Source organism: Firmicutes bacterium HGW-Firmicutes-1 (assembly GCA_002841625.1).
Taxonomy (GTDB): Bacteria; Bacillota; Clostridia; order Lachnospirales; family Vallitaleaceae; genus HGW-1.
On the sequence record PHAG01000009.1, the window covers coordinates 1 to 230,686 of the forward strand.

The following is a 230,686-nucleotide window of genomic DNA, read 5'->3' on the forward strand; positions in this document are numbered from 1 at the left end:
ACTTAGATAGAAATAATAACGATATATTCCTCGATAGCTCAGCGGTAGAGCATTCGGCTGTTAACCGAAGGGTCGTAGGTTCAAATCCTACTCGGGGAGCTGTTAATTTATAATTAACTTGTAATTTAAGTAATGAGGCCCGTTGGTCAAGAGGTCAAGACACCGCCCTTTCACGGCGGTAACAAGGGTTCAATTCCCTTACGGGTCATTTCGTAGAGTATATAAAATACTACTATATCACTCAAAAGAATACCTTTTAAGGGGTAAAAACCTACGAAATGTTGTAACTTACGTAATAATGCCGACGTGGCTCAATTGGCAGAGCAGCTGACTTGTAATCAGCAGGTTATCGGTTCGAGTCCGATCGTCGGCTTTTATTGGGGGCCTTTAGCTCAGTTGGTTAGAGCAACCGGCTCATAACCGGTCGGTCCGGGGTTCGAGTCCCTGAAGGCCCACCATTTAAAAAATATGGCCCAGTGGTTCAGTTGGTTAGAACGCAAGCCTGTCACGCTTGAGGTCGAGGGTTCGAGTCCCTTCTGGGTCGCTTAGAGGTAAAACTCTAATAGAGAAAATTTAATATATTTTCTCGATGCGTAACTTTTATGCTTATCACATAAAAGTTAATAGGTTCATCGTTTTGTTTTGGGCGCATAGCTCAGCTGGGAGAGCACCTGCCTTACAAGCAGGGGGTCACAGGTTCGAGCCCTGTTGCGCCCATTCAATGCCCGAGTGGCGGAACTGGCAGACGCACAGGACTTAAAATCCTGCGGTCGTGAGATCGTACCGGTTCGATTCCGGTCTCGGGCATTTAAAGCTTGCACCTATAAACGGTGCTTTCTTTATACTTATACAATCAATATTTATGTGTGCATAGCTCAGTTGGATAGAGCGTCTGGCTACGGACCAGAAGGCCGAGGGTTCGAATCCTTCTGCGCACGTTTTAAAATCCTTTTATTTACGGTTTACGTAGGTGGGAGGGTTTTTATTTTGCATTCATTTAAAAATAAATGCTCGTAATTTATAGTATATAGTAGATTAGATAGGACTAGATCAGTTATAATATGAGAAATGTTATAATTTCAATTACTGATCATAATTTTGTGTTAATATGTTATATAAAGACCATATATAAAGACCAAATATAAAAGACCAAATATAAAAGACCAAATATAAAAGACCAAATAAAAGACTATATATAAAAGATCATTTATCAAAGACCATATATCAAAAAACATGAATAAAAAACAGGTGAACATATTATGAGAAGTTTTAAACGATTTTATATTGAGATAACAAATGTATGTAATATTAGTTGTAGTTTTTGCCCACCTACAATCAGGAAAAAAAGGTTTATGTCTGTCGATGATTTCACCAATATATTGAAGAAAATAGACAAAGTAACTACTTACCTTTATTTTCATGTTAAAGGAGAACCTTTGTTGCACCCTGAAATTGGGCAGTTATTAGATTTAAGTCATGAAAAGGGTTTTAAGGTAAATCTTACAACGAATGGGTCTAATATATCAGAGATGAGCGACTTGCTTTTAACGAAACCAGCATTGCGACAAATAAGCTTTTCTTTACAGAGCATCGAAGTATATTCAGATAATGAAGCTAAAGAAAAATATTTGAAAGCAGTTTTAGAGTTTGTTAAGAAAGCAATTATGAAAACAAATATGACGATTGAGCTGAGATTGTGGAATATCAATCTAGAGGAGATACAATGCAAACAATTAGATGCAGTAAATGCTGAATCGCAAAACGAAACAATAACATCAATTGAAACAAACCCTCATAATATCTTCACAAACTCAGGCAAAGCAAAGGGGAATACAAATAACAACACGTTTAGAATAATAGAAGAAGAGTTAAATCTTCCTTTTGTGTTAAATGAAAATATTATGAAGGCAAAGGGAGTAAAAATATCTGATCGAGTATACCTAAGTCAAAGCCAAGTTTTTGAATGGCCTGATATGAATGTTGATCCTATCAGTACCACAGGTTTTTGTTATGGTCTTAGAAATCAAATCGCAGTATTAGTAGATGGGACTGTTATACCGTGTTGTCTAGATTCTGATGGAGTCATTAGCTTAGGAAATATATTTGAGTCAACAATCAGTGATATTTTAGAGTCTAATCGAGCAAAGGATATCTATAATGGATTTTCAAATAGAAGAGCCATAGAACCTTTATGTCAAAGATGCGGATATAGATCCCGTTTTGAAAGTGATTAAGGTGACTAAATCATTAAAAGTAAAATTAACAAGAATTATATGGAACATAAATTCAATTAAAGACGTCCAATGAACAAAACCAAATATTCATTAGGAGGTCTTATTTATGAAACAAAATAAAAAAGCAGTACTGTTTCTTATAGCTTTATTAATAATTACCATGGTTACCTCTTGGGAAATGAAGTTTTTAAACTTCCGACTATTAAATCCAGAAATCATATATTAACGTTAATTAAAAACAACATTGAATTAAATGAACAAGTTTTTGATACAGGAATGATAATGGAGGATACTGTTGAAGAAAAGCAGAGTAGCAATGAAAATACAAATAGTGCAAGCTCAAGTCAAGAATTCTCTGGAACAAATAATCAAGTGGATGGGGTAGATGAAGGAGATATCTTAAAAACAGATGGAGTTTATATTTATAAAGTTGACGAATATAAAAACGTCTTAATCATTCATGCTAATCCTGAAAACCCTAAAATCGTTGGGACTATCAATATGGATGAAAATGTTAACATTAGTGAATTGTTTCTTGTTAAAAACAAGCTAGTAATTGTTGCCAATGCGTGGGAGGTATCTTCATATTTAAAAGAAGGAGATATGTCGAGTAATAAGATAGCAACAGATTACATGCCTTGGTATGGAGGAAATAATGAAACGAAAGTTTTCATATATTCATTACTGAATATTTCTAACCCAAAGCTTGAAAAAGAATATTCATTTGATGGTTCTTATGTATCTGGTAGAACCATTGAATCAAATTTATATTTTGTAACGAACAAAAACATGTATTATGATTGGTATAGAGTTTTAGAAGATAAGAGCTCAATTAATGACGAGATGCTTCTACCAAGCTACAAAGATTGTACTGTTGGTGAAGAAGTAACATTGGAATACGAAGATATTCAATATTATCCGGATTTTTCAGAGCCAAGTTATATGATCACGATTGGAATTCAACTGGATAAGTTGAATAAGGAACCAGACGTTCAAGCGTATTTAGGATCGTCAGGAACAATTTATGTTTCGAAAGACAAGCTATTTACAACAATCACTAAATATGATTCGAAAAAAATCATAAATAATAATAATTATATAAGTACACAAATATATCAATATGATTTAAAAGATGGAAACATTATTGCTTCTGGAAAAGGAGAAGTGCCAGGAACTATAGTAAATCAATTTTCTATGGACACCTACGAGAATAACTTTCGAATCGCTACAACAACAGGTTTTTCATGGGATGAAGTGAATCCTTCTAAAAACAATTTATACATTTTAAATGCTAATATGAAGACGGTTGGAAAGCTTGAAGGACTAGCAGAGGGCGAAACTATTTATAGCACAAGATTTATGGGCAACAAAGTATATATGGTTACATTTAAGCAAGTAGATCCGCTCTTTGTAATAGATGCATTCAATCCAACGAAACCAGTAGTATTAGGATATTTAAAAATACCTGGTTTTAGTGAATATTTACATCCAGTGGATGAAAATCATCTGCTAGGGTTTGGTTATGATACGAATGCAGAAGGTGATCGAGTAACAACAGGAGGATTAAAACTATCATTATTTGATGTAACAGATCCACTAAAACCTATTGAAAAGCAAAATCAAGTGATTGGAAAACAAGGTTCTTATTCAGAATTATTATGGAATCATAAAGCTTTGATGTATTCAAACGAGCAAGAATTAATGGCCTTTCCAGTACAATTAGCTGGAGAAAATTACAATATAGAATTTGACGGAGCAATGGTTTATAGCATCAGTAACGAAGGCTTCCATCAAAAAGGAAATATCACTCACTACAACACAGGAATACAACAAGACCAAAACAACTATAATTGGAACAGCAATATAAGTCGAATACTATATATTGAAAATTATCTCTACACCTTCTCAGAAGGAAAGTTGCAAGTACACGACGCTCAAACCCTAGAATTTATATCGGATTTAAAACTATAGGAAAGCAGAAAGAAGAAGCAGAAAATTTTTTTGTTGTATTATTCAAGCATTAATAGTAAAATGGATGTGGACTTAATAATCAAAAGGAGATGGTAGTATGGACGTAGAGCCCGAGAAGTATATTATATTAAAAAAAACAACCAATACTACCATCTGTAATATATATTCTTTGCAGTGGTAGTTTTCTAAAGGAGGCCTACCATTGGATCTTAAAAACTTAAAAGAATTGATCGAAGAAAAGAATTTCTCTCTTATTCAAAAAGAATTATTAGAACTTCAAGAGGCCGATATTGCTGAATTTTTAAATGAATTAGAAGCAAAAGAGGTATTACTCCTTTTTAGATTATTACCAAAAGTCATAGCATCAGAAGTATTCGTTTACTTAGATGTGGAAAGACAAACAGAAATCTCTGAGTTAATTAGTGAACAAGAATTAAAAGAAATTATCGATGAACTTTATTTTGATGATAAAATTGACTTAATAGAAGAAGTGCCAGCAAATATTGTAAAAAAGATATTAAGAAATACCACTGTAAAAGAACGCACATTAATTAACCAATTTTTAAATTATCCTGAGGACTCAGCTGGAAGCTTAATGACAATCGAGTTTGTCGATTTGAAAAAAGAAATGACCGTAGAAAAAGCTATGGCTCGCATAAGACGAATTGGTATTGACAAAGAAACAATTTATACTTGTTATGTTACAGATACAAAAAGAAAATTAGAGGGTATTGTTACACTAAAAGAATTAGTACTAAGTGAGATGGACAAGACTGTTGGAGAAATAATGAACGCAGAGGTTATTTCCTTCAACACCCATGATGACCAAGAAGCAATTGTAAGAGAATTCAAAAAGTATGATTTCATGACAATGCCTGTAGTGGATTTAGAGGATAGGCTAGTTGGTATTATTACAATCGATGACGTAGTCGATGTAATTGAAGAAGAAACTACAGAAGACTTTCAAAAAATGGCAGCGATGGAACCATCTGATGAAGAATACTTATCAATACCATCATTTTTACTGGCAAAGAGAAGAATAGTATGGTTGATTGTTTTAATGTTTTCTGCTATTGTTACTGAGTTTATTACGAGTAAGAACAATTCACTGACTACTGAATTTGCTATGCTGGTCGGGGTAATGCCTATGCTTATGTCAACAGGTGGTAACACGGGGGCACAATCATCTACTTTGATTATTCGTGGATTAACACTTGGGAATATAAAATTCCAAGATTTAGTGAAGGTTATTGCTAAGGAATTTAGGGTTGGAATTATTGTTGGTACGTCATTAGGATTCCTGAATTTTTTGAGAATATGGCTTATAAACAAAAATTTCAAACTAGCAGTCATTGTTGGATTTACGCTTGTTGGTACTGCATTAATGGCAGCATTAATTGGTGGAATGCTTCCGATATTAGCTAAAAAAATTAAACTTGACCCTGCAATAATGGCAACCCCATTGATATCTACTATTACAGATGCAACAACATTGTTGTTATTTTTTACGATTGCTGCAGTCGTATTGCTATAGTAATATATAAAAAAAATTATTATAAAACCAATAATGATTCTTTTTAAACTTGATGTATAAAAGGTTTGGAAAGCGGTACACAGTGAAAAGGTAGCATAATTTTAATGTCGAGCAGCCTTAAAATAAGCCATTGCATTAAGTTGAGAAAATGTGGTACAATATGAAGGATAAAAATTCACTAGTATATAAATTAACTTGAAATAAAGGAGGTATTTATGTTAGTATCAGGAATGGATATTTTATTGAAAGCTCATGAAGGCGGTTATGCAGTAGGTGCTTTCAATGTTAGTAATTTAGAAATGGTTCAAGCAGCAATTTCAGCTGCAGAAGAGGAAAAATCACCAATTATTCTTCAAGCAAGTCAAAGCGCGATTACCTATGCTGGAAGTGAAGTTCTAGCTTTAATAGTAAGAAAAATGGCAGAACAAGCTTCTGTGCCTGTTGCTCTTCATCTTGACCATGGAACAGATTGGGATGTTATTATGACATGCCTTAGAGATGGATGGACATCAGTAATGTTTGATGGTTCTAAGTATCCGTTAGAACAAAACATAGAAATCACAAAGAAGGTAATTGAAGTTGCAAGACCAATGGGAGTTTCAGTTGAAGCTGAACTTGGAAAAATTGGTGGTGTTGAAGACCATGTAAAAGTGGAATCTAGAGACGCAACTATGACTGACCCAGATGAAGCAGTTGAATTTGTTAAGAGAACTAATGTTGATTTCTTTGCGATTGCTATCGGAAATGCGCATGGTGTATACAAAGGAGATCCTGAATTAGATTTTGACAGATTAAAAGAAATTAAAGAAAGAGTTAATATTCCAATCGTATTACACGGAGCATCAGGAATATCTGAAGCAGATATCAAAAAAGCGGTAGCACTAGGAGTTAATAAAATTAATATTGACACTGATTTACGACAAGCATTTCAACAAGCAATGCATAAAGTTGTACAAGAGACGCCTAACGTATATGATCCTAGAAAAATGATAGGGCCAACAACGAAAGCGATTAAAGAAGTAGTAAGAACTAAAATAAGAATGTTTGGAAGCAATGGACGTGCATAAATAAAATATTGCCCCCATCACTGGGGGCATATTTATAATAGAATATGAAAACTTAAAGTTGGATTTTACCACTTAAAGATTTATCATTCTTTCTATACAACTATTTGTCTTATCCTATTAGACAACAATTCTATAGATATTTCCATAAAAAAACAAACTACATATTAAATATTCAATAACTACAAGAAATCTTGTAGTTAAACAATTTGAAAAATTATCGAGGTGAGTTTTATGAACACAGATTATTCGAAATTTTCCCTTGCAGAACTGAGGCAAGCAGCTAAAGCAATTGGAATCGTTAGCCTAACAGGCTTTAAAAAGTCGGAATTAATTCAACTGCTAACAAATGTTGAGGTAAAGAATCAAGAAAAACAAGCCGAAACTGAAGCAGAAGCAGAAAAAAATGAAGTTGTTGAAGAATTAATAAAAGTTGAAGAATTGGACACGATATCACTCGAAGTAGAAGAAAACAGTAATAATGTAACTGGTGACACGTCAGAGGAAAATAAAAACAAGAAAAAAAGTCATAAAGAAAGAAGTGATGTTCCTTCAGATTTTGAAGGTTTAGATAGTGGACAGCGTGCCTATGGAATTTTAGAGGTATTACCTGATGGATTTGGTTTCATAAGAGGCGAAAATTATATGCCTGGAGAAAGTGATGTATATGTATCTCCTTCTCAAATAAGAAGATTCAATTTAAAAACTGGTGATATGGTTAATGGAAATATAAGAGTGCCTAAAGAAAATGAAAAATTTAGAGCCTTGTTATATGTACAGACTATTAATGGTGATACGCCTGCAAATGCAATCAAGAGACCAAATTTTGAAGATTTAACTCCAATTTTTCCTAATTCAAGACTTAGACTTGAAACTGTTCCAAGTGATTATTCTACACGTTTAATTGACTTTATCGCACCAATAGGTAAAGGACAAAGAGGTATGATTGTTTCACCTCCTAAAGCTGGTAAAACTACCTTACTTAAAAAAGTTGCGAATGCGATTACAACTAATTACCCTGACATACATTTATTGGTTCTACTAATTGATGAAAGACCAGAAGAAGTGACTGACATTAGACGATCTATAGTTGGAAAAAAAGTTGAGGTAATTCATTCAACCTTTGACGAACTGCCTGAACATCATAAAAGAGTTTCTGAAATGGTACTCAATAGAGCAAAGAGAATGGTTGAACAAAAGAAGGATTTGGTAATTTTATTAGATAGTATTACAAGATTAGCAAGAGCATACAATTTAATCATACCACCAAGTGGAAGAACTCTTTCAGGAGGGCTAGACCCCGCAGCACTTCATATGCCTAAAAAGTTTTTTGGGGCTGCTAGAAATATTGAAGAAGGTGGAAGTCTAACAATATTAGCCACAGCACTAGTGGATACTGGAAGTAAGATGGATGATGTAATATTTGAAGAGTTTAAAGGAACTGGTAATATGGAGCTTGTTCTTGATAGAAAACTTTCGGAAAAACGTATCTTCCCTGCAATAGATGTGACAAAGTCAGGAACAAGAAGAGAAGATTTACTCTATGATAAAGAAGAACTTGAAGCAGTTACGAAATTAAGGAAGGTTAGTAGCAACATGAGATCAGAGGACGTTATTGACAGTATGCTTAAGGTATTTGTCAATACTGCAACTAACGTAGAATATGTCAAAAAGTTATCAGAAAGTATTTTAGAGAACTATTAAATGAAGATATTTTTATTTGATAAGGAAAGTTCTGCAAATGTGTTTGGAAAAGCGGTAGAAGTGTAACGAGAATTATAACTCGGCGTATAAATAACAATGTTATTTAACGCTACACAGCCGATTTTCTTTTGAATAATAAATGCAAAAAACACTTGCATCAAGGAAATTGATATGTTATAATGTAAAAGCTGTTTAGAGCGAAAATAACAAATAAGTTCGACGTATGTCGACATATTATAATGAGAATTATGTCGAGAAAGAGGTGAAAAATATGAAAGAAGCTATTCATCCAAAGTACAACCAAACTACAGTGAAATGTAACTGTGGTAATGAATTTGTAACAGGAACTACGAATGAATCCATTCACGTTGAAATTTGTTCAAAATGTCATCCATTCTATACTGGAACACAAAAAGCAAACGTAGCTCGTGGACGTATTGATAAGTTCAATCGTAGATACGGAATTAAAGACGAACAATAACAAAGTTGAGGATTTTCCTCAGCTTTTTTCTTTTTATCCAGTAGGAAAGTTCTGCATACACAATTGGAAATGCGGCAGTAGACAACTAGGTTTTTAGCTCTGCACAACCGATTTTCTTTTTTGTGTATTTGATTTCCCAGTAGAATAAAAGAAAAGGGTATGTTATAATTTAACCTGACGAAACAAGTAGCCCATAGTGGCTGTTAACCAATAATCTTAAGCACTTAACAGAGCTTAATTATGAAATGGAATGTGATGAAATGAAAAATGTAGATGTTGGCGGTCAAGCAATTATTGAAGGTGTAATGATGAAGAAGCAGGATACCTATGCAATTGCTGTTAGAAAGCCGGATAAAGAAATAATATTAGAAAAAAGAATATTTAAAAGCTTTTCAAAAAGAAATAAAATACTAGGGTTGCCTATAATAAGAGGTGCAGTTGCGTTTGTTGAATCCTTAGTTATGGGAATGAAGATTTTAACCTATTCTGCAGAGTTTTTTGAAGTAGATGGAGACCAGGAGCCTAGTAAGTTTGAAAAGAAATTAGAAAATAAGTTTGGCAAGAAGAAAATGGACGATGTCCTTATTTTTATTTCTGTTACTCTTGCATCAATTCTGTCTATTGGACTATTTATTTTATTACCCCTTGGTATTTCACAGCTTCTTAAGCCCTTGCTTGATAGTACTAGGCTGATTAATTTAGTAGATGGTATTATACGAATATTAATATTGTTTGGATATATTTATTTGATTTCCTTTATGAAGGATATTCAACGAGTTTTTCAATATCATGGAGCTGAGCACAAGTCTATCCATTGTTTGGAAAATGAAGAAGAATTAACGATTGAAAATGTCAAAAAGCAATCAAGACTACATAAAAGATGTGGTACAAACTTTTTGTTTATTGTTGTTATTATAAGCGTATTAGTTTTAACGATGTTTAATGTAGATACTTTCTTTTTAAGATTAGGGGTAAGACTTTTAATGCTTCCATTTATCGCTGGATTATCTTATGAAGTAATTAAATTATTAGGTAAGAACGACAATGTTCTTGCGGATATTGTTAGTTTTCCAGGCTTATGCTTACAAAAAATAACAACGCAAGAACCAGACGATGAGCAAATAGAAGTTGCGATTGCTGCCTTGAAGGGAGCACTTGAAGGGTAATGACACTAACGATTAACCAAGTGCTAGAGAAAGCAACTAGCGTTCTTAAAGAGGAAGGCAAGACAGAAGCTCAATTAGATGCAAGACTTTTGCTTTCTAACGTTTTGAACTATAATAGAGTTGAATTAATTATGAATAAAGACAAAGAAATTGATGCAACTACCTATGAAGCATATATGAAGTTCATTCAATTAAGAGCAAAGGGAATGCCATTACAACATATTGTTGGAGAGCAAGAATTTATGGGGATCACCTTTAAAGTGAATGAGCATACATTAATTCCTAGAAGAGAAACAGAAGAACTAGTTGAACTGGCATTAAGCCTTCTAGATGCAAATGAATTTCAGAGGGTTATGGATGTAGGGACAGGTAGCGGATGTATTCCGATCTCTTTAGCAAGCTTAAAGAAGAATGTTGATTGTATTGGAATAGATATCTCGAAGGAAGCCCTAAAAATAGCAAAATATAATAGTGGAATAAATGCTGTAGATCATAAACTTACATGGATTTGTAGTGATTTATTCGAGAGTGTTGGAGAAGAGTATGTAGATCGTATTGACATGCTAATTTCTAATCCACCTTATATTAAAACTGAAGATATAGATATATTAATGCCAGAGGTTAAGAACTTTGAGCCCCATACGGCTTTAGATGGTGGTAAAGATGGACTAGATTTTTACCGAAGGATATGTGCCGAGGCTGGCAAATACTTGAAAAGTACGGGCTTTATCATTTTCGAAATTGGTTATAATCAAAAGGAAGAGGTGATATCTCTTCTGGAAGAAAATAACTATATAGATATTGAATGTAAGAAGGATTTATCAGGAAAAGACAGAATAGTATATGCAACAAAAAATTGAAAACACTGCTAATTAATATAAGTTCTCAGAGGTGAAATAGATTATGTTTAATAAAATTGAAGGTATTGTTGATAGGTTTAATGATGTGGCATTTATGATTAATGACCCACAGATTATATCGGAACAAGATAGATGGATTAAGCTCATGAAGGAGCATAGTGATTTAATGCCCATTGTTGAAAAGTTCCAGGAATACAAAATCGCACAAGAGACAATTCGTGATAGCATAACAATGCTTGAAGAAGAATCAGATGAAGAAATTAGAGACATGGCGAAGGAAGAGCTTGCCAATGCAAAGGAAAGCTTAGCTGCTATTGAAGATGCACTTAAGGTATTGCTTTTACCTAAAGATCCTAATGATGACAAGAATGTTTTTATAGAGATACGTGGTGGTGCAGGTGGTGATGAAGCTGCTTTGTTTGCTGCTGAGCTATTTAGAATGTACTCTAGATATGCCGAAAGATGTAAATGGAAGGTTGAAACAGTCAACATCAATGAAAATGGTTTAGGTGGATTCAAGGAAGCAATATTTATGATTCAAGGAAAGGGTGCTTTCTCTAGACTAAAATATGAAAGCGGTGTCCATAGAGTACAACGAGTACCAGTTACAGAATCAGGAGGAAGAATCCATACCTCAACAGTAACTGTTGCAGTTCTTCCAGAAGTTGAAGATGTAGAGGTTCAATTAGATATGAATGATATCAGAGTAGATGTTTTTAGATCCTCTGGTAATGGTGGACAATGTGTTAACACCACTGATTCAGCAGTTAGAATTACGCATATGCCTAGTGGAATCGTTATATCTTGCCAAGATGAGAAATCGCAGCTAAAAAATAAAGACAAAGCTTTAAAGGTACTAAGAGCTAGATTATACGACCAAGAGGTAGCAAAGCAACAAGCCTCAGTGGCTCAAGACAGAAAAAGTCAAGTTGGTACAGGGGATCGGAGTGAAAAAATAAGAACTTATAATTTTCCACAAGGACGACTCACTGATCACAGAATCAAATTAACAATACATAGATTAGATTCTGTATTAGATGGGGATATTGAAGAGATTATTGACAGTCTTACTACAGCAGATCAGTCTGAAAAGTTAAAAAATATTGAATAACATATAATGGTTACATTAAAAATTCTCCTGAATCCTTTCGGGAGAACTTTTTTTGGTGATTTGAATCACCGAATTATTGTTAAGTTTAGGTTATTATATAGACAAAGGTTATGAATTAGAACCTTCTAATTCGATCAAGAAGATGGTCACTTATACCCTATGATCAAGAAAGAGCATATCACATAGAAATGGAGGATTAATAATGAGTTTATTTTTAGGCAAAATACATCATATATTATATAATAAGATACAATGGTTTGAAGGTATTGAAGAAAAAATTATTGAGAAGGCTAAAGAACAGAATATTTCTGTAGAGGATTTGATTCAACATATCAATAAGCATTTTGGAATACCAATGGGAAATAAACCGCTTGAGGAAGTTATAGATACAACGAATATTCACGGATGGCTGCAACAAAGAATTGAAAATGCAGAACAAAGGCACGCGGCTCTAATTACAGAGCTATTAACTTGGAATCCTAAATATAAAAGTGAGCTCATAGAAATATTTAAAGATCAGGGGCAAGTAGCCGCGAAGGAATATGCCCAAGGAGCCGATACAGCAGACACAATTTACCAAGCCTTGAATGAATATATTCTAGAAGGTATGCCATGTGACCGGGTAAATGAAATTGTTGATAGTAGTGAGGAGCAATTCACTTGGGTTACTACTACTTGCCTACATAATCAACATTGGGAAAAAGTGAATGGAGATGTTAACAACTTTTATACATTTAGAGAAGCATGGATTGAAGCTTTTGTAAATGAACTAAATCCGAAGTATAAATATGTAAAGACTGAAGATGGTATGAATAGAATTATAAAAAGAGTCTAAAATATAAAATATCAAGACCTCCTGTGAATTAAATTACAGGAGGTCTTATGTTTATGAGCAGGGTTGTAAACAACCAAAGCTTAATGTTACTTGGGCTAGAGCAGTAATCGGAAGATTGCCTGCACCAAGGAAAATTTGTTCGTTTGGATTAACCAGGGTTACCTCTTGAAGCGTATTTGCAATAATAGTTGTTCCAGTAACGGCACTTGAAATGACAGTTAAGGTAATCATTTTTTGAGCTATGCTACTTGAGGGAATGATCGTATTTGGACAAGTGATCATTATCATTGCTGGTCCCAAAATGTTAGTGTTAAGTGGAACAGGTGTAGAAGTTTCTCCAAAAACAGCTAAACAACTCTCAAAATCATTAAACTGCACGGTAACACCTGGTGGTACTACAATACTATCCGTAATGTTTACAGTAGTATCAGGGGAATTGCCTAAGTTTGCTATTTGAATAACATATACAATGCTACCTTCCTCAGTAACACTACAACACTTACTTGATTGTAACTGCACCACTTCGAGCATTACCGTACAAAGATCTGCAGCTTCTGTTCCTAGAGCAGAAACCATTACCATATTGTCAATCATAAATGTACCAGCAGTTGTAGCAATAAGTGTTATTTTATATGTAACGATTACTTGGTCTCCAGGATTAATGGTATTTAAATTACCACTTATAATGATTTGCCCCACGGGACTTATAATTACATCAAGAGTACTTGGGCTTACAGATATTGTACTAATAGACAATCCAGAAGGAATCGTTAAGGTGTCTAAGTACTGAACATTTGCTAAAGGTGCATTTCCAAGGTTATTTACTTCAATAACATAATCGAGTGTTGCTTGGTTGTTTGTGATTGTTTCAGAACAATCTTTGAGAACAAAAAGAATTCCTTGTGGATTACAAGCTGGTACTAAGAAGCAGTCACAATCAAAAATCAGATTACTCCCGTGAGCCTTAACACCAATTGGTTGAATGCTGGTTGGAAAGTTTCCTGTAAGCGTTATTCGGTATTCAACACATACACCTTTCTCAAACCGATCTTCCACCTCTATCTTAAGCCATTGAAAACCAATGGGTGCAGTAGCAAAATTAGGATCTGTTTTGCTTAGTGAAAAGAGAACGGGTTCAAATTCGCCACAACCATCTATTTTTTCATCAACGATAATATGTGGTGGATTCAGTATTTCACAGACGGGAATTACAATATTGCTTATACCACGTGTTGTACGAGCACAATCTGTACAAAACTTATAGGACCAATAAGAGCGGCTTACTAGGGCATCGTAAGCAGGGTTATTGACAATACTACCATCTGGAAGAGTTTGACACGTTGGCTGTGTTACTGATATACCATTTTGAACGCCACAGCAACAAAGTGTTGTATAGGGAACACAAGAACAAGGTCGAATAGGTGAAGCCATACGTCACATCCTTTATAATAATAATAATAATTTATTGTTTCATTATTAATATATGGTTAATAATAATAATGGTGACAGGTTGTCATTCAATATTTGTTTAGGTATGAATTGACAATGGGAAAGGATCAGAATAATATGGAAACAAATACCTAAGTTTGATTTGGGTAAAGGAGGTAAATATGTTAGAAGAAACGATGTTAGAAAAGAAAAAATGGGCAGTCGTAGGTGCAAATCAAAATTCAGAGAAGTATGGAAATATGATTTATAAAAAATTAAAATTACGAGGATATGAAGTTTATCCAGTGAATCCTTTCTTTGAAATGATTGAAGGGGATACCTGTTATAGAAACTTGGCATCAATACCGGAAAAACCAGAGGTTATCGATATTGTTGTAGGTCCAGAAAAAACAAAAGTTATTATCCAAGAGGCTGCAATGCTAGGTATTGAATATATTTGGTTCCAACCAGGAACTTATGACGATGAAGTTTTAGAACTGGCAAAGCAACTGGGGCTTCAAACCGTTAAGGCATGTGTACTAGTTGCAACACGTTAGTTATTTAGCAGAGAAACAGCTAGCCAACAATTCGTATAAACGGAACTGAAAATGCCTATACTAATACTCTAGTAATACTTGGGAATTGTGGATATTTAAATATCTAGGTTCTAATTATTTCAAAAGGAGTTTTATTATGGCAAAAATTACGAAAACGATGGAGGGAAACGAAGCAGCTGCTTATGTTTCCTATGCCTTTACTGAGGTCGCTGCCATTTACCCCATAACACCCTCATCGACTATGGCAGAGCTGGCAGATTTATGGTCAGCCCAGGGTAAGAAGAATCTGTTTGAACAAGAAGTTAAGGTAGTAGAAATGCAATCAGAAGCTGGAGCGGCAGGTACTATGCACGGATCACTTCAAGGCGGTGCATTAACAACTACATATACGGCGTCTCAAGGGTTATTGTTAATGATACCGAATATGTATAAAATGGCTGGGGAGCAGCTACCAGGTGTTTTGCATGTTAGCGCACGTGCTATAGCTACCCATGCACTATCTATTTTTGGAGATCATCAAGATGTAATGGCTACAAGACAAACAGGTGTCGCTATTTTGGCTTCAAATAGTGTACAAGAAGTTATGGATTTAAGTGGTATAGCACATTTGGCGGCTATCAAAGCAAGCATGCCATTCTTACACTTCTTTGATGGCTTTAGAACCTCACATGAAATTAAAAAGGTTGAGGTAATGGATTATGAAGATTTAAAACGACTTTTAGATGTAGAAGCTGTTGAGCGTTTTAGAAACGTTTCGCTTAATCCTGAAAGGCCAGTCCTAAGAGGAACTGCTCAAAATCCTGATATTTATTTTCAAGGTAGAGAGGCAGCGAATCCCTTTTATGAAGCTATACCAGATATAGTTGATATGTACATGAGAGAAATCAGTCATATAACAGGAAAAAGCTATCATCCATTTGACTATTATGGTGCAGTGGATGCTGAATATATTATCGTAGCCATGGGATCAGTTTGTGATACGATAGAAGAAGTCATTGATACTTTACTTCAAAAAGGCCAGAAGGTAGGGTTGATTAAAGTAAGATTATATCGTCCATTTTCAGAGAAATATTTCTTTCATGTTTTACCTAATAGTGTGAAAAAAATTGCTGTCTTGGATAGAACTAAAGAGCCGGGAGCACAAGGAGAACCCCTTTATCAAGATGTAAGATCTATGTTCTATGATAGAGACAATCGTCCTATGATTATTGGTGGACGCTATGGTTTGGGTTCTAAGGATACAACACCAGCACAAATTATTGCAGTATTTAATAACTTGAAAAATGGTTTTCCTAAAAATAGTTTTACCATTGGTATTGATGATGACGTTACTTATACATCGTTGCCAGTTTTTGAAGCACCAGATACGGCCCCCGAAGGTACTATTCAATGTAAGTTTTGGGGCTTAGGTTCTGATGGCACAGTGGGTGCAAATAAGATGGCTATAAAGATTATTGGTGATCATACAGACTTATATGCACAGGGTTACTTTGATTATGATAGTAAAAAATCTGGCGGCACAACTATTTCTTATTTGAGATTTGGTAAAAAAGAGATTAAATCATCTTATTTAGTGTATAATCCGGGCTATATTGCCTGTCATAATAAATCCTATGTGAACCATTATGATTTATTAAGAGGTATCAAGGAGCATGGTACTTTTGTTTTAAACTGTCCTTGGAAGGTAGAAGAGCTAGAAGAAAAGCTAAGTGGTGCTATGAAAAGAGAGTTAGCCAAAAAGCAAGTGCATTTCTATATCATTGATGCAGTTGGTCTTGCTGGTGAAATTGGACTTGGTGGCCGAATTAATATGATTATGCAAGCCGTGTTTTTCAAGTTGGCTCAAGTCATTCCGATAGATGAAGCAGTTCAATATTTAAAAGCTTCAATTAAAAAAACCTATGGACAAAAAGGTCAAAAAATTGTGGATATGAATAAGGCAGCCGTAGATAAAGGGTTGGAAGGACTGGTAAAGGTAGAAATACCAGCCAGTTGGGAAACGGCAGTGGATAAAGTTGTTCCATTACTAGGTGACGAGCCGGAATTTGTAAGGCATATACAACGCCCAATGGCAGATTTAGATGGTTATGATTTGCCAGTTAGTGCATTTCGTGGTATGGAAGATGGAACATTTCCACTCGGTACTACAGCGTATGAAAAGAGAGGCATTGCTGTCATGGTGCCAGAGTGGCAAACAGAAAAGTGTATCCAATGTAATCAATGTGCATATATATGTCCCCATGCGGTTATTCGACCTTTCTTACTAAATGAAGAAGAAAAGCAAGGAGCACCAAATACTTTTGAAACTAAAGAATCAAAGGGTAAGGAAGTGGAAGGATACCATTATCGAATTCAAATATCTCCGTTAGATTGTACAGGTTGTGGTAATTGTGCAGATGTTTGCCCCGCACCAGATAAAGCGTTGGTAATGGTCAACGCAGAAGAAGAAATTCCGCAACAGATTCCTAATTGGGAATATGCTGCGAATAACGTAACTTATAAAGATAAATTGATGAGTAAGAAAGGAGTGAAAGGTAGCCAATTTGCAAAACCACTATTAGAATTCTCTGGAGCTTGTGCAGGGTGTGGTGAAACAGCTTACCTTAAGTATGTAACTCAACTTTTTGGGGATCGAATGATTATAGCCAATGCAACTGGTTGTTCGTCAATTTGGGGTGCTAGTGCGCCTTCAGTGCCCTATACAACCAATAGTGAGGGTAAAGGTCCAGCTTGGGGTAATTCTCTATTTGAAGACAACGCAGAATATGGCTATGGTATTTATTTAGGCTCAAAACATGTAAGAGAAAAGCTTAGAGATTTAATGGCCAGAGGTATTGGCACAGAGAAGGATGAACGCTGTAAGCAAGCTTTTGAGAAGTGGATTGAGAATATGTATGAGGGAGATACTACAAGAGCTGTATCTGAGGAAGTGCTTCAAGCGATACAAAATGCCAATAATAAAAATAGTGAAGTTCATAGAGAAATTATTAAGAAAAAAGACTATTTGGTAAAACCATCTCAATGGATTGTAGGTGGTGATGGCTGGGCTTACGATATTGACTATGGTGGATTAGATCATGTCATTGCATCAGGTGATGATGTAAATATATTAGTGTTTGATACGGAAATATACTCGAATACAGGAGGTCAGGCGTCAAAATCAACACCAACAGCAGCAGTTGCTAAGTTTGCATCAGCTGGAAAGAAGGTAAGGAAAAAAGATCTAGGCATGATGGCAATGAGCTATGGATATGTTTATGTTGCTCAAGTAGCTATGGGGGCAAATATGAATCATACCGCTAAGGTGCTAGAAGAAGCAGAAAGCTACAAAGGACCATCACTCGTTATTTGTTATGCACCATGTATTAACCATGGTATAAGAAGTGGAATGGGTACTTCAGTAAAGCAAGAAAAAGAAGCTGTTGAGGCTGGTTATTGGCATCTTTATCGTTACGATCCAAGATTAAAGGAGCAAAATAAAAATCCATTTGTCTTAGATTCAAAAGAACCAAGTAAATCCTTTAGAGAGTTCCTTCTTTCAGAGTTACGTTATGTACAAATTAAAAATACTTTTCCAGAGATTGCAGAGGAATTGTTCCAAAAAGCAGAAGAAGATGCGAAGGAAAGGTATCAAAATTACAAACAAAAAGCAGAAATCACTTATTAGATAATAATAGTAAAGGCACAGAGATTCAATCAACTGTGCCTTTGCTATTATTTTTTGTTTTCCTCTACCCAATCTTTTGCTCTATCAACAGCGTCTTCTCTTGGAATTGGTACTCTAGATTCAGGTTGTACAGATTCAATATCAGCCCAAGCGGCAGTTTTGTGATTTTCAATGGGCGTTTTATTATCGATACTATAGGTTTTATTTATTTTCATGGTAATCACCTCAAAGATAGTATGAGCAAATTTTTTGAAAATTATTTATACACAAAGCAATGCTAAAGATTGCTTTACAGAAACAACGTTAGCGTGTTATTATAATCATAACTTACAAAATATGACATAATTATAGGAGTGATTACGCTTGAATAAACGATTGTTATTTTTATTGCTTCTAATAGGTTTTATGAATGTGCTAAATTGCAATAGTTATGCCTCTACAGTAGTAATTTTTAAAGATGAGGTGGAAAGTCAAATTTCTGAAAATAGTTTTCTCATGAATGGAATTACATATGTAAATGCATATCAGTGTTTGGCAGAGTTTGGCTATACCTATATTAGTACAGATGAAATGATAACTGCGGTAAAAGAGGAACGAAAACTCATATTTTATGCAGATCAAAGTTATTACATTGATTCAGATCAGATCAAAATCCTTTCTAGTCAAATCATTAAAAAGAACAATATATTTTATATGCCCCTTCGAGCTTTTTCACAATTAAATAATTATTCTTTAGACTGGAGTGCTTCTACTAACAGTATTCAAATGAATAAAATTCAAGATACTACAATGGAAATTGAGCGTATCATTCCCCAACACTTTGTTCAACTACAAGGCCTATATGCACTAAACGATATTGAGCAAGATATAAAATTTGCTTCAGAGTTTTATACTGAGCTAGTGGACTTAAAAGTGATTGGTAATACGTTTGAAGGACGGCCAATTTACGCTATTAAGGTTGGGGTAGATACTGGGCTAGAAAAGCCATCCATACTACTTATGGCAAATATTCATGGTAGAGAGGATTTTACATCAATGCTTGATATGAAAATGCTAGATTACATCCTTTATCAATATTATGAAAGTGGTAGGTGGGGTAATTATGATTTAAAAGACTTGTTAAGCAAAATAGATATTTGGTTTATTCCAGTTGCAAACCCAGATGGTTTGAACATTACCCAAAATGGCATAGCTTCTTCTAAAAATTACAATGCACTAAAATTAATGGATAACATAGCAAAAGATGATAGATGGTGGAAGTCGAATGCGAATGGTGTAGACCTTAATAGAAATTTTGACGATGGCAATTGGAGTATCAAAACTTCTTATAAGAGAAAATCATCAGAAGGCTTTAAAGGCGATAAACCAAATAGCGAATTAGAAACGAAAGCAATACAAAAGTTTTGTAGAGAAACAAAACCACTCATGGCAATATCCTACCATAGCTCAGGCAATATTATGTATTGGGCAGATTCAGATACTCATAGTATTTTTGAGGATATTGATACAACAATTGTTGAAAGGATGTCAGTACTGACAGGCTATACATCTATGCCAATTAGTCAAGATCCAAAGCTATTTAGTGCTGGTTTTGAGAATTGGTTTAAATCAGAATTGCAGCGCTTTTGTATATGTATTGAGGTATCACCCCACCCTGGCAAACCATATGTTCAGCATAGTGATTGGAAATTTGATCAACTAGTTTGGAATCAAGCCAAATATACTGGACTGCAGATGGCAGTAGAAGCATTAAACTATCAAAATGCGATGTATGATGTATATCAAAAAGACTTTTATTTAAAAACCTTTTATTCGGAAGAGAAGGCCAAACAGTTTGCTGGGTATTATAAAAATTCAAGTGTAATGAATAAAGGTATCGTATTGGAATAACAGTTTACCTTAATCAAGTAGCGGTGTAAATTAGCAATATTTGCTTTTTTGAAAGGACGTATAGCATATATATAAGGAGAGTTATGTGGTATAATGTAGACAATTACTTTTTAAGGAGGCTTCTATGAATGGTAAATCAATATAATGTTCAACGTGTTAATAAATTCAATATCATGTTACTAGTTGTATTTGGAATTGTATTAACAACCCAAAGAATTGCAACTGACGGCATAGCTAATGCCATTCCGGTTTTAATGGCATCAGGAGGTGCATTACTAATTGCCCTCATCGTTTATTTTTTGAAACTGCCAAGACAAATTTCTGCAGTTGTAATTCCAGTATGTCCTGTGTTAGCGGTAACTTTATTAGGTGTTTTAACACAGGCTTCGTCAGCCGTATTCCTCGTTTATCTTGTAACAATATGTATGGCAGCCTTATATTTTAACGAAAAAACATTGTTAATTTTTGGTGGTATTGTAAATCTAATATTTATTACCATCAATTTCGTTTTAGGGATTCCAATTATGAATTCAACCATCTTTACAAATAAGGATTTGATTATTCAACTAGGAGCTATGAATTTGGGGTTACTTGTACTTTATTTTCTTTCGAAATGGGGTAATGAATATATACAAGTATCTATACAAAATGAAATGAAAACCAAAGAAGTTCTTGACGAATTAACAAACACTTTTGATTCTATAGAGAAGGTATCAGTAATATTAAATGAGAATATTTCAACTTTTAAAAAAGATCTAAATGCAACAAAGGAATCAAGCGATACCGTAAATGGCGCAATTGAAGAAATTACAAGAGGTGTTGAAGAAGAGGTATCAGGTATAACTGCAATTTCTAATATGATGAGTAGTGCACAGGATAAGGTGAAATTCACTCATGAGAAATCTTCAAAAATTGCCTTGACTTCGAGCAATGTAAGTAAGCGTGTTCAAGAAAATGGTTTGGAAATAGCTCATATGAGAGAGAAGATGAAGACCATTCATCATGCAGTAAATGAAGGCCTTACAACAGTAAGTGAACTTGGTGAGAGTATGTCATATATACAAACCTTCTTAAACTCCATAACTCAAATAGCACAACAAACAAATCTCTTAGCCTTAAATGCAGCAATAGAGGCAGCTAGAGCAGGAGAGGCTGGAAAAGGTTTTGCAGTCGTTGCAGATGAAATAAGAAAGCTTGCAGATCAAAGCAACACTACGGCTAAAGAAATAGGTCAAATAGTTGTGTCTATTCAAACTAAGGCAAATAAAGCAGTAGAATCAGCGCAAGCAGGAAATACTGCATCCATTGAAGGAAATGAAGTTGTAACTAGACTTCAAGATAGTGTAGACAGTATGGTTCAATCTTTTCATAATATGGAAAAGGATTTGAATGAAGAATTCAAATCAATAGAAGTAGTAACAGGGTTATTTACGAATATATATAGTCATTTACAGAATAATGCAGCAATCATGGAAGAACATTCTGCTACAACAGAACAAATGCTAAGTTCAGTTGAAGAACAAAACAACATGATTTCAGGAATGGCTCAGACAATTGGTGAAATTGAATCATTAAGTCAAAACTTAAGAAAGTTAGCAGTTCAATAAATAGATTTACATACAAAAGCATTAGCCGATTGGCTAATGCTTATTTTTATACTGTTGCTTATCAGCATACATTTCTTGATCAGCTTTATTCAATGCCATTTCAGGTGATTCCAGGTTACTAGTTCGTATATAAAAACCAATAGAGGGTATTGGTCCATTAATGGAAGTTTGATCATCTAAAGCGATCCTTGAGGTTTCACATGCTAACTTAAGTTGTGAAATGAGTTTAAGGGAGTCGGCACTATCATACCCATCTAAGAATATAAAGAACTCATCTCCACCCATACGCATAATATTTTCATGGGGTATAAAGGTCGTTAGAATATTAGCAAAGGATTGAAGTAAAATATCTCCAATTTGATGTCCATAAGTATCATTGGTTGATTTTAGATGATTTAAATCAATCATAATGAAGCTCTGAGGATAGGGATAATCGTACATTTTCTTTTCTAAGGAGTTAAAATATAAACGGTTGTATAAGCCTGTTAATGCATCTGTATAAACGAGATGTTCTCTTTCTTTCAGTATCCGTGTTTTCGCTTTTTGGGCAACTAGTTCCTTAAATAGTTTTAATAGTGATAAGATTACGATGAGCAAGAAAACAAGAATACCAAATAACAATTTAGATAGTTTGGTGTTTTGTACGTTTTTTAAAACAGGTGCGCTTTGAATTCCTTCATATTTAGCTTTTTCATAATCCATAAGGGTAATTGCTTTATTGAATATAGATACAAATTCTTCGTGATTTTTTTGAGTGCCAAAGTATAAAAAGGAATCAGAAGAAGTTGTGCCTTTTTTTACAATTTGATTATAACCCAATCCTTCAATATAGTATTCAGCAACGGAGGGATTTTCTAAAAAGTAATCGACTTCTCCTTTTTCAATAATCAACAAAGTTTCTTTAATGTCCTTTGTAAAAACTATTTCAACATTTTTAAGGTTTTTCTTTAAGTACTCTTCATGCCAAAAGCCATCAATGACAGCGATTTTACAATCCTCTAAACCATAGATGTCATATACAGTATCTGCACTTTTTAAGCCATAAATTGCATCGCGGTCGTAACTAAAAGGTGCGGTAAAGTTGAAAAGTGATTCTCTATCATTTGTTTTTGCCATATTCAATATATCGATTTCCCCATCTAACGCTAGCTGGTAGAGGTTATCAAAAGGCATAGGAACACATTCGATTTTTATACCCACCATATTTGTGAATTCTGTCAAATATTTACCTGCAATACCTGTATATTCGTTGTTAGTGTAATTGTCTATAGGCAAATAATCGGTTGCAATACCAACTTTAATGACTGGAGTATTTTGTAGCCAAAGACGTTCGGAAGGCGTTAACTTGAGTATCTTGTGCATATAGAGTGCTCTTGCAGTTTCAATCGCTTCGTCAATGCTGTCAGCTCTATTGGCTATGATTTTGTTAAGAATATTTGTTAATGTTTGATCTTCAATTCGTGTAGAAAAAGTCATTTCTGAGAAAATGTTTTTCAATTCAGCTATATTTTGAACCTCAGAAAATTGATAAAGATATTCATAGACAACTTCACTTCCAGAGGTGATGAAGCCATTGATTTCTCCATTTAACATTTGTTCTATTGCTGTTTTTTGATTTGGATAATCCACCTGCATATAGTTAATATTAAGATAGTTGTCTTTAAATACATCAATTACCATATCACCTTCAATGAAGCCAACACATTCACTATCCAAATCACCTATGGTTCGGATTTCGCTGTCCTTTAGAGCTAACACAACATAAGGATAATGGTGGACACTTTCTGTAAAAGCCATTATTTTAAGACGTTCCTCAGTTGGGTTAGCACCAAAAAGTATATCAATAGATTGATCAAACAACCCGTTATAGGCTTCTCCCCAGTTTTTATGATCATCAATGTCAATGGTAAGACCTGATTCTTCTTCGAAAATCTTCACAATGTCAATCAAATAACCCTTTAGATAACCATCATATTCAAACAAATCAATACCTGCATATGGGGCTAATCCGACTTGTAAAACCACATTTTTATGTGAATCTATCCACAATTGTTCTTCTTCTGTGAATTGAGTAGGTACATAGGACGGAATGGTTGTTTCTGCATGAGAAACAGTTAATACATTGTAAAGCATACAAAAAAATAGCAAAGCTATTAGTGATTTTTTGAACATATGAACACCTCTACATTAATACTCTAATGACAACTATTATATACCTTTTGATGATAAATTTCAACAGAATGTGTCAATTAACAAGGAGTTTAAAAAATATAGTGTTTTTTGTCACATATCATGATAAAATATAGGTATAATCAAACAATTGACATGCAATTTTAAGGAGCGGTAAAATGGAATATTCAGAAGGTTTTTTGGGTTCATTATTTGAGAATATGCTTAATGGTTTTGCTTATCATAAAATTGTAACAGATGAAAAAGGTAAGCCAATTGATTATATCTATTTAGATGTGAATCAGGCTTTTGAATCGATTATTGGATATAAAAAAGAAGATGTTATTGGGAGGAGTGTAAAAGAAATATCACCCAATATTGTTGAAGATACGTTTAACTGGATTGAATTTTTTGGAGAAGTAGCAATTGAAAATACATCACCAACAACTGAACAATATTCAGAAGCCTTAGATAAATGGCTTTTAATCAATGCCTTTTCACCAATGAAGGGATATTTTGTTACGATTATTATGGATATTACAGAAATAAAAACGAGAGATATTTATATATCTGAAAAGAATTATGAGCTAAGAAAGCTGTACAAGGAAATTGTGACTTCTGAGGAAGAAATTAAGCGGCAAATGCAAGCATTAGAAGAAGTACAGCTAATCTTAATTGAAAACGAGAAAAGAGCTAATATAGCTCAAAAAATTGCCCATGTTGGGCATTGGGATTATGATGTGACAACCCTCCAATTTTGGGGATCAGAAGGTGCCTTTGATTTGTTGGGAATGAATAGAGAATCACCGTTAATTCCATTTGATAAAATCATTAATCAAATCCAACCTCAAGATCGTATCAAAATGAAGAAAATGTATAGATATTTGCTGGAACATGATAATCATCATGATGTAGAATTTGAATTTAAACGAGAAAATGATGGTCAAATCAGATATATGCACTCTGTTGCTGAATTGTTTTGGGATGCTAACGGTAAACCTAAAAAGATTATTGGCGCAGTTCAAGATATCACAGATAGAATTCATGTTGAAATTAAATTGAAAAATAAAAATGAAGAACTTACTGCATTATATGAAGAAATATTTGCTACAGACGAAGAGTTGAAGGAACAATTAGATGAGATTAATATACATAAAGAAATGCTTGAAGAGAGTGAAACGAGGTATAGAACACTTGTTGATAATTCAAGAGATTGTATTTACAGCTGTGACTTAAATGGAGTATTTACGGCAGTGAATGAAACATTTTGTACCTTATTAGGAGCAGATAGAGAATGTGTTATTGGTAAGACGATGAATGAACTTATATTTTTTAGTGAAGAAGGCTTCAATGAATGGAATAATAAAATACTACATGTTATTCATAATAAGCAGACTGTTGTTTTTGAAAATGAAGTAAATACTACTGAGGGTACAGTTTGTTATAATATAACGTTATCTCCGATTTTAGGTACGAATAAAGAGATTATAGGTGTAACTGGAACGAATCATGATATTACAAATAGCAAACGCAATGAAGATAAGATTAAGCATATGGCCTATCATGATCCGCTCACTGATTTACCAAATAGAATCTTGTTTTTTGATCGACTTAAAAATGCCATAGAAAGATCCCACAGGTCAAAGACGAAAATTGCTGTTTTGTTTTTTGACATGGATAATTTCAAAAGAATCAACGACACATTAGGACATTATATTGGCGACGAACTATTGGTTGAAACTGCAAAACGCATCACTAGCTGTATGAGAGAATATGATACAGTTGCAAGATTAAGCGGAGATGAATTTGCTGTTTTATTGCAAAATATTGAAAAAGTAGAAGATATGCTTACCATAGTACAAAGAATTCAGCAGAAATTTGGCATACCATTCTTTTTATCCGACAATACAATTGATCTCACCACCAGTATTGGTATTGCAATGTATCCAGAAGATGGTAATTCACCAGAAGAACTACTGAAGAATGCGGATACTGCAATGTACAAGGCAAAAGATCAAGGTAGAAACAAATATGTATTCTTTCATTTTACGATGAAGGATGAAATTATTAAGAAAATCAAAGTAGAAAAATTACTTAAAAAAGGCATTAAGCATAGAGAATTTATATTGCATTATCAACCACAGTTTATAGCGAAAGGTAGGAAGTTAAGAGGATTTGAAGCACTTATTAGGTGGAATAGTCCTGAGTTAGGGTTCATACCTCCAGATGACTTTATCGGCATAGCTGAAGAAAGTGGCCAAATAATTCAGATAGGGGAATGGGTAATACAGGAAGCATGCTACATGATAAAAAAAATGAATGAAAAGTACAATACAGACTTAATCGTATCAGTAAATATATCCTTGCTTCAATTAAGACAATTGGATTTCGATCAAATGCTTTTGAGTTATATTAACTATCATAAAATCAAACCTCATAATATTGAGATCGAGGTAACGGAAAGCTTATTTATCGATAACTATGATGTAGCGATTATTGCTTTAAATAATTTGAAAAGAGCTGGTGTAAGAATTGCACTTGATGATTTTGGAACAGGGTATTCTTCCCTTAGCTATTTGAAAAAGCTACCTATTAATCTTCTTAAAATTGACAAGGCATTTGTCAGTGAAATTGACGGAGAAAATCCAGATAAGGATTTAACGGAACCAATTATTTCACTTGTACATAAGCTTGGAATAGAAGCGATGGCAGAGGGTGTTGAAACAGCAGAACAGCTTGATTATTTAATCAAAGCGGAATGTGACCTTATCCAAGGGTTTTACTTAGGAAGGCCAGTTATAGAGCATGAAGTAGAGGAAATTATTAAGAACAATATATAGAAAGGTTATGGGTATACTATTGATATTCTGACAGAAAGGAAGATGAATATGATTGACAATAATAGAAATATACCAAAGCCTTATATGGGTAATTTAACATCACAGCAGATTGTTAATATGGCGAAGAGTGGACAATTAGGCGGAGAAATGGTTAAGAGAATGATCGCTAATGAAGAAACTGAGCTAATGAATCATTTAAATTCGGAGTAATCCTTTTTTGAGGGTAGTCATCAAAAGTTCAGATGATTATCCTCTTTTCGTATTAGGTGTGATAAGATATATATAATAATTTAATCAGGGGAGATTTATATGAAGCACTTAGTATTGTTATTCTTCGTTATTTCATTCACATCTGGTGTAGTTGCGATTATTTTAGGAAGCATGTTCTATTTGAAAAATAAGCATGATCCGATTAAGCAGTTAATCATTGCCAATTGTTATTTTTGTGGGTTATTATTTCTAGATATTATTAATTATTATGTAGGAATTAATTACATAAAAACGCAAGAAATTTTTTATATGATTATTTTATTAGGTTTGTTATTGACAGGCATAGGTTTGATTTATCATTTTACGCTTTTTGTACATCTGCTTCTTTCCTTAGAATTTAGTAAGAAGAAAAGATTCATCTTTTATTTTACTGCGATTACAGCTGTTCTCTTACTAATTGGACTTAATATTGCATATGCAAACAATATTCTTTATAAATATTTTCAATATCCCACAAGCTTTTTATTGCATAATTTATTTACAGGGGTGGGTGCTTATTATAATTTATTCTTACTTGTAATGTACCGAAAATCTGTTCACAAGGAGGTTAAGAAATTTTTAATGATTGGCATCGTATTTATTGCGATCGTAGTTCCATTATCTATTTTTATGAATTCGCTTGAGTATTCAATCAGGTTTCCTTATCCAATGCCATTTTCACCAATTATTTTTTTCCTTATTAATATTTTGGGGATTGCATTTGCTAGGAAAACCCTGCTTCATGGTTTAGACAAGCATCCTAAAGAGAACTATGATATAGTACTTAAAAAATATTTGTCTCAATTTGATATTACAGAAAGAGAATTAGAAATAGTGAAATTTGTACTTGAAGGTTTTGGGAACCAAGACATAGGGGATAAGTTATTCATATCTCCAAACACTGTTAAGAACCACATTTATAACATTTATAGAAAGATGGGAATTAAAAATAGATATGAATTAATGAGCAATATAGCAAAGATAAATGAGTAGTAATGTAGTACTATTTAAGTAGGTTACTTAATATGGGAGTCCATTACTATTGAATAAATGGGAGTTGCTACCTATAATCCAAAGAAAAGATATTATTTTAACAGGAGGATTATATGGAAATAACTAAAAAGACAAGGTATATTTATGTAGATAATTTAAGATTAGTTATGATCGTTTTTGTTGTTATGGTTCATCTTGCATGTACCTACAGCTCTATTGGTAGCTGGTATTATTATGAAAAGAAGACTCTTGATGACTTATCACTTATATTGTTTGCTTTTTTTCAATCATTTTCACAGGCGTATTTTATGGGGTTTTTGTTTTTACTTGCAGGTTTTTTTGTGCCAGCTGTTTATGATAAAAAGGGCTTTGGAAAATTTATTAAGGACCGATTTATTAGACTTGGTATACCAACCTTAATATATATGCTCATTATTCATCCTTTTATCATAATTATATTATTAGGTAATCCATGGGAATTTACTTATTTGAAATACATAACATCGTTAACTTTTATTGGTGAATCTGGACCTCTTTGGTTTGCTTTTGCATTGCTTATTTTCACCTTTGTTTATGGAGTAATAAGACTCCTTTTAAATAATTGTAGAGAGCGAGTAGAGAAGGCATTACCAAACCTTAAGCTATCAATCATTATTATATTGATCATTGGTATAGGGTCGTTTTTAATTAGGTTAATACAACCTATTGGAACAAGCATTATGAATATGCAACTTTGTTTTTTCACTCAATACATCGTATTCTTTATTGGTGGTATATTGGCTTATAGAAACAAGTGGTTTGATAAACTTACCTATTCAACGGGGATCAACTGGTTAAAAGCTGCACTTACTATAGGTATAGCAACTTGGATAGGAATCTTAATGCTAGGGGGTGCTATGACAAACGGCTTCGATGCCTTTATGGGAGGATTGAGATGGCAGAGTTTTGCTTACACTATTTGGGAAGCTTTTATTGTTGTTGCAATGTCATTTGGGTTAATTGCACTTTTTAAGGAGAAATGGCATCATCAAAATAAAATAGGAAAGATTTTATCTGATAATGCCTTCGGGGTATATGTATTTCATGCACCAATTATAATTGCTATAACAATTCTCTTCAAATCGTGGAGCATCTTGCCAATTGTTAAATTTTTTATAATGGGGATCATCTGCTTGCCAACTTGCTTTTTGATATCTCATTTAATCATTAGAAGGATACCACTGTTAAAAAAGGTAATATAGTTATTTTAATAAACTTTGAACCCAATCCTTTTTATGAAATAAGGCACAACCATGTTCGGTTTCTGAAAGGTGTTCGTTACTGTCGCGAATGGACTTTAGGAATTTTGATTGGAGTGCCTCTTTTAAATTTATTTGAAACAAATTTACATCTGAATATGGAGAAAATGGACATGGTTCTAAATCACCAGAGGCATTGATATGAACGAAGCCTCTGCCAGAGGACAAACAACCACCCATCTGATTTTCATCTCCTGGAAAAGAGATGAATAGAGAGGCGTAATTTTCTCTTAATTGAAGTAACACCTTTGCAAGTTTAAGACGTTGTGAAGATGAAATCTCAAGATGCTCAGTTTTACCGTCAATAGGAACATATTCAACATACAAGAAGCTTTTACATCCCTTCTGTATGAAGTTGTTAACGAATTCAGTGGAGGTTACCAAATCGAAATTTTCACAAGTAACAGTAATTGATGTTCCAAAAAAAATATTTTTATGAGATAAGGCATCCATGCCCTGTAAAATGGTTTGATAAATACCTTCACCTCTTCTTGCATCTGTATCATTCTCATAGCCTTCCAGACTTATAATTGGAATTAGATTTCTACTTCCTTCGAGAATATGAATAGTATGCTCATCAATATGTGTACCATTTGTGAAAATTGGGAAAATAATTTCAGGTATTTTACCTAGAAGCTTAAGTAAATCCTCACGAATGAAAGGTTCTCCTCCAGCTATAAGTATAAAAGAAATGCCAAGCTCTTTCGCTTCAGTAAATACTTCAAGCCACCTCTGAGTAGTTAACTCTTGCGTGCATTTCGAACTGTTAATTCGGTCATAACAACCAGTACAAGTCAAGTTACATTGGCTAGTAATACTAGCAATTAAAAATGCAGGAATGTGATAACCCTTCTTTTCCCACTCAGCCCTTAGTTTTTCAGCTGTACTTTGCCACAAAAGGTTCTTGACAATAAATTTTGAAAAGGCTGGCTTTCTCAATGACACCTTTATGGCATTTCCTACCAAGTTTTTAATAGCCTTGTTCATTGTTAGGATATAATCTTGATCTGTTGGCATATAATCCTCCTAGCTTATTATTTCGAACATTTGGCCGCGCTTTGAAATTGTTAGTATATTTTTGTTTTCAAGATAGCCATCAATCTTTAACTGTTCAAACACACCATATTGATCGCCAAAATGCATAGGGATAATGGTGCAATGTTCAGGCATAATTTTTTCAGTAAAATATTCAAGAGATAGTGCATAATTACGTTCAAGCCTTGGATCAACAGGTATAAACGCTAACTCCATTGGCAAACCTTTTAGCTTGCCTATTTCTGTTTTATATAAGACTTCTATACGATTCTTCCATTCATCGCTTTCCTCTTCCCAACGCCACCAATTAAGATCACCAGAATGAAATAGATTTACTTCATCAACTTGAATATAAAAAGAAATACCTTCATCGTTGGACTTGAGTGTCAATATTCTTAAATCATCAATCATACAGTCTTGATGAGGTTCCAAAAAATGAACATTATTACAAGTTACATCTTCTATATCATGGGATAGAATATAGGTGATTTTATGTGCAATATTTTCTTCTTGCCAAGTATAGATTACCTTATTATAGTGATCATGGTGCCTATGGGTTACAAAAACATAAACATCTAAATCTTTAAGATCTTCCGGACGGATAACACCTCCATTTAGGGATTCAACTGTATCATAGGGTAAGTTATTATAGTAGTCAAAAATTAAGAGTTTATTATTGATTTTTACTGCAAAGCTGCTATTGTATAAATACCAGATTTTCATCCTTTTCATTGCGTTTTCCTTGAAGATCTATCTGCAGGGATTATCTCAATCCAGAAACCATCGGGATCGGAAATGAAATACAGTCCCATTTTTTCATTTTCAAAACAGATACATCCATTTTTTTTGTGTAAGGCATAAGCGGCTTGATAATCATCAACGATAAATGCAAGGTGAATTTCATTATCTCCTAATTTATAAGGTTCTTTCCAATCACGATACCAGGTTAGCTCAAGCTTGTGAATTGTTTCTTCATCACCAAGAAATACTAACATATAACTTCCATCCTCAGCTACCTTACGTCTAGTTTCAACAAGACCGAGATTTTCCTTATAAAAAGTGATACTCTTTTCTAAATCGAACACACTAATATTATTATGAGCAAATGTAAATTTCATTCTTCATCCTCCTAAAATTTAACGATAGATTAAGAGTATTATATCATTACACAAAATTTCTATCAATTGCTACTTGCTAGAAATTCGATTATTTGATAATATTTTCTTATGGAAAAAAAAGAAATCATAAACTGTGTAGGTTGTAATTACTATTATGTAACTTGGGATAAACAATTTCCTAAGGGTTGCAAGTATTTTGGATTCAAATCCATTAAAATGCCAAGCATCGTCGTTAAGGAAAGTTCAGGAGAGTGGTGTACTCTATACACTACAAAACAACAAAAAGAAAAGGAATAGTTTTCGTATTCCTTGTACTTTTTTAGTAGGTTAAGTACGTCTTTAAGATAATTTATCTGATTTTCTTGGTTATTATGAAAGTTCTGCATAAGTAATTGGAAAAGCGGCAGGTAGGTAACTAGTCTTTAATTTATCTTAGCCGATTTTCTTGGTTATTATGAAAGTTCTGCATAAGTAATTGGAAAAGCGGCAGATAGGTAAAACTAGGATTTAAGTTGTCATAGCCGATTTTCTGACATAGGATTTTTCGTGTTTTTTTATATCCTTCATAAATTGAACCATGCAACCTGCGCTTGTGCTTTGGGCAAGAGGTAAAGAACTTAAGGTCATTTTGAAAAAGCGAATTTTCAAAGGTTGTACATCACGATATTCACGATCAATTCTTAATGCGATTCTAGCGTTGTATTCTAAATAAGATTTTACATCATTAAGAACGATAGGAGGATCGACTGAGCGATATTCACGTACCAAATCAAAAGTGTATTTAACAAAGTTTTCATAGCTTCTATGATTGTCAAGTAATCGTATTCTTACATGTTGTGGTATTGTAAGATCCTGTATAATGTGTATACATGCGCCAAAATAAAACATTGCTTTAGAGTAGTCCTTTATGATATACGAATGAAGTGCTTGGTTATAGTAAGTCTCTGCTAAAGTCAAGGCATGACTATGACCAAATAACCCTTTTCTATTTTTGGGATTATAAAAATGACTGCTACTCTTGAAATTTTGATCTGCCCATACAGATCCTAACTGAATAGGTTTGATATATTTTTTCATTAGTTTATATTCATCGTTATAGTTATATTCTCGTAAGAGACGTAATGCTTGAATATTATTAAATAAATGTACTTGACATTCAGTATGGATAATCATTTTTTTAATTGGATTAATAAGTGCAAATAATATTCGCATACTATTTCCATAAAAGAGCTCGAATTTCATTGATATAGTACCTCCCGTATATGTCATTAAGAGTAGTTTCTCCATGTTGCTACAAAATAATCAAAAAAACCATTGATTATTAGTCTTAAAAAGTATATTATATGATTAATACTTTGAATATCAAAGTAATAAAAGGATAGATAATGAGAGGTGTAGGATGATAGTAAAATCGAAAGTTAAAGGCTTTATTTGCACTACGGCTCATCCAAAAGGATGTGCAAAGCATGTTGAAGAACAGGTAGACTATGTGAAAAAAATGGGTGCCTTTGACGGACCAAAGAGAGCGTTAATTATTGGTGCCTCAACTGGCTTTGGATTAGCTTCAAGAGTTGCGGCTACCTTTGGAGCAGGTGCTGACTCAATCGGCGTTTCTTATGAGAAACTTCCAACAGAAAAGAAAACCGCTACTCCAGGTTATTATAACACAATTGCATTTGATAAGCTCGCCCAAGATGAGGGACATTATTCAAAAAGTATAAATGGTGATGCATTTTCAAATGAAATTAAGGATGCTACCCTTGAGTTAATTAAAAAAGAATTAGGGAAGGTTGACTTAATTATTTATAGTATAGCTTCTCCTAGAAGAATAGATCCTACCACTGGCATAATTCATAGTTCGGTACTTAAGCCGACGAAAGAACCTTATAGCAATAAAACCATAGATTTCATTACCGGTGAAATGTCACAGGTAACCATTAATCCAGCAACTGAGGAAGAAATATATAATACAGTTAAGGTAATGGGTGGTGAAGACTGGAGACTGTGGATGGAAGCACTTGACAATGCGGATCTACTAGAAGAAGGTGCAATTACAATTGCTTATTCTTACATAGGCCCAGAGCTTACGTTCCCGGTTTATAGAGATGGTAGTATTGGAAGAGCGAAAGAGCATCTTGAAGCTACCGCCCATGAATTAACGGATAGCCTCAAAAGTAAAAACATCAAAGCTTATGTTTCGGTTAATAAAGCGCTCGTGACTCAGGCAAGTTCAGCTATTCCGGTAGTTCCACTGTATATATCAATTTTATATAAAATCATGAAGGAAAAGTGTATTCATGAAGGTTGTATTGAACAAATGTATAGAATGTATAAGGAAAAGGTTTATGTGCCAACAGTAGAATTGGATGAAAAGGGTAGGATACGTTTAGATGATTGGGAAATGAGACAGGACGTGCAAGTAGAAGTTGATAAGATATGGAGTATTATTTCAAAAGATAACAAAGATCAGCATATAGATCTTGATGGATATAGTAAAGAGTTTTATAAATTATTTGGGTTTGGTATTGAAGGTGTAGATTATGATGAAGACGTAGAAGTTGGATAGATAAATATACAAAGGGGAGTGTTATAAGATGGCTATACTGATTACAGGGGGTACAGGTTTTATTGGTTCCCATACAGTAGTAGAACTATTAGGCGAAGGCTATGAAGTTGTTATAGTTGACAACTTTTCAAATAGTAATCCAGAGGTAATTAATAGAATTGAAGAAATAAGTGGTAAAAAGATTCGATTTTATGAGGTAGACTTGTTAAACTATGAAAAACTTGACAAGGTATTTTGTGAGAATGACATCTCGGCTGTTATACATTTTGCAGGATTAAAGTCTGTAGGAGAATCAGTAGCCATTCCACTTAGATATTATCATAACAATATAACGGGTACATTGGTGTTGTGTGAACTGATGTCAAAACACAATGTTAAGAAGATGGTCTTTAGTTCTTCAGCAACAGTATATGGGATGAATAACGTATCACCTTTAACAGAAGATTTATTACTTAGTACAACCAATCCGTATGGGAGTACTAAATTAATGATCGAGAGTATATTAAGTGATTTGGTAGTATCAGATCCAGAATGGAGAGTAGTACTACTTAGGTATTTTAATCCTATTGGAGCTCATGAAAGTGGAAGAATAGGGGAAGATCCTAATGGAATTCCAAATAATCTGATGCCTTTTATTACGCAGGTTGTAATTGGGAAAAGAGAGTCGCTGAATGTATTTGGAAGTGACTATCAAACGCCAGATGGGACTGGAGTAAGGGATTATATTCATGTTGTGGACCTAGCAAAGGGACATCTAAAGGCTTTAGAGAAAATAAATGATGAAAAGGGTGTATTGGTCTATAACCTTGGAACAGGCATTGGATATAGTGTTCTTGATGTTGTTCGGGCTTTTGAGAAAGTGACCAATATGCAAGTCTCATATAATCTTGTTGATAGACGTCCAGGAGATGTTGATATATGTTATGCGAATGCTTCGAAGGCTCTAAATGAATTAGGGTGGAAGACAGAAAAGAATCTTGAAGATATGTGTAGAGATTCATGGAACTGGCAAATGAAAAACCCTAATGGATATGATAAAAGATAAAATTGAACTCTAAATAAGTTGAAGCGCACCATTGTAAAGAACTAAGTTCTTTACAATGGTGTTTTTTGTTTACTAGGAAACTTTCATGACATGTTCTTTACCAGGTAAAATGAAATAATGTAAATGAAAGTTAGTAGCCATATGTCATAGGTTTTATTTCGTGGAAAGTTCTGCATATGCAATTGGAAAAGCGGCAGGAAAGTAACGAGAATTTTAATTCGGCAAGGCCGATTTTCTTGTTTAATAGGAAAGTTCTGCATATGCAATTGGAAAAGCGGCAGGAAAGTAACGAGAATTTTAACTCGGCAAAGCCGATTTTCTTGTACAGTGGAAAAGTTCTACTTTCCACGAAGCATAACAAAGCGTTAGATAGCACTTTTCTACATCGAGTGACACGTACTACTATTTTCCGATATATCCACAATACATTAAACAAATTATGACATAATATTAATAAAATTAAATATAAAAATAATAATTATAAAATTATTGACAAAAACTCATTATAAAGGTAGAATGATAGATGATAATATCGGCTTTTTCATTGATGAAGAAAGCTCCAGTTGCAGATAGATACTTAAAATTTAGCTGGGCATAGTCGATTTTTTTCAAAGGATAAAATGCACATGGGGAGGGTAATAAAATGTATACATATTTACTCAATTCAATTGAAGAGTACAACATATTTTATGGTTCTATTAGAATATGTATAGTAGGAATTGGATTTATTGCAAATGGGCTAATCATCGAAATGTCAAGAATGCATAAAGAGTTCTTTTTTCCAGCAGTTGTAGTATATCGAGACATTAATAAACTCTATCGGTGTATAGAAAATTGTGAAAGAGATTATAAGATTAGAATTTGTAATACAAAAGAAGACCTGAGACAAGCAGAGATCAATGGTGAGATTGCAGCAGTCAAAGATTTTAGGCTCGCATTTGCAACAAAGATTGATATTGTTGCAGATTTAACTGGAGATGCTGCTTACGGAACAGAAATAGCATATGAAACGATTTTAAATAAGGTTCATATAGTCGCTAGTCCAGAAATTGATATTTGCTTAGGAAATTATTTTTCAGATTTAGCAAAACAAAATAATATTGTGTATTCAGGATTTTCAGGAGATGAACCAGGTGAAATCCGAAATCTATATAGCTATGTAAAAATGACTGCACTTGATATCATTGCTGTTGGGAAGTTTAAAAATTTTATTGATCGCTACGCCAATCCCTCATCTGTTAAGAAGTGGGCAGACCTGTATCAACAAAATCCTATCAAGCTTTCTTCATTTGCAGATGGGACTAAGATGAATATAGAAATGGGAATAGTGGCAAACGCACTTGGATTGGTACCAGATATCCCAGGTATGAATAGCCCAACAGGCACCTTAGATACTGTGACAGACATCATAAGGCTTAAAGAAGATGGTGGCGTATTATCAAAAAAGGGTGTGATAGAGATTGTAAAGGGTGTTGAACCTTCGGGAGGAATTTTTGTTATCGGACACACAACCAATAAATCACTTGTAAGTGATTTGAAATATTATAAAATGGGTAACGGACCCTATTACTTGTTTTATAAGCCTTATCATTTGTGTGCGTTTGAGATGCTTATGGGAATGGCAAAAAATGTAGTGTTAAAGTCGGCGGTTATAGAGCCCGGGATACATAAAACATCCGATGTATTGGTATATGCAAAGCAAGAATTAAAAGCAGGAGAAGTTTTAGATGATATAGGTGGGTATTCTTATTATGGATTATTAGAAAACCTTGATGAGCTTAAGAAGGGCAAATACTTGCCTGTTTCAATGGCTACGGGGTGTAGATTGAATAGAGATTTAGAGAAAGATGAACTTATTACAATTGATGACGTTGAGTTAAATGACGAATCATTGTTATGGAAATTGATTAAACAACAGTATGTTATATAGATAAATAGAGATGAGGAAGATTAGATTAAAACGCATTTTATTAATGATACTTATTTGGTACGTATTAGGAATATCACGCTTCATGATTTTATTTGTACCTTTTAAAAAGATTGCATCTTATATGGGAAAGTCAAGGTACGAAACGAAATATTTTCTAACAGAGACAGAGCAAAGAAGGGCAAGAAAACTGGGTAAAATGATCTCTTATGTAAGTGATTGTACGCCATGGGAAAGTAAATGCTTTGTTCAAGCACTGACAGGGTTCATGCTACTAAGATTATTTCATATACCAAGTACAATATATTTTGGTGTTAGAAAACAGCCTGATGATAGCTTGGTAGCACACGCATGGCTTAGGGCAGGAGATCAAGTGATTACAGGTGATGAAGAAAGGATATTCTTTATTCCTGTTGCCAAATATGGTCAATATGCGAAAGCATATAATTAATAGATATGGATATTGCAACAGTGCGGTGGGAGTTATCTTAATTTATATTTAATACAAAGGAGGAAGTAGTATGAAAAGCAGGGTAAGTTGGGGGAAAAGATTTACTTATTGGTTGGCAATTGTAACAATACTAGCATTAAATTTGAAAACCATATCGCTGGCGGACAGTACAGTCTATCAATGGAAGGGTGAAGACAATGGCGGTTATGAATTTGGGCTAGAGTTAGGACAAGGAGAGGGACAAGCAGATTTACTTATTTTGCAAGAAAAAGCAGATGAAGGCTTCTTAGGACCTGTTTTGAAATGTTATTGTGTAGATTTTGAATACTTAATATCTGAAGGAGTGGATTATTCAAGACAAACATTATCCAACGGTAGCTTTTCTGAGACAGTGGCAGGGCGTATAAGAGCTATTGCAACTCATACATATCCATATATTTCGCTTGAAGATTTGGCAAAAGCGATGGTAAGTGATTTTGCAGTAACGGGGCTTACGAAGGAACAAGTTATTACGGGCACACAATATGCAATTTGGAAATATACAAATGGAAAAGATATTCCGATTACTGATGAAAATGCAAATAAAGTTTATAATTATATGTTGAGCCTTGAACCTATGCAAGCCGTTCAAGCAGCGGTAGTTACGCTTAATACGCCTACATATACAATTAGCAATGGGTTCATTAGGATTGTATTTACATATTCCTCTATTACAGCGGAAGGTAAGTTTGTTGAAGGTGAGCTTTCTTATAATAAAGATTTTGAAAAATATCAAACGATTGTACAAGATCCAATTACTAAAATAGTGACGGTTACTTTGGATGTTCCTCAAGCCGAGTTGCCACAGAATACTATTTTAGAGATTTCTTTAGATTGTAAACAAGCAGAGGCTTTTTTACTTAAACAAGTCCCTTCCAATACGGAAGAGAATTTAAGTTCAAGTATTGTAGTGGGAACGAGCAATATTGCTAGGACATATGCAGATGAAAATGGAAATATTGTACCAGCCCAAGGCACAGAAACACCACCAGCCCAAGGCACAGAAACACTACCAGCCCAAGACACAGAAACACCACCAGCCCAAGGCATAGAAACACCACCAGCCCAAGGCACAGAAACACCACCAGCCCAAGGCACAGAAACACCACCAGCCCAAGGCACAGAAACACCACCAGCCCAAGGCACAGACAGCCCAAGGCATAGAAACACCACCAGCCCAAGGCACAGAAACGCCACCAGTCCAAGGCACAGAAACACCACCAGCCCAAGGCACAGAACCACCATCAACACAAGGCACAGATACAATACCAATATCTCAACCATTGGTAACAGTCATTTCAGATTATATGAATCAAAATAAGTCCATTCAATTTTCATACTATATTCCGACATCTACAGATTCACCATCGACACCACCAACACCACCAACACCACCAACACCACCAACACCACCAACACCACCGCCAACAACACCAACAACACCGACAACAACACCAACACCAACACCAACACCAACACCACCACCAACACCAACACCACCAACGCCAACGCCTGTACTTGAGGAAATAATAATGGATGATGAGGTTATTCCGGAAGACGTAATTGAATTAAAGGATGAGATAGTACCAATTGGTGAACCTATTGTTTTACCTAATACTGGGGGTATTAATTCTAATATATTTTTTGTGTTTGGATCTGGTATGATGGGAATTGGCATTATTATTAAGAATAAATACAAAAAGTAAATAACTATCGATAAAGGAAAAAGAGTCTATTGCGTTTACCTGGAATTATTCATAAAAATATATTATATAAAAGGTTGATCATAAATTGGATTACTACTATTTAGCTTTCGGGCTTACGATGAAAAGTGATATAGAAATCGAAGAATTTGTAGAAATTGAAAAATGTAATGAATTAGATGTGGAAATTAAGCTTGGAAAAGTACCAGAAAGCTTAGAACATAATTTAGAGGAACCTTTCTGGTACTATGCAAAAGAAAACGAACTAGTTTTTACTGTAGCTGATATAGCCAAATATTATGTTCACAATGGAAATGAGATTATAATAGAGCCTCTTGTTGATGCTGAGAATTCGGCTATCAGAGTGTATTTATTAGGAACGGCTTTTGGAGCCATTCTCTTTCAAAGGGGGAGAGTGCCATTTCATGGTAGTGCCCTTTCAATTAACAATATAGGCGTTATAATTACTGGAGAATCAGGTGCAGGAAAATCAACGGTAACCAATGCACTTATAAAAAAGGGGTACAATATGGTTACTGATGATGTCGCAGCCTTAGAAATTGATGAAGAAAATAAGTTGAAAATTTACCCAAGCTATCCGAGGCAAAAATTGTGGATTGATAGTGTTCGACATATGCAAATAGACATCAGCGAAATAAGAAGAATGGATGGTACAAATGATAAATTTTATTTGCCTGTTGAAGAATTTTGCTATCATCCGATAGAACTAAAGGCTATTTTTGAACTAAAGCCAATGATTTGTAAGCAAGTTTCTGTGGAAGAATTGATAGGAAAAGAGCGGCTAGAAGTTATACTGAATAACACTTATCGTTCCGTATTTATTGAACCCTTAGGCCTTATGAAAAACCATTTTTTTCAATGTGTTAAGATGACAAAAATGCTCAAGGTATATAGGTTGTGTAGGCCTGAAAATGAATTTACTATTGACGAGCAAGTTAATAGCATTGAATCTGTATTGAATTATTAAGGAGGGGAATGATGCAACAGTTAACCTTGGAAATGGTCATTAGAAGGAAGAAAGAAATTTCTGCAGCTGATCTAGGCATGGAAGTGGCTATGTTAAATGAGGAAAATGGCATGTACTATGCACTAGGGGAAGTGGGAACACGAATTTGGCAGCTTATTGAAAATGAAGTAAGTATAAAAACTATTGTTGAACAGCTCTTGCTTGAATATGAAGTGGAAAAGGATGAATGTGAAAAAGATGTATTTGCATTTATGGATAAAATGGTAGCTTCAAAATTGGTCTACATCTCAAATTGCATATAAAGTATTTTATATATTTTATATAATTTGTTATATGGAAGGAGGGTTAGATTGGAAAATAAGAAAGTATGGAAAAAACCCGATGTTGTTGAACTTAATGTTGGAGCAACAGAAAGAAGCAAAAGAAATCTCGTTTTTAATCCAGAAAGTTAAATTATGAAACAATGCTAAGCTACTTTAAATTAAAAGTAGCTTTTTTCTTGGAGTAACTGGATGGAATTGATAGTCCTTGAGTTCAAAAACTTGCTCACATAATGACAATACAGAATCTCTATGTGTGATTGCTATACAGGTTTTATTTTTTATGTGCTTTTTAATATTAGTTAATACTGTTCTCTCTGTTATTTGATCTAAAGCTGAGGTTGCTTCGTCAAGTAAAAGAAGGGGGGCTTCACTTAGAAGTGCTCTTGCAATACAAAGTCGTTGTGCTTGTCCAATTGATAATCCTGCTCCACGCTCACCTAATAGGGTGTGCATCCCTTGTTCTAACTGCGAAATGAAGTCATATGCACACGCGATTTTAAGTGCATTATAGATTTCCTCAATTGTAGCATGAGGATTAGATATGCAAAGATTTTCATATATAGAACCAGAAAACAATGTATTACCTTGAGGCACATAGGAAAAATATTGGCGCGTACCTGAATAAATAGTTTGCATATTTTCAGGATCAAACAACTCAACTTGGCCAAGATGAGGAGTAATTAAACCTAGTAAAATATACAGGAGAGTGGTTTTTCCTTGTCCTGAGGCACCTGCTATGCCCGTCATGATCCCAGGTTTTATGTAAAGAGTGGCATTGTTAAAAATAGTAAGCTCTTCAGTATATTTAAAGTGCAAGCCATCTATCTTAACACCAATTGGCGCATGTAAGAAAAAATCAGATGTTAAATATGGAATTTCTTTTGGTAAGTTTTCATAATAAATCAACCTTTCAGCAGATGAAAATGTATTTATTACTTTAGGTAGAGTTTGACTAAGAATTTCAATTGGATCCTGTATGTTCCCGATTAACTGCAAAAAAGCAGCAAATGTACCGTATGTAGTGAGACCCTGTGATATGCGAAATGCTCCCCAAATAAAAGCAATAAAAAAACTGCCTCTATAACCTAGGTTTAGCGCTATGTTACCAAATGCGGTTATTTTTGTGTGTTCTACATGTTGATGAAATCGATCATTTTGTAACTCTGAAATAGAGCAACTATTTGGTTTTTCTAGTTGGAAGGCTTTGATGATTATATTATTTTCTAATGTTTCATTTATTAGGGACAAAAATCTACTTTCTGTGTTTTGGATCATATGCGCAATAAGCTTTAGTTTTTGACGCCAAAGTTTACTGAAAATCACTGAGGTAGGTCCAATGAAACAAGCAAAAATGGCCAATAAGGGATCAAAGTAAAATAAAGCCATAAATGCCAGCAAAAGTTGAAATATAAATGCAAATATTGTTGTTATAATATCCACAATTCCATTTACCACTTTAGGAATATCATTTGATAAGTAAGTGTGATATTCACCGGTATGGTGTCTGCTGGAAGACAACCAGTCCAAGTGATAAAATTGATGCATAAAATTACCTTGTAAATGATTGGTAAGTTTTTCGCGAAACTTGGTTCTAAGGATAGGATAAATATAGGAGGATATCACATGAACCATTTCGACAATTCCAAACAAAATTGCAAATTTTATTGCGGCATTTATATTTTTGTTCAGGGCATTGTCAATAATTTGTTTTGTAATGAGTGCGATTGAAACAGTAGAAAAAGAAATAACGATATTTAAACAGATTAACTTAAAAATATCTAACTTATACCCTTTTATTTGGTTACAGAGCCAAGAATATACTTTCTTATTATTTGAATATCTTCGATGATGCATGATGGTTCTCCCTCGTTAAGAATATAATTATTTTACTTTAATAGGGAAATTGATGTCAATTAAAGTAACGACGGACAAAGTCTATATTTTATTATTATATTCTTTTATTTATGCTATATTGTTTATGGTATTGACTTATAGCAACACAAACGCCCAGAAAAATAAGAGCAAATAAATCGAATAATGTCGATAAAATAATGTAAAATAATAAAAAGAAATTAAATAAAATAGTTGTTATTTTATAACAACAAGGTTATAATGATATTTATATGTAACACAACTAAGTTAATGATGGATGGGGGATGCTTCATAGAGCCTTATGATGATATGAGTTGAACCACTGGACATTTCTAAGAATCCTGTTGGTTTGATTTTTAGAGCTTATAAATATATAAAATATGAGGGGGATATGAATATGAAAGGAATTATTTTAGCGGGAGGTTCTGGAACACGTCTGTATCCGATTACAAAAGCAATTTCCAAACAGTTGCTTCCTGTTTTTGACAAACCGATGATTTATTATCCATTATCAACTTTAATGCTTGCAGGTATCAAAGAGATATTGATAATATCTACTCCAAGAGATTTGGTGTTATTTAAAGAACTGTTAGGAACGGGTAAACATTTAGGACTTCAGTTATCCTATATAGAACAACAATTTCCAAATGGAATTGCTGAAGCATTTATATTGGGAGAAGAATTTATTGGTGAGGATACAGTGGCATTGATTTTGGGTGACAATATCTTTTATGGTCAAGGATTTTCTAAACTTTTGGAAGAGTCTGCGCAATTAATGAATGGAGCTCTTATTTTTGGATATTACTTTAAAGACCCATCATCATATGGTGTTTTAGAATTTGATGACTCAGGGAAAGTGATTTCGATATGTGAAAAGCCTTTGATTCCAAAATCGCACTTTGCAATACCAGGCCTCTATTTTTACGATAATAGAGTTGTTCAAGTTGCAAAAGAGTTACAACCATCAAATAGAGGCGAGCTAGAGATAACGGATGTAAATTTAAACTATCTTCAAAAGGGCGACTTATCCGTTAGTTTATTAGGTAGAGGCTCAGCGTGGCTTGATACAGGAACTTATGAAAGCTTACTTGACGCTTCTAATTACGTTGCTACTGTACAAAAAAGGCAAGGGTTTTATATAGCATGCGTTGAAGAAATTGCTTATAGGAAGGGCTTTATATCTAAAGAGCAATTGATGACTTTAGCAATATCATTTTCCAATACAGAATACGGACATTACTTGAAAATGATATCCGAAGAGTTTTAGCATAAATAATTTATTTGTATTAGGGGGAGTTAAAGTGGAGACAATCGGGAAATTTTCATTTGTTGAGACGCAGATCAATGGCGTAATTATTATTGAACCTCACTTGAATGAAGATGGAAGAGGATATTTTATGGAAGCGTTCCATTATGAGACGTTTCAAGAAGTGGGAATAGATATGAAAATTATGCAAGTGAATATGTCAAAGTCAAAACAAGGAGTACTGCGAGGATTGCATTATCAAAAAAAGTACCCGCAAGCCAAGTTGGTTAGAGTAATTAAGGGGGAGATATTTGATGTAGCTGTAGATTTGCGAAATGATTCAACTACTTATGGTAAATGGGTTGGAGTGAACCTTTCTAAAGACAATAATAGACAGTTATATATTCCAAGGGGATGTGCCCATGGATTTCTTGTTTTATCAGAAGAGGCAGAATTTCTATATCTAGTGGATGATATATATCATCCTGAAGATGAAGGTGGTATCCTTTGGAATGATCCGGAATTAGATATCAAGTGGCCAATGATGGGTATTAAAGAACTGTCTTTATCAGATAAAGATAAAGGTCTTTTGTCCTTGAAAAACAATAAGATTTGAAAAATTAGGAGAGTAAAGATGAAAACAATTTTAGTTACTGGCGGTGCGGGCTTTATAGGAAGTACATTTATTATTCACTTGTTAAATAAGTATCCCGATTATTATATCATCAATTATGATAAACTCACATATGCGGGTGATCTTAATAATTTGCGTGAAGCAGAAGCCTATCCAAACTATCAATTTATCAATGGAGATATTATTGACAGACTACATCTGCAAAATATTTTCAACAATATTGAAATCAGATTTGTGATTAATTTTGCGGCAGAGACACATGTTGATAGGAGCATTTTAGATCCAGACGTTTTTATTAAAACCAACGTTCTAGGTACGGGGGTATTGCTTGATGTAGCTAAAAAAAGCTGGGAGATTGGTACGGATTTGCAGGGATATCCGCTGTATAAAAATGGAGTAAGGTTTATTCAAATTTCTACTGATGAAGTATATGGCACGCTAGGAAAAGATGGGATGTTTAGCGAGTTAACACCACTTGCTCCGAATAGTCCTTATTCAGCTAGTAAAGCGAGTGGAGATTTGCTCGTGTTAGCTTATAATCATACTTATCATTTGCCTGTCGTTATTACAAGATGCTCTAACAACTTTGGTCCAAGGCAATATCCTGAAAAGCTAATTCCTTTCATGATTAAGAATGCACTACAGGATGAAAAATTACCAGTTTATGGTGATGGCATGCAAATAAGAGATTGGATTCATGTAGAAGACCATTGTAGGGCTATTGACTGTGTGCTGCATCGTGGACGGTTAGGAGAAGTATATAATGTTGGCGGTTCAAACGAAAAACCTAATATTGAGATTGTTAAATTAATTTTAAAGCTATTAGATAAAGACGAAAACTTAATAGAATATGTCCAAGATCGCTTAGGGCATGATCGTAGATATGCTATTGATAATACTAAAATTACGACAGAGCTTAATTGGAGACCCATGTATTCTTTTGAAGAAGGGATGATAGACACAATTAATTGGTACAAACCAATCGTTGGCAATGATACACAACAAAGTGATATGATTTTATCCAAATAAAAAACAGATAAAGCAGAAATATATAAACTGCATAGGGGTATGTATTTAATGAATAAACGAGGTGATTAAATGATTAGGTGGAGAAAACGGATTCGTCGTATGAGCTACTTGATTACAGATTTAATTTGCTTACTATTAAGCTTGATTGTTACAACGCACATATATAGCCCGGTCTTTAACCGACGTATCTTTCTATCATCACTTGAACAGACTGGATTGATTTTACTATTAATTTTAGTGTTTTTTACAGTATTTATAATTACTTCTCTTTATGACGTTATTATGGAAGAAAGCTCTATTTTTTCAGTCCGTGTCTTAACTAGAATGGTGATTGCCTATGGGTTATCGATTCTTTTAATGAGTGCGATCATGTTTTTATTGAAGATTAGCTTATCCAGATTGTTTTTCGGACTTTTAGCTATTATTTATTTTATCATAGCTATTTTTGCTAAACATATTATTAAAGAAATACAATGTGGGGATCTAAATGGAACGAGTCATTCAAAGAATATTCTTGTTATAGGACAATCGCCTAAAGGAAATGAATATATAGAACAAATCAGAAAATATGGATATTTAAATTTGAATATCATTGGGTACGTTCATATTAAAGAGCCAAGTAACTATATAGAGATTGAACATCTTGGTGGTATTGAGGATTTAGATGAGATCATCAAGTTATATGTTATTGATGAAATAGCAGTTGCAAAGCCTCTTTCATATGACGAGCGTTTAACTGATATCATCAATCGGTGCCAAGCAATGGGCATAACAATTACTATGATTCTTGAAACAAACAATTACGATGCTACAAAGGCACAAGTTGCAATGGTTGGAAATATACCAGTTTTGAAGTTTCATACAGTGAGTTTAAATGAAAATCAAATTTTAGGTAAACGCATCATTGATATTTATGGAGCAATGTTGGGAATGGTTTTTTTTGTAATCGCTTTTATTTTAATAGGTCCATTCATCAAATTAGAGACGCCAGGTCCGGTTATTTTTAAACAAAAGAGAGTTGGTAAAAATGGTCGTGTATTTGAGATATGGAAGTTTAGGTCAATGGGAGTAAATGCTGAAGCACAGAAGGAAGCTTTACTTGCTTCAAATGAAATGTCTGGGTATATGTTTAAGATGACAAATGATCCAAGGATTACAAATACGGGGAAATTTATTAGAAAAACAAGTATCGACGAGTTGCCACAATTTTGGAACGTTTTAAGGGGAGATATGAGTCTAGTTGGAACCAGGCCACCTACGGTAGATGAAGTAAAACAATACGAAGCTCATCATCATAGGAGAATTTCAATTACGCCAGGTATAACAGGAAATTGGCAAATTAGTGGTCGCTCGGACATTGAAGATTTTGAAGAAGTCGTTCGTTTGGATACTGACTATATTTCCAATTGGACTGTATGGACAGATATAAAAATTTTAATAAAGACAGTGTTGGTTGTTTTTGCTGGTAAAGGGTCAAAATAAATACGAAAATTGTTTTAAGACAAGAGCTTCATGATGCTGATGGGGCACTTGTCTATTTGGCAATTAAAACGATTAAATGTAAAATAATGGAAGGAAATGAAATAGATTGGTTGATATTTCCGAGTAAAAATGTTACGATTAGTCAAAATAGCGAGAGGAGAATGCTATGGAATCCATTGGATATGAAAAATCAGGAAAAATCACTCTAGTTGGATTTGTAATTTTTTCTTTGATAGTAATTTGGCTCGTTAATGTTTATTTTATTGGGGAAAGAGACTATCTACAAAGAGAAACGGATATGCAAATGAGTAAGGAAATATTACTGGATTCACAAAAAACTGATCAGGTTTTAATCAATATGCATCAAAATTTATTGGTTCAAAAAGAATGGCTTAAAAAAATCATTCGCTCCAAATCAAATAATGAGAACTACTTTTTATCTCAAACCGTATATTTAGAAGATAAAGATGTTACAATTATAAATGAAGCTCAGATAACAGATGCTACTGAAGTCGGTAATGTTATCATTTATGGAAAGCAATCGGAATATAATGCTCAACTTATGAACGAATTGAACCAATTAGACGATTATTTTAAGTTAGAAAAGGTGCTTTATAGTAATATAGATTTTCCGATGAATAGCATTTATTATTCTAAAAACAAATATGTTACATATTATCCTTATGTTGAAATAGGGAAAAGAGATGTTGATTATAACCAGATTTTTTCTAATGTTGATGGGCTAATAGAAAAAATACAGAAGCTGGACTTGGAGGATGAAAACTTTGATCCAGAAGAAGGCTGGGATAGAGCTTCTATTGATGATAGTACATCGAAGAAATTAACGTTATCAACTGCTATGCCGGTAGTAGTAGATGGAGAAATCAGTGGTATCCTTACTGGAACAATTGATGGGGCAGTTTTGCATGAAATATTTAAGAAAGATAAAAGTGCTGCTGACATTTATGTAACTGATGCAAGCAATTCAATTATATTCACTAGTAACAAAGATTATGAAGTTCTAACGAATATTTCTGACGTATTTTTGCAACAATATAAAGTTAAATATTTTCAAAATAAATTTCCTACGCCAATAGAAATTAGACGAGAAAAGGAGTATACACTCTACATTACGAAACTCAGTAAAGAGAATTGGTATGTGATTTATGTAGTTGATAAGAAAAATGTAATGGCAGGAACTAGAATAGTATTATTGAATTTAATGATGATCATTATGGTTATTGGAATTGTTTATTACTCTTTGCGCTATTCAAACTTAAAAAAAGACAAATTGGAATCTATTATAAAAAATTCGAAACATGATAGTATGACTGAATTATTAAATCATAAAAATATTATGGAAGCTTTGAAGAAATTCGTTAAATATCGTCGCATTAGGCAATTGGCTGTTATGATGCTTGACCTTGATGATTTTAAAAAAGTAAATGATACGTTTGGACATGCAATTGGTGATGATGTGATTCGGACATGTGCTACTACAATAAAAAGTATACTTGATAATAAAAATGCTCTATGTGGACGTTATGGTGGTGAAGAGTTTATGATTATTGCATCTCGAATCTCTGAACAAGATGCTGTTGAACTTGCAGAGCGCATTCGAGTTAGTATTAATGAAGCTATTTATGAGAAGATGGGAATCAACGTTACGATAAGTATTGGTGTATATCATATTGTAAAACCAATTGATTTATCAACAATTGAGCTTGTAAATAAAGCTGATAAGAACTTATATATTGCAAAGAATGCGGGAAAAAACCAAGTTCAAAATGGATAAAAGAAAATGCTATTAAATTTAAGTAGTACCATGGAAATAATTTTTATTTGTTTTTTTAATAATTTAAATTGACTATGAGCATAATAAATGTTATCATAAGATGATACTAATTATTTTAAATATGTTTGGAGGATTTTTTAATGAAGACAGGTACAGTAAAATGGTTTAAGAATGATAAGGGTTTTGGATTTATCTCAGTTGAAGGTGGAGAAGACGTATTCGTACATTTCTCAGCTATTCAAGGTGACGGATTTAAAACATTAGAAGAAGGTCAAAAAGTTGAATTCGAAGTTGGTCAAGGCGCTAAAGGACCACAAGCTATTAACGTAACAAGAATATAGTTATATTTAGCTGATTGTGATGTAAACTTCCTTTTGAAGGATACTACATTTGTTATTATAGAAGAGTTTAGCTGATCTTTGAGTGATAATGCATAATCGAAACAAACAGAAGCAAGAGTTAACCCTCTTGCTTTTTTGATGTTCTAATATTAGTTGAAATCTATATAAAAGCTATGTGGTATAGGAAATCTATCAAGATGCTAACGATTTTCCTTTTTTTTAGAATTGTAGATTCATATTAAAAATGTTATGCTAAATATAAGTATTTATGGAGGTGAAATGATGTATTCTGAAAATTATATTGCTAAAAAAATGAGCTTTTTACAAAAGCTCGGATATAGCATGGGAAATTATAGCTATGGGATCGTATCTCAAATGATCGGATTTTACATCGTTTTTTATGGTACCTCAATACTCGGGATATCTGGAACAATGGTTGGTATAGCTGTTGGCATTAGTGTTATTTGGGATGCGGTAACGGACCCGGTACTGGGTTATCTATCGGACAATACGCATCATAAAATATTTGGAAGACGTCATTTGTATATTTTAATAGGTGGTATATTTATGGCTCTTTTTACATATCTACTATTTAACATTCAACCAGAGTGGAGTTATGGTATTAAGTTATTTCTTCTAATTGTTTTGTTGTTATTGGCCAAAACCTTTATCACTATTTATACAACACCATATACAGCATTAGGTGCGGAGCTGTCTATGGATTATACGGAAAGGACATCGATTCAAGGCCTGAGGACGATGTTTTTCCTAACAGGTATTATAAGTGCAGTAGGAATGGGATTGGCTTTGTTCTTCAACCCTACAGAGCGTTACCCAAATGGACAATTCAATCCAGAAGCGTATCACAATATGGGCATTGCTGTTGCTGTGCTCGCTTTATTTTTTGGTTTGGTGTGTTTTTTTTCAACTTTCAAGAAAATAAGCGATTTGACCGGAACAATCCAACCTGCTAATCATACAAAAGGATTATTGAAAATATTACTGAGTATGAGAGCGGCCCTAGAAAATACATACTATAAAAATGTTGTACTAGCTTATTTATTTACGAATATAGCAGCTGGTATATTTAACTTTTTAGGACTTCACGTTTATACATATACGTTTAGATTTAATAATACGCAAATAGCCATTATTTTTGTGGTACAATATCTAATCTGTATAGGATCTCAACCCGTATGGATGATTATTTCGAAAAAAATGGATAAAAAGCCAGCAGCCATACTTGGCCTAAGTATCTGTATTGTCGGAAGTGTATTGTTTGCAATTTTAGTTTTAATGAAGAGTTATGTAGCAGGAAACATCTATGCAATACTTCCGTTTGCAATCATTACTGGATTTGGTATTGCAGGATTATTTTCATTGCCTTTATCTATGATAGCAGATACAATAGATGTAGAGGAGTTAAATGATGGTAAACGATCTGAAGGTGTATATTATGGATTACTTACTTTAGCCTATAAGCTTTCACAAGGTTTCGTCATTTTTCTACTTGGATTTATTTTGGACATTCTTGAATTTATCCCTGATTCACATATACAGCCAAGTAGCACAGAAACAGTATTAGGGATGACGGCAGCTATTGGAAGCATCGTTGGATTTTTACTAGGGTTATATTTTTACAATAAGTATGATTTGAATAAAAAAAGGGTCTTAGAAATTCAAACGATTATTAAAAAAAGAAGAATAGAGATAGCACAAACTGAAACAGAATTTATACGGGAGGAAGCTTAATGAGAACAGTTTTTTTTATGATTTATCTTGGATTATACATGGTGGTTAGTTTGATTTTTTCGATTAAATACAAGTATTTAGGAGCTAAAGGGAAAAAGGAAGAGCAAGACAAGTACTTAGAAAAGCTAACGATAAGATGGGGAAAAGATATGGTAAAAAGTATGGGATGTGATGTTGAGATCATTGGTCTTGATAACATACCAGAAGAAAATGTGCTATTTGTATCAAATCATGGAGGTAATATTGATATTCCACTGTGTTTAGGATACCTACCAAAACTAAAAGGATTTGTTGCTAAGATTGAGTTGAAAAAAGCACCAATCATTAGTACATGGATGACAAGATTGGGTTGTCTATTTCTTGATCGTTCAAGTATTAGACAGTCAATGGATATGATTTTACAAGGCATTGAAATGCTAAAGAATGGAAAAACCTTACTAGTTTTCCCAGAAGGTACAAGAAGTAAATGTAATCAAGTAGGTGAATTTAAGAAAGGAAGCCTACAACTTGCTGTAAAGAGTGGGGTACCTGTCGTGCCGATCACAATCGAAAATTCCTATAAGACTTTTGAAGAAAAAAACAGGATATGTCCAGCCAATATTAAAATTACAGTTCACAAACCAATATATATGGATTCGCTTTTACCGGAAGAAAAGAAAAATCTTGCGGAAATTGTTAGGGGAATCATAATAGCACCGCTCCAATAAAGCAAAAAGTTATTGATATTTTTTTGACAATGATTTATAATTGAATAAATGAATAGTATTCTGAACTCAAGGGGATGCCTGAGAGCAGGAAGAGACGATGATAATATAATTGATGACTCTTTATGCCCATTTAGCATAAAGAGTTTTTTGATTTCTTATGAGGTGAAAAAATGAGGATTGAAAAAGATCAGCTAGGACAAATGAAACTTCCAAAAGAAGCTCATTATGGAATACATACAGCTAGAGCCTTAGACAATTTTGCAATTAGTGGCAAAAGTGTTAGAGCCAGCTTATTACTAGCAATTATAGAGGTTAAAAAAGCAGCTGCAATGGCGAATATGAAGGTTGGGTTACTTGAAGAACGATTAGGAAATGCTATTGTGGATGTTTGTAATGAATTTATTGACAAAGACATTGAGAGTCCCTTATGGAAAGACTTATTTACAGATGCGTTTCAAGGCGGTGCGGGTACTTCGACAAATATGAATGTAAATGAAGTATTGGCAAACGCAGCTATAGAAAGGCTCGAGGGACAGCTAGGAGATTATTCAATCATTCACCCAATTAATCACGTAAATCTTTCTCAATCCACCAATGATGTCTATCCCACCGCGCTTAGAATAGCCGCTGTTAGACAAACAAGAATGCTAAGTGAAGTCTTATCAAAACTACAAGAAAGCTTGCAGGAGAAGGAGAATACCTTTAGTAGTGTTATTAAACTTGGAAGAACGCAACTAATGGATGCACTTCCGATTACAGTTGGTCAAGAATTTGGAGCTTGGGCTAGGGCAATATCACGAGATCGATGGAGAATTTATAAAGTAGAAGAAAGATTAAGAGAAACAAATATGGGAGGCACAGCAGTAGGAACAGGACTCAATGCTCCATTAGAATATATCTACACAGTAACTGATTTAATTCAAAGAAACACGGGGTTAGGTTTATGTAGAAGTGATTATCTAATGGACTCAACTCAAAACATGGATGTGTTTGTTGAAGTATCGGGTCTGTTAAAAGCATTGGCAGTGAACTTGATCAAAATTGCCAGTGATTTAAGGCTCCTAGGTTCTGGCCCAGCTGGTGGATTAGGGGAAATAAAGCTTCCTCAGTTACAAGCAGGCTCTTCGATCATGCCTGGTAAGGTGAATCCAGTTATGTGTGAAATGATTACTCAAGTTGGACTAAGAGTAATTGGAAATGACAGCTGTATTACGGGGGCGGCCATGATGGGGCAATTAGAGCTAAATGCTTTTTCACCTTTGGTAGCTGAGGCACTATTAGATTCCTTTGAGCTTTTGTACAATGGGGTTACATTATTTAGGGAAAAATGCATTGAAGGAATTGAAGTAGATACAAAAAGATGTATGGAAAATCTAGAATATTCATCAGCATTAGCTACAGCGCTTATTCATCATATAGGATATGACAGGGGTTGTGAAATAGCTAAGAAAGCCCAATTAGAAAAAAAGACGGTAAGGCAAGTAGCGTTAGAAGAAGGCATCATGGATGAAGAAACCCTTGACAAAATACTAAACGTATATCAAGTTACAGCACCTGGAATCCCTGGGAAGGAGTAAGAATATGAGCTTAAACAATACACCAAGATCAAATAGAATTCACATAGCTTTTTTTGGAAGAAGGAATGCAGGAAAATCAAGTATTATCAATGCTGTGACGGGACAAGATTTGGCTCTTGTTTCTGAAGTGCTTGGAACAACAACGGATCCAGTATATAAATCTATGGAACTTTTGCCTCTTGGTCCGGTCGTTATGATTGATACAGCGGGACTAGATGATGAAGGACAGCTGGGAGAACTAAGAGTAGCCAAAACGAGAGAGGTTATGAAGAAAACGGATATAGCCATTATTGTAATAGATAGTACAAGAACGGAAATGGATTTAGAACTTGAATGGATACAGGAGCTGAAGGAAAAGAAAATTCCGATTGTAGGAGCTTTAAATAAAATAGATTTGCTTGAAGATGTAAATAAAGTTGCAGATACGTTAGCAGATGAATTGAAAATACCCCTTATTCAAGTTTCAGCAATAACGAAAAAGGGTATTCATAAATTAAAAGAAAAAATGGCGTTACTAGTACCAGAAGAGCAAGATAAGTTTTGCATTGTTGGTGACTTAATAAGACCAGGTGATTTGGTGATCCTAGTTACTCCGATTGATAAGGCTGCTCCTAAAGGTAGACTTATTCTTCCTCAACAGCAGACGATAAGAGATATTTTAGAAAGTGATGCAATTGCTATTGTGACCAAGGAGCATGAGCTTCGAGATACCTTTGATAAACTAAATCAAAAGCCCAAATTGGTAATCACTGATTCACAAGCTTTCTTAAAGGTTGCTGCTGATACACCACCAGACGTAATGATGACATCCTTTTCAATCCTTTTTGCTAGATATAAGGGTGATCTTGAACAAATGGTCGCAGGTGTTAAGGCAATAGAGAAATTACAGGATGGCGACAAAATATTAATATGTGAAGCGTGTACCCATCACAAGCAATCAGATGACATTGGGACTGTAAAGATTCCTAGATGGATTAGGCAAAAGACGGGTAAGAATATTCAATTCGATCATTTATCTGGAAATGATTTTGATGAAAACCTTGAAGGGTATCAGCTGATTATTCATTGTGGTGGTTGTATGCTCAATGCACAAGCAATGAAAGGTAGAATGAGTGAGGCTAAAAAATTGAATGTGAATATAACCAATTATGGTGTTGTTATAGCATATGTTCACGGCATATTAGATAGGGCATTAGAGCCATTTCCGATGGCGAAGCTAACTTATAATCGTTCATAGGGAGGAACTAATGGAAACAAGAATTGGTGTTATAGGTATTGTAGTTGAAAAGCTTGAAGAAACCGCACAGATTAATGAAGTTTTACATCAGTATGCAGATATTATTGTAGGAAGAATGGGTATGCCCTACAAGCAAAAAGGAATTAGCGTTATATCGTTAATTATAGATGGAAGTACAGATGAAATAGGTAGTTTAACGGGTAAGCTTGGTAATATTGAAGGTGTTAATGTGAAAAGTGCTTTATCAAAAAAAACATATTAAACAATAATGAAGTTTTGAGATCCTTAGGAGGAATACATATGGAAAATTTTATCGATAATAAAAAGATATTTGGTTTGCTCGATGAAGCAAAGAATGTTCATTCAGAGGAGATAAACAATATTATTGCAAAAGCTGAAAAGTGTGAAGGCTTATCAGCCCTTGAAACGGCAGTGCTATTGAATGTTGAAGATGATGAAACTTTGGCTAAGATGTATAAAGCTGCAGGAACGATTAAGGAAAAAATATATGGCAATAGAATCGTTATGTTTGCCCCTTTATATGTTTCAAATTATTGCATCAATGGTTGTACCTATTGTGGGTATAAATGTAGCAATCAATTTAGTAGACGAAAGCTTACAGATGAGGAAATAAGTAATGAGGTTAAAAAAATACAAGACATGGGACATAAGAGAATCGTTTTAGAAGCAGGGGAAGATGATGAAAATTGTTCTATTGATTATATATTAAATTCCATGAAGGTCATTTATGAAACAAAGACAGATAAGGGTAGTATTAGAAGAATAAATGTTAATATTGCAGGAACATCAGTTGAAAATTATGAAAAACTGAAAGAAGCAGGGATTGGAACCTATACCTTATTTCAAGAAACCTATCACTTGGAAACCTATAATAAATTTCATTTGTATGGACCTAAATCAGATTTTACATACCACCTAACTACTATGGATCGTGCAATGAAAGGTGGAATTGATGATGTAGGTATTGGTGCGCTTTTTGGTTTGTATGATTATAAATTCGAAGTTATGGGAATGATGATGCATAAAGAACATCTTGAAGAGGTTTTCGGGGTTGGTCCTCATACAATGTCAGTACCAAGACTTAGAAAAGCGGATGACGTTGATCAACATGATTTTCCATATCTTGTTTCGGATAGAGATTTTAAAAAGATTGTTGCAATTATTAGATTAGCAGTTCCGTATACAGGCATTATTCTATCTACAAGAGAAGAACCTGCTTTTAGAGAAGAAGTTATTGAGGTTGGTGTATCACAAATAAGTGCTGGATCTAAAACAGATGTTGGTGGTTATAATGATGAGGATATTATGGGCGAACAATTTGAATTGGCAGATCATCGACCATCTTCAGAGATTATTAAAAGCTTATGTGAACAAGGATATTTACCAAGCTTTTGTACTGCCTGTTATAGATCTGGAAGAACTGGAGATCGATTTATGCAGGTTGCAAAAACTGGTCAAATTCACAACCTTTGCTTACCAAATGCACTTATGACCTTTAAAGAATACTTAGAAGACTATTCAAATGAAGAAATGAAGAAGCTTGGGGAAGAAGTAATTGCTAAGCATATTGATGATATCGAAAGCGAAAAGGTAAAAACCTTAACGAAGGAACGACTTAAGAACATTGAAGAAGGCAAGAGAGATTTGTTTTTATAGAATATTAGGTCTAGCACATGATGAATGGCTAGACTTTTTTTATTTTATCATGTAAAATGATTTCAAGGATATAAGAGGTAATTACTGTAAAAGTATCCTGTGATTGAACATAAGAATTTAACCGAGTGCAAGCTAAGATTGTATTCGGTTACGAAACCGTAGCGAATGCGGAGATTTTGTAACATTGACAACTTATTGAGAAATTTGAAGAGTAAAATAACAAATTTTGAATGAAGATAAAAGAAGAACAAGGAGAAATTATGATTGAATTAGGAAAAGTACAAAAGTTAGAAGTTATGAAGTTAGCTACAGTGGGTGCTTATTTAAATACAAAAAACAATACAGTACAAGACAATATATTATTACCTAAAAAGCAAGTTCCAGTGGATGTTGCAATTGGTGATGAAATTGAGGTTTTTGTTTATAGAGATTCAAGTGATAGAATTATTTCAACGATTAATAGGCCTAAAATATTAATGGGAGAAATTAAAAAACTTAAAGTAGTTGAAGTATCAGATATTGGTGCATTTTTAAATTGGGGTCTTGAAAAAGACTTATTTATACCATTTAAAGAACAAACACAAAAGCTCCAAAAAGGGTATGAATGTCTAGTTGGCCTATATATAGACAAAAGTGATAGAATATGTGCAACCATGAATGTTTACGATATGCTAAGTACCGAATCTCCATACAAGGTAGATGATAGAGTTAGAGGTATCATTTTTAGTATCAACAAGGACATGGGCGCATTTGTTGCAATAGATAAAAAATATCAAGGATTAATCCCATTAAATGAATTATACAGCGATCATAAATATGGTGATGAAATAGAAGCTAGAGTAACAAAGGTAAGGGAAGATGGAAAGATAGATTTAAGTCTAAGAGAAAAATCATATATGCAAATGGATAAAGATGCGGATATGATTTATGAAAGGTTGGTTAAGAGCGGAGGGTTTTTGCCTTTCGACGATAAAACACCACCTAGTAAAATTAAGTCAGAATTTAACATGAGCAAAAATGCCTTCAAAACTGCACTTGGACGACTACTTAAAGCAAGGAAGATTTGTTTTGTTAAAAATGGTATCCAAAAATTATGATGTAGAGTTGAGGATTCTACATTTAATTTTATCCGAATGGAATAGTTCACCCACTTCTCAAATAGGGGAACTATTCCAACATCGGTGGGGGTTCAAGCCCCACCAATGTGCAAGCAAAGCTTGCATTCGGTTACGAAACCGTAGCGAATGCGGAGGTTTTGTAACATTGACTTAACTAACAAACAATTATTACTTTGTAGAAGGGAGAAATGAAGTATGAAAAAGACTAAAATGATTGGTCTATTTATTGTTTTAGTAATGATGGTAGCATTGTTTTCGGGCATAACTTTTGCAGCAGGGGAAGAACCGGTAAAGGTAACCATTGATGGGAAGCAAATTCAATTTGCGGTACCACCAACCATAATCAATGGTAAAACCTTAGTTCCTTTTCGAACTATTTTTGAAGCACTTGGTGCTGAAGTTGATTGGGATAATGAGGAAAAGATTGCATATGGGGCAAAGGACGATACTCTCATAGCGCTACAAATTGGTAATAAAACAGCATATGTTCTGAAAACCAATGGAGACGCGTATGAACTTACCTTAGAGGCTGCGCCAGCAAATATTAAAAATCATACTATGGTTCCGGCCAGAGTTGTAGCAGAAACCTTAGGTGGAACTGTGAATTGGAATAATTTCACACGAACAGTAGAAATCTATACACCGGCTGGTTTAGCAGAAAAGATAAAACAAATTGGAGATCCAGAGGTAGTGAGTCAACTCTTAGGAAAATGGAGTTGTATAGAGAGTTATAGTGATCGTGTAGATTCTTTTGGTTTTTATGTCAGAGGTAGTCACAGCGCTACATTATTGACTTTAAACATGGACGGTACGTACTTGAATAACGTCGTTTGTTCAGGAGCAATTATTACTGGTCAGATTATTACTTCTGGTAATTTTAGTGTTCAAGGAGATAAAATCAAATTTTTTAATAAGAAGGTAACCTGGATTCCCGATCCAAGTCATAAGGGGCAAAAGGCAGGTTATAAAGATCAAGCAGAAGAAGATACAGAAGAAGCTTTTCATTTTAATGCGGATGGAAGATTGATATTAGATTTTTCGGGCTATGATCGTGTAAATAATTAAAATGAAAAAAACTTAAAACATTTATCATATTGCGGCTCAATAAGAGCCGATTTCTTTTGCATACGTTATTTGAAAAGCAAGCGCGGGAGGATAGAAATGAAGACTAGTAAAAAAAACAGGAAGCCTTGGCTATTAACGAAGTATTTTCTTAAATTCAAATGGCATTATTTCATAGGCTTTTTGGCAGTTGTTATTGTTGATTATATTCAACTACAAATTCCGTTGCTAACAGGTCAGATTTCTGACGGTCTTCAAGGTGGTAATTATAATAGCTCTATCCTTTTTGGAAAAATCGTATGGATTGTATTGATTGGTTTATCCATAGCAATTTTTCGATATATATGGAGATATTATCTTTTTGGAACTAGCAGGAAAATTGAAGGTGAGCTTAGAAATGATTTTTTCAATCACTTAGAAAAGCTTTCCTTGAAGTTTTATAATGAAAATAAGATAGGCGATCTAATGGCATATGCCACGAATGATATTGGCGCGATTAGAATGATGGTTGGTCCAGGGGTGTTAATGGGTTTGGATGTTGTACTATTAACTTCATTAGTGCTATATCAGATGATTACTAAAATAAGCATTGAATTGACCTTCGCAGCGATAATACCGCTACCCATTATTGCCATTGGAAGTCTTGTTTTTGGTAAACATATGAGAGCAAGGTTTAAAGAAAAGCAAGAAGCCTTTGCATTTATGTCGGATATTGTTCAAGAAAGTATTTCGGGTATACGTGTGATAAAAGCGTTTGTACAAGAAGGTAAAGAGATGATTGCCTTTAATCGAATTAACAAAAATAATTACGACAAAAATATCAGGGTTGTAAAGCTACATGCCATCATGTTTCCTTTAGCGATGATGATCTCTGGATTAAGCATTGCAGTGGTTTTAGGATATGGGGGTTACCTAGCTATTTTAGGTAAGATTTCGTTAGGTGAATTGGTTGCTTTTATTCAATATCTATTAATTCTTGTTTGGCCAATGATTGCTTTTGGTTGGTGTTTAAATATTATGTCTCAAGGCTCGGCTTCATTGAGTAGACTTGAAGAGCTTTTAGCTATCGCACCTGAAGTATTTGATGATAAAACAGTAAAAAGCATCGAAAAAATAAAAGGCAAAATTGAGTTTAGAAATTTAACCTTTCAATATCCAGGAGCCAAAACAGAAGAACTTAAAAATATTTCATTAACAGTGAATGAAGGAGAAACCTTAGGTATTATTGGTAGAACAGGCAGTGGAAAAACCACGATGATCAATTTGCTCCTAAGGCTGCATAATCCGCCGAGAGATTCGATTTTTATAGATGGAATTGATGTTATGGAAATTCCTTTGAAAGTATTAAGGGGTGCATTTGGGTATGTGCCACAAGATAATTTTTTGTTTTCAGATACGATTGGAAGGAATGTTGCATTTAGCTCTGAGCAGCTAAGTCAGCTTGAAATTGAAGAGGCTGCCAAGCATGCAAATGTTCATAAGGATATTATAGAATTTGTTAATGGATATGAGACGATTGTAGGTGAAAGAGGAGTAACCCTTTCTGGAGGGCAGAAGCAGAGACTTTCAATTGCAAGGGCTCTTATCAAAAAACCACCAATACTCATTTTAGATGACGCGGTATCAGCTGTTGATACAAATACCGAGGAAGAGATTATGAGTCACCTTAAATTGGATAGAGAAAATAAGACTACAATTATAATTGCACATAGAATCTCGACATTACAAAATGCAAACCATATTATAGTTGTTGACGAAGGTAGAATTATTGAACAAGGTACACATGAGGAGCTTGTTGAATTGAATGGTCTATATTATGATATGGTCCAGAAGCAACGTCTAGAAAAGGAATTATTAGATCAAGAGTAGAGGTGGTATTGTGGAAAATAAAAACAAATTTGACGATAAAGGCTATGATAAAAAAATCATATTAAGACTATTAGCATATGCTAAGCCTTATGTTGGATGGATTATGCTCTCTCTTGTATTGGTTCTAGCAGTTGTTGGAATTGAGCTTCTGCGACCAGTATTAATTGGCACAGCGGTAGATGAAATGATTGCTGATTATAAAAAACCCTACGCAATAGTTGAAGTAACCACGAATGATGCAATTGCCATTGGGGACATGATGGTTGTTTTGGATAACAAGATCTATGAAAGCAAGCCTAAGGGTCGAATCGTTTACAACGAAGACTATACACCATCATACTTTTTTGTATCCTATTTGACGAAGGATCAGCTTCTTGCCCTTGATGAAAGCAAAGTGATTGCTAAGGAACATAAATATTACATTACGATAGATGGTGTTGAAAAAGAGGTCCTTCCATTATCTGATGTAGAACTTAAAGGGCTTAGACAAAGTGACATTGATAAACTTGTAAAGATTACCATTTTATTCATCGGTGCGTTAATATTGGGTATGATACTGAACTACTATCAAACATTATTGTTGCATTATACGGGTCAGAAAATTATTTATAATATAAGAGATGAATTGTTTACTCATGTTCAAAAGTTATCTGTTCAATTTTTTAACAATAATTCTGTGGGTAAATTAGTAACAAGGATAACAAATGATACGGAAACCTTGAATGAAATGTATACGAGTGTAATTGTGAATTCCGCTAATAATATATTGATGATTATTGGCATATCAATATTTATGTTTGTTCTTGATTGGAAATTAACGCTTATTATATTATTGGTAATACCACTCATTGTGATCGCGACTGTTTTATTCAGACATTATTCTATAAAAGCATATCGGGATGTACGAACAAAGGTTGCTGCACTTAACACCTTTCTTTCAGAACATTTATCTGGGATGAAGATCGTTCAGATTTTCACACAAGAAGATAGAAAAATGAAAGAATTCAAACACTCTAGTGAAGAACTATTAGATGCCCATATGAAGCAATTAATCTTGTTTAGCATATATAGACCGTACATGTATTTTATGTATGTCTTGGGGTTAGTCATTGTTCTTGGCTATGGGGGGATGAAGGTAATTAAGGGAGAAATGTCAATTGGAACGCTCATAATCTTCATTCAATATATTTCAATCTTTTTTGAACCTATCCAACAGCTTGCGGAGCAATTTGATATTTTGCAATCGGCTATGGCCTCGGCAGAAAAAATATTTTCTCTACTTGATGAAGAGGCGGATGTGAGGGATGAGGATGATTTAATTGAGCTTGAGGAAGTACGTGGTGAAATAGAATTTAAGAATGTATGGTTTGCTTATGATAATGAAGATTGGGTATTAAAGGATGTATCCTTTACTGTAAAATCGGGAGAAACAGTTGCATTTGTTGGTGCCACTGGAGCGGGAAAGACATCTATATTGAATCTCATTAGTAGATATTATGATATTCAAAAGGGTGATATCTTATTGGATGGATTATCAATTCGAAAAATAAAGGTTCGCAATCTAAGAGCGCACATTGGTCAAATGCTACAAGATGTTTTCTTATTCACAGGTAGTATCAAGAGCAATATTCGCTTAAAGGATGAAAGTATCTCAGACGAACAAATTGTAGAAGCTTCAACTTATGTTAACGCAAGTCAATTTATTGATAAGTTGCCAAGGAAATACGACGAAAAAGTATATGAAAGAGGAGCGACCTTCTCAGCAGGGCAACGTCAACTATTATCCTTTGCAAGAACCTTGGCTTACAATCCTTCAGTACTGATTTTAGATGAAGCCACATCAAATATTGATACCGAAACAGAAGGGCTTATTCAAGATGCTTTGATAAAGTTAATGGAAGGCAGAACCACCTTGGTAGTTGCACATAGATTGTCAACAATACAACATGCTGATAAAATAATTGTGCTTCATAAGGGTAAGATTAAAGAGGTTGGTAATCATCAAGAATTATTGGCTAAGAAAGGAATTTACTATAGTTTGTATCAGTTGCAATATCAAGAGATTAGTTAGAGAAAATATTGGGGAAAAATTATGATGATATGCTAATTTATTGTGAAACGCTACGTTGTCGACAAAGGAACATTTGTATTTTATTAATATAAATCAGACTGTCGACAAAAGCATTTTTTCTGATAGGTGTACTCATCATTGGCAGTAAGTGTTCATTTTCTGGCCTTACCCTTCGGCCGGTCAGGCGAAAAATGAACACTTACTGCCTTTTGTATTAATCTAGAAGAAAAAATGCTTTTATCTCTGTTTCGTTTTGTTTACGCAATTGAAGCATCAAATAGCTAACAAGGATTTTAACAACCCATGGATTCACTTGAATTGGGCATACTATTCTTATTATTCTAGAGGAGGCTTTATATGGAACAAATAGAACACATATCCTTTTGGGAGCAATCAATGAAAAGTACCGAGTATCCAAAGTTAGATCGTAGAATCAAAGTAAACACAGCAATCATAGGTGGAGGTATTTTTGGTTTAACCTCGGCATTACTTCTTATGAAAGAAGGTGTAGATGTAGCAGTATTTGAAGCAAACAAGTTAGGAAGCGGTGCAACTGGGAGCACAACAGCAAAGGTTACTTCGCAGCACAGGCTGATCTACCAAGATATTATATCAGAGCAGGGTGATGAGCATGCACTTCAATATGCTACGGCAAACCAAGGAGCAATAAAAAAAATAAAGGACATTATTCAGGAATTAAAAATAGATTGCGATTATAAAGAACAAAAAAGCTATGTTTTTGCTACTACTGAAAAAGGTCTGAAAAAGGTTCAAAAGGAATACGATGCTGCCATTAAACTTAATTTGCCAGCTTCTATTGTAACGGAAAGCTCTCTGCCTTTTGAATGTGAAGCTGCATTATGTTTCGACGGACAAGGAATGTTTCACCCCTTAAAATATTTGTTTGGCATTTCTGATATTCTAAGGGATAAGAAAATTCCTGTATATGAAAACACTCGTATTATTGAGGTAGATGGTAATGGACCGTTTGTATTGACAACGGATGATGGAGTTGAAGTAGAAGCTGAAAAAGTGATAATCGCAACGAAATATCCTATTCTGAACAAGAAAGGATTGTTAGTTGTTAAACTATATGTTATGCGTACTTATATAGTTGCAGGGTATTCATCAAAATTACATTTAGATGGAATGTATATCAATGCAGAAGATCCGGTTCGTTCTTTAAGATCGTATACGCAGGATGATAAAGAACTTATACTTGTTGTTGGCGCCAGCCATCAAACTGGTGAATGTAAAGATACGACAAAGCTATATGAAGAACTAATCGCCTATGCTAAAAAACTAGATCCTGACTTTGATGTTAAATACAAATGGTCTACACAAGATTGTCTATCCTTGGATAGTATCCCTTATATTGGAAGCCTGTCGGAGGACTTATCCCAAATATATGTTGGAACAGGTTTTTCGAAATGGGGAATGACAAATGGAACAGTAGCGGCAATGATCATTAGTGATTTTATACTTGGAAGGAACAATCCGTGGAAGGAGGTATTTGATCCGAAAAGAGGCTTTAGCTTAAAGACTTCAAAAGAATTGTTAGTGCAAGGGGTTGATCTAACGGGTGATCTAATAAAAACGGTTTTGCCAGTAGATGCGGTAGAATTAATTGATATTAAGAAGGGTGAAGGAAAGGTGATAGAGTATAATAATGAAAAGGTTGGGGTATTTAGAGATGGTAACGGCAATGTATTTGGAATAGATCCAACCTGTAGACACTTGGGGTGCCAAGTAACGTTTAATAATGCGGAAAAAACGTGGGATTGTCCTTGTCATGGTTCAAGGTATCATTTTCAAGGAGGAGTTATTGAAGCTCCAGCTGTACATGCATTAGAGCAAAGGGAGATAGGCGAAAGTGGGGATTAAAACGAAATGGCTATCATTATTTACATGTATATAAATTGTAATGATAGTTGAAACGTGATAAAATGATATAAATTTTACTTAACTGAAAATGCCATCAACTATTTTGATAAAGATAGCAACAAATAGTAACCGTTTATATGCTTAAATCATATGCGGTTACTAATTTCATGTTGCATAATCATAGTCCTTTAAGTTACAATAGCTTCAAATAATCAAAAATGAATGGTCTGGAGAAAATGATGAGAAGAAAAGAAAAAGAAATAACAGACATAAATGAAATTGAGCAAATTTTAAAAAGAGCACAAGTATGTAGGCTGGCACTCTCTTTTAAAGATAATCCATACATAATTCCAATGAACTTCGGATATAGAGATAATCATTTGTATTTTCATTGTGCCAGAGAAGGCAAGAAGCTTGAGATCATAGAGGAAAATCCTAAAGTTTGTTTTGAAGTTGAAGTAGATAAAGAATTAATGAAAGGTGAAAAGGGATGTAATTGCTCCATGAAATATCAAAGCGTGATTGGCTTTGGTATAGCATCAATCATCGATGAACAATTAGAAAAAGTAGCAGCGCTAGATATTATAATGGAACAATATTTCGAGAATAAAAATTTCAACTTTAGTCCGTCATCAGTAGATGCGGTAAAAATTATTAAAGTAGAAATTAATGAAATGAGGGGTAAGAAATCAGGATTTTAACCGAGCAGAGATTTTGTAGCACTGACTAAAAGTATATGGAGGAAAATATGAAAGTATCAATTATTGGATGTGGAAGATGGGGAGCTTTTCTTGGATGGTATGCAAATAAAATAGGTCACGAAGTATTAATTTGGGGAAGAGAATCTTCCAAAAATATGGCTATATTAAAAGAAACAAGAAAAAATGAATATCTACAATTAAGCCAAAATGTTATTCTTTCAAATTCTCTTGAAGAGGCAATCAGCTTCTCAAATTATATAATCATCTCCATTAGCTCACAGCATCTTAGATCTACGTGCCAGAAGTTGAATGAGTTTGACCTAGAAGGAAAAACCATCATTTTAGCGATGAAAGGAATTGAAGTAGATACTGGCTTTAGGTTGACACAAGTGCTTTTAAGTGAAATAAAGCAACATATCAACATTTCGATATGGGTTGGCCCGGGACATGCACAAGCATTTACAGAAGGAATACCTAACTGCATGTTAATCAGTTCTAGTACGATTGACGTATCAAAACAGGTGGTTACTGAATTTGGTAGCGAGCTCATTAGACTTTATATTGGGCAAGACATTATTGGAAATGAAATAGGAGCAGCAGCAAAGAACGTCATTGGTATAGCAGCAGGAATGCTAGATGGTTTAAATTACAGTAGCTTAAAGGGGGCGTTAATGGCTAGGGGATCAAGAGAAGTAGCGAGATTAGTAAGAGCTATGGGAGGAAATGAATTGACGGTATATGGGTTGAGCCATGTTGGTGATTATGAGGCCACTCTTTTTTCGAAATTTAGTCACAATAGAAGATTTGGTGAAGATTTTGTAAAAGGTATAGAATTTAATAAATTAGCGGAAGGTGTATCAACAGTAAAGGCATTGCTATTACTTGCAGATAAGTGTTATGTAGATATGCCAATATGTAAAGCGATATATTCCATATTATACGATAATGAAGATCCTAAGCAAGTACTGAATGATTTGTTTTTGCGCCCAATAACATTTGAATTTTAAAGGTGATATCAATGAAAATAAATCGGTTACTTGAAATAACAATATTATTGATGAATAAAGGAAGCATTACTGCTAAAGAATTGGCGAATAGATTCGAAGTATCTACTAGAACGATTTATAGAGATATAGATGTTTTATCTTTATCTGGGGTACCTGTTTATGCAAATAAAGGTAAGGGTGGAGGAATATCCTTGCTTGATAGCTTTACACTGAATAAAACAGTGATATCGGAGCAAGAGAGCGATAGTATTTTACTTGCATTAAAAACATTAGAGGCTACAAGGTATCCAGATGTTGAACTGATCCTTGATAAAATTAGTTCAGTCTTTAAAAAAACAAATGCTACCGATTGGGTACATATTGATTTTTCTCCATGGGGAAGTAGACCAAATGAATATAATAAGTTTCAAGAAATAAAAAGAGCGATATTAGAACATAAAGTAGTTTCATGTGACTATGTTAATAGCGAAGGAGATAAAAGCCAGAGATTTATAGAGCCTATGAAGCTGTTATTTAAAGGGCAAGGATGGTATTTGTGGGGCTATTGTAAAAACAAATGCGACTTTAGAATGTTTAGAATTTCAAGAGTGAAGAATGTGATTGTAACTGAAGAGTTTTATGAAAGAAGGCAGGAACAAGCAATTGATTATCAAGAATTTACTGACCCTATGATGGTTCTAATACCGTTAATTTTAAGGTTTCAACCTCAGGCTTTATATAGAATTTATGATGATTTTGATGATGAGCTTATTACTAGAAATGCTGATGGTACTTGTGATGTTCATGTTGCATTTCCAGAAGATGATTGGATATATGGATATTTATTATCGTATGGTAGTATGCTGGAGGTATTAGAACCTGAAACAATACGACTTGAAGTGAAGTATAGAATAGAAAATTCCTTAAAAAATTATCAATAGTGTATATAATATGACATACTGATGTCAAACATAGAGTGTAGAATATAATTATACTATTCATTATGAAACCTGAGCGAATGCAGAGGTTTTGAACATTGATTTGGAGGAATAATTATGAACTACGAAATTTTATTAAATGAGCAACAAGAACAAAAGGTATTATCAATTAGAACAAGAACAAAGATTGAAGAATTGCCCTCAAAAATTGGTGAAGCATATGGAAAAATAATGCAACATCTTACTGGGCTTGGACAAACACCTATTGATGCACCTTACACCGCATATTATAATTTGGATATGAATGACTTAGATGTTGAAATGGGTTTTCCTGTTGCAAGTCAATTGCAAGACAAGGACGATATGAAAGCAACAATCATACCGGCTGGAAAATATGCCTCCTGCATGCATAAAGGGCCTTATTCTCAAATGGAAAAGCCATATGAAGCCATGGCTAAATGGATTGAGGAGAATGGTTATGAGGCTATAGGAATATGTTACGAATACTATTACAACTCTCCAATGGAGGTTGAAGAAAGTGAACTATTAACCAAAATTGTTATGCCTTTGAAGTAAAGGATAACACAGCAGAAGGATGTGAAAATTTATTATGATGGAATTACCTGAAGCAAAAGTAATAGCCCAGCAAATCAACGAAACAATCAAAGGAAAGAAGATCATGAATGTGGTTGCAGCATGTTCACCCCACAAGTTTGCATGGTACCATAAGGATCCTCAGGCATATCATGACCTTTTATCAGAAAAAACGATTGATGGTGCAGTGAATCAGGGTGGTATGTTGGAAATCAAGGTTCAAGATGCAGTTATGTTATTTTGTGAAGGTATAGGTATTAGATATCATCATGTAAATGAAGAACGTCCTAAGAAGCATCAATTATTAGTCGAATTTGATGATTTCTCTGCAATTAGCATCTCGATACAAATGTATGGCGGTATAATGTGCTTTAAAGAGGGAGAGATTGATAACCCATACTATGAAACGGCAAAGCAAAAGCCTTCGCCATTTATAGATTTGTTCAGTTGGGATTATTTTAATCAGCTTATTTCAGCAGATGAAGTACAAAAATTAAGTGCAAAAGCTTTTTTAGCTACTGAACAAAGAATTCCAGGCCTAGGTAATGGTGTGTTACAGGATGTACTGTTTAATGCTAAAATTCATCCTAAGAAAAAGATTGCTACTTTTAGCGATTTAGAAAAAAATGAAACCTTTCATTCGATTAAAGTAACCTTGACTGAAATGATGTTTCAAGGTGGAAGAGATACTGAAAAGGATTTATTTGGCTGCGCTGGAGGGTATAAAACGAAACAAAGTAAAAACACAGTGAATGAACCATGTATTGTGTGTGGTAGCTTAAATAAAAAGGAAAGTTATATGGGTGGTAGTATATATTTCTGTGAAAACTGCCAAGTATATAAAAAATAAAAATACTTGCTATCGCTATGTTTTCTCCATCCGATTTATATTGTATTACATGCTACGCCAAGGGCTAAATACTATAGCTAATAGAATATTTTCTTGAAAAGCAATAGTAAATAGTGTAATATTAATAAATGAGTTTATTTACTCAATACAGGAGATAAGTCATAGGAGAAAAATACAATGGAAAATAATGTAATAGCTAAAGTAGGCAATATTGAAATTACGAAACAACAGATGATCAATATTATAAGAAGCTTACCTCAACAACAAGCAATGGAAGTGTCAACACAAGCAGGTGCAAAGAGATTATTAGACGAAATGATAGCAGGCGAATTATTATATTTAGATGCATTAGATAATAATCTCCAAGCTGATGAAGAATTTAAAAAAACCTTAGAAGAGGCTACACATGGCTTGCTACAGCGTTATGCCATTCAAAAGCTCCTTCAAGATGTTACTGCTACAGATGAAGAAATTCGTGATTATTTTGAAAAAAATAAAAATAAATTTATTAGTCAGGATCAATTAAGAGCTAGACACATCTTAGTTGAACATGAAGCAGAAGCAAAAAAAATAAAAGGTGAAATTGAATCTGGTTTAGAATTTTCTGAGGCAGCACAAAAGTATTCCACTTGTCCTTCAAAGGAAAATGGTGGAGATTTAGGGGTTTTTGAAAAGGGAAGAATGGTTCCTGAATTTGAAGCAGCTGCATTTTCTCTTGAAGTTGGTGAACTTAGTGACCTGGTTAAAACATCCTTTGGTTATCACTTGATCATGGTTGATGAGAAGATAACATCAGGTGAAAAAAGTTTTGAAGAGGTTGCAAGTCAATTAAATCAAATGGTAGTTCAAGAAAAGCAAGGTGAAGTATACGACGCTACGCTTGCTAAATTAAAAGCAAAATATTCAGTGGAAGTAAATGAAGAAGCATTAAAATAAATAAAGCAATAAAAAAACAAAGTATCATGAAGGCAACTAAAAAGCCTTTTTGATGCTTTTTTTTGGTGATAGATGTATAATATTCTGTCGTTGATTTTCTTTACTTAATTGCTACAAATAGACTCTCGTGGTATAATCTAATTACGGCAAGCATAAGCCGTAGAGAAGTGCTAGATATATTTGGAATCATAAGTAGGATACATTAATAAGATAAGTTATAAATCTTTAGTTTATAGAAATGGAGTCGTAGCGTGAATAATAACGAAATATTTAATAAATTGAGAAGCATATTAGAGGACAATGAAATATTAAGAAATGAACCAATGAAACTGCATACCTCATTTAAAATTGGTGGACCAGCGGATTTTTTTATTGCTCCTAAAAATATTGAGAAGCTAGTAAGTACGATCAAGCTTTGTTCAAATGAGAAAATACCATATTATATAATGGGTAATGGTAGCAATTTATTGGTATCGGACAAGGGCTTTAGAGGAGTAATATTGCAAATATACAAAAACTTTAATGAAGTAAGAATAGTTGATGATAGAGTGTATGCTCAAGCTGGAGTATTATTATCAAGACTTTCAAAAGATATTTATGAAGCAAGTCTTGAGGGTTTTGAATTTGCATCGGGCATACCAGGGACATTAGGTGGTGCTGTTTTTATGAATGCAGGTGCTTATGGTGGAGAAATGAAGCATATTGTTGAAGAAGTTACGGTAGTAACTCATCAAGGAGATTTTATCAATCTGCCGAAAGAAGCCTTAGCATTAGATTATCGTAGCAGTATTTTGCAAAAGGAAGACTATGTAGCAATTAGTGCAACCCTTAAGTTGAAAAAGGGAGAGAAGGAACTCATTAAGAGGACCTTAGATGAACTTAACCATAAGCGAAAAACCAAGCAACCACTTGAAATGCCAAGCGCAGGAAGTACCTTTAAACGTCCTGAGGGGTATTTTGCAGGCAAACTTATCATGGATGCAGGACTAAGAGGTCACTGTATAGGTGGTGCCCAAGTTTCTGAAAAACATTGTGGTTTTGTAGTAAATAAAGGAAGTGCTACTGCCGAGGATGTTATCTTATTAATGGAACATGTACGCGAGGTAGTTAAGGAAATGTTTGGAGTAGAATTAGAGCCTGAAGTAAAACTACTTGGTGAGTAAAGTAGTTTACAATGCGCTATAAAAAGCCGTTGGAAAGGATGGACCAAATGCAATTTACAGTAGTTACAGGAATGTCAGGTGCAGGTAAAAGTACAGTTTTAAGAATTCTTGAGGACATCGGATTTTTTTGTGTAGATAATCTGCCCCCTATTCTAATAAAAAAGTTTGCGGAAATTTGTTTTAGTCCAGATTCGGGTATCAATAAAGTTGCACTAGGCATTGATATTAGAGGTGGGAATCTTTTTGCGGAGCTCTTTAAAGAAATTGGAGAAATCAATCAAAGTGGTTACAATGTTGATCTGATTTTTTTGGATGCAAATGATGATATTTTAATTAAGAGATATAAGGAAACTAGACGAAAGCACCCATTGGTAGTAAATGGTAGAATCCAAGATGGGATTAAGTTAGAAAGAGAAATGCTTGTTGAAGCTAAAGAACGAGCTAAGTATATCATTGATACTAGTAATTTATTGACTAGGGAATTAAAGGAAGAAATTATTAAGATTTTCACTGAAGGTAGAAAGTATGAGAATTTGATCATTACTATCTTATCTTTTGGGTTTAAATATGGGATTCCTTCAGATTCAGATTTGGTATTCGATGTAAGATTTATCCCGAATCCGTTTTATATATCTGAACTAAAACACAAAACGGGTAATGATCAAGTCATTAAAGATTATGTTATGGGATGGGATGTTACCCAAAAATTTCTAGAAAAGTTAGAGGATATGATTAGCTTTTTACTACCAAATTATATTAAAGAGGGCAAAAATCAATTGGTGATTAGCATAGGGTGTACAGGAGGAAAGCATCGTTCTGTAACAATGGCAAATGCGCTATGTGAAAGCTTGAAGGGCAACGAATATAGTGTAAACATACATCATAGAGACATCGAAAAAGATGCTAAACGTGGCAAATAATATAAGGGGTATGGAATTCTATGAATATGAAAGAGGATCATCATATAGTGTGTATTGGTGGAGGAACAGGCCTATCAACTATGTTAAGAGGATTGAAGGCGTATACTGATAATTTGACGGCAATTGTTACTGTGGCTGACAATGGTGGTGGCTCAGGAATCCTTAGAAGAGAAATGAATATTCTTCCACCTGGTGATATTAGAAACTGTATTCTTGCCTTAGCAGAAACAGAATCATTAATGAATCAGGTATTGGGTTATCGTTTTACAGAGGGAAGCTTAGAGGGACAAAACCTTGGAAATTTATTTATAGCAGCACTCAATAATATATTGGGAAGTTTTGAACTAGCAGTTGAAAAGTTTAATGAAGTATTGGCTGTAAAGGGAAGAGTGCTACCGGTTACAGTTGAAAATATTCAACTATGCGCGTTATTTGATGATGGAACAATTACTACAGGCGAAACAGAAATAGTAGATCAAAGTAAAATGAAAAGCAAAGCGATTCAAAAAATGTATCTAGAACCTGATTCTCCAAAGGCGTATGATAAGGCAGTTCAAGCGCTAAAAACTGCTGACACGATTGTCCTTGGACCTGGTAGTCTATATACGAGTATTATACCCAATTTATTGGTTTGTGGAATCGGGGATGCCATAAAACAGTCAACAGCCAAGGTTGTATATGTTAGTAATATAATGACGCAACCAGGTGAGACGGATCATTATACTTTGAAAAAGCATATAGATGTTATTGAAGAATATCTTGGGAAAGGTATTGTTAATTATATAATTGTAAATGATAAGGAAATTGATGAAGAAGTACTTTTTCTTTATGAAGAAGATGGTGCACAACAAGTCGTTGTTGATTTAATATCAAATGAAAGTAGAACGGTTGTTAGGAGCTCACTGGCTAAAATCAATACTGAAGATTGCTACATAAGACATAATTCAGAAGAATTAGCAAAAGTTATTATTAATCTATAGAATGGAAGTGATGATATGTCTTTTTCAACTAGAGTAAAAGAAGAATTATCTAGGCACATAGGTGGTGGAAGACATTGTAAAATTGCCGAAATTGCTGCAATTATTAACATGTGTGGAAAGATTAAGGTGGATACCAATGGAGATGTTAGTATAAAGGTGCAAACTGAAAATGCTGCAGTTGCAAGAAAGTACTTTACAATCATCAAGAAAACCTTTAATATTAATGTTGAAGTACTTATTAGACGTAATAGTTATCTGAAAAAAAACCGTGTATATATCATGTATCTGACCAATAGTTTAGTAGCGCAGAAGGTATTAAAGGCTACAAAATTAATTGATATTCATGATGATCAAATTGAAATCTTCCATAGAATTCATCCATTAGTTGTTCAAAGTGTATGCTGTAAAAGAGCTTACATTAGAGGGGCATTTTTAGCGAGTGGTTCAATGAGCGATCCGGAAAAAACCTATCATTTAGAGTTCGTAAATCTACATAAGAAACACAGTCAAGAACTGATGGAATTGATTAACTCTTTTGAAATGGATGCTAAGATTGTTGAAAGAAAAAAATATTTTGTTGTGTATTTAAAAGAAGGCACTCAAATAGTTGATTTATTAAATATTATGGAAGGTCATGTTGCATTAATGGAGCTTGAGAATTTAAGGATTCTTAAGGAAATGAGAAATAACGTAAATCGTATTGTGAATTGTGAAACTGCAAATCTGAACAAAACAGTATATGCCTCGGTGAGACAGATAGAGGATATTGAATATATTGATGCAACTGTTGGACTTAATAGTATACCAGAAACCTTAGAGGATATGGCAAGGCTTAGGATGATGTACAGAGATGCTACATTAAAAGAGCTAGGTACAATGTTAGATCCACCTGTTGGTAAATCAGGTGTCAATCATAGACTTAGAAAAATAGGCGAAATAGCTGAAAAACTTAGAGATAATTAAAGGAGGACAAGATGGTATCAAAAGAAATTACAGTAAAAATTGCGTCAGGCTTCGAATCCAGACCAGTAGCTTTGTTTGTGCAGGTTGCTAGTCAATTTAAAAGCAATATCTATGTATCCCTTCAAGAAAAAAAGGTAAATGCCAAGAGCATTATGGGGATGATGTCTTTAGGCGTATTAGAAGGTGAATCTTTAATCATCAGCGCAGATGGGGAAGATGAAGTGAAGGCGATTGAAGATTTAGAAAGTTACTTATCTGAAACAGAACAATAATTTACTTAATATGGGGGCGTTTCTCCAACTCAAGCCGAGCAAAGCATTGCTGCTCAGTCTTGAATTGGAAAAGCGGCCCCTTTAACATGTTCAAAAATACATTTCGAAGCAGTAGTTCAATATACGTAGAAGATGATAAAAACTTACAAAAAGACCCCGTTGTTAATAAAAGAACAATAAAGTAAAATATTAACATATAGATATGTGATTTAGTCACTATAAAAAAAGGGGCAGGATAAATATGTATAGTAAAATAGTTGGGTTTTTAATGGGATTATTTATTGCTTGTCAGTTTAATTTAGTGGATTCAGAGGGGATTGAGTTTGGACTGATTAGGCAGCTCGACACAGAGGTTATTGGAGTGGAAACAGTAAATGCAGCAGAGAAATTACAATTAGAAAAATCTACAAATAGCATTGGTGAAGGGAAGAAAACAGTTAAGGAACCTTGCGAAATTGAAATGCAACAAAGTATAAATGCTGCATATCAATTACTGATGTTGGGAAATAAACAAGAGGATTGTTTTATTCCAGAAGGTAGTAAACTAAATAAGGTAATTGTTTTGGACGGTGAATTACTCTTGGATTTTTCAGAGGAGTTGTTAAACTATGGAGGTAATATGTGGGAAGAGCAGCTAGTTGCGCTCATACTTGATACGGCATTTTCATTTGAAAAAATTCAGTATGTTACGGTTACAATAAATGGAGAAGTTAAAAATTTTGTTGAAGGAACTACCATAAATAGGTATACTAGAGAAAAATGGATTGAAAGGAAACAATCAAAATGAATGATGATATGAAAAGAATAGATGGAAGAAATTTTGACTCCTTAAGAAATGTCAAGATAACTAAAGACTATATTCTATACCCTGAAGGGTCAGTATTGATTGAAATGGGAAATACTAAGGTTATATGTAATGCAAGCGTAGAGGAGAGAATCCCATCTTTTAAAAAGGATTCTGGAGAAGGTTGGGTTACAGCAGAATATTCGATGCTGCCTAGAGCAACAGGAGAAAGAACTACAAGAGATATAAGTAAATTAAGACAGAATAACAGAAGTGTAGAAATACAGAGGTTAATCGGTAGAGCTATAAGAGCAGTTGTAGATTATAAAGCACTTGGAGAAAGAACAATTACATTAGACTGTGATGTAATTCAAGCGGATGGAGGTACTAGAACTGCATCTATTACTGGAGCATATGTAGCCCTTGCATTGGCATGTCATAAGTTACTTAAACAAGGTTTAATTACTAAAATGCCTCTAACTGGTATTGTAGCGGCAATTAGTGTAGGTGTTGTTGAAGAAGTAGCGCTTCTGGATTTATGCTATCAAGAAGACAGTCATGCTAAGGTGGATATGAATGTTATTATGACAGATCAAGGGGAATTTATTGAGGTGCAAGGAACTGGAGAGCAAGCGCCATTTTCTAAAGCTACATTGAACAGCTTACTTGAATTAGCAGAAAAAGGTATTGCTGAGCTAATACTGATACAAAAGGAAGTGTTAGGAGAAATTGCAGATGAGTTATAAGCCTATTATTTTCGCTACAAAAAACGAACATAAATTAAAAGAAATTAATGCAATCCTTGGTGCAGTTGGAATAGAAGTTATTTCCATGGAGGAGGCAGGGATTGATACTGATGTTGAAGAAGATGGTTTAACCTTTGAGGAAAATGCCATAAAAAAAGCGGAAGAAATAATGAAGGCAACAGGGGAAATTGTATTAGCTGATGACTCAGGATTAGAGGTTGATTATTTGGACAAGGAACCTGGAATTTATTCAGCAAGGTATGGGGGTGTAGATACCCCGTATAAAATAAAAAACAAGCTGTTAATCGATAGATTAGAAGGGGTTAAGGAATCTAAGAGAACAGCACGTTTTGTATGTGTAATAGCTGCAGCATTTCCAGAGGGGAATACAATGACTACTAGAGGTACTATAGAGGGTACCATTGCATTTGAAGCAAAGGGTGACAATGGATTTGGTTACGATCCAATTCTTTACGTTCCAGAATATAAGCTGACAACGGGTGAAATGCCATCTGATTTGAAGAATTCTATCAGTCACAGAGGCAAGGCACTAAGAGCAATGAGGGAAATTTTAGAAGAATATTTTACAGGAAATACCAATATATAAGTGTAAAATAATTGCGCTATTGAGAGGGTAATAAAAGATAATCAAAATGAAAAAATTTTCCACTTGCCAATCATAAACGTGTATGTTATACTTTGACCTTGTGTGACACACATCGACAATGTGGAAGGTTTTCTTTAAGGAGTTTTATGAAAATACTTGTTATTAGTGATACACATAGACATATCAGAAATGTAATAGACCTCGTAACAAAGATTACAGATGTGGATAGAATTATTCATTTAGGTGACTTGGTTGCAGATGCGCAGGATATTGAAAGCATTTATGGGAGGATACCTATTGATTATGTCTCTGGAAATTGCGATTTTTATGAAACAATTGCTCCAAAAGAAAAGATCATTTCGTTGTTAGGCAAAAAGATTTTGATCACACATGGACATTACTATGGTGTAAAGAGTGGTTACAAAGAAATTGGTTCAGTTGCTTTACAAAAGCAAGTTGATGCTGTATTGTTTGGTCATACACATGTGCCATATATTGGATACGTCGAAGATGTTATTTTGATGAATCCAGGTAGCATTTCAGAGCCAAGGCGTAGCATGAAGCCGTCCTATGGAATTCTTGAAATTGATGATAAAGGCGTATTACATGCGACACTAAACACGATAAAATAACTTTTAAAAAAAAGCATTGACAAAGAGTTAAATAGTAGGTATAATATCACTTGCGCCGGAAATATTGCGCAAAGCAAAAAAGACTACGGGGTGTGGCTCAGCTTGGCTAGAGCGCTTGATTTGGGATCAAGAGGCCGCAGGTTCGAATCCTGTCACCCCGACTTTTGGCGGGTGTAGTTCAATGGTAGAACACCAGCCTTCCAAGCTGGTTACGCGGGTTCGATTCCCACTACCCGCTTAATTATAAGCAAGCGATGCTTGCTTTTGATAATTAGACTAATAATAAATTTGTGTCTGTAGCTCAGCTGGATAGAGCACCGCCCTTCTAAGGCGGGTGTCCAGGGTTCGAATCCCCGCAGGCACGCTTTACGATCATAGTAAATATGAAAGTAATATGTGGTGGGTATAGCTCAGTAGGTTAGAGCGCAAGATTGTGGCTCTTGAGGCCGTGGGTTCGAGACCCATTATCCACCCTTAATAATAATGGGTAGTCGCCAAGCGGTAAGGCACAGGACTTTGACTCCTGCATTCGAAGGTTCAAATCCTTCCTACCCAGTTTATGGGTTACTAGCTCAGCTGGCTAGAGCACTAGACTTTTAATCTAGGTGTCCCGGGTTCGAGTCCCGGGTGACTCACTTACCAGAAATGGTATGCCTTTATAATATGCGGGTGTGGCGGAATTGGCAGACGCACTAGACTTAGGATCTAGCGGGCGACCGTGCAGGTTCAACTCCTGTCACCCGCATCACAACAAAAGAAGATTTCAGATAACTCTGAAATCTTCTTTTGTTGTGTAGGTAACATATATGAAATGCGTTTCACCACCCAGAATAAAGAGGGTACATGAATATTTATAATCATATGTCATACCCACTCAAGTCATCTAATTGACATAAATAATTGTTATGAAATCTAGTATCATTAGTGGTTTCTTTTCCGAACCATGTAGGCGGTATAAAAGCATATGCAGCCTCAAGGGAAGGGAATTCTACCTCGGCAAGTATAAGTCCGTTTAAAACGCCTTTAAATATGTCTAATTCAATGGTTAAACTATCAGTAAGTGGAATATAGTATCTGATTTTAGTAATCAAGTTATAATCAACCTTCTTACTAAGTAATAAGAATTCATCGTCTGATATTTCAATTTCAAACTCATCTCGAGCCATTAAGCCCTTTGACTTACAGGTTAAATAAAAATTTGCTCCCTTTTGGCGGATACGTATAACTGGGCTAGTGCAAATATAACCTTGTGATATTGCATCACATTTTAATTTATCTAAGTCAAATGGAATGTCTTTAACTAAGAATTTTTTTTCGATTTCCATAGAGATATCCTCCTTGTATTTAGATTGATCAAACCGATTTATTATATGTATAACGCATTATCTAATTTATATAATGCAATATAAAATAATGAACTAATTGTAAAATAATTATAGCATATCAATGTTACAAACTATATAGTAATTCCGTGGATCAACTAAATAAAACAAAGTTACAAAATGAATTAATAGTGAATAAACCAATGAGGAGCTGTGAATGAAAAAAATTACAGTATATATTATAACATTAAAAAATAAACACGTGCTGAAGACAATTTAGCTTGATATTGAAGTGTAAGTATGTTAGGTTATCAAATTATAATATACGCTATAAAAACACTGACTATAATTACATTCAAATAAGTGATTATAACTGCAGTATATGTGCATTTTTATGCATTTTCAATTTCGAATTTAAAACGATATAACCAAAAATAAGTTGATAATTAGGCTATTTAATGGTAAAATGTTATGATAAATCTCAAAGGGAGGAAACAAAATGAGTAAGAAATTATCTGTACTATTAATTTTGATTCTTATTGCAGCTATTGCTATGACAGGTTGTGGCGCAGGGGGAAACAAGGAAGCAAAGATTTTAAGAACAAACAATTCAAGTGAACCAGGGTCATTGGATCCAGCACTTGCACAAGGAACGCATGAGTCATGGGTTCTTGACCATGTATTTGAAGGATTAATGAAAAGAACACCTGATGGGGAAATTGTAGGTGGAATGGCAAAAGAGGTTGCATTAGCCGAGGATGGAGTGACATATACTTTCACACTTCGTGATGATGTTAAATGGTCTAATGGTGATCCAGTTACAGCTCAAGACTTTGAGTATGCTTGGAAACATTCTCTTGATCCAGTAACAGCAGCATACTATTCCTATCAATTTTTCTACATAAAGAACGGGGAAGCTTATAATGCTGGTAAAGCTTCTGTTGAGGACGTAGGTATTAAAGTAATTGATGATAAGACCTTAGAAGTAGTATTAGAACAACCAGCACCTTTCTTCTTGGAGCTTACTGCGTTTTATGCATTGTTCCCAGTTAATAAAAAAGTTGCTGAAGGGAACCCAGAATGGTCGAAGGATCCTTCAACATATGTATCCAATGGACCATTTAAGCTTACTGAATGGGTGCATAAGTCAAAAATTGTTTTATCTAAAGATGATAATTATTACGATGCAAAAAATGTAAAACTCGATGGTATTGAATTGGGAATTTTAGAAGATGAAAATACAGCATGGCAAAAATATGAAGGTGGAGAGTATGACTTATTACTTCCTCTTCCACAAGCAGTAGTTGCGCAACTTAATGCAGATGGCAACAAAGAGTTAGTCATTGGAGCAGAATTAGCAACCTATTACTATAATTTTAACAACGATATTAAGCCTTTTAACAATATTAAGGTAAGAAAGGCATTATCTTCAGCAATAGATCGTCAAACGATTGTTGATAAAGTATCTCAAGGTGGGCAATTACCAGCAGGTGGTGTTACACCATTTGGTATCCCAAATGAAAATAACGTTGATTTCCGTGAAGACGTTGGTAATTTAATTTCTTATGATCCAACGAATGCAAAAGCGCTATTAGAAGAAGGGCTTGCTGAAGAAGGCATGACATTGGCTGATATGAACCAGTTTAGTATTCTTTACAACACCCAAGAAGGACATAAGAAAATTGCTCAAGCAATTCAAGAAATGTGGAGAAACACTTTAGGTATTGAAGTTCAAATCGAAAATGTGGAATTCCAAGTTAAGCTTGACAGGGAAAAAGCAGGAGACTATTCAATATCTCGTGCAGGTTGGATTGGTGACTATGTAGATCCAATGACATTCCTTGATTTATTTGTTACAGATGGTCCTTATAATGATTCAGGCTTTAGTAATGCGGAATATGATGCATTAATCAAAACGGCTAAATCTACTGCTGACCAAAAGGTGCGTTTTGATGCAATGCGTCAAGCAGAAGTATTGCTAATGGAACAACTTCCAGTAGCACCAATTTATCATTATACAAATCCATATGCTCAAAAACCTTATGTTACAGGAGTAACGAAGGTAGTAAATAGATACCCATCAATGATATATGCAGATATTGTAAAATAAGTATTATAAACAAGAAATAAAAGCAGTAATAGGGAATGCGTCCTAAAGGACGCCTTCCTTCTTTAGAGTAGCAATGCTTGCTAGCTGATTTAGCAAGCTTTACTGCTTTATATGTATAATGCCAAATTGAGTTTATTCATGTAGAGCAGCAAAGCTTAAAAATATTAAAAAAGGAGATATAATAAATGCTAAAATTTATTTTAAAGCGATTACTATTGGCGGTTATTACTGTATGGGCCGTTATTACTATTACTTTTGTTCTAATGCATTCAATACCGGGAAATCCTTTTAAATCTGAAAGTAAAATGCCTCCTCAAGTATATGAGAACCTGCTAAAAAAATATGGACTGGATAAGCCAAAATCTGAACAATACGTTATTTATCTAAAGCAAGTTATAAAAGGTGACTTGGGTGATTCCATGAAATCTAGAGTTGAGACTGTGAATGATATGATTAAAAGAGGATTTCCAGTATCGGCTTATCTTGGTCTTCAAGCACTGTTGATTGCGCTGATCTTTGGACCAGCTCTTGGTGCCTTGGCAGCGCTACATCAAAATAAGTGGCCAGATTATTTCTCGATGGTTATTGCAATACTAGGGATTTCTGTTCCCAGCTTTATACTTGGAACTGTTTTTATTCAATTTATTGCAAGAAATGTTTCGTGGATACCGATTGGTGGATGGGGAACTTTTGCACATACTATTTTACCAAGTATTGCACTTTCTATGATGCCACTTGCTCAAACTGCAAGGCTGATGCGTTCTAGTATGCTTGAAGTACTTGGACAAGACTATATAAAAACTGCTAAATCAAAAGGTATCTCAAAGCTAGCGGTTGTAGTAAAACATGCGGTTAGAAATTCTATTTTACCTATAGTATCTGTGCTTGGCACAATTGTTAGTAATTTAATGGTAGGAAGCTTTGTTATTGAAAAAATATTTGGTATTCCAGGACTTGGAATGTTCTTTATTTCTTCAATTAGTAATAGAGATTATACATTAATTATGGGAACGACAATTTTCTATGCTACCATTTTAATTGGGATGCTTTTGATCGTTGACATTGCTTATGTTCTAATCGACCCTAGAATTAGGCTAACAAAGGAGGGACATTAATGAAGGCAGATTTCGAATTAACGAAGGAGTTATTTCAACCAGTCTCTCTGGAAAATAAAAATGCAGACACTATAAAACGCCCAAGCATAAAATACTGGCCAGATGTATGGCGTAGACTCAAGATGAATAAGTTGGCAATGGTAGGTTTGTATATCATTATTGGATTTATTGTTATGGCAGCAATAGGAACAGAAATCAATGGATTTAAGTATTATGTACAAAACTTAGATTTTATTAATATTAAGCCTAACGGGGTTCATTGGTTTGGAACAGATGAACTTGGAAGGGATTTGTTTTCTAGATTGTGGCTTGGGGCAAGATACTCACTATTTATTGGTGTAATGGCTGCTGCAATCGATTTTTTAATTGGTGTACTATATGGTGGAGTTGCTGGAATATCAACTAGAAGAGTAGATAGTATTATGATGCGTATTGCAGAGGTAATTTATAGTATTCCTTACTTGCTCATTGTTATTTTGCTTTCAGTTGTTTTCTCCTCGCAGGGTCAAGGTACCAGCTTATTTTCATTGATATTAGCAATGAGCCTAACTGGTTGGGTGCCAATGGGAATTTTGGTTAGAGGACAGGTGCTTCAGCTTAAAGAAAGTGAATATGCATTAGCGGCTGAATCTATTGGAGCAGATAAAAAATGGATATTAAGGAAACATATTATTCCTAACACCTTAGGACCTATTTTAGTAAATGTTACACTAACAGTGCCAAGAGCTATTTTTGCTGAGGCTACATTGAGTTTTCTAGGACTTGGGATTCAGTTACCAAAATCCAGCTTGGGATCCTTGGCGAGTGATGGTTTAGCAGGTATGGCTGTTGGAAATGGTTATCAAATATTAATCCCAGCTATTTTTATTTCAATCATTATGTTTGCTTTTAATGTACTAGGAGATGGACTCAGGGATGCACTAGATCCAAGACTACGTAAATAAGAGAAAGGAGAAAAAATGGAAAAAATTCTTGAAGTCAAAGACTTACAAATATCATTTAAAACATTTTTTGGTGAAGTTGAAGCTGTTCGTGGTATTAGTTTTGATGTTGGAAGGAAAGAAACCGTTGCGATTGTTGGTGAATCAGGATGTGGGAAAAGTGTTACAGCTAATTCCATTATGCAGCTGCTCCCAGTGCCTCCTGCTTTCTGTAAAGGTGGAGAAATCTTTTTCAATGGAGAAAACTTGCTAGAAAAAAGTGATAAAGAAATGAGAAGCATTAGAGGCAATCATATTAGTATGGTTTTTCAAGATCCGATGACTTCGTTAAATCCAACTATGAGGGTTGGAACACAAATTGTTGAAGGGCTATTAAAGCATCAAAAAATGACAAAGGCTGAAGCAGAAGCAAAGGCTATTGAAATGCTTGAGCTCGTATCGGTACCTCAACCTGAAAAAAGAGTAAAACAATATCCACATGAGTTTTCAGGGGGTATGAGACAAAGAGTGATGATCGCCCTTGCGATGGTTGCAAGCCCTCAATTATTAATAGCTGATGAGCCTACAACGGCATTAGATGTTACGGTACAAGCACAAATCATTGAGCTTATGAAGAGTTTGCAAGAAAAACAAGATATGGCCATTATACTTATTACACATGACTTAGGTGTTGTTGCGGATATGAGTGATAGGGTTCTAGTAATGTATGCAGGGCAAATTGTAGAAGCAGGACTTGTAGATGAAATATTTAATCATGCCCAGCATCCTTATACGATTAGGCTGTTACAATCTGTTCCAAGATTAGACATGGATAAAAATGAAGCATTGAATGCTATTGATGGGACACCCCCAGATTTATATATACCTCCTAAAGGTTGCGCATTTTATGCGCGTTGTGATAAGGCGATGAAAGTCTGTAAGGATTACATGCCAGAACTTTCCGAACACGGTGAAAGTCATTATAGTAGATGCTGGTTAAATCATGACTTTGCAAAAGAAGGGAGGATTTCTTAATGGAACCCTTAATTTCGGCTAAAAATATAAAAAAGTACTTTCAAGTTGGAAAAGGTATGTTAAAGGCAGTTGATGGGCTTAACTTCGACATATATCCTGGTGAAACCTTAGGTTTAGTTGGCGAATCAGGTTGCGGGAAATCAACTGCTGGTAGAACAATTATGAGGTTATATGAACCTACAGATGGTGAACTTATTTTTAATGGAAAAAACGTCTTCACCCTTTCCAGGAAGGAAATGCAAGATGTTAGAAAGAATTTCCAAATGATTTTTCAAGATCCCTACGCATGTCTGAATCCAAGAATGACGGTTGAAGATATTATTGCAGAACCATTAGATATTCATAAAACATATAAAACAAATGAAGAAAGACGCAGTAGAGTTATTGAGATGTTAGAATTGGTTGGTTTAGGTGAAGAACATGCTATGAGGTTTCCTCATGAATTTTCTGGTGGTCAAAGACAAAGAATTGGAATAGCTAGGGCATTAGCGCTAAACCCCAAATTTATTATTTGTGATGAACCTATTTCTGCACTAGATGTATCTATACAAGCACAGGTTGTAAATCTATTAAAAGATTTACAAGAAAAGTTAGGATTAACCTATTTGTTTATTGCCCATGATTTATCCATGGTTAGATATATTTCTGATCGGGTAGGCGTAATGTATTTAGGACATATGATGGAACTAGCAGACAGTGAGATGCTTTATAGTCATCCAATCCACCCCTATACGAGAGCATTGCTGTCCGCTATCCCAATCCCTAATCCGGAGACTCAAAGAGGAAGGCAAAGAATTATACTTGAGGGTGATGTACCAAGCCCTATAGACCCACCAAATGGTTGTAGATTTGTCGAGCGCTGTAGTTATGCTATTGACAAGTGTCGACAAGAAACTCCAGTTTTTGAAGAAATTGAAGAACAGCATTTTGTTGCTTGCCATCGCGCAAGAGAAATTATGTAATAGATGGTTGCCATGAAGGGTGTCTTACTTCTGGCAACCGTTTTTTTTGAAGTGCTTTAAAGTAACTTTTTTTAATAAAATGACAATAAATATTGTCTGCAACGTCATTGAATGATAAGATCATTTCAATTAGATTATTGTAAATGTTTGGAGGATTAAAATATGAAAGTAGCTATTTTTTTAGCAGAGGGTTTTGAAGAAATAGAGGCAATAAGCATCATTGATGTCTTAAGAAGAGGGGAGGCTAACGTTGATACGATATCGATATCTAATAGCCAATATGTTGAAGGTGGACATAGCATAACGATTAAAGCTGACAAGCTTTTTACTGAGACACAATTTGATGATTATGATATGCTTGTTTTACCGGGTGGGATGCCAGGAACAACGAATTTAGGTAAACATAAACAGCTGTGTGCTCTTTTAATAGAGTTTAATAAAAAAGGAAAAACACTCGGAGCAATTTGTGCTGCACCAAGTGTTTTAGGGGAACTGGGTATTTTGAACAACAAAGAATCAACCTGTTATCCTGGGTATGAAAGTCAACTAATAGGTTGTAAAGTAAAGAATATGGATATTGTTACAAGTAACAATGTGATCACAGGGAAAGGTGCTGGTGTAGCAATATCTTTTGCTCTAGAATTATTAAAAACGAGCAAAGATTCTAGTTATATTGAAGCACTTCGAAAGAAGATGATTATGTCGTGATCATCTAGGTAAATTAACATACCAGAATGATATTAGAAAATAAAGTATGTATATTTTGATTTGTTATAACTGAGATATCTGCCTTTTGAGCTGCTTCAACGATTTGATCGTATGGTATTTGGTAAATATAGGAGACATCTTGAAAGCTGTAGGACGTTGGTAGCTTTCTTTGAAGCTCTCTAGAGAAAAGTCTGCAGACAGGACTACTACCATATTGCATAATCGTAAAAAAGGATACTCTATCTAAGATATCTATCCCGATGCCTTTCATAAGAGATTTGATTTCATCAGCAGATAAATCAAGTAACTCTGAAACTACATCAATAGAAAAGGAAGATGCTGTTTTTGTTTTTAAGAATAAGTCTATTGCTTTTAGACTTGGTGCAAAATTTTCATTATAATAATCTAAATATGTACTCATAAGTTGCCTCCTAAATTTATGAATCATCAAACATACAATTGATAGAAGAATTATAACTTATTTTCGAGTTTGAAGCATTACAAAAAATATGGATAATTATATGGAAATATTTGCATGTCTTGAGGAAACAACAATTATTCTGCGCGATTTTCAGGTTGGATAGGCAGAATAGAACAAGAGGTCAATATGCTTTGTATATTTGTTTTAGTGATAATCCAGAACGAAAGATATCCGATAATGCTCTTTTAAATAATTTGTTTAAAGGGGTTTTACCATAGTAAAATGTAATTAGTGATACAACAGAAAAAAGGGTAGCAATATTAAAAGGGGTATGATATAATAGAAAAACGGTTAATTATGGGTATTTATGCCCTATTACTAATAAGAAGTTAAATATCAAAGCATTAAACGTAAAGCGTTTATTATACATCCACAAGGAGGAAACAAACAGAAATGAGTACAAAGGTTGAAGTATTAGAAAATAGTATGGTTAAACTGACTATTGAAGTTGATGCGGCCAGATTTGAAGAAGGCATGCAAAATGCATATAACAAAAACAAAGGTAAAATGACAGTCCAAGGATTTAGAAAAGGTAAAGCTCCAAGACAAATGATCGAAAAAATTTACGGACCAGAAGTTTTATATGATGACGCGGCTAATTATGTGATTCCAGAAGCATATGATAACGCAGTTGAAGAGAACAATTTAGAGGTTGTTTCTAGACCTGAGATTGATATTGAACAAATTGAAAAAGGCAATAACTTTATTTTTACTGCATTGGTTGCAGTTAAGCCTGAAATAGAGTTAGGTCAATATAAAGGTATTGAAGTTGCACCACGTCCCGTTGAAGTTACGGAAGAAGACATAAATGCCGAAATAGAAAAAGTGAGAGAACAAAATTCTAGAATAGTAGATGTAACAGATAGAAGAATCGTTGAACAAGATAAAGTAACGATTGATTTTGAAGGCTTTGTTCATGGGATTGCATTTGAAGGCGGTACCGCTGAAAATCATGAACTTACAATAGGGTCTCATTCCTTTATTGATACATTTGAAGAACAATTAATTGACAAAGCATTAGATGAAGAAGTCGATGTATTGGTTGTTTTTCCAGAAGAATATCATGTTGAAGCGCTTCAAGGCCAACCAGCTAACTTTAAAGTAAAGATCAAAGGCATCAAGGCAAAAGAATTGCCAGTAGTAGATGATGAGTTTGCAAGAGACGTTTCAGAATTTGAAACATTAGATGAATACAAAGCTAGCTTAAAGGAAACAATTAAAGAGCGCAAAGAAAAAAGTGCAGTAAAAGAAAAGCAAGAAGAGGTTTTAACTAAATTAGTTGATGGTTCAAAGATTGATTTGCCAGAACCGATGGTAGATCTTGAAGCTGAAAACATGACACATGAATTTGCTCATAGATTACAATATCAAGGTTTGAATATAGAACAATACTTTAGCTATACTGGTCAAAACATGGCAACCTTAAAAGAAGCTATGAAAAAAGAAGCTGAAACTAAAATTAAAGTACGATTGGTATTAGAAGGCGTTGCAAATGCTGAAGGATTTGTAATTTCTGATGAAGATTATATAGCTGAAATGAACAAAATGGCTGAGCTATATCAAATGGAATTTGACAAACTATCAGAAAGCATTGGCGAAGATGAAAAAGCTTCAATTCAACAAGATATGATGAATCAAAGAGCATTAGATTTGATTACAGATACAGCGATTGAAAAGTAGAGAGTGGAGGTAGAACAGATGAGTTTAGTCCCTTATGTTATAGAGCAAACTAGTAGAGGCGAAAGATCCTATGATATTTTTTCTAGATTATTAAAAGAAAGAATTATATTTTTAGGAGAAGAAGTAAACGATACAACAGCAAGCATAGTTGTTGCTCAGCTTTTGTTTTTAGAATCAGAAGATCCGGATAAGGATATTCATTTGTACATCAATAGTCCAGGTGGTTCTATTACATCAGGTATGGCTATCTATGATACAATGCAATATATCAAACCAGATGTATCTACGATGTGTGTTGGGATGGCAGCTAGCATGGGTGCTTTCTTGTTAGCAGGTGGTGCTAAAGGTAAGAGATTCGCGTTACCAAATGCAGAGATCATGATTCATCAACCATCGGGTGGTGCAAGAGGTCAAGCAACGGATATTAAAATTCACGCAGATCGTATTATTGAAATGCGTAAGAAGTTAAATGAAATTTTAAGTGAAAATACGGGTCAAAGCTATGAAACAATTGCTGCTGCTACAGAAAGAGATAATTTTATGACAGCAGAAGCAGCTGCGGCTTATGGATTAATTGATAAAGTATTCTATAAAAGATAATATTAATCCGCAACATTAATTTTGATTAAAAGAAGGTGTATAAATGCCTAATAAATTTGATGATAAAAAACCATTGAGATGTTCCTTTTGCCATAAAACACAAGATCAAGTAAGAAAGTTGATTGCTGGTCCGAATGTCTATATATGTGATGAATGTATAGAATTATGTGCAGATATAATTGAAGAAGAATTTCAAGAATTTAAGGATGAGATAACTTTAGATAATGTACCAAAGCCTAAAGAAATTTTCGACTTTTTAAATGAGTATGTTATTGGACAGGATAATGCAAAGAAGGCGTTATCAGTAGCTGTTTATAATCATTACAAGAGAATCAGAAGCGATTACAAGTCTGCAGATGTAGAGCTATCTAAGAGTAATATTCTTATGGTTGGCCCTACTGGTTCAGGAAAAACTTTACTTGCACAAACCTTAGCTAAAATGTTGAATGTTCCATTTGCAATTGCAGATGCAACCTCCTTGACGGAAGCAGGTTATGTAGGCGAAGATGTAGAAAACATTCTTTTAAGATTGATCCAAGCAGCTGATTTTGATATTGAAAAGGCTGAACAAGGAATTATTTATATTGATGAAATTGATAAGATTGCACGTAAATCAGAGAACCCTTCAATTACGAGAGATGTTAGTGGAGAAGGCGTTCAACAGGCTTTGCTAAAAATATTAGAGGGTACAGTTGCTTCTGTTCCACCACAAGGTGGTAGAAAGCATCCGCATCAAGAGTTTATTCAAATCGATACTACCAATATTTTATTTATTTGTGCGGGAGCTTTTGATGGTCTTGAGAAAATAATTGAAAAACGTGTTGGTAAGAAGGCAATGGGATTTGGTGCCAATATCGAAAGTCAAAAGGATATAGATGTAGGCGTAATATTAAAAAACCTACTGCCACAAGATTTATTAAAATATGGATTGATTCCTGAATTTGTTGGAAGAGTACCGGTTAGTGTTACATTAGAGAGCTTAACAGAAATCGTTTTAACTGAAATTTTAACAAAACCAAAAAATGCTTTAGTGAAACAATACAAAGCAATTTTTGAAATGGATGATGTGGAACTTGAATTTGAAGAGGAAGCATTAACTGCAATAGCTAAAAAATCGTTAGAACGTAAAACTGGAGCACGTGGACTTCGAGCAATTTTAGAGTCAGTCATGATGGAAGTAATGTTTGAAATCCCATCTAATGAAAAAATTGAAAAATGTGTAATTACGAAAGATACAATAGAAAAAAATGAACAACCAGTCGTAATTATGAATGAGAACATAAAATCTATAAAAAAGCCAGCAGGAACTAAAAAACGCTCAGGAAGAAATAATGAAAATGAAACAGCATGAATAGAGGAAAATTCTCTAAAGGATCATCATGATTAAACATAATCCCCCTGCTTAAGCAGGGGGAATTTATATTTTCTTAAAAAGCGAGGGCATATAATGAACCCAAAATCGTACATAGTAGATTTACCCGTATTAGCCTTAAGAGGCATAAATCTTTTTCCAGACATGGTAATGCATTTTGATGTGAAAAGAGAAAAGTCTATTGAAGCCTTAGAGTTTGCAATGCAAAAAAATCAAATGGTTTTTCTGGTTGCACAAAAGGAAGCACATCTTGAAGAACCAAATCCAAAAGAAGATTTGTATGAGCAAGGAACAGTAGCAAGAATTAAACAGATGATTAAGCTCCCTAAAAATATTGTTAGGTTGTTAGTTGTAGGAGAAAAAAGAGGAAGTATTTTGAGTATAACTCAAGAAGAACCATATATCGTTGCTGATATCCAGGTCAAGGACGAGGAAGAAGTAGAAATTATCGATGCTCAAAAGAGTGCCTTACTTAGTATGGCTAGAGAAATGATTGAAGAATTTTCAAAAATGAATCCTACATTTGCGAATGAAACAGTCGCAAAAATGTTAATGATAGAAGATATTGGAAAAATAGCGGATGCGATTGGCTACAATTTAATTGGATCACTCGATAATAAACAAAGCCTATTAAGCAATGATGATCCAATTAGTAGACTTAAGCTAGCGATTACAATACTGAATGCAGAAATAGAAATTGTAAAAATTAAAAGAGATATTAATGATCAAGTCAAGGTTAAAATAGATAAAAACCAAAAGGACTATTTCTTAAGAGAACAAATTAAGGTAATTCAAAATGAATTAGGCGAGCAACAAAGCATAGAAGAAGAAATTGATGAATATGTACAAAAAACAAAAAATATCAAAGCCTCAGAAGAGGTGGTTCAAAGATTAGAAAAGGAAATCAATAGACTGAAAAAAATACCACTCGGTTCAGCGGAAGGTACTGTGAGCAGAAATTATATTGAGTGGCTGCTAGACATGCCATGGGATCATAGAACGATTGAAGCTACAGATTTAGAAACAGCAGAGAACATATTAAATGAGGATCACTATGGTCTAGAAAAGGTGAAGGAACGTGTTTTAGAGCATTTAGCAGTACGCAAGCTTTCAGAAAAAACAGATAGCCCTATTATTTGCTTAGTGGGACCTCCGGGCACGGGTAAAACGTCCATAGCAAAATCTATTGCAAGAGCTCTAAACCGAAGTTATTCAAGGATATCCTTAGGCGGCGTAAGAGATGAAGCAGAAATTAGAGGACATAGAAAAACATATGTTGGAGCGATGCCAGGAAGAATCGTGAATGCTTTGAAATATTCAAGGACAAGTAATCCATTGATATTACTTGACGAAATAGATAAGATGACGAGTGATATGAGAGGTGATCCATCATCAGCACTTTTAGAGGTACTTGATGGAGAACAAAACAGTAAGTTCAGAGATCATTATGTTGAAGTTTCAGTCGACTTATCAGATGTATTGTTTATTGCTACCGCGAATTCATTAAGGAATATTCCTAAAGCATTATTGGATCGATTGGAGTTAATAGAGGTATCAAGTTATACAGAAAATGAGAAGGTACATATAGCAAGTAGATTTTTAATTCCCAAACAGAAAGAAAAACACGGTATTCCTATAGAACAATTAATGATAAGTGAACAAGCAATCACTAGAATCATTAATGAATATACAAAAGAAGCTGGTGTGAGAAATCTCGAAAGAAAGATTGGAGAAATATGTCGTAAAGTTGCTAAGCTCATTGACGCGGATCAAAAAATGGCACATAAAATTACTGAAAAAAATATAAAAACATTTCTTGGAACACCATTATATCGTTTTGATATGGTATCAGAAAAGCCTCAAATAGGTATTGCAAGAGGCCTAGCGTGGACAGAGGTTGGTGGAGATACCTTATCTATCGAAGTAAACGTTATGAATGGCACAGGTAAATTTGATTTAACGGGACAGCTGGGAGATGTAATGAAGGAATCTGCTAAGGCAGCCATTAGCTTTATAAGATCAATGAGCGAATTAATAGAAAATATGCCTGAAGACTTTTATGAGAAAAAAGATATTCACATTCATATTCCAGAAGGTGCTGTTCCTAAAGATGGACCCTCAGCTGGGATAACTATGGCAGTTGCTATGATTTCAGCATTAACTAACCATCCGGTAAGTCATGAGGTTGCTATGACAGGTGAAATAACATTAAGGGGAAGGGTGCTACCCATTGGCGGTTTAAAGGAAAAATTATTGGCTGCTAAAAGGGCGGGAATTAAAAAAGTTATCGTACCCGAGGATAATAAAAGAAATATTGCAGAGATTAATAAGGAAATACTAAAGGGCTTGAATATTGTATACGTAAGTAATATGAATCAAGTGTTAAAAGAAGCCTTAATTGATATCAATCAGGAGGAGCAAAATGCTTGTAAATAATGTGTCATTAGAAGCTGTAGGAGTAAAAATGGAACAATTCCCAACAACAGGTCTACCTGAAATAGCTTTTGCTGGAAGGTCCAACGTAGGAAAATCCTCATTAATTAATGGCTTAATTAATAGAAAGGCACTTGCGAGAACATCAGGACAGCCAGGAAAAACAAGGACGATTAATTATTATAATGTTGAGAACGTAGTATATTTTGTAGATCTACCAGGATATGGTTATGCCAAGTCTTCAAAAACCTCAAGAGAAGAATGGGGTAAAATGATTGAATATTATCTAAAAAAAAGACAAGAATTAAAAATTGTCGTATTACTTGTAGATATCAGACATGAGCCTTCTGAAAATGATAAAATGATGGTAAATTGGATACGAGGAAACGGTTTTGAACCAGTTATAGTGGCTACAAAAGCAGATAAGATCAATAGAAGTCAAATACAAAAGCATATTTCAATGATTAGAAAAGCCTTGAAATTAAGTGATGCGAGTGCAATTATTCCTTTTTCATCCATGACGAAGCAAGGTAGAGATGCAATATGGGATGAGTTTGAAGACCAACTTGGATTTAAAGAAGAAGAATAGAATTCACAAATAAATAGATTAAAAATAATACCCTATCGAATGGACATGGAAAATATGTCTATGCAATAGGGTATATTATTTGTTAGGAATGTATAGCGAAGCAATTTGGTAAAACATTCTTTATTTGGTTAAATCTGCTAATAGATTTTTATATATTTCATGATTGTTAGATTTCCAGTTTTCACATATTTTTATTGCATAATCTTTTTCATAAACTGTAACCTTTAGCTCCATAATAATTTCTTTGTTTTCTTTTGCAACACAATGCACTAGGATATCCTCTTTTACACCAGGATAATACTCAGCAGATATTTCTAGAGTTGATTTAATCTCAAACTTGTTATCATTAAGATACTTTACAATTTCTTCTTTTGTACTATCAGGAATACGGTTTTCGAAAAACTCTAAGGTGGTTTTGCCGCTTTCTGTAATGTAATACATAGTTGTATGAGAAATATTTGTAGTTTTTAATAAATCTGATTCTGTCATCTGATTCAAGTATTCTTGTAAAGAGAAGTAATTTGTATAGCCATTATTCAAAATGAATTCAGATATTTTTGAATTTGTTAATGGTGAGTTTAGTATATTTAACATATAAAGTATAATTAATTTATTTAAGCTAAGTTCTTGATTCGTAGCATTCATATTTCTCCTCCTCTTAAGTAACAATTGCTCTTTTTCTTATTTTATATCATATTGGGAAAATAAACAAGTTGATTTTAAAAAATACACAGCATATGGTATCTCTTTATAAAAAACATACTATATATTGTTGCGAGGAGTTACTGATAGTGTTTTCCTTGATAAGAAGATCTATCCTTAAAAAACGTTGTTATCGTATTTAGTACTAACTTTTTATTTGTACTCCACATAGGAGCCAACAATAGTTGTCTAGGTCCATCACCAGTTATACGATGAATGACAATATTCTTAGGAATTCTCTCAATACAATCTACTATTAAACCTGCATATTCCTCTAAAGATAAAGGTGTTATACAATGATCATAATATAACTGCGCTAAATCTGTTCCTTTTAATATATGTAATAGTTGAAGCTTTATCCCTTGAATTGGTTTTGAAACAACATATTGCACAGTTTCTAAAATATCTTCGCAAGATTCTTTTGGAAGGCCAATTATAAGATGTACTACTACATCAATAGAATAACGATTAAGTTGCTCAACAGCTTCTTCAAAGCATTCTAACAAATAGCCCCTTCTAATAAGTTCAGCAGTCCGAGGATGCATAGTCTGTAGTCCAAGTTCAACCCAAAGTTTTTTTTGTTTGCTGATATCATGAAGTAGGTTAAGGATATCCCCATCAAGACAATCGGGTCTTGTTGCAATTGATATACCTACTATGTCGGGATGGTTGATGGCTTCCTCGTAGATTTTCCTTAAATAATCAAGATCGCCATAAGTATTTGTAAAGGCTTGAAAATATGCAATATATTTTGAACCCTTGTTTTTCTTTGCAATAAGTTCCTTACCTTGTTCGATTTGATGCGTAATACTCAGTGCTTTATCTGAGGCAAAATCACCAGAACCACCTTCACTACAAAAAAGACACCCTCTAGTGTCTATTTTGCCATCTCTATTGGGACATGACAAATTAGCATTTAAAGCTAATTTGTAAACCTTTTCTCCGTATAACTCCCTATAATATTGATTGAGTGCATAATAAGGTTTATCATTCCACATATTTATAGTTTACCTCACAGAAAATTCTTCCTTACATTTTTCTTGCCTTAAACGTTTACAAATGATTAATAATTTTTGCCATTCTTCTTCTGAGTCAATGCTCTTAACACGTTCAATAAAGTCAAGTTTAATGTTAAAGATCAAATGTTCCTTTAATAATGTAGTATTATAGTACTCTGTATTTAACAATTCTGAAAGAACATCTATCGTGTCACTTGAAATATTCGAAGGTAAATATGGAGATAATTTGTTTAATGCTATTTCGATTTCTTGATATTGTCTTTCAATTGGATTGTCTTCATGAGTGCTTAAATAATAATTCAAGGATTCCATATCAAAGAAAACAATATTTGATATTTCCGAGAAATCATAATTTGTTAAAACGAATCTAAAATGGTTAAGTTCATCTATTAAAACTTCCTCGCTCATTATTTCTGACATATGAATACTCCTTTAATGGACTATACTATAATATATGTCTGATCATAAAAAATAAACTGGTAAGATTGAGGAGTTCCTTCAAGTATCATTTTTTTAACGGATGCAGCTTATTACAGCTTTAGCAACAACCTCGGCAACACCTTTTTCAAAAGGCATGGGTAATATGTTTTCATCTGTAATATCTGAAACATTTACCATATTTGCTAATGCTTCAGCTACAGCAAGCTTCATTTCTTCAGTGATTTGACTTGCGCGTCCTTCTAAAGCACCTTTGAAAATTCCAGGAAAAGCAAGGACATTATTTACTTGATTTGGGAAATCTGATCTTCCAGTGCCTACGACTCTTGCACCTGCTTTTTTTGCTAGGTCTGGCATGATTTCTGGAACAGGATTTGCCATTGCAAAGACAATTGAGTCTTTGTTCATTGAGGAAATCATTTCTTCAGTTACTATACCAGGAGCTGAAACACCTACAAAAATATCAGCATTTTTTAATGCATCCGATAAGGAGCCATTCATATTATTTGTATTCGTTTTTTCTGAAATTTCCTTTTGTGCCCAATTTAACCAATTTGCTCCTCTATAGATTACGCCAGGTTTATCACACATAATGATATTTGCAAAATTCTTTTGAAGTAAAAGTTTGCATATTGCTGTTCCAGCAGAGCCTGCGCCGTTAATGACAACAGTACATTCAGATGGTTTTTTATTAACAAGTTTTAAGCTGTTAATAATACCAGCAAGAACTACAATTGCAGTACCGTGTTGATCATCATGAAACACAGGTATATTTAAAATTGCCTTTAAACGTTCTTCAATTTCAAAGCATCTTGGTGCAGCAATATCTTCTAAGTTAATGCCGCCAAAACCAGGAGCCAAATAGGTAATTGTTTTAACAATTTCATCTACATCTTTTGTATCTAGGCAAATTGGAATCGCATTTATACCGGCAAATTCCTTGAATAAAACAGCTTTGCCTTCCATAACAGGAAGAGCAGCTTCAGGTCCAATATCACCTAAACCAAGTACAGCAGTACCATCAGTGATTACCGCTACTGTATTTCCTTTCATCGTATATTTATAAACATCTTCTTTATTTTCATGTATTTTTTTACATGGCTCAGCTACGCCAGGAGTATAAGCAATGGATAAGTCTTCTTTATTATTAACCTTAGCTTTCGAAGTAATTTCTAGCTTACCTTGCCATTGTTCATGCATCGCAAGTGATTTTTCTTGTATTGTCATGATGACACCACCTATATTATTTATTTGGTCTTATTTTAACAGAATATGACTTTATTGTGCAAGAACTTTTCGAATTACTTACGGGGAACTATCCTAAAAACCAAAGTACCTTTAGATCAGCAAGCTAGAAAAAGGGTATATATAAATAAAATAACCACAATAAATGTGGTTATTTTGGGGAGTATAATATTTACAAGGGTTGTGAATATTATTATCTATATTGTTTTTTGAAGGGGAAACAATATAGATTACTAATTATTATAATATAATTATAAAATAAATACAATATCAATTTTAACCGAAAGTGGAGGTTTTGTAACATACTTCCGGATTTACATAATTTCTTCGATATTTAAGGAAGTCTCAGTCATTAGGTCTACCATTCTTTCGCCAATTTCAATGATAGGCCTTGATGGAGCAGTATTGTGAATAAATACAATTTTACCAATATCACCATTTGAGAGCTTAACCTCTTTTCCAAGATAATTATGAGCAATGTTTTGTAAAAAAACAAACAAGAAAGCAGTATCTAATAATCCATAGGATTCTTGCTCAAAAACTTGTATTACTTTAAAAGGTGAGAACTTTTTGTGATAGGAACGATTTGAAGTCATGGCATCATAAATATCAACAATTGCAATAATCTTAGCAAATTCGTGAATATCTGCTTCGTGTAATCCTAAGGGATAACCAGAACCATCCATTTTTTCATGATGCATCAATACTCCGTATTTAATTGCATCTGAGATTGGCTGATCCTTAATAGCATCATAGCCTAATCTAGAATGTTTTTTTATTGCCCCAAACTCTTCAGAAGTAAGTTTTCCTGGTTTGTTTAATATATTTTCATCAACCTTCACTTTACCAATGTCATGAAGCAAGCCAGCGAGGGTAAGCTCTTCTATTTGAGCAGCGGGTAATTTTAACCAGGTTCCAAATATATTGCAAAGCAAAGAAACATTCAGAGAATGCGTATAGGTATAATCATCGTTTGCTTTTAAATGATATAGATAGTTGAATAGTTCACCTTTCGTAACCAAACCATCTAATAAAGATTGACTAATTGTACGCAAATCATCAATTTTTATTTGGTCTCCATTGCTAATTGCATATAATTGTGATTTGATTTCATCTTCATTTTTTTGGTAAACATTACGAAACTCGTTAAAGTTTTGTTGATTTGAAACGTTGGGTGTATTGACTACTTCTTCGAATAGTGGCTGTATTACTTCTTCTTCCTCAATAGTAAGAGGAATACTTGTTTCTAGTTCTATTACAACACTTAAGATATCATAAAGTTTTAAACGATAAATATGTTTTTGTTGTAATGCTGTTTTTCTAGGTATTAGTATTAATCCATTTGAATTCATTACATCATCGCCTAAAATCATTCCTACAACAATATTATCTATTGGTATTCTTTTGAATTTTATCATTGTTCACCTGCTTATTAAGTATTTCTTCTAACAAATTCATTATACCAAATTTTATTACAGAACAAAACAAAAAGTAAATAAAACCATTCATTTTTTTTTGAATAAATCATTAATTGAGAAGAGATAATATGTATGTACGAGAAATACAATACTGTATTTAATAAAAGGAGGAACCACAAATGGCTAAAGGTAAAAACAACGATAAAAGAAATGAAAATCAAATGAGCAATTTAAAAGATAACCGCGACATGAATAAAAATGACAAAAACAGAAATGATAACAATAATAATAACAATAATGAGACAAACTGCAAGAACTAATAGAATTTAAGCAGTTATTTTTGAGGGACTGTTGCACAACGCGAGTTGCGTAATGGTTCCTTTTTTGTGCCTGAGAAAGGGGACAGGCACTTTTTTCTTATGAGTATTTTTACTATTTTCTTTTTTACTTGGAAGGACTCGTTCTAGGATTGGTAACATTCCACTATGGCGTTAAAAAAACAGTCAAAGTATAATAGAAGCACGAGAAAGTGGCCATGCCATTTATAGTAGGCAGGGAAGTCTATACTCAATTAGGTGGCTTTCCTGTTTTATCAAAAGGGGGATAATATGAAAAAGAAAGTTATCATTTTTAGTGTGGTGCTATGTTTCATTGCAGTAATGGTTCTTATTAGCTTAAGATTTGTGGAAAAGAAGGATGTAGCCACAATGAATTATCCTATTTTTATAGAAGCAGTGGAGAACAATGAGGTTGCAAAAGTTATTATTAAAAATGAAGAGCAATTAAATATTATTTTGAAAAATCAAGAAACCTTTAATGTTCCCAATCCATTGAGAACAGATTTAAAAGAGTTTTTATTGTTGAAAGGTATTGAAGTACAATATAAATCGGTAACAGATTTAACGCGGGTATTCTCATCACTTTTTGTAATGATACTTATTCTTGGTATTATACTGTATATGAAAAAGGGAACAGGAGAGACGAAGCAGTTAATTAGAGATTTCAACAAGAAAGGTGTACATAGAGAAAATATTATTAAATTTGTAAATGTTGCTGGAAATTATGAGGCAAAAGATATGGTTAAAGATATCATAGACTTCATAAAACAACCAGAAAAATATAAAGAAATCGGAGCTAAAATGCCAAGAGGTATATTGCTCTATGGACTTCCAGGTACAGGGAAAACTCTTTTAGCTAAGGCAATTGCAGGAGAAGCCAACGTACCTTTTTTTGCCATGAGTGGATCAGATTTTGTGCAAATGTATGTAGGTGTTGGAGCAAATAGAGTAAGAGAATTATTTAAAAGTGCAAGAAAAAGCGAAAAAGCAGTTATTTTCATAGATGAAATTGATGCATTAGGTAAGAGTAGATCAGGTAATAAGGGTGCTGCAAATGATGAAAGAGAGCAAACTTTAAATGCCCTATTAACGGAGATGTCAGGCTTTAATAGTACAGAGGGCATCGTAGTGATAGGTGCTACAAATCGAGCGGATACCTTAGATCCAGCATTGCTAAGACCAGGTAGATTTGATAGACAAATAGAAGTTGCGTTACCTGATAAAGAAGCGAGAGAAGAGATTATAAAACTATATATGAAAGAAAAGCCTATATCAGAGGATGTAGACATTCATCAACTTTCAAAGCAAACAGTAATGTTTAGTGGAGCTATGTTAGAAAATCTTGTCAATGAAGGTGCAATCATTGCAGCGAATGAAGGTTGTACAATTATAACGAAAGATCATTTTGAGAATGCATTTTATACCGTAGTTGCGGGCATGTCAAAAAAGAACAGCAACAATACAGTAAGCGAGGATGAAAAGCTCATTACCGCATATCATGAGGCGGGACATGCATTGGTTACAAAGCTATTGCTTCCAGATATGGAAGTGGCAAAAGTAACAATTATCCCGACTACTAAGGGTGTTGCTGGTTATAATTACAATATTACAAAAGATAAAATGTATCGAAAGAAGGGTGAAATAATAGGAAGCATTAAAGTTCTTCTTGGTGGTAGAGCAGCAGAAGAATTGGCCTTTGGAGAGGACAATGTAACAACTGGAGCAATGAATGATATTAAAGAGGCTTCAAAAGAGCTTTATCAGTTTTATAGTACATATGGTATGGATGAAGATAATAAGTTGTTCTATCTTGATACGGGAGTTGGCATTCCTGAAAGTACATATGAAAAGTGTAGTGAAAAAATGAAAGATTTATACTTAGAAACAAAGCAATTACTCACCTATAATGGTGATATATTAGATAAAATTACCGCGCTTTTAATGCAAAAAGAAACGATAGATGGTCAAGATATAGATGGTATTATGCAAATGGTAGCGGCAATAGATAAGTAATAAACCTTATAAGCAATATAGTCAAAGTGCTTCAAAAAGAATTTAATTCTATTTGGGGCATTTTTTTTATTATAAAATGAAATATAAATATATGTGAGAATGCACAAAAAAAAAGACTATTTATGTGTAATATGTGGAAATGTATATTATGAAAATAAAACACTTGATTTAATTTGATCGATATATTACAATGAAATCAATCAAAAACGATTAAAAATAAAATTAATGATTGAAAATGATTGTTAATGTATTGAAAACGCCCTAGTAAAGGAGTATGTATATGATTATTAATGAAGCATTGATTAACCTTCAGGTTAAACATGAAACAAAAGAAGCAGTCATTCAAGAACTTGCACAAATGGCATATGATGAAGGACGTGTTGAAGATATCGCCGCTTATGTAAAAGCAGTGTTAAAGAGAGAATCAGAGTATAGTACGGCAGTTGGATTTGGAGTAGCTATTCCCCATGGTAAAACAAATGCTGTGAAAGAACCATTCCTAGTATTTGCAAAAGTACAACGTGTTGATTGGGATTCGCTAGACAATGAACCAGTTGATTTGGTTTTTATGATTGGTGTTCCAGAGGAAAGTGCGGGATCACTTCACTTAAAAATATTGGCTAGTATATCAAGAAAGCTTATGAAGGAAGAATTTAGAGAAGGTTTAAGACAAAGCAAATCACCTGAGGAAATTATGGAATTACTAAAAAATAGTGACTTAGGCTTATAGGAGGGTACCATGCTACAAGTTGAGAGACAGAAAAGAATCATGCAGTTGTTATTGAAAAATAGTAGTATATCTGTAAAAAGTCTATGCGATATTTTAGAAGCATCTGAAGCAACCATTCGAAGAGATCTTACACTACTAGAGCAAGAAAATAAGCTAGAGAGAACACATGGTGGTGCAAGTATCAATGACAGCATTAGACTTACTTTTGAAGAGTCTTTCAATCAAAAGGAACTGATTTATTCAGATGAGAAAAGACGTATTGCAAAAAAAGCATTTGAGGAACTTAAAGATTTTGATAGCATTGTCCTAGATTCGGGCACAACCATATCAGAGCTTGCAAGATTAATAGGTGAGTCTGAGCTAAAGTTAACGGTTATAACCAACGCTACTAGCATATCTAATTTGATATCGAATAATCCAAATGTAGAATTATACGCAATTGGAGGAAAGGTTAGATTGAATACACAGGCTACTGTTGGTGCAATCAGTGTTGAAATGATTAAAAGATTCAATGTTCAAAAGGCGTTTATTGGAGTAAATGGAATAACATTAGAAAATGGTGCTACAACACCTTATTTAGAAGAGGCAGAGATCAAAAGAGCAATGTTAGCAATTGCTTCTGAAAGAATCATTATTACTGACCATACAAAATTTCAAAAAGTTGCATTATGTCAAATAGCACCTTTATCCATGATAGACAAGATTATCACAGATAAGAATCTTTCGGATAACGAATACAATAATTACATTCAAAATGACATTTTAGTTGAAAGAGTATAAACGAATCTGTGGTGAAGAGAATGTATGAAAATGGATAAGGAAGGAGGCGCTGTATGATTACAACAATAACATTAAATCCAGCGATAGACAGAACAATTGTTGTTAATGACTTAGAAATGGGGCAAGTGAATAGAATTACCAGTGCTAGAGAAGATATTGGTGGAAAAGGAATAAATGTTGCAAAGGTATTGAAGCAGTTAAATGATTCAACAAAAGCCATTGGATTTATAGGGATCAATAATAAAAAGAAGGTTTATGAACTCTTAGATTTAGAAAATATGAACTATCAGTTTATTGAGGTTGAGGCATTTACTAGAATAAATACGAAAATAGTGGATCATGGAAATCAACTTACTACAGATCTAAATGAACAAGGGTTTAGCATAAATACAGTCTTATATGAAGATTTTAAATCAATGCTTAGAGAGCAAGCAATTATAAGTGACTACATGGTTTTTAGTGGTAGTATACCGGTGGGATTATCCAAGGAAACATATAAAGATTTAATTAAACTTGTAAAAGAAAATACGTTGACTGTTTTAGATGCAGATGGAGAATTACTTGTTGAAGGTATCAAGGCAGGGCCATTTTTGATTAAACCTAATATACATGAATTAGAGGCAGCCTTTAAAACAAGTTTAAATGATGAAAAGGATATTATCAAGCTTAGCCTTGAAATAATAGAAAAGTATGATGTTAAAATGGTTCTAATTTCTATGGGTGGTGACGGTAGTATTCTTGTCACCCAAAAAGAAGTACTAAAGGCAGAACCAATAAAGGTAGTGGTAAATAGCACTGTAGGGGCAGGAGATTCTATGCTAGCAGGAATAGTTCATGGTATAGCCAATGGACTATCTCTTTCGGATTCTTTAGTCTTTGCAACCGCTTGTGGAACATTAGCTGTTACGCAAGAAGGTACACAATCTTTTTCAATGGAAGAAGTACTTGAAGTCATGAAACAAGTACATATTTCCTCTCTATAAAATAAGGCTATTTGTAATGAGTTAATGTTATGTTACAAAACAACTATACATCATTTTAAGGAGGATTTATTATGAAAATTTTAGCTGTAACAGCTTGTCCAACTGGCATTGCGCATACTTATATGGCGGCGGAAGCCCTTGAAGCAGCAGCAAAGAAAAAAGGTTATGAAATCAAGGTTGAAACTAGAGGATCTGTTGGTGTGGAAAATGAGCTTTCAGAAAAAGACATCAAAGAAGCAGATTGTATAATACTTGCTTGTGATACTGCTGTACCAATGGAAAGGTTTTATGGTAAAAAACTTGTTAATGTTTCGGTTAGTGAAGCATTAAAAGGTTCTGATCAATTAATAGAGAATGCATTGAAAGCGAATGTTTATAGTAAAAACAACCTAGTCGATGAGGCTTCTGACCTAAAGGAACAACGTTTTTCGGGTAGAAAAGGCTTTTATAAGCATCTAATGAATGGTGTATCTTTTATGATTCCATTTGTTGTTGCTGGTGGTATAGCAATTGCTCTAAGTTTCCTTATTGGTGGTTATAATGGTTTTCAAGTTGAAGGTTCTATTGCTGCCTTTCTAATGGGTATTGGCGGTGGTGGTGGAGCATTTGGCTTAATGGTTCCAATTTTAGCAGGTTACATAGCTTATTCTATTGCAGATCGTCCAGGTTTAGCGCCAGGTATGATTGGTGGTGCAGTAGCAATGCAACTTAATTCTGGATTTTTAGGCGGCTTGGTTGCAGGTTTCTTGGCAGGTTATATCGTAATATTAATTAAAAAATATATTAAGTTACCAAAGTCTTTACAAGGTATTATGCCAGTTCTTATTATTCCAGTATTAGGTTCTTTAGCAGTTGGGTTATTGTTCTTCTACATTATTGGTACACCTGTAAGTGCAATTAACACAGCAATGAATAATTATTTAACGAATATGTCAGGTTCAAATGCAATTGTTTTAGGTTTGGTACTTGGTTTGATGATGGCAGCTGATATGGGAGGTCCTATTAATAAAGCAGCATATGCCTTTGCTACAGGAACCTTGGTTGTGGGTTCAGGAACTATGGTAATGGCAGCTGTAATGGGGGCTGGTATGGTGCCTCCACTAGGGATAGCTTTAGCTACAGTATTGTTTAAAAATAAGTTTGACCTTTATGAAAGAGAAGCTGGAAAAGCGGCATGGGTACTTGGAGCTAGCTTTATTACAGAAGGTGCAATTCCATTTGCAGCAGCAGATCCTCTAAGAGTAATTCCTTCTATCATGGTTGGATCAGCATTAACTGGTGCCTTATCAATGGCTTTTAAAGCTACCTTAGCAGTACCTCACGGTGGATTGTTTGTATTCTTTGCAATTGAAAATTTAGTAGGGTATATCATTGCAATTCTCGCAGGTACAATTGTATCAGCTATCATGCTTGGTTTCTTGAAAAAAAAGGTTGAGGCATAATAGGGATTTAAGGATAAAATATCAATGTATCTTTATCAAAAAACAATAAGTCTATAAAGGAGGCAAAGTCATGAAAAAGATAGCAATTAAATTACAAAATGAAGAAGGCCTTCATGCAAGACCTGCTAATATGTTTTCCAAAGCTGCAATGAAATTTAAATGTGATATACAGCTATTTAAAAATGGAGATACAACCAAGGTATTTAATCCTAAAAGTATTCTTTCGATTTTAAGTATGGGAGCTATGAAAGGTGATGAGTTAACGATTGTTGCGAATGGTGAAGATGAAGAAGCTGCCATAGCTAAAATTGCAGACTTGATAAAAAACGATTTTAACTAAGAGGTGTAATAATGATAGAAATAAAAGGTATTCCGGCCTCTAGTGGTATTGCAATAGGTTCGGTTATGATTAAGAAAGAGCTGATCAATCCTAGTTTGCAAAAAATAGCAGATATAGATCAAGAAAAAAAGAGATTTAAAGATGCAAGATCAAATGCAATGAAGCATTTGTATGCTCTTTATGAAAGTACAATGGTCAAGATCGGTGAAAAAGAAGCCAGTATTTTTGCAGCACATATTGCTTTGATAGAAGATGAAGAACTCATAATTGGTGTTGAAACTTCAATTGAAACCAATAGTTGGAATGCAGAATGGGCATTGAAATTGACAACGGATTATTATATTTCGATTTTCAATCAAATGGATGACCCATATCTAAAAGAGCGAGCATTAGATATAAAGGACATTTCAAACCGATTACAAAGACAGTTGAATGGTATGGGTGAAGAAGAAGAGATGATGAAAACAGATGAGCCTGTTATTATTGTAGCCCATGATTTAACGCCATCAGATACAGCTCAAATGGATACGTCTAAAGTGCTAGGCTTTATTACTGAAATTGGCGGTAAAACATCTCATACGGCAATTCTCGCTAGAACATTAGAAATACCTGCAATTGTTGGACTTCATGGAATTGTATCTAAAGTAAAGAATGACCAACATCTCGTCCTGGATGGACGAGATGGTATGGTATACATAGAAGCGGACCAAAGTATGATACAACATTTCCATGATGAAAAAACAAAAGAACAACAGTATAAGAAAAATCTGAGTCAATTAAAATATACCAAAGCAATCACTAAGGATGGTATAGAAATTGAGTTAGTAGCCAATATTGGTACACCTGAGGATGTAAAAAATATTTTAGATAAAAATGTTCACGGTATAGGATTATTTAGAACAGAATTTATCTATATGAGTAGAGACACGTTACCTACTGAAGAGGAACAATTTGAGGCTTATAAAAAAGTCACTGAAGATATGAAAGGTCACCCTGTTGTCATTAGAACCTTAGATATTGGAGGAGATAAAGAGCTTAAATACTTGGAAATTGAAAAGGAAATGAATCCATTTCTCGGCTTTAGAGCAATCAGATTGTGCTTGGAGCGGGTAGAACTATGGAAAACGCAATTACGAGCGATACTAAGAGCAAGTGCAGAGGTTAAGAAAGAATTAACAGAAGAGAATATAGCTTTTAATCAAGAGCTTGAAGTGGGTATGATGATGGAAACCCCAGCGGCGGCTATAATGGCAGATGTTTTTGCAAAGGAAGTAGACTTTTTTAGTATTGGAACAAATGATTTGATTCAATATACCATTGCTGTGGATCGAATGAATCCATTGGTTTCCCATCTATATTCTCCTTATGATCCTGCAGTTATACGGTTGATTAAGAAAATCATTGATGCAGGCCATCAAGAGGGTATATGGGTAGGTATGTGTGGTGAAGCAGCATCTGATCAAAAAGCAATCCCACTTTGGTTAGGAATGGGACTCGATGAATTTAGTATGAGTGCCTCTGCCATATTAGAATCAAAATGGTTGATTCAAAATATTAGTAAGAAAGATTCAGAAACATTGTGTGAACGTATTATGTTACTGAACACCGCAGCTGATATTGAGGAAGCATTGAGAAAAAATATAGACCCTATGAAGTAAGTACCTACATTTTCGATAGACTCCCTTTATATAATCCCTACGGAATCCTCCCCAGATTTTATAGGGATTATATATTTTAACCGAATGTCGAGATTTTGCAACATAGATGAAAAAGGAGCAAAAAGATGAATCTATTTAAATCAATTACCGAGAAAAAATATGCCAGTTTATTAGAAATGATCGAAAGTACTTGGGATAAGGATGTAAAAGATATTAGGATAAGTATTTGGGAAAATCAAGCCAATACTTCTGGGTTAGGAAAAGTTGTAAGAAGTATGTTTTTAATGCTTTCTAATGTGAAATCATTTGTTCAAGAGAGTAGAGCTGATGGAAAAGAAATAGTAGAAATTATTAAAAACTTATCTTGTTCTCAAGAGGAAAACGGGTCTATTCTTGATGAAGAAAGAAATGCACTTGATGAAATGTGTGCTGAAGTAGATAGCCAAGTTAACTACATGGTGGAGGCGAATCAATTGGTAAATGAAATGACCATCACCCTTACTGAAACAGACACCTTCATACAAACAATGTCTAAAAGTGCTGAATTAGCATTTACTACTGCGGCAGAAGGTCAGGATGCAATACAAAATTCTGTTACACAGATGCATTGTATTAAAGAAGGTGCCAATCGTTTAGAATCGGTCATTCAATCTCTGAAAAAACAATCCGTTGAAGTAGGAAACATGAATGCGTTAATCACTCAAATATCTGAACAGACTAATTTACTTGCACTTAATGCAGCAATAGAGGCAGCTAGAGCTGGGGAACATGGTAGAGGCTTTGCAGTTGTTGCTGATGAAATTAGAAAGTTAGCATCTCAAACACAAGATTCTGCACACAATATTCAATATTTAACTCAAAACATTCAAAAAGAAATAACCGTAGCCAGTGAATTGATTAAGGATGAACATGAAAAAGTAGATGATGGTATCGTTTCCTTTGAAGAGTCAGAAAAGGCCTTCGACATGATAGGAGATTATATTAATGAAGTGGTAATGAATATATTAGAAGTAATGTCTTCAGTAAGTAAATCTCAAATGTCAAGCAAGAGTGTAGTTGAACAATTGGATAAGGTAGGAGAATCTATTCAAGTTGCAGTTAATCATACAGAAAGAATGGTACAAACCAACTATAATCGAGTAGAAATATCTAAAGATAGTAACAAATTTATAGATCAATTAAAAAATAGAAGTGTCTTATTTGAACAACGCTAGTTGCGTTAACTTCTTTTATACTTGAAAAAAACCATAAGTTGCTTTATAATAGCTTTGACTATGTAGTGAAAATGGTTTCAGGAGAGGTATATAATGGAGAAGTTTCTAAAATTGAGGCATTTGAAAACAGAAAAAATGTTTAATAAGAATTTACTACCAATTGCTGTTGGTGTTGTAGCTATCGTAATCACTCTTTTGACACTATTTAGCGGCGAAAATGTGGGCTTATCTGATAATGGAGATTACCCAAGGTTTGCACATAAAAACAACATATATAGTTTAGAAGATTCAACATATCCTTTTTATTGGTTTTATGATCAATATGAGATGGACATAGAGGGAAATACAAAACTAGATAAGTTTACAAATTTTTTTAAACTTAGTACGGTCGGAAATCCGTATTACTCACCTCATTTTATCTTTCTTCAACTTTCAAAAATACCCAATACTATTTATAACAAAATTCATGACAATCCCAGTACATCCTATCACATTGGGGGATTGGCAATTATTTATATATTTTTATATGCATTAGCTCTATTTCTAATTATAAATTTCTTGAAGGACCAAAAGCCTTTCATGAAGTTTCTTGCGGCAGGTCTATTGTTAATTATATTTTGCGATCAAGGGTATACGTTGTATTTTAATTCATTTTACGGTGAGGCCGCTCAATTAGTAATATCGATGCTTACCATTGGAATTGCTCTTCAATTACTGAAGAATAAAGGTGGACGTATATTGATCATATGCTATTATATTTCGGTTGTCATACTTGCAGGCTCTAAATTTACAAACATACCAATAGGGGCTATGCTTGGTATCATTGGCTTGTTATTTATTATGATTAGTAAGGATAAATGGTTTAAGTATATTACAGTGCTTTCTTTTATAGTAGCAGTTATTGGAATTGTGAGTTTAACGAAAAATATTCCAACATGGATGGATGATGTAACGAATTATCAGTCTGTTTTTTTTGGCGTTCTCAAGGATTCAGAAACACCAGAACAGGATTTAATGGACCTTGATCTAAATCCTAAATATGCGATATTGGCCAATACACATGCATATCTAGGTAACAATTATCCTATGGATGTTTATTCTGAAGAATTTAAAAGTGAATTTTATGGAAAGGTTTCAAAGACGAACATTTTGAAATATTACCTTAGCCATCCAGAGCGGTTTATAGAAAAATTAAAAATTTCCGCAGTGAATAGTGGATATATAAAACCTGCATATTTAGGTAATTATGGACCAGCTAGGCCTAGGTTTGAATTTACTCATCGATTTGAGCTGTGGAGTAAATTGCGATTAATGCTTCGTTTTGATAACTTTTATGTGATTATAGGGTTTTTCTTATTGGCCTTCATACTTTTTATAAATGAAGGAAAGCAATTGCTTAAAACAGACGAAGACAAGCTTGAGAAGATAATACTTTTGGCAATATGGGTTGTAATCGTAGCGTCAACTGCTGTAAATTTTGTGGTTCCAATTATTGGAAATGGTGAAGCTGATCTTGCTAAGCATATGTTTGGATTTATACATTATTTTGATTTGATGGCCTTAGTCCTTTTCATATGGATCATCAGCATACTCCTAAAATCAAAAAAGACAATTTATCTTTCGATAGGACTTGTGATAATCGTTTTTGTAAGTAGTGGAATTATGAAACATAGAACTCAAAAGTATAGTGAGTTAGAAGTGGGAGCTTATGTTCAATTTGGCCAATATGAGGATAAGGACGTTATTTGGCAAATCATCCAAAGGGATGATACTGCGGTTCTTTTGTTTTCTAGGGAAGTAATAGAGTTCATGCCTTTCGATCAGGGGGGAGGTTCAAAAGATGAACAGCGAAAAATCTATGGAAATAATTTTTGGAAAGATTCGTACATAAGAAACTGGCTAAATAAGGATTTCTTAAATGTGTTGACTAAGAATAAATCTCTTGTGTTGGAATCAGAGAATATCAGTTATTTAACAGATGCAGATAAAAATTTAAAAGAAGGAGGAACCCATGCTTTTTACTGGACGTTCATTCCTGCTGCGGTTGACTGGGGGCATGAAGAAGCATATAATTATAAAACAAATGATCAGGTCTTTCTTCTTGATGCACATGAGCTTAAGGAATATTTAGTGAATAATAATCTTGAACATACGAAGGAAGAACCATATTGGTTGAGAACGCCAATGGGAAGTAATCCAAGTATGGTAAGATATGTAGCAACAGATGGGTATATTTTCCATAAGGATGCAATTGAAGATACAATTGGTCTAGCACCAGCATTAAGGTTAAGTAAGGATGTAAAGATAGTTGATGGAGAGGGAAGTGGTAAGCATCCATTTATTATACAAGAATAGATTAGTAACTAACCAATGAATCCTAAGGAGTAAAATAAGATGGGGAAAACACAATATTCAATTATAGTACCGCTCTTCAATGAAGAGCTTGTAATTGGAGAGTCCTATAGAAGAATAAAAGAAGTGATGGACCAAACAAATGAAAGTTATGAAATTGTTTTCATTAATGACGGGAGTAGAGATCAAACTGAAAATATAGCAAAAGAGATTTGTCAAAAAGACAAAAACATAAAGTTAATCAGCTTTTCTAGAAACTTTGGACATCAACCTGCAATTACTGCTGGAATGAACGAGGCATGTGGAAATGCAATTATTATCATTGATGCTGATTTACAAGATCCACCAGCCATAATGCATAATATGATTGAAAAGTGGAAAGAAGGTTATGACGTTGTGTATGGTAAAAGAAGCAAACGTGCTGGAGAAACCATTTTCAAAAGAATTTCTGCAAAGATTTATTATCGATTACTCAGTAGCATTACAGATGTGCAAATTCCAGTTGATGTGGGAGATTTCAGATTAATTGATAGAAGCGTTTGTGATGCTTTAAATAGATTGCCAGAAAAAAATAGATACGTCAGGGGACTTGTAAGCTGGGTTGGTTTTAAACAAACCTTCGTAGAATTTGAAAGAGAAGAACGCCTACTAGGAGAAACAAAATATCCACTCAGAAAAATGATAAAATTAGCACTAGATGGAATAACTTCTTTTTCAAATAAACCACTAAAACTTGCTTCCACCTTAGGGTACGCCGTATCTGCCTTAGGATTTATTTATCTTATTGTAATACTATTTCAAAGAATCTTCACAGACACAACCATCACCGGATGGACAAGCATCATTGCCCTTTTACTCATATTAAATGGTGTTACCCTCATTATGCTAGGAGTATTAGGAGAATATATCGGCCGTATATACGATGAAATGAAGGCAAGACCAGTTTACATTATTAAAGAAAAGATAGGCTTCGAAGATACCAAATAAAGTATAAAGGCCTTTTTCAATCGTTGACAAAAGAATTATACACATATTAGATTAGAACTATATTTGCATATTAGAGAAAAAAATGGTTATAAGACTATATTTCAAAAACACAAGAAAATAGGCTGTGCCGAATTAAAACTCTCGAGACCCATGCCGCTTTTCCAATTGCATATGCAAAACTTTCGCCAATAAAAAAGATGCACTGTTATGAACTGAAGAGACGATTGCTATAGATGGGGATGGGTATGTAATCATTTTTCGCCCGACCGGCCAAAGGGTAAGGCCAGAAAAATGATTACATACCCATCCCCATCAACACGTATCATATCATCTCTTCAGCTCATAACAGTGCATCTTTACGTTATACCAAAATTACAACCACTCTTATCAACAGCCAACAACCTATCATCCATACTTTTTCATCATACAATAAAAATCCACCATCAAAAATTTCATGGAGGTATTATTTAGCAAGGTATTATTTTGAAATATTTCATTTTTATAACAACTCATTAAATTTCCATGAAAAAATTGAAGTCCACCTACTTTTTTGTTATACTAGGCTAGGCAACCAATTAATATTCATAGAATTTAAAGGTTAGGTGATGATTACATACATTTATCAATGCTTTAATGGTTTAAAATACAGAAAGAAAATGAGAAAAGAGGGTATCCAGATGAAAAGAATTTTTAAGTTACTTATGATTATGACGCTGGTTGTTAGTACATTACAACAACCCATTTCCACGATAGCTGCAACCAATGGATTGGTTTTTCTATATGAAACAAAAGAGACTAAAACTGTAACTTCAGGCCTAACCTATGAACGGAAATTGAAGCTTACAAATTCGGGTTGGGTAGATATTCATGTATTGAAAATGGACTTAACGAATAAAAATGTAGATCTAGATGTGATTCGTTCAGTTAAAGACTGGGGTAAAAAGACTACACTTACAAATATAATGTCTGAAAACAATTCCTTAGCAGCTGTAAATGCATCATTTTTTGATACTGCAAGTAATCCAAGTGATATTATTGGAGTTGAGTTTGAGAATGGTAAATATTCATATATTCAAGAGAACTATAATAAAACAACACTTGGTGCAGCATCTATGATGATGACACCACTTGGTGAAATCAATTTCAGTTATTTTAGTGGAAACATTACCGTGAAAAGTGGAGGATATAAAGGCATTTACATTACTTCCATTAATGGCATGAATGATTTTGTGAACTCTGTTATTATCAATAGGAATGCAATGGTAGATTCCACCCAGATTGAGAGTAAAGGAAGACTTTATAAAATTGTAGTAGATAATGGGGTAGTTACTGAGGTTGTAGAACCAAAAGTAGTTGCCATCATTCCGGAGAATGGATATATCATTACCGTAAATGAAACCCTTAAAGATAAAATTATACCATTTTATCAACCAGGTACTACAGTTACAATGGAAATTAAAAACAATTTTGGTGATAAAATATACGATGCCATCCTTAGTGGTGGCGGTAAAATTCTAAAAGATGGTCAAATCGTTCAAGATGGTATGATCGTTCAACCTACTGTTAGACATCCAAGAACAGCAATTGGAACAACCAAGGATGGCCGTTACTTAATTGCTATGGTTGTGGATGGAAGAGGTATCAGTATTGGCGCTACGCATAAAGAATTGGCAAAATATTTACTTGAATATGATACTTATAATGCAATACATATGGATGGTGGAGGTTCAAGTACAATTGCCGCTAGAGAAGGTACAACCAATTCAGTTGAAGTGAAAAATGATCCTTCAGATGGTAGCCAAAGGAAGGTTGTAAATGGCCTAGGATTTATTTCAACAGCTCCTATTGGAACCCTTAAGACACTAGAAATAGTAGCTCCTTCAGCTAGGGTATTTAAAAATTCTCCAATCACATATAAGGTTGTAGGATATGATGAATATGAAAATCCAGTAGCAATTGATGCGTCTAACCTAGTTTGGAGCAATCAAACAGTTGAGGGAAGTTGGGCAGGGTCGACTTTTACACCTACCAATGGTGGAGAAGGAACAATTACTTGCTTTTATAATGAAGTCTCTGCAAATGTAAAATTAACAAGTGTCGATTCGTATATTGACTTAGACATTGAACCAAAGGTTCTGTATGTAAATCAAGGAAAATCAGCTACCTTTAATGTAGTTGGGACAGATACGGAAGGATTTAAGGGTAATGTAAATTCTTCTGACATTACGTGGCAAATAGATGATAAAGAGCTTGGAAGCTTTAACAACGGTGTATTTATTGCTGGTACAAAAAGCGGAATAGGTAAAGTAACGCTGAATGTAGCAGGCATTCAATTAAATGCGACAGTAGTAGTTGGTTCAACGACTGAAACAAAAACCTCTTTTGAGACAGGTGATGTGACAACCTTGAATTATCCTGAAACAGCAATAGGTACAGCACAAAAAAGTACGGAGATGGTCCTTGATGGAAGTCAGTCAGTAAAGATTTCTTATAATTTACCACAATCTGAGGTTACTCAGGCGGTTTATGCGGTATTTAATGACATCATAATAGCAGATAATTCCGAGAAATCCTTAGGATTAAATGTATATGGTAATAACAGTAATCTGCTTCTTAAAGGAAAGCTCGTTGACGCTAATAATAATGCTTTCAACATAGCCTTTTCCAACGGAATTGATTTTAGCGGTTGGAAGAAGCTTGAAGCTAGCTTGCCAGAAGGTATGGCATATCCTGTGAAGCTGGAACGTATTTATATTGCGTCATTGAAGAATACAGAGGCACTAAATGGAGCAGTATATGTAGATTTATTAACGGTGAATAAGGCTTTGAATACGACTAGTATAAAAGCTGATATGGTAGACTTACCTATAAATGATCCGTTATATTTAAATACTGTAGGTAACTACACATTTAAAGCTTCTGTAGTTGGTGCAACAAGTGGAGCTAATAGATTATTAGATAAAGTGGTACAAAATGAGTTTATTGAAATGGTCAATAAATCCAATCTTGCTATTTTTGCAGGCAATACGAAAGTAAATTCACAGTTTATTACTACAAAGAGTATACTTTGGAACAACAAGTATAGTAATAGCAGCTATGAAGATTTAAAGGTCTTTACCTTAGCTACGGGTTCAGGTGGTATCATTGATTCAGATTACACACAATGGACGAAGCTACAAAGTGACTTAAAAAACACCCCACAAAACAATATAATCATTGTGGCAAATGAGAATCCAATTGAAAAGGGTGGCTTTGAGGATGAAAGAGAAGGCCAAGCACTACACACAATCTTAAAAGATTATCAAAAGCTTACAGGTAAAAACATTTATTATATTAACGCAAGTGGATCTAAGTTTAAAGTGAATTACTATGAAGGAATCAGATATATGGATATCAACGGTTTGACATATAATAGCAGTGCTAACAAAGTTGACCTAAACAATTCCTTTTATTTATTAAACTTTTATATGGTAAGTGGAAAGCTATATTATAATTATGAAAATGTTTATCCATTGGTAAAAATTAAATAAAAATGGATCAGCCCTATTCTTTAGGGCTGATCTAATTTATTGTTGATAATATGATAGGAAAAGCGTATAATGCAAAATAGAGTATTTCTACGAAATGAAACAATGTTCGAGATTTTGGGATAAAAGAGGATGCGCTACATGACAAATTTTTTAATAACGGGATATTATGGGTTTTTGAATTCCGGAGATGATGCTATTTTAACATCAATGTGTGAGGGCATTATACGTTTAGGAATACCAACTAAAACTACCATTCTATCCAATAATCCAATGGCAACTGAGGAAGAGTATGGCGTACATGCCACTTACCGATTTAATCTTTTAGCAGTCATAAAAGAAATTAAAAATACAGATATTTTGCTAATGGGTGGAGGCAGTCTTTTGCAAGATCGTACAAGCACACGCTCATTAATGTATTATTTGAGTATTTTATGGTTAGCTAAACTTTTCAAAAAAAAATGTATGATTTATGCGAATGGCATAGGTCCTATTAGACGAAAAATGAATAGATTCTTTACTAAGCTGATGGTGAACAGGGTGGACATTATTACACTAAGGGAACACTTATCGGTAAAAGAGCTTGAAAAAATGGGTATAACGAAGCCTTTAATTAAAGTTACAGCGGACCCTGTATTTAGCCTTGACCTAAAAGCAGTATCAGTGAAAGAAATATTAGAGCAAGAAAATGTCGATGCATCAAAGCCGTTGGTTGGAGTTTTATTTAGAGATTGGAAAGACAAAGAAAATTACGTTATTAAGATGGCAAAGATATGTGATTATGTAGTTGAAGAGCTTAAAATGACTATATTATTTATACCTATGAAATATCCTACTGATATTGCGATATCTAATAAAATAGCAGAGAAAATGCATTGCGAAAGCTATACATTGAGAAAAAATTATGATGTTAATACGATTATTGGCATTATTGGGGAAACAAAATTTGTGCTCAGTATGAGACTTCATGCACTTTTGTATGCAGCTTTAAAAAGCGTGCCAATGATTGGGTTTATATATGATCCAAAGGTCAAGTATTTTCTTAAGGAACTAAAAATGTATACGATTGAAGATATCGAGGATTTTACTTTTGAGAGCGTAAAATATCATATCGATGAAATCATGAACCATTATCAAGAAATTCAAGAGAATATTCTAAAGGAAGTTACCATTCTCACTGCGAAGGCTAGTGAAAATGAAACATATTTGAAACAGTTAGTTCAACAGTAAAATGTTATCGTAAATGAAAGGAAGTTTATAATGTCAGAAAAATTAAAAAAGATATTTGCAAATGAAAAATTTAAGAAATTCTGTGTTGTAATATTTTTTCTTACGTGGGTTGGAAGTCTAACTCTTAAGGCATTATATGTACAATTTTCTATTAAGATAAACAAAGCTCCAGTGTTGACTTTAGACAATATGACAATGGGACTTACACTTATGTTTACGATTGCCATTATTGGTGGAATTGTTATTATCATTTCAGGTAAGAGATTCAAAGCTTCCTTAATTGCGTTGGATTTGATTTTAACACTTGTATTTTTAGCTGACATGCTATATGGACGTTATTATTACAATCCGATCACTGTACCAATATTAAAGCAAATTGCTTTTTTAGATGATGTAAAAGAAAGTACCTCATCTTTATTTCAAATGAGAGATTTATTAATGTTTGCTGATCTTATTGTATTGGTGCTAATAGGTATTTATGTTAAAAAGCTTAAGAGAATAAAACCGTTTTATGTGCAAATGATAGTTGGAATTTCAATTATTTTAGTAAGTGTTATTGGCATTAAAATTAAATATGATCATGTTGATACAACAAAGTTTGCTTATGAGCGTAAATATATTGGAAGAGATTTGGGATTGATTTATTATCATTTTTATGATGTGAAAACAGCAATTGCAAAATCAATAGATGCGGGTAAGGAATTAACAAAAGAGCAAGTAGAGCTTATTGAAAGCGTAAACGTGGCCGGACTCCGAACAGACAATCCATATACGAATATTGGCGAAGGCAAGAACGTTATTGTTATACAACTTGAAGCCTTTCAGAATTTTCTGATTGATTTAGAAGTAGATGGACAAGAGGTAACTCCTTTTTTAAACAGCTTAAAAGAGAAAAGTATTTATATGTCAAATTATTTCATTGAAACTGCGGGTGGAAATACTGTTGATGCGGAGTTGTTAACAAACACCTCTATGCTACCAACCTATGGTGGTTCAGCCTATTATGAGTTTCCAAGTAATACATATATAACCTTGCCGAATAAGCTTAAGGAAAAAGGCTATTCAGTAAATTCTTATCATGGCTATGAAGCAAGCTTTTGGAATAGAGAGGTAATGCACAAGACTTTGGGCTTTGATCGTTTTTATAGTTTAGATGACTTTGATATGACAGAAAAAGTTGGATGGGCAATAAGTGATCGAGTGTTTTTACAACAGTCCCTTGATTTTGCACTAGAGGCTAGTCAAGAAAAACCTTTTTATGCTTTTATGGCTACATTATCTTCTCATCATCCTTATGATGCTTTTTATTCAGGGCCCTTTACACAAAAAGAAGGTGAATCCCAGGAAATGTTAAGAAGATATATGAACGCTGGTAATTATGTAGATTCTGCCTTGAAAGAATTCTTTGAGTATCTAAAAGAAAAAGGCGTTTATGAGGATACTATAGTTGTAATTTATGGTGATCATGCTGGACTGTTTAATGATGAAGCAAAGATGACTTGTGAATATTTTGGACTTGAATATAATCCATATCAATGGCAAAAATACGAGGAGATTCCTCTATTTATACATATTCCAGGGCTTTTGGAGCCTTTAACCTCTGATAAGGCGTGTGGTCAATCTGATATTCTCCCAACCCTAGCAAATATTATGGGTTTTGACTTGGAGTATACGATGAGTCAAGATATATTGGATCCGAATTACATGGGAAGTGCGTTGAGACGTAACAGTAACGTTATAACGAACGAATATGTTTATATTGCACAGGAAGAAACGTTATATGATTTTGAGACAGGGAAAGTACTTGATAAAAGTCAATATATGGATGAAATTAACAAGTATTATGATCAGCTATTAGCACAAGATTTGATTTATAAGAGTGATTATTTTGGAAAGTCAAAGAAGGAGTAACCAGTAAATGAGTACTAAAAGAAAAGATCATGCAATTAATATCATAATGGTCATTATTGGTTTAACCTTGTTTTCAAAAGTAATTGGATTTGCTAGAGACGCTGTAATGGGGAGTATTTTTGGCACTGGCATGGAATCTGATGCATATTTAATAGGACTTGGTATCACAACTATTATTTTTCTTAGTCTGGGAACGGGAATTGCAACATCGATAATACCTATATCTGTAAAACTAGAAAAAAGCAAAGATAAGAATAAGGTGCTTAGTGGAATTTTTAATTGTGTTCTTTTGATTTCAGGTATAATAACAGTGTTATGTTTTATCTTTACACCAGAAATATTACATGTTTTTGCAGGAGGTTTTGAGGGCGAGAAGCTTGCCTTAACGATCAAATTGACTCGTATTATGATTCCAACGGTGTTTTTTATAGCAGTAGCCTATTTGTATGTTGGATTATTACAGGCACATGAACACTATCTTCTACCCGCAATCATCAGCTTTCCATATAATCTTATTGCGATTGGTTACTTAATTGTTGGTGTCAATGGATATGGAATTGTTGGCCTTGCAGTAGCTACTACGATTGGATGGTTTCTACAGATGGTTATTCAAATTCCAAAGGTGCATCAAGTTACGGGTTTTAAATATTCCTTGCAAATTGATTTTAAGAATTCATACGTAAAGGAATTTTTAGTTGGAATTGTATCAATCTCAATTATTGCGGCAACGCAACAGATCACATATTTATCTGATAATACGATGGCATCTCATTTTGGAGATGGAAAGGTTACGACTCTTTATTATTCTAATATGCTGTTTTTAGCTATTGTTACTACAGCTGTTTATGGAATTACATCTGTAATGTTCCCGAAGTTTAACAAGAAGTTTGCAGAACTGGATAAGAGCGCATTTTTTTCTGCAATTAATTCTGTATTAAAAGGCATTATTCTATTGTTAGCACCTGTTTCAGTCGGATTAGCATTGGTTAGTGAGAATGCGATTGGAATTATATTAATGAGAGGTGAATTCACCTTTGAAGATGTAAAAATGACATCACTATTGCTTATTGGCTATGCAAGCTATATGATTGCCTTTGGTATTTGGGATGTTTTAAATAAAGCATTTTATACAATGGGAAACAAAAAGGTACCAATGATGATTAGTGTAATAATCATTGGCTCTAATTATATACTAAATCTTCTGTGTGTAAAGAAATTTGGTATAGTTGGTATTCCTATTGCAACCTCTATCGCTTTTTACATCGGTGTTTGCATTAGTTGTTTGTTTTTCAAGAGAAGTGAAGGCGAGCTTGATGTTATTGGGATGATAATTGTAGGAATGAAAGCATTGATTTCTGTATTTGTAATGGCCATTACTATCTTGGGGGTTAACAGTATTTGGAACCAAGCCTTTCAATCAACGCATATCTTGATGAAACTAGTAAATGTTATTTTAGATGTTGGTATTGGTATGGCGATTTATTTATTAGGACTATTGATTTTAAGGGAAAAAAACATACTAGATTTCATTCATGCTTTTAAAATGAAAAAAAAGAAGAAAGGTGATCATGAATATGAATAAAAAAATTACAAAAATAGCAGTGATATTGTTTATCGTTCTCTCTGTTATAACTGTAGGCATAATTGCCTTTTTGAGGATGAACGTTGAGCGTAAAAACAATTCGGTTGAAATGATTATTGAATACCAAGAGTTGAAAAAATTAGCGGCTCAATCTGACTTAAGTATTGAACAATGGATGATAGAGTATAAAAGTATGGGTATGAATTCTGTTGCTATAATGGAAGAAACATTACTTCGGTATGCAAGTGATCGAGGGATTACTTATAATGTTGCGAAACAGCTTTTTAATGAAGGGGATTGGGAACAGCTATATCCAGAAGAAGTGATTACCCGATTACAACAAGGTAGTGAATATAACTTGATTATTGAAGCAGGTTCAGAGCAAGAATTTAATACTATGGTGCGCGGATTATCTCATTATGAAGGAATAAAGTTCTGGAGCAAATCAATTGACTCAGATTATTATATTATTGTTGAGCAAACTGAAAAAGATCTCTTGTATGCTGATTCCAATGATATTATTAGTTCTTCGGGTCGTATAATAGGAAAAAATAAATTTATTTATGGCTCACAGGTGCTTTATGCTCCGATAGGATTTGATGAAGAAAAGATTAGGTTAATTGAAGAGAGTGGCTTAAAACTAGTGCTCCGACCAGTTAATTATGATAAAGATCCAATGGGTGCATGGAATCTATATAAATCAGAAATTGCAAAATATGGTACCGGTAGTGGATTGCTTCTATTTGATGGTGAAGGTGTTGTTGGGTTTGGTTCAGAAAACGATGTATATCTATCTGCGATTCAAGATTTTGTGAATCAGTATGATGTAAATGTTGTAATTCTTGAAACGATAGAGCAACGTAAATATGTTGAAACGAAAGGGTTGCCACCAGTAGTTGCGAGCCTATCTAAAGACCATCTTGTTAGATTGTTTAATATTTGGGATTTCGTTGCAAAAAGATATCAATATAATGCGTATTATACGGGTGGAGAAGAGATAGGAAACTGTATTTATAGAGCAGTTACAGAGAGAAATATTAGAGCAATCTATTTTAGACCATTTATACAATTTAATGGTAATTATGTTACAAAAGTAGAAGATTATAAAAATATGTTTGAAGGCTTGGAGATACGCTTGGCCGAACATGGTTATCATTATGGCGATGCATCAACCATTGAAGAATTTACGCTTCCTATGCTAGTAAAGATGTTGCTTACCTTTCAAATAGCATTGTTTGGTTTAATATTAATCAATATTGTTGTAGGTTATATGAAATCAAAATATAATATTGTGTTCATTGCACTAGCCGCACTTGGAAGTGTAACAGCTCATTGTATTGCACCCAATATGGCGATATCTCTTACTGCATTGGCGGCTGCAATTGTATTTTCAACATTAAGTGTAGTGTATTTTATGCATTGCTATTTGTTAAATCCAAAAGGAACAAAGATTCTTATAGCCATAAAGGGTTTGGTATTATCATCAATGATTTCTCTATTTGGCGCCCTATACATTGGAAGTGTTATGGCTGATACAGAATTTTTTCTAGAACTCAAGCTTTTTACAGGAGTAAAAGCAAGTTTATTGTTGCCAATTGTAACGATTATGCTTATAGTGGTAATTTACTACATTAAAGAAGTGGCACAAATTAAGGGAAAAAGCTTCATCAATGAATTTGTACAAACAAGCCAATCCTTTTTAAACGGGAGTGTCAAAATAAAGTATGGTATTGTATTGTTTGCAATCGCAATTGTAGGTTATATTTATCTTGCTAGAACAGGGAACGAATCAAGTTTAGAGCCGTCCACCTATGAAATAATGTTAAGGAATTTCTTAGAAGAAGTACTGTTGGCGAGACCAAGAACGAAAGAATTTATGCTAGCATTTCCGTCGATGATCATTGGAGTCTGCTGTGCAGGGAATGCTTTTGTTAAAAAAGATATTTTTAATAAGTATTTATATATACTTGTATTTGCTGTTGTTGCAATTGTAGGTCAATCGTCTATTACCAATACCTTTTCACATATTAGGACACCTTTATATTTGTCATTGGTTAGAACTGGATATTCGGTTGTGTTTGGTATGTTGATTGGAATAATTCTTGTCGGTATCCTTAAAGTGTTAGAAATAATATTCAAAAGAATTATGAACTTAGAAGTTTTCAAAGATTTGAAAGGTTAGAACGTTGTTAATTTAATCACGAAGTAGTAAATAAAATACCCCCTTATAGAAATACATTTTTGTTTCATGTATTTATTATAAGGGGGTTTGTTTAGCCAAGGTTACAAAACCTCCGCATTCGCTACAGTTTCGTAACCGAATGCAAGCTTCGCTTCCATTCGGTTTAATTATTTAACGAATCTTATGATTAGAGGATATTGATATACTTCGCCACCAAAGGCTTTGATTGTTGCTATGATACTTACTACCAATGAGAAAATTCCAATTGCAACAAACAGTACAATACCAATGAGAATAATACATAATATGCCTGCAACTGCCGAGTAAATAATAAGGCTAATAACAAAGTTTAAGTATTCTTTTCCTACTTCATCTACAAATACAGATTCATCTTTTTTTACTGCCCAAAGTATAATCGAAACAATTGAGAATCCAAAAATACCAAGTAATGGAATTAAACCGCCTATCGTTTTATCGTCCTGTGTCAATGTTAACACTCCTTTAATAATTGTTTCTTTTAGTGTATAAGACATTGCATTTTTTGTCAACTTATTTAATATTTTGGACAAACCCTTATTATAATCATTTATCAAGAGATTTATTAGGATAAGATTTAATAGAAAGATTATCTGTATAATGTTATAATATATCAACAAGAAATATCAAGTAAGAAATTGTGAAAGGAATTGGCATATGATTCATACATTGGCATTGACGAAGGATATGAAGTTGATAGAAGATCTTGAACTAAGCGAACTAGACAATGAAAATATAGAGTGGTATTGGGTGGATTTTGATTGCCCGAATAAAGATGAGGCCATGCTGTTAGATACTCATTTTCATTTTCATCCACTTGCCATTGAAGATTGTATGTATTTACTACAGAGGCCAAAGATTGATAGCTATGATGATTATATTTTTTTCGTTTTTCAAGCACTAAAGGAAGATGATTTAGAACCGATTGAATTAGATTTGTTCCTTGGTAGTAATTACGCGGTCACATTTCATAATATTCACTTAAGTCATATTGATGTAATAGATTTAAAGATTAAATCAGATGATAGAATATGGTCAGAGGGTAGCTTGGCAATCTGTTATCATATTTTAAATAAGATAGTAGAGGATTACTTTCCAGTAGTTTATAGATTAGAGGATGTAATAGATGAGATTGAAGCCAATGTGGAAAAAGCTACAACAATTAAGCTCTTAGATAAGATATTTGATGTGCGTTCAGACCTTTTAATCGTTCTGAGAATTGTGAATCAAATGGAAGAGTTATTATATAGAATTCTGGCCTCTGAAAATCTCAAGAAAAAACACCTGTATTTTTCCGATATTCACGATCATCTATTAAAGCTTAAGGAAATGATTGAATCTTCACAAGCGATATCCTCTGAAATAAGAGATAGTTATATTTCTTATAATTCGTATCGTATGAATAAGAATATGATGCTATTAACAGTTATTACTGCAATTTTTATCCCGTTAACATTTATTGTTGGTGTTTATGGAATGAATTTTAAGTATATGCCAGAGCTTGAAATGAAGTCTGGATATTTTATTGTATTGGGAGGAATGTTGGTTATTGTTGTTCTAATGATCATTTGGTTTAAAATGAAAGGTTGGTTTGATATAGATAAGTAAGTGAGAGTGATATGATTTTTTGTTAATGAAAAGGATTGTTATTTAATATATTATATTATAAAGACCATAAGTAGGGGGAAGACCTTTCATAGGTCGTAATGAATGTATAATATATTTTATATGCTTTTTCTAACTCGATATATCGGAAACAAAAATGGAAAAGTGCAAAAGTCTAGTTATGATATCAGAACAAAGCAAGTTCAAGAAGAACACTTGAAAGAAGAAACAGAAAAATATAAATTGGATTTACATATACCAGTAATACTAGGTATAGAAAATAAACAACTAGAAAAACAAGTTATAGATGACATAGACAAAGATAAAAACAACTTTGTCAAAGAGCTCAAACAGGCAACCAATGAGTATATGACACCAAATATTCCATATTTTTTGGAATCTAGTTATAACATTTATAATCACGATTTTAACATTCTTAGCTTTTGTATTTTGTATAGCAATTATTACGGTGGAGCACATCCAATGAGTCATAAAATATGTTATAATTATGATATTAAATTAGGAAAAAGAATCATGCTTAAGGATTTGTTTAACAATGAATTGTATAAAAGCTTTATCAATAAGGAAATTGAAAAGCAAATCATAAACCGCAATGAGGTAGTAGGTTATGAAGTAATCAATGCTTTTAAAGGCATTCATGATAACCAGAAATTTTACATTAAGAATCGTGAGTTGGTGATTTATTTCGATCTATATGATATTGCACCATATGTAGCAGGTATTATTGAATTTACAATGCCAAAGGAAATTTTTTAATAAGTCTATGCTAAATCATTCAGGAGGACTACTAATGAACAATTTTTATGAAAACCTAGTTAAGGTTTATGAGCTTTTAAACAAAGGGGTAGATATCGAACATATACTAGACCTTATTTTTGATTCTTTCAAAGAATATCTGCCGTATAATCGAATTGGACTCGCGTTATTAGACCTAAATGGCTTGATTTATTCCTATGCTTTAAGTAGCGACAACAAGCCTTTATTGAATATAGGATATTCAAAAAATATCATTGAAAGCTCTTTGAACGATGTCGTTCTTAGCAAACAACCAAGAATTATTAATGACTACAATGATTACATAGTTGAAAACCCTAATTCCGGATCTACTAAGCTTATGATTAAGGAAGGTCTTTTATCGAGCATTGCGTATCCTCTGATTACGAATGAAGAATGTATTGGTGTAATTATTTTTTCAAGCTCAATATCAAATGCTTTCAACGAAAGTCATTTGCATTATGTAAAAATATTATCTGAAAATATTTCGATTGGTCTTGAAAGGAAGCTATTTGCAGAAGATATCATCTTAGCATCAATAACAGGTTTTGCTAAGCTTGTAGAGGCAAAAGATTGCGAAATAGGAACGCATCTTGAAAGGATGCAGAGTTACTCAAAGTTAATTGCCAAGAGTCTCTCTACATCAAAAAAATATAAGGATATCATAAGTTTTAGATACTTAGATAATATTTATAAATTCAGCCCACTTCACGATATAGGGAAAGTTGGAATAGCAGATGGAATTCTATTAAAACCAGGGAAATTATCAAAAGAAGAATTCGAAGTCATGAAGATGCATACTACGATCGGCGCAGATATATTAAAGAAATCGAATTATAGTAAATTCGGGAAAGAAAGACACTTTTTTGACATGGGTATACAAATTGCATTATCTCATCATGAAAGATATAATGGAAAGGGTTATCCATATGGATTATCCGGTAAAAATATTCCGCTGGCAGCAAGGATTGTAATTGTTGCGGATGTACTTGACGCATTAACTTCGAAACGTGTTTACAAGCACGCCTTTGATATTGATTCTTCTTTACAGTTTATTAAGGATGAAAGTGGTCAAATGTTTGATCCAGATATCGTAAGGTCGTTATTTGATATTCAACATGAAATATTAGAGGTTTACGAACAATATAAGGAAAAGATTGACTTAAGTAATATATAAAGAAGAATTACATATATGGAAGTAATGTTAAGAGAAACAGAGATAAAAATGAATTTTAAAGGGATATACTGTGTTTGGTATATCCCTTTTATCATTTGAGAATTATATAACCAATGCGGCGGTTTTGTAACATTGAGTAAAAGATTATTCGAATTCATATTATAATTTAGGAGAATAGCAAATTATGAAAAAAGTTCTGACAATAGCTGGATCTGATTGTAGTGGTGGCGCTGGTATTCAAGCAGATATTAAGACGATTACAGCTCATAAAATGTATGCAATGAGTGCGATTACCGCATTAACAGCTCAAAATACCACAGGTATTTATGGAGTTATGGAAGTTACCACTGAATTAGTTGAAAAGCAATTAGACTGTATTTTCAATGATATATATCCAGATGCAATAAAAATTGGCATGGTATCCTCAATTGAGATAATTGAAGTAATTGCTAAAAAACTTGTAGATTATAATGCCAAAAACATCGTAATTGATCCAGTGATGTTTTCTACCAGTGGGCATGCATTAATGAGTAAAGATGCGATGTCAATTCTAATAACAAAGCTTTTACCCTTAGCAAATATCATTACTCCTAATATTGATGAGGCAAAATATCTATCTGGATTATTAACAATATCAACTACACAGGATATGTTACTGGCAGCAGAGATGATATCTAAAAATATAAAAGGGTGGGTATTGATTAAAGGAGGACATTTGGAGCATGCAGCAGATGACTTACTATTTAAAGATGGAGAAGCTATCTGGTTTGAGGGAGTAAAGATTGATAATGCCAACACGCATGGAACTGGATGTACGCTATCTTCTTCAATAGCATGTAATCTTGCTAATGGACATACTATTGAAAAAAGTATTGCGAAGGCTAAAGGATATATTACAGGTGCGTTAAAAGCGCAACTTAACTTGGGAAGGGGAAATGGACCATTAAACCATTGCTATTTACTGTAAGTATCATTTTAGTTACATAAAACTTGTAACTGAAGAGTGACCATGCTAAAATGTGATTGTAGCAATGCATTAAGGTAACGGATTAAATGCATGATTTTCATGCTCTTTAAAGACAAATCCTAAAAGGAGTCATAAGCGTATGAATATTAATTTTAGCAATCAAATGTCACCAATGACTCTTCGAATTAAAGACTCAGAAAAGGAAAGGTCATATCAATATAATTGTATCTCTAGTTCTCTTTTGTGGTTTAGATTAGCAATTATTTTAGGTGTTACTATATATTTAAGCTTTTGCATTGTTGATTATTATCTGTTTAATTCATTATTACTAGCCTTTCTCAAAATTCGTTTATATATTGTTATACCCATTATCTTTATATCTTTTATTCTAACTTATTGGAGTAAGTATCCAAAGTATGCACAATGGATTAATGTATTTACTATTTTTGTTTCAGGTGCAGGTATTATTGGAATGGCTATTGTCGGTCGTGATCACCCAGAAATATCTCGAAGCTATGCAGGATTGGTTCCATATTTTTTGTATATATATGCTTTTTTAAGAATAAGATTCGTGTATGGAACCATTGTTGGAACAAGCTTATATATTTCTTATGTATTAGTTGAGTGGCATATTTTAAAAACACCCTTTCCTATATTTATTGCAAATTCGTTCTATATGGGAGCATCAAATTTTGCAGGTATATGTGTTTCCTATCTTTTAGAATATCAAGGTAAGAAGGAATACCTTCTGCAAGATAGACTAGAAGAGATTACAATGACAGATGCAATGACGGGGCTACATAATAGATACTATTATAACAAGATTTGCATTAAGGATATTCGAAAATTTCTTGGTCACATCTCAGGCGATTCATTTAGAGAAAAACGTGCTCAGGATATCACTATTTCAAATTATGGTATTATACTGATGGATATAGATCATTTTAAAGAAATAAATGATACATATGGACATGATGTTGGGGACTTGGTTTTAGTAGAAGTTGCGAAGCTACTTAAAGATTATGTTAGGGAAAGTGATGATGTATTGCGTTGGGGTGGAGAAGAATTCTTAATCATTCTGAAATCAACACAATATAATTTTATAAGTGAGTTTGTTCAGAATGTTGGAAGCTGTATTGAAAAGCAGGGATTTCATTTATCAAATGGTATGACCATCCAAACAAGATGTTCAATTGGGTTCTTATCCATACCATTTGGAGATGTTGGTAACGTCGATACGCTGATAAAATATGCAGATTTAGCACTATATAAAGCAAAAAATTCAGGTAGAAACAAGGCCTATCAAGCAATATTTGTTAAAGATGCGTATGAATTTGTTGAAGTTAGTTGGAATGAGCGTATTAATGAGTAGTCACTGTAAATAATCAGATAGTTTATACCTGCTAACAAAGAAAACATAACAGTCATTTTAATAAATTTGACTTACCGATGGTAGATTCAAATTATATATTAAATTACATTGAATTAACTAAGATAGAGCTAGTTGAGGTTTTTATTAATTACCTTGATTGGCTTTATTAAGTTATTGGGTATTGACTTTGCGACTGGGTGGTCGTATAATTGAATTAGAGATGCGACCAGGTGGTCATAACTTGTATAAATATTGACTAGGAGATGATACGATTGCCGAAGAAATCTTTCGAAAAACTATCAGAAGAAAAGAAAAGTACTATTATAAATGCAGCTTTGGCTGAGTTTGGAAGCCATTCGTATCATGATAGTAGCCTAAATAACATCGTTAAGATAACTAAAATACCTAAGGGAAGCATTTATCAATATTTTGAAGATAAACTGGATTTATACAAATATATTTTAATGTTAGCTACCAATGAAAAAATCTGTTTTTTTACTAAGGAAGCGGAGATTTCAAAGGAACTGTCAATATTTGAACTCGTTAAGATGCTTTTTAGAAAAGGTATACAATTTGCTTCTATGCATCCTCAGTTTGCAGCGGTAGGGAATCAATTTGCAAAGGAAACCAACGAAAAACTTAAAAAAGAAATTTTGCAAGGAGCAAATGAATCAGGAGAAAGCTTTTTTACAGGGTTAGTGGAAGCGGCAAAGTTAAAGGGTGATATTGACAATAAGCTTAATACAAAAGCCTGTGTTCAAATGTTTATGACTTTAAATCAAGCAGTTCTTGATGAGATGCTAAAGAATTTTGAAATAGAAACAATAGGATTACATGAAGAAGAAATGTATGAATGGGTGGATCAATTGCTTGATATCTTGATAAATGGAATGAAATCAAACTAGATTGAATGATCGGAGGGGTTGGATTATGAAGCTTTTTTTACAGAAAAACGATAAGAAAATTGCTATCATTTTTTTGATTTTTACCCTAGGCTTTTTAGTGCTATTTTTAACGAATCAAGAGTTTGTTGATTGGGCATATAGTAGACATCAAAATATTTTGAGTTGGTATATAAGACCATTGTTTATAATTCCTATTTGTTGGTTTGCCTATAAGAAGAATTGGAGCGGCATATCAATAACAATATTTGCACTTTTCACTAGTATGTTTTGGTTCAATACGCCAGTAGAAGTTTCACCTGCTGTAGAAGAATTTTTAGCCTTTGAGAAGGAATATACTTTTGGTGATTGGAATTTTCAAAAGATATTCCTAAGTTTATCGATACCTTTGTTTATGTATTTACTAATAATTGCATTTTGGAAGAGAAAGTTAAAATATGGAGTTGCAGTAATTATTGGTGCAGCTGTACTGAAAGTTATTTGGAGCTTGGTTTTCGCAGGCGAATCAGGAGCTTCAATTATTAAGCCGGCAGTGACTGGACTAGTTATATGCCTGGGAGTAGTATATATTTTTGTAAGAAAGAAAAAGAAGAGCTAATCATATATAAATTAAAATAGTCAGTAATTTAAAGCAGAATATTCTTTATAGTACTGACTAGCTCTTGTTTTCACTGCGTTTATGTATATAGTTGCGCTGTCATTGTATGCTTGCTAAAAATGTTGTGAACTATACTTTAATGTGGGGCGGTGTTTTTTGTTATTACAAAAGAGAACAGGTGAGCAAATGAGCGCACCTGTTCTTTTAATTGGGGTATAGGTATCCTCAAAAGCAAATAACAACTCTATTTCTTAACACTAATCCATATCCATAAAAACATCTCCAGCTTCAATTATCGCGTATTCATTCAAAGCTTAAGAACTGATAAATAAGAATTGTTTTCACAATTTATACCTGTTTTTATTATTTAATATTGCACAGACTAAAATATGTTCTAATAACATTTTAGTTATAAAAGAAATTATCCGATAATAAAATATGTGGTTCGCCCTCATGAACCATTATTAGTGTATTATTTTATGAAATGGTATATTTTAATAGGACATTTAGTCGACGGTTACCATTGCCTGTAAATTACACAATTATCACATGTGATTAGGTAGGATGATAAAAATGACAATTCGAATTATTGTGAAAGAAATACGTTTGAAAAAAGATTTGTCTTTAAGAGATTTAGAAAAAAAATGCGGTATAGCAAAATCTACACTTTCTAACATTGAGAATAATAATACTGATGCTAAGGTGTCAACACTTTGTAAAATAGCAAAGGGTATTGGGTGTTCCTTAGACGAATTAGTGAAATACTGAATAATACGAGCTCTTATAAACCTAAAACTTTGCATTGGAATTGAATGCATTGTTTATATGCGTAGTTGTAATTGGGGGTGAAGGCTATAATTGGTATAGAATACATACGAGGATTGTCTGTTGACAAACTTGCAAAAGTACTAATTAGAAGCTGCCCATCGGATATTGGTTTAAAGAATCTTGATCAATGTCCAATTGTTAAATGTACTATATGTTGGATTAATGCATTGGAAAGTGAAGTCGATGAAGAAGCAATTAGGTGTTTGATACAGGTATATGAGGATATTTAGTCCTATTGATGATAACCTAAAGCAAAGAAAAAAGATGGTACAAATTCATACCATCTCTCGCTATCCCTACACCTTAACTTTTACAGGCACTTGAATCTCAGTCAACCAATCTTCATTACTTTCCTTATTCCAAATACCATCGATAAAAGACTCTCGAGGAAAATCAAGAATATCATATTGATTTTCTTCGATCCATTTAAAAATATAAGAGTATGCATCCCTTAAGGTTTCATAGGGTCCCTTATGAAGTGCACATGCTGCTAGTGGTACTTCGGGGATAACTTTAAACTTAAGAATCTCCGTATCTTTCTTCATCTCTGAAATCGCTTCACAGATCTCCACATCAATATCATGTTCCTTATACTCACCATCATGATAAATATTAAAGCAATACTCGGGAACAGCGCATACACAACCTACATTTTCCATTTCTTTTGCCATCACATTTGGACACAAATCAAAAAACGTATCATAGCTAGGGACAATCTGGCGCATTGAAGCCACGATGACTTCCGGAAGTGGTTTAATAACTGTAGTATACATAGAAAATTCAGCTCCTTTCATTAAATTGAAATAACTTCGTATTTGCATCAGTTTAGACTGTTCTTCACCGATTTGATTTAAAATATCCTGTTCCTTGAGTTTTAAAAACAGCTCCAGTGACTCTGGATTATTGAGACTTGCTTTAATGTCATTGAGAGCAAGCCCCATTTGCTTTAAAGTTATGATTTTATGCAATCTGGGCAACTGATCCGACGTATAATATCGATAACCAGTGAATGGATCAACAAATTCAGGTTTAAGAAGTCCAATCTCATCATAGTGTCTGAGTGTTTTAGTTGTAATTTTATTAATGTTTGAAAACGTCCCTATAGAGAACATGAAATCACCGTCCTATTTCCTTAGTTAAGAACAGTATAAAGCTTACCCTAGGGGCAATGTCAACTACTATATCTAATCCCAACGAAAGAATTTAACGGAAAGACTTAAGCTAACAACTCCGACAACAATTAAAAGAAGAATGGAGATTACTAGATGATCAATCGGCTGACCTAAAGAAACGCCCTTTAATAGTTTAATCCCTTGAGTTAGTGGTAATACATTGGACACAGTTTGCAGACTTTTAGGTAATATTTCATAGGGTATTGTTGCTCCTGATAAAAAGAGCATTGGAAAGTAAATTATCGTACAGGTAAAATTAGCTGTTTTCATATTAGGAGCAAGGCTTGCAATCATTCCACCAAGAGAGAAAATTGCAAATGTAAGTAGGAAGTAAGCTAAAATAAAGTGGAAAATAGATCCAATCATATGGTATCCAAAAAAAACCTTTAGCACAAGCCAGACTCCAATAGCTGACACAATTGCAATGAATAGGCTAATCATAATTTGTGCTAATAGAAGCTGTAGCGGGCTGATAGGAGTCACTTTAAATCTTTTTAATATGTGTTTATGTCTATAATCTGCTAGATTAAGAGGTAAACCCATAAGACCACAAGCACAAATACCAATAGATATGAGCGCCCCAAAAGCTTGCTGATTTTTAGTAAAGACCGCACCTCCATAGGCTAGTTGATCTCCATTTATGAATCCTAGCAATAGTGCCATAGCCATTGGAAACAAGACTCCAAAGAAAATTGCTGAAAATTCTCTTGAAGCCAGTAACATTTCAGTTTTTAAAAGTGCTTTTAAAGATTTCATATTTTACATACCTCCTGTTCAGTAAAAAACAAATAAGCTTCTTCAAGGGTGCGTTGACCACTTGTGGTAATCACTCTATCAGGAGTGTCAAGTATGGTGGAGATCCCATTTTTCAAGATGCATATGCGGTCACAAAGATATTCAACTTCATCCATGTAATGTGAAGTTAAAAAAACTGTGACACCTTGATCTCTTAACATTTCAATATACTTCCAGATTTCTCTACGTGCTTTAGGATCTAAGCCAGTGGTTAATTCATCTAGAAATACGATCTCTGGCTCATGAATAAACGCTAGAAGGATGGATAACTTTTGCTTTTCACCACCAGATAATTCTGAGATGAAATGACTGTATTTATCTTTTAAGGATAAGGTAGTTAGAAGTTCCTTCCAATCCAGAGTGTGGGTATAAAAACTGGAAGTTAATTCGCAAATTTCTTTTACCTTAAGCCTGTCTTGATAATGTCCTTGTTGGAATTGAACGCCCACTTTTTCGAATAATTTCTTTCGATCCTTTTTAGGATCCATATCAAGTAATTGTATGGATCCTTCTTCATAATCCTTTGTTCCTAAAATACATTCAATGGTTGTTGATTTTCCTGCACCATTATGCCCAAGCAAACCGAAAATTTCGCCTTTTTGGATCTCTAGATTTAGATCTTTAACAGCCTGTAGGTCCTTATATGATTTTGAGAGTCTTTGAACAGTTAAAACAATTGGCTGGTTATTTTCAAACATATTTTACCTCCTATTCCTGATTATTTAGTTGCTTATTAGGAAGTATAAAGCTTTACCTAAGGTCAAAGTCAAGAGGTGAAATCATAAATTATTTTGGTCATTAAAATTTTTTTAATAATTGGAACGCCAACGGTGCTAATATCTTGATTAGTACCATAAGTTGCTTTATAATAACTTTAATGATCAATTTGTTAGAACTCAACAAATAAATGTATGCCAATCATAAATAAGGAGAAACAATAATGTCCAATATCCAAATAGTTACAGACAGCACAGCTTATATGCTACGAGAACAGGCGATAGAGAAAGAAATTGAAATAGTACCATTATCCGTTTACTTCAACGGTACGGTAACAAATGAAGGATTTCCAGGAGAGTTTAATGACTTCTTTGAAGCTTTAATGACCTCAAAAGATTTCCCCACTACATCTCAACCTTCGGCTGAAGCATTTAAAAGTGTTTATGAAAAAGCACTTGCCTGTGACAAGGAAGTCATAGTAATCGTAATCTCCTCAAAACTGAGTGGAACTTATAATAGTGCATCTGTTGCAGCAAAGATGGTTGATGAAAATCGTATATCGGTAATTGATTCAGAAACAACTGCATCTAACCTTAGAATCCTAGTAGAGCGAGCAAAAGAATTATCAGAAGAAGGAAAACCGAGAGAAGAGATTGTAAAAATAATCAATGAAGAAAAGAGTAGGATGAGTATTAATTTAACAGTGGATACCTTAGATTATCTAAAAAAAGGTGGAAGATTAACAGATATTCAGGCCTTTATTGGTTCGATTCTCAATATTAAACCTATCATTGCCCTTGTAGAAGGGAAACTTGTTCCAGTAGGTAAGGCAAGAGGGAAAAGTAAGGCAATTGATATGATGGTTTCAAATATTCCAATGGATGTGAAAATAATAAGTATTTGCCAAATATCTGCCCTGGAAGAAGCAGAACAGATAAAACATATACTGTCTTCAAAGTTTGCGCATGCGCATATAAACATAGATGATTTAGGTCCAGTCATTGGAGCTCATTTAGGACCTAAAGCTATAGGAATATGTTTTACTTGGTAAGATATTTAAACCGAATACGGAGGGTTAGTAACATTGGCTATTTAAGCTATATAAGAAAAAAAGGGAGGTAATATTGCATGAAGTCTTACAGAAAAGAATTGAATTTTAATATTCCAACAAGAAGAGGGTATGTAAATATTACCCAGCAGGTTCAACAATGTATTCATGAAAGTGGGGTTAAAGAAGGTCTTGTACTTGCAAATGCGATGAACATTACAGCAAGTGTTTTTATAAATGATGATGAATCAGGATTACATCAAGACTTTGAAAAATGGTTAGAAGTATTAGCACCTGAAAAACCCCATAGCCAATATAAACACAATGGTTATGAAGACAATGCGGATGCCCATTTAAAAAGGCAATTGATGGGGAGAGAAGTGGTTGTTGCGATAACAAATGGCAAGTTAGATTTTGGGACTTGGGAACAAATCTTTTATGGCGAGTATGATGGTAAGCGACAAAAACGAGTGCTTGTTAAAATTATTGGAGAGTAGAGTTTTAATTAGTGTATCATTTGAGCAAGGCTCTTCTTTGTTTCCAATCGGGCATATAGTTTTGAACAAAAGCATAAAAATCTTTGCTATGATTTGGATGTACAAAATGAGCTAATTCATGCAAGATCACATATTCAATTGCCTCAAGAGGTTTTTTGATAAGTTCTAAATTGAGTTGGATTGTATTTTTGGTGGTAAAGCAAGTTCCCCATCGGGATTTCATTTTTCTAATCTTTAATATCGGTAACTTTGTTATGTAGGGATTCACCTTTATCCATTCTTGATTTAATAGCTCTTGAAAAATTACAGTTGCTTGCTCTCTTAACCACGTTTGATAGAGGTTTTGTTTTTTCATTGTATTCATTTCATCCTTTACATGAAATTGTAGTATATTCTTATGAAGAACAATTTCTTCTTGAAGACACTCAATGACTTTGATTGGATAAAGTTGGCCTAAGTAATATAGTTGGTCACCAGTGATGAAGCCATTTGATTTAGGTTTAAGATTATCCTTTTCTTGAAATTGAAGAATGCTCTGAATAATCCAATCAGCTTTGTTTTTTAATACTGATTCGATATAAGATTGGGATACATTTTTATGAGCAGAAACATAAACAATTCCATTGGGTTTTATTCGAATATTAATGTTTTTAACATTTTTACGTTGGACCTCATAAGGTATGGTGAATTCATTATAAATGAGTTTATAGGCTTTCATGATACTCCTATCTTCAATAAAAATTTGTATAGCGATATCTATTTTATCAGAATTATGCAATTACCACAATATGCAACCAATAAGGATCAAATGACACAAATGAAGGAGGTATCGTATGTTTGTTGATTTTCATTATTATACTATTTATACGCTATGTTGCTTAGCTGGAATGGATTCTGCTTGCAGTAAAAAGGTAGCCTATTCGTCCCAACATACAGATGATACAAAATATGGGCATGAATTGAATTTTACAAGTGGAGGTAGATATCAACAAACAATGTCTGCACATAAGTACCTTGATTTTAAATTCTTTAGCAAGAAGGTAGGATACGATATATTGTTACCATTTCACTTTTTGCCATGTGCTGAGGGGGATGAATTTGAGGATAGACTCATTTGTAAAAAGAATAGTCTGATTGCATTGGAATTGCTAAAGGATACCTTGAAAACATTAGACAAACCCTTTGGAATGTATAGACTTGGGGTTACGCTTCATGTTTATGCTGATACATGGTCGCATCACAATTTTGTAGGATTATTGAAAAAGCAAAATGAAATATCGAACTTAACGTATATCAATGAGGATGTGGGCCTATTGAAAAATTTTATTGCTCCATTGGTTCCACCTATTTCCCATGGACAAGCATTAGAGGCGCCAGATACATCCTATCTTCAATGGAAATATTCAGGACATAAAAGCAATGAACAAATAGAGAATAATAATACTGAGAAATTTATTGATGCAGCATATCACATATATTCTTATTTGACAGAAGAGGTTTACCCGGTGATACCTAATCTTTTTCCTAATAAGCCAAAGAAATGGGAACAAATAAAAAGTAAATTAGATAGGATGTTATCCTATAAAGGTTCCATTGATGACTGTCAGCAAAAATGGCATGAGGAGATCAAGAATAATTACTTTGGGTTTTCTTCCAATGTTTATTATGATGATCGTGAGTGGTTCAGGGAAGCAGTTGAAGTTACTCAAATTGACTTTTTTGAGCTATATGATAAGAAACCATACTTTGAGATAAGTAACTGGAAGTATTTTCACGATGCGTTAGCCTATCATAGCTTTTATATTAAACATGAACTATTGCCTCAGTATGGCATATTTACATAATCTTTTGATAAACAGTTCTATGCATGAAGGAATTTGCTAGAGCTGTTTTTTATTTAACCGAATGGAATTAGTTCCCCCACTTCTTAAGTGGGGGAACTAATTCCAACAACGGTGGGGTTCAAGCCCCCTCCGATGTGCAAGCGAAGATTGTATTCGGTTACGAAACCGTAGCGAATGCGGAGGTTTTAACCTTGACCTAAAGAGAAGAGAAGGGTTTGTTATATTGACGTGGAGAGTATCTTTGGTAATTTGAAAATGTAATCTTAATAATTGACAGTAAAAATGAATATTTTTCTGTTAGAAGTTAGCCAAGACATGATATTCTATGAATGAAAACTATAAAGACTAATTCACAGAATAGGAAGGGGTAAGATGGACAATTATTTAGTAGAACTAACAGGAATAAGCAAATCCTTTCCAGGTGTTAAAGCATTGGATCATGTAAATTTAACCTTGAAGCCTGGTGAAGTTGTTGGACTATTAGGTGAAAACGGTGCAGGAAAATCTACATTAATGAAAATTTTGTCTGGGGTTATCCAAAAAGATGAAGGATCAATAAAGATAAAAGGACAAGAAGTTCATTTTTCAACTCCTAAAGAGGCAGAAAGCTTTGGCATTGCAATTATTCATCAGGAATTAAACTTATGTAGACATCTTACTGTTGCAGAAAATATTTTTTTAACAAGAGAAGAAACAAGGGTTGGAATTCTACGTAAGAAAGAAACGAATAATAAAGCAAAAGTCATATTAGACTCTTTGAACCTAGATATACAACCAACGGACATTGTCGGTTCGTTACAAGTATCTAAACAACAAATGGTAGAAATATCCAAAGCATTATCGATTGATGCAGATATCATTATAATGGATGAACCAACGTCTGCATTAACAGAAAAAGAGATTGATGAATTATTTAGGATTATAAATCATTTAAAAGCACAAAACAAAGGAATCATATACATATCCCATCGCTTAGAAGAACTCGTTCATATCGTCGATCGAGTTACCATATTAAGGGATGGTCAATATATTACAACAATGGATTATAAGCAAGAGTTATTACCACAAGTAATTTCCCATATGGTAGGAAGAGAAATCAAAGATAAATTCCCCAAGGTGCATTGTGAAATTGGAGAGGAAGTATTTTCTGTTAAGAATTTTTCTACACCTAATGGTGTGAAATCAGTTCATTTTAGCGTGAAAAAAGGTGAAATTGTTGCCTTTGCCGGGCTCATGGGTGCTGGAAGATCAGAACTAGTGCGAGCCATTTTTGGTGCTGATAAAAAAAACAGCGGTGAGATTTATTTGAATGGAGAGGCCATTACGATTAAATCCCCGAGAGATGCAATTCGTCATGGCATTTACTGTGTACCAGAAGATCGTAAGAAAGATGGTTTATGCATTAAAATGTCAGTTAAACATAACATCACCCTACCTAATTTAGATATGACTGCCACTTTAGATGTGATTCATCCCCAGAAGGAAGCACATCTTACCGCTAAGATTATTGAAAAGTTAGGCATACGAACTCCCTCCCAAGAGCAACTCGTAAAAAATCTTAGCGGTGGCAATCAACAAAAAATCGTCGTTGGGAAGTGGCTTGCTAGAGATGCTAAGGTTATCTTCTTTGATGAACCTACACGTGGTATCGATGTAGCTGCTAAAATTGAAATCTATAATTTAATGAATCAATTGAAGGAACAAGGCATAGCTGTGATATATGTTTCATCTGAATTACCTGAGGTGTTAGGATTATCTGATAGGGTACTGGTTATGTGTAACGGTAACTTAAGAGCTGAGCTTAAGACAGAAGAAACAAACCAAGAAGAAATACTCTTTTATGCAACCCAATATGAATCAACGGAGGTAAGTTAATGAGCGCGCAGGAGGGAACAATTAAGAAGGGCATCACTTTATCTCGAAGTGTAAAGCAATTCATATCAACACTTAGCGGGTTAGTCGTTTTGTTGGTGATATTTGGTATAGGGAATCGTAACTTTGTAACAACTGGAAATTTATTAAATGTAGCAGTTCAAACAACACCGATTTTATTGATTGCAATTGGGCAAACCTTTGTACTCATTTCAGGCGGTATTGATTTATCCATTGGATCTAACATTGCCTTAGCAGGTATCATGACAGCAATGCTGATGAAAGCCGGTGTACCGGTTCCAATTGCCATTTTAGCGGGTCTTATATCTGCAGCAATTGTTGGGATCACCAATGGTGTATTAGTTTCCTATGGAAAACTACCACCATTCATAGTTACACTGGGCACAATGACAGCAGTTAGAGGGATTACACTTACATTAACTAAGGGGATTCCAATTAGTGGATTGCCAGAGAGTTTCAATGCTATTGGTATTAGTAAGACATTCGGAATCCCTAATCCTATATACATAATGATTATATTTATTATTATTTTTGGATTCATATTAGCTAAAACCAAAACGGGTAGATATACCTATGCATTAGGCAGCAATGCAGAAGCGGCTAGACTTTCAGGTGTTAATTCAAGCATGGCCTTAATTAAAGTATATATGTTCAGTGCAATTTTAGCTGGAGTTGCAGGATTGGTTATGGCAGCACGTATTATTTCAGCACCACCTACTGCAGGGATGGGTTATGAGTTAGATGCAGTAGCAGCATCGGTAATCGGAGGCGCAAGTACTATGGGCGGGGAAGGAACGATAGCTGGAACAGTCATTGGTGCATTTATCATAAGTGTTTTAAGGAACGGCCTGAATTTAATGGGTATTTCACCATTTATTCAACAAATAGTGATTGGTGTAGTGATTGTAGCAGCAGTGTTTTTTGATAAAATTAGACACAATGACTAATTTACCAGTGTATTTTATTAGCGAAGTCTATTAAAATAAAGATTAAATAGGAGGATATGAACTATGAAAAAGTTATTTGTATTGGGGTTAGCAATGATTATGGTATTATCTATGGTAGGTTGTAGCGAAAAACCAGCTGAAACAACCACGCCACCAGCAGAAGAAACAACTGATGGGGGAGCAGCAAAACAACTAACAATAACATTAATTACAATGGATTCAATGGACGAGCATTGGCTTAAAGTTAAAAATGGTGCTGAAGATGCAGCAGCAGAACTTGGTAATGTAAAGATTATTTTCGATGCACCTCAAACAAAAGTAGATGCAACCGTTCAAGCACAGTTGGTTGAAAATGCAATTGTGAACAAATCTGATGCGATTATGTTAGCAGCATTAGACAAAGAAGCTTTAAAACCAGTAGTTGAAAAAGCAAAAGCAGCAGGAATTCCTGTCATATTTGTTGACTCTGGTGTGAATACAGATCAATATGATGCATTCTTCTCAACAAACAATGGTGCAGCAGCAGAAACAGCAGCAGTAGAATTGGCAACTTTAATTGGTGAAAAAGGTAAAATTGCAATCATTAATGCACAAGCTGGAGCTGGTACTACAATGACACGCGAAAATGATTTCGCAGCAAAAATCAAAGCTGATTATCCAAATATTGAAATCGTTGGTGTTCAATACTCTGATGGTGACAAACAAAAAGCTTTGAATTATGCAACAGACTTTATGACTCAATATCCTGATTTAGTTGGATTTTATGCTTGTAACGAAGGAGCAACTGTAGGTGTTGGTAATGCAGTAGACCAATCAGGTAAGAGTGATTCCATTAGTGTTGTAGGTTTTGACTTTTCAGCTGATGTGAAAGGCTTAATTGAAAAAGGTGCTATCAAGGCATCAATGGTTCAAAATCCATATGTAATGGGTAATGAAGGTGTTAAAGCAGCTGTTAAAATCATTAATGGCGAAGCAATTAATCCTAAAGATGTGGACACAGGCGTTACAGTTGCTAGAAAAGATAATTTAACAGAAATTAAATAATATATTTATAGAAATTTGCAATTTCCTTTCAAATGATAAAATCCCCTTTTGGGGATTTTATCATTTGTTGATGGGATAATAACGTGGAAATTAAGATTTTAATGGGGCGCAGCCGATTTTCTTATGATATAATAATGTTAAGGAAGTTAAAGGACAAGAAAGAGTTATGTATTAATGAATCCATCCTAATCAAAATAACAAAGAGGAATTCACTTATGAAGCAATCACATTCATATGATTTCATCATCAAAATTTTAATGGCTGCAATCATGACCCTGCTTTTTACTACATCGATTATTAGTATTTATAATCAAACATATAAAAGTACACCACCACCGATCCAAGTTAATCAAAAACAAGATGAAAATAGCATTAAGCTGAATCAAAAGGTTTTGACAAAGCTTGATGAATTGATTCCATTAAAGTTTTATGTTATTGGTGAGCGACCTTTAGATTTTGAGCTTATATTAACGAAAGCCAATACTTTATTAAACGAACTCATAGGAGTTCAATTAACAGTTGAATTTATGAGTGAAAAGGATGTTTCGATTGACTATCAAACCATTTTTGCAGGTGGAGCAGATTTTGATTTGATTTCCGTATATCCTTATCATTATAATACTTTTGCTACTAAATATGCCTATATGAATTTAACAGAAGATATGCTTAGAAAGTGTACACCTCAGTTATTTCTTTCTGAACTCGACAACGTTAGAGTCAATCAGATGATTTATGCTGTCCCATCAAGAGCCCATCTAGAAAATTCTACAGTTCTACTTCTAAGAGGTGACCTTGCCAAAGAATATGGACTAAAGAGTATAACAACGATTGACGAATTAGAGCATTATATGCAGCTTATAAAAAACAATGAAGAGAATATAGTTCCTTTTGATGTTGGTCTAAGTGGATTCGATCTAATTCAATTATTATGCACCCAACCACATGATATAACTATTTATGATAGTTATTGGATTGGAATGAATCAATTTAACGAAGAAAACAAAGTAGTATGGCTACCAGAAACCTCATATTTTAAAGAGTATTTATATACGATTAAACTATGGAAGGATTATAGCTACATCCCAGACAATGCCTCTAGTAAGAAGATTGTCCTTAATGATAGCTTCCGTGAGGGAAGTTCAGCCATCGCAATCGGAAATGTTTTTGATATGGAAAATTTAAAAAGAGAAGTTCTTAATATACATCCGGAATACGAGCCGATTATCGTAACGATGGGTGATAAAAAATTAAAAAATTATTATGAACCAATACATAATGGAATAGCAATTAAAAATGGTTCCCAATATGCTGCGAAGTCGCTTATGTTCGTAGAACAACTAAGAACCAATGAGACATTATTTCAATTATTGAATTATGGCATTGAAGGTATTCATTATTCGATATCACAAGATGGATTTTACATACCAACAGTAGATAGTTATAAATACCCTATTTATAATAATAATATTTGGTGCACAACAGACCAATTTAGGTTGCCTTATCACTTTGAAAGTCCTAACATTATTCCATTTAATCAGTTAGAGGATGTAAAGTCATCAATGGTGGCAACTAGTATGAATTTACAAAAGTTGGATCTATTAAAGCTAGAATTGGTTCAGCAAACGTATGGGTATCCATTGTCTTTAGGGGTATATGAATACAGGGGTAGCGATAATAATTCTTATATTTCACAGATGGAACAAGTGGGTTTTAGGGCATATTTAAATAAAATAAAAGAAATTCACCAGTAATAATGATGGTTGGAAATATAATATCTCCATACTCCTAAACGGAACAAGATAAAAGGATGGCAAATATATGTTCAAATTATTAATTGTTGATGACGAGTTTATCACGAGAAAAGGTATTATTGGACAAATTGATTTTAAAATATTTGATATAGAAGCTATTGAAGAGGCCGATGATGGATTAAGGGCATTGGAAGTAGCTAAAGTATTCAAACCAGATATTGTTATTTCAGATATTAAAATGCCGAGAATGGATGGCATGACTTTTGCATTTGAACTAAAAAAAATATTGCCGAGCTGTCGGATTATTTTTATGAGTGCTTATACGGATCTTGATTATTATCGAAGTGCTATTAAGTTAAATGCGATTAGTTATATTGAAAAACCAATTGATCTCGACGAAATGAAGGCAGCCGTTAAAAATGCTGTCGAAGATCTAATGCAGTATCTTAAATTCAAAAATATGTCTTCTAAAATGAATCAATTGGTGCTTGATAATCGTGATGTACTCAAAAGTCAATTATCAGCCTTATTAATAAATAATAAAGTAAATCTGTCTGAGCTAAATGAAAAGGCAGAAGCGCTAGGATATGAGTTATATACAACGGGAAGTTATATTTCAATCATAGTAACCCAATATACAAAAGGACATTTAGATCCCTATGAGCTAGATACCTCAAAGAATAAAGCAAATCTTATTCTAAAGAATTATTTTCAGCCACTCAATTGTTATAAGGTATGGCATTACAAAGGGAATATGATTGTTATTAATTTGATAGCCAGTAAAAATGATCAAATTATTTTATCTCCAAATCGACTTAAGGGTATATTTGAAGGTATATATGACGCTTTACAGGAATTTTGCAAACCTAGCATAGCCATTGGCAAGCTAGTGACGAAAGCTAGTGATGCATATCAATCCTACCTAAGTGCTGCGATAACCTTGGAAAGACTATTTTATAAAGAAGGTAAGCTAGTAGCTGTGTACGAACAGAAACATCTTAGTAGTAGTTATAAATATAAAGCTGAATTATTAGGTGATTTTAATAAATTACTTGAGAAAGCTGAGCCAACAGAATGTGTTCTCTTTGTAAAGCAGCTTACAAAGAATATTCAAGTTAATACAGATTCAACAAAAAATATGATTAAAGACATTTACTTTCAATTAGCTCAAATTGTAGATCATTTTATGGATGTTTCCAATCAAGATCAGCAAGAGCATTTGACTTGGGATGCAATTGCATCTATGGTCAGCCTTAAGGAACTCGAAAAGTATCTTCTTGATAAAACGCGTCATTATTTTGATACTCTGAAGGAGCAAAGCGTTATGAATTCTATGGCCTTAAGAGTGAAACAGTATGTTCAACTACATTATGATGATATGACCTTATCTATTGATTCAATCGCACAGGAATTGGGTGTTTCTAACCCTTATTTATGCGCGGTATTTAAGAAAGAAACGAATCAAACCATTAATAAATACATAACAAATTATCGAGTAGAAAAATCAAAAGCATTGCTCAAGGATTTTACCTTAAGAATTGAAGATGTGGCAAGCCAAGTGGGCTATGGAGACAGTGATTATTTTTCTAAAGTATTTAAAAAAAATGCATTGTGCACACCTACTGAGTATCGTAAAAAATACGTAGTGTAAATTTACAGAAACCTATTGAGGAAGCTTGCCTATGATTAAATATTTTAGAAATCTAAAACTAAAAAACAAGTTGTTAATCTCTTATTTGATATTTATTGTGTTGCCTCTAAGTGTTTTTGGAAAACTAACTTTTCAAGAAATTTCTGAGATATTAGAAAATCGAATCATTTACTCTGCGACGCAAGCTTTTAATCAAGGAACGGAATATTTGTCCTATAAGATTGATAAGATTATCAATGTATCTGACAATATTGCGGTTAATTTAGATGTGAAAAATATTCTTCAAAGAGATATAACAAATAATACAACTGCAGGTAAACATGAAGATCTTAATTATTTAAGAGCTTACCTTAGTTCTTTTCAAGATGACAAAGATATTCATAATATTTGTATTTATGTTCGAGATGAATTGCTGCATTCTAATGAGGATGACGATATTAGTTCTATTAGTAATGCTGTGCAAGCAAAGTGGTATAGTCAATTAACAGGTGCTGGGTCAAGGGTTTTTATGGTACCGCCTGCTTTTTATAATGACCCCAAAAAAAATGAAGGGGTTATTTTATCTGTTGCAAGACGCATAACAAGTTCAACCAATTATATTGAAGTGATTGGGTATTTACGCATAGACTTTCTGGAAAAGAGCATTCAAGATATTCTGTCTAAATCAAATTCCGTTAGTGGAAGTCTCACTTATATACGTAATCGTGATGATCGTATTGTTAGTGCTACAGATTTTGAATTATTAGGGACGTATCGTTTATCTTTAGCAGATATAAAAGCTTTAGATGGTGTAGAGGATTGGAGAATTCTGACCATAAATGATCAAGCGACCTATGTTCGTACAAGAACCATAAAAGATACGGATTGGACCATAGTAACCGTTATACCATCTGAGGACATATTTAGAGAAGTTAGTAATTTAAGTCGACTCATGGTTGCATTTCTAATCATCATTATACCTATTGCATTAGGCTTTTCTATTTTCCTAAGCTATAGAATTACAAAACGACTTAGTAAGCTTTCAAACAAAATGAAAATGGCTACTGAAAATGTATTTGATGCCTATAACGAAGAAGGCGATCGAACAGATGAGATTGGTGAGTTAGCTTCAAGCTATAATTATATGGTAAAGCGTATAGCGACCTTAGGACAAGAACAATATAAACTTGGGCAAAGTATTAAAAGTGCAGAATTAGAGTTATTGCAGGCACAAATTAATCCTCATTTTTTATACAATACCATGGATATGATTAATTGGATGTCTTATGATAATAGAGGTGAAGAAATTAGGAAGATTACAAAATCGTTATCTACCTTTTATAAGCTTAGCTTAAGTAAAGGCAATCATGTTATTCCGATATCAGATGAGTTAAAGCATGTGAGCTTATATATGGAAATTCAAAATTATAGACTACAAAATGTAGTGGATTTTAAAATTGAGTGTGATGATCGATTGAAAGGGTATATGATTCCTAAAATCACACTTCAGCCAATTGTTGAAAATGCTGTATTACATGGTATCTTATTTAAAGAAAGTAAAATTGGCTTTGTACATATTACCTGTAATGAAATAGAAAATAATCAGATTCAGATTATTGTTGAGGATAATGGAGTTGGAATGAACGAAGAACAACTTAAACATTTGATGGAGTATGACAGTAAACAGGAAAGTGGTTATGGTCTTAAGAATATTCATACAAGATTAATGCTGACGTTTAATGAAAAAAGTGGTTTGGAAATTGAAAGTGAAGAGGGAGTTGGAACCAAAGTTACAGTTTTAATTCCAAAAATATTATGAAATGAACTATAGAAGTATATTTTGAATACTTTTTCTGATTTGTACAGATACTACTTTTGATTATATAATAAAGGAGGTGTCTCAAGTGGCAGGAAAAGCTAAACAATACGTAGATCAAAGTTTGACATCTGTACAAACTACTGTTAACACACTACAACAAGCACTTAATTCTGCAGAAAAGCCAGATAACAAAAACAAGATTCAACAAGCCATAGATTTACTTGGTTCTGCGCAGCAAGAATTATCTGGATATCAAGATTAACAAATTATGTTTAACCTAAAACACTTTATTCTTATTCATTAGAGTATAGTGTTTTTTTCGTAGCTTCTATCGTACCAGTTGATTCTAATGCTTAGTATCCTAAATCAAAAGATCCACTACTCAAAAGTCTAGGTGCTGCTGCTTATAAAGGAATGGCACTTGGTGAAATCACCTATAAATTAGGTGGAAGTGGAACGGGTACAGGACTGATTCAGAAGGCACCCAAACAACTACAAAAGAATATAATAAAGCGGCTTTTTCTCCATACAAATGAAACTTACTAAAGATGGACATGTTATTTTTAGCTATGAAACAAAGGCGAAGATTAATCATATATTTTACTTCAAAGGGGATTTATAAGAAACCAATTATACCCAAATAAGTAAATTCGAAATTACGCTATGAGAACTTAATGGTAAAGAAAGACGAGAAGGTTACCGGAACAAATGTTCTTGATGTGTTGTGAAATGTATGATAAAATTAATAAAAGAAATAACTCGAGGTTGAAGCTGATCTTATTGAAAGCATAGATAAAGTAGAGAAGGATATTAGTAATTCGAAGAAATAATAATTAGAGATATTAATATTCCAAATGCTAAATGAATCATGCAAAAAAATAACGGATATGTGATGTGATCAAGGTGAATCTAAGTTACAAAAGTCAAATACTACATATAGATATGAATGCATTTTTTGCCTCATGTGAGCAAGCTGTGAATCCAGAGCTTAGAAAAACACCACTTATAGTAGGTGGGGATCCTTATAAACGCACTGGTATTGTTTTGGCTGCAAGTTACGATGCTAAACATTGTGGCGTGAAAACAACGATGGCATTACATGAGGCGGCTAAGCTATGTCCAAATGCAACTTTCATAAAGCCCTCTGGAGGACTTTATGAAAAAATGTCCAAGCAAGTGATGGCAATTTTTGACCAATATACACCCGCAATGGAACAAGTATCTATTGATGAAGCTTTTTTGGATATGACAGGAACGGAAAGCTTATTCGGGAATATTTTACAGGTAGCCGAGATCATTCAGCTGCGGATTTTACAAGAATTGGAATTGCCATGTTCAGTGGGGATTTCCTCTAATAAGCTACTAGCGAAAATGGCATCCGATTATAAAAAGCCTATGGGAATTACCACCATCTACCCCCATGAGGTTCAAGAAAAATTATGGCCTTTGAAGGTTTCTGATCTCTATGGTGTTGGAAAGAAATCGGTTATAAAGCTAAATCAAATAGGAGTAAAGACCATTGGGCACTTAGCTAAAATTCCGATGGATGTTCTAATCAGTCATTTTGGTAACAGTACTGCACAAATGATGATTTTACATGCAAATGGGATTGATGATTCATTGGTAGAACCTGTAAGTGAAGGTGTAAAAAGTGTGAGCAATGAATTAACTTTTCCGAAGGATTTGACTCAACTTAAAGATATTTGCAGGGAATTATTGGTTTTATCGGATAAAGTAGCGTATAGATTGAGAAAGAAGAACCTCAAAGGGAAAACCATTGGTATTAAGGTTAAGTTTTTTGATTTTACTGTGATTACGCGAGCTAAAACCATTGATGTAATGACAGACTCAACAGACCGTATTTATCAGGTGGTAAGAGAACTTATGATAGCCAATCAATTTAATAAACCGATTCGATTGTTGGGTGTTACAGTCTCAAATTTTGACAATGAGGAAATCCAACAATTATCGCTTTTCAATCAAGAGATTAGTACCAATAAACTAGATTATATGGTAGATGAAATTAGAAAGAAACATGGGTATAGTGCTGTGAAAAGAGCGACCATACTTGAAAAGTAAACACGATTTAAAGTAACTTAATCAGTTCTTCTAATTCTGCAGCGTAAACTTTTGCAAGCTCTAAATCAGTATCTTTTAAAGCCAATTCTATTTTGGTTTCAACTGATTTTTTCTTTTGTTCAATTTCTAAATAGTCTCTATCAAAATGATTAGCATAAATCATCTTTCTGAATTTTCGTATACTCATTTTTCTAATCGTCTTCTCTTCAATGATTAAAACAAAATCCATACAGTTTACTATAGAATAAAAATCATGAGAGATCATTAGAATTGCACCTTTATAGTTTTCGATGGCTTTTTCCAGTGCTATTTGTGAATAGGTATCTAAATGACTAATCGGTTCATCAAGAAGTAACAGGTTTGCTTTACTAGCAGAAATTTTAGCCAATTGAAGCATGTTTTTTTCTCCACCAGATAAAGAGCCTATCTTTTGATTAAGGATTTCGGCCTCAAAGCCATAATTTGAAATATAGGATCTAATCTCTTCATAAGTTTTGAACTGGGCACCTAGGAACTCATTAAGTATTGTATTAGACTCATTTAGTATTTCACCTTGAAGCTGAGATAAATAAGCCACAACAATATCTTTATTTATTTCAATAGAAGGATGATTGTTTTTAAATATTTCTCGGAGTAAAGTCGTTTTCCCGGTACCATTTGAACCAATAAGGGCTACTTTATCATTGGATTTAATCTCAAAGTTAATATTTTCTAGAAGCATATCATCAAAGGCAACACTGTAATCAGTAACTTTTAAAGCAATGGTTTCTGCAATGGAATGATCAGTAACGAAACTGATATCCGGTTGTTTAATATCTACAAAGGGCGCTTTAATTCTACGCGCTTCTAATCTTTCTTGAACTTTAACTCTAGCTTTTAGAGATTTCCCTCTAGCAGCTTCAGAATTATGAGTTGCTATAGACCTTAGTTTATGGATTAAGAGCTCATTTCTCTCAATTTCTTCATCATCAGCAATAGCAAGTTCTTGTGACTCAATTTTGCTTTGAAGTAATGAGAAGTTATAATCAATATATCTTCCATCAAACTCTTGGAGCTCCATGTTTTCAAGATGAATAATTTTATTAAAACAATGGTTCAATAGATATCTGTTGTGCGTAATAATTAGCAATATTCCTTTGTGTGAATTAATTAGATTTTTAAGAGCATTCAGGTTTTCAAAGTCTAAAAACACATCGGGTTCATCCATAATCAATAATTCTGGATTATGAAGCATTTCCTTAATCACTTGAATAAGTTTGAATTCCCCACCACTAAGTTCAGATACCTTTAGGTTTTCCTGCTTGATTAGATTTGCTAAATTCAATTTTTTATTGATATTGCTTTCGAAATCATTTCCACCCATTGCATCAAATGCATCAAAAGCTTGTTGGTACTTTTCTAGTAAAGAATCAATATCCGAAGATATTTCCATTTCAGTACAAATAGATGCTATTTCATTTTGTAGCTTAATAAATTCTTCCCCTATATATTCGAAAACTGTAGTTTCTTTTGTTTTGTCTAGTTGTGAGAACTGACTTACATATCCAATACTACAATTTGGGTCCATCTCTAATTTTCCATCGAACATATATCTTTCTGGATCGATAATAATATCTACCAGTGTACTTTTTCCACTGCCACTTGATCCTATAAAAGCACAATGTTGACTATCTTCTAATGTAAATGAAATCTTATTATAAAGATCCTTTTGCGGAAATGAGTAGGATAAGTTGTTAATTTTTATCATATTATGACCTCTCTATATCACTAAAAAAGAGCCTATAAGAATAGGCTCTTCAATATATAATTTTCCCAATCGAAATTTAGCAATTGATTATTATGTAGTAAAGACATTCTTTTGAGTTTACCGTTGCTAGTATAACACTTTTTACGACTAATTTCAATCATTTATATGAAAGCTTTTCATGATATCGGTATCATATAATAGAAAGGGCTTATCTACTATCTATTAGGATTTTTAGGAAACCAGCCCCTTACTACTCGTTGTTCTTGTTCATAGATTTCATGAATAGCCCATAAAGATGTAAAACCGATAATGCCGATAATGGTTGATTTAATAGTATCTTTTATTAAAAGAGAGAAAAAAATAGCAGCGAATCCAAATATTAAAAAAACAGGCCAACATTTTTTCCCAAAATAATACTCGCTTTTTATAACAATGGGATGAAATATACCAATGATAAAAAAAGCTAAAAAACCAACTATGATACCATAATAATTCAAAAGATAACCACCTTTCAAAATACAAAAATGAATTTACTAATTCTTAACTGTTGTTCTCATCAATTGAGAGTGTTTTTATTCTAATGAATACGATTGTTTTGATGATCATTAGAATTATGATAATAACCCTTACAAGGAATACATCATTAACAGCCATCAGATAAAGGAGTATACAATAAAAAGGCAATAGAATTCTAAGCTTCGTTTTTAAAGTTAAACCTCTTTTTTCTTTTAATTGAACTAAGTGTTTTTTATATAACGATGTGCTTTCAAACCACTTCCTCATTTTTGAAGAACCTTTGATAAAACAATAGGAAGAAAAAACTAAAAAAGGTGTTGTAGGGAGTAATGGAAGTATTATCCCAACTACCCCTATTGACATCGATAAAATCCCAAGGGCTATAAAACCAGCATTCTTATACATTTATGTTTCCTGTCTACGTAATACTTAATATGGTTGCTAAGATTATTTCCCAATTATCGATAAATATACCTTATATAAGCTTAGAAATGGCGCAAAAGCTTAATAAAATTACAGCAGGCTAAGGTATAAGAAACCTATTATACCCAAATAAATAAAGGGCTTGTGTAACTGTTCAACAGAACAAATTACACAAAGCCCTTTATAAATTCACCTATCAATAATCGTAGTGAAATTATTTTCACTGTTGAGAGATCCCTAATATATGAGGTATAGTATTTAGAGACTGCTTTTCAATTACATAATAATTATTTACGGGAGAAAATTATGAAATATGAATTATTAGCAACTGATTTAGATGGTACATTATTGACTTCAGAGGATTATCGTATTACTGAAGAAAATCAAGAAGCTTTAAAATATGCAAGAAGTAAAGGTGTTAAGATCGTTATTTGTACAGGAAGGTCGATTAAATCAACAAAACAATTTATTGAGGCAGTTGAAGGATATGAGGTCACCGATTATTTTGTAGGCTTTAATGGATCGGTAGTGACGAACCTAAACGGTGACACGATTTTCAGAAAGCCCATACAAAAAGAAGTTCTAATGGGGTTAATAGATATTGGTAGGAATGAAGATGTCGATGTCCACGTTTATAATGATACCGAGATAAAAGTAGAAAGATATAATGATAGAATTAAGGAATACGAAATTCACTCGGCTACAACAGCAGTATTAGTAGATGATTTAAAAAAGGAAGAATTTTCTCTAAAGCTTTTATATAATTGTGGTGACAATGAAAGACTTATAAGGATGAAAAAGAAAATACAAGAAAAGTATAAGGATGAAGTGTTTGTATTCTTTACAATGCCAGATTACCTAGAAGTATTAAGCAGTCATGCTAATAAAGGATTAGCTCTTGAATATTTAGCAAAGCACCTAGGGATTGATGCTGAAAAGGTGATTGCTATCGGTGATAACGAAAATGATTCTTATATGATTCGCTATGCCGGCGTTGGTGTTTGCATGAAAAATGGAAGAGAATCCGTCCAAGAGATTGCTGATTATGTGACCGAAAAAACGAACAATGAGAGTGGAGTAGCAGAAGTAATTAGAAAATTTGTATAAGCGGATCATTCTCTTGAGAAATATGGTTGGTGAAAAAAGAATGATTAAAATGATTGTCTTTAGTATAATAATAGACCCTGCAAAAAGGGTCTATTTATGTCGATATAATTTTTTTAATTTATGAACTCCTCAAGTACACGTCCATCAACATTCTCCATTTTTAATCCCAATATCCTTGCAAAGGTTGGTCCTTCATCAATGATACAAGCTGAATCCAAACAAACACCCCGTTTTATTCTATTACCTTTTGCAAATAACAATGTCTTTAAATCCTTATGGTTAGGATCTTGTCCATGATCAGATTTAAAACAATTATCGATAGTGGTACGATTCTTTATCATTGTATCTGCAATATCATTTCTAAACACAAAGCCATCTCTTGGTTCAATCATAAAATCAAAGTCACCTAATAACTGATGTTTTTCTAAAACCTCTTTTTTTGAATAGAGTTTTTTCACAAATGTATTTGGCATAACTGCAAGTTTATCTATTGATTCAGAAATATTAGCGCGAGTTATTTCATCACATTGCTTATTAATGTGAATTTGTACACTGCCGCCGCAAGAATTCGCATAAGCATTCCAGGAAGTGATGTCTTTGTTCTTATCTGTTGAAAGAAATCCTTCTTTTTCGAAATAAGTGTTCAAATATACTACATCATTAAATTCTGAACAACCATGATCGCCAAGCAAAATGAATGTAGTATTTTCATATGTTCCAGCTTTTTTTGTAGCTTCAATAATGTTTCCTATTCTACCATCTAGTCGTTCAAGAATAGTTTTTATACTAGGCGCATGAAGTCCTTGTACATGTCGCTCGTGATCTAGTTCAATAAAATGCATACAAAGCAAATGAGGTTTCTTTTTCAAAATCATTTGTGTTGCAACACCTTCAACAAAATTATCTAGAAATGGTTGCTTTTTACCTTTAGACTTTGAAGCATTCATAGCAATAATTGGAAGTGTATTTTTACTAGCAAACTTTAAATATAAGGATACATAGCTTTCTCCTGTTTCTGACCAAATTTCTGGACAGTTATATGTGATTGGAGCAGCAGCCATAACCGGCCATAAAACGTTCGCGGAAATAAGCCCTGCTTTATTTGTATAGTCAAATAGTGTAGGAACCTTAATGTCTTTTTCAAACCAATACCAATCTTGTGCTTTGTATCTTTCGGGTTGTATTTTTTCATTTGCATAAATACCATGCTTGCCAGGATATACACCAGTAATAATTGAAGTATGACAGGTATAAGTCACAGTTGGATAAACACTACGAACTTCCTTTACGTAAGAGCCTTCTTCAAGAAAGGATTTAAAGTTTGGTAAGGTCTTAATAACTTCAAAGTCTTGCATGTTTAAGGCATCTAGACTGATAATAATTAAATGTTGATTTGAATGATTTTTTGACATTAGGATTCTCCTTATAGGGTACTGCCATTATTATACTCTAAATCTTCATGAAATAAAATATTGAAGTTGCATAGAATATTTACAAGGTAATGAGGAAAAATAGAGCATATGAACAATCTAGGGTGAGAATAATAGGAGGTATTATATATGAATAAAATGGTGCTGGTTGGAAGTGATGATAATAACAGTCTTTTCATGTTACTGGAGGAGCTGCAAGAGACTATGAAATCAAAATGGGAAATAAAATCGATAGGCAGTAATCTTATTGATATTACTTACTATGATGATTCAAATATAAATCTAAAATATTTAATCATTAATATTGATTTACATGCTAAATTTGATTTATCTGCTTATGAGGGTTACAAGGTTATTACCGTAGGCTTCAATAAGAAGGCCAGTGTTACAGTATCAAGTGTTGAAGATGAAGAAATTGTATTTTGTATTCAGAGAGAAATTGATTTATCAAGTCAAATAATTGAACCACAAGAATTCGTTATGAAAGGTGCTCTTTTTTCAAGAGGAGATACATTGAATGGAATATTTGCGTTTACCACACTGCTTCTAAGTAAAGAATATAACACCTCTCAATATACCACTATTTCTAATTAGAGGGCTTAAGAAAAAGAATTTGAAATATGCTTCTAAATAATAGTCTATAAGAATAAAAATAGTTATAGACTTAATGAAAAGGTATGGTGGAGGGCAGATTTAATGGATGAAAATATTATTAGAAACAATCAGGTAAATATTATTGGAGAGGTTCACTCAGGCTTTGAATTTAGCCATGAGGTTTACGGAGAGGGTTTCTACAACTTTTATGTATTGGTACCAAGGCTAAGCGAAAATGAAGATGTCATACCTATAACTGTTTCTGAAAGGCTCATAGATATTCATAGCGATCATATTGGTGAAATTGTAGATGTTACAGGACAGTTTCGTTCCTATAATAGACATCTGGAAGGTAAAAACAGATTGGTGTTAACTGTTTTTGCAAGAGAACTAACCTTAGTCGGAGATGAAGAAATCGTTAAAAACCCAAATTTTATTTTTTTAGATGGGTACATATGTAAGCCACCTTTATATAGAACGACTCCTTTTGGGAGAGAAATAACTGATGTTTTATTAGCAGTCAACAGACCTTATAATAAATCTGATTATATTCCATGTATTTGCTGGGGAAGAAATGCTAAATATGCCAGCGAATTTAAGGTGGGAAACAAAATGAGGATATGGGGAAGAATACAAAGTAGAAGCTATCAAAAAAGAGTTGGTGATGAACAATACGTACATAAAGTAGCCTATGAGGTTTCTATTTCTAAAATTGAGCAGGAAGATAAATGATGTATTTACATAGACAATGAGAGTTGCATAATAAGAATATGCAATTCTCGAGATAATAATATATGAAATGTACTTTGTTTTTAAATATTCATTACAAAAGATTGACTTTTTTGGTTGATAAGCTTAGAGTTAGGCTTAGGAACTTTTGTAAAGGAGATTGAGTATGGAGCTTGGATTGGTACATGTATATTGTGGATACGGGAAGGGGAAGACAACTTCTGCCATAGGACAAGGCATTCGGTCAACAGGAAGAGGATTTAAGGTCATTATGATACAATTTTTAAAAGGTGGACCCTCAGGGGAGTTAAAAACTCTTGCTAAACTTGAACCTGATTTCAAGGTATTTAGATTTGAAAAAGAAAGAGGTTTTTATAAGAATTTAACTTTTACAGAACTGGAAGAGCTAAAAATGGAAATTGAAAATGCGATGAAATTTGCAAAAAAAATATTCGATACGAAAGAATGTGACGTCCTCATTCTCGACGAAATTTTAGGCGTGATAGAAAATAATATATTTAGCGAAGAAAATTTAATAACATTTATTAAATGCAAACCACATAATATGGAATTAATTTTAACAGGAAGAAAACTCCCTGATGGACTAAATGAAATTGCAGATTATATTTCAGAGATCAAGGCTATCAAGCACCCTTATGAAAAAGGTATATTAGCACGCGAAGGCATTGAATATTAAAAATAAATGATCGAACTAAAATAAGAATCATGTATAATGATGTAAGAAATTAATATAGTTTTATTTTTGATACTGAAAAGGACTGTTAGCTGTATAGAATCCTCTATACCTGACGGTTCTTTTTTTATTTCGCACAATTTCATTTTTAAAACATAATATATATTATCTGAGAGAACCGCAAATTCAGTTTTCGGACAAGGCTACAATTCTCTCTAAACATAAAGTAAGGGAGGTGGAATATGAAAGGAATTATTTTAGCAGGGGGATATGGGACAAGACTCTTTCCTATGACAAAGGTAGTATCAAAACAACTACTTCCTATTTACGACAAGCCCATGATATATTACCCGTTATCCGTACTTATGATGGCTAATATAAGAAAAATACTCATTATTTCAACCCCAAAAGACATCGTTAATTACCAAATCCTTCTAGGGGATGGCTCCCAACTTGGAATGGATTTTAGTTATAAAATCCAAGAACAACCCAGAGGCTTAGCAGATGCATTTATTGTTGGAGAAACTTTTATTCGAAACAGTGAAGTTGCACTTATACTAGGAGATAATGTGTTTTGCGGAGAAGAATTAAATCGAATTCTTGATGGAATACATAAAGAAAAGAATACAGCATTGATTTTTGCTTATCCGGTTACCAATCCATCTGAGTTCGGTGTAGTAGAATTTGATGTACATAACAATGTAAAATCCATTGAGGAAAAGCCAGTTCTTCCTAAGTCACATTATGCTGTGCCAGGTTTATACTTTTATAATAATCATGTGATTGAAATTGCAAAAAACATAAAAGCATCAGACAGAGGTGAGTTGGAGATTACTGATGTGAATCTTACTTATATGAAACGACAACAATTAAAGGTGAAATTACTTGATGAGAGTATAAAATGGTTTGATACAGGCAGTTGTTCTGGACTATTAGAGGCTTCAAAGTATATTCATAAATATCAAAATGAAAAGAACAAATATATTGGTTGCATAGAAGAAATTGCTTTTTCTAAAGGGTATATCAATGAGTATGAATTGATTGCACTAGCAGATGGACTGAGAAATGCAGATTATGGAAAATATCTACTAAGCTTATTCAATGTAAAAAAGGAGGTGTTGAAGTGAAAACAATATTAATTACTGGTGGGGCGGGTTTTATTGGGAGTAATTTTATTCATTATATTCTTGAAAAGTACCCAGGGTATAAAATAATAAACTATGATGCTTTAACCTATGCAGGCAATTTGAAAAATCTGAGTGATATTCAAAGCAATCCCAATTATAGTTTTGTGAAAGGTCATATTGCGGATACGCAAAGAATTGAGATCATTTTTATGAGAGGAATCGACTATGTCATTAACTTTGCAGCTGAAACGCATGTTGATAGGAGTATTCAGGATAGTGAAAGTTTTGTTGTTACGAATGTACTTGGAGTTCAAACGCTATTAGGATTATCAAAAAAATATGGAGTAAAAAAATATCTACAAGTATCAACAGATGAGGTATACGGAAGTCTTTCAGACGAGGGATTTTTTACGGAAAAAACCCCTTTATGTCCTAATAACCCTTATTCAGCGAGTAAAGCAGCTGCAGATTTATTAACCTTAGCATACTATAAAACCTATAAGTTTCCGGTAAATATAACTAGATGCTCTAATAACTATGGACCAAATCAATATCCAGAAAAGCTAATGCCATTGGTTATATTAAAAGCAATGAATGAAGACGCGATACCAATTTACGGGAATGGTTTAAATATCCGGGATTGGATACACGTTGAAGATCATTGTAGGGGAATTGATCTTGTGCTTCATAATGGTAAAATTGGTGAGGTGTACAATATCGGAGGGAATAATGAAATAGACAATTTAACAATCGTAAAAAATATTCTTCATATAATGAGTAAAAATGAAAGCTTAATTCAACATGTAGAGGATAGATTAGGACATGACTATCGTTATGCGATTGATGCAAGTAAGATAAAAGAAGAATTAGGGTTTAAATCAGAGATTAACTTTAGCGTTGGGTTAAAAAGTACTATAAATTGGTATATAAAAAATGCCAGTTGGTTCTTCAAACAATTAATATAATACAACTTGAAGCTAGCATACATTAGTATTAAGTAATCGTTTTGGAGACTTTATATTAATGACTATTAGTTTGTGTATGATTGTTAAAGATGAGGAGAAGGTACTTGATAGGTGTTTATCTTCAATTAAGGATGTCTTAGATGAAATTATAGTTGTCGATACTGGATCTAAGGATAAAACGATAAAAATAGCAAAAAAGCATGGTGCCAAAATCTATCTTTTTTCTTGGGAAGATGATTTTGCAAAGGCAAGAAACTTTTGCTTTTCAAAGGCAACAAAGGATTATATTTTATGGTTAGATGCGGATGACGTTTTACTCCCCAAAGAACTTGAAAAACTGATTGAATTAAAACAAAGGTTAAGCGGCGAGATAGATGCCTATTCAATGATATATCATTATGAAGTAGATGAAAATGATAATGTGTTGTTAAGCTTTAGAAGAAACCGACTGGTTAAAAGAGAAAAAGGTTTTTTATGGTACGGTGCTGTCCATGAATACTTAGATATTCATGAAAACACATTGGATACTACTATTTGTATTACTCATAAAAGAACCAAACCGTTAAGCAATAGAAATCTTAAAATATATGAGGATCTACTACAGAAAGGTTTGAAGCTGAGTACTAGAGATATTTATTACTATGGGAAAGAATTATATGATCATGAGGATTATGAGAAAGCAATAGATTATTTTTTGGATTTTCTTGATTGTGAAGACGGATGGATTGAGGAAAAAATAACTGCATGTTTGAAAATTGCAAGGTATTATACCTGGGTTGGCTTATTTGATCACAGTCGAAATTATTGTTACAAAACATTTGAATATGCAAAGCCACGGCCTGAAGTATGTTGCCAAATGGGGAGTAACTATTTTGAAGAAAATAAGATTGAACAAGCTATTTATTGGTATAGTCTTGCACTTACAGCTGGTCAAGACGAAAATCCAACCGCTTTTAATAATCCTTCCTGTAGTTCTTGGTTACCGCATTTACAATTGTGTATGTGTCATTACAAATTAGGGGATGTGCAAAAAGCAAAGAAACATAATGAAGAGGCAATAAAATATAATAAGAATCACGAAAGTATACTATTCAACCAAAAATTCTTTGCAGATCTATAATAGGTAAATAAAAGATGAGTGCTATTTCTAAATTTGAGTATGAACAAAGACTTTCAAGATTAATAGATGCCTATGAACAAAAACTATTGAAAACAAATAGACAGATTGTCACATTACACATTGTGTATGTAGTTGGTAATCCGTCTATTTGTGGTGCAACTAAAATAATTTATGAGCAAGCCAATAGATTAGTTGAAAAAGGGGTAGTGGTTACGATTGTATCTTATGGAGAACGACCAAAGTGGTTTCAACTTAAGGCGAATTATATTAAGGTTCCTTCAAAGCTTCGCATATCCTTGTTAATTCCCAAATGTCACATTGTTGTTGCAACCTATTATACACACATACAAGAATGTATTGAAGCAGAAATTGCTCCTGTAGTTTATTTCGAACAAGGAGATACTCATCTATTTGAATATGAAAAACTTGAGGATGAGCATAAAGCATTTGTTCGGAAACAATTTGAACTGCCTAGGTTTATTATGACAGTATCGAATAAGACATCAAAATTGATTTCTCGGTATTTTAAACGTGAAGCAGTTATCATCCCAAATGCAATAGATACGCATATATTTAATCATAAGAAATTAGAAGATGGTTTAACGTATCAAGAAGAATACCTGTTGATGATGGGAAGAGATGATGTTGCTTTTAAAGGTATTGAGGAAATCATAATCGTTTTTAAAAGATTAAAAGAATTTAATAGAGACATAAAGCTTTATTGGATCACTCCATATCCTCCAAATAATCAACTTGAAGATATGGTGACAAAGGTGATTATAAATCCTACTCAAGATGAAATTTCTGCACTACTAAAAGGTGCAATTTTATATATATCAGCATCCTATCTTGAAAGCTTTTCACTACCTGTGCTTGAAGCAATGGCTTCGGGCTGCCCAGTTTTAAGTGCTGATAATGAAGGGGTTAAGGAATATGGAGTAGATGGATATAATTTATTACTGTACGAAAAAGGTAATATGACAGAAATGACTTTGAAGATTTTGAAAATATACTTTGATGGCGAATTAAGAGATGTTTTAATAAAGAATGGATTTCTTACAGCTCAGAAATATAGTTGGAGTGATTCAATAGAAAAGCTGTATCAATTTTTTCGGTGTGTAGCGCATTATGAAGTATGCGGCAGTAGGCAATTAAAAAATACCAATTTAAAACGAGGGTTCAATAATATGATAGAAGTATTTGAGTATGCAAATGAGCTATATCAGAACAATGTATATGAAGAAGCAATATACTTCTTAAATGAATTTATTAATTATGATATAAGCAATGAAGGAAAAAAAATAGAAGCTTATCGAATGAGATATTTGGCTTATTATTTAATGGGAGATATAAAAACAAGTAGGTATTATTGTTTTTTGGTATTTGAACTAGGAATACCGCAAGCAAAAGAATGCTGTTTTCTAGGCGAAACATTTTTAAATGAAGGTAGAGTTGACGAAGCATCTTTTTGGTTTGAAAAGGCCATAATATGAGTCATGTTTGTAACCTGGTTTGAGGCTTGACCATATAATAGTTAGTAATAAGACACAAAATTTGGAGGGAGTAAGATGGCGTTATATCAATTGGTACAAAGAGATCATGAATTTATCATTGATTTTGCTAAATCAAGAGAAGCGAATGAACAACAAAACGAATCTTTATTTTGGTTTGAGAGTAACAAAAATGTAGATGTTGATGTATCATTTATAATTTACCACTATAAAGATATGAGCGAAGTTGAATTGATTTTAACACTATCTGCATTATGTAAGCAAGAATATCTACCAATAGATTTTGTAGTCGAGATTATTATTATGCTAGATGGTATTCGATTAAAGGATTTGGTATTGTTAGGGGACATTATTTCTAATAGACAGGACATAGTAATCGTAGATAGTAATACGAACTTTGTGGGACCAGGATTAATGTGGAATGTGGGGAGTTACATATCTAGAGGGAAAAAAATATGTTTTACTTGGACAGGCGTATATTGGCTAAAGGATTCTTTATTTCGTTTAAACAATATCATTGAAGACGAGGGCTTTGATGGAGCATATGGTCAGGTTAAATTTGAGATTACCAAGGAGCTAAATCATGTTGGTCAATTTGAAGCAAATCCGGCATGGGTGCAAGGTGCTAATATGATCCCCCTATGTTATTGCTTATTAAGTAGGGGGCTGGTAGAAAAGCTTAAGGGGTTTTATGCCGACATCGCCTTGTGTAGAATTGTGGATTGGGAATTTATGTTGAGAGTAAGTGCAATTAGTAGGCTGAAAGCGTTTGATGCAGCGCCTATAATTGGGAGAGTAGCCTTGTGTAATGTACATAGCAATTTAAAGTTTAAGGAGTCTATGGATGAAATCATTAGATTTGGACTTAATGAGAGTATCATGTTTTCATATAAAAAAAGAATTACAAAAAAAGTATTAAATCAATCCTTTTCTAAAAAAATAAGAGCAGCTAAGGAAAGAGAAAACAAACTATATAAAATAGGAATAATCAGTGACTTGAATGAAAGATCTCAAATTCAGTTCTCATTACTTGGTTTTTTTGAAAAGTTATCTAAAATAATATCGTGGAGAAAATTTAATGAAAGTACCTTAAAAATCTCTGAACTTAAAAATTATGACCTTATCTTTTTCGTTAGGAGTAGAACCGAACAAGCTGTTAAGGCAGCTCAATATTGTTTTAAGAAAGACATTATGACCGCATACATACTAGATGATAATTGGATCAGTGATACTGAAATTTATCCACAACAAGAAAATCATATAGAAATGGACACTTCGTTCTATGATAATTTTATCTTACTTATTTCAACAATGGATTATGTGGTGATCTATAACGATTTATTGTGGCAGGGAGTTAGAGATTACAATAATCAAGTCATACTATTTCCTGTAAATATTAATTTGGATTATTTCAAAAGAAGGAAAAAAAAGAATAATCCGACAAATATCCGCATTGGATATACAGACAGGAATTTTGAGTTGCAGTATTTTGATCCAATATTTAAGGCAGTAGAGAGAATAATGGACAAATACAAAGAGGTAAACTTGTATTTAAAAGGCGTAGAATTACCAGTAGCCTTTAATAAATATGGTAATAGAGTAAGTTTATCAGCTTATGAACCGGATTATTTGAAATATTGTAAGGATATTGCAGAAGCGTATTGTGACATAATGTTGTGCCCCCTTGAAAATAATAAGTACAATAAAAGCAAATGCCAAAATATGTATCTGGAATCAACTGCTGCGGGAGCGGTAGGTATTTACACGGATCATGAATCAAACAAAGAATTTATCATCAACGAATATAATGGATTAATGATTGAAAATGAAGAAGAGAAATGGTTTCTTGCAATCGAACGGTTAATTGTAGACGATAAGTTGCGAATAGACTTACTATCAAATAGTCGTAAAGATATTAATTTTTCATATAATACAAACGTAGCATTACCTAGGTTCAAGCAACTACTTAAAATGATGCTGACAAAGGAAACCTGCGATAAACCAAATCCTATAAATTGGAACTGATAATTTTTTCTTTTTCTAAGTCACTAATGATATAAAGTGCTCTTTCTTTATAGCTATGCATTGAGATGCTTTTCGAACCTGTTGTACGTATCAATTCCTTAGCAGGTTCGTTTTCCATGTAAAAATTGTATTTCTCTAGCATATCTTCATAGGAATTTACCATAATGAAATCCTTCCCGTGATTTAAGAAATGTTCTAGTGCTTTGTTATAGGAGGTCATTAAAAAACCACCCGCACCCAATATTTCAAAGGTTCTCATAGTTATTACGTCGTCAGAATAATTCTGCAGGCCAAGTACTATGTCACAGGAATTATAGACATCATTGGTTTTTAAATAATGTATTGATCCGTGTAACCAAGTTGAAGGTAATTCCTTGTCAAGGATAGGGGTCATCTTATCCCAGTTATCACCCCATATATCTACTTGAACATCTTTGTCAAGCAAGGGACTTAATAGGATGTTCATTGAGCTTTTTCTATAGTGGGTGGTATCATATTCTAAAACATTTGGATATGCATTTGCAACTAATCCAACCAATCGATTGTTTATATTCCGTCTTGATTTGGGGTGAAATATAGTGGGTTGATAACCAAAGGGCAAGAAGGAAGCTCCATAGCCAAAGGACCGATATATAGGTACGGAGGAAGGAGATACTGTGAAAACCCAATTTGGGGATAATAGTTTGATTAGAGGAATGGAGAAAAGCGTGGTAAAGGTAGGATCTTCAGTTGCCCAATAGACAAGGGGAACATTATAAATATGTGCTACTTCATGTATAAGCTCAAGATTGGATTTGGTATGGATCAGACTCCAACCTAGGACTACTGCGAAGTGAGGTTTAAAGGAAGCAAATAAAAAATTAAGTCTAGATTCAAGGAATGTACCTGTAACTAAAATGGAATGTCCAGCATCTCTAAAACCTAGAGGAAGACCAAATATAAAACGATGATCATTTTCAATAAAAATAATCCGCATATGATTTATTTCCTTTTAAATTAGTTTATTCATTATAAAGAATGAATTATGACAGTAGGAGATGAATGAAGGGAAGGTCAAATATATGAGTTTGATTTCTTATAAAAATGACAAAGCAAAGAGAAAGATACTAGCCTTTTGTTTTACTATGATTCCATCAGCCATTGTAGGAGTCATTGAGCCATTAAAGAGATTACAGCAAAAAGGTGAATTGGATTTTCAATATAAAGATACGGAAAAAATAAGTGAAGCAGATATTATTTCTTCGGATATTGTTATATGCATTAGAGGAGCTGAAACTAGGGAATTGGTATTGGTGGAAAAAGCCATTCATGCTGGTAAGTATGTGATTTATTATTTAGACGATGATTTGCTAGGTATAGATGCTTCACAAACGTATAATCAAAATTATTTTAGTAATCCAAGCACCATTTATAATATTAGAAATATGATGGAAAAGAGCCATTGTTTATGGACAACGAATCCAATAATTGCTGAAAGATATTTAGATTTTTTTGAGAATGTAATCGTTACGGGAGCACCCGCCTTACTACTCGATGCTGACGGAGAAACAAAAAAAGAAACAAAAAAAGTAACGAAGGGCGCTATAACAATTGGGTATGCTGGTGGTGTACAACACAGAAGTTTTTTTGAATATATTCTGTATGACCCAATTAACAGGTTGATAAAGGAATACGCAAAAAAGGTTAAATTTGAAATTTTTGGCTTTGAACCTTACTATATGGATCTGCATTCAGTAGACTTTTTCCCTTATATAAAAGATTATAAGAAATATAAGCAATTTATGTACTGTAGAAATTGGGATATTGCACTAGCACCATTGCCTAACTCACAGTTTAATGCATGTAAATACTTCAATAAGTATTTAGAATATGGTGCTATCAAGGCAGCGGGTATCTATTCGAATGTAAGTCCCTTTACGAATCGTATTAAAAACGAGTACAATGGATTATTGGTTGCAAATACAGTGGAGGATTGGTATTTTGCTATGATTAAATTAATTGAGAATGAAAATTTAAGAAATAAAATTATTTGTGCTGCTGAAGGAGATTTAAGAGAAAATTTTTCCGTAGAATGTATAAGTGAAGATATCATGATGAAAATAGCGGGGTTGTTTTAATGAAGGGGAGTATTATCCAAGTGGATAAGAACAGATTATCCTAATAATTCATAGTATAGATTAGAAGGTGAAAATATTAGTATAGAAAATCAAAATAAATTATGTTTTATTACTTGTGTAAACGATGAAGCTTTGTATCGTCAATCATTATTATATATAAAAAAGTTATACATACCTCATGGCTATGAGCTAGAATATATCGCTGTTAGGGGAGCAAAATCTTTAACAAGTGGATATAATCAGGGGATGTGTAAGTCAAATGCCAAGTATAAAATATATCTACATCAAGACGTATGGATCATTCATCAAGATTTTGTTGTAGATATTTTAGAAATATTTAAAAAAGTCAACCAATTGGGTATTGTTGGAGTTATAGGTACGAAGTCGATACCGCCCAGTGGAGTTTGGTGGGAATCAGATCAAAAAGAAGGAAAAGTAGTAGATAGTCATACTGGCACATTGGAACTTTTGGATTTTCAATCATCTTCTGACAATATGACTATAGTAGAAGCGATAGATGGGTTGTTATTTGCTACTCAGTACGATATAAGCTTTAGAGATGACTTGTTTGATGGTTGGCATTTTTATGATATATCACAATGTTTTGAATTTAAAAAAAGGGGATATAAGGTAGCAATCCCATTTCAAAGAAATCCCTGGTGCATTCATCATTGTGGCATTGTAGATTTAACTGATTATGAGGAGTATAGAAAAATTTTTATCAATGAGTATAGACAAAAAAATAAATTATAGCTTTATCATTTTAAGATATAACCAATGGGAACTTACATTACAAACGATAGAAACTTTGATTAAATCTCTTAATAAAGCCACAATTACCGAAGGAATAGAAATAATTCTAGTAGATAATGGATCTACGGATTCTAGGGATCAAGAGGTTTTTCAATTTATGAAAGATAGTAAATTCAGGGATATTTCTACTAAACAATTTAGATTAGAGGAAAACATGGGTTATCCAGTAGGTATAAACTATGGTATTTCAAAAGCAGAAGGAAATATTTTAATCATTTTAAATAATGATTTAATCTTTAGTCAAGGGTGGTTTAAGCCTTTGGTAGATTATTTAAGAAAGGAACCGGATATTGGAGTTGTAGCTCCATATTTATCTAATGCCTCTGGTATGCAGGATGTAGGATTCTATGAAACAGACTTAGATATCATTCATAAATATGCAATTGCTTTCATGAGGAATCATCAAGGCGATACGATTGAAACAAATAGAGTTATTGGTGCTTGCATGGTAATCAAACGAGAAGTTATTGAACAAGTAGGAGGCAATGATTTTTGGTTTGGTCCAGGTCATTACGATGATGACGATTGGTGTCTTAGAATTAGAATTGCAGGATATAAAATTGCGGTAATTGGAAATTCCTTTATTTATCACATTGGAAGTGCATCATTTAGATCTTCCATGTGGAATGTCAATCAGATTATTCAGCATAATAAAATGAAGTTTATATCAAAATGGCAATTAGATATTCATGAGACTTCTCGTGATAAATTAATTGAAAGTTCTATATTTTCAAGTAAAAAGCATTATGAACCTATTATCAATGCGGATTTTTGCAATCAGAAAGATGGGGATGATCATAAGGTTGATGGTGCTTTATTTATCGCAGATTGGTATAGTGATGCATCTGCATGGCGAAAAAAGCTTGAAGAAATATTAAAAGAAAAAGCAAATGAGAAGTATTTTATTTGGGTACCAAACCCTTATTTTAATCTCAATGAAAGTAAAGACTTGATTGCTTTACAGGACTTTATTTATTTGAATTCAGTTAGGTATGCTTTATATAAAAAAAACATTAGTTGTATTCATACAGAAGTACCAAATATTTATCTCTTACAGTTTGTGAATCGTTTTAATCATATTATAAAAATTGAAAATGATGTAATCAATTCATACATTATAAAAGTAAAAGAAGATAGCCTTTAATCAAATGCGGAGGTTTTGTAACAGTGATAAATATATAGTATCCTTAAATTTCATAGTCATCTTCCAATATAAACATTAAGAAACATTCAGGTACATAAAAGGAGGTGATAGGAAAGGATGAAAGAAAGAGGCACTAAAATTTCTAAAAAAGATAAGATTTATAGGACAGTAAGGGTAGAATTATTTGAAGATTGTATGAATGCAAGGTATTTGGATTGTCAAAATAAAAATAGAATCGCATACAAAGAAGTGACAAAGAAATATAATAGAGCAGAAAGAAGATGTATAAAAGGGGATAGAGTAGCTTGTGGGCCAGTTGATGTTATTGGTGAGCAAGGACCTCGAGGACCACAAGGTCCATGTGGTGAAACAGGAGAACAAGGTCTGGTAGGACCAAAAGGTAATATTGGAGCAACAGGACCGGCAGGACCCAAAGGCGATACAGGAGCAACAGGACCGGCAGGACCCAAAGGCGATACAGGAGCAAAAGGACTGACAGGACCAAAAGGTGATACAGGAGTAGAAGGGCTAGCAGGACCAAAAGGCGATACAGGAGCAGAAGGGCTAGCAGGACCCAAAGGCGATACAGGAGCAGAAGGACTGGCAGGACCAAAAGGTGATGTAGGAGCAGAAGGATTACAAGGACCACGTGGTGAAACAGGAGAACAAGGACCGGCAGGACCAAAAGGCGAAACAGGAGCAGAAGGACTGGCAGGACCAAAAGGAGATACAGGAGCAGAAGGACCGTTAGGACCAAAGGGCGATATAGGAGCAATTGGACCGGCAGGACAAAAAGGTGATTTAGGTCCAAGAGGACCCAAAGGCGATATGGGTTGTAGGGGACATCAAGGACCAAAAGGAGAAACAGGCCCAAGAGGTCATTGTGGACCAGAAGGAGATGAGGGGCCAAGAGGAAAGCAAGGACCGAAAGGTGACATAGGCCCTAAAGGACCAAAAGGCGACACAGGACCAAAAGGTGATACTGGACCTCCAGGAAAATGTGATTGCTTCTGTCATAAAGAATGGCAAGTAATTATAAGAGGCTTATTAGACTTAAATATTAATAAGGTTGATTTTGCTACAACAGCTGATCAAAAAGTAAATAAACAATTGATTAAAAAAGTTGAAGGAAGATTAATTGAAATAGATGATTGTATTATACCAACCAACCAAATGGTAGGTTTGAAATTTGAAGCTGAAGCACAAAATAATGTTGAAACGCATTTGGTGCTTGGAAGTTATGTACCTTATTGGATGAGCGAACCTTTATTTTATGATACAAAATTAAAGGATAGGTTTAAAGCATTTAAAGAAGCTGGGGTTTTAGTTTCAATGCAAACTTGTGGAATGGGAGGATTTTCAAAATTAACAAACCTTACTATCGTTGGAGTTGGTGAGGATTTAGTATTGGCGAAAAAAATGTCTCAAGGGACCATAATAGAATATTATGTAATATCCATCGCCCACATTACTTCTATCGAAAAAACACATATTTTTTAAGAGAATGGAATGCGGAGGTTTTGTAACCTTGACTTTTGTAGAAAGCCCACTTATATATTTTAGTGGGTTTCTTATTTATATAAACGAGTATAACGTTGTGTATTTGATGAAAAAGTGATTTAATTAGGATATACATTGGTATACTAAACATATTAAAGGAAGGTGCTTATGGATAAAACCTTGGATTTTTCAAAAAACATATATGAGCTATGTACTGCCAACCCAGATATCATTGAAATTATGCAGGAGCTGGGGTTTGAAAACATTACAGGTAAGGGTATGCTAAATACTGTTGGAAGAATTATGACTATTCCAAAAGGGGCAGCTATGAAGAATATTCCAATAGAACATATTAAAGCTACCTTTGAAGACAAAGGATATACAATCCTATAGGAGGGAAAAAATATGAGTGAATTAATCAACAACAGAGAATATAGACAACAACAATTAAAGATATTAATAACACAATTACACGAAGGTAAGTCTGTCAATGAAGTTAAGGAGGCCTTTGGAGAATTGATTGAAGGAGTATCACCTACAGAAATTTCTGAAATGGAGCAAGCCCTAATAAACGAAGGTATGCCCGTTGAAGAAATTCAAAGATTATGTGATGTTCATGCGGAGGTGTTTAAGGGATCTATTGAAGAAATACACAGACAAAGAATCCCAGAAGAAACGCCAGGTCATCCAGTTAATACCTTTTATCTTGAAAATAGAGAAATTGAAAAGTTACTAAATGATAAGGTTCAAAAAGCTTTAGAAGATTTTGAGCAAAAGGATAGCCCAGAAAATGTATTTAAACTACTTGAAGTTCTTAATCTACTTTGGGATATTCATAAACATTATTTGAGAAAAGAAAACTTACTCTTTCCTTATATGGAGAAATACGGCATTACTGCACCTCCTAAGGTGATGTGGGGTGTAGATGATGAGATACGTAATCAAATTAAAGAAGTTAAGACAATCCTTCAAAGCTATGACAATGCGAAAGAACAAGTAGTGCAAAAAGCAACTGACGTCATAAAGAAAATCAATGATATGATTTTCAAAGAAGAAAATATACTCTTCCCTATGGTAGTGGATACCTTATCAGAAGATGAATGGAAGACTATTGAAGAAGATAGTGATGAATTTGGATATTGTTTAACTCAACCGATAGCTAAGTGGCAACCAGTCAAAAATAATATAGTACAAGAAGAAGAAAAGAAAAGCGTGAAAGCATCTGATCTTGGACATATTAAGTTTGATACCGGAATTCTAACGACTGAGGAAATCGGTGCTGTATTAAATACGTTGCCATTAGATCTTACCTTTGTTGATAAAGACGGTTTGGTAAAATATTTTTCTCAGGGTAAAGAAAGGATTTTTCCTAGAACCAAATCAGTTATTGGAAGAGAAGTTTCGAATTGTCATCCACCAGCAAGCGTTCATATTGTAGAAAAAATTGTTGAGGATCTGAAGTCTGGTAAAAAGGACCATGAAGATTTTTGGATTAAGATGGGTGAGAAATTTGTATATATTAGATATTTTGCTGTAAGAAATAAGGAAGGTGAGTTTCTTGGTACTTTAGAGGTTACTCAAAATATTGGTCCAATTCACGCACTTGAGGGTGAGAAAAGATTGATTGGAGAATAAGTTATACCGGCTAAATTCATATATAGTAGAGTGAAAAATCTCCTATCTGACAATAATTACTTATATGCAGAAAGGAGATTTTTTTGTACATTAATTTGAATTTAAGTTATTTGATAATACCTTTTCTATATGCGAGGAGCAAAAGTTCTAAATCATAAATATCCTTTTTAATCAGAATACCGATGTCTGTATCGGCAACTAGAATTCGAATACTTCTATTTTCTAAAATAGTTAATTTTGAAAAGATATCTCTATTATTTTGAATTGCTTTTTCGGTTGTTTCAAAAGGTTCATGAGCAGCTAAAATCATTCCATGTGAATTGTAAATCAGTGTATAGCCAGCGATGCCTGTTTCGTTCTGGTAAGCCTTTGACAGTCCACCATCAATTACAAGAAGTTTTCCATCAGCTTTTATTGGGCTTTCGCCTTTTTTTACTTTTACTGGAACGTGACCATTTATGATTCGGGCATTCGTATTATACAAGCCAAATTCTGCCAGTATCAATTCACAAACGCTTTTTTCTTCAACCCAAGTATAATATGGATTTTTGGCTTCCGCATGAGTTGCAGGATCTTCAATATAATAACGTTCGAAGGTTGTAATTTTTTTCTTGCCAAAAAGGGAGGAATTTTCGCCAGTAGTTAAATACCAGAAAAAGTCCACATCTTTTTCTTCGAATTTTTTCATTCTATTTGCATAGGCTTCTCTAACCATAATTTCAAATTGATCGATTAAAGCTCTACCACTATAGAACTTTCCATTCAGCTCAAAGGATTCAAATTCTTTGTTATGATTCATTGGTATACAACCATGGTACAAGAGATTGCCATTGAAAGCTAAATACATACTGCCTTTTGATAGCATTAAGTCCATATGCTTTTGTAGCTTTTCATTTCTGAGGAAAGACTGCTTTAATTTAAGCATAATATCCATTTCTTCTGCGGTTAAGGTATATGGATCGTTTGGATCAATGGTTGGGAAGTGGTTATCTCTTAAAGGGTAAACCTTTCCTTCGTAGTTCACGGTGCTATTTTCATAATCAATCTTATCTAAGAATAATCTACATTCAAAATTATAACTAGGCTTACGTTGAATAAGCTGACCTTCTAGCTTGAACTGAATAATACTAATCGCATTATGTATTTGGGCACTCATCAAATCTTCACGCTTATCTAGGCCATTTTGTGCACTTGGCTTAAAGATATCATGGACTTCAGGATACGTATCCATAGCAAATTTTGCTAAAGGAAGAAGACTTATACCATAAGATTCTTCTATGTTATTAATGTTACCAGCCTTTACTGAAACCCTGATCGTATTTGCAATACACAAAAGAGAACCAGAAGCCGCACCTAACCAAGCAATGTCATGATTACCCCATTGGATATCTAGTGAATGATAGTCCAACAGCGTATCCATAATGATGTCTGAGCCAGGGCCTCTATCATATACATCTCCAATAATATGTAAGTGATCTATGGCAAGATGCTGAATCAACTCACAAATTGCAACAATAAAAGGTTTGGATTGTTCTGTTCGAATAATACTTCGAATAATTTCATCATAGTAATACTGCTTATCAATTACATTTTCTTGTTCATGTAACAATTCCTCAATAATATATATAAAGTCTTTTGGTAACGCTTTTCTAACTTTTGATCTTGTATATTTGGAAGAAACTTCTCTACAAACCTTAATTAACCTATGTAATGTAGTGGCATACCACTCATCAATATCCTCATCTTCAATTCGCAACAATACTTCTTTAGGGTAATAAATTAATTGAGCCAAAGCACTCTTTTGATTACTAGTAATCGTTGTTCTGAAAACATCTTCAATTTTTTTCCTTACAACACCAGAACCGTTTTTTAATACATGAATAAATGCTTCGTATTCTCCGTGTAGGTCAGATAAAAAATGTTCTGTGCCCTTTGGCAGACTTAAGATTGCCTGCAGATTAATGATTTCTGTGCTAGCAGCCTGTATGTTTGGAAATTGTTTTTTTAAAAGATACAAATATTTCTTATTTCGTTCAATTTCATCTAACGCTAATAATTCGTCATTCATAGATGTCCCCCTATTCAAATAAATTATTTAATATCTTCCAATAATTATAACACACAACATAACATTTCTCTAGTAAACACATGTATTATTGTGAAAAAGAACTAGTAAACTTTATCAAGATAAAGTAAAATAGACAAGATAAGGGAGGTAGCTAAATGATTCATAAATTTAAAGGACATATATTAGCAATATTAACAATAACCATATGGAGTACGACCTTCATAGTAAGTAAAATTTTATTAAATCAATTTACTCCGCTACAAATATTATTTTTCAGGTTTATCATAGCAGTATTATTCTTAAGTATTTTATATCCTAAGTTTAAACGGCCCAATAATTTGAAGGAGGAATTATTGTTTTTGATTACTGGAGGGTGCTTGGCGCTATATTTCTTTTTTGAAAACTCAGCCTTAATACATACTTATTCATCCAACGTTAGCTTAATTGTATCTACTATTCCACTCATAACCGGAGTGTTATCAGCGCTTATTTATAAAACCCATTTCTTTACAAAGAAAAGCATTGTGGGCTTTGTTATAGCATACTTTGGAGTAATTTTAATTATCATAAATGGAAATAAGCTTGCAGGCATTGAACCAATTGGCGATTTTTTTGCATTTATAGCAGCGTTGATGTTTGCCCTTTATACACTAGTAATGCAAAAGATTGAAAAAACCTATCATTTGATTGAAATGACAAGAAAAGTTATGTTGTATGGACTTGTTTTCTTGGGTATTATTATTTTGATTTCTAAACAAAGCCTATATATACAAAAAGTTGATATTAGTCTTGTTTTGAGTATGCTATTTTTAGGCATAATTGCATCTTCATTGGCTTTTTTAATGTGGAATAAAGCAATACAGATGCTTGGTTCAATAAAAACAAATCAGTATATATATTTAATTCCTGTTGTAACAACTGTGTTTTCAGCAATCATTCTGCGGGAGGCAATTACACTAATCACAGTTTTCGGCGCTGTATTTATTATTTTGGGACTTTACCTTTCTGAAAATGAAACAGAAACAGAAACAGAAACAGAAACAGAAACAGAAACAGAAACAGAAACAGAAACAGAAACAGAAAATGAAACAGAAAATGAAACTGAAACTGAAAAAGAGACTGGAACAGAAATTGAAACAGCATGAGATATGGAACTGGATGAAAAAATAGGAATATAGTCCCGATTAGTAAAAAAAGTGCCTTTTGTATGCTGACAGCATACCAAATATCGTTATATTCATTGTATGATAGATGCATACCAGTTATCTGGTAATCATTTCTATAGAGACTCATTCATGCGATGCAGTTCTCGTCTTACAAATTTGTTGCAACAAATGAAAATGTTTAGAAAATGAAATTTTGGAAGGATACATTGGGGCGGAGGTCAAACTATCAGATTGAACAAAGAGAATAAGGGGAGATAATAACTTGTGTTTGGGGGAACACAATTAATTTGTAAGGATCGTGACTATTGAGTAAAATTTAATTCAATCTGTAGGGACTAATAAATGTAGGACTACCAAAACGAAAAAGCACGCCGATTTAGAAATAATCGCTGTGCCTTTTTTGTTGAATTAGAAACTATTTATTTTATCCTATTTATAATATCCGTATATTCATCAAATGCTTTATGCCCTTCATCACTTAGCTTATATACACCTTTTTTGACTCTTTCAAACCAAGCATAATGATTATTTAATAATAGTGCTTGCATTTTTTCGTTACCAGTAGCTTCTCTTAAAGCTTTTACGGTCATTTCTTCTTGGTCCTTTAAATAGCTCGCTGCAAGTAGTGCCTTTTCTCTATAGGCAGTAACTAACTTTCCTCTTGAGCCGCCACGATTATGATCTCCGTGTCTATCCGAGAGTTCTTTTAAGGCCAAAGCCTTTTTCTTGCTACTCAATCTTATTGTTTGCATAAATGGAGTAGGGTCAAATAGGATTTGTGCATAAGGAGCTTTTACATCAAGGGCAACCAGTATTAACCCAAGTCCTAAGCGTCTTAATAAATTTTCCTTCTCTTTAAAAGTATGTTTTTTCCTTAGTTGAAATTTTGGTCTAGGAATAGCTATATATACATGTTCCGTTATGCGTTGTCTTTCTATAGCCTGTAAAATAAGCTTTAAATTAAAGGAAGTTTTAAGCTCGATGATAATCATTTCATCACCTTTCATTGCAGTAACATCTATATTTTTTACTTCTCCATTTACTTCATAACCCAATGTTGTAAAGAGACTCTTTATAGGCAAGTATAAATCTGATTCCATCATAATAATACCTCGATATAATTAGTATATTCCTAGTATAGATAAAATAATGAAAATTGTCAAAAGCAAAAGAATGAATGCAATTGGTGTAATATTACAGTTTCTTGACAGTTGGACCAACGGCATTGTAATGAAAAGAGATTAGAGTGTATAATGAAACACAATATAAAATATAAATCATCTTAAGGGGAGCTTGCGAAAATGACTAGAAAAAAGAAAATCGGCTACGCAAAAGTATTGCTTTGTAGTATTTTGATTATGATTAGTTTTGCAAATATTCAAGTAGATGCCCAAAGTGGTATAGGTGTGAGGGTGAATGGAGTTGCAGTAGTTTTTAAAGACACGAAAGCATTTATTAATAATAACAACTATGCATTAGCACCAGTAAGAGAACTGTGTGAAGCTCTTGGGGCAAGAGTAAAATGGAATGGTGCATTAAAGCAAATCACCATTACAAATGAAGAAAAAACGATCATATTAACAATCAATCAAAAAACAGCACTTGTTGATGGAAAAGAAATATCACTAAAGACTCAAGCTGTGCTGAAAAATAACAAAACCTTAGTACCAATTAAATTTATTACAGATACATTGAATCATAAGGCTGAATGGAAACAAAAATCACAAATGATAGATATTACTGCACAACCACTCTATAACCACTACAGAGGTCAATTGCATTCCCATACGGGCGTATCGGATGGATATGGAGAAGTTGAGGAAGCATATAAATGGGCAAAGGAAAAGGGCAATGTTGATTTCTTTGCGGTAACAGATCATTCCAATCTATTCGATAATGGCGATGAAGCTACTTTTGAAAGTCATAATAGTGAAGAATGGGCACTTATGAAAAAAACAGCTGATGAATATAATGAAGATGGAGAATTTATAGCTATTGCAGGATATGAACTCACATACTGGGATAAGGTTTCTGGGCATATGAATACTTATAACACAGAGGGTTTCTACAGTAGACGTAGTATAGAACTAGAACCATATTATGAAAAGTTAGAAAAGGAGGTTGACTCTTTTTCACAGTTCAACCATCCAGGTACGACATGGGGAGATTTCCAAGATTTTGGTTTCTACTCAAAAGAGAGAGACGATGTTATTCATTTATTTGAGGTTGGGAATGGTCCAGGGAAGCAACTTAATAGTGATTATTGGAGATGTGATGGCTATTACTTTAAAGCCTTAGATAAAGGCTGGCATGTTGCACCAACAAATGGGCAAGACAACCATAATAGAGATTGGGTAACCACCAATCCATTTAGAACTGTGATCTTAGCAAAAGACTTAACAAGAGAAGCTTTATTTGATGCAATAAGAGAGCATAGAGTTTATGCTGCAGAAGATAAGAATGTAGAAGTGAATTATACCCTAAATGGATATGTGATGGGTTCCGAAATTACGGATAGCGTTAATCAACTTAATATATACATAGGAGTAAAGGATCCGGACGTTGCAGATAAGGTTCAAGATATCACTATTTATACCAACGGGGGTAAAATTGTAGACTACAAAACCTTTAATAGCAATAATATCAACTATCAAGTATCTTTAGCTCCAAAAGCAGAACAGAGTTACTATTATGTCAGGATAAGGCAAAAGGATAACAATTATATTATCACTGCACCAATATGGATTGATAAATAGGAAAAAGGGTACCGTATTCTTTAACTGGAAAATTAATATTTATATATTGGATTAGAATAATAAAAAAATGGCAGCTCAATAAATGAGTTGCCATTTTTGCTTGTATTGTTTTAAATAAACAGATTATGATTAGCGGCTTCCGTAGCACCTAAATAGGATGCGACACCACCAAATTCAACGCCTTCAATGAGTTCTTCTTCCTTAATGCCCATCAAATCCATAGACATTGTACATGCAACAAACTTAATGCCACTATCCATTGCAGATTGAATTAATTCTTCAAGAGAATTAACATTTTTATCATTCATTACCTTTTTAATCATAGCAGTTCCCATACCACTCATATTCATTTTAGAGAGCTTTAATTTTTTGCTACCTCTTGGCATCATGATTCCAAACATTTTTTCTATAAGGGACTTGGAAACAGATACCTTTTCAGGTTTCCTGAGTATATTTAAACCCCAGAAGGTAAAGAACAAGGTAACCTTTTTACCCATTGCAACTGCACCGTTCGCGATAATCATTGCCGCTAACGCCTTGTCTAAGTCGCCACTAAAAACAACCATTGTACTATCATCGGTAGCTTCTGTCTTATTAGGTGAAGAAGTGGAGGCTTCCTTTTTAATATATATTGCAAAATCCTTGCTTCTTTTTTCAGATTTAAGGAATGTGTTACCTGTTTTTTTGCACCAAGCTTGAACATCTACGCCAAAGCCAGGATCTGTAGCAAATACCTCTAGGATATCTCCATTATTAAGCTCGTGAATTTTGGAATTCACTTGCATAATTGGACCAGGACACTGCAAACCACATGCATTTAGAGTAACCGTTTGACCTGTTATTTGTACAATCTCCTCAACCTCTGGGGCACCATCATCTCCTAAAACAGGAATGTTTTCAAAATCACATCGAGGATTCGTATAATCACCATAAAACATCCTATATAAGCTGAACCCACCAAGTAGGTTTTTAACAGTAAATCCATTTTCTGATAATATTCTTGCAGCAATGTAACCACGTAATCCAACCGCGCAATAAACAACAATTAATTTATCCTTAGGTAATTCATTCAATCGTTCTCGTAAATCATTGATTGGTATGTGGATAGCATTTTCTATTGCACCAAGTTCATATTCTATGTTTTCTCGTATATCTAAGATGATTGATTCGCTAGAATCTAAGTTAATTAACTCACGCCATAAAATTGGAGCTTGATCACCCAGCAATATATTTTCTGCGGAGAAGCCGGCTAAATTTGTTGGGTCCTTTGCAGAGGAATAGGGAGGTGCATAAGCAAGTTCTAATTTTTTCAAATCATAAATAGTTCCACCAAATCTCATTGCAGTTGCAATAACATCAATTCTCTTTTCTACGCCATCAAATCCAACATTTTGCGCCCCTAATATTTTACCGTCATTATCAAAAATGACTTTTAAGGTCATAGGCATTGCTCCTGGATAATAACCTGCATGAGATCTTGGTTGCACAATGGTGATCCAGTAATCCTTACCATATTCCTTGCCTAAACGGTTGAGGATTTTTTCGTTTGTACCAGTGGTTGCAACGGTTAGATCAAAAACTTTGGCAACTGAAGTACCTTGGGTACCTTCGTAGGATTCCATTCTACCAACTATATTGTTTGCAACTATACGACCTTGTTTGTTTGCGGGTCCAGCAAGTGGAATCATAGTTGGAATTTGATTCACATAATCAATTACTTCAATAGCATCTCCAATAGCATAAATAGATGCATCACTTGTTTTGAGATATGGATCTACAATAATTCCACCACGAGCATTTACATCTAAGCCAGAATCCTTAGCAAGACTACCATTTGGAGTAACTCCAATAGATAGAATAACTAGATCTGAAAGTACATTTGTACCATCTTGAAGCTCAACAATTGTAACGCCATCATTATAAGAGAAGGTTTTTACACCATTTTTTAAATGTAGACGGATACCTTGGTTTGATAAATGATTGTGAATTATTTGAGCCATTTCGAAATCAACAGGAGTAAGTACCTGGTCCACCATTTCAACTAAAGTTACTTCGATTCCAAGGTCATGTAAATTTTCTACCATTTCAATTCCTATAAAGCCACCACCAATTACTGTAGCTGTTTTTACCTTATGAGTATCGATATAGTTTTTTATCGAATCTGTATCGGGTACAGTCCATAGCGTAAAGATATTTGGGCTATCAATACCAGGTATTTTAGGTCGAAGAGGGGAGGAACCAGGAGATAATACTAACGTATCATAACTTTCTTCATAGGTTTGCCCTGAGACAAGATCATTTACTAACACCGTCTTCGTTTCTCTATTAATAGACATTACTTCGCTTTGGATGCGAACATCCATATTAAATCGTGCTTTCATAGCTTCAGGCGTTTGAACAAATAGAGCATTTCTATCTTTGATAGTTCCGCCTATATAGTAGGGTAAGCCACAATTTGCATACGAGATGTAGGGCCCTCTTTCAAACATGATTATTTCTATAGACTCATCTAATCTTCTTAGTCGTGCAGCGGCACTAGCACCACCGGCGACACCTCCGACAATAATTACTTTTTTGGACATAGCAATTCCTCTCTTTAATTTATTTTAATTAGTTTAATTTTAATAATATATTTATATATTACAATAAATAGATATAGATGTCAAGAGAAAAGCCATGAAAGTTTTAATGATCAGGGCTTTTTATCGAACAGTGAAATTGTTTTTTTATTGAAAGCTAAACTGTTTAGAATGCGTTAAAGGTGTAGACGGTCTATTATTATTTTGAGTCTTTAAATACAAGAGTTCTATAAACTAGCAATGCAGCATCAGCCCTAGTCATTGAATTTTTACCATTGAAGTTAATTTCCTCCTCGGGCTTAAGTATACCTGCCTCAATGGCTATAGCGGTATATTCCTTTGTCCACTCATCCATCTGATTTGCATCTTTATAAGTAGAAAGTAGTTGTAGATTTGCTGTAGTAATAGTGTCGGTACTCTTTAAATAAGTAGAACAAATTTTTACAATCTCTTGTTTAGAAATAACTTGGTTTGGTTTAAAGGAGTTATCAGAATAACCATTAATCATACCTGCTTGTTTTGATACGGTAACAAATGGATTGAACCAATTGGTACTCTTAACATCTGTAAAAGTAGTTGAAGTACCATCATCCTTTAAATCAAAGCCAAGCACTAATATCTTGGCAAATTCTGCTCTTGATACAGGATTTATGGGGTCATACAACCCATTTCCTTTGCCCTCAATAACCTTTTTTTCACTTAAAGCATCAATTGCACTAATGTTTTCATCGGATAGGCTATCTAGGTCTTTAAAGTAAATGCTTTTTGATGGAATTATAGGAGGATTAGGATTAGTAGAAGCGCTACGCCAAATAACAATATCGTTCTTACCATCAGCTACACCTGTGAGCTCGGGGCTATTTGTATAGCCAACACCAATAAGATTACCATTTATTTCAGATATTTCTAAAATGTAATCATTCGCAGTACCACCAATTGGCATCATATTTTTAATTTGCCCGCTTGAATCTACAGTGATTATTATACTATCTATTTGTCCTAATGCTGACGTACCAATAGTTGTGGCATTAAAATAATCAGTGATTAGAGAATCTCCTTGTACTAAATTTATATTCCCCGTAATCAAGTTGCTTATATTTGAAGATATATTCTGTGTTGATAAATAGATCATATTACTATCAAATAAGTGGATAAAATGGGAAGGAATATTATTTGTATATTTTACTCCTGAGAGCAAGTGGTATTGTCCGTTGTTAATTGAAAGAGAGCCACGAATCATAAAGTGTTCAATGGTTGGATCTAGAAATTCAGTGGGTTGAACTACACCATTTTTATCAATAGGGATTGTGATTGTTTTTATATCCCAAGTTGTAATACCGGTGCCAAAGGTTTCATCATATACAAAAAAGAGATAATGATTACTTGTTATAATCATTTCGTCAACGGTATCAGAGTTATTCTCAAGTGTATTATGAGACCATAAAGTAGTACCACTGCTATCCATTAGAGCCATTGAAGCCATATTGTAGTTACTAGTGCTCTCACCTTTTCCACCAATATGACTGTAATAGCCACCTAGTAGGATGTTCCCTGTATCATCTATCTTCACATGGGACCATGCTCCTTGCTCTAGGATGCCTTGTCCAACTCTTTCCCAGAGTAAGTTACCTTGATGATCATATTGGAGTACCATACGCTGATAAGCGCTATCATAACCAACGATTACAAATCCTTGATTATTCTTTGCTATATCAAAAAAAGAACCATTATAAGAACTCATCCAAAGAATATCTCCATTAAATGATAATTTAGCTATGTAACCTGTCCTAACTTGGAAACCATATTCCTGTGAATCTGAACTCCCAATAACAACAATATCATTCTGATTAATAATGGCTTTTTTTACAGAATCATCACCATTTGCGTGGAGGACAGTGTACTGGCCTACAGAGTTGACAGAGGGTGCGGCAAAGGCGCCTGAGGACATAGAGCTAATACTTAAGACGATAACCAGTACAAATACATAAATTTTCTTCATTAAATTACCTCCCGAAATAATCGTTTGTAAGTTTTTAATATATAAATCAATGAATTCCTTCATATAACTTCTGTTTAATAATTCAAATGGCAACAAATAAACTAATAATTAAACATATTATTATAGTATCATAATATTGGTCAGAACAAAAGTGGAAACACGTGAATCTTTGAAAATAATTATTTTAGTGGTATAATATGGAAATGAATGATTAACTAAGGATCCTATGATAGGGTTTACTGATAAGCACTTGCTTATCCATCAGTACGCTACGATTTTTTCTACATAATAGTTTGTTAATAAGGATATTACTATAAATAAATAATGATACTGATAATGAAGTTGACCTATATTTAGGCTGGTGAAAGGTGGTAGAGATATGAGTTCAAGAATTCCTAAGAATCCCAATGTACACGTTAATTATGATCTTTCAAAGTTAAAAGAAGTTTGGTTGGCAGGAGGGTGCTTTTGGGGAGTAGAAGCGTATATTGCTAGAATATATGGAGTTTACGACGTGACCTCGGGTTATGCAAATGGAAATACAGTTAATCCAACCTATGAAGAGGTTTGCTCTCACACCACGGGGCATTCAGAAGCTGTTCATGTAAGATATGATCCAGAGAGAGTAAGCCTTGAGGTTTTATTAGAATACTATTTTAAGGTAATTGATCCGACAATGAAAGATAGACAAGGCAATGATAGAGGTTCACAATATAGAACAGCAATATACTATAAAGATGAAGCTGATCGGTTTATTATCGACAGTATCATTGCTAAGGAGCAAGAAAAGTATTCACAAAAAATTGTTACTGAGGTAGAACCACTTGCACAATACTTTTTAGCGGAGGACTACCATCAAGATTACTTGGAAAAGAATCCAAGTGGTTATTGTCATATCAATTTTGCGCATCTTAATGATCAAAAGGAATTACCAATGAATGTTGAAGCTTATAGCTACATTAAGCCTACAGATGAGGAACTGAAAAGTAAATTATCAGAAATACAATATAAGGTGACACAGCAAAATGCAACGGAGAGACCGTTTGAAAATGAATATTGGAATATATTTGAGGCAGGAATCTATGTTGATATTACTACAGGAGAACCACTATTTTCATCAAAGGAAAAATTTGATTCTAGTTGCGGATGGCCAAGCTTTTCAAAGCCTATTATTCCAGAAGTAGTTAAGCATACAAATGATAAAAGCTTCAATATGCATCGTACAGAAGTGAGAAGTCGAGTAGGAGATAGTCACTTAGGACACATTTTTGAGGATGGGCCAAAAGAAATGGGTGGTAAACGGTATTGTATTAATAGTGCTTCAATACGGTTTATACCGTTAAATAATATGGAGAAAGAAGGATACGGTGCATTGATTAATAGCGTAAAATAATGCGAAACATAATGTAAGGGAAACAAGAAAGGGTTATCATGCAAGTCAGCACAGATAACCCTTTCATTATAGTAAAAAAGGATGAAAATATAAGTTGTTTCAATGAGAAAATCATTGTTACGGTAATTAATTTAATAATGAATTAACGGGTGTATATACTAAGTTAAAGCTATCTGCCACGCCTTTGCAAGTCATATAACCATTAAAGGTATTCAATCCCTTTGCCAAATTTGAATTAAACTTGAGTGCATCTATTACACCAAGGTTGGCTAATTCGAGTATATATGGTAGAGTAGCAGCTTCTAAAGCGAAAGTAGATGTACGTGGAACAGCACCTGGCATATTTGCTACAGAATAATGAATAACGCCATATTTTTCATAGCTAGGATTATCATGAGTTGTAACTCGGTCAATGGTTTCAATGGAGCCTCCTTGATCAATAGCAACATCAACAATTACAGCCCCTTTTTTCATGGATTTAACCATTTCGGTAGTAACGGTTTTAGGTGCTTTTTCTCCTGTTACTAAAACAGCTCCAATCAATAAATCTGTATCCACAACTGCGTCTTCAACGTTGTGGTAATTGTATTTCAGTGTTGTAACACGTCCACCAAAGATATCATCAAGATAAGCCATTCGTTCGCTGTTTACATCCATAATAGTAACAATAGCGCCTAAACCAATCGCCATTTTTGCTGCGTTTGTTCCAACAACGCCACCACCAATAATTAAAACTTTAGCAGGCTTAACGCCAGGAACGCCACCTAATAAAATGCCAGCCCCACCATTGTATTTTTGGAGTAAGGTCGCCCCAATTTGTACAGACATTCGACCTGCAACCTCGCTCATTGGCATTAGAAGTGGTAGTCTTCCATTTGGAAGTTCAACAGTTTCGTAAGCAATGCTTGTAATTTTTTTTCTGATCAGTGCTTCAGTCAATTTTAAATTAGCAGCTAGATGTAAGTATGTAAACAAATTTTGACCTTCATGGAAAAGCTCATATTCACTTTCTAACGGCTCTTTCACTTTAATAATTAATTCTGATATGTCAAACAAGTGTTGTTTATCTTCAATGAGAGTTGCACCTGCTACCTCATAATCAGCATTTTCAAAAGAGCTTCCGAGTCCTGCATTTTTTTCTACATAAACCGTATGTCCTTGACTAACAAGGGTTTTTACACCACCAGGTGTAAGAGCTACTCTGTTTTCGTTGTTTTTAATTTCCTTTGGAACACCGATAATCATATAAAAGACCTCCGAAAGTGTTTAATTTGTGGGTAGGATTGAATATTGATTTTTTACTGTTGATAAAACTACGTTGGTTTCCGTTTTTTGAATACCTGTGACGCTTTTTATCTTATATAAAATTGCTTCCAAAGAAGCGGTGTTTTTAGTGACGATTTTAAGAGCATAGTCGAAATTCCCTGCTAAATAGTGGCATTCTAATATTTCTTCTTGGTCGTGAACAAAGGCTAAGAACATATCCGTGAAATTTGGATTTTCTAAGCTCACAAACATAATCGCCATCAAGGTTTTATTGAAAACTTCAGGGTTCAAGATGGCAGTATATTGGGAGATAATACCTGAACTTTCTAGCTTTCTTAAACGATCGCTGGTTGCTGAAATCGACAGATTTACCTGTGCACTCATTTCAGAAATGGAAATACGTGAGTTTTTTTGAAGTAAAGTTAATATTTTTATATCAAGTTCATTCATAAGTAAAACCTCTTTCGAAAGATTATATATATATTATACTTCATCTGAAAAAATAATGGAATAGTCATTATAAAATGCCTAATTATTTCTGATATATATAAAATAACGCTAATAATTAAGAGCAATATAGAAAAAAATAGATCAATAGGATAATTTTTAGGGTGTTCGTTGTTGAGTTTGAAAATTGTATTAGGATTGAAGAAGGTCGAAACATCGACTATAAACATATAAATAGTAAAAAAACAAACTATTAAATTGATTAATATAGAAAAATTTGGTATAATTTGGATATCGATGATAAGCATAAAATTCGAGGTGACATAAATGGGCGTTATACTAATTGTAGAAGATGAAGTGAATATACGAGATGGATTAATAAAGATAGTTAGTGGTATTGATAACAGTTTAACAATACATGCGACTGGCTATGCGGAAGAAGCGCTTAGTATCGCTAATTTAGAAAAAATTGATGTTTTCTTTTTAGATATACAGTTAACAGATTATACGGGTATTGAACTAGCAAAGCAAATAAGAGAAATCGATGTGTATAAATTAACTCCGATCGTATTCATTACAGGAGTTCATAACAAGGAGCTTGAGGCCTATAGAAAAATTCATTGCTATAGCTTCATTAACAAACCTTTCAATGACGTTGATATCAGAAACGTCTTCCAAGAAATTCAAAATGGATTAAAAATTCAAGAAGATTTAAAAATAATTAAATTTAGGGAAAAAGAATTTACTTACATATTAAATCAAGAGGATATTATTTATATTGAACATAAAAACCGTAAGCTTTTTATAAAGACCATTTATGAGGAAGCAACTTTTTCGTATTATTCTTTAACGAAACTGATAGATAGATTGAATAATGATTTTATGAGATGTCATAAAAGCTATATAGTAAATACCACTTATATCAGAAAAATTGATAGAATTAATAATTATCTAAACGTTCAGAAGGATGAAAAGATGATACCTATTGGCAGGAAATTTAAGGAAGATATATGGAGGGTTACGATATGACGATATTTGAAAGTATTATATTAACAATTTTTGATGTTACGTGTTATGTTTTAGTTTCGCAAAGCTTATTAGAAAAAAAGGCTAGAAAAAGTTATCTACTAGTATGTATCTTGTTTTTTTCTGTAGTAGGGGGCATAGAAAGCAATCTAGTTGATGGATGGTATAATACATTAATTTTAGGAGTACTATTAATTATTATGACCTATATTTTATATAAACAAAAGCTTTTGGAAAACATATATGTGTATCTGATTAGTTCAATATTTATTTTATCTATTCAATTGTTATCTGTTTTACCACTATTGCTAATATTTGGTGATATTTCATATAATTTTAAAAATGGATTAATTGCTCAATCAATATTTCTTGCATCGATTTTTTTGGTTACAAAATTCATTCCAATTCATTATATATATGATTTTGTAATTAATAAAAATAAAGTATTTAAATATTTAATTATTAATACATTTATAATTCTATTGTTTGTGCTTGTTTATTGGAATATTAGTATTAATGGGTTTTTAGAGAATTTAATTAGTATATCAACATTATCATTGGTAATCATTTACATAAATTTCATCATTTTGAAAAATAGCTTAAAAAATGAGCAAGCACTGAATAAGCTAAAAGTTAACGAACAATATATGCCAGTTATTGATGAATTAATCTCAGATATTAAAGCAAGACAACATGATTTCAAAAATCATTTGCAGGCACTTAATATGATGATCTTTGCAGCTAAGGATAAAGAAGATTTGTTGATACGATATGAAAAATATACTGGAGAAATTGCAAGTAAGGATGAGTTAAATGAATTTCTCAAATATAATAACAGAGTAGTTTCTGGATTTTTATATGGGAAAAAATCACAGGCCGAAGCTATGAATATTAAATTTTCTGTGCAGATATTAGAGCCGGTTTTTGAATCCAAGCTCTATGACTATGAGTGGATTGAACTTTTTGGGATATTTATTGATAATGCGATTGAAACAAATGTTGAGAATAATGAGATCATTGTCATTATTGATAAAGAAAAAGATATGAATGTACTTATAGTTAAAAATAAGCATCCATATCTAGAAAAAGAAATATTAAAAAATATGTTTAATAGAGGTGTTAGCTCAAAGTCCAAATCAAATCGTGGTTATGGTCTTAATAATGTAAAACAGATTGTTACAAAATATCATGGTTCAATTGAAGCTTATAATGAATCAGGTGCTGATAACTTTGTTGTTCTCAAAGCACTTATTCCATAACTCTTTATTCCATTTGTTTTAAACAATCTGGACATTCAGGCTCGCCCCACATATAATAACAATTTGATTGGGTAAGAATAATAGGTGCGGCCATGATTAATAAACTACAAATCATTTGAAGTGGCATTTTTAATTTTTGTTTTATGTTCATATGTAATTCCCCCTAGCGCAATCAATAATTGAATAGATTGTAAAGTAATGACCCATACTGCATAAGCAAAGTATGTGCTATTGCCAGTTACATAATAAAAAGTAAAATTAACGACTACAACCATAATGCTAATAAATTTGAACTGTAACATTTTCTTTTCCGAATACTTTGGTCTTTGTTTAGGAGTAATCGGAGTGAGCAACACCATAATAAACATATTAAAAAAAAACAATCCAATTAATAACGGTAATGTAATGAAAATATGATGATGTAAAAAAATGCAAATACTCAAGAAACAAGTAGTGAATATAAGGCAACCGGAAAAGGTTTTTAAATGAAGTCCTCCAGAAAAGCATCTTATCAACATCAATGATACTAAACAATAAATAAATGCCAATCCTTCCCCTAAAAGACTAAATCCGATAAACATAATAATTATTTTTAACATATCATTGATAATTAACTCAAGCATATATTTCAGCTTGATGCCGTCTACCTCACCTAAGTCTAATGTCTTGTCGAATATCCCATACACCTTCTTGATTATATATGTATTCATCACATCACCTTCTGTAAATAATTGTTACTTGATAATAACAAAACCACCCATTTTGTCAATCGTGAATGTACAAACGACACCTATAGCCGCACAAACGACAAATTTGTATCAAATGCTGTTTGTATTTCCAGAGATGTCGCTTGTACGAAATCATTATCAACTTTAATAAAATATATGAGTATGTTCATAATAATAGTACATAAAAACGAAAAGATTTGTTATAGATAAACAACGGGCATAATAATGAACCCGAATTACAACAGTTAAGACAAAGTATGCAAATTGTAATTTGAATGTTTCAGATACAAACAATGACAAAACGCGGTAAAATTATCGAAAGATCAAAGAAGTAAACAACGAAAGGATGTAAATGCTCTTTTTTTTATTTGCAAATCAAGATATGCTGCAATGAAAAAAGTGGATGATGGAAAACTAAAAAAGTATGGAACATTATTTGATCTTCCAACGTCAAATAAATACAATTACATAAAATTAGGAGGTTATACAATGATACTAAAAAAAACAATGGGTATACTTGTCGCAGGCTGTGTTCTATTAGGCAATGTAACATATGCCCAAGCAAATGGAAGCAGTGATGAAGCAGTACCAGTATTATATGAAACGCAGACACAAGCTCCATTATTAATTTCAGCAAAAGAAGAGGGATTCAAATCAGAGATAGATTATAAGAACCTCATTATTGAATTTAAGGGTAAAACCATTCAATATGATATAGAAGCTCAGTTAGTAGAAGGAATTTTCATGGTTCCATTAAGACATACATTAGAGGAAATGGACTATAAAGTAACATGGAATAATAAGTCCAAATCTGTTGAAATATCAAAGGGTGCTCAATACACAAGCATTAACATTGGTAGCAATTCATATTATAAAAATAAAATGGCTCCAATACAATTATCTAGCGCACCTGTCATTATTGAAGGTAGAACGCTAGTACCAGTAGAATTTCTTACAGAAATCATAGGTAACGGTGTTACAATAGAAAACAATGTACTCAAAATTCATGATGAGCCATTTGCATCTAGAAGCGGATATATTTATAAAATTGAAGAAGGTGATCAAGAGTGGATACTCACTATAACAACAGAAAAACAAACCACTCAGACTTTTGCGCCAGAAAGTACAGATAGAATAATTGTTCATCTTTTAAAGGACTCATCGATTGTTAATAGAGGAACATTAGATATTGAAGATTTTGTTACCGTTGTTCATTATCCAGTAATGACCATGATTTTCCCTGCTGAAACTTCAGCACTCATTATTTATTGAAAATTAAACTAACGGAAGAATCTTGCATTTGGCTATGAAAGCGAAGGGAAGGCAAGATTTTGTAACATAGAATTAAATAGCAAAAAATAGCAAAAAATAGCAAAAAATAGCAAGAAGATGGTTCCTAAAAAAGTAATTAGGAGCCATCTTCTTTAAATTCAACAGGATCTTTCTCGAAAAAAGTCCAAGGGTTTAAAAATGTACCATCCTTCCAAATAGCAAAATGAAGATGCGGCCCAGTAGAATAGCCAGTAGACCCCATTTTGCCAATTACATCACCTTTTGCTACTAAGGTACCCTCTTTAACATCTATTTCACTGAGATGAAAGGAAGATGTAAATATGCCTAATCCGTGATCAATCACAATTGTATTACCAGTAATAATCAGTTCTTTTGCTAAAACAACTTTACCATGGTTTGAAGCCACTATTGGTGTGCCGGTTTGATTAGCGATGTCAATTGCAAGATGTCTCGAGGGAGTAGGATTATCATTTGTATACCGTGTTGCACAATAATCTGTTGATATTTTTCCATCAGTTGGTTGAATAAATGGCCCATCCCATAATTTTTCTTGAATAGGATTAGCTCTAGCAGCATCGAAATATACTTGATCGTTTGCTGAATTATCAGATGTATTAATTGCGGCTGTAGACCCTTTTACTTTTAAATATTGAACATCAAACTCTTTTGCTAAGATCTCAACATTTAAAGTAATCACCAATTCATCTCTAGAGTTAGAAGCCAGAATTGTATACTGTCCAGGAGTAGTCCAAGCGTATATAGGAATAATCCCGATAAAGCCCTCTTCATAAGGATAAAAGTGAAGTTCCTCATTGTAAAAAGGTGCGGTGACTGTAAAACTTTCAGTTTCCTTCACATCAGTAACTAAAATAGCAAAACTATCCCCAGGATAAGCAGTCGTTTGATTGAGCTCATAAGAAATAGGTAAATCTTGAGGAGCATCATTTACAATTAAGGTACTGATTTCATCAATAATCAATTGAAATTGAAGATTATCCATCTCTTTAGAATTATCTTGATTATCTAAATTATTTTTGTTTTGCATCCATATGCTAATTATGACAAGTCCAATAATAAGACAAAGTCCTAATGTAAGTTTTTTCATTGTTCCCCTCTATTCAAAAGTTATAGAATGCTGTCCTATAAAATATATGGGTTTCTTTTTAACTTTATTCATCCTTACATCTTATCAGATAGAAGGCATTTATGAAACCCGTAGTGAACAATATAAGAAAATATCACAATAAACCTATGTAAAATAACCGCGCATATTGTCGGTGAATGTCGAATTAAAACATCAAATTATCATAAAAATAAAATATAATTGACAATTTGAGAGATATAATACTATAATGTAGTAAATTAAAAGCTTTTTCGGACAAATGATATACATACTATAAAATTTTGCAACAATATAGATGAGTGCAGCAACCAAATGGGGAGATTCAACTGCTTTTATCTGAATATAGTTGTGGGATAATAAAATCTAAGGAGTAAGGGAAATGAGAAAAAAAATAATAAGAGTTCTAAGCTTACTAATCATGGTGGTATTTATCTTTCATGTTATGATTGTTCCATCAACTGCTACTGGGATTGGGCAATTTGATCAAAAAGATCATGCACCGGAAAAAGATGTTAAATATGCAACGGATCGGGTTATTGTTAAGTTTAAGGAGGTAGCAAGCACAAATGACATCGAAACGACGACTAAAAGCATTTCAGGGATTAAAGTTAAGAAAAAATTAAAGTCAAATATTGAAGTTGTAATGATTGAAAATGATGCTACCGTAGAAGAAGTTATTTCCGAATTACAAAAAAATGAAAATGTGGAATATGCAGAACCAGATTATTGGTGTGAAATCGATTCACAAGTTGATGACCCTTTTTTCAGCAATTTATGGGGATTAGAGAATGATTCGGATTTTGATATTGATGCAGAAGCGGCTTGGGACATTACAATGGGTTCACAAGGTGTTGTTGTTGCTATTATCGATGAAGGAGTAGATGTCAATCATCCGGATTTGATAGACAATATATGGATTAATCCCAATGAGATACCAAATGACGGGATCGATAATGATGGTAATGGATATATAGATGACATAAATGGATGGGACTTTTTTAACAATGATGCATCGGTTTATGACGCAGGAGGAGACTACCATGGTACTCACGTTGCAGGTACCATTGCTGCAAAAGGTAACAATGGTATTGGAATAACAGGGGTAGCCCCTAATGTAAAAATCATGTCACTTAAGTTTGTTGGACCTTATGGCGGATATACAAGTGATGCTATAGAAGCGATTGATTATGCCAATATGATGGGTGTGAAAATTGCAAATAATTCATGGGGGATTGGATTCTATAGTCAATCCTTAAGAGAGGCGATAGATAATTATAATGGGGTTATCATTGCTTCCGCTGGAAACAATGGTGTAGATACAGATGTAATGCCAAATTATCCTGCTTCCTATGACTCGCAAAATGTCATTTCTGTTGCAGCAGTAGATAGTACGGGTAACCTTTCAGGTTTTTCAAATTATGGGATTAATTCTGTTGATTTAGCAGCTCCGGGCAGTTATATCTACAGTACACTTCCAGGGGGAATTTATGAATATGGTAGTGGAACGTCGATGGCAGTGCCTCATGTTTCGGGAGTTGCAGGATTATTATTAAGTACGAATCCTTCATTATCAGCTATAGAGATTTGTGACATCATCAAGCAATCTACAAATACCTATGCTTCCTTAGAAGGAAAGGTGGCTACTGGGGGGCTGCTAAATGCATACCAAGCATTGTCAAGTTCAGGCGACATGCATCTCTTTGTTGAAAATAGCAGTCCTTATTTTGGGGAGAAAAAGGTTGCACTTGATAAAGATATCCTATTGAATTTCTCAGAAACCATTATAGAGTCTGTAAATTTTGGAAACATAATACTAACGGAAAATGGAAGTCCAGTACATATAGAATGTAGTATCAGCGGTTCTTCTTTGCTTATTTCCACAGATACGTTGAAGAATGATCGTTTATATCTCCTTGATGTTCCTGTAGGTGCAGTAGTGAATGAAGCTTCTATAGGGTTAAGTGAAGCGTATACATTGCGTTTTTCTACTGCTGATACTGTTGCACCAAATATAATAGGTTCTCAACCCACCAATAAAGCAACCAATGTTCCGATTACTTCACCAATCGTTGTTGTATTTGATGAGTTGGTTACTGACGGAATCGAGATCAATCATATCACGATTAATGGAGACCCAATTGGAACTGTAGGATTTTATGCCATGGTGATGGATAATTTGCTTTATATTTGGAATGATACAACCTTAGCATATAATACCAAATATAAAATTACTATACCAGGACATGCGGTCGTAGATCAAGGTGGCAATCATAATGAAGAACCATTTACTTTTAAATTTGTTACTGAAAAGGATACGATATCGCCACAAGTAATCAGTACAAATCCAGAAATGGGTCAAGTTGTACCGAGGGACACGAAAATCATCATCACCTTTGATGAGGAGATTGAACGAGATAAAAAATTCAGTGATATTAAAGTTATAATCAATGATAAAAAATGTAGCAATATATCCTTCCATTCGAAAATTGCAGGTAATCAACTGATTCTAACACCAAAAAAGAAGCTAATAGGATTAACAAAGTACACTGTTTCAATTCCAGCTCGTGCAGTTAAAGATATTGCGTGTAATTCTTTGAATTCTAGTTACACATTCAACTTCACCACAGAATAAAAATAAGCAGCATTTAACTGAATGCGGAGGTTTTGTAACATTGACTAAAAAAACGGTTACTAATTAGACTGAATTTTTGAAAAGGATTCTATCTAATTTGAGTAGCCGTTTTTTTGTTGACGAAGAGACCTTCTTTAATAAAGAATTTGAACAAATAATAATTATTAGCTGTTATATTAGGATTATTTATGATAAAATTATATTTGAAAAAAAGCACATAATTAATGGAGGTTTTAACAATGATTAACACAATAAATGTAACAGAAAACATATATTTTATCGGAGTAAATGATAGAGAAACTCATTTGTTTGAAAATTTATGGCCGCTAGAACAAGGAGTATCCTACAATTCTTATTTAATCAATGATGAAAAAGTAGCGATTTTTGATACTGTAAAAGGTTCTAAACTTCATGATTTTTTAAATAATATCGAAAATATTATTGGTGATAAAAAAGTAGAATACTTAATTATTAATCATATGGAACCTGACCATTCTGGTGCCATTAAAGCAGTGAAGCAAAAATATCCAGAGATTACGATTGTGGGAAATAAAAAAACAATTGAAATTCTCGAAGACTTTTATGGAAAATTTGAGAAATATCTTATCATTGATGATGGAGATGTATTAGATTTAGGGCAACATAAGCTTAGATTTTATTTAACACCTATGGTTCATTGGCCGGAAACTATGATGACTTATGAAGAAACCGAAAAGATTCTTTTTTCAGCAGATGCTTTTGGCGGATTTGGGACTTTAGATGGTGGCATTTTTGATGATGAAATAAATTTAGACTTTTATGTAGAGGAAATTAGAAGATATTATTCTAATATCGTTGGTAAGTATAGTGCTATGGTACAAAAAGCATTGAAAAAGCTTACAGTAGCAAAGGTTGATATTAAAATGATAGCACCAACTCACGGACCTGTTTGGCGTACCAATCCAGGATGTATCATTGAATATTATGATCAATGGTCAAAGGGAGAAGCAGAAGAGGGTGTTGTTATTGTTTATGGTTCCATGTATGGCAATACACAAAAGATGGCTGATTCAATTGCTAGATCTCTATCAGAAGAAGGGATTACAAATATTAGAATATATGACGCTTCAAAAACACATGTATCTCATATTATTAGTGATATTTGGAGATTCAAAGGAGTTATCTTAGGTAGCTGTGCGTATAATACTGGATTATTTCCTGCAATGGAAACGGTAACTCATAAAATTGAGAATTCTCAATTGAAAAACAGATATTTAGGAGTTTTCGGAACATCGTCTTGGAGTGGTGGAGGTGTTAGCAACTTAGACAAATTTGCTGAAAGAGTCAAATGGGAAAAGCTTGGTGAATCTGTAGAAGCAAAATCATCTGCTAAGGAAGAAGATTTAGAAAAATGTGGTCAAATAGCAGCATTGATGGCTCAAAAGTTAATAGCTGAAAGAAATTAATTTAATAATAAAAAGAAGACTAGGAAATACTAATCTAAGATGATGTAAAATTCTTAGGAGGCTATTTCATATGTCATATCATGTATTATACATTTCTTCAAGTTCAAAGCCAGAAGAATTTTCTACGAGTAAACAAGTGGGACGTTATATGTTAAATCAATTACTGCAACAACACCCAGATGCGATAATTGAGGAATTAGATTTATATACTGCCAATATACCAATGTTTAACTATAAGCTGTTTTCAAGTCGGGCAACATTACCACCGCCCGAAGAATATGAAAAATTATCTGATGAGGAAAAACAACAAATAACAAGAATCAATGAACTTTGCGATCAATTTTTGAGAGCAGATCGATATATTATTACTGCACCTATGTGGAGCCTTTTCTTTCCTGCAATTTTGAAACAGTATTTAGATTGCATCATTATTCAAGGAAAGCTAATTGACGTATCTACGAATCATGTGAAAGGTCTTTTAGATGATAAAGCAAGAAAAATGGTATACATTCAATCCTCAGGAGGAACCTATCCCTTGATAATTTCTTGGAAGCTTAATCAAGGTGCGAAATATTTGGAAGAAATTTTCGGCTTCTTGGGTGTCATAAGTTTTAAAAAGGTTTTGGTAGAAGGGGTAGATTCAACAGATATTTCAAAAGATGAAGTTATGCAATATGCAAAGGAAGATGTAGATCATCTACTAAGAAGGTTTTAAAATTACTGCGATAATAGATTTGTATTATAAATTTTAAAAAACTACTTGACAGGACACCTAGGCATTTGCTATAATTCAGTAAATAAATTTAAACATGATAAATGCAGTGACGGAGACGTGGTTTTTAAACAGATAGTTTCAGAGAGTCGATGGTTTGGTGAGAATCGATACTATAGTAATAACCCAATCACTCCTGAGTTATTTTGCTGAACTAAGTAAGCGAAATCGGTAAGCCCCGTTATAGGCAAGGGTTTGATAGAACCTTGAAACGAGTGGTCAACATAGTTGACAATTAGGGTGGTACCGCGTAGTATATCTTCGCCCCTACAGATAATCTGTAGGGGCGTTATTTATTTATAAATGAGGTTTTAGATCAAAACAATCGGCTTTAAAGGTGTTTAGCTGTATGCGAGTTCACAGCGTTAAAGCAGTAGTAAAAGAAAGCAATAAAGCCTTGATTTTCAAAGTAAACATGCTATAATAAATTAATTAACACATTTATTGTCTGATTTGAAAGGAGGATTACTATGAAAAGACATGTGCTATCAGTTTTAGTAAGTAACCAATCTGGGGTGTTAAGTCGAGTAGCAGGGCTATTTAGTAGAAGAGGCTTTAATATTGACAGCCTATCTGTTGGTGAAACAGAGCACGAAGACATCTCTAGAATGACGATTGTTGTGACGGGTGATGATTTAGTTCTCGATCAAATTACGAAGCAACTCGATAAGCTACACGATGTGCTTTACATTAAAGAGCTAACAAAGGACGCAGCGGTCTATAGGGAATTACTATTAATAAAAGTTCAAGCAACAAATGAAAATAGAGCAGCTATTATTGAAATAACAGATATATTTAGAGCTAAAATAATAGATGTGGCATCAGAATCTCTAGTAGTTGAAGTAACAGGAGATCAAGCAAAGCTAGAAGCTTTCATTAATTTGATTGAGCCTTATGGAATTAAGGAATTTACAAGAACAGGTTTAACAGCACTTCAAAGAGGTAATAAAGTGATCAAGGATAATATTAAATAATTTGCATATATATGCACTCAACACTTAGGAGGATTTTAAAATGGCAACAATGTTTTATGAAAAGGATTGTAATTTAGATTTATTAAAGGGAAAGACAGTAGCGGTTATTGGGTATGGTTCACAAGGTCATGCACATGCACTTAACTTACATGAATCAGGAGTTAATGTAGTCGTTGGTCTATATGAAGGAAGTAAATCATGGGCTTTGGCGGAAGCAGCAGGACTTAAAGTAGCTACTGCAGCAGAAGCATCAAAAGCAGCTGATCTTATTATGATTTTATTACCAGATGAAAAACAAGCTGATATTTATAGAGAAAGCATTGCTCCAAACTTAGTAGCTGGTAATTCCTTGGTATTTGCACATGGCTTTAACATCCATTATGGACAAATTCAACCACCAGCTGATGTTAACGTATTCATGGTTGCTCCAAAAGGACCTGGTCATACAGTTAGAAGTCAATATCAAGAAGGCAAAGGTGTTCCTTGCTTAATAGCGATAGAACAAAATGCAACTAACGCACAAGACCTAGCGCTTGCTTATGCAGCAGGTATTGGTGGTGCTAGAGCTGGTATTCTTCAAACAACTTTTAAAGAAGAAACTGAAACAGATCTTTTTGGAGAACAAGCAGTTCTTTGCGGTGGTGTTTCTGCACTTATGAAAGCAGGCTTTGAAACATTAGTTGAAGCAGGTTATCAACCAGAAAGCGCATATTTTGAATGTGTTCATGAAATGAAGTTAATCATCGACCTAGTTGTACAAGGTGGACTTAGCTATATGAGATACTCTATATCTGATACTGCAGAATTTGGAGATTATGCGATTGGTAATAGAATTATTACTGAAGAAACAAAGAAAGAAATGAAAAAGGTTCTTGGAGAAATTCAAGATGGAACCTTTGCTAAAAATTGGATTCTAGAAAACAAAGCGAATAGACCTGCATTTAATTCAAGAAGAAGAATTGAATCAGAACATCAAGTTGAAGCAGTGGGTAAAGAATTAAGAAAAATGATGAGCTGGATGAAATAAATCTCAGGCCGGTTACAATTAACCGGCCTTTGTTTTTTGCAAAAGAAAGTTTTGCATAAGGAAAAGCGGCAGAAGTGTAAGCTTAATTGCTAATACAAGTATTTGAAAGGAGAAATATTGCAATGGGGAAAAAAGTAGTTATTTATGATTCAACATTACGGGATGGTGCACAGGGCGAAGGAATTTCTTTTTCAGCAGGAGATAAGCTAAAAATTGTAAAAGCGCTAGATGAAATAGGTGTTGATTTTATTGAAGCTGGTAATCCGGGTTCCAATCCAAAGGATTTAGAGTTCTTCCAAAGAGTAAAAGATCTTAGCCTAAACCATTCTAAGCTCGTTGCCTTTGGTAGCACAAGAAGAAAAGGTATAAAACCAGAAGATGACGACAATATCAAATCCTTATTAAGTGCTGAAACACAGTATATAGCGATATTTGGAAAAAGTTGGGATTTTCATGTAACAGATATTATCAATGCAACGCTAGATGAAAATCTTACTATGATTGAAGATACGATTGCATATTTAGTAAGTAAAAACAAAAAAGTAGTCTTTGATGCAGAACATTTCTTTGATGGTTATAAAGCAAATAAAGAATATGCTTTAAGTGCTTTAAGATCAGCTAAAAAAGCAGGTGCATCAAGTTTAGTATTATGTGATACAAATGGTGGATGTATGCCAGCTGAGATTACTGAAATTACGAAACTTGTCTATAAGGAACTTGATATGACATTGGGAATACATTGTCATAATGACAGCGGAGTGGCAGTTGCAAATTCTATACACGCTGTAGAAGCTGGTGTAACTGAAGTTCAAGGAACCTTTATTGGTTTTGGAGAACGCTGTGGGAATGCAAATCTTACTACAATCATTGGTAATCTTCAATTGAAGATGGGATATGAATGCCTAACGGAAGAAAACATAGAAAATTTAACCTCAACAGCTCGTTTTATTGCAGAAGTTGCGAACATTTCTATTGATGATAATGCACCTTTTGTGGGTAGAAATGCTTTCACACATAAGGGTGGCATGCATATAGATGGAGTTAATAAAAATTCTAAGAGCTTTGAACATGTTGATCCTTCTGCGGTAGGAAATACAAGAAGATTTCTTATGTCAGAAGTTTCTGGTAGAAGTACCATCCTTAAAAAAATACAAAAGATTGTTCCAGATATTCAAAAGGACTCTCCTGAAACAGCAGCCATCATTGCAAGATTAAAAGAATTAGAGCATGAAGGCTATCAATTTGAAGGAGCAGAAAGTACCTTTGAACTTATTATTAGAAAGCATCTTGGAAAATACAAACCATTTTTTGAATTGGAAAATTTTAAAATAATGGGGGAAAAACCTGGTCCAGGAGAAGAATTCGGCTCCTATGCTATGGTAAAGGTAAATGTTGATGGTCATATCAAAATGACTGCGGCTGAAGGTGATGGTCCAGTCAATGCACTAGATAAGGCGCTTCGTGAAGCTCTAGAAGATTTTTATCCTGAGCTAAAAACAGTTTCTCTGAACGACTATAAGGTACGTGTACTTGACAGTAATAAAGCAACTGCGGCAAAGGTAAGGGTTTTGATATCTTCAACAGATGGAGCAAATGAATGGACTACAGTAGGTGTTTCCACTGACGTTATTGCAGCAAGTTTAATTGCCTTAGTGGATTCAATTGAAATCAAATTGTTAAAAGAGCTTGAAAAGAAAATGAAAAGCTATTTTTAGCGAATACTAGGTTATAACAGGAGGAAGATAATGAATTATAATGTAGCAGTTATAAAGGGTGATGGAATTGGACCAGATATCGTAGATCAAGCATTATTGGTTTTAGATAAGGTAGGAGTAAAGTTTAATCATAACTTTAATTATACAGAAGTATTAGCTGGTGGAGCGGCTCTAGATGAAGTAGGTGTTCCACTGCCAGATGAAACTGTAAGGATATGTAAGGAAAGTGATGCCATTTTTTTAGGAGCCGTTGGAGGACCAAAATGGGATGTACTACCAGGAAATATTCGCCCAGAAAAGGCATTACTAGGCCTAAGAAGTGCATTAGGACTTTTTGCGAATATTAGACCAGCAGTGATGTATAAAGAATTGGCTGATGCTTGTCCTCTTAAACCAGAGATTATGGGTAAAGATGGACTTGACTTAGTGGTTATTAGAGAATTAACAGGTGGTATCTATTTTGGTGAAAGAGGCGTTAAAACAACTGAGTATGGTGAATCGGCATATGATACGATGATTTACTCAGAAGTTGAGGTTAAGAGAATAGCAAAGGTTGCCTTTGAAATTGCTAGAAAGCGTAATAAGAAAGTAACAAGTGTAGATAAAGCCAATATTTTAGATAGCTCCAGGCTTTGGAGAAGAGTAGTAGAAGAAGTAGCGAAAGATTATCCTGATGTTGAGTTAAACCATCTTTATGTTGACAACTGTGCAATGCAGTTGGTTGTTAAACCGAAGCAATTTGATGTAATTTTAACTGAAAATATGTTTGGAGATATTCTTTCTGATGAAGCAAGTATGATTACAGGTTCAATTGGTATGTTACCTTCCGCAAGCTTAGGAAGTTCAAAGCAAGGAATGTATGAACCAATTCATGGTTCTGCACCGGATATTGCAGGCCAAGATAAAGCAAATCCAATAGCGACAGTAATCTCTGCTGCTATGATGTTAAGATATTCCTTTGATCTAGAAGAGGAAGCAGTAGCAATCGAAGCTGCAGTTGAAAAAGTACTTGAAGCGGGATATAGAACGGGTGATATTTATAGCGAAGGTAAAAAGTTAGTTGGTACTAAGGAAATGGGACAATTAATTTGTGATGCTCTATAGACACTATTAAATAGATTAAATTAGAAAGTTAAGGTGATTATTTTGAGAAGTGATAGCGTAAAATCAGGAGTAGAAAGAGCACCTCATCGTTCCTTATTTAAGGCAATGGGTTATACAGATGAAGAAATTAAAAGACCACTTATTGGTATTGTAAATGCCAAAAGTGAAATAGTACCTGGACATATACACTTAGATACAGTTGTTGAGGCTGTAAAAACAGGAGTATTGATTTCTGGTGGCACACCAATCGTATTTCCATCAATTGGTGTATGTGATGGAATCGCAATGGGTCATGTTGGTATGCACTATTCCTTGGTTACAAGAGAACTTGTAGCAGATTCAGTAGAAGCTATGGTAATGGCACATGGCTTTGATGCATTGGTAATGGTACCAAACTGTGATAAGGTTGTTCCAGGAATGCTTATGGCTGCGGCTAGGTTAAATATTCCAACGATTTTTGTAAGTGGTGGACCTATGTTATCCATTACGAATGAACTTAAGGAATTAGATTTAAGCGACGTATTTGAGGCTGTAGGATCTTTTAAAGCTGGAAAAATGACAGAAGAAGAAGTGTTAGATTGGGAAAATTCTGCATGTCCTACTTGTGGTTCTTGTTCTGGAATGTTTACAGCAAATAGTATGAACTGCTTAAGTGAAGCAATTGGTATTGCTTTACCTGGTAATGGTACAATTCCTGCAGTGTTTTCTGAAAGGTTAAGATTGGCCAAACAAGCAGGGATTAAAATAATGGAAATGTTGGAACGCGATATCAAGCCAAGAGATATTATGACAAAAGCTGCTTTTATGAATGCACTTACTGTAGATATGGCACTGGGTTGTAGTACCAATAGTATGTTACATTTACCTGCAATCGCGTATGAAGCAGAAGTAGAATTAAATCTTTCTATTGCAAATGAAATCAGTTCTAGAACACCAAATCTTTGTAAACTAAGACCTGCGGGTCCTTATCATATGCAAGATTTATATTTTGCTGGTGGTGTACAAGCGATTATGAAAGAATTGACTAAAAATGATTTATTGGTTACAGATATTGTAACGGTAACGGGTAAGACAATTGCTGAAAACTTAGAAAGTGTAGTCAATAAAAACACTAAAGTGATTAGACCTTTAGAAGATCCCTATAGCACAACAGGTGGTATTGCAGTTCTAAAAGGAAATATTGCTGTCGATGGTTGTGTAGTTAAAAAATCTGCTGTAACCGAAAGTATGTTGAAACATACAGGTCCAGCTAAAGTATTTGATTCAGAAGATGAGGCAATTAAAGCTATTTATGATAATAAAATTGTAGCAGGTGATGTTGTTATTATTCGATATGAAGGTCCAAAAGGTGGACCGGGCATGAGAGAAATGCTTTCCCCAACGTCTGCCATTGCAGGAATGGGACTTGATAAAGATGTTGCGTTAATAACAGATGGAAGATTTAGTGGAGCTACACATGGTGCAGCAATTGGGCATGTTTCTCCAGAAGCAGCTGAAGGCGGAAACATTGGGCTTATTAAGGATAATGATGTAATTTCAATAGATATTATTGCGGGTACAATTTCTGCAGCTGTTTCAGATGAAGAATTTGCAAAACGTAGAGAAGTGTATGTGATGAAAGAACCAAAAATAAAAACTGGCGTGTTAGGAAGATATGCAAAACTGGTAACATCAGCAAGTACAGGTGCAGTTTTAAAGTGTTAACTAATATTTATGAAAGACTATCAATTAAAAAGTGATCAATGAATAATTGGTAGGAATTTGATGAAAGGAGGCGTTATATATGGAATTAACAGGTGCGCAGATACTAATGGAGTGTCTTAAAGAACAAAGTGTTGATACGGTGTTTGGTTTTCCAGGAGGTGCTGTACTTAATATTTATGATGAATTATATAAATATGGCAGTAAGATCAAGCATATTCTTACTTCTCACGAACAAGGAGCGGCTCACGCCGCAGACGGGTACGCACGTTCAACAGGAAAGGTAGGAGTATGTATAGCTACTTCTGGACCAGGTGCAACTAATTTGGTAACAGGTATTGCAACTGCATATATGGATTCCATCCCGATGGTAGCCATTACTGGTAATGTACCAGTAGCACTTCTTGGAAAGGATAGCTTTCAAGAAGTAGACATTGCGGGGATTACAATGCCGATTACAAAACATAACTATATTGTTAAGGATGTAGCAAATCTAGCAAAGGTGATTCGTGAAGCGTTCTATGTTGCAAAAGAAGGACGACCAGGTCCAGTTTTAATTGATATTCCAAAAGACGTTACTGCAAATAAGGCGGAATATAGTTATCAAGCTCCAAAAGAAATAGTCAGAAGAACAGAATTTATTTCAACAGAGGTGCTTGACGAAGCTAAAAAATTGATTGAACAATGTAAGAAACCATTTATCTTTGTTGGTGGAGGTGTTGTTCTTTCAGAAGCACATGTTGAATTAACAAAGTTTGCTGAGAAGATTCAAGCGCCAGTATCTTGTAGCTTAATGGGTATGGGAGGCATTTCCGGAGAACATGAACTATATACAGGTATGCTTGGTATGCATGGGTCAAAAGCTTCTAATTTGGGAGTTACGAAATGTGATCTATTAATCGTCATCGGTTCCAGATTTAGTGATCGTGTTATTGGTAATTCATCAAAGTTTGCAATGGATGCTCATGTTTTACACATAGATATTGATCCTGCAGAAGTGAATAAGAATGTACAAACGCATCACTACATTATTGGCGATATCAAAGAGGTGCTTTTAAAACTGAATAATTGTGTTGCAAATCTTAAGCATGATGATTGGCTAGAAGAAATAGATGAATTGAAGCGAAATTATCCATTAAAGTATAATAAAGGCTTAACTGGACAATATGTTATTGAAAAGCTATGTGAAATCACAAAAGGTGATGCAATTATTTCTACAGAAGTAGGGCAACATCAAATGTGGACCGCGCAGCATTATAAATTTAAGAAGCCACAATTATTTTTAACATCAGGTGGTCTTGGAACAATGGGTTATGGACTAGGAGCATCAATTGGTGCAAAGATTGGAAATCCGGATATGCCAGTGATCAATATTGCTGGTGATGGAAGTTTTAGAATGAATTTAAATGAGATTTTAACTGCTGTAAGATATAATGTGCCAATTGTTGTTTTGGTCATTAATAACAATGTATTAGGTATGGTTAGACAATGGCAATCTTTATTTTATGAAGAGCGTTATTCTTATACTAGTTTAAATCCTGATTTGGATTATGTTAAGCTTGCAGAAGCTTTTGGAGCTGTAGGGATGAATTTAACAGAGTTCGATAAGGTGGAAGAGACTTTGAGAACTGCATTAGGGCTCGGAAGGCCGGTCATTGTGAATTGTGTGATTGATAAGGATGATAAGGTATATCCAATGGTTGCACCTGGGGCTGGGATTGATGAGTTGATTATGGAGTAGGGGGATAAAAAGGGATTAAAAGCTTAAAGCGGTAGAACGAGTATTGAAGAAATACTCGACCTCCGCTTTGCTACGGTCACGTAACCCAATCACAAGCGCGGGCGCTTGTGGCATCAGCGGGGATAGCACCACTGATGCTGAAAGCAGTTGAAACTAAGGTTGAAGAAATACTCGACCTCCGCTTTGCTACGGTCTCGTAACCCAATCACAAGCGCGAGCGCTTGTGGCATCAGTGGGGATAGCACCACTGATGCTGAAAGCAGTTGAAACTAAGGTTGAAGAAATACTCGACCTCCGCTTTGCTACGGTCTCGTAACCCAATCACAAGCGCGGGCGCGCTTGTGGCATCAGTGGGGATAGCACCACTGATGCGCAGAAGTTTGTTACACAAACTTCTGCATTGGGTTAAAAGATTAACACTACTGTCTTGGTATGAAATACATATGTATTGTCCATGGAAGAATACCAAGACACTTTTTACATAATTTAGTTGACTTAATGAAATTTATATTATATATTATAAGTAATCATTTTTTGATTATTGCCTTACTTATAGGCATTTGTCTTAGGTTTTTCACACAATTGTGTGATAAATGACTTAAATGATTCACTCGATTGGTTCGGAAGACATTTTTGATTCGAATTCCAATTGAGGCATTTTTATTTTTACTTAGATTGTTAATTAATTATCTTATTAATAAGCTGAGTTTTTTGTGAAAAATGGCTCTTTACTAAAGCAATATATTATAGTGAAGAAGCATTTTCAAAGAAGTTTATGAAACTATAGAAAAGTGCAATATCATGAGTGCAATTTGTCATTCATCATATGCAATAATCTGAATAAAACATTTATAGGAGTGATACGAATATGGAAAGAGTGTATAACTTTTCTGCAGGACCATCTATGTTACCTGTTGAAGTCTTAGAGCAAGCAGCGAAAGAAATGGTATGTTACAAGGATTCTGGTATGTCAGTTATGGAAATGAGCCATAGATCTGCTGTCTATGAAGACATTATACATAGAGCAGAAGCTTCTTTAAGAGAAGTCATGAACATCCCGAGCAATTATAAAGTGCTATTTTTGCAAGGTGGCGCCTCATCACAATTTGCTATGGTACCACTCAATTTAATGAATGGTTCAAAAAAAGCAGATTATCTTCTTACTGGAGAATGGGCAAAAAAAGCAATTGCAGAAGCAAAACGTTACGGAGAAGTAAATGTAATTGCATCTTCTGAAGACAAAGTGTTTTCTTATATTCCTGAATATAACAAAGCAGATTTTACGAAGGATGCAGATTATTTTCATATAACATCCAACAATACAATTTTTGGGACAAGATTCACTGAGTTACCTGATGTTGGGGATGTGCCATTGGTTGCAGATATGTCTTCTAACATTTTATCTGAAGTAATAGATGTGAGTAAATATGGTATTATTTATGCCGGAGCTCAAAAGAATATGGGACCTGCTGGACTTACAGTAGTTATCATAAGAGAAGATTTAATTGGCAAGGAAATGGATATTACACCAACAATGTTTAAATACAGTACACATTCAAAAAATGAATCTATGTTCAATACACCACCAACATATGCAGTTTACATTGCTGGTTTGGTATTTGATTGGATCAAGGCTCAAGGTGGTTTATCTGTAGTTGAAAAACTAAATATTGAGAAAGCGAATCTTTTATATAACTTCTTAGATGCAAGTGAATTATTTAAAGGAACTGTTGAGAAAAAGGATCGTTCACTTATGAACATTTGTTTCGTTTTACCTACTGGTGAATTAGATTCAAAATTCATTAAAGAAGCAGAAAAACTAGGCTTTGTTAATCTGAAAGGTCATAGATCTGTAGGTGGTATGAGAGCAAGTATATATAACGCTATGCCAAAAGAGGGCGTTCAAAAGCTTGTAGATTTTATGAAAAAATTTGAAGCCGAAAACAAATAGAGTGGAGGATTATGATGTTTAAAATTAAAACCTTAGATAAAATTGATGAAAATGGCTTACGCTTGTTGAATGATGATTATACAATTGTTAATGACGACAATGCAGATGCTATTTTACTTAGAAGCTATAAAATGCATGACATGGAACTTCCAGAAAGCTTAAAGGCTGTTGGTAGAGCTGGTGCAGGTGTGAATAACATACCACTTGAAAAATGTGCAGAAAAAGGAATCGTAGTATTTAATACACCTGGAGCAAATGCAAATGGTGTTAAAGAATTAGTACTTGCAGGATTGTTTATTGCTTCAAGAGATGTAGCAGGAGCAATTGACTGGGGTAAGTCCTTAAAAGAACAAGGTGATAAAGTACCTAAGCTAGTTGAAGAAGGAAAATCAAACTTTGCAGGTCCAGAAATTCTAGGTAAGACATTAGGTGTTATTGGACTTGGAGCGATTGGTGTATTAGTAGCAAACGCAGCATGTTCACTTGGAATGGAAGTATTAGGTTATGACCCATTTATTTCTGTAGATTCAGCATGGGGCCTTAGTAGTTTAGTTCAAAAGGCTACATCCTTAGAAGATTTATATTCAAAATGTGATTACATTACAGTTCATGTTCCACTTATGAAGGAAACTGAAGGTATGATTGGAACTGCTAGTATCAAGAATATGAAGGATGGAGTTAGAATCCTAAACTTTTCTAGAGCTGAGCTTGTAAATGATGATGAAATTAAGCTTGAATTAGAGTCAGGAAAGGTAGCAAAATATGTAACAGACTTTCCTAATTCGAAAACCTTCAATATGCCAAATACGATTTGTATTCCTCATCTTGGAGCATCAACTCCAGAATCAGAAATCAATTGTGCAATCATGGCAGTGAACCAAATTAGAGAATACTTAGAAAATGGTAACATTATAAATTCAGTAAACTATCCAGAATGTAATATTGGAGGATGCTCAACAGTAGGTAGAGTAGCCATTAATCATAGAAATATACCGAACATGGTTAGTCAAATAACGAGTATCGTAGCTGGTGAAAATGTTAACATCGGTGATATGATTAACAAAAGTAAAAAAGAATGGGCATATACAGTCCTTGATGTTGAAGATGCGATCACTGATAAGATCGTGAAAGCATTAGAAGCCATCAATGGTGTTGTAAAGGTTAGAGTTATTAAATAATATATTGAGAATCAAGGATACCGATTGGTACTTGACTTCTCAGGTAATGAGAGTCAAGGATACCGATAGGTATTTGGCTTCTCAAAGGGGGAGTCAGGGATAATAAGTCCTTGACTCCCATGTTTATAAAATTAGGAGGAAGAATATGTCTACTATTAAACCTTTTAAAGGGGTAAGACCAAGAGTTGATTTAGTTAATGAAATAGCTGCGCTACCTTATGATGTATATAGCTCAAAGGAAGCAAGAGTTGTGATAAAAGATAAGCCGATTTCATTTTTGAAAATAGATAGAGCAGAAACATTTTTCTCGGAAGATGTTGACCCTTACAGTACCAAAGTTTATGAAAAAGCTAGAGATACGATGTATAATATGATAGGTGAGTATAAATTAATTCAAGATCAAAAAGAGTGTTTATATATTTACCAATTAACAATGGATGGACGCACGCAAACTGGAATTGTAGCATGTACTTCGATTGACGAATACATAAATAACACAATTAAAAAACACGAATTAACTAGAGCTGAAAAAGAAGCAGACCGTATTAATCACGTAGATTATTGTGATGCAAATACAGGCCCGATTTTCTTAACCTATAAAGCCAAAGAAAGTATTAACACGGCGGTAAGTAATTGGATTGCTAACCATAAAACAGAATATGATTTTGTTGCAGATGATAGTATTAGACATGCCGTTTGGGTTCTTGATGATACTGAAATAATTCACCAATTACAAGAGGGCTTCAAGATGGTTGATAGTCTTTATATTGCAGATGGACATCATAGAGCAGCATCAGCCGTTAAAGTAGGTCTAAAGAGAAGAGAAGCAAATCCAAACGATGATGGTACTGATGAATTTAATTATTTTCTATCTGTTATATTTCCAGACGAGCAATTAAAGATTATGGATTATAATCGAGTTGTTAAAGACTTAGGTGGACTTACTCCAGAAGCATTTATGCTTGAAGTAGAGAAGAACTTCGATATATTAGAAACTAGCAAGGAACAGATCAGGCCAATAAAAAAATGTACATTTGGTATGTACTTAGAAGACACATGGTATTTACTCAAAACAAAAGAGGGAAGTTACAATTCAGCGGATCCAGTACTGAGCCTCGATGTATCAATCTTACAGCTTAATCTACTTGCTCCAATACTTGGAATAGGAGATCCTAGAACAGATAATAGGATTGACTTCGTAGGTGGAATTAGAGGACTAGGTGAGCTTGAAAGACGTGTAAAAGAGGATATGACGGTTGCATTTGCACTAGTGCCAACATCTATTGAGGAACTTATGAACATAGCCGATGTCGACGAGTTAATGCCTCCAAAGTCAACATGGTTCGAACCAAAGCTAAGAAGCGGGTTATTTATTCATCTGTTGAAGTAAAGGGGACAGGCACCTTTCTCTTATTTTGAGTTATTAAAAATTTTTCCAGGAACCTCTTATTGAGTGCACTTGTATTAATAGGAGGTTCTTTTATACCTATTAACAGATCTTTCCATATCTAAATTCAGTGGTGGCTACAATTTGAATTTAATTTCTGCTATGTTCCAGGAACCTCGTATTGTGAGTTTTATATCAATGAGTTATTAGGGGGACATTTCATATTAACCTCAAACAATAACCCCATCGCGAATGTAAATTAGTGGAGGGTTTTTGCTTTTAAGTTGATTAATAAACCGGCTAAAGTGTATTTTACCTTAACCAGTTTATTATCTTTAACTTTTCAGTTTCACTCGATTATCATTTGCTGACTCACACAATCATTAATCCATGCATTTGTCCTTGCAAAACAGTCTATTAAATGAAAATCCAAATAAGAACTGTAGCTCTTTGAGTTTCAGAGAAAAATTTCAGGGTCAAAAGCTGTCTATATTTTGTTTTTCTAAAAATTCTACAAATGTCTTAGCGGCTATTGATAAAGGAACATGCGCTTTATGCACGATACCAATTTCTCTGGAAATAGGAGTAGGAGTAATAGGAATTTCGTATAATGTACTAGAAGATAATTCTTCTTGTACAAATTCTCGGATTACACAGGCTGTTCCGATACCGATTTTTGCTAGTTCAACAAGAAAGTCCATACTTCCGATTTCAATTTCAGGCTTTAATTCAAGACCATTTCTTTTTAGAAAATCATCTATGTAGATTCGTGTTTGATTTCCTTTATCCAGTAGCATCAGTGGATGATCTGCAAGTACTTCCAAGGGGTATTGTTCTTGTAAACAGGGGTTTTTGGTGACAAATATGTCATGAACGGTCATTAATCCGATATAATTGTAGTTTGGCTTATTCTTTGGAATACTTATGATTCCAAAATCAATGCTACATTCATCTAATAGTTCATAAGTATTTGGAGAAGACTGATTCATGATTTGAATGGAAATATTTGGGTATGCTTGATGAAATTTCTCTAAATGAGGAAAGAAAAAATATTTGCACAAAGTATTACTTATTCCAATTTTCACAACGCCTTCTTCCTTATTATTAATTCTTTCAATCATTTTTTCACCACTAATAAGGTAATTAAATGCTTTTTGGACATACTCAAATAAAAGTTCGCCTTCACTTGTAAGTGTTACACCTTTTTGGCTTCTAACAAATAAGGTGCAATTCGTTAACTCTTCAAGTTTTTTTATTGACTTACTAACGGCTGGCTGACTTGTAAAAAGTTGATTTGCTGCATGTGTAATATTTTTGTAAGTAGCTACATAATAAAAGACTTTATAAAGATCGGTGTGTAACATATCATAACCTCCAGGAATGGAAAACATAATAAACATGTACTTTTCATATTAACACTTTTAGTATACAATAGATATATAAAATGAATATATCATAACTTTAATAAGCAATCAAATTGTAAGGAGAAAAATAATGGGTAAAACATTAGCTGAGAAAATTTTTGATACTCACAGAGTTAACATGCCGTTTCCAGATACGCATGTTTTAAAACTAGACAGGGTATTCTGTCATGAAATCACCACGCCAATTGCTATCACAGATCTTATGGCAAGAGGAATGGATAGGGTTTTTGATCCTACAAAAATAAAAGCAGTCATTGATCATGTAACACCAGCAAAAGACTCTAAAACCGCCGAACAGGGCAAGATACTACGCGATTGGGCTAAAAGACATGATATAAAAGATTTCTTCGATATTGGAAGAAATGGTGTTTGTCATGTTATATTTCCAGAAAAAGGATTTGTTCGCCCAGGTTACACGATTATTATGGGAGACTCTCACACATGTACACATGGTGCATTTGGAGCTTTTGCTGCAGGAGTAGGAAGTACCGACCTTGAAGTAGGAATATTGAAAGGGGTATGTGCATTCCACTTCCCTAAAACAATAAAAATTGTACTTAATGGTAGCTTAAAGCCAGGTGTTTATGCAAAGGACTTGGTGCTTTTTATTATTAAAGAACTCACTGTAAATGGTGCAACCAATATGGTTATTGAATTTACAGGACCGGTTGTGGATGCTATGTCCATGGAATCCCGTATGACGTTGTGTAATATGGCAATTGAAGCCGGAGGTACTTCTGGTGTTTGCTATCCTGATATGACGACTGTTGAATACTTATGGGAATTTATTAAAGAAGAATTTAATTCAAAAGAAGAAGCTTTGAAAGAGTATTCAAAATGGGTTTCGGATGCGGATGCTTCCTATGAAAAAATATGCGAATATGATGTTTCTAATTTAGAACCAATGGTTACTTTTGGATTTAAACCGGACCAAGTAAAATCTGTTGAAGAAATGGCTGGTACGAAGGTAGATCAGATTTATATTGGAAGTTGTACGAATGGAAGAATAGAAGATTTGAGAATAGCTGCAAATATCCTTAAGGGTAAAAAAATTAGTGATCATGTTCGTGCGATCGTGAGCCCTGCGACGCCTGCTATTTATACCATGGCCTTAAAGGAAGGAATTATTGAGATTTTCCAAGACGCAGGTTTTTGCGTTACAAATCCAACCTGTGGAGCGTGCCTTGGTATGAGTAACGGAGTTCTAGCAGAAGGTGAAGCCTGTGCTTCGACAACGAACCGTAATTTTAATGGTAGAATGGGAAAAGGTGGTACGGTTCATCTAATGAGTCCTGCAACTGCTGCAGCTACAGCAATTGAAGGGAAAATAACAAATTCTGAAATTTATAATGCGTAGTACTGGAGGGAAAAAATGAAAAATTTTAGCGGAAAAGTTTTATTTTTAGATAGAAGTGATATCAATACCGATGAAATCATACCGGCAAAATATCTTACTGAAATTACTAAAGAGGCATTAAAACCTAATTTATTAGAAGATCTGTCTCTTCCAGGATTTAATAACAGTAAGGATATTCATGATAAAGTTGTTATTGTAACAAGAGAAAATTTTGGTTGCGGCTCATCTAGGGAACATGCTCCTTGGGCTTTGGAAGTGAATGGGATCAATGTTGTTTTAGCTGAAAACTTTGCAAGGATTTTTAGACAGAATATGTACAATTGCGGAATGTTCGCGATAGAATTGTCTAGAGATAAGATTGAGTATCTTTTTAGTAACTACTCAGGTAAAGATACATCAATAACGATTGATATTGACAGAGATAAAATTGTTGTATCATCAGCAGATCAATCAGAAGAGATTGATTTCAGTGTAGGCGAGTTTGATAAGACACTGGTTAAAGAAGGTGGATGGGTCGGTTATGCCGATAAACATTATTAATAAGTAATTCATAAAGGGAGAAAAATACTACGGTGAACTGTTGCAACAAAAAACAGTCACCGTAGATTTTTTATCCCATAAAAGAGTTACTAATCGAAACTATTCTGACCAATATCTAGTAGAAGACAATCATGTTCCAATAGTTTCAAGAGAAGTGTGGGATGCGGTTCAAAAGGAAAAAGAGAAAAGGGCTTTAGCTAAAAACAATGTTATCGGTGATCGAGGAAAGTATACAAGCAAATATCCTTTCAGTGGGAAAATTATATGTGGGGATTGTGGTGCAAAATTCAAGAGAAGGCAATGGAACAGCAAGAATACGAGCAAAAAAAATGTTTGGCAATGTACCACGTATATAAATGAGGGAAAAGATGCTTGTCATATGAAGGCTATCGATGAAAAAGTTCTTGAGCAAGCTTTCGTTGACTGGTTCAACGAATTATATAAGGATAGGGTTAAGGTGGTTGATACCATGAAGAAAAATATTGAAGATGTAATAAAGAATTTAAATATTGGAATTGATGCTGAAAAGCTTGAGGATGAAATCGAGAAAGTCAAGGATGATATAAAGCAGTTAGTTAATTTTAGAATGACTGGCGATATTGATATTGAGGTTTATCAAGAAGAAAATAAGAGGTTAAACGCGGTATTGAATAATCTCAGAAGTCAAAGAGATGTTGTAAGTTTAGACGAAGATAGAAAAAATGAAATGAGAAGGCAAATTGAAGAGATTGAGCTTGTTCTTGGTATAAGGGACGGATTATTAACTGAGTTTGATGGTGAGTTATTTGGAGCTTTGGTTGAGAGGATTGAAATAGGGGAAGGAGGGGAGATTGGATTTGAATTACTTGAAATAATAAAACATACCTAAAGTGATTAAATAAAATATTTAAAAACCAACTTGTAAAATAAAGAGGCATAATGTATAATCGTGTAATATATATAGAGTAATTTCGAGGGCGAGAAAAAAGACATTAAGATTAGTTGAAATTTATAGTAAGTTTATGTTATTGAGAGAATATCCCTCGGTACAGACAAGATTTGTTTGTTAAATAATAGACGAACAGTTCTTGGCTTTGTATTCGAGGTATTTTTATATTTACAAGAGAAGGATGGATAAAATGGGGAAAATTTTAATTGTTGAAGATGAAGTATACATTCGCGAAGGGTTAGTGAAAATTGTTAAAAATATTGATGAGGAGCTTGAGGTTTATGTGACTGGAGCAGCCGCAGAGGCTTTAAGAATATCTGAGACTGAAAAAATAGATGTTTTTATATTAGACATACAGTTAGAAGATTACTCGGGCTTAATACTTGCAGAGCAAATAAGGAAAATGGATATATATAAATTAACACCAATTATATTTGTTACAGGAGATAATTGTAATGAGATTAAAGCATATAGAAATATTCATTGTTATACTTATATTTTTAAACCATTTAAAAAAGAAGTAGTAATTAAAGTATTTAAAGATGTTATTACCAATGGAATTATTGAAAAACAACCAGATTCAAAAATAATTATTAAGGAAAAAGGTTTTAACTATGTGATTTATCAAGAAGATATAATCTATGTTGAGGCTATGAATAATGACTTATTAATTAAAACATGTTATGAAGAATTTGATATTAAAAAATGTTCGTTATCAAAGCTTTCAAAGCAGCTTGATGATAAAAAATTTAAGCTGCTAAGTGAAATTGCAAATAAGTTTGAGTATCAGATTGATGAATCAAAAGTTGGAGAATTTATTGATTTTAGGCTTGTAGAAATCGATGCTGAAGGTAAAGAAACATTCTCCTACATATCAACACTTCAAAGAACAAATAATGGTTTTGAAAGAATGGTTAGAGATGATGATGGAGACAAAATTCCTAATGGTTATGAGATTTGGGATTTTGGTACTGATCCAATGGTAGATGATACAGATAAGGATGGAATACCGGATGGGTATGAAATTTTAACATTGGGTACAGATCCATTAATTTTTAATAATCCAAAAGAAGATTTAGATAATGATGGGATAACTAATATTGATGAATATAAAAATGGTACCGATCCAAGATCTAAAGATAGTGATTTTGATGGACTCTCAGATTATGATGAACTAGTTAAGTATAATTCGAATCCAAATAAATCAGATAGTGATAAAGATGGAATCAATGACTTTGATGAATTTAGTAATAAAAAGAAAAAAACATATTATGGATTTGAAGAGGTTGAAGGTTTTTATGATATAACTATTGTACATACAGGTGATCCAGCAATTTTAGAATACACATATAATTATCTTACCAATACTGTAGGTTATGTAAGATATGCAAATAATCTTATTATAAACTACCTATATGACACAAATAATAATCCAATTGCAATAATTTCTAATGAGAATAATAATATTAATGTCATTAATTATAGCTATGAAGATGGAAAAGTAGATTCTGTTAATACCAATGGAAATAGTTATTTCATAGATTATGATTCTAAAGGAAAAGTGAAAAAAATAAACATTGGCAATCAAGAACTAGTTGATTATTCTTATGATGGGGATATGCTTAAGAAGATTAATCATGGGAATGGATCAAGCTTAGATTATGAATTCAATGGAAACAATAAGATTACTTCAATATCAGAAAATGGTAAAGTAAAGACAACATGGGAATATGATGAAGATGACTAAGTAACTAAACAGATTGATAAAGATGTTGTTTATGACTATACCTATGATGAAAATGGAGAAGTAGTAGCAATTACAACAAATACTGGTTTAGAAATTAAAACAGAAAATAGGGAAGATGGTTATACATTGGATTACACCATTAATGGTGAAACAATATCTCAATATGTTGACATAGATCCTGTTAGCGGTAATAGGAAATTAGTCATGTCAAATGGAATCTGTGTCGATACGATTAAAACAGATAAAGAGATTAATAGTTCGATAAAGTATAATAATAAAGAGATAATATCTCAAACATATAAAATCGAAAATGATCATATCGCTAATGTATCACACAATAATAATGATATTAGTTATAACTATGATGTTATGGGAAATATGACTAATTTAATTGAAAATGGTATAGAAATGGAACATTATGAATATGATTTGAAGGGACAACTAGTAAGAGTTGATAGCAGATATACTAATACAACTGTTTTGCATGAGTATGATAAGGGCGGAAATATACTTAAAAAAGTTGAATATAAATACACAAATAGTACTCCCACAGACGTTATAAACGAAGATATATTTGAATATAATGATGAAAATTGGAAAGATAAATTAACATCGTATAATGGGGAAACATTCACATACGATCAAAACGGAAATGTACTGAATTACAAGGAAGGATTTTCTTTTGAGTGGGATAATGGTAAGATGCTCTCACAAGCGGTTAATAGTGAATACAATATTATGTATAACTATAATAGCAATGGGCTTCGTACTGAAAAAGAAATTAATGGTAATAAAACTATATACTATTATGATGGCAATAAAATAATTAAAGAATCAAATGATGAGTACGAAATATTATATATGTATGATTCGGCAGGAAATATTATAGGTATGAATTATGAAAATAATATATACTTTTTTGAAAAGAATGTACAAAATGATATTATTGGTATTTATAATCAATCAGGTAAAAAAGTTGTTTCATATATATATGATAGTTGGGGTAAATTGGTGAAGATGGATGGAGAGATGGCTTCTACAATTGGAGAAATTAATCCATTTAGATATAGAGGATACTATTATGATAGTGAAACGGGATTATATTATTTGCAAAGTAGGTATTATGATCCTGAAATTTGCAGATTTATTAGTTCAGATACTGTATTTGATTTAGGGTGTGGATTGTCAAGTTATAATATTTTCCAATATTGCGGTAACAACCCCATAAATAAAGTGGATCCTACAGGGCAATGGGTTGTTAGCGTGGGAGTAGAGTTTAAAGCTGCATGTGTATTTGGTTTATTTATGAGCTTACAAGTTAGTATGGATCAAAGTTTAAATGGAAATCTAACTTATACAGTAGGCCCCGTTGTAATGATTAATGCTAGTATAAGTTTTGCTGGATTTGTATGTTTTTATCCATCTTTCACCCAAGTTAGTCAAGTTCTTGGTTGGGCTTTTTCTACTGGAGTATCATGGGCTGTAGGAGCGTATGGTGGCGTTAGCTTTGGGTTCAATATTGCGGCTAATAATATTTACTCAAGCTATTGTGTAAGTTTAGGAGTTGGTACCTCGCTTGCGCCGATACCAACAATCTATGTACAGGCAGGTCAGACAAAGCTACTTAAGACTTTTAATGTATTATCTTTACTAAATAGCCTTGGACTCGGTCAGAGTTTGTCATATAACAATCAAGGTACAGTACTATATATAAAAAAATCCGGATCTAATTATATAGATATATATAATAATAAGTTTGATAAGAAGATTAGAATCTATAACTCCAAAGATATTAAAGTAACAAGTTAATCAAATGGAAACAATCTACTATTTGAGGTTTAGATAATATAAAACCTTATATGTTATCTATAGTTTGTATATAACTAATATCGACTTCTAATATAGTATTGAATAATTTATATCGTTTTTATGGAGGAGGATTATGAAAAAAGCTTTATTTATAACAACTAATATTATAGCAATAGCTTTAATTATTTTTGGAGGTATTGGATATTTAAGTAATTTAATACAGGCAATTAATTATGATAATATAGGTCATAATAAGTATTATGAACAAAAGCCTTTGAATGATCAACAAGGGTTTGCCGTTGATAGTAGTGGTAATATTTATATGGGAACTATGGAATTTTCTGGGATCCAAGTATATGATGGAAATGGCAAGTTTTTGTATGGCATGTCCTTTCCTACTGGATGGGGAGGATATTTTGATTATTTTATAGATGATAAGGAATTACTGCACGTGCTATTACACAGATCATTACAAGAGTATACAATATTTAATGGAGAAGTTGTTGGGAAAACTGATAATATTAATCTTGAGGAAAGAACGGGTATATTTGAATCAAAAAAATCTAATTCTATTTCTAGACCAAATGGACTAACATATATCAAAAGTTCAAGAAAAACAATAGATATAATTGAGAATTCGGAATTTATTAAACAAGTAAAATTAGATACACCGATTTGGCCACTTTCAGTCACCACTTTTTTTATGATTAATGCGTTTGGGTTTTTAATGTTAGCACTCCTCCATAGAAGGCTATTCAAACTTAAAGGATATAAAAAGATGAATGGAAAGTGAAAGCAATAATATTAGAGATTATTAGTAATGATTGTTAAAAGTGAGTTGAATAATTTAGTTTAGTTCAATCTACCCCCTCTTTGATAAAAGGAGGGGGTTTAGTTGTAAGCTATTACTATGCTTTGAATAACAAAAAAGAACTGATACTATTAAACATGGGGAGGAGTGTTATTACTCCAGCCAACCACTGATTACTATTATTAACAATTTAGTATTAGAAAAACAAAGAGTCTCTTTTGTAGGGGCTTAGCTTTTGGAAAATGCAGTTATTCTATCTTTCTGTTAGAAACACATCTAGTCATATAAAACTTAACCTATTATCTATACTCTAGGTATGGACAAGTAACTATAAGAATTATAGCACTATTGCTGTCTCCACCCACCCTGTCATTGGAAACATATTGTATTTTTTTGACTCTCTGCATCAATGCATAAATATCAAAAAATATTAGAATCAAATATTTCGTTGAATATAATTAACGCAAAATCGACAACACATGAAAATATATCACAACTATAAGTTCAGATAATAAACAATGTATAAAAAACACCTCGTTCAAAAAGAAATAGTGAACAGTCACTTTTCTCTTATCCTGTGTTAAGAAAATTCCTCCACGAACCTCTTATTGAGAGTACTAAGATCAATTGGAGGTTTTTCATTGCCTTAGTTATAGAGCTTTCCATATTTCAACCCGTGTGATGACCATAATTTGAATTTAATTTCTACTATGTTTTTAAAGTGAAAAAATGTATAATGAAAAAGAATATGAAAAAATGATAGTATTTATATATATAATTATTTGTACCAAGTACAGGATTAGAGATAAACAAGTAAGCTTGAAATAATAGTAGACATCAATATAATGAATGGGGAAGGATTGATGAAAATGAAACAGGATAAAAATGAAAGATTAGTGCTTAGAGTAACACCAGGTCTTAAACAAAGCATCGAAGAGCTGGCACAAAAGCAAAACATGAGTGTATCTGAGCTTATAAGAAAAGTGTTAGAAGATGTTGTGTGTAAAAAACAGAAAGAAATCGAACAATGTGTTTTAATGATTAATACGATTGCAGAGCATATCAATCATTTGTTGGAGCAAATGGTTTTTGTTGGTAATCCAAAGGATATCAGTAGGATTACAAAGGAAGTGAGGGATTATAGGAAGATATCCTATTCACATCAATCAAAAGCGATTGAAATAATAATGGAAGAGAAAGCTTTGAAGGATACTAAAATACAATCACTTAAAAGTATTTTGGACAATGATTCTAAAATACTCAGTGATTATCTTGAAAAGTCAGGTGACGATCTTAAGAGTTTAAAAGATTATGGAATTATTCAAGATCGAACTGATATTCTAGAAGAGCAATTATGGAATTCTACTTACAAACTTTACAAGTATTTATGCGGCAAATATTTCACCACACAAAATTTATAATAAGCAACACAAGCTTCGATGTTGGGTCAAAGTAGAGAAAATTATCATAAATATAATCGAGAGATTGGCATTCAAACAGAAAGAAAACAATGCTAATCTTCTTTTTTTACATAAACACTGTCATACGAATGTATGACTATTGATATAACAAAAAAACCGTGATATAATCAAGATACTTTAACTTGATTCATACAGATGAAATGAACTTTGAAAATTCTATATGATTATACAATGAAATCCAATAGTAAGATTGACATTACCATTTATAAAAGGAGAAATAGAAAATGAAAAAAAGCATAAAGGATATAATGATTATTACTATGGTCCTAATCCTAGTATTTACTTCGGGATGCAATAAAACAAGCATAGGTACTCAAGTGGAAAAGAAGATTATTGCTTTAAATAAACCAGAAAAAGAGGGCGTTTTCGTAGAAAAAATAGATGAATTATATGTTGTTAGATACAATCAAGATTATTCTATGAAAGAGTTTTTAGAAAAAGGAGTAAGCTCAGACGAAGAGTTAATTGCATTTTTTGAAGAACAGGGGTTAAATCCTTATAAAAATATGTTAGATGTAATGAGAAGACCCTTTTCTGTTTTCTGTTCCACTTATTCTGCAATAAATGCTGAGGGAGATTATATATTTGCAAGAAATTTGGAATCGGGTTCAGATAGTGTTCCTATTTTATTGTATACAACACCAAGTGATGGATATGCCTCTGTTTCCATGGTCAATGGTTTATATTTCGGGTATCAAAATACATCTACCAGTACAGACGAGAAGCCTATGCTTAGCGTACCATATTCACCATTTGATGGTATGAATGAATGGGGACTTACAGTTGCAAGTAATACAACAGAAGCTTTTGTTAATAGTAATCCAGATAAAACAACAATTAGTTCTTATGGAGCGATGAGACTCATGCTAGACTCTGCAAAGAATGTTGAGGAAGCTATTTCCATATTTGAAAAATACAATATATATTTTCAAGCAGAAGCAGCAATTAAATTTATAATATCGGATGCATCTGGTAAATCTGTGTTAATAGAGTATGTGGGAGACGAGTTTATCATAATAGAAAACAGTAATCCTTGGCAAGTTGCTACAAATTTTAGGGTGAGTGCATTTGAGAATGAAGAAGAGCCAGCCCGAAAAAGAGTATGTAAGAGATATACACAATTGTTTGAAACGTTAGAAGAGACGAATGGAATCATATCAGATGATGAAGCAATGAAGTTGCTAAAAAGTGTTGCACAAACTTTTGCTTCGTGGTCTGCCATTTATAATAAATCAACAGGAGAAATCGCGGTAGCTACAAAAACAAATCATAAATATAACGATGTGAAATATTTTAAACTTGAGATGAAAAAGAATTAATTCTCATCATCTCAAGGAACATGGAGATCAATAAATCCGCAAACTCTTGACGTACGACATATGGTACGATATAATTTATTTATAATTATTATTAGGATGTGAAAATAATGGAAAACATTTCTGTTTCAAATGCAAGAAAAGAAATATATAAGCTGATTGATAAGGTCAATGAGGAGCATGTAGAATATATGATTTCTGGGAAGCGAAATAATGCTGTTTTGGTAAGTGAAGAGGATTGGAAATCGATACAAGAAACCTTATATATGTATGAAACTGGTAATGCCAAGGATATTCTTGAGGGCATGAAAATACCATTGGAAGATTGTGAGGAATTAGATTGGAAACATATAAAATAGTTTTCACGCCAAGAGGTAAAAAGGATTTAAAAATAATTATCAATTCTGAATATAAAGAAAAAGCATTTGATTTATTAGAGTATATATCTAAAAGACCATATGGAAAACCACCTGAGTATAAGGTTTTAAAAGGGGATATGGAGGGTGTTGTATCTCGAAGAATCAGTAGGCAGCATCGATTGGTTTATCAGGTTTTTGATGAAGATAAGATAATTAAAATATTGATGATGTGGACACATTACCATAAATGAGTCGTTTGGAGTATTTCTTTGTAAAATTAAAATACAACGATAAGTCCAAGTAACAAATAACGTATAAAAACCACCTCATTCAAGAGGTGGTAGAGGATTTGCTATAGTAATTTATATATATTTGTAGTAATAAAGCATATGAAGAATGCTATCCCTGTTGGAATAAGCACAGAAACCAAGGTCCATTTTAGGCTGCCGGTTTCTTTTTTTATCGTCCATAGGGTGGTAGAACAAGGCCAATGGAGTAAACTAAATAGCATAGTATTTATTGCTGTCAAGTAAGTCCATCCATGGGACAATAATATTTCTTTAAGAGATGCTAAGCTTTCAAATTCAGTAAGGTTGCCGGTTGATAAATAAGACATCAGTAAAATTGGTAGTACTATTTCGTTAGCAGGTAAACCTAAAATGAAGGCTAAAAGTATAAAACCATCTAAACCTATGGAGGTTGCCAAGGGATTCAAGAAGTTTGCAGCATAGGTGAGTATACTATTATCTCCTATGAAAGTATTGCTGAGTATCCATATAATTGCTCCTGCGGGTGCAGCAATACAGATTGCTCTTATTAGAACAAAAAAGGTTCTATCTATAATAGAGGTATATAAAACTCTTCCAAATTGAGGCCTTCTATAAGGGGGGAGTTCTAAGGTGAAGGTTGAAGGAATACCTATTAAAAGGGTTTTTGATAATATATATGAAACTAGTAAGGTAATGGATATTCCAATTACAATGAGGAGTGTGATTGAAAAAGCAGGTATAAGAGTTTTAAGCATTGAACTAGTTGAAAAAACAAAAAATACCGAGGAAATAGTAATTAATGTAGGAAAGCGACCATTGCAGGGTACGAAGCTGTTGGTTAGAATTGCGATCATTCGTTCACGTGGTGACTCAATGATTCTACAACCGACTACTCCAGCAGCATTGCAACCAAAGCCCATACACATTGTTAGACATTGTTTACCATGAGCGCAAGCCTTTTTAAATAAATGGTCCATATTGAAAGCAACTCTTGGTAGGTAACCAAGGTCTTCAAGTAAGGTGAAAAGTGGGAAAAAAATTGCCATTGGTGGAAGCATCACAGCTACAACCCATGCTAATGTTCTATATAAACCGAGTATGAGTACCCCATGAATCCAACTAGGTGCATTTATACGCAAAAACCAAGTAGATAAAAGGTTCTCTACACCAAAAAGAAGCGTACCCAAAGCTCTTGAAGGAATATTTGCACCAATTACTGTAATCCAAATTATCGTTGCTAGTAGCAGTAGCATAATTGGTACTCCAAATTTCTTTGAGGTTATGAAGTTGTCAATCTTCTCATCTCTGTAATGGGTTTTTCCATTTTCAATAACATACTTCTGCTTAATTGCCTCAGCCATTTTATAATGCGCTTCAGTTATGTAATCCCTTCCATTTTCAGGGTTAAGGATTTCGTTTACATCAAAGGGCTTAATAAACAGCGATGATTTTTGGTTGTTGTGGTAATTATGGGAGATTACATCGTTAAGAATATTTTTAATTTCTTGAATTCCTATTCCGTTTGGGGCTGAGGTAAGTACAACAGGTATTCCCAATTCCTGCTCTATTCCAACAGAATCAATAAGAATCTTTTTCTTTTTGGCCTCGTCAATAAGATTAATGCATAATATAACATTTTCACTTATATTCATTATTTGAAATAATAAATTAAAATTTCTTTCAAGACAAGTTGCATCAGTAACTACGATGATCGCATCAGGAGCTTCATTGCAAATGAAATCTCTAGCAACTTCTTCCTCTACAGAAGAAGCAAAGAGGGAGTAAGTACCTGGTAGATCAACTAAAATATAATCCTTTCCACAGTGACTAAACTCTCCCATTGCATTTACTACAGTTTTACCAGGCCAATTACCCGTATGCTGATGAAGCCCTGTGAGGGCATTAAACACTGAGCTTTTACCAGTGTTAGGGTTGCCAGCTAAGGCAATTGTATATTTTGCACGATTAGATATTTTAGCTAAATCTTTAATACCATTCTTTTGCATTGAAGAATAGGTCATACCCATACTATTTAAACTCCTTATATTATTTCAATTTCATTATAGTAATAAAGTGATTCCTACAATAAAGAAACTGTAATCGTAGAGGCTTCTTCTTTTCTCAAGGCGATCATCGCTCCACGAATTTTATAAAGGGTCAGATTTTGTTTAGGACCTTTTCTAATTACCTGTATAGTAGCACCCTTTGTTACACCCAATGCTAATAATCTATCTCGCAATAAGCTATGAGCATTTAATCCATCTACAGTTGCACTCTTACCTATTTCAAGTTCATATAATTTTTTATTCATGATTTATGTTTTAACCTCATCTAACTATTACTCTATTAGTTTATGTAAAATACATTTGCTCGGCAACTTGTATATTAGAAATTTATTTTATTGCATAGTATTAAATAGATAGATTTTTAAAGGAATTAATTCAGATGAAGCAAGAAGAATTTTTCACCTTTCGGGAGTATATGAATAAGGAAAAAAATGAATTAAGTGCTTGTGAAGAGGATTATATTGAGATGATTTATAGATTATGTGGAGAACACCACGATTTCACTAGGGTGGTAGATCTTGCAGCAGCCTTAAATGTTAAGCCTCCTTCAGTCACTAAAATGATAAAAAAGCTAGGTGAAAGAGGGTACCTGAAGTATATTAAGTATGGTATTATTGAACTTGAAGATAGTGGGAGAAGAATAGGGAAGGATTTATTGTTTCGACATAATACTATAGAAGCATTTTTGAATTTGCTCAATATTAAGGAGGACATTTTAGAAGAAACGGAAAAGATTGAACACACCATTAATGCTGAAACCTTACTAGGAATTAGAAGGTTATTGTATTTTTTTGCACAGAACCCAAAAAGCAAGTCGGAGTATATTGATTTCATCTCAAAACAGTAAATTAAGGTCTTTAGCAGCTCTCAATTTTAGCAAAAACAGGTCCAAGGTATATAATGGCGATTGCTTTACATTTACATCTATTGTGGTATAATTAATTTTTAGATTACTATTACATATGAAGTTTGGAGGAGATAAGAATGAAGGATTCAAATAATAATCCAGAGGATAAAGTTATTGATATTGACAGCAAAAATATAGAAAAAAAGCTATTAAAGATAGTTCCAAGAATTGTTATCGGGCTATTCGTATTGGTAGTATTAATCAACAGCATTTATATCTTGGACAGTAAAGAAAATGGAGTAGTTTTAAGATTTGGTAAAATTGCTACAATAGTTACAGATGCAGGACCACATTTTAAAGTACCGTTAGTAGATCAAGTTAAGAAAGTAAATGTAAAAAATATTTATAATATGGAATATGGATATAGAACACAATCAGGTGGTAATGAGACAAGTGAAGCTGTTTATGTAGATCAACCTGAAGAAGCAACTGTTATTGTTGATGGAGCAAATAACAATGCTTCCATTGCTTTAATAGATGTTATTATAAAATATAAGGTTTCAAATCCAGAAGAATTTTTATTTAACGTGGATGATATTGAAGGAACACTTAGGTTGGCTTTAGAGGATACCATACGTACAAGTATGCAATCCTTGACCTTAGATCAGGCAAAGACTGAAAAAGAAAGTATTAATGCGGCTGTTAAGCCTTTATTACAGAGGAAAATGACAGAATATGGAGCTGGCATTCAAATCGAACAAGTGTTAACACAAAATGTACAATTTTTACCTAGTGTAGAAACCGCTTTTCAACAAAAGGAAAATGCCAACCAGTATAAAAATGGGAAGATTGAAGATGCAGAACGTTATGAAAATACGATCATTCCTAAAGCAAAAGGTGAAGCAACACAACTTGTGGAACAAGCAAATGCCTATGCTGCTCAAACAGTAGCAGAAGCCAACGCAGCTGTAGCACAATTTAATGCACTTTATACTGAATATAAAAATAATCCTCAAATATTGAAAGAAAAATACTATATTGAAGCAATGACAGCATTCTTTAAAAATAATACAATTATAGTAGATACTACACAAGACGGAGATCTTTATAAGTTTTACAATTTTTCAGATAACAACCTGGTAAAAGAACAAATTAGTTCTGCACCAAATAATTAAAGGAGGAGTTAACATGAAAAGAAGAATAATCATTTCTATTTTGGTTCTAGTTGCCTTAATTGGCTTTAGCTCTTCTATATATATTGTAAATGAAGATGAAGTGGCTACAATAAAATCTCTTGGAAGAATTGTTGCTGTAGTTACAGAAGCTAGAGATGCAGAGGCTGTTTCGAAAAATCTTAAAGCAAATGAAATGAACATCAGAATGATTCCAGAAAAAGGATTACACTTTAAAATACCATTTATACAAAGTGTAGATAAGTATACATCTAAATACTTAACCTATGTATCTAATCAAGAAATTATTAATACAAAGGATAGTAGAAGAATAGAAATTCAAATGTATGCTCAATATAGAATTATGGATCCGGTTATCTTTCAACTTGCACTAGGTTCTAGGGCTCAAGCAAATAAACAGATGGATGATTCCGTTTATCCTCTTGTAATTCAGTCTGTAAATAATTTGAATTTTGATGAATTCTTTGATCAAAATACACTACAAGATATTGTGACCTCTAGACAAAAGATAGCAAATGAAAGACTTTTGCTGGATTATGGGCTTTATGTTTCTGATATTGGAATTAACCGCAAAAAGTTCCCAGTAGCGAATGTTAAGAGTATAGAAGAAAAGATGACTCTTCAAATACAAAAAGAAAGTGAAAAATTAATAGCTGAAGGTGATTCCTATTATGTTCAAGAACAGGCTATTTCAGACAGAGATAAAGTAAAGACTGTTTCAGAAGCAGTTGAAAAAGCGGCGGTAATTAGGGCGAGTGCTGATGCAGAGGCTATTAAGATTTATCAAGAATCATTGAATAAGGATTTGGCTTTTTATGAATTTATTACACGTATGCAAATTTATAAAGAAATGAGCGGTAAGACGATTTTTATTGACAAAGATAACGCGATTTTTGAACTATTAAATGGTTATTGATAGAAGGTTGTGAAGAGTTGATGCATAATTGTTTGTAGTTGAAACAAATGATTAAGTACGGTATAATATAATAATTATTAAGCCTAGGGCTAGCTTAGCTAGCTTTAGGTTATTATTAAATCCATTTATATATAAAGGAGCTGATCGTATGGGAATTAACACATATAATCAATATGAATTAGATCAACAAGGTGAGTTTAATCATTTTTTATCAAAGGTATTTACTTGGATGTTTGTAGGTCTTAGTTTAACTGGGATTACAGCATTTTTAGTTGCAACGAATGAAAGTCTTATAAACGCAATTATCTTAAATCGTACTGTGTTCTTAGGTTTAATATTTGGTGAATTAGCGGTAGTTATGTTTTTATCTTTTAGGGTGCATAAACTATCTTTTGGTATGGCACTTGGAACCTTTTTGCTTTATTCTATAATGAATGGTCTTACATTGTCAGTTGTTTTATTAAGATATACAACAACATCTGTGGCATTGGTATTTGGTGGCTCGGCACTTATTTTTGGTGTTATGGCTATTTATGGGTTTGCTACAAAAACAGATTTAGAACCTTTTAGAGCACTCCTAATGATGGGTATATTTGGAATGATAATCATGTCTGTTATTAATATGTTTATGAGAAGTGCCGCTTTTGATCCAATTATTGGTTATTTAGGAGTTGCAGTATTTTCAGGACTAACAGCATATGATATTCAGAAACTAAAAAAATACCATAAACATAGTAGTAAAGAAAATCATGGTGATAGTAATATGGCCATCATAGGTGCATTGATGCTCTATCTTGATTTCATTAATATCTTTTTATCATTACTACGTATAACGGGAAATAGAAGATAGTTATATAGGGATAAGAAGCAGCTGATCTAACACTGAGGGGTTAGGTCAGTTTTTTATTTACTGGGAAACTTACATGACATGGCCTTCACCAAGTAAAATGAAATAATGTAAATGAAAGTTAGTAGCCATATGTCTTAGGTTTTATTTCGTGATTTTAACTCGACGCAGCCGATTTTATTATTTAACAAGAAATTTTTATAACTTGCTTACCACCAAGGAAAATGTAACGGAGCTGACGGTTATCTAACCATAGGCATTCATTCTATTACGTATGAAAGTTATGTATAAGTGATTGATGGATTTCGTTACCTAAGCTATAATATCAGTAAGTAGCTTATAAAAATCAAGGATTATAGGAGATGGACCATGACAAAAGTATTTGCGCCAGGATGTGCGTTAATGATTTACAAACCTGAACTCAGCAAGAGAATGTTTGATTTTTTAAATGTGGATTTAAACGGAATCGAAGAACATGTAATATGCTGTAGGCATGAACCACAATTAGACCATGGAACAGAGATTATCAATACTTGTGCAGGCTGTGACAGACGATTTAGGCAGCTATATGAAGGGATTACTACTATTTCTCTTTGGGAGATATTAGCTGATAGTAAGACCTTTCCTTTTCCTGATTACAAAGGAAAAGAGATGACCATTTTAGATGCCTGCCCAACGAGAGATCAAGAAAGAGTGCACACGGCTATCAGAGCTTTATTAAAAAGAATGAACATTCAATTGATTGAACCTAAAAACACAGGAACTAAGAGTACCTGTTGTGGAGATAGCTTTTACGGAATTCTCCCAGTGGATCAAGTAAAACAACAGATGAAAAAACGTGCAGGCGAAATGCCTGTTGACGATGTTGTAGTATATTGTGTATCTTGCTGTAAATCCATGCACATAGGCGGGAAAAAGCCCCGGTATATGATTGACCTATTATTTGATGAGGAAACAGTTGCTGATGTGTATGAACCAGATGAATGGCATGCACTTTTGAATCAATTTATCGAGGTGCACTAGCAGTATAAAACAAATTATTTTTTTTATTACATAAGATTGAGTTGACATTTTCTTCTTAAATTGATACAATATATAGTATGTTTGTGGTCGTGCAACTACTATATATTGTAAAAAGAGGTGTTACTAATGATAACGGTTTTAAAGAGAAATGGTACTGTAGGTGATTTTAATATAAAGAAAATATCTACAGCAATCCAGTTATCTATGGCTGAAACAAAGGATAACGTAGATGAACAATTAGCCAACGCGATTAGTGAGAAGATTAGCTTAGAGCTACAAAAATATCCGTGTCCAGTTTCAGTGGAAGATGTTCAAGATTTAGTAGAGAAATATCTTATGGAGTCACCAAGAAAGGATGCTGCAAAAAGGTATATTTTATATCGATATGAGAGAGATAAAACAAGAGATACAAGAACAAAAAGACTGGACGGAAGATTGTTAACAGAGGAATTCATAAGCAATTATAAGCACAAACCTAATCCAATGAAACAACTAGGAACTTTTGTTTATTATAGAACTTATTCCAGATGGTTACCTGAGGAAAAGAGAAGAGAATACTGGTGGGAAACGGTAAGAAGAGCTGTTGAGTACAATTGTAGTCTTGTTCCTACAACAAAAGAAGAAGCAGAAAAACTGTATGACAATATCTTTAATCTGCGTCAATTTTTATCTGGAAGAACATTTTGGGTAGGTGGAACGGATGTTACAACCCATTATCCTATGGCTAATTTTAATTGTGCCTTTACAGTAATTAATGATTTTGGAGTTTATAAAGATTTGTTTTATCTCCTAATGGTAGGAGCAGGAGTAGGCATAAGAATACTTAGAGATGACACAAAAAGACTTCCTAAAGTACGATCAAACTTTGAGATTATTCATGAAGACTACTCACCTATTGTAAAGCAAGGAAGAGAAGATAGTACAAGTCTTGAGTTTATGCATAACAACACTGTGAAAATTATTATTGGCGATAGCAAAGAAGGCTGGGTTCAATCTTTAGATTTTTATTTTAAAGTGTTATATAGTAATGAATATAGAAATATTAACACAGTGATCATAAATTATAATCATGTTCGACCAAAAGGTGAGAAACTAAAAACCTTTGGTGGTACTGCAAGTGGACATGCTAGCTTGAAAAATATGTTTATAAAAATAACAAAGGTAATTAAGAGACGTGGTGTTCTTGAGGATGAAGCCAACGTGAAGCTGAAACCAATTGATTGCTTAGATATAGCTAATATTATTGGCGAGAATGTAGTCGTAGGTGGAGTAAGAAGAACAGCAGAGATTGTATTGGTAGATCCGGATGATAAAGAATGCGTTGAGTCAAAAAGCAACTTATACAAACAAATCGATGGTCAATGGATTGTAGACCATGATATCATTCATAGACAAATGAGTAATAACTCCATTTATTATAGACAAAAACCTTCAAGAGATACTTTGCATTGGCAAATTGAACAAATGCGATATTCAGGTGAACCAGGTTGGGTAAATGAAGTTGCTGGGGCTAAAAGAAGACCAAATATGAATGGAGTGAATCCTTGTGGAGAAATACTTCTAAATGCAAATGGCTTGTGCAATCTTACTACAGTAAATGTATATGCTTTTGTTAAGGAAGATGGTACCTTGGATCATAATGGTTTAATGGAGGCTCAAAGATTATCTGCAAGAGCTGGTTATAGAATGACATGTGTTGAACTGGAAATTCCAGAATGGAATTATGTTCAAAATGAAGATAAATTGTTAGGTTGTTCTCTAACAGGATGGCAAGACATGGTAAACGCAGTGCAACTGACTAGAGAACAAGAAGCGAAGCTCTTGAAGAATTTAAGAGATGTTGCTCAAACCTCTGCAAATCATTATGCAAGCGAGATTGGAGAAAACAAACCACTATTGGTAACTACAGTTAAACCTGAGGGCACATTAAGTCAATTGCCAGTAGTATCTAGTGGAGTGCATTATTCTCATTCACCATATTATATTAGAAGAGTAAGAATTAATGCAGATGATCCAGTGGTTAAGGTTTGTGAGGAGCTTGGTTATCCTATTTTCCCAGAGGTAGGACAAGAAATGGAAACGTGCACAACAAAGGTAATAGAGTTTCCTATCAAAGCACCGCTTGGAACTACTAAATATGATGTTTCGGCAATAGATCAGCTAGAGAATTATAAGCTTTTTATGGAAAACTATGTAGATCATAACTGTTCGATTACAATACATGTTAGAGAAAATGAATGGGAAGAAGTGGAAGAGTGGGTATGGAAAAATTGGGATGATATCGTTGCGCTATCCTTTTTATCACTAGAGGATAACTTTTATCAACTATTGCCATATGAAGCTATTGATGAAGAAGAATTCAATAGACGTAGCAAAGAAATGAAACCTTTTATTACGAATCTGCTAACCAAGTATGAAAAGAAAGAAATAGAATTAGATGTTGGGAATGAAAGTTGTGAAAGTGGTGCATGTCCTATAAGATAAAATGATATATGGGGCTGGAGCAAGGTTGTCGTTAAAAGCATTTTTTCTGATTGGTGTATCATTTATTGGCAGTAAGTATTCATTTTTCTGGCCTTACCCTTCGGCCGGTCTTGCGAAAAATGAATACTTACTGCCTTTTGTATTAATCTAGAAGAAAAAATGCATTTATCTCTGTTTCGTTAATTTATAATTAAGTCAATGGTATAAAACCTCCGCATTCGCTACGGTTTTGTAAACGAATGGAAGCTCGCTTCCATTCGTTTAAATTGCAACAACTTATCACATTCGTGAACGGGTTTATCAATTACGCAATAATCATATTATTTTTGCCACTATCTTTCACGTGGTATAAGAGAACGTCTGCTCTATAAAGTGCTTCATCAACAGTGTCTTCACCATCATAAAAGACAAAGCCCCCACTTAAGGTTATTGGCTTGGTGATAGTATCTATTTGAATAAGGATATGATTGATTTGTTTCACGATTTCGTTGTAAAAATCAGGATTGGTATTTTCAAGGATTACTATGAATTCATCTCCCCCATATCTTCCAACAATACCATTGCTGTTAACAATGGTTTTTAACTCATTACTTATGTATTTAATAACTTGATCACCAAGATCATGGCCGTAGGTATCGTTTATTTCTTTGAAAGCATCGATATCTATCATTCCGATTAATAGTTTCTGTCGGTTTGGAGTGTTTTGGTAAGAATTGAAGAAATTAAAGATGTAGCGTCTGTTATAAAGCTGACTTAGATCATCTATCATGGTTAGCTTTTCTAGCTCTTTGTTTTGGAGATCTAGCAGGTCAGCATATTTGTTTAGAACTTCCTTTTCTTTTTTATAGGCGTTAGAGAAGGTTCCGAGTAATAGTGCTCCGAAGGCAAAAGTTATGACAACTTGTACAACGGAGTCTATGACTTGCGTATTCAGTGGAACTACTAAGAATAAGGAAGGGTGATATGCATTTAGTAGCATCATTATTATAATTACAAGGACTTCACTAATCATTAAAATGATTTTTAGCTTCTTCTCGAACAAATAGCTTATGCCAATAAAAATCAAAAAGGAATAGGCAATCGTAAAGTTATTTGAGACTCCCGCTGTAAACCAGCCGAAGGGTAGTAAACCAAAGATAGCTACACATACGAGTATGATTTGAATTTTAAATATATATTTACCTTGTAATGCAAAGAATAATAATACACCTGAAACCAATACACAACTAAACCATTTATAATTTGCGATAAATGGAAAATCGATAATAATATTTTCAACAATCAAAAAAACTGGTAATATGCTTGTGAAAATTAATATGTAAATGAGTAAACGTTCTTCAAGAGAACGTGCGTTAATTTTAGTGAACATATTATACCCCTTTTTTAGTTTGAAGATGATTACATATAGTTCATTCGTCTTTTTACCATTATAAACCACTCCTGCATTATAAACAATAAAAACTAATGAAATTAACATGGAAGTAGGTTGTCAAACACTAGACAAACTGATAAAATAGAAGGTAGAAGTGTTTTAATTTTCCAATAAACACTTAAATACGGATTAGGTGGGTGAAAGCATGAAAAACAATATTAGCAAAGCAGAAATCAATGAAATCATTGAATCCAACCACAGAGATCCTCATCATATTTTAGGTCTTCATAAGAGTAAGAAAAATAAATATATCATCAATACTTTTCAACCACATGCAAAACATGTGAAGGTAATTGTACTTGATGAAGACCAAGAAACCCAAGTAGAAATGGTTAAAGTTGCTGATGAAGGGTTTTTTACCATTGAATTAGATGCGGAAGTGGAACTGAAATACAAATTATTATATGAAGGTTTTAATGGGGATAGTTGGGAAATGTACGATCCGTATTCTTTTTCTCCAATAATCTCAGATTTAGATATGCACTTATTTGGTAATGGTACACATTATGAAATCTATAATAAGCTTGGAGCACATGTACTTGAAGTAAATGGTGTTAAAGGTGTGCACTTTGCAGTATGGGCACCAAATGCTAAGAGAGTTAGTGTAATTGGCGATTTTTGTGGATGGGATGGTAGAATTTATCCGATGAGATTGTTAGGACAATCCGGAATCTATGAATTATTTGTTCCAGGGCTTGACATAAATACTAAATATAAGTTTGAAATTAAAACGAGAGAAGATTATTTGCTTAAAAAATCTGATCCTTACGGAAATTATGCGGAAATGAGGCCTGATACAGCGTCTATAGTTACAGATGTGAACAGTTATAAATGGAAAGATACGAAATGGATGAAAAAAAGAGACTCAAGCGTACCGTATAATAAACCAACCTTAATCTATGAGGTTCATTTAGGTTCATGGAAAAAACCTGAAGACGGAGGTTTTTTAAATTATAGACAATTAGCTCATGAGCTCGTGGACTATGTTAAAGAGATGGGCTATACACATATTCAATTAATGCCAATTGCTGAGCATCCCTTTGACGGGTCTTGGGGTTATCAGGTAATCGGTTATTTTGCTACTACCAGTCGATTTGGGACACCAGAAGATTTCATGTATTTTGTAGATTACTGTCATAACAATGAAATAAGTGTTTTATTAGATTGGGTGCCAGCACATTTTCCAAAAGATGGCCATGGACTCATTAGATTTGATGGAACCGCTCTATATGAGCACGAGGATCCAAAGCAAGGTGAACATCCTCATTGGGGAACAATGATCTTTAATTTTGAGAGAAATGAAGTTGTTAACTTTCTAGTTGCCAATGCATTTTATTGGTTAGACATATTTCATATAGATGGTTTAAGAGTTGACGCAGTTGCTTCTATGCTCTATTTAGACTACGGTAAAGAATACAATGAATGGATACCAAATGTTTTTGGCGGAAGAGAAAATCTTGCAGCTGTAGAATTTTTCAAACATCTAAATTCAATTATTTATCAAAAATATCAAGGAATTTTAATGATTGCTGAAGAGTCAACCTCTTGGGCAGGCGTATCTAGACCGACTGATGTTGGTGGTCTTGGTTTTGGTATGAAATGGAATATGGGTTGGATGAATGACTTTTTAAGATACATTGAAAAAGAACCTATTCATAGAAAATATCATCATAATGATTTAACCTTTAGTATGGTTTATGCATATACCGAGAACTTTATTCTTGTTCTATCTCATGATGAAGTTGTTCATGGTAAAGGTTCAATGATAACTAAGATGCCTGGTGATTATTGGCAAAAGTTTGCTAACTTACGTGCCGCTTATGGCTTTATGTATGGCCATCCAGGAAAGAAACTTTCCTTTATGGGTAATGAAATAGCTCAGTTTGATGAATGGAGTGAAGATAAGAGTATTGATTGGCATTTACTTCAGTTTGATAAACATCAACAATTGCAAAATTATATGAAGGAATTGAATCATTTATATTTATCTGAGAAAGCTTTTTGGTATGATGATTTTTCACCTAAAGGATTTGAGTGGATTAACTGCTCGGATTCAGAAGCAAGTATAATATCTTATGTAAGGAAAACGGATAAAGTAAAGGATACGATTGTAGTAGTAGCCAATTTCACACCTGTACCAAGAACATTACATAAAATAGGAGTTCCTTATAAAGGTACCTATAAGGAAATCTTCAATAGTGATGATTTAAGGTTTGGTGGAAGTGGATTGGTGAATTCAAACATTTTATCTTCCGCTGATGAAGAATGGGATGGAAGAGAACAAAACATTGGGCTCATTATTCCGCCACTAGCAACAGTCATTTTGAAATATATTGGATAACCTATAAATTATTAGCAAGCACCTTGATTCTTCTATCAAAGTGCTTGTTGTTTTTTATCCAGTTGGAAAGTTCTACTTTCCACGAAGCATAGAACAAAGCGTTGGATAGCATAAATTATTATGTAGCGCGCTGACAAGTGCTTTGTTCTAGGCGGTTATATTTTCTGTTGTTCTATAAAATTTATAAAAGATTTTTTTTGGACATCATAAGTACACAGTACAGCAGTATAATAAGGTATTACAACATAGGAAGTGATGTGCTATGAGCCATGAAACTAAACCAATACCTAATGGAAACGAGATGCAAAGTATTAAAAAAACGAGGGTCCTTGTTCTTGAGGACAATAAGATTAATCAAATGCTTGCAGTTGAAATGTTAGGTATGCTTGGAATTCATGATGTTCATGTTGTGGAAAATGGTTTAGAAGGATTAGAAAAAGCACAAGAGAATGAATATGATTTGATCGTAACAGATATAAAAATGCCAAAAATGGACGGCATAGAGTTTGCACAGAATATTAGAGAAATGGATAGGTATTGCAATACTCCAATCATTGCCTTGACAGCGAATGTTAGGGAGGACCAAATTCAGAGCTACTACAAGGTTGGAATAAATAATTGCATTATGAAGCCAGTCGATATTGTGGAGTTTGGCAAAACACTAAAAAAATATTTGAAGTAAGTACATACATAAGGTTATCACTAAGGGACGTATAGTCTTACACGTCCCTTAGTGATTTCTTTAGTGATGCATTTCTAAGTATTTTTCATTCATTTCAATGATTTTAACCATCATATCTTTAGAAGGACCACCAATTACATTTCTCTTACCAACACATGCCTCTAAAGAAATTTCATCATATAAATCCTCAGAAAAAACATCTGATATCGAACGATATTCATCCATAGTTAGAGTTTCAAGAGTTTTATTATGGTTTATACAATATAAAACTAATTTACCTATGATTTCATGGGCATTTCTAAAATGAACCCCTTTTTTAACTAGATAATCGGCAGCGTCAGTTGCATTTGTAAAGCCTCCGCTAGCACCTTGATACATTCTTTCTTTGTTAACTTTAAGTGTATTTAACATATCTTTAAAAATGGGTAGACACATCTTAACGGTATCAATTGCATCAAAGGTAACTTCTTTATCTTCTTGCATATCTTTATTATAGGCAAGAGGTAAAGATTTCATTGTTGTAAGTAAGCTCATAAGAGAACCGTATACACGTCCAGTTTTTCCACGAACCAATTCAGGAATGTCTGGGTTTTTCTTTTGGGGCATGATACTACTTCCAGTGCTATACGCATCATCTAATTCAATGAAACCAAATTCATTCGTACACCATAAGATGATTTCTTCACTGAAACGACTTAGATGCATCATAAGAGTTGAGAGTGAACTGAGTAGTTCTATGCAAAAATCTCTATCTGATACCCCGTCAATACTGTTAAGACAAATGCTATCAAAGTTTAAAAGTTCGGCAACCAGCTCTCTATCAAGAGGATAGGTTGTTGTTGCTAGCGCTCCAGATCCCAGAGGTAATACATTGGTTCTTTTATAGGTATCTTCTAGCCTAGAACGATCTCTTTTAAGCATTTCAAAATAAGCCATCAAATGATGAGAAAATGTAATAGGTTGGGCTTTTTGCAAATGTGTATAACCAGGCATAATGGTATCTAGATGTTCCTTACAAAGCTGAAGAAGAACAACTTGAAGATCCGCAATCATTTGATCAATTATCTGAATCTCCTCTTTAATATACATTCTCATATCAAGAGCTACTTGGTCATTACGACTGCGACCAGTATGAAGCTTTTTACCGGTGTCACCAATTTTTTCGATTAGGAGCTTTTCCACATTCATATGAATGTCTTCAGCTTCAATATCAAAGGTTACTTGACCAGCTTCAATTTCACTAAGTATTTCATTCAGTGCAATAACAATTGTATTCGCATCTTCAATAGGAATAATATCTTGCTTGCCAAGCATAGTAACGTGAGCAACGCTACCGGCAATATCTTGTTTATATAGACGTTCATCAAATCTAATTGAAGAGTTAAAATCATCTACCATTGCATGGGTTGATTTAGAAAATCTACCGCCCCAAAGCTTCATATTATCACTTCCTAGTATGTTTTTTTAGTATTCAAATTTATTTGTACCACTGTGTTACGTTTGAGTGTAACACAGTGGTACGTATTAAACTTAGTTATTTTCGTTTTTTTGCATCATCATAGCACGAACTTTCAATGGTAAACCAAAAAGATTAATAAAACCTTCAGCATCATGATGATTATAGAGTTCTCCTGTTGTAAAGCTAGCAATACTTTCGTTATAAAGTGAATACTTT

194 protein-coding genes and 15 tRNA genes (1 of these 209 cut by a window edge) are annotated in these 230,686 nt (G+C 33.6%); 169 read left to right on the plus strand and 40 right to left on the minus strand.

The genetic code is table 11. The features are described 5' to 3' along the window. Positions 1-27: 27 nt before the first annotated feature. The 18 genes from CVU84_11025 (at position 28) to CVU84_11110 (ending at position 12,960) form a co-directional block, all read left to right on the plus strand. A tRNA-Asn gene (locus CVU84_11025) sits at positions 28-99 on the plus strand. A gap of 37 nt (positions 100-136) precedes the next feature. Further along, positions 137-208, plus strand: a tRNA-Glu gene (locus CVU84_11030). Between the two features lie 92 nt (positions 209-300). After that, a tRNA-Thr gene (locus tag CVU84_11035) sits at positions 301-373 on the plus strand. An 8-nt stretch (positions 374-381) separates the two neighbouring features. Then, positions 382-458 (plus strand) — tRNA-Met (locus CVU84_11040). A 12-nt stretch (positions 459-470) separates the two neighbouring features. After that, positions 471-544, plus strand: a tRNA-Asp gene (locus tag CVU84_11045). A 100-nt stretch (positions 545-644) separates the two neighbouring features. Continuing rightward, a tRNA-Val gene (locus CVU84_11050) sits at positions 645-717 on the plus strand. Positions 718-723: 6 nt separating this feature from the next. Continuing rightward, a tRNA-Leu gene (locus CVU84_11055) sits at positions 724-807 on the plus strand. A 57-nt stretch (positions 808-864) separates the two neighbouring features. Beyond that, a tRNA-Arg gene (locus CVU84_11060) sits at positions 865-938 on the plus strand. Between the two features lie 321 nt (positions 939-1,259). Then, positions 1,260-2,234, plus strand: a complete 975-nt coding sequence (locus CVU84_11065; GenBank protein PKM94003.1) for a radical SAM protein — start codon at positions 1,260-1,262, stop codon at positions 2,232-2,234. A gap of 171 nt (positions 2,235-2,405) precedes the next feature. Next, positions 2,406-4,205, plus strand: a complete 1,800-nt coding sequence (locus CVU84_11070; protein ID PKM94004.1) for a hypothetical protein — start codon at positions 2,406-2,408, stop codon at positions 4,203-4,205. Between the two features lie 202 nt (positions 4,206-4,407). Next, complete coding sequence (mgtE, locus tag CVU84_11075) at positions 4,408-5,739, plus strand: magnesium transporter (protein ID PKM94005.1); 1,332 nt, start codon at positions 4,408-4,410, stop codon at positions 5,737-5,739. Positions 5,740-5,954: 215 nt separating this feature from the next. Continuing rightward, positions 5,955-6,806 (plus strand): fructose-1,6-bisphosphate aldolase, class II, encoded by an 852-nt coding sequence (fba, locus tag CVU84_11080; protein ID PKM94006.1) that lies wholly within the window; start codon positions 5,955-5,957, stop codon positions 6,804-6,806. A gap of 231 nt (positions 6,807-7,037) precedes the next feature. Next, complete coding sequence (locus CVU84_11085) at positions 7,038-8,507, plus strand: transcription termination factor Rho (protein ID PKM94007.1); 1,470 nt, start codon at positions 7,038-7,040, stop codon at positions 8,505-8,507. Between the two features lie 271 nt (positions 8,508-8,778). Then, positions 8,779-8,988 carry a 50S ribosomal protein L31 gene (locus CVU84_11090; protein PKM94008.1) on the plus strand — a complete coding sequence of 70 codons (210 nt, stop codon included), beginning with the start codon at positions 8,779-8,781 and terminating at the stop codon, positions 8,986-8,988. A gap of 260 nt (positions 8,989-9,248) precedes the next feature. Continuing rightward, complete coding sequence (locus CVU84_11095; GenBank protein PKM94331.1) at positions 9,249-10,154, plus strand: DUF1385 domain-containing protein; 906 nt, start codon at positions 9,249-9,251, stop codon at positions 10,152-10,154. Then, positions 10,154-11,014 carry a peptide chain release factor N(5)-glutamine methyltransferase gene (gene prmC / locus CVU84_11100; protein ID PKM94009.1) on the plus strand — a complete coding sequence of 287 codons (861 nt, stop codon included), beginning with the start codon at positions 10,154-10,156 and terminating at the stop codon, positions 11,012-11,014. Before CVU84_11095 ends, prmC begins: the two co-directional genes overlap by 1 nt. 43 nt (positions 11,015-11,057) lie before the next feature. Next, the gene (locus CVU84_11105; GenBank protein ID PKM94010.1) at positions 11,058-12,125 is read left to right on the plus strand and encodes a peptide chain release factor 1; all 1,068 of its coding nucleotides are present in this window, start codon (positions 11,058-11,060) and stop codon (positions 12,123-12,125) included. A gap of 202 nt (positions 12,126-12,327) precedes the next feature. Next, positions 12,328-12,960 carry a hypothetical protein gene (locus tag CVU84_11110; GenBank protein PKM94011.1) on the plus strand — a complete coding sequence of 211 codons (633 nt, stop codon included), beginning with the start codon at positions 12,328-12,330 and terminating at the stop codon, positions 12,958-12,960. Positions 12,961-13,011: 51 nt separating this feature from the next. Here the strand turns inward: CVU84_11110 and CVU84_11115 are convergent, their stop codons facing one another. Continuing rightward, a complete protein-coding gene (locus tag CVU84_11115) occupies positions 13,012-14,391 on the minus strand; it encodes a hypothetical protein (protein PKM94012.1) in 1,380 nt (459 codons plus the stop codon). A gap of 179 nt (positions 14,392-14,570) precedes the next feature. On the opposite strand from CVU84_11115, the gene CVU84_11120 reads away from it, so the two are divergent. Next, positions 14,571-14,945: a CoA-binding protein gene (locus CVU84_11120; GenBank protein PKM94013.1), complete on the plus strand. Its 375-nt coding sequence runs from the start codon at positions 14,571-14,573 to the stop codon at positions 14,943-14,945. Between the two features lie 136 nt (positions 14,946-15,081). Then, a complete protein-coding gene (gene nifJ / locus CVU84_11125) occupies positions 15,082-18,612 on the plus strand; it encodes a pyruvate:ferredoxin (flavodoxin) oxidoreductase (protein PKM94014.1) in 3,531 nt (1,176 codons plus the stop codon). 47 nt (positions 18,613-18,659) lie between these two features. Here nifJ and CVU84_11130 read toward each other — a convergent pair whose 3' ends face one another. Then, entirely contained in the window at positions 18,660-18,827 is a 168-nt protein-coding gene (locus tag CVU84_11130) for a DUF3787 domain-containing protein (protein PKM94015.1), read from the minus strand. Positions 18,828-18,975: 148 nt separating this feature from the next. Here CVU84_11130 and CVU84_11135 point away from each other — a divergent pair, with 148 nt between their 5' ends. Beyond that, positions 18,976-20,502: a hypothetical protein gene (locus CVU84_11135; GenBank protein PKM94016.1), complete on the plus strand. Its 1,527-nt coding sequence runs from the start codon at positions 18,976-18,978 to the stop codon at positions 20,500-20,502. A 128-nt stretch (positions 20,503-20,630) separates the two neighbouring features. Next, positions 20,631-22,109, plus strand: coding sequence for a hypothetical protein (locus tag CVU84_11140; protein ID PKM94017.1), 1,479 nt, complete (start codon positions 20,631-20,633; stop codon positions 22,107-22,109). Between the two features lie 33 nt (positions 22,110-22,142). Here CVU84_11140 and CVU84_11145 read toward each other — a convergent pair whose 3' ends face one another. Continuing rightward, on the minus strand, positions 22,143-24,281 hold the full coding sequence (locus CVU84_11145; protein PKM94018.1) for a hypothetical protein: 2,139 nt from the start codon (positions 24,279-24,281) through the stop codon (positions 22,143-22,145). Positions 24,282-24,457: 176 nt separating this feature from the next. Between CVU84_11145 and CVU84_11150 the strand changes: the two genes are divergently transcribed. The 4 genes from CVU84_11150 to CVU84_11165 all read left to right on the plus strand — a co-directional run bounded on the left by CVU84_11150 (position 24,458) and on the right by CVU84_11165 (position 29,601). Beyond that, entirely contained in the window at positions 24,458-27,118 is a 2,661-nt protein-coding gene (locus CVU84_11150; GenBank protein PKM94019.1) for a hypothetical protein, read from the plus strand. A 42-nt stretch (positions 27,119-27,160) separates the two neighbouring features. After that, positions 27,161-27,328, plus strand: coding sequence for a hypothetical protein (locus CVU84_11155; protein PKM94020.1), 168 nt, complete (start codon positions 27,161-27,163; stop codon positions 27,326-27,328). Between the two features lie 99 nt (positions 27,329-27,427). Next, entirely contained in the window at positions 27,428-28,360 is a 933-nt protein-coding gene (locus tag CVU84_11160) for a hypothetical protein (GenBank protein ID PKM94021.1), read from the plus strand. A 113-nt stretch (positions 28,361-28,473) separates the two neighbouring features. Continuing rightward, positions 28,474-29,601 (plus strand): hypothetical protein, encoded by a 1,128-nt coding sequence (locus CVU84_11165; GenBank protein ID PKM94022.1) that lies wholly within the window; start codon positions 28,474-28,476, stop codon positions 29,599-29,601. Here CVU84_11165 and CVU84_11170 read toward each other — a convergent pair whose 3' ends face one another. The 3 genes from CVU84_11170 to CVU84_11180 are packed head-to-tail and all read right to left on the minus strand — an operon-like array spanning position 29,602 to position 31,811. Then, positions 29,602-30,675: a radical SAM protein gene (locus tag CVU84_11170; GenBank protein ID PKM94023.1), complete on the minus strand. Its 1,074-nt coding sequence runs from the start codon at positions 30,673-30,675 to the stop codon at positions 29,602-29,604. It lies immediately after the preceding gene. A 9-nt stretch (positions 30,676-30,684) separates the two neighbouring features. Next, positions 30,685-31,425 carry a hydrolase gene (locus tag CVU84_11175; GenBank protein PKM94024.1) on the minus strand — a complete coding sequence of 247 codons (741 nt, stop codon included), beginning with the start codon at positions 31,423-31,425 and terminating at the stop codon, positions 30,685-30,687. Beyond that, entirely contained in the window at positions 31,422-31,811 is a 390-nt protein-coding gene (locus tag CVU84_11180; GenBank protein ID PKM94025.1) for a lactoylglutathione lyase, read from the minus strand. The genes CVU84_11175 and CVU84_11180 overlap by 4 nt, the downstream gene beginning before the upstream one ends. A 108-nt stretch (positions 31,812-31,919) precedes the next feature. On the opposite strand from CVU84_11180, the gene CVU84_11185 reads away from it, so the two are divergent. Further along, a complete protein-coding gene (locus tag CVU84_11185) occupies positions 31,920-32,108 on the plus strand; it encodes a uracil-DNA glycosylase (GenBank protein ID PKM94026.1) in 189 nt (62 codons plus the stop codon). A gap of 210 nt (positions 32,109-32,318) precedes the next feature. Here CVU84_11185 and CVU84_11190 read toward each other — a convergent pair whose 3' ends face one another. Then, positions 32,319-33,098, minus strand: a complete 780-nt coding sequence (locus tag CVU84_11190; GenBank protein ID PKM94027.1) for a phospholipase — start codon at positions 33,096-33,098, stop codon at positions 32,319-32,321. 112 nt (positions 33,099-33,210) lie between these two features. Between CVU84_11190 and CVU84_11195 the strand changes: the two genes are divergently transcribed. From CVU84_11195 to CVU84_11210, 4 genes are all read left to right on the plus strand, one after another. Next, on the plus strand, positions 33,211-34,377 hold the full coding sequence (locus CVU84_11195; GenBank protein ID PKM94028.1) for an enoyl-[acyl-carrier-protein] reductase FabV: 1,167 nt from the start codon (positions 33,211-33,213) through the stop codon (positions 34,375-34,377). Between the two features lie 28 nt (positions 34,378-34,405). Beyond that, complete coding sequence (gene galE, locus CVU84_11200) at positions 34,406-35,422, plus strand: UDP-glucose 4-epimerase GalE (protein PKM94029.1); 1,017 nt, start codon at positions 34,406-34,408, stop codon at positions 35,420-35,422. A gap of 643 nt (positions 35,423-36,065) precedes the next feature. Beyond that, positions 36,066-37,352: a hypothetical protein gene (locus CVU84_11205; GenBank protein PKM94030.1), complete on the plus strand. Its 1,287-nt coding sequence runs from the start codon at positions 36,066-36,068 to the stop codon at positions 37,350-37,352. 10 nt (positions 37,353-37,362) lie between these two features. Continuing rightward, positions 37,363-37,800: a hypothetical protein gene (locus CVU84_11210; protein PKM94031.1), complete on the plus strand. Its 438-nt coding sequence runs from the start codon at positions 37,363-37,365 to the stop codon at positions 37,798-37,800. Between the two features lie 828 nt (positions 37,801-38,628). On the opposite strand, the gene CVU84_11215 is transcribed toward CVU84_11210, so the two are convergent. After that, positions 38,629-38,985, minus strand: a complete 357-nt coding sequence (locus CVU84_11215) for a hypothetical protein (GenBank protein ID PKM94032.1) — start codon at positions 38,983-38,985, stop codon at positions 38,629-38,631. A gap of 161 nt (positions 38,986-39,146) precedes the next feature. Between CVU84_11215 and CVU84_11220 the strand changes: the two genes are divergently transcribed. The 3 genes from CVU84_11220 (at position 39,147) to CVU84_11230 (ending at position 40,832) form a co-directional block, all read left to right on the plus strand. Continuing rightward, positions 39,147-39,545 (plus strand): hypothetical protein, encoded by a 399-nt coding sequence (locus CVU84_11220; GenBank protein PKM94033.1) that lies wholly within the window; start codon positions 39,147-39,149, stop codon positions 39,543-39,545. An 85-nt stretch (positions 39,546-39,630) separates the two neighbouring features. Continuing rightward, positions 39,631-40,530, plus strand: coding sequence for a hypothetical protein (locus CVU84_11225; protein PKM94034.1), 900 nt, complete (start codon positions 39,631-39,633; stop codon positions 40,528-40,530). Positions 40,531-40,538: 8 nt separating this feature from the next. Beyond that, positions 40,539-40,832: a PqqD family protein gene (locus CVU84_11230; protein ID PKM94035.1), complete on the plus strand. Its 294-nt coding sequence runs from the start codon at positions 40,539-40,541 to the stop codon at positions 40,830-40,832. Positions 40,833-41,006: 174 nt separating this feature from the next. Here CVU84_11230 and CVU84_11235 read toward each other — a convergent pair whose 3' ends face one another. Beyond that, a complete protein-coding gene (locus CVU84_11235) occupies positions 41,007-42,707 on the minus strand; it encodes a hypothetical protein (protein PKM94036.1) in 1,701 nt (566 codons plus the stop codon). Between the two features lie 415 nt (positions 42,708-43,122). Here CVU84_11235 and rfbA (CVU84_11240) point away from each other — a divergent pair, with 415 nt between their 5' ends. The 39 genes from rfbA (CVU84_11240) (at position 43,123) to CVU84_11430 (ending at position 77,026) form a co-directional block, all read left to right on the plus strand. Continuing rightward, positions 43,123-43,992 carry a glucose-1-phosphate thymidylyltransferase gene (rfbA, locus tag CVU84_11240; GenBank protein ID PKM94037.1) on the plus strand — a complete coding sequence of 290 codons (870 nt, stop codon included), beginning with the start codon at positions 43,123-43,125 and terminating at the stop codon, positions 43,990-43,992. A 43-nt stretch (positions 43,993-44,035) separates the two neighbouring features. Further along, positions 44,036-44,587, plus strand: a complete 552-nt coding sequence (gene rfbC / locus CVU84_11245; GenBank protein PKM94332.1) for a dTDP-4-dehydrorhamnose 3,5-epimerase — start codon at positions 44,036-44,038, stop codon at positions 44,585-44,587. Positions 44,588-44,605: 18 nt separating this feature from the next. After that, entirely contained in the window at positions 44,606-45,634 is a 1,029-nt protein-coding gene (gene rfbB / locus CVU84_11250) for a dTDP-glucose 4,6-dehydratase (GenBank protein PKM94038.1), read from the plus strand. Between the two features lie 69 nt (positions 45,635-45,703). Next, entirely contained in the window at positions 45,704-47,116 is a 1,413-nt protein-coding gene (locus CVU84_11255; GenBank protein PKM94039.1) for a sugar transferase, read from the plus strand. Positions 47,117-47,282: 166 nt separating this feature from the next. Next, complete coding sequence (locus CVU84_11260; protein PKM94040.1) at positions 47,283-48,911, plus strand: hypothetical protein; 1,629 nt, start codon at positions 47,283-47,285, stop codon at positions 48,909-48,911. Positions 48,912-49,051: 140 nt separating this feature from the next. Further along, a complete protein-coding gene (locus CVU84_11265) occupies positions 49,052-49,252 on the plus strand; it encodes a cold-shock protein (GenBank protein ID PKM94041.1) in 201 nt (66 codons plus the stop codon). Between the two features lie 249 nt (positions 49,253-49,501). Then, on the plus strand, positions 49,502-51,004 hold the full coding sequence (locus CVU84_11270; protein ID PKM94042.1) for a hypothetical protein: 1,503 nt from the start codon (positions 49,502-49,504) through the stop codon (positions 51,002-51,004). Next, positions 51,004-51,711, plus strand: coding sequence for a 1-acyl-sn-glycerol-3-phosphate acyltransferase (locus tag CVU84_11275; protein ID PKM94043.1), 708 nt, complete (start codon positions 51,004-51,006; stop codon positions 51,709-51,711). Before CVU84_11270 ends, CVU84_11275 begins: the two co-directional genes overlap by 1 nt. Positions 51,712-51,881: 170 nt before the next feature. Further along, entirely contained in the window at positions 51,882-53,288 is a 1,407-nt protein-coding gene (locus CVU84_11280) for an aspartate ammonia-lyase (protein PKM94044.1), read from the plus strand. A 4-nt stretch (positions 53,289-53,292) separates the two neighbouring features. Further along, positions 53,293-54,525, plus strand: a complete 1,233-nt coding sequence (gene hydF / locus CVU84_11285) for a [FeFe] hydrogenase H-cluster maturation GTPase HydF (GenBank protein ID PKM94045.1) — start codon at positions 53,293-53,295, stop codon at positions 54,523-54,525. Between the two features lie 10 nt (positions 54,526-54,535). After that, positions 54,536-54,787, plus strand: coding sequence for a CopG family transcriptional regulator (locus CVU84_11290; GenBank protein PKM94046.1), 252 nt, complete (start codon positions 54,536-54,538; stop codon positions 54,785-54,787). Between the two features lie 38 nt (positions 54,788-54,825). Continuing rightward, entirely contained in the window at positions 54,826-56,202 is a 1,377-nt protein-coding gene (locus tag CVU84_11295) for a [FeFe] hydrogenase H-cluster radical SAM maturase HydG (GenBank protein ID PKM94047.1), read from the plus strand. A gap of 260 nt (positions 56,203-56,462) precedes the next feature. Further along, entirely contained in the window at positions 56,463-57,299 is an 837-nt protein-coding gene (locus CVU84_11300) for an RNA-binding protein (protein ID PKM94048.1), read from the plus strand. Between the two features lie 216 nt (positions 57,300-57,515). Beyond that, positions 57,516-58,385, plus strand: a complete 870-nt coding sequence (locus tag CVU84_11305) for a hypothetical protein (GenBank protein ID PKM94049.1) — start codon at positions 57,516-57,518, stop codon at positions 58,383-58,385. 96 nt (positions 58,386-58,481) lie between these two features. After that, entirely contained in the window at positions 58,482-60,251 is a 1,770-nt protein-coding gene (locus CVU84_11310; GenBank protein ID PKM94050.1) for an ABC transporter ATP-binding protein, read from the plus strand. A gap of 58 nt (positions 60,252-60,309) precedes the next feature. Beyond that, positions 60,310-62,322: an ABC transporter ATP-binding protein gene (locus CVU84_11315; protein PKM94333.1), complete on the plus strand. Its 2,013-nt coding sequence runs from the start codon at positions 60,310-60,312 to the stop codon at positions 62,320-62,322. A gap of 357 nt (positions 62,323-62,679) precedes the next feature. Beyond that, entirely contained in the window at positions 62,680-64,206 is a 1,527-nt protein-coding gene (locus CVU84_11320; protein PKM94051.1) for an FAD-dependent oxidoreductase, read from the plus strand. A gap of 239 nt (positions 64,207-64,445) precedes the next feature. Then, positions 64,446-64,907, plus strand: coding sequence for a pyridoxamine 5'-phosphate oxidase family protein (locus CVU84_11325; GenBank protein PKM94052.1), 462 nt, complete (start codon positions 64,446-64,448; stop codon positions 64,905-64,907). A 47-nt stretch (positions 64,908-64,954) separates the two neighbouring features. Beyond that, positions 64,955-65,914 carry a glycerol-3-phosphate dehydrogenase gene (locus CVU84_11330; protein PKM94053.1) on the plus strand — a complete coding sequence of 320 codons (960 nt, stop codon included), beginning with the start codon at positions 64,955-64,957 and terminating at the stop codon, positions 65,912-65,914. A gap of 11 nt (positions 65,915-65,925) precedes the next feature. Then, positions 65,926-66,834 carry a YafY family transcriptional regulator gene (locus CVU84_11335; protein ID PKM94054.1) on the plus strand — a complete coding sequence of 303 codons (909 nt, stop codon included), beginning with the start codon at positions 65,926-65,928 and terminating at the stop codon, positions 66,832-66,834. 114 nt (positions 66,835-66,948) lie between these two features. After that, entirely contained in the window at positions 66,949-67,407 is a 459-nt protein-coding gene (locus CVU84_11340; protein ID PKM94055.1) for an AraC family transcriptional regulator, read from the plus strand. Positions 67,408-67,441: 34 nt separating this feature from the next. Beyond that, on the plus strand, positions 67,442-68,275 hold the full coding sequence (locus CVU84_11345) for an endonuclease VIII (GenBank protein ID PKM94056.1): 834 nt from the start codon (positions 67,442-67,444) through the stop codon (positions 68,273-68,275). A gap of 177 nt (positions 68,276-68,452) precedes the next feature. Further along, the gene (locus tag CVU84_11350) at positions 68,453-69,211 is read left to right on the plus strand and encodes a peptidylprolyl isomerase (GenBank protein PKM94057.1); all 759 of its coding nucleotides are present in this window, start codon (positions 68,453-68,455) and stop codon (positions 69,209-69,211) included. Between the two features lie 323 nt (positions 69,212-69,534). Next, the gene (locus tag CVU84_11355) at positions 69,535-70,374 is read left to right on the plus strand and encodes a UDP-N-acetylenolpyruvoylglucosamine reductase (GenBank protein PKM94334.1); all 840 of its coding nucleotides are present in this window, start codon (positions 69,535-69,537) and stop codon (positions 70,372-70,374) included. A 47-nt stretch (positions 70,375-70,421) separates the two neighbouring features. Next, positions 70,422-71,294, plus strand: a complete 873-nt coding sequence (locus tag CVU84_11360; protein ID PKM94058.1) for an RNase adapter RapZ — start codon at positions 70,422-70,424, stop codon at positions 71,292-71,294. A gap of 20 nt (positions 71,295-71,314) precedes the next feature. Next, complete coding sequence (locus CVU84_11365) at positions 71,315-72,274, plus strand: hypothetical protein (GenBank protein PKM94059.1); 960 nt, start codon at positions 71,315-71,317, stop codon at positions 72,272-72,274. A 15-nt stretch (positions 72,275-72,289) separates the two neighbouring features. Further along, positions 72,290-73,237 (plus strand): DNA-binding protein WhiA, encoded by a 948-nt coding sequence (gene whiA / locus CVU84_11370; protein ID PKM94060.1) that lies wholly within the window; start codon positions 72,290-72,292, stop codon positions 73,235-73,237. A gap of 11 nt (positions 73,238-73,248) precedes the next feature. Then, on the plus strand, positions 73,249-73,509 hold the full coding sequence (locus CVU84_11375) for an HPr family phosphocarrier protein (GenBank protein PKM94061.1): 261 nt from the start codon (positions 73,249-73,251) through the stop codon (positions 73,507-73,509). 241 nt (positions 73,510-73,750) lie between these two features. Continuing rightward, positions 73,751-74,296 carry a hypothetical protein gene (locus CVU84_11380; protein ID PKM94062.1) on the plus strand — a complete coding sequence of 182 codons (546 nt, stop codon included), beginning with the start codon at positions 73,751-73,753 and terminating at the stop codon, positions 74,294-74,296. A gap of 8 nt (positions 74,297-74,304) precedes the next feature. After that, entirely contained in the window at positions 74,305-75,039 is a 735-nt protein-coding gene (locus CVU84_11385; protein ID PKM94335.1) for a ribonuclease PH, read from the plus strand. Next, positions 75,029-75,646 (plus strand): non-canonical purine NTP pyrophosphatase, encoded by a 618-nt coding sequence (locus CVU84_11390; protein ID PKM94063.1) that lies wholly within the window; start codon positions 75,029-75,031, stop codon positions 75,644-75,646. Before CVU84_11385 ends, CVU84_11390 begins: the two co-directional genes overlap by 11 nt. A gap of 146 nt (positions 75,647-75,792) precedes the next feature. Further along, complete coding sequence (locus CVU84_11395; protein ID PKM94064.1) at positions 75,793-76,278, plus strand: metallophosphoesterase; 486 nt, start codon at positions 75,793-75,795, stop codon at positions 76,276-76,278. Between the two features lie 86 nt (positions 76,279-76,364). Then, positions 76,365-76,439: transfer RNA gene (locus CVU84_11400), tRNA-Pro, on the plus strand. 6 nt (positions 76,440-76,445) lie between these two features. Then, a tRNA-Gly gene (locus CVU84_11405) sits at positions 76,446-76,516 on the plus strand. Between the two features lie 52 nt (positions 76,517-76,568). Further along, positions 76,569-76,642, plus strand: a tRNA-Arg gene (locus CVU84_11410). 35 nt (positions 76,643-76,677) lie between these two features. Continuing rightward, positions 76,678-76,751: transfer RNA gene (locus CVU84_11415), tRNA-His, on the plus strand. 11 nt (positions 76,752-76,762) lie between these two features. Beyond that, positions 76,763-76,834, plus strand: a tRNA-Gln gene (locus CVU84_11420). 5 nt (positions 76,835-76,839) lie between these two features. After that, positions 76,840-76,913: transfer RNA gene (locus tag CVU84_11425), tRNA-Lys, on the plus strand. 30 nt (positions 76,914-76,943) lie between these two features. Then, positions 76,944-77,026: transfer RNA gene (locus CVU84_11430), tRNA-Leu, on the plus strand. A 109-nt stretch (positions 77,027-77,135) separates the two neighbouring features. Here CVU84_11430 and CVU84_11435 read toward each other — a convergent pair. Continuing rightward, positions 77,136-77,603, minus strand: a complete 468-nt coding sequence (locus CVU84_11435) for an adenylate cyclase (GenBank protein PKM94065.1) — start codon at positions 77,601-77,603, stop codon at positions 77,136-77,138. Positions 77,604-78,099: 496 nt separating this feature from the next. Here CVU84_11435 and CVU84_11440 point away from each other — a divergent pair, with 496 nt between their 5' ends. The 6 genes from CVU84_11440 (at position 78,100) to CVU84_11465 (ending at position 84,450) form a co-directional block, all read left to right on the plus strand. Then, entirely contained in the window at positions 78,100-79,710 is a 1,611-nt protein-coding gene (locus tag CVU84_11440; protein ID PKM94066.1) for a peptide ABC transporter substrate-binding protein, read from the plus strand. A gap of 185 nt (positions 79,711-79,895) precedes the next feature. Further along, entirely contained in the window at positions 79,896-80,825 is a 930-nt protein-coding gene (locus tag CVU84_11445; protein PKM94067.1) for a peptide ABC transporter permease, read from the plus strand. Further along, positions 80,825-81,769 carry a diguanylate cyclase gene (locus tag CVU84_11450; GenBank protein ID PKM94068.1) on the plus strand — a complete coding sequence of 315 codons (945 nt, stop codon included), beginning with the start codon at positions 80,825-80,827 and terminating at the stop codon, positions 81,767-81,769. Before CVU84_11445 ends, CVU84_11450 begins: the two co-directional genes overlap by 1 nt. A gap of 15 nt (positions 81,770-81,784) precedes the next feature. Next, the gene (locus tag CVU84_11455) at positions 81,785-82,780 is read left to right on the plus strand and encodes a peptide ABC transporter ATP-binding protein (protein ID PKM94069.1); all 996 of its coding nucleotides are present in this window, start codon (positions 81,785-81,787) and stop codon (positions 82,778-82,780) included. Next, positions 82,780-83,742, plus strand: coding sequence for an oligopeptide ABC transporter ATP-binding protein OppF (locus CVU84_11460; protein PKM94070.1), 963 nt, complete (start codon positions 82,780-82,782; stop codon positions 83,740-83,742). The genes CVU84_11455 and CVU84_11460 overlap by 1 nt, the downstream gene beginning before the upstream one ends. Before the next feature lie 162 nt (positions 83,743-83,904). Next, positions 83,905-84,450, plus strand: coding sequence for a DJ-1 family protein (locus CVU84_11465; protein PKM94071.1), 546 nt, complete (start codon positions 83,905-83,907; stop codon positions 84,448-84,450). 13 nt (positions 84,451-84,463) lie between these two features. On the opposite strand, the gene CVU84_11470 is transcribed toward CVU84_11465, so the two are convergent. Next, positions 84,464-84,871: a hypothetical protein gene (locus CVU84_11470; protein PKM94072.1), complete on the minus strand. Its 408-nt coding sequence runs from the start codon at positions 84,869-84,871 to the stop codon at positions 84,464-84,466. Positions 84,872-85,324: 453 nt separating this feature from the next. Here CVU84_11470 and CVU84_11475 point away from each other — a divergent pair, with 453 nt between their 5' ends. The 5 genes from CVU84_11475 (at position 85,325) to CVU84_11495 (ending at position 91,605) form a co-directional block, all read left to right on the plus strand. Further along, positions 85,325-86,611, plus strand: coding sequence for a trigger factor (locus CVU84_11475; protein ID PKM94073.1), 1,287 nt, complete (start codon positions 85,325-85,327; stop codon positions 86,609-86,611). Between the two features lie 18 nt (positions 86,612-86,629). Further along, on the plus strand, positions 86,630-87,211 hold the full coding sequence (gene clpP, locus CVU84_11480) for an ATP-dependent Clp endopeptidase, proteolytic subunit ClpP (GenBank protein PKM94074.1): 582 nt from the start codon (positions 86,630-86,632) through the stop codon (positions 87,209-87,211). 43 nt (positions 87,212-87,254) lie between these two features. After that, positions 87,255-88,562 (plus strand): ATP-dependent Clp protease ATP-binding subunit ClpX, encoded by a 1,308-nt coding sequence (locus tag CVU84_11485; protein PKM94075.1) that lies wholly within the window; start codon positions 87,255-87,257, stop codon positions 88,560-88,562. 96 nt (positions 88,563-88,658) lie between these two features. After that, the gene (lon, locus tag CVU84_11490) at positions 88,659-91,019 is read left to right on the plus strand and encodes an endopeptidase La (GenBank protein ID PKM94076.1); all 2,361 of its coding nucleotides are present in this window, start codon (positions 88,659-88,661) and stop codon (positions 91,017-91,019) included. Continuing rightward, on the plus strand, positions 91,006-91,605 hold the full coding sequence (locus CVU84_11495) for a YihA family ribosome biogenesis GTP-binding protein (protein PKM94077.1): 600 nt from the start codon (positions 91,006-91,008) through the stop codon (positions 91,603-91,605). The genes lon and CVU84_11495 overlap by 14 nt, the downstream gene beginning before the upstream one ends. A 120-nt stretch (positions 91,606-91,725) precedes the next feature. On the opposite strand, the gene CVU84_11500 is transcribed toward CVU84_11495, so the two are convergent. The 5 genes from CVU84_11500 to CVU84_11520 form a co-directional block, all read right to left on the minus strand. Next, positions 91,726-92,250: a DUF4364 domain-containing protein gene (locus CVU84_11500; GenBank protein PKM94078.1), complete on the minus strand. Its 525-nt coding sequence runs from the start codon at positions 92,248-92,250 to the stop codon at positions 91,726-91,728. A 137-nt stretch (positions 92,251-92,387) separates the two neighbouring features. Beyond that, positions 92,388-93,311, minus strand: coding sequence for a TIGR01212 family radical SAM protein (locus tag CVU84_11505; protein PKM94079.1), 924 nt, complete (start codon positions 93,309-93,311; stop codon positions 92,388-92,390). Positions 93,312-93,314: 3 nt separating this feature from the next. Beyond that, positions 93,315-93,746 carry a hypothetical protein gene (locus tag CVU84_11510; GenBank protein PKM94080.1) on the minus strand — a complete coding sequence of 144 codons (432 nt, stop codon included), beginning with the start codon at positions 93,744-93,746 and terminating at the stop codon, positions 93,315-93,317. A 93-nt stretch (positions 93,747-93,839) separates the two neighbouring features. Beyond that, complete coding sequence (locus CVU84_11515) at positions 93,840-94,991, minus strand: NAD-dependent malic enzyme (GenBank protein PKM94081.1); 1,152 nt, start codon at positions 94,989-94,991, stop codon at positions 93,840-93,842. 332 nt (positions 94,992-95,323) lie between these two features. Then, positions 95,324-96,427: a hypothetical protein gene (locus CVU84_11520; protein PKM94082.1), complete on the minus strand. Its 1,104-nt coding sequence runs from the start codon at positions 96,425-96,427 to the stop codon at positions 95,324-95,326. 608 nt (positions 96,428-97,035) lie between these two features. Between CVU84_11520 and CVU84_11525 the strand changes: the two genes are divergently transcribed. The 15 genes from CVU84_11525 (at position 97,036) to CVU84_11595 (ending at position 119,696) form a co-directional block, all read left to right on the plus strand. Further along, entirely contained in the window at positions 97,036-98,778 is a 1,743-nt protein-coding gene (locus CVU84_11525; GenBank protein PKM94083.1) for a cell division protein FtsH, read from the plus strand. 280 nt (positions 98,779-99,058) lie between these two features. Next, entirely contained in the window at positions 99,059-99,508 is a 450-nt protein-coding gene (locus CVU84_11530) for a PTS mannose transporter subunit IIAB (GenBank protein ID PKM94084.1), read from the plus strand. Between the two features lie 9 nt (positions 99,509-99,517). Next, entirely contained in the window at positions 99,518-100,288 is a 771-nt protein-coding gene (locus CVU84_11535; GenBank protein PKM94085.1) for a DeoR family transcriptional regulator, read from the plus strand. Positions 100,289-100,341: 53 nt separating this feature from the next. Further along, positions 100,342-101,271 carry a 1-phosphofructokinase gene (gene pfkB / locus CVU84_11540; protein ID PKM94086.1) on the plus strand — a complete coding sequence of 310 codons (930 nt, stop codon included), beginning with the start codon at positions 100,342-100,344 and terminating at the stop codon, positions 101,269-101,271. Positions 101,272-101,339: 68 nt separating this feature from the next. Further along, complete coding sequence (locus tag CVU84_11545) at positions 101,340-102,713, plus strand: PTS fructose transporter subunit IIBC (protein PKM94087.1); 1,374 nt, start codon at positions 101,340-101,342, stop codon at positions 102,711-102,713. A 70-nt stretch (positions 102,714-102,783) separates the two neighbouring features. Beyond that, positions 102,784-103,053, plus strand: a complete 270-nt coding sequence (locus CVU84_11550; protein PKM94088.1) for an HPr family phosphocarrier protein — start codon at positions 102,784-102,786, stop codon at positions 103,051-103,053. 11 nt (positions 103,054-103,064) lie between these two features. Next, a complete protein-coding gene (gene ptsP / locus CVU84_11555) occupies positions 103,065-104,711 on the plus strand; it encodes a phosphoenolpyruvate--protein phosphotransferase (GenBank protein ID PKM94089.1) in 1,647 nt (548 codons plus the stop codon). A 125-nt stretch (positions 104,712-104,836) separates the two neighbouring features. Further along, positions 104,837-105,925 carry a hypothetical protein gene (locus CVU84_11560; GenBank protein ID PKM94090.1) on the plus strand — a complete coding sequence of 363 codons (1,089 nt, stop codon included), beginning with the start codon at positions 104,837-104,839 and terminating at the stop codon, positions 105,923-105,925. 93 nt (positions 105,926-106,018) lie between these two features. Beyond that, entirely contained in the window at positions 106,019-108,280 is a 2,262-nt protein-coding gene (locus CVU84_11565) for a hypothetical protein (protein PKM94091.1), read from the plus strand. Between the two features lie 39 nt (positions 108,281-108,319). Further along, positions 108,320-109,264, plus strand: a complete 945-nt coding sequence (locus CVU84_11570) for a glycosyltransferase (protein ID PKM94092.1) — start codon at positions 108,320-108,322, stop codon at positions 109,262-109,264. 605 nt (positions 109,265-109,869) lie between these two features. Beyond that, the gene (locus CVU84_11575) at positions 109,870-112,794 is read left to right on the plus strand and encodes a hypothetical protein (GenBank protein ID PKM94093.1); all 2,925 of its coding nucleotides are present in this window, start codon (positions 109,870-109,872) and stop codon (positions 112,792-112,794) included. Between the two features lie 129 nt (positions 112,795-112,923). Then, positions 112,924-114,021, plus strand: a complete 1,098-nt coding sequence (gene csaB, locus CVU84_11580) for a polysaccharide pyruvyl transferase CsaB (GenBank protein ID PKM94094.1) — start codon at positions 112,924-112,926, stop codon at positions 114,019-114,021. Between the two features lie 30 nt (positions 114,022-114,051). Further along, on the plus strand, positions 114,052-115,932 hold the full coding sequence (locus tag CVU84_11585) for a hypothetical protein (protein PKM94095.1): 1,881 nt from the start codon (positions 114,052-114,054) through the stop codon (positions 115,930-115,932). 7 nt (positions 115,933-115,939) lie between these two features. Continuing rightward, positions 115,940-117,514 (plus strand): murein biosynthesis integral membrane protein MurJ, encoded by a 1,575-nt coding sequence (gene mviN / locus CVU84_11590; protein PKM94096.1) that lies wholly within the window; start codon positions 115,940-115,942, stop codon positions 117,512-117,514. Then, the gene (locus tag CVU84_11595; GenBank protein PKM94097.1) at positions 117,507-119,696 is read left to right on the plus strand and encodes a hypothetical protein; all 2,190 of its coding nucleotides are present in this window, start codon (positions 117,507-117,509) and stop codon (positions 119,694-119,696) included. Before mviN ends, CVU84_11595 begins: the two co-directional genes overlap by 8 nt. 167 nt (positions 119,697-119,863) lie before the next feature. Here CVU84_11595 and CVU84_11600 read toward each other — a convergent pair whose 3' ends face one another. After that, positions 119,864-120,229, minus strand: a complete 366-nt coding sequence (locus CVU84_11600) for a DUF4870 domain-containing protein (protein ID PKM94098.1) — start codon at positions 120,227-120,229, stop codon at positions 119,864-119,866. A 160-nt stretch (positions 120,230-120,389) separates the two neighbouring features. On the opposite strand from CVU84_11600, the gene corA reads away from it, so the two are divergent. The 9 genes from corA to CVU84_11645 all read left to right on the plus strand — a co-directional run bounded on the left by corA (position 120,390) and on the right by CVU84_11645 (position 128,206). After that, the gene (gene corA, locus CVU84_11605; protein ID PKM94099.1) at positions 120,390-121,340 is read left to right on the plus strand and encodes a magnesium and cobalt transport protein CorA; all 951 of its coding nucleotides are present in this window, start codon (positions 120,390-120,392) and stop codon (positions 121,338-121,340) included. 102 nt (positions 121,341-121,442) lie between these two features. Continuing rightward, positions 121,443-122,114, plus strand: coding sequence for a hypothetical protein (locus CVU84_11610; protein ID PKM94100.1), 672 nt, complete (start codon positions 121,443-121,445; stop codon positions 122,112-122,114). Beyond that, the gene (locus CVU84_11615) at positions 122,083-123,309 is read left to right on the plus strand and encodes a hypothetical protein (protein PKM94101.1); all 1,227 of its coding nucleotides are present in this window, start codon (positions 122,083-122,085) and stop codon (positions 123,307-123,309) included. The genes CVU84_11610 and CVU84_11615 overlap by 32 nt, the downstream gene beginning before the upstream one ends. A 184-nt stretch (positions 123,310-123,493) precedes the next feature. Next, complete coding sequence (gene thiD, locus CVU84_11620) at positions 123,494-124,276, plus strand: bifunctional hydroxymethylpyrimidine kinase/phosphomethylpyrimidine kinase (protein PKM94102.1); 783 nt, start codon at positions 123,494-123,496, stop codon at positions 124,274-124,276. A 139-nt stretch (positions 124,277-124,415) separates the two neighbouring features. Then, positions 124,416-125,648, plus strand: coding sequence for a hypothetical protein (locus CVU84_11625; protein PKM94103.1), 1,233 nt, complete (start codon positions 124,416-124,418; stop codon positions 125,646-125,648). Between the two features lie 263 nt (positions 125,649-125,911). Next, positions 125,912-126,553: a TetR/AcrR family transcriptional regulator gene (locus CVU84_11630; protein PKM94104.1), complete on the plus strand. Its 642-nt coding sequence runs from the start codon at positions 125,912-125,914 to the stop codon at positions 126,551-126,553. Positions 126,554-126,578: 25 nt separating this feature from the next. Continuing rightward, on the plus strand, positions 126,579-127,148 hold the full coding sequence (locus CVU84_11635; protein PKM94105.1) for a hypothetical protein: 570 nt from the start codon (positions 126,579-126,581) through the stop codon (positions 127,146-127,148). A 564-nt stretch (positions 127,149-127,712) separates the two neighbouring features. Beyond that, positions 127,713-127,916, plus strand: coding sequence for an XRE family transcriptional regulator (locus CVU84_11640; protein ID PKM94106.1), 204 nt, complete (start codon positions 127,713-127,715; stop codon positions 127,914-127,916). A gap of 71 nt (positions 127,917-127,987) precedes the next feature. After that, positions 127,988-128,206, plus strand: a complete 219-nt coding sequence (locus CVU84_11645; protein ID PKM94107.1) for a hypothetical protein — start codon at positions 127,988-127,990, stop codon at positions 128,204-128,206. A gap of 66 nt (positions 128,207-128,272) precedes the next feature. Here the strand turns inward: CVU84_11645 and CVU84_11650 are convergent, their stop codons facing one another. From CVU84_11650 to CVU84_11660, 3 genes are all read right to left on the minus strand, one after another. Continuing rightward, positions 128,273-129,088: a MerR family transcriptional regulator gene (locus tag CVU84_11650; GenBank protein PKM94108.1), complete on the minus strand. Its 816-nt coding sequence runs from the start codon at positions 129,086-129,088 to the stop codon at positions 128,273-128,275. 72 nt (positions 129,089-129,160) lie between these two features. Then, entirely contained in the window at positions 129,161-129,904 is a 744-nt protein-coding gene (locus tag CVU84_11655; GenBank protein PKM94109.1) for an ABC transporter permease, read from the minus strand. Next, positions 129,901-130,641, minus strand: coding sequence for an ABC transporter ATP-binding protein (locus CVU84_11660; GenBank protein PKM94110.1), 741 nt, complete (start codon positions 130,639-130,641; stop codon positions 129,901-129,903). The genes CVU84_11655 and CVU84_11660 overlap by 4 nt, the downstream gene beginning before the upstream one ends. A gap of 242 nt (positions 130,642-130,883) precedes the next feature. Between CVU84_11660 and CVU84_11665 the strand changes: the two genes are divergently transcribed. Both CVU84_11665 and CVU84_11670 read left to right on the plus strand, forming a co-directional pair. Beyond that, positions 130,884-131,711: a DegV family protein gene (locus CVU84_11665; GenBank protein PKM94111.1), complete on the plus strand. Its 828-nt coding sequence runs from the start codon at positions 130,884-130,886 to the stop codon at positions 131,709-131,711. A 77-nt stretch (positions 131,712-131,788) separates the two neighbouring features. Next, the gene (locus tag CVU84_11670; protein ID PKM94112.1) at positions 131,789-132,205 is read left to right on the plus strand and encodes a secondary thiamine-phosphate synthase enzyme; all 417 of its coding nucleotides are present in this window, start codon (positions 131,789-131,791) and stop codon (positions 132,203-132,205) included. A gap of 16 nt (positions 132,206-132,221) precedes the next feature. Here the strand turns inward: CVU84_11670 and CVU84_11675 are convergent, their stop codons facing one another. Then, positions 132,222-132,923, minus strand: coding sequence for a hypothetical protein (locus tag CVU84_11675; protein PKM94113.1), 702 nt, complete (start codon positions 132,921-132,923; stop codon positions 132,222-132,224). Between the two features lie 115 nt (positions 132,924-133,038). On the opposite strand from CVU84_11675, the gene CVU84_11680 reads away from it, so the two are divergent. From CVU84_11680 to CVU84_11715, 8 genes are all read left to right on the plus strand, one after another. After that, positions 133,039-134,049: a hypothetical protein gene (locus tag CVU84_11680; protein PKM94114.1), complete on the plus strand. Its 1,011-nt coding sequence runs from the start codon at positions 133,039-133,041 to the stop codon at positions 134,047-134,049. A gap of 372 nt (positions 134,050-134,421) precedes the next feature. Next, entirely contained in the window at positions 134,422-135,924 is a 1,503-nt protein-coding gene (locus tag CVU84_11685; GenBank protein ID PKM94115.1) for a D-xylose ABC transporter ATP-binding protein, read from the plus strand. Beyond that, entirely contained in the window at positions 135,924-136,889 is a 966-nt protein-coding gene (locus tag CVU84_11690) for a ribose ABC transporter permease (protein PKM94116.1), read from the plus strand. The genes CVU84_11685 and CVU84_11690 overlap by 1 nt, the downstream gene beginning before the upstream one ends. A 63-nt stretch (positions 136,890-136,952) precedes the next feature. Beyond that, complete coding sequence (locus tag CVU84_11695; GenBank protein PKM94117.1) at positions 136,953-137,933, plus strand: sugar ABC transporter substrate-binding protein; 981 nt, start codon at positions 136,953-136,955, stop codon at positions 137,931-137,933. A 215-nt stretch (positions 137,934-138,148) separates the two neighbouring features. Next, on the plus strand, positions 138,149-139,684 hold the full coding sequence (locus CVU84_11700) for a hypothetical protein (protein ID PKM94118.1): 1,536 nt from the start codon (positions 138,149-138,151) through the stop codon (positions 139,682-139,684). Between the two features lie 67 nt (positions 139,685-139,751). Further along, positions 139,752-141,335, plus strand: coding sequence for a hypothetical protein (locus tag CVU84_11705; GenBank protein PKM94119.1), 1,584 nt, complete (start codon positions 139,752-139,754; stop codon positions 141,333-141,335). A 31-nt stretch (positions 141,336-141,366) separates the two neighbouring features. Next, positions 141,367-143,133: a hypothetical protein gene (locus tag CVU84_11710; protein PKM94120.1), complete on the plus strand. Its 1,767-nt coding sequence runs from the start codon at positions 141,367-141,369 to the stop codon at positions 143,131-143,133. Positions 143,134-144,027: 894 nt separating this feature from the next. Further along, complete coding sequence (locus tag CVU84_11715; GenBank protein PKM94121.1) at positions 144,028-145,212, plus strand: DNA polymerase IV; 1,185 nt, start codon at positions 144,028-144,030, stop codon at positions 145,210-145,212. Positions 145,213-145,219: 7 nt separating this feature from the next. Here CVU84_11715 and CVU84_11720 read toward each other — a convergent pair whose 3' ends face one another. From CVU84_11720 to CVU84_11730, 3 genes are all read right to left on the minus strand, one after another. Next, positions 145,220-146,959 carry an ABC transporter ATP-binding protein gene (locus CVU84_11720; protein PKM94122.1) on the minus strand — a complete coding sequence of 580 codons (1,740 nt, stop codon included), beginning with the start codon at positions 146,957-146,959 and terminating at the stop codon, positions 145,220-145,222. Between the two features lie 215 nt (positions 146,960-147,174). Next, on the minus strand, positions 147,175-147,456 hold the full coding sequence (locus tag CVU84_11725) for a DUF4491 domain-containing protein (GenBank protein PKM94123.1): 282 nt from the start codon (positions 147,454-147,456) through the stop codon (positions 147,175-147,177). Positions 147,457-147,499: 43 nt separating this feature from the next. Continuing rightward, positions 147,500-147,880, minus strand: coding sequence for a DUF454 domain-containing protein (locus CVU84_11730; GenBank protein PKM94124.1), 381 nt, complete (start codon positions 147,878-147,880; stop codon positions 147,500-147,502). A 324-nt stretch (positions 147,881-148,204) separates the two neighbouring features. Here CVU84_11730 and CVU84_11735 point away from each other — a divergent pair, with 324 nt between their 5' ends. After that, a complete protein-coding gene (locus CVU84_11735) occupies positions 148,205-149,005 on the plus strand; it encodes a hypothetical protein (protein PKM94125.1) in 801 nt (266 codons plus the stop codon). A 113-nt stretch (positions 149,006-149,118) separates the two neighbouring features. On the opposite strand, the gene CVU84_11740 is transcribed toward CVU84_11735, so the two are convergent. Beyond that, the gene (locus tag CVU84_11740) at positions 149,119-150,417 is read right to left on the minus strand and encodes an alkaline phosphatase family protein (protein PKM94126.1); all 1,299 of its coding nucleotides are present in this window, start codon (positions 150,415-150,417) and stop codon (positions 149,119-149,121) included. Positions 150,418-150,564: 147 nt separating this feature from the next. Between CVU84_11740 and CVU84_11745 the strand changes: the two genes are divergently transcribed. The 8 genes from CVU84_11745 (at position 150,565) to CVU84_11780 (ending at position 159,200) form a co-directional block, all read left to right on the plus strand. Beyond that, on the plus strand, positions 150,565-151,029 hold the full coding sequence (locus CVU84_11745) for a hypothetical protein (protein PKM94127.1): 465 nt from the start codon (positions 150,565-150,567) through the stop codon (positions 151,027-151,029). Between the two features lie 102 nt (positions 151,030-151,131). Continuing rightward, entirely contained in the window at positions 151,132-151,761 is a 630-nt protein-coding gene (locus CVU84_11750) for a single-stranded DNA-binding protein (GenBank protein ID PKM94128.1), read from the plus strand. A gap of 163 nt (positions 151,762-151,924) precedes the next feature. Continuing rightward, positions 151,925-152,455 carry a cob(I)yrinic acid a,c-diamide adenosyltransferase gene (locus CVU84_11755; GenBank protein PKM94129.1) on the plus strand — a complete coding sequence of 177 codons (531 nt, stop codon included), beginning with the start codon at positions 151,925-151,927 and terminating at the stop codon, positions 152,453-152,455. 239 nt (positions 152,456-152,694) lie between these two features. After that, positions 152,695-153,579 carry a glucose-1-phosphate thymidylyltransferase gene (gene rfbA / locus CVU84_11760; GenBank protein PKM94130.1) on the plus strand — a complete coding sequence of 295 codons (885 nt, stop codon included), beginning with the start codon at positions 152,695-152,697 and terminating at the stop codon, positions 153,577-153,579. Beyond that, the gene (rfbB, locus tag CVU84_11765; protein ID PKM94131.1) at positions 153,576-154,544 is read left to right on the plus strand and encodes a dTDP-glucose 4,6-dehydratase; all 969 of its coding nucleotides are present in this window, start codon (positions 153,576-153,578) and stop codon (positions 154,542-154,544) included. Before rfbA (CVU84_11760) ends, rfbB (CVU84_11765) begins: the two co-directional genes overlap by 4 nt. Positions 154,545-154,602: 58 nt before the next feature. Next, on the plus strand, positions 154,603-155,664 hold the full coding sequence (locus CVU84_11770; protein ID PKM94132.1) for a glycosyl transferase: 1,062 nt from the start codon (positions 154,603-154,605) through the stop codon (positions 155,662-155,664). Positions 155,665-155,678: 14 nt separating this feature from the next. Further along, positions 155,679-157,157, plus strand: coding sequence for a hypothetical protein (locus tag CVU84_11775; GenBank protein ID PKM94133.1), 1,479 nt, complete (start codon positions 155,679-155,681; stop codon positions 157,155-157,157). A 75-nt stretch (positions 157,158-157,232) separates the two neighbouring features. Beyond that, on the plus strand, positions 157,233-159,200 hold the full coding sequence (locus CVU84_11780; GenBank protein PKM94134.1) for a hypothetical protein: 1,968 nt from the start codon (positions 157,233-157,235) through the stop codon (positions 159,198-159,200). Here CVU84_11780 and CVU84_11785 read toward each other — a convergent pair. Beyond that, entirely contained in the window at positions 159,184-160,176 is a 993-nt protein-coding gene (locus tag CVU84_11785; GenBank protein PKM94135.1) for a hypothetical protein, read from the minus strand. The two genes, CVU84_11780 and CVU84_11785, sit on opposite strands and share 17 nt — an antisense overlap. 85 nt (positions 160,177-160,261) lie before the next feature. Between CVU84_11785 and CVU84_11790 the strand changes: the two genes are divergently transcribed. The 6 genes from CVU84_11790 (at position 160,262) to CVU84_11815 (ending at position 166,409) form a co-directional block, all read left to right on the plus strand. Then, positions 160,262-161,317 carry a hypothetical protein gene (locus tag CVU84_11790; GenBank protein ID PKM94136.1) on the plus strand — a complete coding sequence of 352 codons (1,056 nt, stop codon included), beginning with the start codon at positions 160,262-160,264 and terminating at the stop codon, positions 161,315-161,317. A gap of 81 nt (positions 161,318-161,398) precedes the next feature. Continuing rightward, on the plus strand, positions 161,399-162,070 hold the full coding sequence (locus CVU84_11795) for a hypothetical protein (protein ID PKM94137.1): 672 nt from the start codon (positions 161,399-161,401) through the stop codon (positions 162,068-162,070). Then, positions 162,015-163,274 (plus strand): hypothetical protein, encoded by a 1,260-nt coding sequence (locus CVU84_11800; protein PKM94138.1) that lies wholly within the window; start codon positions 162,015-162,017, stop codon positions 163,272-163,274. Before CVU84_11795 ends, CVU84_11800 begins: the two co-directional genes overlap by 56 nt. Before the next feature lie 117 nt (positions 163,275-163,391). Next, the gene (locus CVU84_11805; protein PKM94139.1) at positions 163,392-164,774 is read left to right on the plus strand and encodes a hypothetical protein; all 1,383 of its coding nucleotides are present in this window, start codon (positions 163,392-163,394) and stop codon (positions 164,772-164,774) included. Between the two features lie 168 nt (positions 164,775-164,942). After that, positions 164,943-165,167, plus strand: a complete 225-nt coding sequence (locus CVU84_11810; protein PKM94140.1) for a hypothetical protein — start codon at positions 164,943-164,945, stop codon at positions 165,165-165,167. A 12-nt stretch (positions 165,168-165,179) separates the two neighbouring features. Further along, complete coding sequence (locus tag CVU84_11815; GenBank protein ID PKM94141.1) at positions 165,180-166,409, plus strand: PAS domain S-box protein; 1,230 nt, start codon at positions 165,180-165,182, stop codon at positions 166,407-166,409. A gap of 106 nt (positions 166,410-166,515) precedes the next feature. Here CVU84_11815 and CVU84_11820 read toward each other — a convergent pair whose 3' ends face one another. Beyond that, entirely contained in the window at positions 166,516-168,477 is a 1,962-nt protein-coding gene (locus CVU84_11820) for a class 3 fructose-bisphosphatase (protein PKM94142.1), read from the minus strand. Positions 168,478-168,632: 155 nt separating this feature from the next. On the opposite strand from CVU84_11820, the gene CVU84_11825 reads away from it, so the two are divergent. After that, entirely contained in the window at positions 168,633-169,622 is a 990-nt protein-coding gene (locus CVU84_11825; GenBank protein ID PKM94143.1) for an EamA family transporter, read from the plus strand. 440 nt (positions 169,623-170,062) lie between these two features. On the opposite strand, the gene CVU84_11830 is transcribed toward CVU84_11825, so the two are convergent. Further along, on the minus strand, positions 170,063-170,746 hold the full coding sequence (locus CVU84_11830; protein ID PKM94144.1) for a hypothetical protein: 684 nt from the start codon (positions 170,744-170,746) through the stop codon (positions 170,063-170,065). Positions 170,747-170,944: 198 nt separating this feature from the next. Here CVU84_11830 and CVU84_11835 point away from each other — a divergent pair, with 198 nt between their 5' ends. Next, positions 170,945-172,399: a hypothetical protein gene (locus CVU84_11835; protein PKM94145.1), complete on the plus strand. Its 1,455-nt coding sequence runs from the start codon at positions 170,945-170,947 to the stop codon at positions 172,397-172,399. Between the two features lie 110 nt (positions 172,400-172,509). On the opposite strand, the gene CVU84_11840 is transcribed toward CVU84_11835, so the two are convergent. After that, complete coding sequence (locus CVU84_11840) at positions 172,510-174,981, minus strand: pyridine nucleotide-disulfide oxidoreductase (protein ID PKM94146.1); 2,472 nt, start codon at positions 174,979-174,981, stop codon at positions 172,510-172,512. A 196-nt stretch (positions 174,982-175,177) separates the two neighbouring features. Continuing rightward, positions 175,178-177,040 (minus strand): hypothetical protein, encoded by a 1,863-nt coding sequence (locus tag CVU84_11845; protein PKM94147.1) that lies wholly within the window; start codon positions 177,038-177,040, stop codon positions 175,178-175,180. A gap of 316 nt (positions 177,041-177,356) precedes the next feature. On the opposite strand from CVU84_11845, the gene CVU84_11850 reads away from it, so the two are divergent. Continuing rightward, on the plus strand, positions 177,357-178,370 hold the full coding sequence (locus CVU84_11850; GenBank protein ID PKM94148.1) for a peptide-methionine (R)-S-oxide reductase: 1,014 nt from the start codon (positions 177,357-177,359) through the stop codon (positions 178,368-178,370). 126 nt (positions 178,371-178,496) lie between these two features. Here CVU84_11850 and ald read toward each other — a convergent pair whose 3' ends face one another. Continuing rightward, positions 178,497-179,615: an alanine dehydrogenase gene (ald, locus tag CVU84_11855; protein ID PKM94149.1), complete on the minus strand. Its 1,119-nt coding sequence runs from the start codon at positions 179,613-179,615 to the stop codon at positions 178,497-178,499. 21 nt (positions 179,616-179,636) lie between these two features. Next, positions 179,637-180,086, minus strand: a complete 450-nt coding sequence (locus tag CVU84_11860; GenBank protein PKM94150.1) for an Lrp/AsnC family transcriptional regulator — start codon at positions 180,084-180,086, stop codon at positions 179,637-179,639. A 324-nt stretch (positions 180,087-180,410) separates the two neighbouring features. On the opposite strand from CVU84_11860, the gene CVU84_11865 reads away from it, so the two are divergent. Both CVU84_11865 and CVU84_11870 read left to right on the plus strand, forming a co-directional pair. Beyond that, a complete protein-coding gene (locus tag CVU84_11865) occupies positions 180,411-181,112 on the plus strand; it encodes a DNA-binding response regulator (protein ID PKM94151.1) in 702 nt (233 codons plus the stop codon). Then, on the plus strand, positions 181,094-182,368 hold the full coding sequence (locus tag CVU84_11870) for a hypothetical protein (GenBank protein PKM94152.1): 1,275 nt from the start codon (positions 181,094-181,096) through the stop codon (positions 182,366-182,368). The genes CVU84_11865 and CVU84_11870 overlap by 19 nt, the downstream gene beginning before the upstream one ends. Before the next feature lie 104 nt (positions 182,369-182,472). Here the strand turns inward: CVU84_11870 and CVU84_11875 are convergent, their stop codons facing one another. Next, positions 182,473-183,078 carry a hypothetical protein gene (locus tag CVU84_11875; protein ID PKM94153.1) on the minus strand — a complete coding sequence of 202 codons (606 nt, stop codon included), beginning with the start codon at positions 183,076-183,078 and terminating at the stop codon, positions 182,473-182,475. A 408-nt stretch (positions 183,079-183,486) separates the two neighbouring features. Here CVU84_11875 and CVU84_11880 point away from each other — a divergent pair, with 408 nt between their 5' ends. Continuing rightward, positions 183,487-184,368 carry a hypothetical protein gene (locus CVU84_11880; protein PKM94154.1) on the plus strand — a complete coding sequence of 294 codons (882 nt, stop codon included), beginning with the start codon at positions 183,487-183,489 and terminating at the stop codon, positions 184,366-184,368. A gap of 136 nt (positions 184,369-184,504) precedes the next feature. On the opposite strand, the gene CVU84_11885 is transcribed toward CVU84_11880, so the two are convergent. Next, positions 184,505-185,494, minus strand: a complete 990-nt coding sequence (locus tag CVU84_11885) for a M23 family peptidase (GenBank protein PKM94155.1) — start codon at positions 185,492-185,494, stop codon at positions 184,505-184,507. A gap of 397 nt (positions 185,495-185,891) precedes the next feature. On the opposite strand from CVU84_11885, the gene CVU84_11890 reads away from it, so the two are divergent. The 12 genes from CVU84_11890 to CVU84_11945 all read left to right on the plus strand — a co-directional run bounded on the left by CVU84_11890 (position 185,892) and on the right by CVU84_11945 (position 203,142). Then, complete coding sequence (locus tag CVU84_11890; GenBank protein PKM94156.1) at positions 185,892-188,144, plus strand: hypothetical protein; 2,253 nt, start codon at positions 185,892-185,894, stop codon at positions 188,142-188,144. Between the two features lie 239 nt (positions 188,145-188,383). Continuing rightward, positions 188,384-189,589 carry an FprA family A-type flavoprotein gene (locus tag CVU84_11895; GenBank protein PKM94157.1) on the plus strand — a complete coding sequence of 402 codons (1,206 nt, stop codon included), beginning with the start codon at positions 188,384-188,386 and terminating at the stop codon, positions 189,587-189,589. A gap of 70 nt (positions 189,590-189,659) precedes the next feature. Beyond that, positions 189,660-190,304, plus strand: a complete 645-nt coding sequence (locus CVU84_11900; GenBank protein PKM94158.1) for an FMN-dependent NADH-azoreductase — start codon at positions 189,660-189,662, stop codon at positions 190,302-190,304. A 527-nt stretch (positions 190,305-190,831) separates the two neighbouring features. Then, entirely contained in the window at positions 190,832-191,335 is a 504-nt protein-coding gene (locus tag CVU84_11905) for an acetolactate synthase small subunit (protein PKM94159.1), read from the plus strand. A 40-nt stretch (positions 191,336-191,375) separates the two neighbouring features. Next, on the plus strand, positions 191,376-192,362 hold the full coding sequence (locus CVU84_11910) for a ketol-acid reductoisomerase (protein PKM94160.1): 987 nt from the start codon (positions 191,376-191,378) through the stop codon (positions 192,360-192,362). 122 nt (positions 192,363-192,484) lie between these two features. After that, positions 192,485-194,077, plus strand: a complete 1,593-nt coding sequence (locus CVU84_11915) for a citramalate synthase (GenBank protein ID PKM94161.1) — start codon at positions 192,485-192,487, stop codon at positions 194,075-194,077. A 30-nt stretch (positions 194,078-194,107) separates the two neighbouring features. Next, positions 194,108-195,181, plus strand: a complete 1,074-nt coding sequence (gene leuB / locus CVU84_11920) for a 3-isopropylmalate dehydrogenase (protein PKM94162.1) — start codon at positions 194,108-194,110, stop codon at positions 195,179-195,181. 42 nt (positions 195,182-195,223) lie between these two features. Beyond that, the gene (gene ilvD, locus CVU84_11925; protein ID PKM94163.1) at positions 195,224-196,885 is read left to right on the plus strand and encodes a dihydroxy-acid dehydratase; all 1,662 of its coding nucleotides are present in this window, start codon (positions 195,224-195,226) and stop codon (positions 196,883-196,885) included. Positions 196,886-196,964: 79 nt separating this feature from the next. Beyond that, positions 196,965-198,623, plus strand: a complete 1,659-nt coding sequence (gene ilvB / locus CVU84_11930; GenBank protein ID PKM94164.1) for an acetolactate synthase, large subunit, biosynthetic type — start codon at positions 196,965-196,967, stop codon at positions 198,621-198,623. Positions 198,624-199,491: 868 nt separating this feature from the next. Then, entirely contained in the window at positions 199,492-200,574 is a 1,083-nt protein-coding gene (locus CVU84_11935) for a 3-phosphoserine/phosphohydroxythreonine aminotransferase (protein PKM94165.1), read from the plus strand. A 14-nt stretch (positions 200,575-200,588) separates the two neighbouring features. Continuing rightward, the gene (locus CVU84_11940) at positions 200,589-201,752 is read left to right on the plus strand and encodes a 3-phosphoglycerate dehydrogenase (GenBank protein ID PKM94166.1); all 1,164 of its coding nucleotides are present in this window, start codon (positions 200,589-200,591) and stop codon (positions 201,750-201,752) included. Positions 201,753-201,897: 145 nt separating this feature from the next. Further along, positions 201,898-203,142 carry a DUF1015 domain-containing protein gene (locus CVU84_11945; GenBank protein PKM94167.1) on the plus strand — a complete coding sequence of 415 codons (1,245 nt, stop codon included), beginning with the start codon at positions 201,898-201,900 and terminating at the stop codon, positions 203,140-203,142. A gap of 473 nt (positions 203,143-203,615) precedes the next feature. Here the strand turns inward: CVU84_11945 and CVU84_11950 are convergent, their stop codons facing one another. Beyond that, complete coding sequence (locus tag CVU84_11950) at positions 203,616-204,503, minus strand: LysR family transcriptional regulator (protein ID PKM94168.1); 888 nt, start codon at positions 204,501-204,503, stop codon at positions 203,616-203,618. 130 nt (positions 204,504-204,633) lie between these two features. Between CVU84_11950 and CVU84_11955 the strand changes: the two genes are divergently transcribed. The 10 genes from CVU84_11955 (at position 204,634) to CVU84_12000 (ending at position 215,162) form a co-directional block, all read left to right on the plus strand. Next, positions 204,634-205,920 (plus strand): 3-isopropylmalate dehydratase, encoded by a 1,287-nt coding sequence (locus CVU84_11955; GenBank protein ID PKM94169.1) that lies wholly within the window; start codon positions 204,634-204,636, stop codon positions 205,918-205,920. A 15-nt stretch (positions 205,921-205,935) separates the two neighbouring features. Then, a complete protein-coding gene (locus CVU84_11960) occupies positions 205,936-206,460 on the plus strand; it encodes a 3-isopropylmalate dehydratase small subunit (GenBank protein PKM94170.1) in 525 nt (174 codons plus the stop codon). Between the two features lie 40 nt (positions 206,461-206,500). Continuing rightward, on the plus strand, positions 206,501-207,328 hold the full coding sequence (locus CVU84_11965; protein PKM94171.1) for a hypothetical protein: 828 nt from the start codon (positions 206,501-206,503) through the stop codon (positions 207,326-207,328). A gap of 241 nt (positions 207,329-207,569) precedes the next feature. Then, positions 207,570-209,135 carry a hypothetical protein gene (locus tag CVU84_11970; GenBank protein PKM94172.1) on the plus strand — a complete coding sequence of 522 codons (1,566 nt, stop codon included), beginning with the start codon at positions 207,570-207,572 and terminating at the stop codon, positions 209,133-209,135. A 126-nt stretch (positions 209,136-209,261) separates the two neighbouring features. Then, positions 209,262-210,944 (plus strand): hypothetical protein, encoded by a 1,683-nt coding sequence (locus CVU84_11975; protein ID PKM94173.1) that lies wholly within the window; start codon positions 209,262-209,264, stop codon positions 210,942-210,944. 133 nt (positions 210,945-211,077) lie between these two features. After that, positions 211,078-211,737: a hypothetical protein gene (locus CVU84_11980; protein PKM94174.1), complete on the plus strand. Its 660-nt coding sequence runs from the start codon at positions 211,078-211,080 to the stop codon at positions 211,735-211,737. Between the two features lie 881 nt (positions 211,738-212,618). Further along, complete coding sequence (locus CVU84_11985) at positions 212,619-213,176, plus strand: hypothetical protein (protein ID PKM94175.1); 558 nt, start codon at positions 212,619-212,621, stop codon at positions 213,174-213,176. Between the two features lie 284 nt (positions 213,177-213,460). Then, complete coding sequence (locus CVU84_11990) at positions 213,461-214,555, plus strand: hypothetical protein (protein ID PKM94176.1); 1,095 nt, start codon at positions 213,461-213,463, stop codon at positions 214,553-214,555. Positions 214,556-214,662: 107 nt separating this feature from the next. Then, positions 214,663-214,911: a type II toxin-antitoxin system prevent-host-death family antitoxin gene (locus CVU84_11995; protein ID PKM94177.1), complete on the plus strand. Its 249-nt coding sequence runs from the start codon at positions 214,663-214,665 to the stop codon at positions 214,909-214,911. Then, complete coding sequence (locus tag CVU84_12000; protein ID PKM94178.1) at positions 214,893-215,162, plus strand: Txe/YoeB family addiction module toxin; 270 nt, start codon at positions 214,893-214,895, stop codon at positions 215,160-215,162. The genes CVU84_11995 and CVU84_12000 overlap by 19 nt, the downstream gene beginning before the upstream one ends. A gap of 101 nt (positions 215,163-215,263) precedes the next feature. Here CVU84_12000 and feoB read toward each other — a convergent pair whose 3' ends face one another. Beyond that, positions 215,264-217,207 (minus strand): ferrous iron transport protein B, encoded by a 1,944-nt coding sequence (feoB, locus tag CVU84_12005; GenBank protein PKM94179.1) that lies wholly within the window; start codon positions 217,205-217,207, stop codon positions 215,264-215,266. Positions 217,208-217,260: 53 nt separating this feature from the next. Further along, complete coding sequence (locus CVU84_12010) at positions 217,261-217,491, minus strand: ferrous iron transport protein A (protein ID PKM94180.1); 231 nt, start codon at positions 217,489-217,491, stop codon at positions 217,261-217,263. 134 nt (positions 217,492-217,625) lie between these two features. Here CVU84_12010 and CVU84_12015 point away from each other — a divergent pair, with 134 nt between their 5' ends. From CVU84_12015 to nrdJ, 6 genes are all read left to right on the plus strand, one after another. Further along, positions 217,626-218,093 (plus strand): Fur family transcriptional regulator, encoded by a 468-nt coding sequence (locus tag CVU84_12015; GenBank protein ID PKM94181.1) that lies wholly within the window; start codon positions 217,626-217,628, stop codon positions 218,091-218,093. Between the two features lie 137 nt (positions 218,094-218,230). Then, entirely contained in the window at positions 218,231-219,268 is a 1,038-nt protein-coding gene (gene hflK, locus CVU84_12020) for an FtsH protease activity modulator HflK (protein ID PKM94182.1), read from the plus strand. A gap of 13 nt (positions 219,269-219,281) precedes the next feature. Then, the gene (locus CVU84_12025; protein ID PKM94183.1) at positions 219,282-220,202 is read left to right on the plus strand and encodes a hypothetical protein; all 921 of its coding nucleotides are present in this window, start codon (positions 219,282-219,284) and stop codon (positions 220,200-220,202) included. Positions 220,203-220,350: 148 nt separating this feature from the next. Next, on the plus strand, positions 220,351-221,052 hold the full coding sequence (locus CVU84_12030) for a hypothetical protein (protein PKM94184.1): 702 nt from the start codon (positions 220,351-220,353) through the stop codon (positions 221,050-221,052). A 366-nt stretch (positions 221,053-221,418) separates the two neighbouring features. Beyond that, a complete protein-coding gene (locus CVU84_12035) occupies positions 221,419-222,072 on the plus strand; it encodes a hypothetical protein (GenBank protein PKM94185.1) in 654 nt (217 codons plus the stop codon). Between the two features lie 126 nt (positions 222,073-222,198). Next, positions 222,199-224,556, plus strand: coding sequence for a ribonucleoside-triphosphate reductase, adenosylcobalamin-dependent (gene nrdJ, locus CVU84_12040; protein ID PKM94186.1), 2,358 nt, complete (start codon positions 222,199-222,201; stop codon positions 224,554-224,556). A 304-nt stretch (positions 224,557-224,860) separates the two neighbouring features. Here nrdJ and CVU84_12045 read toward each other — a convergent pair whose 3' ends face one another. Further along, the gene (locus tag CVU84_12045) at positions 224,861-226,033 is read right to left on the minus strand and encodes a hypothetical protein (GenBank protein PKM94187.1); all 1,173 of its coding nucleotides are present in this window, start codon (positions 226,031-226,033) and stop codon (positions 224,861-224,863) included. Between the two features lie 100 nt (positions 226,034-226,133). Here CVU84_12045 and CVU84_12050 point away from each other — a divergent pair, with 100 nt between their 5' ends. Next, a complete protein-coding gene (locus CVU84_12050; GenBank protein PKM94188.1) occupies positions 226,134-228,329 on the plus strand; it encodes a 1,4-alpha-glucan branching enzyme in 2,196 nt (731 codons plus the stop codon). 262 nt (positions 228,330-228,591) lie between these two features. After that, entirely contained in the window at positions 228,592-229,011 is a 420-nt protein-coding gene (locus tag CVU84_12055; GenBank protein PKM94189.1) for a hypothetical protein, read from the plus strand. 60 nt (positions 229,012-229,071) lie between these two features. Here CVU84_12055 and argH read toward each other — a convergent pair whose 3' ends face one another. Both argH and CVU84_12065 read right to left on the minus strand, forming a co-directional pair. After that, on the minus strand, positions 229,072-230,451 hold the full coding sequence (gene argH, locus CVU84_12060; GenBank protein ID PKM94190.1) for an argininosuccinate lyase: 1,380 nt from the start codon (positions 230,449-230,451) through the stop codon (positions 229,072-229,074). Positions 230,452-230,541: 90 nt separating this feature from the next. Continuing rightward, a protein-coding gene (locus CVU84_12065) for an argininosuccinate synthase (GenBank protein ID PKM94191.1) crosses the window boundary here: on the minus strand, positions 230,542-230,686 show its 3' portion. Its footprint extends 1,067 nt past the window's final position; only the last 145 of its 1,212 coding nucleotides appear in the window; the start codon falls outside the window, past its right edge; its stop codon occupies positions 230,542-230,544.

Excerpts from the sequence above, each read along its gene's own strand:
- CVU84_11695 (PKM94117.1), top strand. The coding sequence starts at position 136,953 with ATGAAAAAGTTATTTGTATTGGGGTTAGCAATGATTATGGTATTATCT.
- CVU84_11740 (PKM94126.1), bottom strand. The coding sequence starts at position 150,417 with ATGTCAAAAAATCATTCAAATCAACATTTAATTATTATCAGTCTAGAT.
- CVU84_11340 (PKM94055.1), top strand. The coding sequence starts at position 66,949 with ATGAACTACGAAATTTTATTAAATGAGCAACAAGAACAAAAGGTATTA.
- CVU84_11365 (PKM94059.1), top strand. The coding sequence starts at position 71,315 with ATGAATATGAAAGAGGATCATCATATAGTGTGTATTGGTGGAGGAACA.
- CVU84_11940 (PKM94166.1), top strand. The coding sequence starts at position 200,589 with ATGTTTAAAATTAAAACCTTAGATAAAATTGATGAAAATGGCTTACGC.
- CVU84_11700 (PKM94118.1), top strand. The coding sequence starts at position 138,149 with ATGAAGCAATCACATTCATATGATTTCATCATCAAAATTTTAATGGCT.
- CVU84_11680 (PKM94114.1), top strand. The coding sequence starts at position 133,039 with ATGTTTGTTGATTTTCATTATTATACTATTTATACGCTATGTTGCTTA.
- CVU84_11380 (PKM94062.1), top strand. The coding sequence starts at position 73,751 with ATGTATAGTAAAATAGTTGGGTTTTTAATGGGATTATTTATTGCTTGT.
- CVU84_11395 (PKM94064.1), top strand. The coding sequence starts at position 75,793 with ATGAAAATACTTGTTATTAGTGATACACATAGACATATCAGAAATGTA.
- CVU84_11805 (PKM94139.1), top strand. The coding sequence starts at position 163,392 with ATGAAAGAAAGAGGCACTAAAATTTCTAAAAAAGATAAGATTTATAGG.
- CVU84_11865 (PKM94151.1), top strand. The coding sequence starts at position 180,411 with ATGGGCGTTATACTAATTGTAGAAGATGAAGTGAATATACGAGATGGA.
- CVU84_11880 (PKM94154.1), top strand. The coding sequence starts at position 183,487 with ATGAAAAAAGTGGATGATGGAAAACTAAAAAAGTATGGAACATTATTT.
- prmC (PKM94009.1), top strand. The coding sequence starts at position 10,154 with ATGACACTAACGATTAACCAAGTGCTAGAGAAAGCAACTAGCGTTCTT.
- CVU84_11935 (PKM94165.1), top strand. The coding sequence starts at position 199,492 with ATGGAAAGAGTGTATAACTTTTCTGCAGGACCATCTATGTTACCTGTT.
- CVU84_11310 (PKM94050.1), top strand. The coding sequence starts at position 58,482 with ATGAAGACTAGTAAAAAAAACAGGAAGCCTTGGCTATTAACGAAGTAT.
- CVU84_11385 (PKM94335.1), top strand. The coding sequence starts at position 74,305 with ATGAAAAGAATAGATGGAAGAAATTTTGACTCCTTAAGAAATGTCAAG.
- CVU84_11565 (PKM94091.1), top strand. The coding sequence starts at position 106,019 with ATGGAGAAGTTTCTAAAATTGAGGCATTTGAAAACAGAAAAAATGTTT.
- CVU84_11335 (PKM94054.1), top strand. The coding sequence starts at position 65,926 with ATGAAAATAAATCGGTTACTTGAAATAACAATATTATTGATGAATAAA.
- CVU84_11660 (PKM94110.1), bottom strand. The coding sequence starts at position 130,641 with ATGTTTGAAAATAACCAGCCAATTGTTTTAACTGTTCAAAGACTCTCA.
- CVU84_11720 (PKM94122.1), bottom strand. The coding sequence starts at position 146,959 with ATGATAAAAATTAACAACTTATCCTACTCATTTCCGCAAAAGGATCTT.
- CVU84_11375 (PKM94061.1), top strand. The coding sequence starts at position 73,249 with ATGGTATCAAAAGAAATTACAGTAAAAATTGCGTCAGGCTTCGAATCC.
- CVU84_11840 (PKM94146.1), bottom strand. The coding sequence starts at position 174,981 with ATGTCCAAAAAAGTAATTATTGTCGGAGGTGTCGCCGGTGGTGCTAGT.
- rfbB (PKM94038.1), top strand. The coding sequence starts at position 44,606 with ATGAAAACAATTTTAGTTACTGGCGGTGCGGGCTTTATAGGAAGTACA.
- CVU84_11390 (PKM94063.1), top strand. The coding sequence starts at position 75,029 with ATGAGTTATAAGCCTATTATTTTCGCTACAAAAAACGAACATAAATTA.
- CVU84_11155 (PKM94020.1), top strand. The coding sequence starts at position 27,161 with ATGAATATGATTGACAATAATAGAAATATACCAAAGCCTTATATGGGT.
- CVU84_11230 (PKM94035.1), top strand. The coding sequence starts at position 40,539 with ATGATGCAACAGTTAACCTTGGAAATGGTCATTAGAAGGAAGAAAGAA.
- CVU84_12045 (PKM94187.1), bottom strand. The coding sequence starts at position 226,033 with ATGTTAATTTCATTAGTTTTTATTGTTTATAATGCAGGAGTGGTTTAT.
- CVU84_11535 (PKM94085.1), top strand. The coding sequence starts at position 99,518 with ATGCTACAAGTTGAGAGACAGAAAAGAATCATGCAGTTGTTATTGAAA.
- CVU84_11345 (PKM94056.1), top strand. The coding sequence starts at position 67,442 with ATGATGGAATTACCTGAAGCAAAAGTAATAGCCCAGCAAATCAACGAA.
- CVU84_11325 (PKM94052.1), top strand. The coding sequence starts at position 64,446 with ATGAGAAGAAAAGAAAAAGAAATAACAGACATAAATGAAATTGAGCAA.
- CVU84_11470 (PKM94072.1), bottom strand. The coding sequence starts at position 84,871 with ATGAGTACATATTTAGATTATTATAATGAAAATTTTGCACCAAGTCTA.
- CVU84_11205 (PKM94030.1), top strand. The coding sequence starts at position 36,066 with ATGTATACATATTTACTCAATTCAATTGAAGAGTACAACATATTTTAT.
- CVU84_11550 (PKM94088.1), top strand. The coding sequence starts at position 102,784 with ATGAAAAAGATAGCAATTAAATTACAAAATGAAGAAGGCCTTCATGCA.
- CVU84_11210 (PKM94031.1), top strand. The coding sequence starts at position 37,363 with ATGAGGAAGATTAGATTAAAACGCATTTTATTAATGATACTTATTTGG.
- CVU84_11460 (PKM94070.1), top strand. The coding sequence starts at position 82,780 with ATGGAACCCTTAATTTCGGCTAAAAATATAAAAAAGTACTTTCAAGTT.
- CVU84_11900 (PKM94158.1), top strand. The coding sequence starts at position 189,660 with ATGTCATATCATGTATTATACATTTCTTCAAGTTCAAAGCCAGAAGAA.
- hflK (PKM94182.1), top strand. The coding sequence starts at position 218,231 with ATGAAGGATTCAAATAATAATCCAGAGGATAAAGTTATTGATATTGAC.
- CVU84_11500 (PKM94078.1), bottom strand. The coding sequence starts at position 92,250 with ATGAATGCTACGAATCAAGAACTTAGCTTAAATAAATTAATTATACTT.
- CVU84_11300 (PKM94048.1), top strand. The coding sequence starts at position 56,463 with ATGATTGAATTAGGAAAAGTACAAAAGTTAGAAGTTATGAAGTTAGCT.
- CVU84_11780 (PKM94134.1), top strand. The coding sequence starts at position 157,233 with ATGGCGTTATATCAATTGGTACAAAGAGATCATGAATTTATCATTGAT.
- CVU84_11640 (PKM94106.1), top strand. The coding sequence starts at position 127,713 with ATGATAAAAATGACAATTCGAATTATTGTGAAAGAAATACGTTTGAAA.
- CVU84_11195 (PKM94028.1), top strand. The coding sequence starts at position 33,211 with ATGATAGTAAAATCGAAAGTTAAAGGCTTTATTTGCACTACGGCTCAT.
- CVU84_11595 (PKM94097.1), top strand. The coding sequence starts at position 117,507 with ATGAATAAAAAAATTACAAAAATAGCAGTGATATTGTTTATCGTTCTC.
- ilvB (PKM94164.1), top strand. The coding sequence starts at position 196,965 with ATGGAATTAACAGGTGCGCAGATACTAATGGAGTGTCTTAAAGAACAA.
- CVU84_11255 (PKM94039.1), top strand. The coding sequence starts at position 45,704 with ATGATTAGGTGGAGAAAACGGATTCGTCGTATGAGCTACTTGATTACA.
- CVU84_12010 (PKM94180.1), bottom strand. The coding sequence starts at position 217,491 with ATGAATAAAAAATTATATGAACTTGAAATAGGTAAGAGTGCAACTGTA.
- CVU84_11570 (PKM94092.1), top strand. The coding sequence starts at position 108,320 with ATGGGGAAAACACAATATTCAATTATAGTACCGCTCTTCAATGAAGAG.
- CVU84_11890 (PKM94156.1), top strand. The coding sequence starts at position 185,892 with ATGAGAAAAAAAATAATAAGAGTTCTAAGCTTACTAATCATGGTGGTA.
- CVU84_11830 (PKM94144.1), bottom strand. The coding sequence starts at position 170,746 with ATGATGGAATCAGATTTATACTTGCCTATAAAGAGTCTCTTTACAACA.
- CVU84_11095 (PKM94331.1), top strand. The coding sequence starts at position 9,249 with ATGAAAAATGTAGATGTTGGCGGTCAAGCAATTATTGAAGGTGTAATG.
- CVU84_11635 (PKM94105.1), top strand. The coding sequence starts at position 126,579 with ATGAAGCTTTTTTTACAGAAAAACGATAAGAAAATTGCTATCATTTTT.
- CVU84_11955 (PKM94169.1), top strand. The coding sequence starts at position 204,634 with ATGGGTAAAACATTAGCTGAGAAAATTTTTGATACTCACAGAGTTAAC.
- leuB (PKM94162.1), top strand. The coding sequence starts at position 194,108 with ATGAATTATAATGTAGCAGTTATAAAGGGTGATGGAATTGGACCAGAT.
- hydF (PKM94045.1), top strand. The coding sequence starts at position 53,293 with ATGAGCTTAAACAATACACCAAGATCAAATAGAATTCACATAGCTTTT.
- CVU84_11970 (PKM94172.1), top strand. The coding sequence starts at position 207,570 with ATGGATAAAATGGGGAAAATTTTAATTGTTGAAGATGAAGTATACATT.
- nifJ (PKM94014.1), top strand. The coding sequence starts at position 15,082 with ATGGCAAAAATTACGAAAACGATGGAGGGAAACGAAGCAGCTGCTTAT.
- CVU84_11445 (PKM94067.1), top strand. The coding sequence starts at position 79,896 with ATGCTAAAATTTATTTTAAAGCGATTACTATTGGCGGTTATTACTGTA.
- CVU84_11320 (PKM94051.1), top strand. The coding sequence starts at position 62,680 with ATGGAACAAATAGAACACATATCCTTTTGGGAGCAATCAATGAAAAGT.
- CVU84_11600 (PKM94098.1), bottom strand. The coding sequence starts at position 120,229 with ATGTCTTATACACTAAAAGAAACAATTATTAAAGGAGTGTTAACATTG.
- CVU84_11655 (PKM94109.1), bottom strand. The coding sequence starts at position 129,904 with ATGAAATCTTTAAAAGCACTTTTAAAAACTGAAATGTTACTGGCTTCA.
- CVU84_11120 (PKM94013.1), top strand. The coding sequence starts at position 14,571 with ATGTTAGAAGAAACGATGTTAGAAAAGAAAAAATGGGCAGTCGTAGGT.
- CVU84_11675 (PKM94113.1), bottom strand. The coding sequence starts at position 132,923 with ATGAAAGCCTATAAACTCATTTATAATGAATTCACCATACCTTATGAG.
- CVU84_11515 (PKM94081.1), bottom strand. The coding sequence starts at position 94,991 with ATGACAATACAAGAAAAATCACTTGCGATGCATGAACAATGGCAAGGT.
- CVU84_11065 (PKM94003.1), top strand. The coding sequence starts at position 1,260 with ATGAGAAGTTTTAAACGATTTTATATTGAGATAACAAATGTATGTAAT.
- CVU84_11510 (PKM94080.1), bottom strand. The coding sequence starts at position 93,746 with ATGTCAGAAATAATGAGCGAGGAAGTTTTAATAGATGAACTTAACCAT.
- mviN (PKM94096.1), top strand. The coding sequence starts at position 115,940 with ATGAGTACTAAAAGAAAAGATCATGCAATTAATATCATAATGGTCATT.
- CVU84_11625 (PKM94103.1), top strand. The coding sequence starts at position 124,416 with ATGAATATTAATTTTAGCAATCAAATGTCACCAATGACTCTTCGAATT.
- CVU84_11790 (PKM94136.1), top strand. The coding sequence starts at position 160,262 with ATGAGTTTGATTTCTTATAAAAATGACAAAGCAAAGAGAAAGATACTA.
- CVU84_11295 (PKM94047.1), top strand. The coding sequence starts at position 54,826 with ATGGAAAATTTTATCGATAATAAAAAGATATTTGGTTTGCTCGATGAA.
- CVU84_11530 (PKM94084.1), top strand. The coding sequence starts at position 99,059 with ATGATTATTAATGAAGCATTGATTAACCTTCAGGTTAAACATGAAACA.
- CVU84_11190 (PKM94027.1), bottom strand. The coding sequence starts at position 33,098 with ATGGAGAAACTACTCTTAATGACATATACGGGAGGTACTATATCAATG.
- argH (PKM94190.1), bottom strand. The coding sequence starts at position 230,451 with ATGAAGCTTTGGGGCGGTAGATTTTCTAAATCAACCCATGCAATGGTA.
- CVU84_11775 (PKM94133.1), top strand. The coding sequence starts at position 155,679 with ATGAGTGCTATTTCTAAATTTGAGTATGAACAAAGACTTTCAAGATTA.
- CVU84_11745 (PKM94127.1), top strand. The coding sequence starts at position 150,565 with ATGAATAAAATGGTGCTGGTTGGAAGTGATGATAATAACAGTCTTTTC.
- CVU84_11910 (PKM94160.1), top strand. The coding sequence starts at position 191,376 with ATGGCAACAATGTTTTATGAAAAGGATTGTAATTTAGATTTATTAAAG.
- CVU84_11800 (PKM94138.1), top strand. The coding sequence starts at position 162,015 with ATGAGGAGTATAGAAAAATTTTTATCAATGAGTATAGACAAAAAAATA.
- CVU84_11495 (PKM94077.1), top strand. The coding sequence starts at position 91,006 with ATGCTTGTAAATAATGTGTCATTAGAAGCTGTAGGAGTAAAAATGGAA.
- lon (PKM94076.1), top strand. The coding sequence starts at position 88,659 with ATGAACCCAAAATCGTACATAGTAGATTTACCCGTATTAGCCTTAAGA.
- CVU84_11985 (PKM94175.1), top strand. The coding sequence starts at position 212,619 with ATGAAAATGAAACAGGATAAAAATGAAAGATTAGTGCTTAGAGTAACA.
- fba (PKM94006.1), top strand. The coding sequence starts at position 5,955 with ATGTTAGTATCAGGAATGGATATTTTATTGAAAGCTCATGAAGGCGGT.
- CVU84_11875 (PKM94153.1), bottom strand. The coding sequence starts at position 183,078 with ATGAATACATATATAATCAAGAAGGTGTATGGGATATTCGACAAGACA.
- feoB (PKM94179.1), bottom strand. The coding sequence starts at position 217,207 with ATGGGTATGACCTATTCTTCAATGCAAAAGAATGGTATTAAAGATTTA.
- CVU84_11435 (PKM94065.1), bottom strand. The coding sequence starts at position 77,603 with ATGGAAATCGAAAAAAAATTCTTAGTTAAAGACATTCCATTTGACTTA.
- CVU84_11170 (PKM94023.1), bottom strand. The coding sequence starts at position 30,675 with ATGCCAACAGATCAAGATTATATCCTAACAATGAACAAGGCTATTAAA.
- CVU84_11845 (PKM94147.1), bottom strand. The coding sequence starts at position 177,040 with ATGAAGGAATTCATTGATTTATATATTAAAAACTTACAAACGATTATT.
- CVU84_11665 (PKM94111.1), top strand. The coding sequence starts at position 130,884 with ATGTCCAATATCCAAATAGTTACAGACAGCACAGCTTATATGCTACGA.
- CVU84_11330 (PKM94053.1), top strand. The coding sequence starts at position 64,955 with ATGAAAGTATCAATTATTGGATGTGGAAGATGGGGAGCTTTTCTTGGA.
- CVU84_11290 (PKM94046.1), top strand. The coding sequence starts at position 54,536 with ATGGAAACAAGAATTGGTGTTATAGGTATTGTAGTTGAAAAGCTTGAA.
- CVU84_11485 (PKM94075.1), top strand. The coding sequence starts at position 87,255 with ATGCCTAATAAATTTGATGATAAAAAACCATTGAGATGTTCCTTTTGC.
- CVU84_11885 (PKM94155.1), bottom strand. The coding sequence starts at position 185,494 with ATGAAAAAACTTACATTAGGACTTTGTCTTATTATTGGACTTGTCATA.
- CVU84_11130 (PKM94015.1), bottom strand. The coding sequence starts at position 18,827 with ATGAAAATAAATAAAACCTATAGTATCGATAATAAAACGCCCATTGAA.
- CVU84_11220 (PKM94033.1), top strand. The coding sequence starts at position 39,147 with ATGAATCAAAATAAGTCCATTCAATTTTCATACTATATTCCGACATCT.
- CVU84_11815 (PKM94141.1), top strand. The coding sequence starts at position 165,180 with ATGAGTGAATTAATCAACAACAGAGAATATAGACAACAACAATTAAAG.
- CVU84_11670 (PKM94112.1), top strand. The coding sequence starts at position 131,789 with ATGAAGTCTTACAGAAAAGAATTGAATTTTAATATTCCAACAAGAAGA.
- CVU84_11750 (PKM94128.1), top strand. The coding sequence starts at position 151,132 with ATGGATGAAAATATTATTAGAAACAATCAGGTAAATATTATTGGAGAG.
- CVU84_11705 (PKM94119.1), top strand. The coding sequence starts at position 139,752 with ATGTTCAAATTATTAATTGTTGATGACGAGTTTATCACGAGAAAAGGT.
- CVU84_11160 (PKM94021.1), top strand. The coding sequence starts at position 27,428 with ATGAAGCACTTAGTATTGTTATTCTTCGTTATTTCATTCACATCTGGT.
- rfbA (PKM94037.1), top strand. The coding sequence starts at position 43,123 with ATGAAAGGAATTATTTTAGCGGGAGGTTCTGGAACACGTCTGTATCCG.
- CVU84_11820 (PKM94142.1), bottom strand. The coding sequence starts at position 168,477 with ATGAATGACGAATTATTAGCGTTAGATGAAATTGAACGAAATAAGAAA.
- CVU84_11810 (PKM94140.1), top strand. The coding sequence starts at position 164,943 with ATGGATAAAACCTTGGATTTTTCAAAAAACATATATGAGCTATGTACT.
- CVU84_11905 (PKM94159.1), top strand. The coding sequence starts at position 190,832 with ATGAAAAGACATGTGCTATCAGTTTTAGTAAGTAACCAATCTGGGGTG.
- CVU84_11090 (PKM94008.1), top strand. The coding sequence starts at position 8,779 with ATGAAAGAAGCTATTCATCCAAAGTACAACCAAACTACAGTGAAATGT.
- CVU84_11085 (PKM94007.1), top strand. The coding sequence starts at position 7,038 with ATGAACACAGATTATTCGAAATTTTCCCTTGCAGAACTGAGGCAAGCA.
- CVU84_11995 (PKM94177.1), top strand. The coding sequence starts at position 214,663 with ATGGAAAACATTTCTGTTTCAAATGCAAGAAAAGAAATATATAAGCTG.
- CVU84_11280 (PKM94044.1), top strand. The coding sequence starts at position 51,882 with ATGAGGATTGAAAAAGATCAGCTAGGACAAATGAAACTTCCAAAAGAA.
- CVU84_11140 (PKM94017.1), top strand. The coding sequence starts at position 20,631 with ATGGTAAATCAATATAATGTTCAACGTGTTAATAAATTCAATATCATG.
- CVU84_11685 (PKM94115.1), top strand. The coding sequence starts at position 134,422 with ATGGACAATTATTTAGTAGAACTAACAGGAATAAGCAAATCCTTTCCA.
- CVU84_11610 (PKM94100.1), top strand. The coding sequence starts at position 121,443 with ATGTATAATATATTTTATATGCTTTTTCTAACTCGATATATCGGAAAC.
- CVU84_11690 (PKM94116.1), top strand. The coding sequence starts at position 135,924 with ATGAGCGCGCAGGAGGGAACAATTAAGAAGGGCATCACTTTATCTCGA.
- CVU84_12025 (PKM94183.1), top strand. The coding sequence starts at position 219,282 with ATGAAAAGAAGAATAATCATTTCTATTTTGGTTCTAGTTGCCTTAATT.
- CVU84_11710 (PKM94120.1), top strand. The coding sequence starts at position 141,367 with ATGATTAAATATTTTAGAAATCTAAAACTAAAAAACAAGTTGTTAATC.
- CVU84_11115 (PKM94012.1), bottom strand. The coding sequence starts at position 14,391 with ATGGCTTCACCTATTCGACCTTGTTCTTGTGTTCCCTATACAACACTT.
- CVU84_11850 (PKM94148.1), top strand. The coding sequence starts at position 177,357 with ATGAGTTCAAGAATTCCTAAGAATCCCAATGTACACGTTAATTATGAT.
- CVU84_11260 (PKM94040.1), top strand. The coding sequence starts at position 47,283 with ATGGAATCCATTGGATATGAAAAATCAGGAAAAATCACTCTAGTTGGA.
- CVU84_11585 (PKM94095.1), top strand. The coding sequence starts at position 114,052 with ATGTCAGAAAAATTAAAAAAGATATTTGCAAATGAAAAATTTAAGAAA.
- CVU84_11735 (PKM94125.1), top strand. The coding sequence starts at position 148,205 with ATGAAATATGAATTATTAGCAACTGATTTAGATGGTACATTATTGACT.
- CVU84_11755 (PKM94129.1), top strand. The coding sequence starts at position 151,925 with ATGGAGCTTGGATTGGTACATGTATATTGTGGATACGGGAAGGGGAAG.
- nrdJ (PKM94186.1), top strand. The coding sequence starts at position 222,199 with ATGATAACGGTTTTAAAGAGAAATGGTACTGTAGGTGATTTTAATATA.
- CVU84_11180 (PKM94025.1), bottom strand. The coding sequence starts at position 31,811 with ATGAAATTTACATTTGCTCATAATAATATTAGTGTGTTCGATTTAGAA.
- CVU84_11275 (PKM94043.1), top strand. The coding sequence starts at position 51,004 with ATGAGAACAGTTTTTTTTATGATTTATCTTGGATTATACATGGTGGTT.
- CVU84_11785 (PKM94135.1), bottom strand. The coding sequence starts at position 160,176 with ATGCGGATTATTTTTATTGAAAATGATCATCGTTTTATATTTGGTCTT.
- CVU84_11730 (PKM94124.1), bottom strand. The coding sequence starts at position 147,880 with ATGTATAAGAATGCTGGTTTTATAGCCCTTGGGATTTTATCGATGTCA.
- rfbA (PKM94130.1), top strand. The coding sequence starts at position 152,695 with ATGAAAGGAATTATTTTAGCAGGGGGATATGGGACAAGACTCTTTCCT.
- CVU84_11465 (PKM94071.1), top strand. The coding sequence starts at position 83,905 with ATGAAAGTAGCTATTTTTTTAGCAGAGGGTTTTGAAGAAATAGAGGCA.
- CVU84_11945 (PKM94167.1), top strand. The coding sequence starts at position 201,898 with ATGTCTACTATTAAACCTTTTAAAGGGGTAAGACCAAGAGTTGATTTA.
- CVU84_11630 (PKM94104.1), top strand. The coding sequence starts at position 125,912 with ATGATACGATTGCCGAAGAAATCTTTCGAAAAACTATCAGAAGAAAAG.
- galE (PKM94029.1), top strand. The coding sequence starts at position 34,406 with ATGGCTATACTGATTACAGGGGGTACAGGTTTTATTGGTTCCCATACA.
- CVU84_11105 (PKM94010.1), top strand. The coding sequence starts at position 11,058 with ATGTTTAATAAAATTGAAGGTATTGTTGATAGGTTTAATGATGTGGCA.
- CVU84_11355 (PKM94334.1), top strand. The coding sequence starts at position 69,535 with ATGAAACTGCATACCTCATTTAAAATTGGTGGACCAGCGGATTTTTTT.
- CVU84_11950 (PKM94168.1), bottom strand. The coding sequence starts at position 204,503 with ATGTTACACACCGATCTTTATAAAGTCTTTTATTATGTAGCTACTTAC.
- CVU84_11520 (PKM94082.1), bottom strand. The coding sequence starts at position 96,427 with ATGATAAAATTCAAAAGAATACCAATAGATAATATTGTTGTAGGAATG.
- CVU84_12030 (PKM94184.1), top strand. The coding sequence starts at position 220,351 with ATGGGAATTAACACATATAATCAATATGAATTAGATCAACAAGGTGAG.
- ald (PKM94149.1), bottom strand. The coding sequence starts at position 179,615 with ATGATTATCGGTGTTCCAAAGGAAATTAAAAACAACGAAAACAGAGTA.
- thiD (PKM94102.1), top strand. The coding sequence starts at position 123,494 with ATGAAAAAAGTTCTGACAATAGCTGGATCTGATTGTAGTGGTGGCGCT.
- CVU84_11235 (PKM94036.1), bottom strand. The coding sequence starts at position 42,707 with ATGCATCATCGAAGATATTCAAATAATAAGAAAGTATATTCTTGGCTC.
- CVU84_11265 (PKM94041.1), top strand. The coding sequence starts at position 49,052 with ATGAAGACAGGTACAGTAAAATGGTTTAAGAATGATAAGGGTTTTGGA.
- CVU84_11455 (PKM94069.1), top strand. The coding sequence starts at position 81,785 with ATGGAAAAAATTCTTGAAGTCAAAGACTTACAAATATCATTTAAAACA.
- CVU84_11980 (PKM94174.1), top strand. The coding sequence starts at position 211,078 with ATGAAAAAAGCTTTATTTATAACAACTAATATTATAGCAATAGCTTTA.
- CVU84_11305 (PKM94049.1), top strand. The coding sequence starts at position 57,516 with ATGAAAAAGACTAAAATGATTGGTCTATTTATTGTTTTAGTAATGATG.
- ptsP (PKM94089.1), top strand. The coding sequence starts at position 103,065 with ATGATAGAAATAAAAGGTATTCCGGCCTCTAGTGGTATTGCAATAGGT.
- CVU84_11825 (PKM94143.1), top strand. The coding sequence starts at position 168,633 with ATGATTCATAAATTTAAAGGACATATATTAGCAATATTAACAATAACC.
- CVU84_11870 (PKM94152.1), top strand. The coding sequence starts at position 181,094 with ATGGAGGGTTACGATATGACGATATTTGAAAGTATTATATTAACAATT.
- CVU84_11650 (PKM94108.1), bottom strand. The coding sequence starts at position 129,088 with ATGTTCTCTATAGGGACGTTTTCAAACATTAATAAAATTACAACTAAA.
- CVU84_11350 (PKM94057.1), top strand. The coding sequence starts at position 68,453 with ATGGAAAATAATGTAATAGCTAAAGTAGGCAATATTGAAATTACGAAA.
- CVU84_11835 (PKM94145.1), top strand. The coding sequence starts at position 170,945 with ATGACTAGAAAAAAGAAAATCGGCTACGCAAAAGTATTGCTTTGTAGT.
- CVU84_11915 (PKM94161.1), top strand. The coding sequence starts at position 192,485 with ATGGGGAAAAAAGTAGTTATTTATGATTCAACATTACGGGATGGTGCA.
- pfkB (PKM94086.1), top strand. The coding sequence starts at position 100,342 with ATGATTACAACAATAACATTAAATCCAGCGATAGACAGAACAATTGTT.
- whiA (PKM94060.1), top strand. The coding sequence starts at position 72,290 with ATGTCTTTTTCAACTAGAGTAAAAGAAGAATTATCTAGGCACATAGGT.
- CVU84_12055 (PKM94189.1), top strand. The coding sequence starts at position 228,592 with ATGAGCCATGAAACTAAACCAATACCTAATGGAAACGAGATGCAAAGT.
- corA (PKM94099.1), top strand. The coding sequence starts at position 120,390 with ATGATTCATACATTGGCATTGACGAAGGATATGAAGTTGATAGAAGAT.
- CVU84_12035 (PKM94185.1), top strand. The coding sequence starts at position 221,419 with ATGACAAAAGTATTTGCGCCAGGATGTGCGTTAATGATTTACAAACCT.
- CVU84_11150 (PKM94019.1), top strand. The coding sequence starts at position 24,458 with ATGGAATATTCAGAAGGTTTTTTGGGTTCATTATTTGAGAATATGCTT.
- CVU84_11165 (PKM94022.1), top strand. The coding sequence starts at position 28,474 with ATGGAAATAACTAAAAAGACAAGGTATATTTATGTAGATAATTTAAGA.
- CVU84_11270 (PKM94042.1), top strand. The coding sequence starts at position 49,502 with ATGCTAAATATAAGTATTTATGGAGGTGAAATGATGTATTCTGAAAAT.
- CVU84_11525 (PKM94083.1), top strand. The coding sequence starts at position 97,036 with ATGAAAAAGAAAGTTATCATTTTTAGTGTGGTGCTATGTTTCATTGCA.
- CVU84_11440 (PKM94066.1), top strand. The coding sequence starts at position 78,100 with ATGAGTAAGAAATTATCTGTACTATTAATTTTGATTCTTATTGCAGCT.
- CVU84_11360 (PKM94058.1), top strand. The coding sequence starts at position 70,422 with ATGCAATTTACAGTAGTTACAGGAATGTCAGGTGCAGGTAAAAGTACA.
- csaB (PKM94094.1), top strand. The coding sequence starts at position 112,924 with ATGCGCTACATGACAAATTTTTTAATAACGGGATATTATGGGTTTTTG.
- CVU84_11475 (PKM94073.1), top strand. The coding sequence starts at position 85,325 with ATGAGTACAAAGGTTGAAGTATTAGAAAATAGTATGGTTAAACTGACT.
- CVU84_11960 (PKM94170.1), top strand. The coding sequence starts at position 205,936 with ATGAAAAATTTTAGCGGAAAAGTTTTATTTTTAGATAGAAGTGATATC.
- CVU84_11450 (PKM94068.1), top strand. The coding sequence starts at position 80,825 with ATGAAGGCAGATTTCGAATTAACGAAGGAGTTATTTCAACCAGTCTCT.
- CVU84_11895 (PKM94157.1), top strand. The coding sequence starts at position 188,384 with ATGATTAACACAATAAATGTAACAGAAAACATATATTTTATCGGAGTA.
- CVU84_11185 (PKM94026.1), top strand. The coding sequence starts at position 31,920 with ATGGAAAAAAAAGAAATCATAAACTGTGTAGGTTGTAATTACTATTAT.
- CVU84_11770 (PKM94132.1), top strand. The coding sequence starts at position 154,603 with ATGACTATTAGTTTGTGTATGATTGTTAAAGATGAGGAGAAGGTACTT.
- clpP (PKM94074.1), top strand. The coding sequence starts at position 86,630 with ATGAGTTTAGTCCCTTATGTTATAGAGCAAACTAGTAGAGGCGAAAGA.
- CVU84_12015 (PKM94181.1), top strand. The coding sequence starts at position 217,626 with ATGAAGCAAGAAGAATTTTTCACCTTTCGGGAGTATATGAATAAGGAA.
- CVU84_11145 (PKM94018.1), bottom strand. The coding sequence starts at position 24,281 with ATGTTCAAAAAATCACTAATAGCTTTGCTATTTTTTTGTATGCTTTAC.
- CVU84_12050 (PKM94188.1), top strand. The coding sequence starts at position 226,134 with ATGAAAAACAATATTAGCAAAGCAGAAATCAATGAAATCATTGAATCC.
- CVU84_11110 (PKM94011.1), top strand. The coding sequence starts at position 12,328 with ATGAGTTTATTTTTAGGCAAAATACATCATATATTATATAATAAGATA.
- CVU84_11560 (PKM94090.1), top strand. The coding sequence starts at position 104,837 with ATGAATCTATTTAAATCAATTACCGAGAAAAAATATGCCAGTTTATTA.
- CVU84_11175 (PKM94024.1), bottom strand. The coding sequence starts at position 31,425 with ATGAAAAGGATGAAAATCTGGTATTTATACAATAGCAGCTTTGCAGTA.
- CVU84_11860 (PKM94150.1), bottom strand. The coding sequence starts at position 180,086 with ATGAATGAACTTGATATAAAAATATTAACTTTACTTCAAAAAAACTCA.
- CVU84_11990 (PKM94176.1), top strand. The coding sequence starts at position 213,461 with ATGAAAAAAAGCATAAAGGATATAATGATTATTACTATGGTCCTAATC.
- CVU84_11575 (PKM94093.1), top strand. The coding sequence starts at position 109,870 with ATGATTACATACATTTATCAATGCTTTAATGGTTTAAAATACAGAAAG.